Here is a 230,686-nt window from a genome sequence, read left to right as displayed (position 1 = left end):
TCTTTCCAGTCAAGGTATTCTCTTCTTTTAGCATATCTGAGCATACCCTTTTCATAGGCAAAACTGAAATTGGCACCATGGATTTTCTCGGTAACCACCCATTTCAGTTTATCCATTTTTGACAATTCACTTTCATTGAGCCCGAGTTTCTTCAATGAATCAGGCATTTTTTCGTATCCGGAAAATTCAGTTAAGGCTGTATTGTTCATATCAATTGCCAAATATATTATTTTAGTTGAGAGAAACCATATACTTTATGCTTTCTTACGGCTCTATTTGTCTCTGTTCTGAAGAATCTCTTCAATTTCCTCCATCGAAAAGCCTTTCGCTTTCAATAAAATTAAAAAATGATACAGCAGATCTGCAGCTTCATTTTTAAAGAGATCATCATTATTATCTTTTGCTTCAATCACCAGTTCTACAGCTTCCTCTCCTACTTTCTGAGCCATTTTATTGATTCCCCTCCGGTATAATGAATAGGTGTAAGAACCATCGGCTTTGGTATCTATTCTCTGAGCTATTTTTTCTTCCAGTTCATACAGAAATCCTTTGGCATTCTTTTCTCCGAAACAGCTGAAACTTCCGGTGTGACAAACTACATTCTTTGGAACAGCTTTAATCAAAAGGGTATCCTGATCACAATCTATATCCATACTTTTTACTGTTAAAAAATTACCGGATTCCTCACCTTTTGTCCAAAGTCTGTTTTTGGAACGGCTGAAAAAGGTAACAATTCCTTCTTTTTTTGTTTTCTCAAAAGCTTCTTCATTCATGTAGCCGAGCATCAGTACCTGTAATGTTCTGCTGTCCTGGATAATCACCGGCACAAGGCCGTTATCTTTGTTAAAATCTATTTTCATCGTACTTCAATTTTTTGCGTTTTTAACTGTTGTTTCAATTCCTGAATCCCTATTTCATTAAAATGGAATATACTGGCTGCCAATGCACCTGTAGCTTTTGTTTCATTAAACACTTTAACAAAATCATCTGTTGTACCTGCTCCTCCTGATGCAATAACAGGAATAGTGATACTAGCTGAAACCAGCTTTGTGATTCGAAGATCAAAGCCGTTTTTAGTCCCGTCGCCATCCATAGAAGTCAGCAAAATTTCTCCTGCTCCTAAACGTTCCGCTTCCTGCGCCCATTCTACAGTATTAAGTTCTGTTGCTTCTCTTCCTCCTCTGATATGGACCAGATCCTTATCTCCCACCAGTCTTGTATCAATAGCTACCACAACGCACTGGCTTCCGAATTCTTTGGCAAGATCAGAAATGAGCCCCGGATTTTTTACCGCTGAAGAATTGATACTTATTTTGTCTGCACCTGCTTCCAAAAGCTTTCTGACATCTTCCACAGACGAAATTCCGCCACCTACCGTAAAAGGAATACTCAGTTCTTTAGCAATTTCTTTTACCAGCTGTACAAATGTTTTTCTATCCTCAATGGTCGCTGTAATATCCAGAAAAACGAGTTCATCAGCACCTTCCTGTTCGTATTTTTTAGCAAGTTCTACAGGATCTCCTGCATTTTTAAGGTCCTCAAAATTGACTCCCTTCACGGTAGATCCGTCTTTTATATCCAGACATGGAATAATTCTTTTTTTAAGCATTTTCAATAAAATTTTGAAGTTGTGGCAAGCTTATTTTTCCCTCATAAATTGCTTTCCCGATGATTGTTCCGGTACACCCGATATCCTTCATTTTATAGACATCGGTGATACCTGAAATCCCACCGCTTGCTACCAGCTGAACTGATGTTTTATATAGAATCTCAATATATAAGGCTGTTGAAGGGCCTTCCAGCATACCATCCTTTGCAATATCAGTACAAATAGCGGTTTGTATTCCTTTCTCCTGATACTGGAGGATAAAATCAATGATGTCATTATCACTTTCTTCCAGCCAGCCGGAAGTTTTAATTTTTCTGTTTTCGCAGTCTGCACCCAGAATAATCTTCTCAGCACCATACTTTTCAATCATTCCGAAACAGAATTCAGGATTCTGAACTGCAATACTTCCTAAAGTAATCTGTTTTGCCCCTGAATTAAAAGCTGTTTCAATATCTTCCTGAGTTTTTAAACCGCCTCCAAAGTCGATATGCAACGAGGTAGACCTGGCAATATTTTCCAGAACCTTCTGGTTGACAACATGTTTCGATTTCGCCCCATCAAGATCCACTAAATGAAGATATTGAACCCCAAAGCTTTCAAACTCTTTGGCCACTTCTACAGGATCTTCATTGTATATTTTCTTTGTATTGTAATCTCCTTTTGATAAACGGACACATTTCCCGTCGATAATATCAATAGCCGGAATTATTTTCATCATTATAAATTTATAAAGTTTTTAACGATCTGATTTCCTACCGTCCCCGATTTTTCAGGGTGAAACTGTACTGCATAGAAATTGTCTTTCTGCAAAGAAGCGCTGAATGGCAGGATGTAATCACAGACAGAAGTGGTAAAGTCAGAAAGCTCACAATAATAGCTGTGAACGAAATAAACATCACTACTTTCTCCAATGCCTGAAAACAATGGCGAGGTTTGCCCGGAAACGGTATTCCAGCCCATATGCGGAACAATATCCTTTGATGGAAATTTTCTGACATTGATATCAAAAATTCCCATTCCCTCCGTATCTCCTTCTTCATTTTCCCCGCACATCAGCTGCATCCCCAGGCATACTCCCAAAACCGGCTGCTTAAGGCTTGGAATCAAAAGATCAAGCTCTTTTTCTTTAAGCAGTTTCATGGTTGATGAAGCTTCTCCTACGCCGGGAAAGATAACTTTATCAGCTTTCAGGATCTTTTCAGGATCATCTGTTATTATAGAGTCAACATTCAGTCTGTTGAGGGCATTCTGAACGGAATTTACATTTCCTCCGTTGTATTTTATTATGGCAATCATATTTATAAACTTCCTTTTGTAGAAGGCAGACTGTAATTAGCATCTGACTGATTCACTGCCATTTTAACAGCTTTTGCAAAGGCTTTAAAAATGGATTCAATCTTATGGTGTTCGTTATCCCCTTCTGCTTTGATATTCAAATTCGATTTTGAGGAATCTGTAAATGATTTGAAGAAGTGAAAAAACATTTCCGTAGGTACATCTCCTATTTTTTCTCTTTTAAATTCTGCATCCCAAACCAGCCATGATCTTCCTCCGAAATCAATAGCCGCCTGAGAAAGGCAGTCGTCCATCGGAAGCAGAAAACCATACCGCTCAATTCCTTTTTTCTTTCCTAATGCCTTTAAAATGGCTTCCCCGAGAACAATTCCGGTATCTTCTATCGTGTGGTGCTCATCTACAGCAAGGTCTCCTTTTACTTTGATGACAAGATCCATATTTCCGTGCCTGGCAATCTGATCCAGCATGTGATCAAAAAAGTGAAGTCCGGTTGAAATATCTGACTTTCCGTTTCCATCAAGATTGACCTCAATTTCTATATCGGTTTCATTGGTTTTTCTGGATACTTTAGCCTTCCTCATTCCTGATTTTAAGAACTGATAGATCTCTGACCATTTTGAAGTAGACAGCTCAGCTTCGCTATTTAAGTTTTGATTAAGATAAACAGCTTTAGTTCCTAGATTTTTAGCAAGTTGTACATCAGTACCTCGATCACCGATTACATAGGAATTTTCAAGGTCGTAATTGCCATAAATATATTTTCCCAGCATTCCTATACCTGGTTTTCTGGTAGGAAGATTTTCGGATTCAAAGCTTTTATCAATTAAAATATCACTAAAAACGATTCCTTCGTTTTCAAATGCCTGGAGCATTTTTTCCTGCGGTTTTATAAAATCTTCTTCAGGGAAACTTTCTGTTCCCAATCCATCCTGATTGGTAACCATCACTAATTCGTAATCCAGTTCACTGGCAATTTTGGCAAGGTTTTGAAAAACTCCCGGATAAAACTCAAGCTTTTCCAGAGAATCTACCTGAAAATCCGTAGGAGGTTCAATAATTAATGTTCCGTCGCGGTCTATAAAGAGTACTTTTTTCATATGTTTTTATAAATTATTTTTAACCATTAGGCTTTTTTAAGTGGTTAAGAAGTAATAACATAGCTGAAGCTATTAATTTAGCTTTACATTTTTATTCATCTGAATCTTAATTTTCTTAATGGTTTATATTTAAGCAAGCTGTATTATATTCCTTTTAAAAGATTAATTAATTTTTCATTTTCTTCACGGCTTCCCACATTGATCCTGATACATCCGGGAATTGAAGGATCTCTTCTGCTGGTTAAAATTTCTTCTTCAAGCATTCTTGTATATACTGAATCAACATTTTCCATTTTAATCAGAAAGAAATTGGCATCCGTTGGAAAGACCTTTGAAATGCATGCAATTCCTTCAAACTGCTGCTTCAGCCACGTTCTCTCTTCCAAAATACGGCTCACGTTTCCCTGAAGTCTGTTTTCTTCCTCCAGTGTTCTCAGAATATGTTCCTGACTCAGAACATTTACATTATAAGGTGCTTTTACGGTATTGATAAGCCCGATGATTTCTTCTGACGCGTAAGCCATTCCTACCCTTGCTCCGGCGCTTCCCCATGCTTTGGAAAACGTTTGCAGCACAATCAGGTTAGAATATTTCTCCAACAACTCCAGACTTGATTTTTTTCCTGAAAATTCGATGTAGGCTTCGTCCACCACAACAATTCCGTTGAAATTCTGAAGGTAAAATTCAATATCATCCACACTGTTTCCGGTAGGATTATTAGGAGAGCATAAAAAGAAAATTTTCAGTGAAGCATCTTCCGCTACCTTTAAGAAATTGTTTTTTAGGATTTCAAAGTTTTCATCCAGATCCAGCTTCAGTACTTTATTTTCATTGATTGCTGCATAAAAACCATACATGGCAAAAGACGGATTCATCATCAGAATGGCATCTTTTTTAGGCTCACAGAAAATTTTAATGATAAGGTCTATCAGTTCGTCGCTTCCGTTTCCTATGGCGATCTGTGAAGGCAAAAGGCTTTTAAACTCAGCAAGCCTGTTTTTAAGCTTTTTCTGAGTAGAATCCGGGTAACGGTTGCATTCTCCAAAAGGACTTTCATTTGCATCCAGCATTACCGGGGAACTGAATTCATTTTGGTCCCTGAAACTGACGTAGGGCTGTAATTGCAATATATTTTCTCTAACCAGAGCCTTGATACTGTTATTTTTCATTGTATTACTTTTCATTTTAAATTACTTCAAACCATTAAAAACCTTCATTTAATGGGTCAAACTCTTTCTTTTTGGATGGAAAGGTTTATTTTAGCCTTATGGATACTGCATTTTTGTGGGCAAACAGCCCCTCTGCTTCTGCCATAATTTCTATGGTTTCTCCTAAATTCCGGAGACCTTCTTTTGATAGATGCTGGAATGTTATTTTCTTCACAAAACTATCCAGGGATACTCCGCTGTAATTCTTTGCATATGCATTGGTTGGAAGCGTGTGGTTCGTTCCACTGGCATAGTCTCCGGCACTCTCGCAGGAGTAATTTCCAAGGAAAACCGACCCTGCATTCTCAATCAACGGAATATATTTTTCAAAATCAGCGATAGCCAGAATAAGGTGTTCGGGAGCGTAAAGATTGCTGAATTCCAAAGCTTCTTCAAGAGAATCCACTAAAATAAAAGAGCTGTTTTCCAAAGCCTGAGCTGCAAATTCATTTCTTGGCAAGTCTTTGATTTGCTGATCAACAGCTTCTACCGTTTCTTCCAGCACTTTAAGATCTGTCGTAATGAAAACCACCTGACTGTCGCTTCCGTGTTCTGCCTGTGAAAGAAGATCTGCAGCACAAAATCCGGGAACAGCCTGCTCATCTGCGATCACAAGAACTTCACTCGGGCCGGCAGGCATATCGATGGCAACTCCATACCGCTGGGCATATTCTTTGGCCGCTACGACAAACTGATTTCCGGGACCGAAAATTTTATTGACAGCCGGAATGCTTTCTGTTCCCACAGCCATTGCTGCTACAGCCTGTGCCCCACCTGTCTTAAAGATTTCTGAAACCCCGCAAAGATTTGCTGCATAAAGAATTGCCGGATTGATATTTCCGTTCTTATCCGGTGGTGTGCAAAGAACAATCTCTTTACAACCTGCAAGATTTGCAGGAACCGCGAGCATTAATACCGTAGAAAACAAAGGAGCGGTTCCTCCCGGAATATAAATTCCAACTCTTTCTACCGCACGGTTTTCACGCCAGCAAACAACCCCTTTCACTGTTTCCACTTTCTGAATTTCCTGTTTTTGAGAAGCGTGAAATTTTGAAATATTTTCTTTAGCCTGCTGAATAGCCTGTTTCAGTTCATTACTAATCTGTTTTTCTGCGTTTTCAATTTCTCCTTCAGTCACTGAAATGCTTTGAGTATCTGCTTTATCAAATTTTTTATTGAACTCTGCTAAAGCTTTATCCCCGTTTTTTTCAACTTCTGCAAAAATGTCTGTAATAAGTCCTGAAATTTCTTTCTGCTCAAGAACAGGGCGTTTTACCAGGTCTTTCCAGCTGTCTTTTGTAGGATATTGGTATATTTTCATTGTATTATTTTGAAAGGATTTTTGAGCCATTAAGATTTTTTAAGCTGTTAAGTTCATTAAGATCATAGCTGAAGCTATTTATTAAGCGGCTTATTCTTTCATCTTCGATGAAGCTCAACGATTCTTAATATCTTTATTGTCTTAATGGGTTATATTTTTAGATAACCATTTTATCAATCGGGATGATTAAAATATCCTGCGCTCCGTTGTCTTTCAGTTCGTCAATAACTTCCCAGAAACGTTCTTCATCAATTACAGAATGAATACTGCTCCAGCCTTCTTCTGCCAACGGGATGACTGTAGGGCTCTTTAATACAGGAAGCACTCCGGCAACCTTCTGAATTTTTTCATTGGGAACATTCATCAGAATGTATTTTGAATTTTTTGCTTTTAAAACAGCTTTGATTCTGAAGACAAATTTTTCAAGAATCGTTTCTTTTTCTGCTGATAATTGGGGCGTTTGAGCCAAAACAGCTTCCGATTTCAGTAAAGTAACCGTTTCCCTTAATCCGTTTTTGAATAAAGTACTTCCGGAGCTGACAATGTCACATATTCCATCTGCAAGACCTATATTGGGAGCTATTTCCACGGAACCCGAAATAACGTGAATATCTGAAGAGATTCCCTCTTTTTCTAAAAAGTTTTTGAGTGTATCGGGGTATGAAGTGGCAATTTTTTTACCCTGGAAATAAGAGAGTTCATCAGTTTCCACTTCTTTGGGAACAGCCAGCGAAACACGGCATTTTGAAAACCCAAGCTTCTGGATTGTTCTGATATTCTTACCTTTCTCAATCAGAAGATTTTCGCCCACAATAGCGACATCTACCACTCCATCTTCCAGGTATTGCGGGATGTCTGAATTCCGGAGGTACATGATTTCCATCGGAAAGTTATCTACTGAAACTTTAAGCTGGTCTTTACCATTATTGACAAAGATTCCGCAGTCTTTGAGAAGCTGTAAAGATTCTTCGTAAAGCCGGCCGCTTTTTTGGATTGCAATTTTTAATTTACTCATTTTGCCTTTTTTGGGTCCGAGCAAATAAAAACTGATCTGTTGAAATTTCTGAGGAGAATTCAGGAAACAAAAAAACCGTCTATTTACTCAGACGGTTTTAATTATTTTTGATTTTAGCACATACTTATATCAATCAATTCCGTCTAGCAGAGATGATGATGATAATGATGTAAAGCTAAAAATGTTGGTTTCATTGTATTGAATTATGATGCAAATGTAGGATTATTTTTTAATATGCAAAGTTTTTTCAGATAATTTTTTGATAAAAATTCATCAGTTCCTTTGCAATGGGTTTATCATTAAACTTCTGAACAAACTCGAAACCTTTTTCTTCACGGCGTTTTCTCTCGGATTCATTTTCCCAGAGAAATTTGAGTTTGGCCCGAATATCAAGATCATTATCCGGATTAATGTACACAGAGTCTTTTCCTCCCGCTTCCGGAAGGCAGCTGGTATTGCTGGTAACGACAACCGTTTTGGAGAAAAGCGCCTCAATGACAGGAATTCCGAAGCCTTCAAAGAAACTTGGATAAACAAAAATATCGGCAAGCTTATAGATTGCTGCCAGCTCATCCATGGAAACACCTTCCAGAAACAGCACCTGCTTTTCCATTTTGTTCTTTTTCAGGAAACTTTCTATTTTCTGATAGTATTTGGTCTTTCTTCCCACTACCACCAAAGGAATTTCAGCTCCGTTGATCGCTTTTACAACATTCAAGAGGTTTTTACGGTCTTCGATAGTTCCAACATTGAGTACAAATCTTTCGGGAAGCTTAAACTTTTCTTTTACAGCCTGCATCAGTTCCGGAGACTGCTGTTCTTTAAAAGCATGATGACAGCCCTGATAAATGACTTCAATCTTAGTTTCAGGAACTTTCAGAAACTGAATAATATCTCTTTTGGTCTGCTCTGAAATAGCAATGATTTTATCAGCTGTATCAGCTGCTTTTTTAAATTTCCAGAAATGAATTTTCCTGTCAAAAAAAGAATAATACTGCGGATATCTTACAAAAATCAGATCATGGATCGTAACCACCTTCTTAATAGGCTTTTGATCCCATTTTAAGGGAAGTTCGCCGGATAATCCATGGAATATATCAGCGCCCTGCTTCTGGGCATCTTTACCCATTTTCAGCTGGCGTGAAAAGTTTCCTTTTGAGGTTTCAATAAAGTGAACATTAGAGCGTTCCAGAATTTCCTTTCCTCTATCCGATTTGTTTTTGTTGAGCAACAGATATTCATTATCCGGTTCATACTCAGAAAGGATCCTTACAAGATCTCTCGAGTAGTTTCCCAGACCTGATGTATTGTGGAAAAACCGTTTGGCATCAAAAGCAATCTTCATCGTTGGATCTGTTTTTGAAATTCCTGAAATGTACCGAATGTATGCCCTTTCTGTTTCAGCCAGCCTACAAACGAATCAAATCTTTCCACCATATCTTTCCCAGAGTTTTTTACGGTAAATCCCGGAAGTTTAAAAGCTTCATCTTTGATTTCTGCAAATTCCCACGGATGGAAATAAATATTAAGATAATCGTCTTTTTTCAAGGTATCTGAAGACAGTTTTTTATAGAAAGACAGAGGAAAATTGTGAAAACTTAACCAAAACAGAGGAATTCTGAAATTAGGAGAAACCGAAGCGGGAATCTGCGTTACATTTCCTTCCTTAAAATAAGTTCTGGATACTTTCAAATTATTATATCTTCCCGGCAAAAACGTAGGATTAATGGATGAATTGTATATATATCCTGCTTTTTCCACTTCTTTTTCGTCTACGGGCATCATTCTCGGCATTCTTAATCCGGTTACCTTTGTAGAAAATAATTCTTCCAGCCTTTCTCTTGATTCTTTCAGATGTTTATCTTCAAATTCTGAATGAAACCATGTGTGGGAAGCCAGTTCATGACCTTCATTTAATAACCTTTCAATAAGGTGCCTGCTGTTCTCTGCAAAAACTACGGTAGAAAAGAAGGTAGCTTTGGCATTATGTTTTTTAAGGATATCGAGTATTCTCTCTAATCCTGTCTGTGAAATTGAAATCTGCTTTTCAAAGGGAATTTCACCCTTATATTCTAATGGCATATCAAATTCTTCGATGTCAAAACTCAATAAAACCATTCTAAAAATTTTTGTTTTTAATAATATAATTAGGTCTGTCTTTCACTTGCTTGAATATTTTACCTAAATAAATCCCCATAATTCCTAAGATAATGAGCTGAAGCCCTCCAAAGAAAACAATGGTCATAATCAATGACGCCCAACCGGAAATTTCCGTTTTGGCAATAAATGAATGAATTACGTAGGCTCCATATCCGATTACTGAAAGTGCTGAGAATAAAAACCCCAGATAAGCTGCCAGATAAAGAGGCTTCACACTGAAGGCAGTAATTCCCGTGAAGGCAAAAGTAAACATCTTTTTAAGGTTGTAACTGCTTTTTCCGGAGAGTCTTTCTGCAGCAGTAAAGTCGATTCCAGTTTGTTTGAAACCCATCCAGCTCGTTAATCCTCTCAGGAACAGGTCGTCTTCATTAAAGTTTCTCATGACTTCAACAGCACCTGCATCCAGCAGTCTGAAATCTGAGCCGCCACCTTTCGTTAAGTTAACATCTGAAAGGCTTGATAAAAGCTTGTAAAACAAGTCTGATGTTTTTCTTTTAAAGAAGGATATTTCTTTAGGATAAGTCCTGAAAGTAAAAACTACATCATAGCCTTCCTCCCATTTTTTAATCATTTCCGGAATAAGCTCCGGCGGGTGCTGAAGATCTCCGTCCATTGAAATGACCGCATTCCCGTGGGCATTGTCCATTCCTGCTTTTACAGCCGGCTGGTGGCCGAAGTTACGGGAAAATTCAATGAATTTTACTTCATCATACCGGTTGGAAAGTTCTTCTAATTTCTGTTGCGTATTGTCTCTGCTGCCATCATTCACAAATATGATTTCAAAGTCATAATTGTTTAAACCATCAAAAACTTCTTTGATTTTCTGGTGGATCATCGCTACATTTCCTTCTTCGTTATAGGCAGGAATTACAATTGAAATTTTCTTCATATGTATTAATTCAGGCTGTAATTTTTCTCAAAATCTTTAGTCAGAAGTTCATAAGTCACTCTCAACCAGATTACAATACAAGGTACGGCTTTTAATGAATATTTAATGATATAATTCTCTTTTACAAATTTCGGGAAAAGATCCGAGGTTGAAAAACATGTAAAAATAATGACAAAAACAAGCAATCCTATAATAAGCGGTGTTCTCTCTTTCTGAAGGAAAAACCAGATTAAAACTCCCACTACAGCAATAATGTATGTCGGAGATTCTGAACTGGAGCTGAACAGTACTAAAAACAGTAATGTTGAAGCTAGGATCATCAATTGGAAAGCATAGTGCTTATATTGCTTAATTCTGATATAAGGCAAAGCAAAAAGCGGTAATCCACCTGCTAAAAACACAAGATTGGAAATGGAGGCATCTCCTAAGATTCTTCTTACAAATCCCATTAAAGAAATATCCTGCATATTTCCCAACACCTGATTCTCATTATTTTTTTCTACAATAGACTGAAACCAGTCTGAGTAGCACTGGATCACAAACTGCGGACTTGAATATGCCATTGGAAGCACAAAAAACAATACTGCAATGGCTACTCCTGAAAGAATAAATTTGGTTTTGTTTTTAATAAAGAAAAACTGTGTCAATCCGACAATTCCATAGATTTTCACAAATATTCCGATTAAAATAGCGGTTACAGATTTTACTTCTTTTCTTTCATAAATGGATACTGCAGACAACAGCAAAAGACCTGTCAGCGCTACATTAAACTGCAGACTTAAAGCAGCAGTAATATATTCCTGAAGGCAAAGCAACCCGAAAATCGCTTTTTTACTGTCTGAAAACGGCAGTTTATAAATACCGTAGATAAAGATAAAAGTATTGGCAATATTCCAGAGTGAGATCCCCAGCCAATCCGGCATCATCGCGAACGGCGCAATCAGTGCGCTGAAAAATACGCCATAATGGTTCAGATCAAAATAAAGATCAGGATAATGGATAAACAAGTTTTTCTGATGAATGGTATTAAAGAATACATTTTTAAAAATCAGATAATTATTGATCGCATAATCTCCTCTCAGATATTTGGAAATTGCGGTAACAACCGATATAATAAGATAAACCCCAAATATATATTTAGGGTTTAATAGTATTTTAAGAAATTTTTCTTTCAAGATTGTGGTATTAGCTTAAAAATTAATCTTAAACAGCTACATTATTATCTCTCAATGCATCATTCAGAGATGTTTTCTTGTCTGTAGATTCTTTTCTCTGACCGATGATCAGAGCACATGGAACCTGATATTCTCCAGCCGGATACTGTTTTGTATAGCTTCCTGGAATTACTACCGAACGTGCAGGTACTCTTCCTTTGATTTCAACAGGCGTATCTCCTGTAACGTCGATAATTTTTGTAGAAGCGGTTAATACTACGTTTGCGCCCAATACTGCCTCTTTTTCTACGTGAACTCCTTCCACCACGATACATCTTGAACCGATAAAACAGTCATCTTCAATGATTACAGGTGCCGCCTGTAACGGCTCCAATACTCCACCGATTCCAACACCACCGCTAAGGTGAACGTTTTTACCGATCTGTGCACAGCTTCCTACAGTTGCCCATGTATCTACCATTGTTCCTGAATCTACATAAGCACCAATGTTTACATAAGAAGGCATCATAATCACTCCGGGAGCAATATAAGCTCCTTCTCTGGCAACTGCATGCGGTACAACTCTCACTCCTTTTTCAGCATAATTTCTCTTTAAAGGCATCTTGTCATGAAATTCAAACGGACCTACTTCAATAGTTTCCATCTTCTGGATCGGAAAATACATTACCACGGCTTTTTTCACCCATTCATTTACCTGCCATCCGTTTTCTGTAGGCTCTGCTGTACGAAGTTCACCTTTATCAACCAAAGAAATAACCTCTCTAATTGCCTTCTGGCTGTCTTCATTCTGCAATAAATCTCTGTTGTCCCAGATATTTTCAATAGTTTGTTGTAACGACATGTTTCTTATTTAAAATTATACCGGCCAAAGATACAAAAAAGTTCAGCAAAACTGTTTTAAACATGATGCTTTAATAAAAACCCAGCATACGCTTCACTCTCTTTTTATACAACAGATAAATGGGTCCGTGTTCCTTTAGCAGATACTCTTCTTCAAGACGTATCTGGATCTGCATCAGAATATGTCCTATCAGAAGAAAAGAAAAAGTAATGACAGTAGGAAAAACAAGAAAGAATCCAAACAGACTCATCGTCATTCCAAAAAAAATGGGATTTCTTGAAAACCTGAATAAACCCTGGGTAATCAGTTCTGTTTTCATTGTACTGTCGATTCCTATCCGCCATGAATCTTTCATTTGCATCTGGGCTGTAACCACCCAAATTAAAGCAGCAATCATAATAAAAAGTCCTAAATACCTGACTGTATGAGGTTCCGGAATATTGATTTTAAAAGCTGAGAAAATGTTTTCCGGAAAAATCAACAAGAGTATTGTATAGATAAACAGAGCCGATAAAATCAGCTTAAAGTAGAATCCCACAAGGCCATATGCAGAATCGTCTTTAGGAAGAACATTGGGATTTTTACTGATCCGTTTTGCCACTTTATAACTTATCCCTACAAAGGAAATAGTAAAGAAAAAAATGAAGTAAAAAGGAATAAAAAATCTGATAAAATCTGTCATAATGATAATAGTTTCGGACAAATTTCATGAGTTTTGGGATGCAATGCTATTGCAATGACAAGAAGTTTATTTTAAGCAACAGAATTCCTCTCCTCCGGAGGGGGGTACAAAAATTCAGAGAATTTTTGACGGGGTGGTTAAGAATATCGTTATAAGTTTTGGCTAAAGCCAGTTGATTGTTTGATTTTTTATTAAACGGGCTAAAGCCCGTTTCTATTGATATCAACCCTTCCCTGCATGACAAAAATATTAATTCCTGATAATGCATTTTAAAGATTTACAAAACTCTCTGGGCATGAAGATAGGCCTTATTCCAGTATTTTTCGTTAAGGGATGAAATGATAACCCCTTTTGAAGTGGAGGCATGGATGAATTTCACCTCTCCGTCAGGACCGATATCGTGAACAATCCCAACATGAGAAACCCTGCTGCCTCCTGCTGTGGCAAAAAACAACAGATCGCCGGGTTTTACATCTTTAATATCAATATTCTTTCCGGCTTCAGCCTGATCAGAAGATCTTCTCGGAAGATTGAAATTGTTTTCTTCAAATACTTTTACCGTAAACCCGGAACAGTCAAATCCGGACGATGAATTTCCTCCGAATTTATAAGGCGTTCCTATGTATTTTTCAGCATCTTTCAGAATATCATTGATTGATCGGGAAACACTGCCATTAAATTTTGAATCAAGTTTTCTGAGATTTTCAGATTTTACAACTGTTTTTGTATTTGATTTTTTGCTTGCAGAAATACTTTTAGAGGATCCGCAGGAAACTGCAAAAACAGACGCCATCAGTAAAACAGGCCACTGTTTCATTTTCATTTTTGTTTCAAATAATACCAATCCCATATCCTTCTGATTTATACTTGTTTAACAAATTTTATACAAATATACATTTTATATTCAAATTATGCTATAACTATACTACAACTATATTATAAATATATGTTAAAATTTTGTTTTCATTTATTTATTGGTATATTTGAATCTATTTTAAAGATATGGCAACATATGAAAGTCTGATCAAGATCACAGGAGCTGTTGGTGACCTGGTATTTTATAATCTGAACGGCAAAAATGTAGTTCGGAAGAAAAGCGGTTTTAATAAAAATGCTTTTAAAAAGAGCCCTACCTATGAAAAGGTGAGACAAAACAGTTCGGAATTCGGACATTGTTCCAAAATCGGAAAGATCATCCGGAGCAGTTTGGAAAAATATATCAAAGAAGCAGGTGATCCCCTCCTCTACCAGAAGTTTGCAAAAGTAATGACAGCGATTAAAGATTTTGACAAGGTTTCTGAAAGAGGAAAAAGAACAGTTACCAATGGGTTAAAAACTGAAGAAGGAAAAATACTTTTGAAAGAATTTCAATTTGGTATGATCCCCAGTGTTTCCGATTGTATCAGAATTCGGGGCCAGGTTATATACAAGAACGTAGATTGTACTGCAGATGAAGGAACCATAGTGACTTTAAAAATAGATTCTGAAAATTACAGTACGGAAAGTAATGAAGAAATGATCAGCTGGAACAGGCAGCAGGAAAAAACTTTTAAAAAGTATTTTACCGGGGAGGAGGGTCTACTCTATTTTGTCGTCCTGAAGAATAAAAATAATGAAATTACCCATATGGGATTTGTTTAAATAAAAAAGTCTGCAGAATCTACTGCAGACTTTCTTTTTTATTTCTTTTCTCCTTTCCAGGTTCCTGATTTTGGAGGTGTTGGAAGTGAGTTTGACCAGTTTCCGTTTCCTTTTTTATCGGTAGATAATGTTCCTTTGAATTCTCCTTTTGAAGGAAGTCCTACCGTGGCATTCAGATCTCCCGTTTCACTTAAATTCCCGGAAATATTATAGTTTTCATTATTAACATCGGAATGCATTGTCCCTACCACTTTACCACTCTCATCTACCACAAAGTTCCAGACTCCTTTATCGCTCCCTTCATAAGAACCAGACCATGTTCCTACATAATCAAAAATAGAATCATCATCAGAGCTGCAACCGATACATAAAAACGCCGTTAATAAAAGTAAAAAAAGTTTCTTCATAGTTTCAGTAGTTTTATAACCTAAATCCTGTTATTCTTATGACTTTCCTTCTAAAAATTCAGCCACAGAATCTTGCTTAATATTTATTATTTTTTGTTCCGTGCAAATCTACTAATTTTTTTCCTTCAAATTATCTGAATTTTAATTAGCATCCAATATGTTTATTAAAAAACAATATATTTCGGCTAAAATACAAATATTTTTCAAACAAATAGAGGATGTAAATATTTTGAGTTATTTTAAAATAGGACATCAGGGTTTGATCATAATACATTCAATATCTGTTTACAATTACTTTCGGCGAATTGTATTTCAGTTTTAAGGATATTTCTTACATTAGTGAAAAATTTAACCTTTTCAAAAAACATGAAAACAAAAACTTTCTTTTTGGTGGCTCTTGCCCTTTATGGCAGTTCATTAGCACAGGTTTGGATTAATACACCCATTCCAACTCAAACGTTGGACGTTAATGGCCTGGTAAGAGTAAGAGGACTTTCAAATGCAGAAAAAAAAATTGTTGCAGCGGATTCGGAAGGAGTTTTGTTTCTTATTTCTCCTGAAGAAATTTTTGCTCCGAAAGCCCTGTTAAACACCTCTATGTCTTCTGCTGAGCAAAGGCTGACCATTTATGAAGGAAAGTGCTTCCAGCCTATAGACAATGCTTCATCCTGCACGGTTTCAATAAACCATTATACATCCTGCTCAGGGTTTACCAGTCCTGTAGATACGCAAATTGTAGTAGGACAAACAATTAATACCGGTAATGGACAGTTCCTGGGAACCTGGGCTGCCCGATATATTGACAATAAGGGGTATAGCGGTACAACAGCTGTTGCCAACCAGACGGCGCCGGATTATCCAAGAATATCTTACCCGGCAGCCAATACTGTAAACTATTTAGGCAGCGGAAGTTTTGGCGGCCAATGCAACACCGATCTGGTAACAACCATTAACCAGGCCACCGGAGATATAAAAGTAGAGTCTGTAAAGCGGAGCATGTACGCACACCTTGTGTACCTTATCAATATTGCCCGCTCCAGATCTTTATAATAGCCGATATTTGATTTCAAAAAGACAGCCACAGTTTTGTACTGTGGCTGTTTTTTGATACGAACTCTTCTTCAAAAAAAATAACCATTACATAAAAAGCCTCCCAAAGAGGCTAAAAACTATTGGATGAATGAAAAACTTATATTCAAATCTAAGAAAAACATTCCCCGCTCTTTATGAATACAGTCATAAGATCTAATAAGTATACAATGCTTTCTGCTTAAGAAAATAGTTACATCAGCTAATTACCCTTATCTTCTGACGCGTAGGTCCAGCCGTATATCCAGTCAAGCTGCTGAATTTGCCTGCTGATAAAATATCCGATAAAAAGATCCCGGAACCAGGCAGCTATTGGATTTGTTTTTGTTTTAGTATGACCAACTTTTCTTGCATTTTTTATTATTCTTTCTACTCTGGACTGCCGTTCGGATTGAAAGGCCTGAAAGGCGGCCTCACACTCTTTATTTAATTTTAACTGTTCAGCGATAACAACAGTATCTTCCAGTGCTAAGGATGCTCCCTGACCTATATGTGGAGAAATACCATGCGCCGCATCTCCCATCAGACATACTTTTCCTTTATACCACTTCGAAAGCCTGGGGAGGTCATACACCGGGTAAGCAATAATTTCGTAGCTGTTCCTGATGATGCCGGAAAATAAAGGATCATCATTCTTATGAATATCTGCCAGGTGGTCTTTGATTTCAGCTTTCAGTATCTTTTCTATTTCCTGCGGCTTTGGCTCCTGATCCCGGAAGTAATTATTAAACCACCATACTTCACCTTTATCTGAAACCGAGTAAGCAAAAAAGCCTCTTTCTCCAAATGTCATCCTTATCGAATCAAGAGGTTCTGAGAGCTCAGCAATTCTGGCATATCCGCCGGTAGAAATGAGCTTTGTATATCTGATGACAGATTTTTCCGGAAACAGCTGATTTCTTACCTCAGAAAACATTCCATCGCAGCCCATTAACATATCACCGGTAACGGAGGTGCCATCTGCAAAGTAAGCTGTTACCTGATCATCTGATTGATGATACCGGACAAACTTCTTATTATACTCAATCTTTATACCGGCTTCAGCTGCTGCCGCCCGGGCATAGGTATTGAGATTTGCTCTTTTTATCTGCAGTGCCTCTGCTCCATACTGTTGTTTTTGATAAGCAGTATCCAGCCCGGCTATCTGTTTTCCCCTGGCATTGAAAAATTTTATTGAACCCGGCGTGTAATCCTCTTTAAGTTTTTCAAGGTCTATAAATTCTTTCAATACATTTAATCCGTTAGGGGTAATGCCTAAAAAGACTCCCTCATTGGTATTATTTGCGGATCTGGATTCAAATATTTCAGGCTGAAAACCTATTTTTTTCAATTGCAAAGCCAGTATCGGGCCGGAAACACCTGCCCCTATTATAATTACTTTTTTATTCATTATTTTCTATATTATATTCAAAGGACATGTATGTTTTTCTACTGCCAACTATTCTCTGTTGAATTTTTTCTATCTTTAATTCTGATAATCTTGTATGGTAAAATTATCACACCAGAAAAAAAAGAATATCGGCGGAACCAGCCAGTTCAGAGATGTTATATCCCTGAAATTGTTCAGCTATTTTCTGTACCTGGAAAATATAACGGCCCCTTTCTCCGTAAGGTATAAGCTGCCTGAAGGAGACATCAAAGAAATTACCATTAATGAAGGAATGAAGTTCAGAGATTTCCTGGCTTTATCAATGCCGGGAATTGCAAAGCCTTATGATTTCAAAATCATCAATCATAAACTGGCTTATCTGGATTTCAGGAGTATGTCCGGAAATATGGATGATTTTGATAAGTTCCTCAGTGAGGCATTTGTAACAATAAGAAAAGAGGATATTAAAAATCTAGCCGTTGATCTCCGAAATAACAGTGGCGGAAATTCTATTTTCGGAGACCTTTTGCTGAGCTATATTACAGATCAGAAATATTCCCTACAAGGCAGCAAACGCTGGAAAATAAGCCAGATTTATAAAGATAAACTCATTGCAGACCGTAATACCGAAAGTGAATATCTGAAAATGGAGAACGGAACCGTGTGGGAAACAGGCCACTGTAAGCCGGATTTTAATAAATTTAAAAATGATCCTGTTTTTAAAGGAAAAGTATATGTCCTAACCGGTCCTTTTACCTTTTCAAGTGCCAATCTTGTGGCAGACGGGATGAAGCAATATAAGCTGGCAGAGCTTGTAGGCGAGCCAACGGGTGAATATACCAATGATTTTGGTGAAGCCTTTATGTTTACGCTTCCCAATAGTAAGATTCAAATGCGCAGTACTTCATCCATGAGCTTTGGTACTGACTGCAATACAGGCAGCTATGCTCCTGTAATTCCTGATATCCTCATAATCCCAACATTACAGGATAAAATTAATGGTATTGATAAGCCATTGGAATATATATTAAAAACAGTGAAAACAAATAAGGAGACTAATTGATAATCTCCCCATTGCTGTTTTCTAATTTTTCGCGGAAACGTTGAAGATCTTCAGGCGCCGGCCTGGTCCATTCTGTGACTTCCCCGATAATTTTCAAAGGCATTTCGGAGCGGTAAGAACGAGTGGGATTCCCTGGGAATTTTTTATCGGTGACATTCGGATCGTTTTCAAAATTTCCTGTTGGCTCTACAATATAGACACGTTCTTTAGCTTCTCCTTTTGCTAATGCAGCAGCAAGTCCTGCCCCATTAACCAAAGCCGTAAAGTAGATATGATTCATTTTAAGATCAGACTGGTAATTGGAATTTCCTCCTGCTGTCAGTAAATCTCCAATTTTTAAATCTGCTTTTGTCCCGTGGTAGAAAGGACCCTTATCAGATGGATGGTTTTTTAACTGCAATGCCAGTTCAGCATTCTTTTCTGACATTTCCGTATCTCCTAATTTTCCGTAACATTGAGCAATTTTCTGATAAAGAGCAGGCAGCGCACTTTTAACAGTATCATCATTTATTTTTAAAGCAAACTCCAATGATGTTTCCAGCCATTTTAACTCATCTGAAGGTGTCTTCTGATGGCGGGCAACATAATAAGCGGCAAGAAATTTTTCGTGATCATCCGTTGATTCATTCCAGGCTTGCAAAAACAGCCTTCCTGCCTCTTCTGACATTCCGTTTTCTTCCATGGCCATGCCTTGCAGACATCGTTTAACCACATTATTAAAAGGAGAGAATTCCATGCTTTATTTTTTAATAGTTTTACAACTGTTTCGGTAGATCTGACAAATTTATACAAATGTGATGAAACGAAAAGCATCCTGAAAAGAACTTTAATCACACTTATTTTATAAAGATACTCTCGTTTGATGTAAAAACAAACTGTATCAGCCCTTTTCGTGAATGCCTGTTTTTTTTATTATATTTACTTAACATCAGGCAATAAATAAATTAATTTCTATAACTTTTTACTTTCAAGTGAACGAAATTAATCTAGTTTAATTTCCATCTAACTTTGCCTTATTACATTTGCTAAAGAATTAAGACAACACATAATTACAAAATAAGTTAATCATCAACATTAAAAATTTAAAGCTATGAGTACATTAACATTAAAAGACGGAACTGAAATTTTTTATAAAGACCAGGGAGAAGGGCCTGTACTGATGTTTCACCACGGGTGGCCATTATCATCCGATGACTGGGATGCACAGGTGATCTTTTTCCTACAGAGAGGTTACAGGGTTATTACCCATGACAGAAGAGGCCACGGCCGCTCAAGCCAGAACATTTATAATCATACTATTGAACAATATGCTTCTGATGCTGCAGAACTTGTTGAGTTTCTTGATCTGAAAGATGTTGTTCATATAGGGCATTCTACCGGAGGTGGTGAAGTGATCCGTTATGTACATAAATATGCTAATGGAAGAGCAAAAAAAGCAGTATTGATCAGTGCCGTTCCGCCAGTTATGGTAAAAAGTGAATCGAATCCTGATGGAGTTCCTATGGAAGTTTTTGATAATATCAGGGAGCAGACCATGAACAACAGAAACCAGTTTTATTATGATCTGACATTCCCTTTCTATGGATATAACAGAGAAGGTGCCAATGTAAAAGACGGAGTTCAGAGAAACTGGTGGAGACAAGGTGTGATGGGAGGAATCGTTGCCCATTATGACGGCATCAAAGCATTCTCTGAAACGGATTTCACAGAAGATCTGAAAGCAGTTGATATTCCTGTTCTGGTAATGCACGGAGACGATGACCAGATTGTCCCTATCGAAAATTCTGCGATAAAATCAGCCAAATTGCTGAAGAACGGCAAACTGATTGTCTATCCTGGCTTCCCTCACGGTATGCCGACTACAGAGCATGAAACGATCAATAAAGATCTTTTGGAGTTTATTCAGTCTTAAAATATAGTATAAAAAAGGTGGACAATTCTGTCCACCTTTTTTCATCTACATATTTGTAAACAATAAAAACCGCTTTAAAAGCGGTTTTTATTCTGATATTTTTATCTTTTTTCTAAAACAATCTGTTATGCAGAGATCTTAAAGCTTCTATTTTATAAACAGACGGAACCAGTAATGAAATATTATTTTCACTTCCTCCATAAGAAATCATACGGATCGGAATATGCTTTACCGCTTCAGAGACAATGGTTGCGTATCCGTGATTTTCTTTTCTGAAATCTCCAACAATACAGATGATAGACTGCTCATTGTCAATTTCAACAGCTGAGAAAAACTCAAGTTCTTTTACGATTTCAGACAGCTGCTCTGTCTGGTCTATGGTAAGAGAAACAGCTACTTCAGAAGTGGTAATCATATCAATCGGAGTTTTATAACGTTCAAAAACCTCAAAAACTTTTCTCAAAAAGCCATACGCCATCAGCATACGGGAAGACTGAATGCGGATGGCGGTGATCCCATCTTTGGCTGCAATTGCTACAATCTGATTCTGATTGGAAATTTCTCCTGAAATTAATGTTCCGGCCGCACTTGGATTCATCGTATCCAGCAATCTTACAGGAACATTATATTTTCTTGCAGGGAAAACGCTTTGAGGATGTAGAATTTTGGCTCCAAAGTAAGATAACTCGGCAGCTTCATCAAAGCTAAGTCTGGCAATAGACTTTGTATTCTGAACATATCTCGGATCATTATTATGGAAGCCGTCAATATCTGTCCAGATCTGAATTTCCTCTACCTGCAATGCTGCTCCCAGTAATGAAGCTGTATAATCTGATCCTCCCCTTTGCAGATTATCAATTTCTCCCTGAGCATTTCTGCAAATATATCCCTGGGTTATAAATAATGTTTCTTCCTGATATTTTGCTATTTCAAGGCCAGCATGTTTTCTGATGTAATCAATATCGGGTTCCTTATCTTCATCAATCAGCATAAAATCTAATGCCGATAACAGAACAGAAGCGATTTCTTTTTCCTTTAAATGTAAATGAAACAAAGTTGTTGAAATAATCTCACCCTGCGCCAGTATAACACGTTCTGCACTGGAAGTGAAGTTTTTATTTTTGAATTGATAAAACAGATCAAAAATTTTGTCAATAAAAGCGGAAGCTTCCTGAATACCTTCTTCTGTTTTAAATAATTTATTTACAAAGTTTTTATATTTTTCATATAGTACATCAATATGTTTGTAGGCTCCCTCAATATCCTTCTTCTCATACAGTTCTGACAGCTTTACCAGATCATTTGTTGTACCGGACACTGCTGATAAAACAACCAGATGTTTATCCGCTGCCTGAGATCTGATAATGGGTAATAACTGTTCAATCCTTTCCGGGCTTCCTACTGAAGTCCCTCCAAATTTTAGTACTTTCATAATATATTAATTGTTAAATATTTTCCAAAAAAAAGAGCCTGTCGTGATGACAAGCTCCTGATTTATTTTAGTTTCTAACCAAAGGAAAATGACTCACGACGTTCGACGTAAGTACTGTTTCTTTCCCTTTTTTAAGTTAGATAATATCATTATTTCTTTTTTTGCTGGGCAAATATACAAATTTTTACAAATAAAAGATTAATTCCTAATAATTTCTTTATGATGTCAGACATCCCATCCTATCAAATTGTTAATAAAGGACTTAAGCATTAGATTTACCTTTTATTTATTATTGCTGTGGTTTTAGATCTTCAAATGGTTTGTCTGCAGGAAGAATGTGCTGTACCTTTTCAACTAATAATTCTTTCGCTACATTAATTTCAACCTTCTGTCTGATATCCAGAGAGGAAGCTCCTACCAGAATTTTATAGGTTCCGGCTTCAGCAATCCAGGCTGATTTTCCGGTTTCAAACGAAGCTAAATCTTTCTTGTTTAAAGTCAAAATAACAGTCTGTGATTCACCGGGATTTAATTCTTTTGTTTTTGCATAAGCTTTTAATTCAGACTTTGGCTTGTCAATGGTCTTTCCAGGTGCGGAGAGATATAATTCAACGACTTCTTTTCCTGGTACCTTTCCTGTATTTTTAATATTGACACTTACCTCTACTGAATTATTAAATACCTTTGAGCTGGTTTTAATATCTGAATACTCAAAATCAGTATATGATTTTCCATATCCGAATTCAAACGAAGGCTTTATACCAAAAGTATTGAAATAGCGGTATCCCACATAAATACCTTCCTTATAAGTCACATCTGCAGGATTATCTGATGGCTCACCCGGAAAATTCTTTGCTGATGCATGATCCACATAATTTACAGGGAAAGTCATCGTCAGTTTTCCGGAAGGATTTACTTTCCCGGAAATCACATCCGCCACAGAATGCCCTCCTTCCTGGCCTGGCTGCCAGGCCAATAAAACGGCATCTACCTTGTCTTTCCATGAAGCAGTCTCAATAACCCCTCCGATGTTCAGTATAGCCACCACTTTTTTTCCTTTTGCGTGGAAAGCTTTGGAAATTTTATCAAGCATTTCTATTTCTTCCGGGGCCAGATTAAAGTCATTGTTCACTACTCTATCTCCTCCTTCACCGGAATTTCTTCCCAATGTTACAAAAGCAATTTCAGAAGTTTCCGCTTTTTTAGTAATGAGGGCATCATCCATTTTCATTTCGGGGAGCCTCTCCGGCAAAGCTAAAATCCCCCGGACTTTTCTCCTTTCCTTTTCTGCTGCAGCCTCTTTTTCAGCATGCGGTTTATACAATTCTACCAGCTCCCTGTCTAATTTATACCCTGCAGCATTCAGCCCTTCCAAAAGAGAAACCGTATGTTTGTTGTTGACACTCCCGCTTCCCGTACCTCCTGTAATCCACGCATACGAAGTCACTCCGAACAATGAGACTTCTTTCTGCCTGTCTGCAAAAGGCAAAGCATTGTTTTCATTTTTAAGCAAAACCATTCCTTCTGCTGCCGCGCTTCTGGTTACTGCAGCATGTGCGTTCAGATCCGGTCTGTCACTATATTTATAGTGCGCAAATGTTGGTGTACTGAAAATATATTTCAAAATTCTTTTCACGTTAAGATCCGCCACTTCTTCTGGTAATCGGCCTGAATCCAAAGCTTCCAGCAGGACTTTTTTCTGTGCCGGAATTCCGGGCATCAAAAGGTCATTCCCTGCATTCATCTGCTTGACAACATCAGAAATCCCTCCAGTTCTGATGGATTCAAATCCCGGAAAGCCTCCGAACCAATCGGTCATTACAATGCCCTTGAATCCCCATTCGTTTCTTAAAACCTGGGTCAGTAAATCTCTGGAATCTGAAGTATACACCCCGTTCACTTTGTTATAAGATGACATTACAGTCCAGGGCTGAGATTCTTTCACGGTGATTTCAAAATTTCTCAGATATAATTCTCTCAATGCTCTTTCAGATACATGTGCATTGATTGTTAAACGATTGGTTTCCTCATTATTGGCAGCAAAATGTTTAACAGAAGTTCCTACTCCCTGGGACTGGACTCCATTGACAATTGCTGCGGCAGTTTTCCCTGAAATTAAGGGATCTTCTGAATAATACTCAAAATTCCTTCCATTTAATGGATTTCTCTGAATATTCAAGGCAGGCGCCAGCAAAACATCAACGCCGTATTCTTTCACTTCATTCCCCATTGCTTTTCCTACTTCTTCCAATAACGTTTTGTTCCAGGTTGAAGCTAAAGCCGTTCCTACAGGAAATGCCGTTGCATAGTACGTTTTGGAATCATTTTCCCTGGTTGGTGCAATTCTTAAACCTGCAGGCCCATCCGCAACAACAGTAGCCGGAATTCCGAATCTGTCCAGATTAGCTGTTCCGCCTGCAGCTCCGGGAACAAGTCCTTGCTTTGAATCACCTACAGGTCCGGTTAAGACTTCAATTCCGGGCATTCCTGTTCCAATCAGCAGATCAACCTTCTCTTTATTGGTCATTTGGCTGATGATGGCATCAATTCTTTGATCAACCGAAAGTCTTGTATCTTCCCAGACGTCCAGTTTACCATTTTTATTGAGGTCTTTGAATGTTTTTCCGCCAACGGTAATTGTTGGATTATTTTGAGCCTTTGTAAGAGATGACATCCCCACTAAAGCCAGAAGCAATAACGGATATCTGGTACCGGAAAAAAGTCCGGCCAGTGTTGAGATATTCTTATTCATAATTCAGATTTGATTTTTATTACAGGTATTTAAATTTGATCAATACACTCTTTCAAAATCACAGCACTATTCTGTCCTGAAACTGAAAGTGCCATGAAAGAAACTATATAAAATATTGATTAGATCACTACAAAAAGTTATGGTATCTCAACCAGTCGAGATACACATCAGACCATTTGTCAACGGGAAGATTTTGTTTTCCCATACCAAAGCCATGACCTCCTTTTTCATAGATATGAAGCTCAGCGGGCTGCCCTGCTTCCAGCCATTTGTTATACAATAAAACTGATTTAGGTGCCAGTTTCAGCTGATCATCACTTGCGGCACAGATAAACATTGGAAGAGCAGCTTTAGGAACCCCGGTACTGAGAATTTCCTGACTTGGCCCGCCATAAATGGATGCGGCAAAATTTGGTAACGTTGAAGCATCTTTACTATGGAGAACACTTTCTAAAATTACGCTTGCCCCTGCTGAAAACCCTACTACACCCAATTTTTCAGGATTGATCTTCAGTTCTTCCGCATGTGTTCTGATATATGAAATTGCTGTTCTGATATCTTCTCCAGCCATTACTTTAACAGGAGCTGTTTTGGCATCAAAAGCATTTCTGTCTTTGATATTCTCCATCATTTCTTTGGCAGGATCATTGGATTTCGTTTCCAGCAATCTGTATTTTAAAACGACTGCTGTAATTCCGTTTTCTGCGAGTTTTTTTGCCAGATCAACTCCTTCGCGGTTGATCGATAAGCTTTGAAAACCACCACCGGGAGCTATAACAACAACTGTCCCGTTGATCTTGGTTTTATCTGCTTCGAAAACCAAGATCGAAGGTTGGGACACGTTGAAAACCACTTCCGTTTTGAACAGCTCGCTGAATTGCTGTGCTTCTTTCTGCTTCCAGTTTTCTGTTCCCGGTGCCTTTCCCTGATATAAAGGAATAGATTTTTGTGCATATGCATTGTATATTCCTGAGATAAACAGTGCGGTTATGAATATTCTTTTCATGTTCAATTTGTTTATTTAAATAACTGAGGAAGAAAATCATTCAGGTAGGTTCTCCAATTGCTCCACGTATGACCGCCTTCGGATTCTGCGTATTGGTATTTGAAGTTCATCCTGTTGAGTTTTTCACGGTATTCCGTCACGTTTTTGTAGAGAAAATCTGTTTTTCCTATGGCAATCCAATACAACTTGTATGAATTGGTTTGCTGGACTTTCAGTTTTTGATCTAAATTCTGATAAACAGGACTTTTCTTTTCATCAGGCGGTAGAATTGCCGGAGAAAACAGCCCTACATAATCAAACGTTTCCGGCAGATTGGCAGAAATATACAAGGAATGGAATCCCCCCATGGAAAGTCCGGCGATAGCTCTGTTTCCTGCGTCTGATTTTACCCGGTAATTATGTTCTGTAAATTCCATGATTTCCTTAAAATAGGTTTCCATATCACCACTGAAAATATCCGGTGTCCTCATATCGATTTTATAAAAACCTTTGGAAGATTCACCCGGCGCTGCGGAATTGCTTGTATGACCGTTTGGCATTACAACAATCATAGGTTTTGCTTTTCCCTGAGCAATCAGATTATCCAGGATCTGTGAGGCCCTTCCCAAGGTCATCCATGCTTCTTCGTCACCACCCATTCCGTGTAGCAGGTATAAAACAGGGAATTTTTCTTTTGAATTTTCATATCCCGGAGGGGTGTAAACCGTTAATCTTCTGTCTTCTTTTAATCCGTTTGATTGATACCATCTTTTGGAAACTGTTCCGTGCGGAACGTTCTGAACTTTGTAATTTTCAGATTGTTTTCCATCTATCAAAACCATACTCATTACCGATGAAACATCACGAACCTGATAAGAATTGTTCGGATCATTGGCCTTTACACCATCCACAATAAATGAATAGGTATAGATATCAGGAGCCAGATCATTTTCAGAGAAGGTCCAGATTCCATCTGCATCTTTTTTTAATTCTACGGTTCCCGGTTCCCAACCCTTTCCCGGCATCCAGTTTCCCTGTAGTTTTACTGTTTTCGCCTCCGGTGCACGCAGGCGGAATGTTACGCTTTTACCTTTGATCTCCGGTGAAATTATTTCTTTCTTTCCGCTGAAATCAAGGTTTTCCTGGGCAAACATTAATGAACCCAGCATTAATGAATAGATTGTGAATCTGATTTTCATATTAAATTGTTTTTTATCACAAAAGGCACAAAAGTTTTTAACACTTTAATTATTTTAAGTTCAATGCTATTTTTTTTAAAGATCACTTAAGTTTTGAAAATCTTTGATTTTCAATTTTGTAAGCTTTTAGAATTATTATTTCAGACTTGAAGATTTTGTGACTTTTGTGGTTAAAAAGTTAAACAGTTTTTAAAAATAAAATTCTGAGCCTGTGAAACACAGACCCGGAATCATCAATTACTTTTTATATTTCTCTGTTCTCGCATCTTTAATCACACCTGACCAGTTCATTCCGTATCCGAAATCATAGTTATGACCTTCGGAATCTTTATGGGTTTCCATATCGTAAGGAACATCTTCTTTCTGCCTTTCAACAGTCGCCATATTTGCAGGCATCTGAAGCGGAAGTAATCCTGATGGTTCGTATTTTCCGGTTACGATATCCACAACCGCCTGATTGGAAACATTAAAGTTCATCAGAATGGCATCAGCATGCTTTTCAAATTCGTTGAAAACCATCGGTTTTGAAGCTGTTACAGAAACTATTACGGGTTTTCCGTTCATTGCCTTGTACGTGTTTTCAATGGTCAGCAGATCTGTAAAGTTGGTAGCGGTTGAAGTTTTATTTCTGAATGTCCTGTCGTGTACATTCGGGGCTACAACCGGATCACCCGCTGCAATGCTTTTCTCACGGGCTTCAGTTGCTGTATAGGTTTTGTATTGAAGAGAAATCGGAAGATAGCCGTTTCCGCCTTCTGCAGCATCAATATCGCTGTAACCGCCTTCTTCACTGTGTGGACTTTTCACAAAAACCAATGCGAAATCAGCTTTAGCGGGATCTTCGGTTACGTTATAATGTTTTTTTATTTTTTCGATATCAACAGGGTAATCCAGAGAAGGAGCCGTGTAAATTCCCCACCAGTTAAATGTTGCCGGAGAATACCTCTTCGGGATGTAAACCGTTTTTCTTTCCTTGATGGGAAGAATATTGGATTTATTTTTCAACATCACGATAGATTTTACCTGGGCCTCATACCCTGCTTTCATAAACTCAGGATTACCAACTATTTTTTTGGTTTCATCAATGTTCACGTAGGGATTTTCAAACAATCCTGTTCTGAAGAAATTTCTAAGCAAACGAACGGCAGATTGTTCAAATTTTGCACGATATGCTTTTTCGCCGTGTTCTTTCACTCCCATCTGATACGCTTCCAAAACAGGTCCTTTATCATTATTTCCTCCGAATTGGTCAACCCCGGCTTCCAGCACTTTGTAATGACGTTCGGCAATAGATAATTTCTCAGCGCCCCAGGGTTTTCCGGCAAATCCTCCCGGCGTTTTGGGTTCATCAGCCGTAATCAGCCAGTCGGTACACACCACACCATCGTATTTGTATTTTCCACGAAGTAAGTCTGTGATCAGATATTTACTGTAGCCGTTCCCGACATTTTCCCTGTTTTTCGTATCCTGATTAAAGCTGATTGTGTAATAAGGCATCACTGCTGCAGCTTCTTTAGTTCCTCCGTTTAATTTGAAAGCACCTTCGGTAAAAGGCTTTACGTGGTTCTGAAAGTTATTCCCCGGATAAACCGCGAATTTTCCCATTGCCCAATGACCGTCACGGCCGCCTTCTTCAGGGCCGCCTCCCGGCCAGTGCTTTACCATGGCATTTACACTTTTATTACCCCAGCCGTTTTTACTTCCGATGGTTGTCTGGAAACCGTCAATATAACCTCTTCCTAAATCTGCTGTCAGTTCCGGACTTTCAGAAAAAACGTAAGCGATTCTGTACCAGCGAGGCTCTGTCCCCAGGTCGATCTGAGGCGATAAAGCTGTTGAAATACCCAATGCTCTGTATTCCTGAGCCGCAATATTTCCGAATTTTCTGACCAGCTCCGGGTCGAAAGTCGCGCCCATTGCCAAGCCATCCGGCCAAAGTGAAATCTGCCCGCCTGCTCCTTCATTAAACTCAGCCGTTACGGTTGCAGAATGTCTCGGGTCTGTACTGTTATTGGCTGGAATTCCCAATCCAAGGCCTTCGATATAAGCCTGGATGTTGTTGCTCCATTGTGCTGCAATTTCGGGAGACTCAACAGTTGTTACCAAAACGTGACGCAGGTTATCTTCTTTTAAGAATTTCTTTTGCTGGTCTGTCAAATCCGAGGCTTTTGCCCCGCTTTCTTTATACAGCATTCCATTATATTTACCTGCCCGGAAACCATCTGCAGGCGCAGGAACAGACTGATGGCCGCTGTAAAGCATTAGTCCTGCAATCTGTTCAACACTCATCTTTGAAGCTAAATCTTTCGCTCTCTCATCGACGGGAAGTCTCCAGTCTTCGTATGGATCAAGCTTTCCGTTTCTGTTTAAATCTTTGAATTTATTTCCGCCAACTGTCAGAATTTTCACCCCTGAATCTGCAGAATAGCCTAAAACAGGACCCTTAGGATTCGTGACCATCTGAATATTCTGTGAAAATGCTGTTATTCCAAAAAATAATGCAGCAATATTTAAAACCGTCCTTCTCATTGTTTATATTTTAAAAATTGAAGTTTACTGATAATTGACCTGTCAATGGCATAATGTACGTTCCTGTCAACAGTTTTCCGTAATATGGACTTGCATCTGTAATTAATTCAGCACCATTGATGGTTCCACTGGCTCCCCTTTGGTTCAGGAAGTTGATCACTGTTGCACCTATGTTGATGTTTTTGTTTACAGTATAGCTTACTCCCCCGAAAGTTTCCCATCTTGGCGCAAAGTATAAGGCGTTGGTAAGATTCGCGTATTGTTTTGAGAAATACCTGAAGCTCGCCCAGAACCTCCACTTGTCAATAGAATAACTTGGATCGATTTCCATTAAAACTTTAGCTACCCCTAATACATTGTTGTCATTATAATCATACTCTTTCCCGAATGCATTGAAATTAAATTTCTTATATACAGGATTCTGGAAAGTAACCAGGTAATGTAAATTGAATCCTTTGAATGGTTTTAAAACAAAATCCGTGGTCCAGCCCAGCGTCTGAATATCATAATAAACGGTTGTGGTTTGCGCCTGAGAACTGTTTGCAGGATTTACCAGATTATATCTGTTAAGGTTGTTATTTTTCTTCAGATAGGTAGCCTGAGAAATCAACTGAATCCAATTGGTATTCCAGAAAACTCCAAATGCTCCCAATGGGCTTTTAATTTTATTGGTATTGGGTTCAAAAGCCTGGGAATAACTTTCCAATCTTCTGTTTTCTTCTGTGTACAGGAAGTTGGCTAAAATACCGAAGTTCTTGGTAATGTTATAAGTTGCGTTCAAACTTCCTGCAATCTGAAAAAAACTTTGACTGATATGATTAAACTGGCCCGGATCTGTAAAGCTAAAGCCAATAGTCCTTGGAGCCAAAGAATACTCCCCGTCAATAATGTGATTTCTCAAATGTAAACCATAGCTCAGATTAAAGTTGTCGGTAACTTTCCATTCATCAATACCATACAATGAAAATTTGTTCTCTGTTCCACTATGGTATTCTCCGCCTGCATTATAATTGTAGAAGCCATCAGAATCCGTATTCGGACCAATCAAGCGTTGAGGTTGCGGCTCAACAGTCTGGAAGAAAAAAGTTCGGTTGGATGTGTATTGGTTGACGTGATAATATTGTTCCAACGCTCCAAATGTCAAATTATGATTTCCTATCTGCTTGTTCAAAGAAAAACGACCTGCAATACTGGTAATCGGGGTTTCCGGTGTATACATTCCCAGAATAGTTCCTACCTGCCCTGAATAAGCCTGGCCGCCGGAAGCCAAAGTATATCCTGCTGAAGAATCTGCATTGAAAATACTCAAAGGAATCATATTGGACATTTTCACTTTTGAAAAATGTGCTCTTGTTGAGAATTTAAAATTCCATCCATTGTTCAAAAGATAATTACCAAAAATATCAATGTTATGAGATTTCGATCTGTTATCATCTCCACTCATGGAAGCCCAATAATAATTTCCTGTAAGAATATCTTTGACTTTCATCTGTCCGTCTCTTACTACGTAGGAATCTCTGCCAATTTTGAAATTATCAAGCTCTGTTACTTTTCCGTTTTCCCCATATTGGAAAACAGCATAATTGGTTATGCTATACGAATCCGCATATTTGTAAAGTGCGGTTATCTGTCCTTTATTGTTGTTAAAATACTTAGTTACCCCTGCTCTGAAAATTTTTGTTTCATCAGCATTTCTTGCAAATCCTAATTTATAGGTGCTCGGATCATAGTTGGCAAAAGCTCCTGCCGTATACGTCCAGCCATTTTTGGAAATAGGCCCCGAAACATTGGCATCGGCCTGTAACCAGCCAAAATTACTCGTTGTAAATTTACCTTTGATCTTAAGGTCCTTAGTTCCTGTCTGCGAATATGAATTGACTGCAAAACCAAGATCTCCCGTTGTATTGGCCAACTGGTCCATTTTTAAAAGGCCCGTTTTTTCCAGTCCGACACTTTGCCTCCATGTTTTATTGGGCAGTTCGGGCCAGAAGAAATAAACAACAGGCAGGTCATTTTCGAGAATCGTGATTCCTCCAACTGTAGAAGGAAGACCGATATTAACGTCACGGGGGCTGGTATTATTGGCAGCATTGAGCATCACATTCCTGTTGTTGTCCTCTTTGGAGGAAGTTATCGCTTTTTTCTTCAAAGCTAAGCTGTCAGTTTGTTGTCCAAATACTGCTCCACAAGAAAACATGAGCAGCAAAGTGGAAATTCGGAGTCTTGAGTTTTTCATAATGATCAATTAATCTGTTTTTTGTTTGGATTGTGTAGTGAAATGATGAATTTCAGATGGGTAACTGATTTAAAATTAAACAAATAGCTAACTGGATTTTATCCATGTAATTTTTGACATCTCTTAATATTTTTTAGTTGCTTCATAATGAAGCGACTCAATATTACATTCTTTTTTTGATACTGCCAAATGAATGTTAATAAAATATTAACACAATAACAAATAATTGATTTTCAATAAATTATACCTAATAAATTTAAAATAAAATGATAAAAAGATCATTTATTTACCCGGAATTAAAGATTATATGTTACCAAAAAGTAATGTTAAAAAGCCTGAATGTTTGCACCTTCCTTAATATCACCTTAACTTTGTTCTGCACGAACAATTAAAATAATATGAACCCTCATAAACAGATCTTAGAAAAATCAGCAGAAGCCTATCAGTTATATGTTCCCCATATTTCTATCGATACTGTCATCTTCGGATTCAGTGAAAACGAGCTTAAGGTCTTGGCTATAAAGATGAAATTTAACAAACAATGGTTTCTACCGGGCGGCTACCTGAAAAAAGAAGAAAATATTGATGATGCTGCAGTAAGAATTCTAAGCGAGCGGGCTGGTGTAAAGGATCTATTTTTGGAAGAATTTTCCGTTTTTGGGAAGAATGGCCGAAGTGAGGAAGTTTTCAGTGATTATGATGCCAGCTTGTGGCATAAACAAAGATTTATTTCTATCGGCTATTATGCATTGGTAAACTATCATGACGTTTCTCCAAAAGCAGACGAACTGAGTGAAGAATTTGAATGGCTCGACGTTAATAACCTTGATCATTACCAGATCACTATGGACCATAAACAGATTATTTTAAAAGCTCTGCTGACACTCAGGGAACGAATAACCTACAAACCAATCGGCTACAATTTACTGCCGGAAAAGTTTACGATGACAGAATTGCAGCGATTGTATGAAACGATATTAGGGAGAAGTCTGAACAGGGGTAATTTCTACAGGAAAATAAAGAACCTGGGGATTCTAACCAAGCTGGATGAACAACGAAAAGGAGGTGCACATAAAGCACAGGATGTCTATTCCTTTAATCAGGAAAATTATGAAAAGGCACTTGAAAATGGAGTGAACAGCTGGTAACGGAGAAAATTATGCGAATATTATCACACAATATAAAACCATCACCAAAAGTTTTTCTGGCTTACAATCCTATTTTGTTTTTTTAAATTAGCTTATGCCTCGTCTTTGGTATTTTTGACAAGCCCTATCCCGGAAAAGAAGAATATAAGTCCGAGAACGCCTATAACGCCTAATGTTGTATAGGCAGAACTTTTATTGATGAGTTCATATCCGGTATAAATTAAACCTGCAATTCCCAAGATAGTCAGTATGGTTCCAAATGTTCGTTTAACGTTCATAGCCTTAATTTTTTATTGTTAAAAATCTAGTTTAAAATTTGTTTTTATATATAATTACATCAGAAAACTGATCTAATGTCTTTTTAAATTGACTCCTTTATAGTTTTTGTTTCTATGAATATATTAAACCAATACATTACATGTAAAAAATTGCAAAAACCAAGCCGTTTAGTGAAAAATATACTTTTTGCAATACAATAATAAGCTTTACAACATATAAGCCAGATCCTCTTACATTATTTTCTATCAGTGAAAATTTAAGCAGGTACCACACTGCGACAGATTTTGGCCAGATGTTTGAAATGTTATTAATAGTATTCAAAATTTCAGTACTATAAACAAACATTCTATGGTCATTATCAATAGTTTTGAAGAATATAAAGCATTTGAAGGAAAGCTAATCGGTGTATCGGACTGGCATACAATTGATCAGGAACAGATTAATAAATTTGCTGATGCTACTTTGGACCATCAATGGATTCATATTGACCCGGAAAAAGCGCAAAAAGAATGTCCTTTTAAATCGACAATTGCCCACGGCTATCTGACCCTTTCACTTATACCCTATTTATGGAAGCAGATAGCGGATGTCAGAAATGTAAAGATGGAAATTAATTATGGCATCGAAAATTTCAGATTCGGGCAACCTGTTCTTGTAAACAACCGTGTACAGCTGCAAGCCTATGCAAAATCTATCTGTAACCTGAGGGGAACTGTAAAAGTGATTGTTGAGGCAAAATTAATTATCGAAGGTGAGGCAAAACCTGCATACGCGGGTGATGTTTTATTTCTTTATCATTTCAATAATTCTGATTAATCAAAAGGCCATCCGGCGAGAAATAGAATCTTTATTATCATTTATCTCATATTTTATTCAATAAAAAAGTTATAAATATTTGCAGATTTCATTTAAATACTTACTTTTGTACCGCTTTAAATAATTCGGGGGATTGGCGCAGTTGGCTAGCGCGTTTGACTGGCAGTCAAAAGGTCACGGGTTCGAATCCCGTATTCTCCACTACAGCTAAGCCCTTCCCACAAGGGCTTTTTTTGAATTCATACTTTTTGGAAGCGTATTAATCAGTAACAAAAACAGTAACAAAATTAATACGTATGAAAAACCTTAATTTCGGATGCAAGAGATCCGATTTCCTAGTGACCAACTCAAAAGATGATTGGTTTATTCAATGTCGCTTTTACGAACCAGATCGGGAGAAACCATTTACGTATCGGCGAAGGCTAAACCGATTCAAGGATGAAAAAGAGCGGAAGCAAATCGTATTTTACAATTTTTATCAGCATGTCAGGCTGTCGTGTTCCGGAAATGATAGGATTAAAAGCGAAAGATGTAAACCTAGAAAAACACGAATATACTATATTACTAAAGAAAGGCGATTTGTATGTAAGAGAAAAAAGAGCTATCGTTCCTTCCACTGTTCCAAATTACTAACGGATATAATGCTTTTAAATAAAACTTACTGAGAAGTTATAAGAATATATAACCCTCGCAAAAACTGATCCCTTTTTTCATAGATTCTAAACCCTAATATACTTTTTGAGTACATCAAGAAGATCTGCCTGTTTTACAGGTTTGGGAAGGAAATCATTCATTCCGGCCTCAAGGCACTTTTCTTTTTCACCCAGAACATTTCCGGCCGTAATGCCTATAATAGGTATATGTTCATATCCCGGCAGCATTCTGATATGTTGTGTTGCTTCAATACCGCTCATTATTGGCATCTGTACATCCATCATGATAATGGAAAACTGTTTTTTCCTGCATTCTTCCACAGACTGCAGCCCATTGACCGCTTCCGTCAGATGTATACTCGGAGCAAGAGATTTCATTATTCTATTATTCAGAACCATATTCACTACATTATCATCAACCAAAAGCACTTCCAATTCCGAGGCAAATACATGCGAAACTTTCTCAGAATGATCCTTACTAATTTCTACGGTATAACTTTGGTCTACCTTTTTTAAAGTTTTGTATAGATCATGTGATTTGATGGGTTTCAAAAGTAAATGTGCATTTTCTATTTTTCTCACTGAACTAAGTATTCCCAGTTCTTCAGAAGAAGAAGAAAGTACTATAAATGGTGAAGTCTCTTGTCGCTGATTGAACAGCTCTGTTATTTTATTTATTGTTTCCAATCCGGACATAACAGGCATATGATAATCCATCAGGATCACATCGAACCTTTCACCTTTCAACAGGATCTCTAAGGCTTCCATCCCATTAGAAGCCAAAGTAGACTTGATATTTTTATAGGTAAGCATGTGCTCAAGAATAATCCTGTTGGTTTCATTATCATCGACCACTAAGGCCGTTTTAATAGTTATTTCCTCCTCTTCTCTCAGTTGAGGGATCTCATAAGGTATCTCAATATCAAAGGAAAATACAGACCCTTTTTCCTTTGCGCTGCTCAGCGACAAATGGCTTCCCATATATCCCAGGATATTGTTGGAGATAGTAAGCCCAAGCCCCGTGCCTCCATATCTTTTACTGATGGAACTGTTTTCCTGAGTAAAGGCATTAAAAATGTATTTCTGTTTCTCAACAGGGATGCCGATCCCCGTATCTCTTACCGAAAAGCGCAAAGCGATGGTACGATCATTCATGTGCAACTTCTCTACTTTTAGCTCGATCTCGCCCTTTTCTGTGAACTTCACAGCATTCCCCAGAAGATTGATCAAGATCTGCTTTAACCTTGCTTCATCCATAAAAAGTATTTTTGGAAGGCCCGGCTCAATATTGAGAAGAAGTTCGATATCTTTTTTCTGGGATTGATAAATGATCACATTGATTACCTGGCTTAGCATATCATAAACATCACATTTTTCAATCAAAAGCTCCATTTTTCCGGATTCTATTTTAGAAAAATCCAATATATCATTGATGATGCTAAGCAGGTTTTCCCCTGACTCATTGATGTAATTCAGATATTGCATCTGTGTTTCATTCAGCGGTGTCGTGAGGAGGAGGTCTGAAAAGCCAATAACTCCGTTTAAAGGAGTCCTGATCTCATGGCTCATATTGGCCAGAAATTCGGATTTTGCTTTGCTGGCTATATCTGCTGTTTCTTTGGCATTTTTCAATTCTTCATTGATCTTTACAGCATTTGTAATATTCTGTATGGAAATAATTACACCCCCTATTTCATCTTTTGTAAGATACCAAGGTCCAACTTTAAGGTCGTAATGCTGAATTTCTTCTTTTCCTTTCACTTTTAGCGTAAAATCACCGTTGATGTATGTTTTTCCCAACAGCGCATTCTCATAGATCTCTTTTCCTTCTTCGGGAATATCAGGTGATATTGTGAATAGGTTATTACCGATAAGATCTACATTATTCATACTAAATTCCTCTCTCCATCTGCTGCTTACAGCAATATAATTAAGGTCTTTATCAAACATGGCCAAAGGAACAGGAACATCAGTGACAAAAGACTGCATTATTGCCTCCTTCCGGGAAACCTCGAGAAACATTTTTTTGAATGCATCAATGTCCTGAATGATGCCGAAAACCCTTTTGCAGATATCATCTTCAAATTCAGGAATACCTTTTACCCTTACCCAGGTCGTAACTCCATCATTACGTAAAAGCTGAAGCTCCTCATCAAAAGGAATCCCTTGTTGTATTGCCCTGTTAAACAGGTATTTTATTCTTTCCCCACTTTCTCCTTTGTAAAATCCTAAGGCATTTTCAAAAGTAGGCTGGAGACCATCTTTTAATTTATGAATTTCTCTTGTACTTTGAGACCAAAAGATCTTTCCGGTCTTCATATTGACCTCCCAACCTCCCACCTGGGCTACTGAACCTGTTTCCTCAAGCATTTCCTTAGTATAAAACAGATCTTTTTCTAACTTACCACGACGAATAAGGTCAGATTTTAGTTGTATATAAACAAAAACGGTTACACCAATGGCTGCAATGGCAGAAAAGATGATAAACAAAACCGTCCAGTTGGAAGATTTATTCAGATCTTCATTTTTTATGGCAAGCTGAACTTCCTCATGTTTTACAAATTTCTGAACGAGCCTACGGCATCTGTCCATAGCTTCCTTGTTTTGTACAAGTTCTTCCGGACTCATTAATATGCCCTTTTTACGATTCTCAATAAGTAAGGCATATTCCTTCATCATCATTTCTGAAGCATGCAGCAGTTCATTTAAGACATTAATCTGATCTTTATTTCTAAGATTAAGTCTATCTTTATTCGAAACAAGCACCGGATATTCATTTTTACTATTATTAAAAGGTTCAAGAAAATTTTCCCGGCCGGTAAGCTGGTATCCCCTATTTCCTGTTTCAGCATTTAAAAGAGTATTTAAGATATCTTTTGCTAAGCTTATAGATTCCTTACTTTTTAAGAGGTTTTCCCTATTCTCCATCTGCTTATGTATGCTTATATAAGATGCTATAGAACTAGCAATCAAAAGTATCAAAGAAATCACTACACCAATTTGAAGGTTTCTTATAATTTTTTTCGGCATTGAATAGTATTTTTGTAATAAAATACTAAAAATAGGTCATTTTATAATATCAGCAAATTAATTTAGAAATTTGTCAGAAGATATTGAAAAATGAGTACAAGGTACAGTGTTGGGATACGCAAGACATTGCCTTTAAAAAGGCTTGAATAATCTCTCGTTTCCATAATTGATTATTTTTATAAAAGTAAGAGCTGATAGATATTTATTTCCGGATTTTGAATTTCTCTATATCGATACCAATACATACAAAATCAAAGGCCTCCCGTAGGAAGCCTTCGAAACACCAAATCACAAAATATTAATATGAAAAATTTATTTATAAAGCTGTTGCGGTATACGTTACTGTCTGCGTATAAGTTCCGGCCGGTTTACCCAAAATATCAGAAGATGATGATTTCGCTGCTGGAATAGTGTAGTCTAAATTCAGTGTTAATGCGCTTCCAAGCGGAGCATTAGCTACCAAAGTCTGATCTGTTGCAGACAACACTACTGCGGTTTTTGTTCCTCCCATACTTCCGGCAGCGGTAGAAGGTTTGATTGTCAAAACATTCACAGGAATCAGGTTGGTTCCGTTCATGAAATTAGCACCTCCTGCTTTTACCTTTACATTAAAGCTCTTTGTGGAAGTAACTTTTAAAGAGTTGGCTTTAGTAACCGTTTGATCAGAATTATAGTCTGCTGCAGTAACGTAGTTAAAGTCAACGGTATTGCCTATTGCTGTACTTCCTGCGTCAATAGAGATGACATCGTTCAGGGTAATGTTTACCGTTGTGGTTGCAGTGGTATTTTGAGCTTGAACATTATTGGTTCCTAATATGATCGCTCCAATAGTTAAGGCTGGGATTAAGATTAGTTTTTTCATGATGGTAATATTTTATTGTTATTTTTTACTTAATTGTTCTCTTTTGTATACTGCAAATCTACAGCGGCGATAAAAGTTTCTTTGTAATGGAAAAAGGAAGTTCATGTAGTAAATTAACTACACGGTCTATTCATTTGATTTAAAAAGAAAACCCTCAATACTTTAGAAGTACTGAGGGCTTATGTAAATTGCTGTTATTTCTAGTATAAAACTGTCATAATATAAATTACTGTTTGGGGTATAATTTTCTTTAGGTCTTGACAAAAAAATATTTACAGGTTGGTAAATGTGTTATCATTGTTATTTAAGAGTATTTAGTAAAATTAATATGTAAGCCCTTATAAAACTTTTTAGTTTTCAAAATGTATTTGACCTACAATTTGGGAGCTAAATCAACATAGCAAAGGCCACGCAGGCTTTTGCTCAGATAGATGTTGTCCATACCTCGATCACGGCAGATTTCAGTACTGTCATCCAGTTTAATACAATCCGGTACGAAAGATAACGTGCTAATAGTTTTAAAGTCTTTAGGAATATAGTTTTCTTCTTTAATCAACCTATCCAAAAAGAATAAATTAAATTGGTCTCCAACTTTAATTAGCCTGCATGAGGATGATGATTCTTTTTTCGAAATAACTTTAAAACTATTTTTCCGGTAAGTGAGATACACCAGATAATAGCTGTTTATAGAATCGATTTTATAAACAGTATACTTTCCTGAGTCATGCATTTCTTGTGAAATCTTTATTTTTGGACCACAGTTTAATAGCATTAATACAAAAACTATTATCAAAAAAGAACCAATAGGGCGTAAATGTACCATCAATGTATCTTGTAAAATTATTTTGCGATTTGAGTAAAAAATTGCTTTTCTATATTTAATCCAGTTGGGTTCTTAAAAATTAACCCTTCTCTATGCCGTATTTTTCGAAAATCTTGCTCGTTGAACAATTGATCAAAACAAATGGAAATAAAAGTATTGATACATGAATTATTATCCTATATAGCACGTTGAAAACAAAGAGTTTGTGGGTCATACAAAGGTAGATGTTATTCACTTAATTTTCTGATTTGTAATAATTTAATACTTCTCCTGTGTTTTTATTAATGTTAATATTAATCTTACAATTTCTACAATTATAGCTTTTTACAATAATATGCCATATCTTACCATCTTCAGTCAAATTAACTTTGTATGGTTTAGTCTTTTCAGGGTCAAGTAAATCTTTTGTTATCAGAATATCCACATATTTGATTACGGCTGATTCATCAGGTATAAGATCTATACCATATCGGCTTACAATTTTACAGGGAAGTTGATCTATTCCTCTGTTTTTGTCTTTACACTTTCCATCCTTGTTTTGTTGCGCTAACGCAAATACAGGGAGGAAACACAAAATTGTTAAAGTTTTCCTTACCATAATTAATATCTTTTAGGTTGTTCAGGATCAAATCCTTTAGGCAATATATTAGGCATATTTGTCGGCGCAATATTATTGAGCCTTAAAGACCTGGAGCTGGGATCTGATGGTAAACTACTATCTACCGGAATATCGTAATTTTTTATAGGTAGTCCAGCTGCATCCTTTTTCGTAGAATTTGAATTATTACTCACTCCAGGAATAAATTCCCTCAACCCTCCATCTGGGCCAGCAACATAACCAGTAACAGGTTTTTCTAGTCCGTTATCTTCCTTCTTACCATTACTGTCAATTAAAGTATTTTTATAACTATTGATATCTCTATCCGAAAATTTATTTGCCGAACTATAATCTCTCCCATCCATCTTTATAAGGTCTGTATCTCCGGCATGTGTATGACCGTCAGCAACTATCTCTCCTAATTTTGAGACTTCTGCAACCTGGTCTTGAGTTATTCCGCTTGTCATACCTTGAGAACCCATTTCGGGAATAGTGTAACTATAAAAAACTTCACCATTCTTATCTACCCCCTTATAAAAAAGGGTACTTACTTCAGCATTATAATTAATTGATAGTCCATTATATTGTTTACCAAAATCAATAGCCGCTGATCTTAGATTTTTAAATTTATCGCCCGGATCCATAATTTGCATTCCATCTGGATCAATAAATCGTATTGGATTGTTCATTCCATAACTGTAAGGTGACCATCTTCTATACTTTTCACTTAACGGATCAATTGTTCCCCATCTTCCAAGATCCGGCATATAGAACCTCGCTCCATAATCAAAAAAGCCTGTTTCCTGTAATTCCTTACCATTATACTTATAAGATTTATAACTTCCGAACTGGGAGGTACTTAATGGTCCTGAAATATGATTTAACCCAAATGCATAATAATTATTAGTATCTATAATTTCAAGATTGCCTGTGCTGTCTTTGCCAAAACTTACCCTTGTATTTCCAAGGTGGTCTTTGTATTGATAAATATAGCGGTTTTCTGTAAAACTATAAAAACCTTCTTCTGTATGCACAAAGTCAAGCCGCCATTCCGGAGTAATTGTACCGGGGTCAATAATACCTTTATATGCCTCCTGCTCATAAGCATTCCCCGTGCGGCAGGTGATACAGATTCCTCCTCCCTCAAAATAGTTGTACTGAAAACCATCCAGATAATCCGTGATCGTAACGCTGGTCAGGCCACGAGGTGGTGTGCTTGAATATGTTTTACGTACTTTAACCCCATCTGAACGATATAAATAATCCAATCCAACATTCATCGGAAGTCCAAATGGGTTATTCTGCGTAATGGAGTAAGAATCAGGTAAACTCAAATAATTATACGCAATACTCCAGATTCCTTTATCCTTCATCGTGGTCATACTGCCATTCAAATCATAGTCAATTATATTATTTCCGCCTTCATATCCTGAATCATTCATCGCTGTTTCTACCACTTTATCCAAACGGTTTCCGGTGTATTGATAGCTAAGGTCATCTACCTGTACAAACGTAGTTCCCTGGGAGACGGGAGCAGCATTCCTTTTTAATGTCATGATATTCCCATTTGCATCATAACTTAAATACTCATCAAAATAGCCGGTATTTCCTGTAGAAGGTTCTTTATAAAAAGAATTTTTTAACCTGTTTAATGCATCATATTCATAATTATAACGTTTCAGGAGATTTTCCGAGCCATTATTCCAGTCAATTTCAGCAATATTACCATTGTATTTTCCTACACTCTGAGGATTCACAGGGTTTTGATACTTTATTTCATACCCGAACAGCTTTCCATTCAGATTCGCAGGGTCATTGATCTTCGTCAGCCAGCCCCTTATGTTGTACTGATAATCCATCTGCTGAAGTGAAGATCCAGCCGCTATTCCTCCCACTTTCTTGGATGCCAGCTGGGAAATTTCATTATATGTATTTTGAGCCAGATATTCTACAGGATTACTGTCTACCTGATGTTTGTGTACCAGAAGTCTATTCTGATTGTCATACTCAAAGTTTTCTGTAATAATTCTTTCAGTATCTGTTCCTAATCTCTTATGTCTGGTAATAGTCTGTTTGGGAAGCCCTGCAAAATCCAGTTTAGATTCTGTTCTGGTGTATCCTCCCAGGTGATTGATAGAATGCTTTCCAATTACTCGCCCTTTGGCATCATAATACGTATAATTCTTAGTCCAGCCATCATCTTCAATATTCTTTATCAGACTTAACACAGGAAGTCCTTTCGTACTTCTTCCATCTGCACTAAGAGTTTCTGTAAGTACAGGTTCTCCCAGAATATTTGAAACAGTTGGATTAAACAAGTATTGAGATGGATAAGAATCATAATAATTAACCGAAAGAAGTGTATCCAAACCTAAGTATGTATTGGTATAATAATATGCTATACCGTTTGCTGTCAAACCTACTGTATTTCGGGATTCAACTACAACAACATCATTAATCTGGTTCTGCATTCCGGTCCGAGTGTTGTTTGATTTTAGAATTCCAGTATAGATAAGCCTACCTCGTACGTCATATTTGTAGATAAGCCAGCTAAAAGCAGCTCTTTGATTAGCATCCTGGGTCAGTATCAACCTGTCTGCCTTATCATATACCATGTATTCCACTTCTTTTCCCGGAAGCTTTTTTTCAACCAACCGATTCTTTCCGTCGTATTTATACTGATAACAAAGTGTATTCAGAACAGTATCCGGAATCTGTGTTCCAGGACTTAAGTTTTTAATAAGATCTACTGCCTTAGGAGATAAAACATAAGCCAATTGATTATAATCATTATAAACGTAGTACGTGTCGGTACTTTCGGTTGCACTGATCATTTTTCTTATCATCACAACCTGATCCTTACCATTTTTAAATTCTATGGTTTTATTTCCATCTTCATCCGTTACTGTACTTTTATATAACTGATTGGCTGCATAAGGAGCAGAAACCGTAATCAATGTTTCGAAAGTACTATAATTAAAAACCGCATTATATTTCTTTACTTCGCCATCAGCATTGGCATTGTATTCAAATTTCACGGGTTTTGTACTCCATGCCGTACCCACTTGCTTTTGTTCAAAAATCCTGTCCAGAGGGGAATTTTCTAAATTTTTGTGAACAAAAGGTGTATTATCACCATAATAAGTCTGGGCTACCATCAGTACTCCTGGTTGAATTCCACCGTTTAACGTATTCATAGGTGCTGGAAGCCACGTATCAACCTGCCTTCCAAATCCATCATAAGGAATTGTCGTTACGAGATCTTTTCCCGTAGGAGATGCTTTGATATTGACAACTTGCTTGGGTCTGCCCAATCCATCAAAATACTGAACGGTTTCAGATGTTTTAGTGGGTTGATTATTGGTATCATAATCAAGATATGTCTTACTGTAAGTATAGTTTTCTGTAGTGCTCAACTGGGCTTGTACAAAACCTGATATCATCAAAGCACCGATTGGAATTATGAGTTTCTTCAACGGTATTAGTTTTTATAGTTATATTTCATTTCTTTCAACACTTTGCCATCCATGTCAACAACTTTTTCAAGCCTGCCAGCAGCATCATAAATATAGCGTTCTCTGATTCCTGATGGCGGGGTAATACTCCTTACCCCTACTAAAGGATCATAGCTGTACGTAGTAATATTATAGTTTAACAGCCTGAAATAAGTACGGAAAACATCCAATTTATTAACAAGCTGGTTTTCTGCATCTTCTGGCTGCATGTTATAAAATGCAGGATTAGCGTCTTTTTCAGAAGCCAAAAGAATATCTGCAAGCTGGGCCGAAGCTGCTTCTCCAATCTGCTCATAGGTAAGCCCTTCAACTTTAGCAATAGGATACGTCTTATTATATCCCCAAACTAAAGAAACCGGAACCCCGATCTTTGTAGTATACTGCAGGAGATTTCCTTTGTCATCATACCTATCATATTTAACTTCAGTATCCCAGCTGCCAGCTTTGATATCATACGACTGGACAGAAGTCGGAAGGTAGTTGTCCTGACTATCATATTTGGTTTGTGTAAAGCTTAGGGTTTTATTATCCGAAGTAACCTTTGTAGATAACGGAATACCAGTCATGTTTTTATTAACCAAACGGGTGTTTCCCCAATCATTGGCATAATCATAATCTGTATAGATAATTTGGCTGTCAGAGGTTGTTAACTTACTTGTATCAAGATTTCCAGAAACATTATAAGTCAATTCTGTTTTTTTCACCAAAGCCGAGGTTCCTAAAAATGTAGTTTCAATGGTGGATTTAAGTCTTCTTTTACCAGTAATAAGAGGACTCACCAAAAACTTATATTTAGTGACGGGCAACGGATTTTGATAGTTGTGCCCAGTATAGGATAGCCCAATTACAGGACAACCTGAATTAAACTGATAGGGGTAAAAATTATTACTTGGGTCATAGAGACCGGTTGATGTTTTAACGATACCAAATGAAGGGTATACCCCATAGGTATTGGGTAAATTATCATAGTTATTTATTTTTGATGACAGTTTATTTTGATTCTGGTCATAAACTTCAATCAATGTATTCTCTCCATTGGAAGGAACATCTACTTTCGGCATACCCTTCAGGTAAGTTCCCTGTATATTGGTAAAATAATATTTCGTGTAACCTTTAGCTGTTCCGTCAATGACACTAATGTCTTTCTCTATAACCTCACTATAACCAAAAGATTTATTTCCTCCTATTCCGAAATCGCTGGAATTGATCGAAATATCGTTAAATATTGAAATAGATTCACTAGGGCATCCCCCGGTAGTTGATGAAGGCTGAGATTTAGATGTGGCACCACTGATAAGATTTATAGGATTAAAAGCATAAATTAATTTCCCACCATTATAAGTATATTCTTTATGTGACAATAATGTATTGTTTTCATAATTCTTTAATGACTTTATCCTTAAACCGCTTCCATAAGATATAGAAGTATCAATATTCGTATTATCAAAATATGAAATATCACTCGATACTACAGCTCTGTGACTTCCATCAGTACTTCGGTAATTAATACCATTCTCAACATACACATAATATTCGATAGTAGGATCAGCATCTACTGGCACTGTTATTTCTTCACTCCAGGTCATTTGATGTGTTTGTTCAAATACACTTCCAGGAACATCTACTTTCCATTCTTTAATTACAGTATCAACCGGCTGCCCATTGATGATCTTTCTTTTGCGAAACTGTATTTTACATTTAGCGATCTCCGTCCAGTCACCATAGTGAACCTCAGGGTATAGAGGCCCCATATAGCCGTCATATATGGTATTATTAAATTTTATAATATTATTTGGTAATTTAAATAAAGTACTTTGTTTTGTAATAGATCCTCCTGGCTCTGTACTTGCTCCTCTATGCGTTATACTTTGAGCTTTATTACCATTTTGTAACTGAGTAATAGTGGGTATAAACTGGTTGGTAAATGTATTGGATTCGTACTCAAATTCAGTACGGCCTCCAGTAGGGTAAGATATTTTCTTCAGTATATTTGTTGTAACACAACTGACATTTGTATATCTCATAGTCCCCAAATATGAGCTTGGTGTTAGACCATAATTTTTATAGGGAGCAGTTTTAAAGTAATCAAAATAGGTTAAATCAGGAAGAAGATTTTCACTCCCTTCACCATTACTATACCCATAAAAATCTGAACTTTTCATCTTATCAGGCATTATCTTGGATGTGTCATATTCAAATGTATAAGGGGGGATAGATGTCGGGACAGGATTACCCATTTGATCATAGTTAACCTCCTGAATAGAATTTAATCTTAACCTCTTATTTTTATAACCTTCTTCAGGTGTATTATTAATAGAATTAATTGGAAAATAATCCTGATTTAATACAAAACTTTTAATCTTCTTATTACTGTGTTTTGACAGAATATCAACTGAACTCAATTTTTTGATGGGTGTAGCAGTATAATGGGGGCGAATGTCTTCCCTATTATCCAAATTGAATTGTATCTTCGTATCTTCTGTTTCTATCCTAATTAATGTTTTTTTATCATTAATAACAGCATTAGAACTACTGCTTAAAGCAGGATTCATTGTAAAATTAGTGAGATGTACAACTTGTGTAGGATATTGCTGATAGGTACTTTCGTCCTGATATGCGAATGTAACAACTTTACCACTTACAAGTTCAATTCTGCTAATTTTAAAAGTATACGATAAGTCAGCGGTGCTGGCCTGATCAGTTGTTGATTTTTCAATAGCGTAAAAATAAAATTTATCACCTTTGTTGGTAGTTGCTATCCAGCCATCCGTATTTCTGGAGAATTTCACATCATCATTACTTTCTAAAAAAAGTATTTCACTGTTGTTCTCCGGATTGTAAAAAAATCTACCTGAGTATCCATAAAAATTATAAGAAAAAATATCGGGCTGTCCTTTTTTATTTTTTAAACTGCTTATGATATCATAAGAATCATCTGTAGCTGGCTGGGAGCCTCCAGGGAGAAGACCTGCATTATAATCATTGGCGCCATATTGAAGTCTATACATTGGACTTTCTGACTGAACAGTGGGAAAGTTATTTTTAAAAATACTATAACCCAATGTGCCGGCAAAACCATCTCCTCCTGTTACAAAGTCTTCGCTGCCTCTAATTTCCTGTGTAATGGTTCCTTCAGGCAAAAAATTCCACCCAAGACCTGCCCATGTCGCTTCGTCAGCAACTTTAATACCTGAGGTATGATAGCTAAAAGCTAAAGGAATTTCAATATTGTCTATTCTAAGAGTATAAAGAGGTATTGAAACTTCTGCTGTTCCGGTATAATGCCCTACGGGAATATCTCCAAACCGGCCCAATAATGCAACTTCAGGAGATGTAGGAACATTTTTCACACTTGGATCATATTGGTTGACTGTGGTTTGCCCTGAAGCATTATTTAATGTAGCTAATAATAAAATTATAGCTATTGTAGTTTTCTTCATGGAATTAGTTTTTATTTTTTTATCAGTTTGGCATTTGCTGTTTTATTATTATCCGTTTTTATGGTCACCAGATATGCTCCCTGAACCAAAGCCTGGGTATTAATTTTAGTCACTTTATTCTTCGTTTTAATACTCTGAAGCTGTCTTCCACTCATATCATACAACAGAATATCAGCCTCTTTAAAATCAAAGCCAATTTCTATGTAAGCATAATCTGACACCGGATTCGGGTAGATCTTAATATCATATTTTTCAATTAACTGATCAACCTGTTTGTCTCCCAGTTTTACAATCTTCCAGTTTTCTTTCCCCAGTTCTTCTGCACTGGTTCCGGCCAGAACAATAGAGCCGTCCCTGTTGAGTTTTAAATCAGATAGCCTCTCTGCTTTCTTCCTTGATTCTCCTTTAACATGTTTTCTCCACTGCTCATTGCCATTATGATCAAGGTATAACATCCAGAAAGTTTCATCATCGGTTTCTATTCTTCCTTCCGCCTGGGTATAACCTCCCAGCAGAATGCCTTTAGACTTCCCGCTTCCATCTTCCTGCTTCCCGCTTATTACACTCATTCCCATCAGGATATCACGGTTACCCAAATTGTAAGATTTCTGCCACTGTTCATCACCTCTTTCATTTAACGAAATCAGCCAAAGGTCTGTTCCTTCTTCAAGGCCTGCTGTTTTATTTCCTGACCTTTCTGATCTGGATTCCCCGCCAATGATAAAGCCGGTTGAAGTTAAAGCAAGGGTTCTCAAATGATCATCACCTTTTCCTCCGGAATTCTTTTCCCATTCTACTTTTCCGTTTTTGTCAAGCTTTACAATCCAGTAATCGCCTTCACCGAAATTGTCGCTTTGTTTTTGTACCGTTGTCAGATGTCGGGTGTCGGATGTATTTTGAGGACTTTGTACATTATACATTTTACTTTGTACAGCTGAACTTCTTGAATACATTCCGAGTAACGCTCCTCCGTCTTTGGTTGGAATCATTTTCTCGACTTCATCCAAACCTTTTCCTCCTAAAATTACCTGTGAGAGTTCTTTTCCGTCTTTGTCCAGTTTTGTGATCAGAACATCTTTGGAACCGTACCCTTTTGAAGAGCCCTGTACGTTTCCGGCAACAAAGAATCCTAAATCGGTAGTCTGGATAACTGCCCTGGCTTCTTCATCGGAAGAACTTCCCAATGTTTTCTGCCATAATTCATCTCCAAATTCATTGATTCTGACCAGCCAGATATCTGAGCCTCCTTTGGAATCCTCTTTTTTATCCAACCCTTTTCCTGAATAGCTGGTACCAGCCAGAAGAAATCCGCCATCCTGCGTGGTAACCGTTGCTGACAGATAATCATGGTTTTGTCCTGAGAAATATTTTTCCCAGACCTCTTCACCCTGCTGGTTCAGTTTGATAAGGTGAAAATCGTAACCGTTGTTCTGCTTACTTCCAGCCTCCGGCTTTCCGCTTCCTGACTGTATGGAACTTCCTGTGATCAGATATTGCTGATCAATGGTAGTGGTAACCTGGTTTAGAAAATCCTGTGTTGAGGATTGGATATCTTTCTGCCATACCACTTCCTGGGCGGATGTGCCCAAAAAAGCGCATAAGGTAAGCGCTCCGAGATAGATTTTTCTCATTCCCGTATTGTTATTTTTTGAGTTAGTGATTAGTTTTATTAAAACGTTTCGAATTTAACATTTTTTAAGAAACGACAAATATTTACCTTTATTATAATTAAATGACTACAATTATTTTCACACCATATAATTTATATTTATTTAACAAAAATATATTGCTTAAACGACAAAACATGTCGTTTGTAAAATATTAAACTTCCTTAGTATTTTGAAATTATTTTTATAACGGTAATAATAGTAATGATGACAGGAAAAAGCACAGAACGTTTTGTTCCTCTTCCAAGCGGCAAAGATTAGAAAATAGCGGAACTGGTAATGAAACTGATATCTACAGAATTATAACTATAGTGTCCACTGCTCTTTAAGAAGATTACAGAAATAGCTGAAAATTTAGCTGTACCGCGAATGGGGTAATACCACAATAACAATACTATTGAGTTCGATTTCACTTCTTGCATATGTAAAATACCCTCGCAAAAATGCGAAGGTATTGGACATTTTATCAAGATATAATTTTAATTCCTCTTGAAATTATAATTGTATATCAGTATCATTGAGAGTTAACCCCCATTTATTTTTCATATAATCATTCAATGGTGTATCCCAAAAGTAAGGTGGTGAGCAATACTCACTTATTTCCGGAAAGATCGTCTGAATCCTTTCTTCATAGATAGGACTTTCTTCAAATTTTTCTGATATCTCTGAATACTTCTCACTTATAAAACGCGTAAGCTCATTATCATTATGCATTCCCTTCTTCTTTAGTTGATCCAGCTGTTTAAAAAATTTAATTACAACCTTTTTATATTGCTCCTCATCAATAGTTGAAAGGGTTTCAAAATTCAAATAAATATCTATAATATGATTTACTTCTTTTATCTTACTGGTTTCCATAGTGGTGCTGTAGCTTGTATTTGGGTTCTAAACTGATGTAACATGATTCTTCCGACTGGTGTTATATTTGCATGGTTAATTTTATCTACATTAATACCTAATCCGGATTTGTATACGTCGGTTGCTTTTATTCTAAACAGAGTCGTCTTAGGCGTAGCAAAGTCTACTACCGGTACAACATTGCCATATCCTGGTGTCACGGACATTCCCATTCCTGAACTTCCATAAACATAATCTGTGTCGGCTTTTATTTCACCAAAAATATTATTAGACATATCTTTATTTCTTATTCCTAGAGTGTTAAGAGAGTTACCTAATTCGGGAAGACCTCCAACGCTTCTCATATTCCTATACAAATATAGATTATTTAAATCTTCAGGTTCATCTGCAGGAGTATCCACTGCTGCATCTCCATGCAGTGTCCAGATTGCTACAGCTGAAGCAAGTATCGTTAATAATGAAAGCCCAGCTCCTGTTCCGGCTATCGTACCAGTGCCTGTGCCAACTCCCGTGTTTCCCCAACCTACAGTAAGCGGAATTGTTGTTCCTAAAGATGAGCCCTGAGTAACATATTTTGCCTCTCCATTAAATCCTAAATAAGTATGCCCTGTATTCTGCTCAGAACTGTTGGTAATGACAACATTATCTACAACACTTCCGTCAGGACGGAAATCTGTGAAACCCCGTTTCATATATTCTTCATCGCCCTGCTGCATTCCCGGCAAAAATACCCATGCCCCATTTCTATAACCCCAGCCCGCTCCTTCTCTTCCATCCGGATCAATAAAATTTACCGGATTATCAAAGGCATAATTGTAAGGATTTAGTCTTGTCATTTTTTCAGCCAATGGATCCAAGACGCCCCATCTTCCAATTTCAGGCATATACATTCTTGCTCCATAGTCATACATTCCGGATTCTTCCTGAAGCTCCTTTCCGTTATATTTGTACTGATATGAAGAATTTCCAATACCATCATTGTAACCACGGTGCTTTAAACCAAAAGGATAGTAGTTGTTTTCTTCAATAACCTGTATTCCGCCTGTCCCATTACTTGTATAGCTAAGCCTTATGTTTCCTAAGTGATCCGAGTAACTGTAAACATATTTATTATTTTCAAAATTATAGTATCCTTCAGCGGTAGGAATGAATTTTAAAACCGGAGGAAACATTTGTGTTGTATTTCCCTGCACTTCATACTGAAAACCATCCAGGTAATCCGTCACTGTGGAGGCCTCCGTACTATTTTTACCGACTCCGTAAGTATACTTTTTGTTCAGCTTTACACCATCCGATCTGTAAAGGTACTGAGTTGTCACATTTTTTATAAGATCTCCTAAAAACAAATCCTTTACAATATAGGACTGATCGAAAGTAAATTTATCTGCCAGATCGAGATGGTTGTAATCGATATCCAGAATTCCTCTATCTTTCTGATCTGTCATATTTCCATTGAGATCATATCCAATAGTATTTCCGGAACTATCAGGATATCCGCTGTAATTACCTGAGTTATCTTTGACAGAAGTCAGCCTGTTACCTGTATAAGTGTACGTTAAATTATCTATCAGAAGCGGCTGATTATTGTATGATTTCTGGTATCTGCCTAAACTTCTGATATTACCTCCTATATCATAGTCTGCCCACTCATTATAAAAATTATTTTCTATGACCGTAGCACCTGGAGTGGTGAAACGGCCAAATGCAAATCTGTTTAAAGTATCATAAGAAAAGTCATACCTCCTTAAAATATTATCACTTTGTGTTTTCCAGTCGATTTCGGAAATATTCCCATTAAAAATTGCATATGTTTCAGTATTTGAGGGATTCTGATATTTAATGGAATAACCAAACAATTTTCCATTTACAAGATTATCGGGGTCATTTATTTTTGTCATCCAGCCCCGGATGTTATACTGATAATCTATTGTCTGAAGGGGATTAGAAATATCTACCCCTCCGACTTTTTTACTTGACAGTTGGGAAATCTCGTTATATGTATTTTGAGTCAGTACCTCTTCTGTATTATTATCAACCTTATGCTTATGTACAAGTAATCTATTTTGCGAATCGTATTCAAACGTTTCTTTGATAATCCTTTCTGTATCAGTATTCAGTCTTTTGTGCTTTACAATGGTCTGTTTTACTGCTCCCGAAAAATCAAGTACAGATTCTGTTGAAGTATAACCTCCTAAATGGTTGATAGAATAGGTCCCAATTTCCCTGCCTTTCATATCATAATAAGAATAATTCTTTGTCCAGTCATCATTCTCAATATTTTTTATCAGTGTTAATAAACCAAGTCCTTTGGTATTATTAACATCTGCAATATTATCGGCAACCGCATTCGGTGGAGGTGCCGGATTAAAACTATACGGTGGATAGAAATCATAATAATTTACGCTGAGTAACTTAAAATTAACATTTGGATAGCTGGTATTAGCCGGATAATAGACCTCCATTCCTGCATTATTAAACCCTATAGAAGCCTGCCTTAATGTATTGTTGTTTGTGAAGGTATTGAGTGTATTTTGTTCAAAAACCCTACCCTGGCTTCCATAGACCTGTGCACTTGTATAAATTCCTTTATAAACTATTCTGCTGAATTGGTCATATTTTGTAAACATCCATTGTTTAGCAACTCCAAGGTTTGCATCCTGAGCCAGTACTAATCTGTTTTGTTTATCATACACCATATACTGCCACCCTTTTCCGGGAAGCTTTTTTTCTACAAGCCTGTTTACTCCATCGTAACGGTATTGATAGCAAAGATCATTTAGGATGAAATCCGGAACTTCGACGTTACTTCCCGTTCCATATGCATTAAAAAAATCCATAACTGCTTTGGGTGGAATAATATAAGCCAGCTGATTAAATTCATTATAAACGTAGTAAGTATCTGCATTTTCATCATCCTGGGATATCTTACGAAGCAGTATTATGTCCCCGGATCCATTTGTAAATTGCACCGCTTTATTTCCGTCCTCATCAATTACTATGCTTTTATATAATTGATTTACCGCATACTCATTTTCCCAGACAACCTTCGAATAGGTCGTATTGTCTGTTACGGTTGTCGTTGTAACAAACCTGGCTACATGATCATCCAGAATATTGGCCTGATATTTAAAATTCACTGGATGGTTTTGCCAGGCCAGTCCAGGTTGTACATTTGATAAAGCCCTTTCTATCGGAGAAGCTTCAACATTTTTGTGAGTAAAGGGAAAATTATCTCCATAATAATTTGTAGCATTCGAATTAACGCCTGACTGAATGGCTCCATGTAGGGTATTCATTGGTGAGGGAAGCCATGAATCTACTTGTCTTCCAAATTCATCATAATTAATCGGTGTCACCAAATCTTTACCCTGCGGAGTTGCTTTTACATTAATCAGCTGTATGGGCCTTCCTAATTTATCAAAGTACTGAACTGTTTCAGCTACCTTAGGATCGCCAGAAGCAGGATAGTCAAGGTAATTCTTAGTATAAATATAATTTTCATTGCTGCTGGGTACAGTTTGTGTTTGCGCATATAATGTACCTGCTAAAAGCAGCAGACATAATAAAATCAGAGTTTTTTTCATGGTGAGTTAGTTTACTGGAAAGAATAGCTCATAATTATAGGAAGTATTGTTGGGTGTGGAAACTCCCAAATGTCTTCGTATGATAATCTCCCCATTGGTTTTAATTGTATAGTACACCTGCCCGTTGTAAGATGAATAATCTGATGTTGGCCTGCAGTTGCCTACAATGTCAGCCACTTTTACCCCTGTTGTCGTCCAGGGTAAATTGACTGAGTTTGATCCCGAGGAAAACCCAAAACTTACCTTATACATTGCGTTAGTAGTAACAGAAGCGCTTCCTCCCCCTGAAATTCCTATAGAGCTGTTGAATGAAAGACTGCAGTATGTTGTAGAGTTACATAAACCATTGGCATTGGCATAGTATTGACCATTAGCCGCAATATCATCAAGGGCTGTTTGATCTACCACTGCCTGACTTATCGTGGAGGAGTATTTTCCTGCAGGTACTGTATAAACGATAGGTGCTGGAGTGGCGCCTGGCTGGGTACAATTATTTTTCGAAAATGATTGACTTTTGGAAGTATTGTAATAGTAAACCGTAGGTACATACCCGTATTTATATTCTTTTATAGTTTTACCTGATCTGTCTTTTATTTTCTGGAGCCTCAATGCATTATCATAAATATAACTTTCTCTCGTGCCAGCCGGCATTGTAATACTTCTAAGCCCTACCAGAGGATCATGAGTATAGGTTGTTACCTGATATGCTGTAAAAGCAGGATTAGCCCTGAAATTATCTAAAGCACTTAATAATGTCGTCTCATCATTATTTGGCAAAGCCAGTGCATCATTATTGGAAGCACTCACAATGCCATTAATAAGAGAGGGGTCAATATCTGATAATTTGGCTCCATCTATTTTAGCGATGGGTTTTGTCTGATTATATCCCCAGATAACAGTGGTTGGTATACCTTCCCTGTTTGTAAATTGCTGTAAATTCCCTTTGCTGTCAAACTTATCATACGTCATCTGAACAACTGGCGAATTTATCAGGATATTGGTAGAAAGATCGGCATAAGGTAAAGGAAGACCTGCTGTTTTCAAATCGGCATCAGCCTGGCTTGATGGAAAATTCTTATATACTGTTGATATAATTTTTCCTTGGTCCGTATCATTCTTTTTCTTGATTGAACTTTGAAGTTGGGGACTGGCAACAATATTTAAATTAATTAGGTATTGCATTCCCTGTGTCAAAGGATAAGCAAAAGAGTTTTCTGTAATGCTTCCATCAAAATGAGTTATCTTCTCTTTTGTTGGAAGAAAAAAAGGTTCCTGATAATTGTACGATATTGGCACACCATTATTTAAAACCGGATTAGCTCCGAAATATTCCTTTGTGACCTGTTCCTCATTAAAGTTACTGATACTCAAATAATTATTTCTGCTGATTTTTTTATACAAAATAAGATTTTCTGGGGTATTATCAATAATCAGACTCCAGGCAGGTTTAAAAATATATGAGTTAGAAAAGTATACATTAAAATCAGTACTAACGTCTTTCCCGATTTTGTAAATATAGGTTTCTGTTTGCATCGGAAAAGTTGCCCCTTCTGCGTAAACTTCTTTGTTAATCAACTTCGCTCTTAAATGGCTGCGGTTTTTGAAATAATTTTCATTTGCCACAAGATTACTTCCGCTAACACCACCCGTATGATCTTCAGTGTGGGGATAAATATTAGGATAATTATTAAAACCTGTAAAAGAAAACACCTGCTTTCCTTTCCCGGTTTCTTCTTCGGTCACTTTTTCGTAAATGACAAAACTTCTATCATCGGTTTCAGGCATGTTCTGCTGTGATAAATATACCGCCGGATAAGAAGCAACGCCAGAATCGCTGACACTATTGTACCATCCTCCAATTCTATTAGTAACCATAGAAGGTATACTTCCTATTGTACCTGATGAAGTCCCGTTATCATTCAGATATTTATACTTAATTGTTCTGGCTGTATTACCATCAAGTATCTTTTGCTCTTTGACTCTGACTCCGCCACCCAGCTGTTCCTGCCCATTCAAAAGAAACCTATTTAGCTCATATGCAAACTGGAAATATCCACCTGTAGGAGTTGTGATCCGGTTCAGCATTCCTATAGAAGCTTGATTGTCCGGAGTCATGTCTATATCACCATATAAAAAAGTGGTTCCATTAAATGGAAGATTATCAAATTTGAACTTCTGATTTATAATTTGGTAATATGTTTTGGGAAAACTTCCGGCCGACTGCTGTTTAAAATTACCAAAAAGATCTCTGTAATTTTTGGTAGCTTCCGAAGTTCCTTTGGAAGGCATAGGAACAGGATTATATTCAAGCTTATAATTGTAGAGAAAGGTATCATCTTTATCATAAAATGCAACATCATCTAATCTCAATCTTAAATCCAGATCACTTGAAACCTGTGTATTTTTGAAATAACCATAGTTTAATTTTACCTTTTTAACAATCTGTCCGTTAACATCATAAACAATGATTTGAGAAAGTGCCCGTTTAGGAGTTACATTATTATTATCATCAAAAGCATCAGATCTGGTAAAATCATAGAAAAACTTTACCTTACCCTCACTCCAGTTAATTTCTTCCACATAATGATATATGGTATTTTGAGCATATTTATTGTTAGTATAATCTACTGGTGAAATACCACCTCCGGGATAATTGATAATACTGCTCCCATTTCCGTAATTAATAATATATGAACTTAAAATTACTTTACCTTTATCAAGATCATTAAGCTTAGTCTGGGATTGCTGGAACTCTTTATAGGTAAAAGTGACTTTTTTATTGGAAGTAACATCAAGTATAGAATCAAGATTCCACGTATTAATATCGATATTATAGTTATTTTTTAAGATAAGCTTGCATATTGACATGGCACTTTTGGGGCTTTCAGGTGATGAATCTGTAAAACCTGTGAAAGGAAACTCTGTTGTGGAACTTATGTTGACATCGTTTGTTTTAAATGAATATACATTTCCGTACGCATTGATGATCTGAAACTGATCATAATCTTTAGCATTATTTCTTAACAATGAATAATTATTCTGTGTCGCATAATTATCAAGATTGCCTAATTTCATACTACATTCCGTAGGAAAAACAGTATTCCATCCCATCCATCCTTTATTGGGAACATTACTAATGTCAAATTTATCATACTTATTGACATAAATTTTGTTACCAAATCCATCTAATTCATGGCCTCTGTAACCATACGTACTAAATCTTATATCCCAATTACCATCCTGATTTGTTTTTTTATTCAAGTAAAATTTAGAATTTAAACCGGGTGCAACCGCAAAAAAAGTGTCTGCCGCCATATCAACATATTGCTCATAATTTGAAGATGCAGCAGTAATTTTAGAGTCCGGCATAAATTCAACATCACTATCATTAACCAGTCGTCCTTTTTTACTTACATATTGCCCCCAATCTGAGGATGCATCATACACTGTTAGCCATGTTAGTGAAGATTCATCCCATTCTGCACGGGGATAATTACTTGAATTCTGGTTAACTCTATATTTATTATCATCAATATCATTAACAAACTTTGTCACATTACCGCCTGCTATTAAAACCCAATCTAATCCGACATTTGTGCTTTCCTGATTTACTTTTACTCCATTTGATGAGTATTTTAACATTACCGGAACACTAATATTTCCTTCTTTAACCTCAAAAATAGGAATCGAATATTCTGCTCTGCCGGTAGCATAATTAATCGGAATGAGTTCAGATTTAATTAATTGTGAAACTTCGGGAGTCGTAACAGTAAAAGCTTTCGCCAAATAATCATCTTTATTGGTAGAATTATTTACTGTAGTCGTTGTTTTTGCAAGAACCTTAATGGTATCTGATTCTTTCTTTGTCTTCTCTTTTTGCCCGTAAGTAAAACAGAAAGATAGAATTAAAAATATAAAAAAGTATTTTTTCATGGTTATTTCTTGATCAATTTTGCATTCGCCGTTTTGTTGTTATCCGTTTTTATCGTCACCAGATAGGCTCCCTGGACCAAAGGCTGAGTATTCATTTTAGTTACTCTGTTTTTGGTTTTTACGCTCTGAAGCTGTCTTCCGCTCATATCATACAACAGAATATCAGCCTCTTTAAAATCAAAGCCGATTTCTACATATGCGTAATCAGATACAGGATTTGGATAGATCTTAATGTCGTATTTTTCTAATAACTGATCAACCTGCTTATCTCCAAGCTTAACAATTTTCCAGTTTTCTTTTCCCAGCTCTTCTGCACTGGTTCCGGCAAGAATAATGGATCCGTCTCTGTTTAGTTTCAAATCGAAAAGTCTCTCTTCCTTCTTTCTGGATTCTCCTTTGACGTGTTTCCTCCACTGCTCATTGCCATTCTGATCTAAATACAGCATCCAGAAGGTTTCATCATCCGTTTCTATTCTTCCTTCCGCCTGGGTATAACCTCCCAGCAGAATGCCTTTAGAACTCCCGTTTCCGTCTTCCTGCTTCCCGTTTATTACATTCATACCCATCAGGATATCCCGGTTACCCAAATTGTAAGATTTCTGCCACTGTTCATCACCTCTTTCATTCAAGGAAATCAGCCAAAGGTCTGTTCCTTCTTCAATCCCTGCTGTTTTATTTCCTGACCTTTCCGATCTGGATTCCCCGCCAATGATGAAACCATTTGAAGTTAAAGCCAATGTTCTGATATGATCATCACCTTTTCCTCCGAAATTCTTTTCCCATTCTACTTTTCCGTTTTTGTCAAGCTTTACGATCCAGTAATCGCCTTCGCCGAAGTTGCTGCTGGCTTTGGAATAAGAGTCGATCTTCACGCCACTTCCAGCTTCCAGCCTCCCGCTTCCCGCCTTTACTTCAGAACTTCTCGAATAAATACCCAGTAATGCTCCTCCATCTTTTGTTGGAATCATTTTCTCTACTTCATCCAAGCCTTTTCCTCCTAAAATTACCTGTGAGAGTTCTTTTCCATTTTTATCGATTCTGGTAATCCAGACATCTTTGGAACCGTAACCTCTTGAAGAATTCTGTACATTTCCGGCAACAAAGAATCCTAAATCTGTAGTCTGAATAACTGCCCTGGCTTCTTCATCAGAAGTACTTCCTAGTGTTTTCTGCCATAATTCATCACCAAATTCATTGATTCTGATCAGCCAGATATCTGATCCCCCTTTGGAATCCTCTTTTTTATCAGATCCTTTGGAAGAATAGCTGGTACCAGCCAGAAGAAATCCTCCGTCCTGTGTGGTAACCGTTGAAGACAGATAATCATGGTTTGTTCCTGAGAAATACTTTTCCCAGACTTCTTCTCCCTGTTGATTGAGTTTGATCAGGTGAAAATCATAACCGTTGTTCTGTTTTTGTCTATCAGCAGTCTGCGACCGGCTTTTAAACTGAATCGAGCTTCCAGTGATCAGATACTGCTGATCAATGGTTGTGGTAATCTGACTCAGGAAATCCTGAGTAGAAGATTTGAGGTCTTTCTGCCATACCACTTCCTGGGCAGATATACAAAGACCTGTGTACAATACACATACATTCATGAAGAGTTTCCGCATTAGTTTTTTTATGACCGAAAGTATTACAATATCAAACCAAGTAAGGAAACAAAGTGTTATTTATTCTTTAAGTTAACATTAACATTCATATACTAAATTATTGTACTAAGTATCCTCCAGAAACATAATATTGGAGTATAAAATACCATATCAGAGTTCTTTATAATTGAGTTTTTTACTTTTGTTATTAACAAAATTATCGCGAATACTTTTCTATCAATTTTTAACTTATGAAACTATCCTGAATTTGTAGACCGATATGTAAAGAATTTCTTTATCATTACTTTTTTTAAGAGATTTGGGAAAAGAAGAATTGAATTACAAGAATCAAGTATTATTTCCTGCTTAATAACGGAAAACTGTGGCGCAAGCGTGGCAGTTGTTATTGAAAAGATGGAAATATGGATAGTATACTGGTTAAAAATATAGGTTCGAATCCCGTATTCTCCACTGAGTGTGAAAGATAAATCAAATAGCTGTAATTTAATCAATTACAGCTATTTTGCATTTTTTTTGCAATTATCGTAATTTTTTACAATTGCTCTAAATTAAGTTGGCAAAAATCATGGCACTTACTTGAGAGTAACCGTAGACGGTACAAAAAAAGAGATTTCAACGAAAAGTGGGATATATTACGTTGGAATCAAAACACAGAAAGAGCAATTGGAACAAAGAATGATACAAAATCGCTTAACTACTTTATGGATACCTTAAAAACTTCAATTCTTAATTACAGAACAGAATTACTAACAATGGGAGTTACTGTTACCCCGGAAAGAATAATTGAGTTTCAATTTTCATTCTAACAATCCTGAAAATTATTTCTTCACATAATTTCATCCGAAAACTGATCTACAATCTTTTTCAGATCAATTCCTTTGCCTAATACCGGTTTAAAAATATCTCCTTCGCTCTGCATTCTTTCTATAGCATTGAAAATATGAAAATCAGCAATCTTCAAGCCCTTTTTAACTTCGTCCCAGTAAAGCGGCATGGAAACTGTAGCACCGGGTTTCGGACGGACAGAATAAGCTGCTGCGATGGTAGCATGCGGCCTGTTCTGTAAAAAATCCAGATACATCTTCCCTTTTCTATCCTTTATGGTCCGTTCGATACTTGTAAATTCAGGTAATTCCTTATGTACAAGAGTAACAATTACCCTTGCAAATTCTTTTGACTGTTCGTAGGTGTATTTATTTCCGAGAGGAATATAAATATGCAGCCCGGTAGATCCGCTTGTTTTACAATAGCTTGGAACCCCCATATCATCCAGAATACCTTTTGTTACCTGCGCTGCTTCGATAACCTGCTCAAATGAATTTTTATCCGGATCAAGATCAATAATACAAAAAGTAGGATGCTCAGGTTTTTTAATGGTACTGTTCCATGGATTCATTTCAATACATCCCAGATTAGCCATATACAGCAATGTAGCCTCATCTTTTCCTACAAGATAATGCCGGTCTTTATGATCGGTATCGCTATGATATAAATAAGTTTCTGCCCAATCGGGAGCTGTTTTTGTAACATCCTTGAAATAAAATCCTTCATCCTCGATACCGTTGGGAAAACGGTTCATGCTTTGCGGACGGTCTTTAAGATAAGGCAGAATAAAAGGGGCTGCCTGGTAATAGTAATTAATAAGATCTCTTTTTGTGATCCCTTCTTTAGGCCAGAATAATTTATCAAGATTGGTAAATTTGAGTTCATGTCTGTTTATTTTCCGCACCTGGCTTTTATCTTTCGGATTAAGAAGAGTTTTACGGCTGGTCCCGGTTCTTGCTTTTATCATTTTACCAGGGTGATCTTCTACTAGCTTTTCTACAGGTGCTTCTGTTTCCAGAACAACTTTTTTCGCATTTTTATCCTCTCTCATTCCCTCAAAAGAAGGATGCCTCATAACACCATCACTCGTCATCTCTGCAAAGCTTACTTCACACACTAATTCAGGACGAAGCCATGTTACCGTTGCATGTGGAGGGTTGGGTCTGAACCGTGAGGGTTTATTTACATCAGGCTCTTCTGCAAAAGGTGCTTTTTTAATGATCAGCGGTTTAAAAAGTTCCATCATTTCGGTCTGCAGCTTTCTATTGAATCCTGTTCCTACTTTTCCTGTATATATGAATTTACCGCCTTTATATACCCCAACAAGAATACTGCTGAACAGCTTATTGGAATCATCGTTCAGGGTATATCCGCCGATCACAACTTCCTGCCTTTTATTAGCTTTGATTTTGAGCCAGTCACGGGACCGGTTATGTACATGATAAACACTGTCCTTACGTTTTGCCATTATACCTTCAAGACCAAGCTTTTTCGCTTCTTCTAAAAAATCAGTACCTGACGTTTCAAAATGTTCACTGACAATGATACTGTTACTTTCAGGAAGCACTTTCTTTAAGACCGCTTTTCTTTCCAAAAGGGAAAGATCCTTTAAGTCTTTGCCTTCATACCATAGAATATCAAACACATAATAAACCAGATCGCCATCTGCTTCGCTCCGCCAATTCTGAAGCTGTCCAAAATCAGCGGTTCCCTTTTGAGTCAGGACAACAATTTCTCCGTCTATCACTGCATTCAGATTCAATTTTTTAAGTTCATCATAGATCGGATAAAATTTTTCGCCAAAACTTTTATCGTTACGGGACTTTAATTCAACCTCACCATCATTCATAAAAGCTACCGCTCTGTATCCGTCCCATTTCACTTCATAGATCCATTCATCATTATCAAACGGCTTATCAACCAATGTTGCCAGCATCGGCTCAATTCGGGTATAAAATTTTTGTTCAGGCAATTTATTAAGAAGAGATTTGATATTACTCTTACTTTCAGGTTCTTTATCGGTTCCAGCTTTCCTTTTCGTATTTTTCTTATTCTTTACAGCCTCATCTTCATTAATCTCTTTTTTTCCATAGATATTATCCGGTGCTTTTTCCATCTGTTCAATCGTTTTACCGGAAATCACAGACTTATCTTTTTCTGTAATCTCTTTTTCACTGGCATACTGATCTTCAAGCTTCATCAGCAGCCAGCCGTTATCCCCCCTTCCATGCGCTTTTACGAGAGCAAACTCTCCTTTAAGCTTTTCACCATTGAGTATAAACTTAAGTTTCCCGGAATATAGTTGATGAAGAAGATTCTTCTCTTGTTTCCCATGATCCTCATCTTGCAAATCTGCCGGCATATAGGTCCCCTGGTCCCACACGATCACAGTTCCACCACCATATTGCCCCTTGGGGATAATACCTTCAAAATTCCGGTAGTCATAAGGATGATCTTCAACCATCATAGCCAGTCTTTTTATGTCAGGATTCATTGAAGGCCCTTTTGGCACTGCCCAGCTTTTTAATACCCCATCCATTTCAAGACGAAAATCATAATGAAGATGTGAGGCATCATGTTTCTGAATCACAAAATGCAGCTCTTTTCCATTTGGTTTTCCTCCAAAAGGCTCAGGGGTCTTTTCTTCAGAACGCTTTTTGCGGTATTCAGATAAGCCCATAAAAAATAGTTTTTAAGATTTATTGCAGTGAGTAAAGAATCTTTACTTTCTATGTTTTTCCTTGAGATATTTTTCAAGTACTTTACGATCATTCGATCCGGTTGCCCTTATCGCTCCTGTTACAGCCTGAGATGTCACTCCCATTTTTTCCTTAAAATATTGGATTTCGTAATTTTCCGATCCGCTGACTTTATTTCGGTCAGATGAACCTCTTTTGGATTTATTGTCTGCCATGATCTGATGTTTTGAGAATTAATATTTTGTAGGTTAAAAAAATTACAAAAACCAAGCCGTTTTGCGAAAATATATTTTATCACCACAGGATTTACTGTACCAACAACGATAAATGGGAGAAGAATGAATTACAAAGTAATTCTTAGGCTATCTCGGTCGACCGGCTATGAAGATGCCGTTGGGTCATCCTAGTTTGAGCCCTGTACATATCACTGAGGTAATTGGCACTCAGATTCAATTCATCTGCTGTTAAATAACACCCAGTAAGTTTTCCAGCTTTGTAAGTAAATTATTATTCATCCTTTCCTGTTAAAAACCGGCACTTATAGAAACGGTCACAATCAGAAAGGGTCTTTCATTATTTCAGGTTCCATTAGGTGTGCGACTTCTTGATTGATTATGTTATTTCATCCTTTTAATAATCCGTAGGAATTCGTCTTTCTTTCTCTGTGATACCTGTAAAGACGTTTTATCACTCGATGATCATATTCTTAACATTTAATGTTATTTTTCAACAAAAAATCTTAGTAAATTGGTGAAAATAGCTATCAAAATCCAAGCAATACCCTTAACAAACACTGCTTAAAAGTTAAAAATATAAATAAAAATTACTTACAATAATAAATTTAAAATAGAAAAAGGCATGTAACAATGAAAATATTTGTGTTTTAAAGCGATTTATAATATTATTTAATTCTTTTTTGAAGTTATAAAATTACATCCATTTAGCTGATGTTGCATTGATGATAAACATCTTCAGTAATTAAATTAAGCCAACTAAAATGAAATATTATCCAATACCAGAAGCTTTAATGAATTATGTGGAATCAATCTGGTCATTTGAAAGCCCGGAGCAGATGGAAGCTGATGAACAAGCAGCTATAATTCCGTCAGGTCGTTGGATCGTCATATGGAATTATAGTGGGGAATATGAACATGTTATTCAAAATCAATCTTTTCATCATTCGACATTTGATCTTCATTTGGTAGGACAACACCATACTAAAATTGTGCTCAAAGGCAATGTTCCCGTACATTCCATCGGTATCAGCTTCAAGCCATACGGTTATTATTCAATAGCAGGGAGCGATCTTTCCAATTATCTCAGCAAAGTGGTTTCCATCTCAAAAAGAAAGCTTGACGGCTCTGAAGTTTTGACAGATTTTTCAGGAAACCTTCAGGAATCAGTAACTCAGCTTACTGAACTTCTTACAGAAAGGATAAGGTTTGAACCAGATAGCCGTGTTGTTCATATTGCGGAACAAATAAACGCTCACAAGGGCAATATCTTAATTAAAGATCTTTTTGCAGGTATTAATACTTCGCAACGCCACCTTAACAAACTCTTTAAATTGCAGACCGGAATTACCCCAAAGGAATATGCCTCAATAGTACGTTTTCAGGAGATATTTAACCGTTACATAAGAAATAAAAAACCAGAGAATAAAAATGAACTGTACGATCTTTTTTATGATGAATCCCATTTTTTGCAGAGCTTCCGTAAAGTCCTAACATTACAACCGAATGTATTTCTGAAAAAAAACAATAAACTGGGAAACGAGTTTATTAAAAAATAAGCAGGTCTGTTTTTTCCTATTACCAACTACATCTGTACTGTTACTTTGCAGAAAAAACAGAACAATATGTTAAACAAAGTAACTGACACAGCAAAAGAGCTTATTACCTTTAAAGCTGCAACTACGACTATACCGTATGCAAAAGAAATTGCGAAGTATTTCAGTATTGACAATCCACTGAATTCAGATTTTGGGTTCTGGGCAAGTGTGCTCCATTTTGAAATGCGCTACCTTTCCCTCGACTTTTTCCTTGAAAAGAGTGTTTCCTCGGCAGTACTTGAATTGTCAGCAGGATATTCACTGCGTGGGTTGGAATACACCAGTAAAAATCCTGACAGGATCTATTTTGATACTGATCTCAGGACAGTAATGAATGAAAAAATGGAGATGTTAAAACGTCTGAATATTCCTGTTCCCGGCAACCTTAAGTTTCAGGAATCTGACGTTTTGAACCCCGGCAGTATCCTGACTAAAGATCAGGATCTTCTTATTATTAATGAAGGCCTGCTCATGTATTTTGATAGAGAAAAGCAGTCTCAAATCCTTAAAAATATACATTCGGTTTTGCAAGAAAACGGAGGAACCTGGGTAACAGCTGATATTTATCTCAAACATGAAACAGGTTCCGTTGGTAGCGATAAGGATAAAAAATGGGAACGCTTCTTTAAATCAAATAATGTCATGGAAAATTATTTTGTTTCCTTTGACCAGGCAGCGCAATTCTTTTATGACAATGGATTTATTATTGTAAATAAATATGAGCCGGAGTTTGAAAAATTCAGCAGCCTTCCCAGTTTATTGAATTCTGCGTCTCCCCAACAGCTGGAGGCTTTGAGAAGTAAAGGAAATGTTCAGCAGACATGGCAGCTCAAGATCAGGTAATACTATAATAATCCTTTATGTCTACTACTTTATACCTTACGCTTTAAATGAAACGGATTTTGAGTTTGTACCCATATGGTAGTTTGTTTGGATTTTGAAATATTATGAGATTTTTTCATCTTTAAAAAGAATTGAATTACAAGAATCAAGTATTATTTCCTGCTTAATACGTAACGAAAAACTGTGGCGGTCTTCTTAATTACGCTTTTTGAGATTAAACAATGAACAGCATATCATTAAACGATAAAAAAAATGTATTATAACAAAATTTCTCGCGACCTAAACCGTTTAACTAAATATCTGAAGATTATATATTTATTAGTATGAAAAATTATAAGTTAACCGCACTTTTAATTATTATCACAATACTATTTTCTTGCAAAACTGAAAAGAAACCGGACATTCATTCGGTTTCTAATAATTCAGGTTTTGATAACAGCAATATTGATTCTACTAAGAATCCATGTATTGATTTTGATGGCTTTGCCAATGGTCACTGGAAGAAAAAAAATCCGCTTCCTGCTACTGAAAGCAGATGGGGTGCCTTCGAAATTCTTGATCGGGACAACAAAGTGAAACTGAAAAATATTGTAGACAGCATAAGTAAATTACCTGATCTCAAACCAGGTTCGGAATCTCAGCAGATAGCTGATTTTTACAGATCTTACATGGATACTGCTGCCATAGAAAAATCAGGACTTTCACCGCTTGGCAGCTATTTTGAGCGAATTGATCATCTTAAAGATTATACCGATTGGGTAAACTTCTCCGGGGAACTTCAAAAGCTTGGTGTACCCACTTTTATCAGTTATAAGGTAGAAGCCGACGCTCATAACAATCAGATGAATATTCTTTCGTTAGGGCAAGGCGGACTAACTTTGGGTGATAAAAGCTATTATACTCTAAAAGAGTCTAAAAATGTCAACTTAAAAGACGGAATGATCCGGCACATCGACAATATGTATAAAATTGCAGGCCTTAAAGAGGCCTCCCCTGGTTCCAAAATTTACGAATTGGAGCAAAACGTGGCCGGTCTGCAGCTATCCAGTCTGATGTTGCGGGATCAGATAAAAACCTATAATAAAATGTCTGTCCCGGAACTCAGCCGCATTGCACCACAATTTAATTGGAACGGGTTTTTAAAAGCACAGGGAATTAATACACAGACTGTTATTATTGAAGACCGGGCTTATATGAGCAACTTAACAGCCCTTCTGTACAAAACACCATTAACTGTATTGAAGTTATATACCCGATGGCAGCTTTTATCTCGTTTTGCACCTTACCTTCCCCAGAAATACAGCAATCCTCACTTTGCTTTTTTCGGAACCGTAATGGCTGGAAAAAAAGAACAAAAAAGTCGAATAGATATGGCAATTAAAGAGTTAGAACAAGCATTGGGTATGCCTTTAGGTAAGCTTTTTGTTCAAAGATATTTCCTTGAGCAGGATAAACAAAAGATAGGTGAAATGATTGAAAATGTGCGCTGGGTTTATCATCAGCGTATAGACAGCTTACGCTGGATGAGTAACAGTACTAAAGCTTCGGCACACAAAAAACTTAGCGCTATGACTTTCAAGATCGGATACCCGGACAAATGGCCCGACTATTTCGGTATCTCCATACAACCATCACGTCTGATAGATAATGTTATTTCTGTAGCGGTTTTCCATCATAATGAAAACATCAGGAAAATTGATAAGCCAGTAGATAAAGGTGAATGGCATGCAACACCACAAACCGTTGATGCCTTTTACGATCAATATACTAACAGTGCATGTTTCCCAGCTGGTATCCTGCAGCCTCCTTTTTATAACCATAAAGCAGATGATGCTATAAATTATGGCGCCATAATCGCAGCGATAGGGCATGAAATAACCCATGCTTTTGATGACAGAGGTTCGAAATTCGATGCGTCGGGTAATTTAAATAACTGGTGGACGTCAATAGACAGACATAATTTTGAAAACCTTACAAAACAATACATTGATTATTTTAACCAAATGGAGGGCCAGCCGGGCTTACATATTAACGGACAGCTCACGATAAGTGAAAATATAGCAGATCTCGGTGGACTTACTCTGGCCTATCATGCACTTGAAAAAAGTTATGATAAAAAGAAGCAGCCTAAACCCATTAACGGCTTCACCTGGCAGCAACGTTTCTTTTTAGGATGGGCACAAATGTGGCATGGCAACATCAGTCCTGAAGCTTTACGTAATGAACTGCTGACCAATCCTCATGTCCCTTTCAGGTTTAGGATAAACGGGCCCCTGGCACAATTGAAGGAATTTAAACAAGCTTGGAATTGTGATAAAAAAGGACCGGCCAATTTGAAGAGCAAAGGGATAGAAATTTGGTAACCTGTTTATTCCGGCTGGATAATAACAAACCGAACGAATTTAAATTCATTTTTAATATCTGTCCGTATACGCTGTATGGCTTCGGTGATCTCTTCAGTATCAAGATGTTCTTCCAAATCGATGATCAGCATCAGTATTACCTCTTCCGGTGACTGGTAAGTGGACAGTATATTTTTTACTTTTACAACAGCGGCGTCCTTTTCTGCAAGTCTGGTAATTTTGTCTCTCGTTTCGGAAGCGATTCCTTCCCCCATAAGTAGGCTTCTGCTCTCCCGTGCCAAAATAAAGGAAACAAAAACCAGTAATAATCCTACAATTACAGACGCTAAGCCATCCAGTTCAGGAATTTGCAGTGAATGGCTGAACCACATCAGAATCATTACAATAATAAGCCCTGCCACTGCAGCCCCATCCTCAAAAACAACCAGAAAGCTGGATGGATCTTTACTTTTGACAATCGCATCCCACCATCTCACCCCGTTGCGGGTTTGGTTAAATGCTCTTACAGCGATAATAAAAGAAGTTCCCTCAAAAATAAGTGAAAGAACCAGCACGATATAATTCCAGAAAGGATCTTTCATTATCTCGGGTTCCATCATGTGCGCAATTCCCTGATAGATTGACAGTGCCCCACCCAGACCAAATATTAAAATAGAAACTATGAAAGACCAGAAATAAAGTTCTTTGCCATATCCGAACGGATGTGATTGATCCGGTGCTTTTTTACTCCTTTTTATCCCATAAAGTATAAGCAGCTGGTTAGCGGTATCAACCGTTGAATGAATTCCCTCAGAGATCATGGAGGAGCTGTTTGTAAAACTTCCGGCAATAAATTTTGTCAGCGCAATTAGAAGATTTGCGGCCAGAGCACTGTAAATAGACTTCTGATTATTGTTCATAAATTACTTGTATAAATATGAAAGAAGGTTATTTCTAAGACCGGTTCACTATTATAAGCAATTGATTTTTTTATGAATTGCTCTTAAAAATTCTTCCATTTGTTGTTTTAGTTTCACAACAAAAATCCAGCATTATCTAACTTAAACCTGATCTGTCTTCACTTTTTGATCATTATCACCATTGTTCTCATATTTGATCATGTTACAAAAACCAAGCCGCCGGAAATAACTACCAGACCCAACAGAAAGTGTCGGTATTTACGTTTGTTTAGGATTCTGAAAATATTTCGCAAGGTATTGATTTTAAACATAAAGAATGAATATTTTGAGCTTTAGCAAATCATTTGGATCATCCTTCACAACCTGCCAATAACTACAAACTTTCACTCAGGGCAAAAGTGAGCCGCATTCTGAAGGAACTATAGATCAAAACGCTCATTAATAGCTCCGGAAATTCCGGTTCTCGGATTCCAATTGATGCCTGATCAGGCCGATTTACTTCAGCTCTGCAGCAATAAAGAGACAGAAAAGCGGCGTATGGCATAATTTCATTGAATCACAATCAATTTTTATGATAGAATATTTAATGATTATACAGTCTGAGAATCTCTACTAATTCGGGTATGGATCGTATTTTAAGCTTTTCAAACAACCTGTTTTTGTAAGTGCTAATTGTTGATGAATGGAGATTCAGCAGATTAGAAATTTCTTTGAGCGGAAGACCTTCTGCAAGTTTATTGGCAATCTGCAATTCGCGGTCTGATAGTGCTTCAAGGGGAGAATTTTTTGCCGCACCAGTTAATGATTCTAAAAAAATCGCATCTTTTATATTATCACTGACATACCGGCCTTTACTGAGCATCGATGTTAAAGCAGTCTCAATTACTTCAGTGGAGCTTAGCTTGCTCAAATAACCACCAGCGCCCATTTTCAGATAACGCATCCCATATAACTCTTCATCCTGTGAAGAAAATATTAAAATTTTTAATTCAGGTTGGTGGATCTTTATGTAATCTATTGCTTCCTGAACAGTACCATTAGGCATATTAACATCCATAATGGCCAGATCCGGCTTTTCATTAAGAATTAATTTGTACAACGATTTGTAGTCCTCTACTTCTGAAATGATGGCATCGGGCATTAATCGTTTGATTGTTTGTATTAAACCCATCCGGACGATACCATGATCATCTGCTACTACTATACGAATGTTTGCTTTTAAACCCATTATTCTATAAATTTATGTAAAAAAAGGGAAACTGTAGTACCTTTATCTTCAGCGGAAATGATTTGGATGTTTCCATGCAGCAAGGATATAAAATTTTTTACAATTTTCAAACTTAACCCAACGCCTTTCTCACCAGCAGTTCCCAGAAATACAGGATTACCATAGGTGTAGATCATAGGTAAATACTTTTCATTTATTCCAGTTCCGGAATCAATTACAGAAAGCACAACCTGATCACCTTCTGTAACAGACTGTAAACAAACCTCCTGCCCCGGAAAGGAATATTTTAACGCATTGTTAAAAATTTTGTCTAAAACATATTCAAGCAACAGGCGGTCACTTGTAAGGAACGCATTGCGATCTCCTTTAAAATAAAATTGAATGTTTTTTTCTTTTAATTTAGCAGCGTATTTTTCTTCTAAATAATGAAAAAGATCCATTACCATAATTGTAACGGGTTTAATCTTAAATTCTCCGTATTGCGTTTTTAGCCATGCAATGCTGTCCTGAACGGTTTGCAGATTCTTCCGGGCATCTTTTTTTACCTGTGGCAATAACTTAAAAAAATCTTCCTGACTTATGGTATTCTGCTCCAGCTCTTCTATAAGCCACAGAAAGGTTCCAAACAGTTCTTTTGAGTCATGAGACAATATCGAAATCAGTCCGTTCTTGAAATTGATCTCATTTTCCAGTCTTTCAATTTTTAATTGTAGTTCGTTGATAAAATCATTCATAAAATCCGTTTCAAAGGTTTTAGAAGCTGTTTGAAATTATTTTTTCTGAAAAAAGGCAGAAAGGGTTATATTGTTTAAATGTAAATAAAAACATATTGTTCAGACCTTTCTTCCGGGAACTGCCAAGTTATAAAAAATATCATATTAGTAAAAAGAAAAATCAAATAGAATTTACCTGAAATAGCAAATACGCTACTTTTTTCAACTAAAAACAACTTTGTGCGACATAATATTCCGACAGGCTTTCACCCTGGAAAACGGTTACTTGCATTACGGAAATGAGTAAAAAGATGGTACACGAGACAATATCAACAGAGTATTGATCGCAAAAAGCCGAATGATAATGAAAAATACAAGCTAAAGCAATACCTGATAGATAGACAAACAACCCAAAACACCTCTACAGGTACTGCCAATATTGAGGTTGATAGAACAAAAATCATCCAAGGAAGAAACGTTTGTATATAGAAATACGTCAGGAATCCTTTGGAAAGTTCTTTAGCTTCAGCCAATTGCTATGACGGAGTCACAGCCATAAAAAGAAAGTAAAAGCTATCACAAAATATCGTTAAATTGCCGTAAAGCTATAATAAACATTGACAGAGTAAGTGGTGTTCTCCTTTCCTACCAAACTTTGGGCACCCGCAGGTGGTATGGTATACCTTATGTTCAGTCCCCGGTCCAAAACCGGTGTTCCGTTAAAGAGTATTTTTTGAGGAGTTTTGGATAAGGGTACATTTACAGAACCACCATCCACGCCAATTTGTAAAATGTTTGAATTGATGTCGGTCTGCAGGCCGCCTTTCTTGAAATAATTTTCGTCCGATTTTACATAGAGCTCAAAATTTTCATTGTTGGACAACATAATTTGGTTGGGAATCATTTGTGACTGTCCATCGGTGTATTGGGCTGCGGTATTAAAATTGAAGTTAACATTGCGCCCGGAACTTGGAATCGTAATCTCAGACAGAGGAAGCACCTTCAACTGAACAGCCGTATTCTGCAAACTGTTAATTGTGTTATCTGTACTTCCGGCATTGAAGTTCAATTCAAACGTATAAGTTCCGGCTTCAAAAAAAAAGTTTTTAAAATCTTCCGCAGACACATAAAGCTGCGGAATGAAGCTGTTTCTGTTTCCTGCTACAACACTGAAATTGGCAGCGGAAAAATTCTGGAAGTCGGAAGATAAGGCTTTGGTGGTGAGTGCCGATCCGTTGCTGCCCAATTTAATGTTTGCTATATTTCTTGTTCCCGGAACACCTTTAGAGGAGGTGAACTGAACAGTTGTACCAGCAGCTTTCGCCCAAAAATTAAAATCAACTGTATTTGCGATTTCCGTATTGCCCAAATCCCACACCTTCATGCTTGTATTGCGGTAGTCATTCAAAGAAGAAATTTCTATGTATTTTGTTAAAGAGTTTGCGACCCATCGTATAGCTGAAGGAATAACTAAAATTGTTTTAAAATTATGTGGTGTGAAATCATTATAATTCTGAGTGATATCCATAGAGTAATTCCCGGCCCGGAAGGCATTCGCAGTAAACTGTGAAGCAGGAATTTTAAATGTAAAATTGATATTTCCCCGGTTGAATCCTCCCCCGATACTGAGTGATGGCGGTTCAAACCATTTTATAGCGCTTGTACTGAACGACTGGAAACCTGGTAAATACCCAGAAAGTCCGGTATAAGGCAGCTGGCCGCCCATACTTTCCAACTGCCACAGGAGAGTGGAACTGGGTAAAGTAGATGAGGAAGATGAGTGCGTAAAAGTTGATCCGGAAACAGAGGTAAATGTAGGTGCTGTGGGGAGTAATCCCAAAAAGGCATAATCCCAGTTGGTTCTGTTGGCATTCGTCATTACCCTTGTGGGTACTGAGGTAAATTCGCTCCTGTTAAAAATATTATTTTCAGGAATAGACAGGTACACATCCTGAGCTTTCGTGAATGCAAATCCGCAGAACATGGTAAAAATTCCTATTAGAAAAACCCTCATCTTTTTCATACTTTTAAATTTAAAACTTTTTCACCTTAATGGTGGTGTCTTTCTTCTTATATTCAAAAACCACAGTTTTTGAATAACCATCTTTTGTCACCTGAATAGTTTGGCTGGGTTGTGTATAGCTGTATTTGTCATTTTCAATATAGAGGTTATACTTTCCATCTTTCAGGAAAAACTCAAACTCATTTTTCTGATTAACCACGGCAGTATAGATCGTGCCATCTTCACTTTTTGCATACACTACTATTCCTGTCACATCCGTTTCCAAAACATCGTAAGCCTGTTTGATCTCTGCTAATTTCCCGCTTACCCTTATGTTTTTTACCAAGCCTACTTTTCGGTTAATATTGTTGTGTACCATAATGACAGGATCCATCATCAACCGGGCGCCCGCACTTTCATTCACTTTCAGTGTGTATGTACCTTCAGGCACATTCTGAAAAACTACTTTTCCGTTCTTATCCGTCAACGCTACATAATTGTCCAGTTTTATAATTTCATTGGCAAGTATCGGTTCACCAGATTCCAGAAGTCCATTGGAATTTTTATCTTCAAAGAACTGGAACACCACTTTATGATTCCCGAAAGCTGTAGCGGGGGTAAAATATTTTTTAATCCCCACTCTGAACTGGTAATAACTGCCGCTGGTTGAATATTCAGCCGTAGATTTATAACCGGAAAGATTAAAATAACCTGTGGTGGACCAGGAAGGTGAAATCTTATATTCCAGATTACCAGTGATATTACTATTTAAATTTTTATAAAGCTCCGAATAGAAGGTTCCCGCTGAAAAAGCCCCGGTCAGATTATGATTGAACATCTGGAAATTATAAGAAGCGTATACATTGTAGTTGGCGAAATTACGGCTTACATCATAATAAGAATTTAAATCAAAGACACTGATTGCATTCCATTGGGCTGTCCCGTTGAGGGAGAATGACTTATATCTGTAAGATAAAGTGGTTTTCAGACTGTTGAACCACTCCGGATTATTGTTCTCTTTTGAATAAGAATATTCCGCCGTCAGGTTCAATCCGTGGGCACCTAATGTAGTGCTGATATTGGCTTCCAGCCGGTAAGAAAAAAGTTCCTGCGATGAGTAATAATTGGCTGTTTTCTGCTTTTCAACCTTTGGAGACAATAGAAAATTCCATTTCTTTAAAGAAAACTGATAGCCTAGTCCCAAAGTTTCTGTACTGTTGAAATAATAACGTAAATCAGCGGTATTCCCAGGTTGGATAGGTGCACCCTGGTAACTCAGGAACTCAGGGTCTACCTGCGAATTCTGGTATTGTATAAAAGCGCGCTGAGAAGCCGAAAATTGACGGCCGATCCGCTGATTTGAGAAAAACGATCCCCGTTTGATCCCTGCATAACTTTTGGTCGCAAAGGAATTGACAGATTGTATATCCCATTTCCCTATTTTTCCCTCGTAATGGGCCCCCATTGAAGCTCCTGCATTTTCATCATTATTCGAAAGACCCTTTTCGTGGCTCACTCCTAACTCTGTGCGGATCATGTTTTTATCATTAATTAACAATGATGTAACCGCGTTCGCTATCTGCGTATCTACATTAAAGCGCGGATCATGTTCAAATATATAGGACACTTTCCCATTGAAAGATTTAGCATTACCAAAACTATATTTTGTACCCACCATGGTAGATCCGTCTGTTTGCTGGAAATAAGTACCGTACAGATTATAATTATTTTCAAGCGCAAGAATTTCAATCTGATTATTATTCCCGAATTTGGTAGAAATTTTCCCACCTCTTCCGAAAACAGGGTAATCGTAATCGCTGCTATTAACATTTCCCACCCGTAATACCGTATTTTTTCTCTCCAGTTCCAGCCAGGTATCATATAGATTATAGCGGCCATCCTCATGGTAGTAATCTGCACCAATATTGAAGCGCGATTTCAGGTTATCAGTCACCCGGAACGCTGTATTTCCCCTCAGTTGAAGATAATTGAAACCTGAACTGTTTTCATTATAGCTGATTTCCGCAAAATTACTTCCGCTTACCGCTTCATTTCCACGGGTAATCTGTCTGTTATGTGATAAAACGACCAGGTAAAGCGTATTGCTACCCACGATTTTATTATCTAGCACGTCTGTGACGATGCCATTAATATTAAATTCCGGATAAAGTGTATTCTGTTTTCGGACCTCAATTTTAATTTCCAACGTTTGTTTTTCCAAACCTTCCAGAGATATGGTTTGCTGTTTTGGCATCACTTCCAAGCCATCAGGAATGGATTGCAAATCAATCTTAACGGTTCGTTTACTGTAACCTTGGTTTTCTACAGTAAGCAGAATGGAGGATTGGGGCAAAGCAGGATTAATGAAATTTTCGTATGTAGCCGTATAAATTGCGATGTTTTTGTTCTCTCCTTTAGCAACGAAGAACGAGGCGATTTCGGTTCTGGAGACCGTTGGGGTGGCGTATGAAACCTGGAACCTGATCTCATTGGATCTCAGCTTCATAAAATCTACGTTGGCGATCAGTTTTACAGGAAGCGTTTTAGACTGACCCGCACCTAAGCTAAATTCATTTTTGGGATAGAAAAGCAATCCCGGATAGTTTTCCTGAGGTATGATATTCTGAATAGTAATCTCTTCAGAACTTTTATTCTCAATGACCAGGAAATTAGTAAATGTAGAACCTTTTTCAACAGCTACGCTGTCATTTTCAAAATGGATGTTGATATTCTTATTTTCCTGCGCAAAGGCCAACGAAAAGTGCAGAAGAACAAATACAAAAAATAAGATTGTTCTTCTTAGCACTGATATTGATATTCCATTTTGTGGTTTCAAGGCTTAATTTTAAAATTTAAAGTTTTTTTCTCCTACACGTAAATCATTGGATTCTGCCATTTTAACAATAGCCACACCAAGAAAGTTTCCTGAAATATTCTCCGGTAAAGAAAATTGAACTACCTGATTGGTATCCGGAAGCATGGAGATTGAAATTGCGGGTAATTTTATTTCCTTACCACTGTCTGTGTTGGTGAGTTCAAACTCGACGGTGGCATCATTGATCGTGTTTCCATCATTATGGATGCTTACTGCAACTTTTCTGTTCGCTGCATTCTGATTGCTCACCTCTGCAATATTGGTAATATCCAGACTTTTCACATGGTTCCCCGGTGGAGTATAAAAGATGTGAAGCCCCACCTCAAATAAGGTAATAATACCAATTCCATTCTGAACACGTGCCTTATCTGCCTGCTGAGGAAGCTGGGTGAAAAACAACATGCTGTTCGTAACGGCAGATTGTGATGCGTTTGCAGGAATCTGCATGGTTACTGCAATCTCCTTTGTACTTTTCGCAGGAACAGTTACAGTATTTTCTAAGGTGGATACCCAGGAAGCATTGGAAGTTTTTGAACTGCCTGCTTCAAGATAAACCTTATTTCCGTCTTCTTCTCTGAACCAGTCTTTATAGTTGAGATTAAAAACATAATCCTTATCCGAACTGTTTTGAAGCGTGACTGTCTTTGTTACTTTTTCTCCCGGATTCCCTGTAAAAAACAAGCGTGTAGGCGACATTGAGATGCTTTGTGCCAGAAGTGAAGAAGATCCTGTGAGAATAAAGAAAATGAAAAGGTGAATAAACTTGTGCATGGTGTAAATAGTTTAATAATAAAGATTCCCAAAACTACTGAAAACATAGCAAAAAGGAACCTTTACAAACTGAAAATTTTATTATAAAGCAGTCGCGGTATACGTTACTGTCTGCGTATAAGTTCCGGCCGGTTTACCCAAAATATCAGAAGATGATGATTTTGCTGCTGGAATAGTGTAGTCTAAATTCAGTGTTAATGCACTTCCAAGCGGAGCATTAGCTACCAAAGTCTGATCTGTTGCAGACAACACTACTGCGGTTTTTGTTCCTCCCATACTTCCGGCAGCGGTAGAAGGTTTGATTGTTAAAACATTCACAGGAATCAGGTTGGTTCCGTTCATGAAATTAGCACCTCCTGCTTTTACCTTTACATTAAAGCTCTTTGTGGAAGTAACTTTTAAAGAGTTGGCTTTAGTAACTGTTTGATCAGAATTATAGTCTGTTGCAGTAGCATAGTTAAAGTCAACGGTATTACCAATTGCTGTACTTCCTGCATCAATAGAGATGACATCGTTCAGGGTAATGTTTACCGTTGTGGTTGCAGTGGTATTTTGAGCTTGAACATTATTCGTTCCTAATATGATCGCTCCAATAGTTAAGGCTGGGATTAAGATTAGTTTTTTCATGATGGTAATATTTTATTGTTTTTTTACTTAATTGTTCTCTTTTGTATACTGCAAATCTACAGCAGCGATAAAAGTTTCTTTGTAGTGGAAAACGGAAGTCCATGTAGTAAAATCACTACAGGATTACTCATTGGGCTTACATAAAAAAACCCTCAACACTTTTCAAGTATTGAGGGCATGTATATTAATGTGTTTTTTTATAGAGCAGTCGCGGTATACGTTACTGTCTGCGTATAAGTTCCGGCAGGTTTACCCAAAATATCAGAAGATGATGATTTCGCTGCTGGAATAGTGTAGTCTAAATTCAGTGTTAATGCGCTTCCAAGCGGAGCATTAGCTACCAAAGTCTGATCTGTTGCAGACAACACTACTGCGGTTTTTGTTCCTCCCATACTTCCGGCAGCGGTAGAAGGTTTGATTGTTAAAACATTCACAGGAATCAGGTTGGTTCCGTTCATAAAATTAGCACCTCCTGCTTTTACCTTTACATTAAAGCTCTTTGTGGAAGTAACTTTTAAAGAGTTGGCTTTAGTAACTGTTTGATCAGAATTATAGTCTGCTGCAGTAACGTAGTTAAAGTCAACGGTATTGCCTATTGCAGTACTTCCTGCATCAATAGAGATGACATCGTTCAGGGTAATGTTTACCGTTGTGGTTGCAGTGGTATTTTGAGCTTGAACATTATTGGTTCCTAATATGATCGCTCCAATAGTTAAGGCTGGGATTAAGATTAGTTTTTTCATGATGGGTAATATTTTATTGTTATTTTTTACTTAATTGTTCTCTTTTGTATACTGCAAATCTACAGCAGCGATAAAAGTTTCTTTGTAGTGGAAAACGGAAGTTCATGTAGTAAAATCACTACAGGATTACTCATTGGGCTTACATAAAAAAACCCTCAACACCTGGAAAGTACTGAGGGCATATATATTGATGTGTTTTTTATTATAAAGCAGTCGCGGTATACGTTACTGTCTGCGTATAAGTTCCGGCCGGTTTTCCCAAAATATCAGAAGATGATGATTTTGCTGCTGGAATAGTGTAATCCAGATTCAGTGTTAATGCGCTTCCAAGCGGAGCATTGGCTACTAAGTTTTTTTCTCCTGGAGATAAAACCACTTCGTTTTTTGTTCCGCCCATATTTCCAGGGGCTTCCGCAGCTTTGATTGTCAAAACATCTACAGGGATTGAGTTTGACCCATTGACGAAATTCGGACCCCCTGCTTTTACTTTCACATTAAAGTTCTTTGTGGAAGTAACTTTTAAAGCGTTGGCTTTAGTAACCGTTTGATCAGAATTATAGTCCGCTGCAGTAACATAGTTAAAGGCAACTGTACCACCATTTGCAGTACTTCCTGCGTCGATAGAGATGACATCGTTCAGGGTAATATTTACGTTTGTGGTTGCGGTTGTATTTTGAGCTTGAACATTATTGGTTCCTAATATGATTGCTCCAATAGCTAAGGTTGAGATTGCGATTTGTTTTGTCATGGCAGTAATATTTAATTGTTATTCTTGTTTATTTGTTCTCTTTTGAGCACTACAAATCCACAGGAGTAATAAAGTAGCGGAAAATAGCTACAGATTATTCATTAGGCTAGAAAAGCCCTCAATACTTTCTAAGGGCTTATCTGAATTACTTTTCGTTATTATAGAGCAGTCGCGGTATACGTTACTGTCTGCGTATAAGTTCCGGCAGGTTTACCCAAAATATCAGAAGATGATGATTTCGCTGCTGGAATAGTGTAGTCTAAATTCAGTGTTAATGCACTTCCAAGCGGAGCATTAGCTACCAAAGTCTGGTCTGTTGCAGACAACACTACAGCGGTTTTTGTTCCTCCCATACTTCCGGCAGCGGTAGAAGGTTTGATTGTCAAAACATTCACAGGAATCAGGTTCGTTCCGTTCATGAAATTAGCACCTCCTGCTTTTACCTTTACATTAAAGCTCTTTGTGGAAGTAACTTTTAAAGAGTTGGCTTTAGTAACCGTTTGATCAGAATTATAGTCTGCTGCAGTAACGTAGTTAAAGTCAACGGTATTACCAATTGCTGTACTTCCTGCGTCAATAGAGATGACATCGTTCAGGGTAATGTTTACCGTTGTGGTTGCAGTGGTATTTTGAGCTTGAACATTATTCGTTCCTAATATGATCGCTCCAATAGTTAAGGCTGGGATTAAGATTAGTTTTTTCATGATGGTAATATTTTATTGTTATTTTTTACTTAATTGTTCTCTTTTGTATACTGCAAATCTACAGCGGTGATAAAAGTTTCTTTGTAGTGGAAAAAGGAAGTTCATGTAGTAAATTAACTACACGGTCTATTCATTTGATTTAAAAAGAAAGCCCTCAATACTTTCGAAGTACTGAGGGCTTATATAAAATTGCTTTTCGTTTATTATAAAGCAGTCGCGGTATACGTTATTTTTTGAGTGTAAGTTCCCTGCGGTTTTCCAAGAAGCACCTTGGATGCTTTTTCCGCTGAAATAGAATAAGCAATATTTAAAGACTGTTTGGAACCTAAGCTTGCGTTACTCACCAGCACCTGATCAATTGTAGATAAAGTGACCTCATTCAGGATTCCCGCCAGACTTCCGCCCGGTATGGCTTTTATCTGTAATATATCTACAGGAATTACATTTGCACCGCTTATAAAGTGTGCACCTTCAGATTTTACTTTTACATCAAAATTTTTGGAGGAAATAATGACTAAACTGTTGGGAACGGTTACATTTTTAGATGAATTATAGTCTTTTGTGCTCCCATAGTTAAAATCTACAGCGCCTTCTGAAGCAACAGAGCCAATGTCCATTGCAATAACGTCCGATAAAATAATATTGACTGATGTACTCACCTGCTCTGAATTTTGCGCCTTAACCCATTTGGTTCCTAAGGCGATTGTTCCCAGAGACAGCGCAGCGATAAAGATTTGGTTTTTCATGATTAATAAATTTAAAGAGGTGTAATAAAATATTGTCATTCAGGAACTCAGTATAAAGCTAGTAACATTATCTGACATTACCAAGCCTTTTTTCATCATTGCGTGTATTATCATCATAAAGTTTACAGATTTCAATTACTTTAAATACGGTTTTCCAAGGTAAGGCTATGCTTCTGAAGCTTTAAAAGGTATTATTGATTTCCTTTTTATGATTTGCATACGCACAGAATTACAGCTTCTGCAGATCCAGGTAATACGGCTTCTATTCAATTAATGGAAAGAATTGATCTTAGAAAAGAAAGACATTTTGTGAAAAGTCTATTTTGGAAAAATAACTGGGCAGATGATGTTATTTATGCCATTTTACGTGCAAAGTGGCCTGCAAAATAAACAGCCAACTTCAATTTCAAGATCCATTTTGAAATAATGGGTATTAAAAAATAAAAAACCTCCTGAATGATCAGGAGGTGAAAAAGTGTAAAATGAATTATAAGTTATGTGAAGTGGTGTCCAATAAAACTTTTCTCAACACATCAACGAGCATGCCAAATTACTCACCTGATATTGAATAATATATTTTTGTGGTATTTTTTACAAGAAACTCTTCAGATAAAATCATTTACTGTAACAGGCAAAATACTATAGTACTGTATATTTTTCGTAAAATGGAGTGACCTTTGTCTTTACAATCATTAAAGTAACAAGATTATTGCATATCAGACATGATATAACCATTGTTCTGTACCACTCCTTAATGGTAACAGTAATCCAGCCATCCTTTTCTTTCCATGGGTACATCTCTCTTTTAAAATACATAATAACATAATCCCTATTCTTACCGTTTAACGAAAATAAGTCTTGCATAATCTCTGATAATTTGTTTTACAAGCTTTTATGGTGGCTTATTCCATGCGTTAGTTTGTTATTCCAAATATAGTGAAATAATTAAAATTATACTATACAGTTGTTTGATATTAACAACTTTAACAATAATTTTGGAAAAATTCCTGTAAATTGTAAAAGATTGAAATTCCAGGTTTATACTTTTGATGAAAAAATAACCTCTCTTTCCGATTCCTTTGGAGCATACAATTTTTGAGGTGATTCCATACTGAAACTTTCTGCAGTTCAGAGTTTTATTCATCATTCTCGCTTGTATTTCAATGGAATAGTATTACAAAAATATTTAAAAGCAATGTCAATCATATTAAATCTATATTAACTTTATTCCAAAAACCAGGCTATTTTTACTATTCTTCATACTGAATCATTATCAGGATATTCATCAGCAGTCTTTTAGTACTGAGTACCGGCTTTGGATTTAATAAGTTTCTGCCATTCCATATAACCCGAAATGGCCACCAGGAATAAAAATGATGTTAAAACAGCATAGAGATATAATTCTTTATGCAGTAACAGCGGTATGGAAATTATATTACTGATATTGAGGACTACCCAGTTCTCAATTTTTCTTCGTGCCATAAGCCACATGCCAGCCCATGCAAAAGCGCTTACCAGAGAATCCCAGACCGGAACATCCGAGTCGGTAAAATGCGTGAGAAAAGACCAGAACAAAATAAATGTCCCCAGAATAATTCCTCCCGCAATCCATTTTTCTGTTGTGGAAGTAACAGAGATTTCCATTTCAGATTTCTGCTTTCCGAATTTCCAGTAAAGCCATCCGTAGATGCTCATGATCAGATAGTAAAGATTTAATGTGAATTCAGCATAAAGCTTCGAAGTCAGCATTACATATAAAGTCAGCAGAATACCTGCTATGCCGAAAAGATAATTGTTTGCATTGTTTTTACGGGCCAGTAAGACCTGAATTACCGAAAATAAGACCCCGAACCATTCAGGCCAGGTAATTTGTTTTAAAATGTCCTGCATCATATTAATTTTAGAAATCAAATGATGAGATGATAAGTAGCAATCCCTACGCCGGCATTATCCGGATCAGGTGTGGATATATCCTGGGTATCATCTCAGCCAACCTTATTTGGTAGCACCCCATTGTTGAGGCAAAGTTGCTGCTTTTTTCCGGAAAAAGAAAATTACATCAGACTTTATTTTCGGATTATATGACCAGAATTATAAAGAATCCGTCAGGCAAATTATAATTTTATGCTTAGTTTAAAACAATATATTATGGATAATCAGCAAGAAATATCGGTATTGAATGACTTACTTCACATTACCAATGACAGAATGGAAGGCTTTGAAAAAGTTGAAGGAAAAGTATGGGAAATGTATCCCGATGTAAAGGATGAGTATGATCATATGATTTCACAGTCGAAAATTATGAAAAATGAACTGATCAACCTCATCACAGAAAAACAGGGTGTTCCTGATGACTCTACATCCATGGCCGGAGCCCTTCACAGAACATGGATTGATATTAAAAATTCATTTACCATGGGAAATCTGGTAGAGTCTACCCTGGAAAACGTGGTTTTTGGAGAAAAAGCAGCTATAGAAACTTATCAGAACGCCCTGAGCAGCGGTAAACTTAGTGATAAGAGTAACAAAATAGTATCCGAGCAGCTTCGCAGCCTGAAAAGTTCCTATAATCAGTTCAGGAAAATTGAAGAATACAAAAAGAAAGAGTAAACCCATAAAAAAACCCCTCTTAAAAAGAGGAGCTTATTAATCAAGAACAAAATAATATTTAATCCTTTCAAAAATATCAAATATATCCTGTCGTTTTTATGATGCAGGTCATAAGATCAGGGAGTTTCCTGATATTATTTCACTGCGTTTTTGGCTTTTTCAGATTCCTGCAAGTGATGTTCCAATGTAGGAAGAGTTTTAGCGGCAAACGCTTTCAGAGAAGATTCTTTTCCTTCTGAGGCTTCTTTTCGGAATGCTTCAATATCTTCTTTGTGATCACTCACCATAAGATCTGTATACTTTTTGTCAAAGTCTTTTCCCTTTTTGGCTTTCAGATCATCATACATTTTCTGCTTTTCGGCATCCAAGGCTGCAGGCAAGGTATAGCCGGCTCCTGAAGCCCATTTCTTAAGTTCGTCATTTGCTTTGCTATGATCTGTAACCATCATTGCTCCCAAAGATTTCACAACTGAATTCTCTGCATTGGTTGCTGCCAGCTTTCCCATCATTACTTCCATCAGCCCTCCTATGGCTGCTGCATCTGCAAACTTTTTGTCCTGGTCGCTGAGCGTGCCTGTCTGGTTATTCGTTTCAGACATTTTGGCTGAATCACTTACTGTCGTACCCGATTCTGCAGGAGCAGACATTGATGTACTTTCCTGAGATTGGGCAGTTGACGTCGGTTCATTTTTTTTGCAGGCCACTAAAGCAGCTGCTGCAAAAATTGTTACTACAAAATTTTTCATAATAATAAATTTTAAATGGTGATATAAATGAAGTCTGTAATGACTTGTTTATAAAAGCAACAATTTATCTGCCAAAAACAGATCAAACCTCATCATCAGATAGTATGAATGAATATTTTAAGACTGATGAACCAACCGGAAAGTCAGATTAATACGCTCTTTCATAGCAGTTACAGATTTAGCAATCCGATGTTCCCAATGTTCCTGCAAATCTCCCTTCATAATCAACAATGAACCATGTGGGAGCGGGAGGCTGTATTTACTCTGATGGTGGTCTTTTTTTCTGAAATCAAAATTTCTGGCCTGTCCTAAGCTCACCGATGCAATCACAGGACGTTTGCCATATCTGCTTTCTTTATCCCTGTGCCAGGCAACGGAATCATTATGATCCCTGTACAGATTGAGCAATACGGAATTGAACTGATACCCGAATGTTTCTTCTATTCTCTGCTTCAGGGATAACAGTTCGGGTGTCCAATGATGGGTTTTCAGTTCACCATTTCCTAAAGGGTAATCATTTTCCTGATCTCCATACCATGCGGTTAACCGTGGTGTTAAAACTGTCTTATCGTACATTTTCTGAGTCCTTTGTTTCCAGGAAACCGTTTCCAGCAGATGAGCCTTAAGCTGGTCCGCTTCTTCCCTGCCCAGGAAATGCTCCCTGTACTCCAGAAGATCTTTCGGAAATTCGTACAGATCTTCTGTATTAAATAAACTAAGCTGCTCCATTGTTGTTACTATTTTTCAGCCCAAACATATGGTCCTTTCAACATGCTGATACAAAATATATCTGCAAATATATTAAATATGATACATAAATGAACAATATTCTTTTCACAAGAATCTGAACAATTTGTTTTCAGCAATTGTTGCTATCCGGAAATTGTGATTCACATCATAAATATTTCTCTTTTTGATCATTAAGTTTGATATAACCAAATTGATTATTATGAAAAAAGCAGCATTATATATGTTATTATTGCTCATGCTGTCAGCATGTACAAAATCCGAGACCCAATATACCGATCAAAATAACAGAGAAGAAACGGTAAATAACAAGGCTTCAGATACAATCCAGACCCTTACTGAAGTTTCAGACACCTTGCATCAGGAAAACGACAGTATCAACGTAAAAACCGGTAATGAATAAGGATCATTATCCTAAAGGCAGGCTCATCATTATTGGTGGCAGCACTCCTGATACTTGTCTGGAAGGAGAACAGGAACCGGATATCAATAAAATTCCTTCTCAGCTGTTCAAATTATTACCAGAACAAAAAAACATCCGTATTGAAATGATCATTTCAGATTACAAGCCAGGGTATAAAGAAAAGTATTCTGCTGCATTAGAGAGGCATGGATATATAAACTCAGGGATTATTCATGCTCATCAGGAAAATAATTTTAATGATTATGATGCCAGAATCTCGCAGGCAGGAATAGTTTTTATCGCGAATGAGGATCCGGAAATTTGTGAAATGCTGAAAAAATCCGAAATATTAAAACTTTTACATAAAAAGTACATTCATGAAGAAGATTTTACAATTATCGGAATGAATGCCGCTTCAATGTATATTTCTAAAATTTTGGTGAACGAAAAGGGAATTCATCAGGGTTTTGGATTTATCAATAACTGTATCATTGATACAAAATTTGAGTACAAAACAAGATTTAAAAAGCTGATCAGGGCCATTATGCTTCATCCTGAATGTCTTGGTATCGGTCTTAATAGCGGAATGTTGATGGTTATTGAGAAAGGCTGTAAAGCGTCCTGCTACGGCAGCAGTACAGTAATGGCAGTCGACGCCAGGTATATTAACAAAAGCAAGGCAGGGAAAGGAACTACTGTTTTTATGAAAAATCTCAGGGGACATATTCTTACCGAAGGATCAGGTATTAATTTATGTACCGGAAATCTTATTAAAGATAATCAGTTTCATAACAGTTTAAATTTTACCCATAGAAATACAATTCAATGATTTTAACTTTAAATAAATTTACATATGATACCCAAAGGAAAATTACTTATTATCGGCGGTAAGGAAGACAGAGACGGCGATGAACCTGATATGGAAGAAAAAAACAATAATTTTTCGCCCAACGAGATTCTTAAACTGCTGGTAACCTCTAATGATGACCGTATTGAAGTAATTACAACGGCAACTTCCGAGCCTGAAGAAATGCAGGAAACTTATACCAGGACATTTGAAGAAATCGGATATACCAACTTTGGTTTTCTGGATATTTGTGATGATCAGGTACATACAGATTTTTACCTGAAAAGAATTGAAGAAGCAAAAACGATATTCTTTACAGGCGGTGACCAGGATAAAATCTGCAGATTTTTGCAGCCCTCCGTTCTTACGGAGGTTTTGAAGAAAAAATATAATGAAGAAGAAGGCTTTATGATTGCGGGTACCAGTGCAGGGGCAATGTGTATGCCTAAAATAGTTATCCTCGAAGCAGTAAACGGAGAAGCAATCCTCGAACATGACATTGATCTGGATTCCGGATTGGGATTCATTGAAAATTGTATTATAGATACCCATTTTGCACACCGTGCAAGGTTCGGCAGGCTTTCACATGCTGTGATTCTACATCAGGAATGCTGGGGAATCGGCCTTGGAGAAGATACTGCACTTCTTATTGAGGAAGGACATAAAGCAACCTGCAAAGGATCGGGTTCTGTATGGATCATCAATGCTAAGGAAATCAGACAGACAAATACTGAAACTGCTAAAAAAGGATTTCCCGTTTATGTAGAAAATCTAAAGGTTCATATTCTAACAGACAACTGTAAAATTGATCTTATGAATAATATATTTGAAGGAGCAGGCACAGGAGACCAATAAAACGAAAAAGGAGACCCGAATAAAAAACCAGGTCTCCTTTTTTATAAAGATTGTATGTTTACATTGCTTTGCTGTTAAGATGGGTATCAGCAACTTTTGTCAGCAGTTCATCACACTTTTTTTCTTCTTCCAATGTGCTTAAAAAGTTTTTAAGGCATTCTTCTTCCTTCAATACTTTTGCGAATGCTGCCAGTGTACCATACGTAGCAATTTCATAATGTTCAACTTTTTGTGCAGCTGCAATGATTCCTGCATCCCTTACTGCACCTGGTTCTGTCTCTTCCATAATGCTTTTCCCTTCATCCAGCAATCCCTGCATGGCATCACACTTCTTTGCCTGGGCTTTTTTACCCAGTGCTTTAAAACATTCCTCCAGTCTTTCCACATGACCTTCTGTTTCAGTAATATGCTTGTCAATGCCTTTTTTAAGTTTTTCATCGGTAGCATTCTTCATCATTACCGGTAGCGCTTTCAGCAGTGCTTTTTCAGCCCAGTAAATGTCTTTCAGTGCATCTTCAAAAAGGTCTTCCAGACTCTTGGCTGCATTTTTTTTAGCCGGCGTTTTGGCGGTTGTTTTTGCGGTTGTTGTTTTTTTGGCTGGTGCTTTTTTGGTTGCCGTTTTAGTTTCCATAATATAATATTTTAGTGTTTGATTGGTGATAAATCTGCAACTATAAGACCATTTTCACCTGAAATACAAAGATGTGGTATCTAAAATTGCCATCGGAATACATATTTTAAGATATAATATGAGAAGACTCATAAACCTGAAAGTGTTTTTACAGTTACTTTTATGTAACCAAATCAATAATCAGTATGGCTATACGAAATACTTTACATCTTACGCTGAAAATCTGGCGGCAGAAAAACAGAAAAGCAAAAGGAAAATTTGAAATATATAAAATATCAGGTATTTCTACAGATTCATCTTTTCTTGAAATGCTGGATATTCTCAATGAACAGCTGATTGACGAAAATAAAGAGCCTGTAGCTTTCGATCATGACTGCCGGGAAGGAATATGCGGAATGTGTTCCCTCTATATCAACGGAAGAGCACACGGCCCTGATACCGGAATAACAACCTGCCAGCTTCATATGAGAATGTTCAAAGACGGCGAAACAATAGTTATTGAACCCTGGAGAAGTATTGCTTTTCCTGTCATCAAAGATCTTATTACAGACCGGAGTGCTTTTGACAGAATAATGGCGGCAGGCGGATTTATTTCTGTAAACACTTCAGGCAATACATTAGACGCCAACGCTATTTTAGTTCCGAAGGAAGATGCTGATAAAGCCATGGATGCTGCTGCATGTATCAGCTGTGGAGCTTGCGTTGCATGCTGCCCCAATGGTGCGGCAATGCTTTTTGTGGGAGCAAAGGTTTCCCATTTGGCATTACTTCCACAGGGAAAAACAGAAGCAAAAAGAAGAGTTCTGAATATGGTTCAGGCCATGGATGATGAAGGCTTCGGAAACTGTTCGGTAATCGGAGCCTGCGAAGTAGAGTGCCCGAAAAACATCTCTCTCGATAATATTGCAAGAATGAACAGAGAATATATGTCGGCCTGGATCAGTAAACCATAATAATGTTAAACCGGATATCATGGTATTAGTAACCGGAGCTACCGGAATTCTTGGCAGAGTCATCCTACTGGAACTTCTTAAAAACGGTAGAAAGGTACGGGCATGCAAAAGAAAGTCAAGTGATCTCGAAGAGGTCAAAAGATCACTGAATTACTACACAGGTAATGCAGAAATTCTTTTTGATAAAGTTGAATGGGTTGATATCTGCCTTCATGACCAAAAAAGCTTACAACTGGCGCTTCAAGGTGTAGAAGAAGTTTATCACTGCGCCGCAAAAGTGAGCTATGATCCTCATGACCGGGAAATGGTAAACTGCGTGAATGTTGAAGGAACACAAAACCTCTTAGAATGCTGTAAAAATTCAGGAATCAGCAAGTTTCTGTATGTAAGCTCTGCGGTTATTTTTAAAAAGGAAAGAATAGATAAACCTGTTGATGAGCACTCTCCGCTTATTAATGGTACCAACAATACCATTTACGCAGTTTCCAAATATAAAGCTGATGCAGCTGTTTGTAAAGCCTTTTATGAAGGATTGAATACCATTATTATCAATCCGGGGATGATCATAGGAAGCGGAAACTGGAATAAAAGCAGTGGAAAGTTCCTGCAGACTTTTATAAGGAGTTTTTATACTTTTTCAGGGCAAACCGGATGTGTAGATGTACGAGACGTGGCTTCCATAGCTATAGCATTAATGGATAAAAATGTTTTCGGGGAAAGGTTTCTGATTGCTTCTGAAAATATAAATTACAAAGAGCTGTCTGATATCATTGCCGGGAAGCTGCATACAATAAAACCATTTGTATTGCCAAAAATTTTCTTAAACATGGGGAAATTCCTGAATATACTTTCGGGAGGGTTAGTGCCAAAGCTAAGAATGCTGACCACCCCAAACATTGAGTTTCTAACCTCATCCCAAAATATATCCAATAATAAAGTTGCTGCCCTGCTGAAATACCATTTTATTCCGGTTAGAGAAAGTCTTTTATTCCATATTGATAACTTTCTCAGCGAAAAAAAATAGTTCAGCAATAAAGTGGTCTCAGTCTGTCTTTTTCACCCATACACTTACCGAACCCGGATTTACAGTAAACACCGCTTTTCCGTTTTGATCCGTAGAAATTTCTTCATGGCGGTTCTTTAAGAAATCAATATAGAATGAGTCCGCATGTTCTTTCCCCAGTTCTATTTCTTTATGACTTTCTTCACTGTTAGATATGATCACAACGCAGCCCGGATGTGTTTCATCTCCTGTCCGTACAAAAGCCACACAGTTGGGATGATCAAAATAATCGATCTGTTTACCGTATGCAAAAAGCTTTCTTGCTTCAAGGAGGCCGGGAAGTTCTTCTACTTTCGGCATGATGATATGTACTTCCTGGTCTTCTTTTATATCAATATACTCCGCGCCAAAAAGGTCAGGATAAAATATACAGGGATAAGCCTCATCAGTAAGAAGAATAATGGCATATGCCAAAGGCTTGAACCAATCTTTAACCGCAGACTCAAGAGCCTGAAGCTGCTGCGTATCATGATTTTCCACAAATGAAACGGAGAAAACGGGCTTCTTTTCCAAAAAGCTTCCTTTTAAAATCCGGCTCATATCATAATCTTTACCATCCTGTGATGCTTTAAAGAAATTATAATGCAGCGGAGCATCAAAACAAGAGATAAGATCAGACATTTTATCGGAAAAAAACTCAATTTTTTCTGCTTCGTCTTTCCAGAATTCACCCAAAACAAAACATTCAGGATTCACTTCTGTTTTAATATAGGAGATCCAGTCTTTCAAAAAGTCGGAGGAGATATGTTTTAAGGCATCCAATCTGATACCGTCTGCTTTCGTTGTTTCCATATACCATCTGATCCAGTTTTTCATTTCCTGCACAACACAGGGATTACGGTATTCTATATCAGCTCCCATCAGATAATCATAATTACCAAACTGGTGGCTTACGGCATCTGTCCACTCCTCACCATATTCATTATGAATTTTAAAAACACCTTTCAGCTCCTCTCCTTCTTTAATCACATAATCAATACCGCTGAAACAGTGATAATCCCATATGAAATCCGAATACACTCCTTTCCTTCCCGGAAAAGTAAATTTCGTATAAGCTGAAACCTCCATATTTTCAGAGATTCTTTCATTGCGGTTTTCTTCATTCAGCTGATGCACCACAATCTTTTCTTCTTCATCTCCTCCCATCCTATGGTTTAAAACAATATCTGCATACACAGACATTCCCACTTCATGCGCTTTCTCTATGGCCATTAAATATTCAGCTTTCGTCCCGTACCGGGTTGGTATGCTTCCTTTCTGATCAAATTCTCCCAGATCATAAAGATCATATACATCATAGCCACGCCCTTCCATATTGAGACTGCATTTATTGGCTGGAGGAAACCAGACGGCAGTAAACCCCAGATCTCTTAAATATTCTGCTTTTTCAGCAAATTCATTCCAAAGGTTTCCCGGATGGTACCAATGGAAAAACTGAATAATAACACCGTTCATATTTAAAAGTATTAACCGTTAATAATTAAACCGCCATTCGGATGAAGAACCTGCCCGGTGAACTGTGCGGAAGCCTCTGTAGCAAGAAATAAAAAGCTTGCAGCCACTTCTTCAGTAGAGGCATTACGTTCTAACGGCGGTTTATCCTGATCCTCATCCTCTTCCCCGAATGTTTTTTCCGTAAGCGGTGTGGCTACAGGCCCGGGCGCTACGGCATTTACCCGTATTCCCTTGGGCTTAGCCTGAAGCGCCAGTGAGCGTGTGAAGGAAACAATGGCTCCTTTGGTTGCGGAGTAATCCAGTAGTTCTTCATGCCCCATATAAGCGGTGGCAGAGGTTGTATTAATAATAACACCACCCTTTTTTAAATGGGGAAATACAAATTTTGTCAGCAGGATCATTCCAATAATGTTTGAATCAAAAGTCTTGCGGATATCTTCTTCTTTAAGGTCCTGTATTGCTTTGCACGGAACCTGTGTTCCGGCATTATTAACCAGGATATCTATTCCACCGAATTTGGAAACGACCTCATCAACAACAGTTTTACAGAATGTACTGTCATTAATATCTCCTTCAAATGAGAGAACTTTGTGTCCCAGTTTTTCAATTTCCTGACTTGTTTTTTGAGCATCTTTGGCATCATGATAATGTATAAATGCAATATCAGCTCCTTCTTTGGCAAACAAAAGCGCTATGGCCTTACCAATTCCGCTGTCTGCTCCTGTAATAAGGACAGATTTATTTTTCAGTTGTAAATCTTTCATAGGTGTGATTATAGTTTATTATTGAAATAGGTTTATTCTTTGTTTTTCCGGTGCTTATCCAGTTCCAGCTTAAAGCATCCCAGAATGAATTCACTGTAATAAAGCTGAGCGTTAACAGACTTTGTTCTGGAATGCAGATCTAATTTTTCTGAAAGCACAACTTTTCCTTTATAAGCAATGGCGAAGTAGGCGAAAAGCTTTCCCTGTGATTCTTCCACCGGAGTAGCATATCCCGTTACTCCGATAGACCAGTCTGTTTTGTATATTTTACCTGCCTGTAACGCCATGGTTTCAGCAATATGGGGAGATACACTGTTATATTGCCTGGCTTCAGCAGCATCTACACCAAGAAGATTTACTTTTTCTTCTAAAGTATACGCAGTCATTCCCCCTTTAAAGAATTGGGAAGCATCTTTCATCTGAGAAAAGGAAAACTGCAGAAAGCCAGCAGTAACACTTTCGGCTGTTGAAACAGTTTCATTTCCCGAAAGCAGATATTCTCCGATACGCTTAAACAGTTTTTCCAGTTCTATGACGAAATGCACTAATGATTTCACTGATAGTGAATCAGCGTGAGCAATTTGTGAAGATTTTAAAATCATTGATTGTATTTTGTAATATCAGGACTTCCCCGATTGTTTTTCTTTTTCAGAATCCTTCGCCTCTTGTTGCTCTTTGGACAGCTGGCCAAGCTTCTCGTAATATTTATGGAGCTTGTCCAGTTCTTCTTCCGTCAGATCTTCAATATCAACCAGCCGGTTGCTGGCTTTTTCATAAGATGCAATCAGTTCATTAAGCTTTATCTGAATAGCCTTGGAATCTTTGTTCTGGGTTTTTTGAATCAGAAATACCATTAGAAAAGTTACAATGGTGGTACTTGTATTGATAACAAGCTGCCAGGTTTCAGAATAATTGAAAAGAGGCCCGCATACAGCCCAGACAATAACCAGTAAACTTGCCGTAATAAAAGCACCGGGGCTTCCGGTTATACAAACAACACGATCTGAAAACCTTTCAAAAAAATTTTTTTTCATAAATAATACGATTTGAATAAAATGATGATACAAGTTATCGAAACAACAGTATAAAGATTATGATCCAAGTCATCTATGACTTTTATTGCTTAGCTATTATTATAGTATATTCTTTAACAATATTTGGTTTTATTTAAAATGTGGAGAACCGCATAATTATTTTTATCCGTTAAAAGCAGGCCACTTTTCTCATCATTTTATTTTATAACCAATTGTAAACGAAAGAGGTAAAATAATTAACACATTCAAAAAAGTGAGCAACAAAGCAGGTTTCAAAAACTGAATAAAATCACTTCGTTAAGATTTAATACTTAATTAAAAAATAATTATCCATCTTTGCAGCCTTAAAATCAAACACGCTAGTTTATTTCATGAGCATTATTTTTAAAAAGCGTCTAATTATAGCGCTTGTATTACCTACGGCGGCCTTGTATTACGGGCAGAGTACGAAGGATTCATTAGAAAAATCCAAATCTATTGATGAGGTGATGTTGGTGGGTAGAAACCTTTCCCAAACAGCCAAAGAGAGAAAAACTCCTGTTGCAGTTTCCAACATCAAGGCAGCAGAAATTCAGGAGAAACTCGGAAACAGAGAGTTCCCTGAGATTATGAAGTCTACCCCATCCGTTTACGTAACTAAAGTAGGTGGAGGATTTGGAGACAGCAGAATCAACATGAGAGGTTTTGATGGTGCCAACATTGCGGTGATTATCAACGGGCAGCCGGTGAATGACATGCAGGGAGGTACTGTGTATTGGTCTAACTGGACAGGATTGGCAGATATTGCCAGCAATATTCAGATCCAGAGAGGTTTGGGAGCGTCTAAATTTGTAGTTCCTTCTGTGGGAGGAACGATCAATATTGTAACCAAAGCTACCGATGCCGAGCAAAAAGCAATGATCAAAGGAGAGGTTGGTAATGATAACTACTCCAGAATTTCAGCAATGTACTCTTCAGGATTAAAAAACAAATGGGGAACAACCGTATTGCTTTCCCGCTGGCAAGGTGACGGATACATCAACGGAACGAAAGGAGAAGGTTACTCATGGTTTTTCTCAACAGGGTTTAAGCCTAATGAAAAACATGCTTTCAATTTAATCGCAACCGGAGCACCACAGGTACACGACACAAGAAGATCTTCTGCCACCGGAGCAAACGTAGCAACACTGCAGCAGTTTGAAACCTATGGAAGAAGATACAACCCTCAGACAGGGATGTTAAACGGTTCTCAATTCAATTTGGCTCCTAACTTCTACCATAAGCCTATCGCCTCTTTGAACTGGGACTGGACAATGAATGACAACCTGAAATTATCTACTGTGGTTTACGGCTCATGGGGACGCGGCGGCGGAGGTACCGGACTTAACGGTTCTATCAAAAACGCTGCAGGACAAACCATGAATTTCATGAATTATGGCGCAGGAGGAGACGGTACGATCAACTGGGATATGATTTACCGTTACAACAGAGGTGGTATGGTAACTGATTATAATGGAAATACCTTTCAGAAATCTACCTTTACAGCACCTGCAGGTTCTCCCGGCGATTACAACGGACAATATGTTTCTACTCTGAACGGAACCAGCGGTATTGTAAGAAAGCAGAGTATCAATGCTCATGACTGGTATGGAGTGATTGCTGACCTTAATTACAAAAAAAATAACTGGACTTTCAACGGAGGTATTGATCTTAAGACCTACAAAGGCGCACTGTACGACATTGTAACAGATATGTTAGGATCAGATGCTTTATTTGTTCCTACTACAGCCAATGCTCCAAAAGGATACTACATTAATCAAACTGTAAAGCCGGAACCGCTCACCAAACTTAAAGATGCTCAGAAAGTATCTATCCACAATGAAGGTCTGGTAAAATGGGCAGGTATTTACGGAATGGTTGAGTACAGCTCTGAAAAGCTGAGTGCATCCGTTCAGGGATCTGTTTCTGAGCAATATTATAAGAGAAGAGATTATATGCTGTACACTCCTGGGAACCAGGAAACAAAATGGTATCACAAAACGGGTTATATCGTAAAAGGAGGTGCCAACTATAATATTGACGATCACCACAATGTATTTTTCAATACAGGGGTTATCTCAAGACAGCCGTTATTCAATGCTTTATTCCCATCAAACCAGAACATCTATAATGATGCGAAGAATGAAAGAATCTTCTCTGTAGAGTTAGGTTACGGTTTCAAATCCCGTTATGTGGATGTGAACATCAACGCTTACAGAACGCAGTGGGATGACAGATTTATTTCAAGAACATTCAATGCAACGGCTGCTGATGTTGCCAAATTCTCTCAACTAACCCTTGGAAATGCTTATTTCTATAATGCATTGAACGTTGGGCAATTACACCAGGGAATCGAATTGGAAGCAAAAGCAAGACCTTTCACTAATCTCAGACTGAGAGGAATGGTATCATTAGGAAACTGGAAGTACAAAGGAAACGCCAACTTTAATATTCTTGATGTTCAGAACAACCAGGAAATAGCAGGAGCAACAGGAACGATCAATATTAAAGACCTGAAGGTTGGAGACGCAGCTCAAACAACAGCCAGCATTGGAGCTGATTATAATATTACCAAAGCTTTCAGTATTGATGCCAACTGGGAATATTATGACAAGCTTTATGCACAGTTCAACCCGATCAATTTCCTTACGGAAGCCGCAAGAGAAAAAGGAATTGTAAAATTACCAAGCTATCACTTATTTGATGTAGGTGCTTCTTACAAATTCACACTTGATGCGAAAAAGTCTTTAACATTGAGAGCGAACGTATACAACTTATTCAACAAATATTATATTTCTGAATTAAGCTCCAATATCTTTGCAGGAGATAAAATTGCCAATGGCCCGGATGCCGGAAAAACGTATCAGGAAGCTGGCAGAGTGTATCAGGGTGTTGCAGACGGTAATACAGGATTCCTTGGTTTCGGAAGAACCTGGTCTGTTGCCGCCACTTTGAGATTCTAATACAATACCATTTCAATGAATTAATTAAGCAGGCTGTTCTTTTTGGAACAGCCTGCTTTTATATTAATCACAAACTTAAAAGTTATTAGGTTTCTTATTCTGAGCGGCCTGTCTGGCAATTTCATCAATACGGTTTCTCCTTGTTTCAGGCCTTTTGGCAAGCACAATCCATTGCAGCAGCATTTTTCTTGCAGATTTGCTCAGACCCAGAAAATATGCTTTGGAACCTTTATACATTTTAAAAGTTTCTTCCAGATCTTCCGGGATTACCAGGTCTTCCACACTGTCCAAAATATTCCAGGAGCCATTTTCTTTTGCAGTATTAATGGTATCAAATCCTGCTTTTGTCATCAGATTATTTTCTATCAGCTTCTGAACCTTCTCTTTATTGATCTTAGACCATGTACTGCCGGGCTTACGCCTGCTGAATAACTGCATAAAGGATCCTTCATCAATGGCTTTTCTTGTACTGTCAATCCAGCCAAAACAAAGCGCTTCATCTACCAGTTCACTCCAGGAAACAGTGGATAAATCTGATTTTCTGGTATTACAGATGAGCCATACAGACTTTTCTATATGATGGTTCTCTTCCAGCCATTGCCGCCAGTTATCCCTTGTATTGACATGAAACGTTTTTTTCTCATCCATTTTCCCCGTAGTTTTGTTTTACTATGATGTAAAGGTAAAATACTTTAGTGACAATAGTTTGTCAGTATTAAAATTTCTGTTTTTAACTATGACATCCCATAATGTAAGCCTATTGTAAAGAATAAATGATAAATTAGCCAAAGCAAACAGGTAAAAACATTTCAGCTTTTTAATCACATATGGATAAAGAAACTATAGATTATGTCATCAGGTATTTCAGGATATTAATGACAGAGAATGAAAAATTAGCTTTGGATCATCATATGTATACTTACAAAAGTTCTGATAGTATTCAATTGAGGAATATAATGATTGAACGAGGGTGGATTAATACTGATCCTGAAATCATTAAGCTACTGGAGAACGGATATGGAGCTTTTCAACAAAATGTTGTAACTCGGATAATGGCAGAAACTCCTGAAAGAATTTTTCTCAACACCTGCCCTAAATGCCATAAACTTGCCCGTACTCCAAATGCAAAGCAATGCAGATATTGTGACTATAGCTGGCATCATTTAACGGCTGCTCAATTTCAGCTCAACAATACTTTTCAAGTTACAGGAAGAAAATTTTTCCTTATAGGCCAAATTGCGGAAGGTGAACTAAGGGAAGGACAAAGAATAGATTTAAGAATATTGGGACTTAATAAAAAGCCTAAAATTCAATCCATTGAATTTGTACTTAAGCATCAAGACGGAAATATATGGGAAGATATTGCACTTGGTATAACTGAATTAACTGAAGATGATAAAGAATATTTAAAAAGTATAACACCTGTCAGAAATCCGCTTGATATTATAATAGAATAAAAATCTACTTATTTCTCATTCTTCACCTGCATCGCTCTCTGATAAAAAGACTGGCTGGCAATTTTCTCTTCTGCTTCATCAATGGCAGTCAGCAGATTATTTTTATTGTCTGCGATATCTCCCAAAACCAGGGACATCATTTCCCAGACCGGTTTCATTTTTTCAATAAGCTCATTCCCTTTTGAAGTGAGCTTAAACAGTCTTTTTCTTTCGTCCTGTTTATCTTTTTCCCATTGTATCAACTCCAGCTTTTCAAGTTCTTTGAGCAGGGTTATGGTTGATGGGTGTGTATATCCGATTTCATTGGCTATTTCTACCACACCTGCTATTTCCTTTTTGTAAATGGTAAAAATAACGGGAAACCATTTCAATTCAAAATCGATTCCGAATGCTTTATAGATCAATGCACCGTCCTTTCTTAATTGTTCACTCAGGCGGTGCAGTCTTGTGGAAATGGCAAGAATTCCTGCTTCGTTAATTACATTCATGTTCAGTCAATATGTAAATGGTAAAAAATATCATCAGCACTCATCAGGGGAAATTTAACAGGTAAATTTCCTTTTTCAATCTTCACAAAATGATTCCTTTCATAGAAACGCTGTGCTGCTTTCAGTACCGTTATGGTCCCCAAATACAGATCATCAATTCCGTTTCTACGGCAGAAAGCAATTAAAATTTCCAGTAATTCCTGGGCAATATTGAGCTCTTTACCTCTGAATTCTTTTTTCACAAACATTTTCCTGATCGCTCCTGCCCTTTCGTCAAACTTAACCAATGCAATGGAACCTACCAGTTCTCCGTTCACAAAAGCGCCCCAGAAGTTACCTCCGGCTTCCGTATAAAAACTTTCAATCTGTAGTAAATCGGGCTGATCCTGTATTGTTATCGGAATATTAAACTCTTTCTGCTGGATAGTCAGAATCAGGTCAATAGCCTGTTCTGAATAAGAGTTTCCTATGGGCTGTATTTCTAATTTCATAGTGTTTGTATTTTAAAGTATAAAACTACGTAGTTAAATACATATTTACAAATTATTTTTCTGGTTTAAAGAAATTTAACACAAAACAGCAACCCTTAATTTCTATCTGTTGATATTTATGTAATTTTCTGATCGAATTAATACCTACAAAAACATCACTTTAAAATGAAAATAGAAAATCTAAAGCCCTTTGACGGACAACACTGCGAAACTACTGCAACAGGAACCCTACTGCAGCAAATCGGAATTGAACTTTCTGAACCAATGCTTTTCGGGTTGGGTGAAGGTCTTGGTTTTATCTATTGGAATATGAAAACAATGGATTTCCCTTTCATCGGAGGACGAATAAAACCTGATCTGCTCACTCAGAATTTAGCAAAGAACCTAAACCTCGAATTAACGGTTAAAGAAACCTCTTCACAACCAAAGGCATGGGATCAGGTAAAAGCGCTTCTTGATAACGGACAGACAGTGGGATTGAAAATGGACTGTTACCATCTGGAATATTTTTCAAATCCTTTCCATTTTGCTGGGCATTACGCTGCGATTTACGGTTATGATCATGAAAATGCGTTCCTGATTGATACCAGACAACAGGGCGGCCAGGTGAAAACTTCATTAAAAAGTCTGGCAATGGCCCGTGCGGAGAAGGGACCTATGTCTTCCAAAAACCTGTATTACACAATTCAGAAAACAAGTAAAAAATTTGATCTGGCAAAAGCAATAGTAACGGCAATTAAAAATAATGCGGCAGAATATCTGAACCCACCCATTACGAATATATCATACAAAGGCATTTTGAAGACAAGTAATGAAATTGTTAAATGGTTCAATACAAGTCAGGATATTGAAGGAGAATTTAAACAGGCAGCCCTACTTATGGAAAAAGCAGGAACAGGTGGAGCTTTGTTCAGAAATTTGTACCGTGATTTTTTGAAAGAAAGTTGTGAACTGCTTCAACTGGATGGGATAAAAACAGGATATGAGGCATTCACAGAAATTGCTGAACTCTGGACAGCTGTATCTCAACTGTTTGAAAAGATAAGCCAGACAAAGGAAATGGAATATATTCAGGAGGCTTCGGATATTTTAAAAGAAATATCAGGAAAAGAAAAAAAGGCTATGGAAACATTAGCTACTTTATAGATGCTCCACAAACCTCTTCAGTCCATAATAAAAAAACGTATGCCATTAATGACATACGTTTTTATAATGTTATATTGAATACGGTTATTTCCAGCCGCCGCCCAAAGCCTGATAAAGCTCTACAGCTGCTTTCATTTTACTGTATCTTGCATTGGAAATGTTAAGCTCAGCATTCAATGAATTCACACTTGCATTCAACACTTCAAGATAGTTGGCCATACCATAATTAACCAATTCCTGGGAATAGTCAACAGATTTTTTGTAGGCATCCAGTTCTTTTTGCTTCAATTCAATAAATGAATCCTGTACAGAAAAAACCCTGATGGCATCAGAAACTTCTTTTCCAGCTGTCAGAACGGTTTTTCTGAAGTTCAGATAAGCTGTTTCCTGATTGGCAAGACTTACGTCATAGTTGGTCTGGATCTGTCTTTTATTTAAAATCGGCTGTGCCAGTCCCGCCACAACATTCGCAAACAATGAATTTACACTGAATAAATGGTCAATATCCACAGACTGCAACCCACCACTTCCTGTCAATTTTAAAGTAGGATAAAACTGGGCTTTGGCAGCATTCGTCAGTTGGAAAGCATTCATTAAGTTAAACTCTGCTCTCATCACATCCGGACGGTTGGCCAGAAGCTGAGTAGGATATCCCAGTTTCAGATCGATCGGAAGTTTCTGTCCTTCCAATGTAGATCTTTCAATAGAATGGGAAGGTTCTCCCATCAAAAGACTCATGGTATTTTCCAGCAGCTGGATCTGTGTATCAATATCAATCAGTAATGATTTGGCATTGAAAACTAGCGCTTCACTCTGCTGTACGGCAACTTCAGTAACTGTTCCGGAAGTTTTTAAAGCCTTTGTAGCTTCAAGATTTTTTTCTCTTACCGCAATGGTTTCCGTAATAATTCTTTTCTGGGCATCAAAAGTCAGCAACTGGTAATACGCAGAAGCAATGGAAGACACCAAACTGCTTTTAACGGCTTTATGAGCTGCAACAGTTCCTAAATAAGTGGCAAGCTGTGCTTTTTCCTGTGCCTTTAATTTGCCCCAGATATCGGCTTCCCAACCGATACTTGCCGTAATGTCAAACTGGTTTACATACCGTCTTTCTCCAATGATCTGTCCGAACTGGGTATTGATAGACTGGGTCTGAAATGTATAGTTGGGCCCGATAGAAAGTGTCGGTTGATATGCTGCTTTACTCTGTTTAAGATACGCTTCCGCAGAATTAATACTTTCCAAAGCAATTCTGATATCGAGATTGTTTTCCAATGCCTTAGAAATGTGTCCCTGTAAAATCGGATCAGTGAATATTTCTTTCCATGAAATATCTGCAATACTGGTACTGTCCGAAGGAAGCATGTCTGTACGAAAAAGCTTTTCATCCACAACGTTCTTCGGTCTTTCATATTCTTTTCTTGCCATACAGGATGAAATGGCTCCGAGTATGAAAACTGAAAAAGTGATCCCTTTTATGATGTTTAATAAACTCTTCATTGTTTTTAATTAGAAGTTAGAGTTTAGAAGTTAGAAGTTAGTTTTTAGACTTATATCTAATTTCTGACTTCTAATTTCTTAAACCTTAATTTTATTCTGCTAAACTGATATCTTCTTTTTTGATAGGTTTAATTTTTTCCTGCAGTGTTTCAAAAATCACATACAGAACCGGAATTACGAATAATCCCAAAACGGTTCCTATCAATAGTCCGATTGCCGCACCCGTGGCGATAGATCTGTTACCTACTGCTCCGATTCCACTTGCCAGAACCAACGGCAATAAACCGAAAATAAAGGCAAATGATGTCATTAGAATAGGTCTCACCCTGGCTTTCGCTGCATTGATGGCTGACATCACAATAGTCTCTCCATGATGCCTTCTCTGGACAGCGAATTCAACAATAAGGATTGCGTTCTTCGCCAGCAGTCCCACAAGCATGATCAGGGCAATCTGGAAGTAGATGTTATTTTCCAGTCCCATAATCTTCTGGCCGAAGTAAGCTCCCATTACCCCAAGAGGAAGGGAAATAATAACGATCAGCGGAAGGATATAACTTTCATACTGCGCAGAAAGGATAAAGTAAACGAAGATTAAGCTTAATCCGAAAATCAAAAGCGTTTGAGATCCTGAATTTAATTCTTCTCTCGTTAACCCGGTAAATTCTACCGCATAGTTTTGATTCAGGGTTTCATCCGCTACCTGCTGTACAGCGGCAATTGCATCCCCGGAACTGTATCCGTCAGAGTTCGCTCCCGTTACCTTCACTGAAGTAAACAAGTTATAACGGCTTACAGATTGTGGCCCGTATGCTTTTGTCAATGTCACAAATTGTGAAATCGGAGTCATGATCCCTGATCCTGTTCTTACATAGAGCTGATTCAGATTATCAATATTCTTTCTGTTTTCAGGAAGAGCCTGAACCATTACCCTGAACTGCTTTCCATACTTGGTAAAGTCGGCCGTATAAATCCCCCCGATATATCCCTGCATCGTAGCCAGAATATCATTGACAGAAACCCCAAGCTGCTTGCTCAGCGGAACATTAATTTCCATCTGATACTGAGGATATTTCGTATTGAATGAGGTCTGTGCAAACTGAATTTCCGGTCTCTGCATCAGCTTACCGATGAATTCATTGGTTTTAGCATCCAGATCAGCATATTCTCCCCCTGATTTATCAAGCAATACCATTTCAAATCCTGCACTGTTACCGAATCCAGGTACACTTGGCGGCTGGAAGAATACCACTTTGGCATCAGGAACAGATCCTATAATTCCGAATAATTTCTTGGTGATATCTTCAGAAGTCTGTCCGTCTTTTTTTCTTTCTTCGAATGGTTTCAGTTTCACAAAGGCAAGACCGTTGTTACTTCCGTTTCCGGACAAGAATCCTCTACCTGTTGAAATCGTTACGTTCTGTACGCCCGGAACTTTCAATGCCTTAGCCTGAAGCGTTTTCAATGCATTGTAGGTTCTTTCCATAGAAGCCCCCGGAGGAAGCTGAACATCTGTAAAGATAATCCCTCTGTCTTCCGTAGGTACAAACCCTTTCTTCATGCTACTGCTCGCCCAGAATAGAATTCCTCCGGTAACAGCAAAAATAATCAGGGTTACCCATTTATGTCTTAACAGGAATACAAATCCTCTTCCGTAACGTTCAGTAGTTGTTTTAAAAGCAATATTAAACTTATAGAAAAACTTCTGTAGCAGGTTTAGATTTTTATATTCTGCATGATGTGCTTCGTGAGGTTTCAGGAATAATGAACATAAAACCGGACTCAAAGTTAATGCGTTAATCGCAGAAATGATGATGGCTATAATCAGTGTAATACCAAACTGCTGGTAAAATACCCCTGTAGGTCCAGTAATGAATGTTACCGGAATAAATACGGCTGCCATTACCAAAGTAATCGAAATAATAGCCCCTGTAATTTCATCCATCGCCTCTACTGTAGCTTTCTTAGCATCAGAAATACCGTGCTCCATCTTCGCATGAACCGCCTCGACGACGACGATGGCATCATCCACCACAATACCAATGGCAAGTACCAAGGCAAACAAGGTTAAGAGGTTTAATGAATATCCGAATAAATTCAGGAAGAAAAATGCTCCCACAATAGATACCGGAACTGCAATGGCCGGGATCAATGTTGATCTGAAGTCCTGAAGGAAAATATATACTACAATAAATACCAGTATGAAGGCTTCAATAAGTGTGTGTACCACCTTGTCAATAGAAGCTTCCAGGAACTCATTGGTATCAAAGTTGAAAGTATATTTGATTCCCTCCGGGAAAGTTCCTTCGGCTGATTTTAGATAGGCTTTGATATTTTTAATAATTTCCTGCGCATTGGATCCCGGAGTCTGGAAGATCCCCATACTGATAGAAGGGTTGTTTCCGTTCTCCCCGATTCCTGTATAAGACTGTCCTGCCAGCTCTACTTTAGCAACGTCTTTCAGCATCAGATTTTGTCCGTTTGCAAGAGATTTGATGATGATATTATCGTACTGTTCCTTATCGTTGAATTTACCTACGTATTTGATGATATATTCAAAAGAGCTTCCACTGTTCTGTCCGATAGAACCTGCCGCTGCTTCTCTACTCTGCTCGTTGATGGCATTGGTAACATCAGTAGGTGTTACACTGTAAGCAGCCATTTTTGCAGGATCCAGCCAGATTCTCATCGAGTAGTTTTTACCCCCGAAAACGTTCGCATCCCCAACACCATTTACCCTTTTCAGGTTAGGAATAATATTGATATTCAAAAAGTTCTGAAGGTATACATCATCCAGATCTTTATTTTCAGAATAGAAAGACATATACATCAGGGCACTGGTCTGCTGTTTCTGGGTTACCACTCCAGAACGAGTTACTTCGGCAGGTAACAAAGGGGTTGCTCTGGTCACACGGTTCTGTACGTTTACCGCTGCAATATCCGGATCTATTCCCTGTTTGAAGAAAACCTGGATCTGCGCAGAACCGTCATTTCCGGCACTGGAAGTAATATAATCCATACCTTCCACCCCGTTGATCTGTTCTTCCAAAGGTACTACTACACTTTTCATTACCGTTTCAGCATTGGCTCCCGTATAGTTTGCGGAAACACTTACCGTGGGCGGTGCAATATCCGGGTACTGTGTAACCGGTAACGAGATCAGTCCCAACACACCGAGAATCACAATCAAAATTGAGATTACGGTAGATAAAACCGGTCTGTTAATAAAGTTTTTTATCATTAGAATTTCGGTTTTATTGATTGAACAAGACTATCCATTTTGATGGGTTGCGGCTTCACAGCTGTTCCCGGTTTCAAACCTCCGATACCGGCTGCAATAACTTTTTCACCTTTATTAACTCCTGATTTGATCAGAGCCATATTGTCGATTCTGTCAATAACATTGACAACAACGTTTCTGGCAGTATCTCCTTTATCTATTTTGTATACATATACAATACCCTGCTGTTCATAAGTAGCACTTTCAGGAACTACAAGAACATTATCATAATGCTGAGGGAATCTGATGGTTCCACTGTTACCATTACTTAATAATTTCTGGGCATTCGAGAAAGCAACTCTGAACTGAATAGTCCCGGTTGTAGGATCAATCTGACCGGTAATGGCTTCAATTCTCCCTTTTTCAGGATAAAGGCTTCCATTAGCCAGCTGAAGCTCAACCATTGGTAAGTTTTTGATTTTCTCAGGCATGGATGCTCCCGGAGACTTTTCAAGGAAATCAAAATATTCTTTTTCATTCATTGCAAAGTAAGCATAGATCTCAGACGTATCAGAAATCGTTGTAAGAGGAGTCTGATCAGACGGTCCTACCAAACTTCCCACTTTCAGCGGAAGCTTGCCGATTACCCCTGAAATAGGCGCACGGATGATAGAATATTCGATATTGGCTTCCACTCCTTTATAATTGGCTTCAGCCTGTCTTTTGGCTGCATTGGCCTGCTGAAGCTGGGCCTGCGCCTGAGCCAGTTGAGCCTGGGCAGTTTGTAACTGTACATTGCTGATAATATTTTTCTGAACCAGTGGTTTTAGTTTGTTTACTTCAACCTGAGCCGCATTTACGGCTGCCTGAGCGGCTGCCACACTGGATGCTGCCGCACCGATCCCTGCCTTGGAGGCCGCTGCATTTTCGTTCAGGATATTGGTTTCCAGGCGAAACAATGGCTGTCCTTTTGTTACATATTGCCCTTCATCTACCAATACCTGGGTGATATACCCCTGTATTTTTGCACGTACATCATTGTTTACCCTACCCTGGATGGTAGCCGGAAACGTCTGATAACCTACTATATTTTTTGACTCCACTGAGATAACAGGATACGGCTTGGCACCATCCTGCTTCGGAGCTTCTTTTTTGCAGGCTGTCAGTGAAAGCGCTGCAATGGAAAGTATAACTAGCTTATTATTCATTTTATAGTTTATTAAGAGATTCCTGAATATTTTCTATGTTTTTATTTAAGAGTGCTTTGTAAACTTCTATTCTTTCGTTGTATCCATCGTCTTTACTTTTTTTAAAATTGTTTAAATCATCTAATAGCCTTAATTCGTCCTGCATTTTCTGGACAATTTTCTCGAATCGTATTTTCTTGTATTCATCATTGATGAAAAAATACCGTTTCCGCTCATCCATTTTGTTGTGGTCTACGATAAGCTGAGCATTGAGCAGTAATGAAATACTGGTAGAAACAGAGCTTTTGCTTGCGGAGAGCACTTCAACAAATTCGTCAAAAGTAATTCCTACTTTCTCATAATCGAAAAGAAGGTAGGAATAGATTTTTGATGCTAAAGGGGGTAAGCTGAACACGGTGCCGTAGAATTTTACGGCATCCTGAAAAATTTTTTCATCAATTTCTATACTTTGGTGCATAATATAAAAATTTGAACAAAAGTAGAAATTAGTTCAGAACCAAACGAACAAACCTGATAGAGTTTATAAATACACGGCGTTTTAAAAATTCAATGAAAGTTGATTTAACTTTTTACCTAAATTATAATCTTCTCAAAAGCTTTCCTCATGCCGTCTCTTAACAGAACTTCTCCACAATAAGAATATCCTCTGCCTTCAAGGATTTTCAGCATGGCGATATTATCATGGTTCGTATCAACCTTAATACTCTGAATTCCATGGGATTTTGTAAATTCTTCGATATGGTCAAAAAGCTTTTTCACCATACCCTTACCTGCAAATTTTTCATCGACTGCCACCCTGTGAACAACTACAAATTCACCATCACTCAGCCATGCTCCTTCAATGGTACTGTATGCCGGTTCGTCATTCAGAATCAGAGCTGCATACACTGCAATCTCTCCATTTACTGTCAAAACATGTCCGAATCCTTTGGCAATATCACTTTCTACCGTTCCAAGATTAGGGTATCCGTTCTGCCATTGGGTGCTTCCGTCCTGTCTTCTTCTTTCAATAGATTGCTGGATGATTTCCCAAATAATGTTTCTGTCTTCAATTTCCGCCTGTCTTAGTTTAATTTCTGGATTCATGTTGTAAAAGTTGATTAAAAAAATTGAATGATTTAAGAATTTAAAATCAGAATTGCTGATTTTCGCTCAATCTTTGAAATTCATTTTTTAATGGTTTATAATTAATCAAAAAACCGAAAACTAATTAAAATTAATTTTCGGTTCGAAGTAGTAAAATTTAAAATTATGAAATTGTTTATTGATTTTCACTTTGTTGAAGGTAAGCATCAATAATTTCAAATGCTTTGGATTCATCTTCCAGATCTACCATTACTTTCAGCGAAGTAGCTGTAGGCGTTGTAGTAAATGTAAGATAGTTATTTTCAACCGTGTTTGTAATCTGTGCGTCATCCAATTTAGATTTAACCAACTGAATTTCTGAAGGGTTATCACTTTCATAAACTGATACTCTCGTACTTCTTTCCATATTTCTAAATGTTTGAGTATCTAAATGTACAACGTTTTTTTTAAAATTACAAATTCCAGGTTTTAAATTTTATTAATATTGCTCTCAATTTTATCTAAAGCAAGCTGTATTTCTTCTTTCGTAACATTCAGGTGAGGTCTGAAACGAAGAGACTGATCTCCACAAGGAAGAATGATCAACCCATCTTTGAAAAGCTCGTTCATCAGGTGGTTTCTCTGTTCTGCAGTTGGAAGATCGATCGCACACATCAGTCCTCTTCCTCTTGCATTTGAAATTTTCTCAGGATACTTTTCAGCAAGAGCTTTTAAACTTTCCAATAAAAAGTCTCCAACTATTCTTGCATTCTCCACAAGGTTTTCTTTTTCGATAACTTCCATAACAAGCTGGAAACGAAGCATATCAATAAAATTTCCTCCGAATGTAGAGTTGATTCTGGAACTTTCTCTGAAAACATTGTTCGGAACCTGGTCAAACTTTTCTTTGTTGGCCAGCACACCACAAACCTGAGCTTTTTTCCCGAAAGAAATAATATCCGGTTTTGCCGTAAAATGCTGGAATGCCCACATTTTTCCTGTAATAGCGATCCCCGTCTGAACTTCATCAAAAATAAGTAAGATTTCGTTATCATCACAGATTCTTCTTAACCCCAATAAGAATTCATCTCTGAAATGATTGTCACCTCCTTCTGCCTGAATAGGCTCTATGATGATACAAGCCACTTTATCAGGGTGCATCAGGATAGCCTCTTCAATCTGAAGCAAAGCAAGGTTTTCGTTTTTGATGGTTTCTTCAAGGTTCTCTTCTGTAATCGGGAACTTTAATTTCGGATTTAAAATTCTCGGCCAGTTGAACATCGGGAAATACTGATATTTTCTTGGGTCAGCAGTGTTTGTTAAGCTTAAAGTATAGCCGCTTCTTCCATGGAAAGCCTGTTTGAAGTGGATACAGATTCCTGCTTCAGTATCAAGTCCTTTTTCGAAGTTTTTGCGGGTTTTCCAGTCGAAGCATGCCTTCATAGCATTTTCAACGCCTAACGTTCCGCCTTCGATAAAGAAAGCATACTGTAATTCTTCAGGAATTACCACTCTCTCAAATACTTCAAGGAAATGGGCATATTCTTCTGAATAAACGTCAGCCAAAGTAGGTTTGTTCACCGCCATTCTTCCCAGCCATTCTGATCTTTCCACAAGATAAGGATGGTTATATCCGATAGATGCTGATGCAAACATAGAAAACATATCCAGGTATTCTCTGTCTGTAAGCTTATCGTAAAGCCATGAACCGTGTGATTTTTCAATATCCATCACAAAATCGAAACCGTCAGCCAGTACATGTCTTCCTACTGTTTCTTTTACTTTATTTACTTTTATATCTAATGTTTGTTCCATAATAAATTGTAGTGTGATTTAATAAGTGAATGATTAAATGATCCAGGGAATGAAGCATTTAATCATTCAGGTTATTAATTTTTTTGTTTTTAATTACTTTAAAGCAATGCTTTTATAAATCAAATTTAATTCCTTGTGCCAAAGGAAGTTGCGTAGTGTAATTTATAGTATTAGTTTGTCTTCTCATGTAGTATTTCCAGGCATCAGATCCAGATTCTCTTCCTCCACCTGTTTCTTTTTCTCCACCAAAAGCACCACCGATTTCAGCACCTGATGTTCCGATATTAACATTGGCAATACCACAGTCTGAACCTGCGTGGGAAAGGAATAATTCCGCCTCTCTCAGATTCTGGGTCATGATCGCAGAAGATAATCCCTGAGGAACATCATTTTGAATAGCGATCGCTTCTTCCAGTGTTTTATACTTGATAAGATACAGGATTGGTGCAAAAGTTTCGTGCTGAACAATCTCATAAGAATTTTTCACTTCCGCAACACACGGCTTCACATAGCAGCCGGATTCGTAATCTTTTCCAGACAATACTCCACCTTCTACAACGAATTTTCCACCTTCTTTTTTACATTTCTTGATGGCTGCTTCATATTGATTCACTGCATCAGTATCGATCAGCGGACCTACATGGTTGGTTTCATCCAAAGGATTTCCGATTTTCAACTGACCGTAAGCTTTCGCCAGTCTTGTTTTCACTTCATCATATACACTTTCGTGGATTATCAGCCTTCTTGTTGAAGTACATCTCTGTCCTGCAGTTCCTACCGCTCCGAAAACCGCTCCGATGATCGACATATCGATATCTGCTTCTTTTGTAATAATGATAGCATTGTTTCCACCCAATTCAAGGATAGACTTCCCGAATCTTTCTGCTACTTTAGAAGAAACCATTCTTCCAACTCTTGTAGATCCTGTGAAAGATACGAGTGCTACTCTTTTATCGTCTACTAATTTCTGTCCGATTTCGTGATCTGATACCAATACACTTGAAATTCCTTCAGGAAGGTTATTTTCCTTCAAAACTTCAGTCATAATATTCTGACATGCAATAGCACAAAGCGGTGTTTTTTCAGATGGCTTCCAGATGGTAACATTACCACAGATCCATGCCAGCGCTGTATTCCATGACCATACAGCTACCGGAAAGTTGAATGCTGTAATAATTCCTACTACTCCCAGCGGGTGGTATTGCTCATACATTCTGTGTCCTGGTCTTTCAGAGTGCATCGTATATCCCTGAAGCTGTCTTGAAAGTCCTACGGCAAAATCACAGATATCAATCATTTCCTGAACTTCACCAAGACCTTCCTGCAGTGATTTACCCATTTCATAAGAAACAAGTTTACCAAGGTCATCTTTATATTCTCTTAATTTTAAGCCCAGCTGCCTTACGATCTCACCTCTTTTGGGAGCCGGGATCAGCCTGAATTCCTGAAATGCCTTTTGAGCAGTTTCAATTACTTTGTCATAATCACTTTCTCCGGAAGTTTTTACTTTAGCAATCAGTTTTCCGTCTACAGGAGAAATGCTTTCTATCACCTTTCCTGAAGCGAAATACTTCCCGCCCACTGAAGTCCCTTTGTTCTCTTCTTTAATTCCAAGATTTCTAAGTGTTTTTTCAATTCCGAAATCCTTTACTTTTTTTGACATAAAATCTTACTTTTCGTTCTCTCTAAAGATAAAAATATTATGTGAACCTCAAAACTTTAATTTTTAACAGGCTTTTTATTTGGACTAATTATAATCATGCTTATCTTTGCAGGGTAATCATTTTGATAATCACCAATGGAAAATTCACAAGAAAATAACTCAAAGCTTAAAAAGTGGTTCAAGCGTGTGGGATGGGCTGGATTAGCTTTCTTTACCATTAAAGGCTTGATTTGGCTGGTCATATTCTACGTAGGAGCAGATAGTCTCCAGAGTTGTATACAATAAAAAAGCAGAGAAAATTTCTCTGCTTTCTTTTTTGGTATAAGGCTAATTGAATTGTTATTTCTTTATTGAAAAGCTAAAAAAAGAGGTCTTTTTTATGTTTTCTGTAATTTAAAAAAAAGAAGATGTCATAGATTTTATCAAAATATTCCCCAAAAAGATTATTCTTCCTCTTCAATTCTTTTCTTTTTCATTTACTCTTTCTTCTTCCTTCCTGCATTGACCAGGCTCTGATGCAGCAGGTATTCTATCTGTCCGTTTACACTTCTGAATTCATCATTGGCCCACTTTTCAAGGAGTTTATAAGTAGACTCATCTATCCTTATTACAAAGGATTTTTTGCCTTTGCTTTCCGAAGAGTTCTGAGCTTTTTCTGATTTCATTTTTTCTATTTCTCTAGCATTATTTCTGACTATTTCAGTGGAGAAAACTTCTGCACTAAAATTTAACTGTTAAATTTCACTTCTTAATTATAAAGTGTTCCAGCATTTAATATAGGAGTTGCTGCTTTTTCACCACAAAGAACAACCATTAAATTGCTTACCATTGCCGCTTTTCTTTCATCATCAAGATCAACGATATTTTCTTCGGAAAGTTTTTTCAATGCAAGGTCTACCATTCCTACTGCACCTTCTACAATTTTGGTTCTTGCCGCAACTATCGCCGTAGCCTGCTGTCTCTGAAGCATTGCTCCGGCAATCTCTGAAGCATAGGCCAGATGTGAAATCCTCGCTTCCTGAATCACAATACCAGCCTTTGAAAGACGGTCCGTAAGTTCCTGCTCCAAAATAGAATTGATTTTATCCCCTCCTTCCCTTAAGGTAATCGGAGCATGATCATCTTCTAAATTGTCATAAGGAAAGCTCATCGCCAAATGTCTTACTGCTGCTTCACTCTGCATTCTTACGAAATCAGAATAGCGTTCTACATCAAAAGCAGCTTTGTAAGTATCCCCAACTTTCCATACGATAACCACAGCAATTTCAATAGGGTTCCCCATTTTATCATTTACTTTCAATGTCTGCCCCTGTAAATTTTCGGAACGTAAAGAAATTTTCTGCGATGAATACAATGGATTGATAAAGAATAATCCGTTCTCTTTTACACTTCCGACATATTTTCCAAAGAAGTTCAATACTCTCGAATGGTTAGGCTGAATAATCATTAAGCCTTTTAAGAAAAAGCATGACAGAAGAAAGCAAAGCATCGAGATAACAACATAGGCTATACTTTGATCTACTCCGGTAACAAAGAAATAGACTGCTGCAACAAACAAGGCCAGGCAGATAACCAATGTAAGATAGCCCGACATGGGTTTTAATGTTTTTTCCATGATATAATTTTATTTTGATATTATTTTGATATCATAAAGATAGTAATCAAATTTGAATTATGAATGAAAAATTTTGTTTTTTTAATGAGGGTGTGGGTGCGGGTTTGGGGTTTTAGGTTTTGGGTATTTTAGCTAACGCAAAGTTTGCGAAGTTAATTTGTTTTTATAATGTGTTTTATTTTTAGTTGGCAAAGGCACTTCATTTAGCTAAGGATCTTACCTTATTTTGCTGAATGAACAGGAAAAAAAAATCCCGGAACATGAATTCCGGGATTTTAATTTTATATTCAGATTTTTATTTCTTCGTTAAAGTTTTAAACTTCCAATAAGAAACAGCTGATAAAATGATCATTGTTGAGATTCCGATATATACCCATGCCGGCACCGGTACCGGATCCCCTGCTGCGTATGAGTGAAGTCCGCTCAGGTAATAATTTACTCCGAAATATGTCATTACCATTGAGCAGAATGCAAACATCGTTGCTACGTGGAATGCCCATCTGCTTCTTAATCCCGGTACCAATCTCATGTGCAGTACAAATGCGTATACCATGATGGAAATAAAAGCCCAGGTTTCTTTCGGGTCCCAGCTCCAGTATCTTCCCCATGATTCGTTTGCCCAGATTCCTCCCAAAAAGTTACCTACCGTTAATGCAAACAATCCGATGGTTAATGACATTTCAGAAACAATGACCAATTCTTTCAGTGTTGTATCATGGTGGATCTTATACGTTTCTTTATTAGAGATAATATAAAATACCAAAGAGATGACAGCAATAATCATCGACAGTGCAAAGAATCCGTAACTGGAGGTAATAATCGCTACGTGCACAATCAGCCAGTAAGATTTTAAAACAGGAACCAGTGGTGTAATCTGCGGATCAAGCGCTGAACCTCCGTGTGCAAATCCCATCATGATAACCGCTACCATGAACCCGGCTGCCGGGATCAAAGCATTGGCATTTCTGTACAGGATCAGACCTGCCGTAATCCCAACCCATGAGATAAAGATAATTGCTTCATACCCGTTACTCCATGGAGCATGTCCTGAGATATACCATCTTGCAACAAGTCCTAAGAAATGGCACAGATACCCGATTAAACCAATTGCAATGATTACTTTAATGACCTTGTTTAATACTTTATTTGGTTTGAATAATTCAACAAAACCTAAGATCAGAAGAAGTCCTCCGATAAGCGTGTAGAAAATCAACAATTTAAAGTTAATATCTACTTTATTCATGAATACTTCAAGATCGACCTTGGATTTTGCAGGAACTACTGCTTTACCCCATTTCTGCTGATATTCTGAAAGCTTTGCCAATTCAGCATCTGCTTTGCTCCAGTCTCCGGTTTTTTGAGCAGTAAGGGCTTCTGCGAAGTAAGGCCCCATTAGCTGCTGAGATTCCATATCCGGTTCGAATTTCTGATCCAGCCATGAGTGCCATGTATGATTCGCATCATTTTTCACAGGAACAATTCTCATAAACTGACCACTGAAGAACTCATTGAAAATCTGTACCCTTTCGTTTACAGCAATAACTTCTTTATCATAATTCGTTTGTTCAGCCGGTTTCTTACGGAATGCCGTATTGTAGTCGTGCTCCAGAATATAGGTAAGGTTACCGTTGGCATCCGCTGGGAAAAGGTTCATCAGTGATGTATATCCGTCTTCATCAGCTTTTGTTTTATTCTTCAGCTCATCTCCTCCTTTAGTTCCTACTTTAATAATCGGAACCATTGTCCAGCTTGGGGTGTCTGTATTGATAGAAAGGAACCACTGATTGGCAGTAAGATACTTACCATCTGTTCCTTTGAATTCATCTTTTTTGTATAATTTTCTTAAAATATCCAGTGCTTCAGTATTGATCGGAACAATTCTTCCTTCATAATTCTGTACCAAAAGATATCCGAATTTATCAGCATGTTCTTTACTGATTTTATTCCTTGCAATGATCTCATCCGGAGAAATCATTCTCATTTTCCCCATTGGAGTTGCCAGTGAATTCTGTTTTGGAGCAGCACCATCAAGCGGCTGGGCAGACGGAGCCGGAGCATGAGTGTGGTTATCACCTTCTACATGGATGTGCTCTCTGCTTCCATCAGTTGTTCCGTGAGTTTCAATTTTCTGTGCATGTAAGCCTAAACTTAAGAACAATAAAAGCATACCGGCTGCTTTCTTTTTATTAACATCAGCAAGCATTTTATTTAATTTCCAGAAGTGGGTTCCTTTCCAGAAGAAGATGACAAACATCCCTAAGAATAAAAGTCCGTATCCGATATAAGAAATCAAAGTTCCCCAGTAATCGTGGTTTACAGAAAGAACTGTCCCCATTCTGTCCGGGTCAAAGCTTGACTGGAAGAAACGGTATCCTTTATGGTTAAGAACGTGGTTCATATAGATTTTATAAGGAGTTTCTTTACCTTCATCAATGATTTTCACATGACTTTCGTAAGCACTTGGAGACGAACTTCCCGGGTAAGTTTCCATTACGAAGTCATCCAGTTTCAAGGCGAAAGGGGTGTTGTATATTTTAGGTCCGAAACCTACCATAATGTTTAATCCATCCATCGTAACCTGCTTGTAAGCATTCGGGTTTCCTTTTTCAACAGAAAGATCTACCAGCTGCTTTGTTTTTGGTCCCTGAAGCTCAACCTGAAGCATATCCGGTACGTTTGCATCTTTTTTTCTGTCACCTTCAATGGCCATCAGCCTTCCTTTTTTAAGACCTTCAGGAACTACTAGCTTCAGTTCGTTGATGGTATATAAACTTCTTAATGCCAGCGGCTGGAATTCATCTTTTACAGTAGTTCCCGTTGCCTGGGTAGCCATAGTCATATAGCTCGCATCTACAGGAGTTTTGATGAATAATTTTCCGCCTTCATTTTTGAATTCAACAGCGCCGTCAATCGCTCTGTTGAAAGTCACCAAAGTTCCGTTGATCGATTTTGTTTCACCGGGTTTGATGTAAATATTCTGTCTTCCTGTATTTCCGGTAGAAACAAGATGAAGATACTCTGTACCGTTTGGTTCCGCAACAAGGCTGTCTTTTTTTCTCTGAATGTATTCCTTTGCAAATACTTTCACTTCTTTTCCGTGGAAGTCATAAGTTGCCTGGAAATCTTTGTGTAACGGCGACATCAGATAAGGAACGTCCTGATAGTTAAGAACATCTCCTTTTTCCTCAATCTGGATTTTAAAGAAATTTTTATCCGTTACAATTTCGTTGGACGTTTCACCTTCTCTGATGTGCATAGTCCCTTCAAAACTGATGTATCTTGTGATAGCACCTCCGATAAAAATGAAAACAAAGGCAAGGTGGAAAACAAGAACCGGCCATTTATCCTTTTTCCAAAGTCTGTATCTTCCGATATTTCCTATGAAGTTAAGAATAAGCAGGACCATGATCAGTTCGAACCATTTGGCCTCATAAATTAATGCTTTTGCTGTAGGAGTTCCGTAGTCGTTTTCTAAGAACGTTGCATAAGCCATCGCAAATGCGTACACCAGCAACAATACAGCCATTGTCCTGGTTGAGATAAGAATATCTTGGAGCTTCTTCATGATTTATTGTACTTGACATGCAAAAATAAGCATGATAAACCACAAAGAGCTTAAAAAAAGCTGTTTTTTGTCACTTTGATCCCTGTTTTGCTTATTTTGAAACATTCTTAATAAGCCTGAAAACATTAAGGAAAATTCAATTTTTAAAAACCTCATAATTCAGATTCATATTACCTATCCGGGTAATCGAAGCATTCTATTTAAAATTTATCTCTTATTTTTAAAACCTCTGAAAAAAAATGCGTTAACAATTCTTTATTGATTTGTGCATTCATGGTATATAACGGATGTTTTCAGTGATATTCCCAAGTGAATATCCCGATATTCAATACAGGATTGGGAGCAAAGTATAAAAAGCGAGGAAAGGTGTTATTTCAAAAATAAAAAATATTCATATTCAATTCATTGGCTTGAAATTTTCTTTCTTATTTTGCTTAAAAATTCATGGGTAATTCCCAGATAGGAAGCAACCTGCTGCTGGGTAATTCTCTGTTCCAGTCCCGGATACTTTTCAAGAAATTCGAGATATCTTTTATCAGCCGTTTTACCTGTTAAGGAAAGAATTCTCCTCTGCAGCGCTACCGAAGATTTCTGATTCATAATCCTGAAAAGCTTTTCTATCTCTGGCATTGTTTCGTACAGATTTTCTTTCTCTTTTTTAGAAATCATAAGCACTTCACTGTCTTCAAGAGTTTCAATATTCAGAATACTGGGAACATTATTGATAAGACTGTCTATATCTGTAATCCACCAGCCTTCAACAGCAAAATATAAGGTTTGCTCAAAACCTTTTTCGTTAAGATAATAGATTTTAAAGCAGCCACTCAGTACAAAACCTTCAAAAAGACAGTAATCACCTTCTTGGAGAACAACTTCTTTCTTTTTAAACGTTTTAAGTTCAAAAGGTTTTACAAACTGCTGGAAATCCTCTTCTGAAAGATTGATGTATTGACTGATATTTCTAAAAAGTAAATCGGACATAGAATTATTAAACAAAATAAAGGTATCAAAATTATTGACACCTTTATAAATCTACGTTAAGTTAAGTTATTTTCCTTTTAAGAAATCATTGGTATTGATTATATGGGCATAGAGATTTCCAAGAGCTGAAATTCCGGCTAAAAAAGATTTTTGAACCTCTGCTGCGTTTATCACTTCACCATTCAGTTCACGGTTTCGGGTTGCTGTAGCATCACCGATAACCGTATTGCCAAATCCTAAATCAAAGGCAGCTCTGGTGGTGGCATCCACACATACGTCCGTCATCATTCCTGTAATTACAAGATTTTTAATTTTCTTTGACTGAAGGTAGTTCATAAGTTCAGTTTCCCTGAAACTGTTGGGAAAATGTTTGGTAATTATTTTTTCATTCTCCTGCGGTAAAACCCAATTATTGATTTTAGCCCCATCTGTATCCGGGAGAAAAAAAGCAGCCCCTTCGTTAGTGGAAATATGCCGGATGTGAATAACAGGAAGGTTATTTTCCCTGAAATAGTCTAATATTTTCCGGATATTTTCTGCAGCCTGTTCAGACTTATCCAGGGCCATTTTTCCACCCGGAAAATAATCATTCTGTACATCGATAATTAATAGTGCCGTGTTTTCCATTTTTTGTTTTTGTGCGTTCATTGTAATCATTGAAATCAATATCAGACCTGAGGTCAGAATCGTTTTGAATCTGTTTTTCATGTATACATCTTATGAGACAAAATTACTCAGGCTTCAGCTGCCGGCCTTTGAACTAGTTCAAAAAACACGGTTGGCATATTATAATATCAACCAGATTTTCAATATTGCTATTTTTTTTCAGCTATATGTATTCAAATCGAAAATTTTATTATCTTTTTTAAAGAAAAACAAATTATAATCAATTAATAGTATTTAACGGTACCAGATTTGGATAAGCAAAAAAAATAACCTTATTTTATCGTATCATAACATAAAATAATTTTTGAGTAAAAATTTTAGATCCCCTTTATAAAAGCTGGATTATCCAAATGTTTTTTGGATAAAAAAGATTCATTTAATGTTGAATAAAACATTAAATTTGCGACATTGATATTATGGATAAAAAGACACAAAAAAAACCGACTGAAATGCCTGAAAAAGGCAGAATTTTATCTAAGCCACGTATTTTTTTCGGGCTTACCTTTATACTTTTATCGGCTGTTCTTGCATTCTCATTCATCTCTTACCTGATGAACTGGAAAGCAGACCAAAGCCAGGCAGGCACAATGCTGGACAAGAGTATAAAATCTTCCAATATCTTTGGTAAGGTGGGTGACTGGCTTGGGAATATTTTCATTTTTGAAAGTATTGGCATTGCCTCATTTATCATCGCATTTTTGCTGCTTGTAGTAGGTACACTGATTCTTAAGAAGAAAATATTCAAACCATGGAAAACCATTGGGCATTCGTTGTTTTTTATCTGCTGGCTTCCTATTTTCATGGGAGCACTTACTAAAGGACAGGGTGTTTTAGGAGGGGTCTATGGATATCAGATTATGGATTATCTTAATTCCATCATCGGAGCCGTAGGTCTTTGGACCGTACTGGCAGCAAGTATCCTGTTATATTTTATCCTTGAATTTAATCTTCGCCCAAGTTCAATCAAAGCAAAACTGGATAAAATCAATGAAAATACGATTGGAAAAGTAAAATCTATGATGCCGGACTCTAATGAAGACTTCGAAGCGGATGAGGAACTGAAAGAAGAAGCAGAGGAAACAGAAGAAGAAAAAGAAGAAGCTCCCCGTGTTACGGTAAGTGATGTTACCAATAACACTTCCAATAATTCAATGAATGTAAGAAAAGAGCCGGAGCCGGTAAGTGTTCCGAAAGGATTTCCTGAAGTTGCCGTTTCTTCAGATATAGAAACCATTACCACTCCAAACCACACTTCTTTTGATACTTTTGATACGAATCCGGGCAATACTTCTGAACCGGTAAGTTTAAACCTGTCTGCAAAACCAGCTGTTCCGGTATCAACTCCGGAGGAAGCATTTGATATCAGACCTTCTGCTCCGTCTTCTGTTATTACAGGTTCCCAGGTGCAGGAAGATATTAAGTTTAATGTAGAAGTAGCTCCCGTTATTGATATTCTGGATGATTCTGAAAAAAAATCCCAGGATCTGGTAGAAAAGCATGGTTTATATGACCACAAGCTGGATCTGGCTAACTTCCAGATGCCGCCTGTAGATTTGCTGAAAGATTACGGTAATGAAGAAATCTCCATCAATAAAGAAGAATTAGAAGAAAATAAAAATAAAATCGTAGGGCTTCTGAAAAATTTCAACGTTGGAATTGCAGAGATCAAAGCAACAATCGGTCCTACTGTTACCTTATACGAAATTGTTCCGGAAGCAGGGATCAGGGTAGCAGCCATTAAAAAGCTGCAGGATGATATCGCGTTGAACCTTTCTGCATTGGGAATCAGAATTATTGCTCCAATGCCGGGAAAAGGGACAATCGGTATTGAGGTACCAAGAAAAAATCCTACGATGGTTTCTATGCGTTCTGTAATTGCTTCCCAGAAGTTCCAGAATACAGATATGGATCTTCCGGTGGTTTTCGGGAAGACCATTTCCAATGAAATTTTCATGGCTGACCTTTCAAAAATGCCACACTTGCTGATGGCAGGAGCAACGGGTCAGGGTAAATCTGTAGGGATTAATGCCATCCTCACTTCCCTTCTTTATAAAAAGCACCCAAGTGAACTGAAGTTCGTAATGGTGGATCCTAAAAAAGTGGAACTTTCATTATATTCAAAAATTGAAAGACATTACCTTGCCAAACTTCCTGATGCAGAAGAAGCAATCATCACAGATACCAATAAAGTAATCAATACACTGAACTCTCTGTGTATTGAAATGGATACCCGATATGACCTTCTTAAAAATGCTTTCTGTAAAAACCTTAAAGAATACAATAAGAAATTTGCAGAAAGAAAATTAAATCCTGAAAACGGACACCGTTACTTACCTTATATTGTACTGGTAGTGGATGAGTTTGCCGATCTGATCATGACCGCAGGAAAAGAAGTTGAATTACCGATTGCCAGACTTGCACAGCTTGCCAGAGCCGTAGGTATTCACCTTATCGTGGCAACACAAAGACCTTCTGTGAACGTTATTACAGGTATGATCAAAGCCAACTTCCCGGCAAGAGCTGCCTTCAGGGTAATCTCCAGCGTAGACTCCAGAACGATTCTTGACTCTCCGGGAGCGGATCAGCTGATTGGTAAAGGAGATATGCTTTATTTCAACGGAAACGAGATCTTAAGGCTTCAGTGTGCTTTCGTAGATACTCCGGAAGTGGAAAGACTGGCAGAATTTATCGGAGAACAGAAAGGATATGCTTCAGCTTTATTGCTCCCTGAATATGTTTCTGAAGACTCAACAAGTTCAGTAGGAGCTTTTGATCCGAATGAAAAAGACGCCCTGTTTGAGGAAGCCGCAAGAATTATTGTCTCTACGCAGCAGGGGTCTACATCAATGCTTCAGAGACAGTTGAAACTGGGTTACAACAGAGCCGGAAGAATTATGGACCAGCTTGAAGCAAGCGGTATTGTGGGAGGCTTTAACGGAGCTAAAGCTAGAGAGGTACTGATCAGTGATCTGCATTCTTTGGAACAGTTTTTGGAAGATCTGCGTAGCTAAAGGAAAATCGGTGATTTAACCTTTTAAAATTAAGAATGTCTAAAGATTATTAAATTAAGAAAATGAAAAATATTATTTCAAAAGTTATATTAGGAAGTTTTGTTGTAGGTGCAGTAGGAATGGCCAATGCTCAGAAGATTGATGCTAAAGCTAAAAAGATATTGGATGATATTACAGCCAACTACAATTCTAAAAAGAATTCTTACTTCAAATTTTCTTTTGGAAGCGGTCTTAACGGACAGGTGACAAAAACAGAACCTGGTATTTATTATGTGGCCGGAGAAAAATACAAACTGAAGATCATGGATACAGAACAGATCTTCGACGGAAGCAAAATTTACAATATCAACGCTGATGATATGGAAGTAACCATTGCCAAACCTAACGGAAGCAGTACCATGTTCTCCCCTATCAATTATCTTACAACCTACAGAAACGATTATAATGTAACCTACAACGGTAAGAAAATGGTAAACGGCGTTAACGCTGACTTTATCAAACTGACCCCGGTAAAATCAAACGGTATAAAGTATGTTTACCTTTTTGTAGATTCAGCGAAAAAGCAAATGGTAAAACTTGAACAGCACGGAACCAACAAAGATGTTGCAGTAATCGCTATTAAGGAATACAAAGAAAACCAGGAGCTGGATCCCAATATGTTTGTTTTTGACAAGAATAAATTCAAAAACTACATTATTACAGAACTTTAGAATGGTAAAAAGCAAAGCTGCTCATCTGCAAATTTGCATTTTTACAATTTAGTTTAAAAAAAATAACAAAATATAAAAAGCCACAAGTAAACTTTGTGGCTTTTTGATTAATTTTGGCGCATGTTAAAAATACTAGACCGATATATCATAAAAACCTTCTTTGGACCGTTTTTCTTTATATTCAGCGTATTGTTTTTCATTTTTATTGTAAACATTATCTGGGTTCAGTTGGGGCAGTTTATGGGAAAAGGATTAAGCTACTGGCAGATCCTCAAACTTCTTTTTTATCTTGGGGTGAACGTTATCAGTATGGTTCTTCCGCTTACCATCCTCCTGGCAAGCATTATGTCTTTCGGTGAATTTGGAGAACGTTATGAGCTTGCGGCAATGAAAGCAGCAGGAATTCCTTTGACCAGAGTAATGACTCCCCTCCTGGGAATTTCAACAGCACTTGCTATTATGCTGTTTTTTTTCTCCAATAATATCATCCCGGATTTTCAGAAGAAAGCTAAAAACATGCTTTTCAATATTGCCCAGACAAAACCGGCTATCAACTTTACTCCGGGACAGTTTATCGATCAGATTCCCGGCTATATGGTGAAGTTTGACAAAATCTACGGGGAAAACGGAGAAAATATTGAAGGCGTTTTTGTTCATAAAAAAGCCAATGCTTACGAAAACCAGCAATCTGTTGTAGCAGAAAAAGGAAAATTTGTTCCTGCCGCTAACAAGAATTATCTAAAGCTTGTACTGTATAACGGATACGTATTTGAAGACGCTTTTGCCGGAAAAGGAGATAATGTAAGACAGAAACAACCCGACCAGGCCATTAAGTTTGACACACTGGTTTCCCACTTTGACATCAGTGAAATCATCAATAAGGCGATCGAAAAGGAACAGATTACGGACGACTATCGTTTCCAGACGTATAACCAGCTCGACGGAACGATTACCAAAACCAAGAAAGACAATAAGCAGTTCTTTGATAATATAGGTTCTGAAGTCCTTAATCAGACCAATTCTGTTATTACTTACATGGATAAAGGTAATAAACATAAGGTAGCTCCTAAAACCCAGATCAAGCTGGATACAGTAAAAGGTGAAAAAAAACTTGAAATCATTTATAATTCCTACAACAGGCTGGATAACCTTAAGTCTACACTGGAATCTAAAAAGAATGAATACAGTTCCAATGTAAAATACTTCAGTAAAGTTGTGATTTATCAGCAAAGAATCGTTGCGTACTCGGTAACCTGTATTATCTTCTTCCTGATCGGGTCGAGCTTAGGATCCATCATCAGAAAAGGAGGAATGGGACTTCCGGTAATCATCGCTATTGTTATTTTCATTATCTTTTATGTAATGAATGTTGGGGTGGAAAACATGTCATGGAGCGGAAAAATGAATCCTTATCTTGCCGCCTGGCTCCCTAACCTTATCCTTCTTCCCTTCGGAGTGTGGATGACGTATAAGGCGCTTACAGACTCACAACTGTTTGATGCAGAAAAGTACAAAGCATTATTCAAACCGATCACCAAAAGGTTTACAAAAAGTAAAGAACATCAGAGGTATCAATAATCCTGATATCAATATCAATAAAAAGCTTCGGAGAATTTCCGGAGCTTTTTTGCTGATTGCTTTTAAAATACTTCATTTCCTGCTGTTTTGAATATAAAAAATTATATTTGTGGAAACTTAAAACAGAACCATGAAGAAATTACTACTTATTGGCTTATTCAGCCTTGTCTCTCTGAATGCTTATGCCCAGGATGAAGAGAACGGCACCTACAACGGTGAAAAATACGGATACATCATTAATAAAGCCGGAAAAAAAATTGAAGGGGTTGTGCATCTGCATGGCGGCTATTCCAGCCCGTGGCAAAACCAGTTAAAAGTAAAATTTGCTTCCGTTGCTGATATCGACAAAGTAAAAAACAGGATTAAGTTTAAAACGTATGATACTGACGATATCAAGGAATATATGCTGTATGAAGGTGATACTCCCAGGGTTTTTAAATCTGTAAAATATTCCAACATGAGAGAGGCTTTAAACAGTTCCGAAAGCTCAACAGGGCTTGCTGCAGGCTTCAAGGCGATCAATAATCTTTCGAGAACGGAACAGTTTGCAGAAGTGGTAACGGAAGGGAAAATCACAGTGTATAAACTTTACGGCTACCCTACAGCTCTTTCTGCAAACAGTACACAGGCTATCTCACAGGCAGAAACAGACCGGTTAAGAGAAAATCCTAACTATATATTTTCAAAAAAGGGGGGAAAAGTAGAAGAACTGACTCCGGCAAAGGCCAAAATTATACTGGCAGACTGTCCTTATGTAAAAGCAAAAATAGCAAAAGGAGAATATGGTTCCCTGAAAAATGAAGAAAAGAAAAGATCCGGTTTTGGGAAATTTATCCGGGATGAAATCAGCAATGCCACAGTAGATAAACTTTCAATAATCAATGAAGTTGTTTATGATTATAACGAAAACTGTAAATAAAACAATATAAGGCTTTCTGTTGAAAGCCTTTTTTATGCCATTAAAATTTTTGTATTTTTAATCACCGCCAAACCACTCATTCTATGAAAATTCTAGTTCTGACAGCAAGCCTGCTTCTTTTTGTTTCCTGTAAAAATGAAAAAGATAAAATCGTCCCGAGAGAATCCATTTCCAGAGATAGTTCTGTTGTAAAAAAGGATTCAGTAAAAACAAATACAGCACAAAACCCTATTGATCAGATCAAAAAAGAATATGCTGTGCTCCAGGCTCAACTGGAAGCTAAAAAGCTGAATTCTTCAAAATTCAGTTATGACTGCCATGATGAAACTTCGGGGGAAGTTATTTTTTATTCTGACAAGGATGAAATTAAAGTAATAGAACATTTTTATGCAGAACACAGTCATTTTTCGGCATCTGAAAAGTATTTTATCAAAGACGGAAAACTATTCTTTGTTTTCAGGCAGGAAACCGTATGGAATTTTGACGGTGGTACTCCTGAAAAACCGGTTACCAAAGATGATATTACAGAAACCCGTATTTATCTTCAGAATAACCAGCCGTTGAAATGTCTTGAAAAAAAATACAGCATCAAATCGGATCAGAAGGAAAAAACAGCTCCGGATACAATTCCAGGAAAAGAAGTCCAGTGTAATGTGGAAGAAATCCTTAAGAGCTACCAATCTTTATTAAAACATAAAGACCAGAAAAGCTCCATACAATGTTTATAAAAACAAAAGAGACCGGCCTTTGAGCCAATCTCTTTTATATATTTTAAAACTGATACACAAAAGCATTAATATTCATCCCGGCTCCTACGGAAGCAAAGAGTACTATATCATTTTTGTTAATTTTATGATGTTCCAGTTCGTCCTGTAAGATCATCGTCAGCAAAGAAGGAATTGTAGCCACACTGCTGTTTCCAAGTTTATGGATAACCATAGGCATGATGTTTTCCGGAACCGGTTTTCCATATAACTGATAAAACCTGTTAACAATGGCTTCATCCATTTTTTCATTCGCCTGATGAATAATGATCTTATCGAGCTGGTCAATGGAATATCCACTGTTATCCAGACATTTTTTCATGGCATCCGGAACATTTACCAGGGCAAATTCGTAGATTTTTCTGCCATCCATTTTGATGTACCGGGTATCAGGACATCTTTCGTTGTTGTAAGATTTTCCAAAATACAGATAATCTTTTTCTTCAAATGTATAGGAAGCGGATAAGTGAGCTTTAATACCGGAGTCATCATCATTATTGACTTCCAGAACGGCTGCTCCTGCCCCGTCGGCATAGATCATACTGTCTCTGTCGTGGATATCCACCACCCGGGAAAGGGTTTCTGCCCCAATCACCAGACATCGCTTTGCCATACCGGATTTAATAAACGCGTGCGCCTGTATTACGCCTTCAATCCATCCCGGACATCCGAAAAGAACGTCATAAGCCACGCAGAAATTATTTCTGATTCCCAACAGATGTTTTACCCTTGCAGCAAGGCTCGGCACCATATCAGACTGAACCGTTCCGAAACGGACATCCCCAAAGTTGTGGGCAAATATAATATAGTCTAAAGTTTCCGGATCAATTTCTGAATTTTCTATAGCCTTCTTTGCAGCAATATATCCAAGATCAGAAGTAACCTGTGTATTGTCGGCATACCTTCTTTCTTCAATACCCGTAATCTTTTTCAGCTTATCCGTAATGGAAGCATTATTCTCTTTTAATACGACTCCTTCTTCATTAAGAAAAACATGTTTATCAAAAAATAAATTGGTTATGGTTTCCGATGGGATATAGTTTCCTACCCCGATAATTTTTGTCATCATTATAATAAGTTTGTTACCTGTTCAGAGCTCAGGATTATTTATTAAATATAATGAATGAACGTAAATATTCATCAATATCGTATGAAACAAGAATGTATTGCATTATAAAAACTAAAAAAAGAACAGCAGGTAACAAATACAGCAAGAAAAAAGAGGCTTCCCTCCGGAAACCTCTCTTATTATTTTATTTTCAAAACTGAAAATTACACTTTCATAATTTCAGCTTCTTTTGTCTTAAGATGCTCATCGCAAAGCTTTACATATTTATCTGTATACGTCTGGATTTCTTCTTCCACACCTTTAATAACATCTTCAGAAACTCCATCCAGTTTTTTAAGTTCTTTCAAACCGTCCTGTCTTGCGTTTCTTACTGTAACTTTGGTTTGTTCAGCTTCAGCTTTTGCCTGCTTTGCAAGCTCTTTTCTTCTTTCCTCTGTCAAAGGCGGAACGTTAAGGATGATATTTTCTCCGTTGTTGGAAGGTGCAAAACCCAAGTTGGAATTGATGATCGCTTTTTCAATCGCATTGATTGCAGTTCTGTCCCAAGGCTGAATAGAGATGGTCATGGCATCCGGAATAGAAACATTCGCAACCTGGTTGATAGGAGTCATAGCCCCGTAATATTCTACCATTACATCCTGAACCATTGTTGTAGAAGCACGTCCCGCTCTGATTCTTTGAAATGCGTGATCCAGGTGCTTTACAGCTGCATCCATGTCTTGTTTTACAGATTCTAATATAAGATCTAATTCTTCCATTATTATAGTATAGTTTGATAAATTACACATCTATTAATCAGTCTGAATACTCATTAAAGCCCAAAAACGCCGTAAACATCAGTGTTTCTTATTACTTTACATGAATTTTTACTATTCAGTGCTGCAAAAATAATGATTGTTTTCGATATTTTGGTAAGACTGTATTCTGTATTTTGTAAAACGTTGATATTTTTAAATAGGACACTGTGCAAAATTATTTTATTACAGCAATTACTTTATAACAAAAAGCCCTCTCAAAGAGAAGGCTTGAACTTTAATCAATAATTATGACGTAATTCAAATGTGAGTAAATCGTCATTTCACCACTTTTGAAATTACATTGCGGAAATGATTTCATCCGTAAATCTTTGCAGATGTTAGGCATGTTACCATTATACTTCTCACCTAACAAATTCATTGATTCCGAAAATTCATTGAGCGCTCTCATTAAATGATGAATTATCATTGAATCACAAACAGTTATAAAGATTTTTTTACAATTTCTTTTGCATGAACTGGCATCTTTCCTTGATCTCCACATAGATTTTGTACGCTTGTCTTTTCTTTAAAAAAAGGAGTTTGCTTTCATTCTTTTTAAATATAAAATTCCAGGTACAAATACCTATAGGATATTTCGGTTATTTCTACTCTGTGTGCTATCGTTTTTTATAGCTTCCTTTACTATGTCTTTTTAAAGATGATTCCGGAGAGAGTCTTGGATAAGACAATATTTAATGATTATAAACTAATTTAAACCTATCACATCATGACAAATCCATCTTTAGACGCATACCAACAGGTTTTTGCAATGTCAGGTCTTGCCAACCGTGCCGGAGGCTACAATGGTACCGGCACCGAGTTACAGCAACAGCTTCAGTATGACTTATCTTTTTATTTCAACAATGTTCCTCCTGTTAAAATAATGAATCAGACCAGCCCCTCAACAGCTGATCCTTCAGTTACTCCGGTATTGGGAAGCTGGAATCTTGTCTGGGGTCCTGCTCTGATTGAAGAAACCGACGAAAATGGTAAACCTACCGGGGTTGCAGATAATGCTTTGTATGTAGCTCAATGTGACACAGTAGCATTTCCGGGAGGCCCTTCAGTTCCTGCCTACGTTGTGGCAATTGCAGCGACCAATCCATCATCACTCTACGACTGGGAAACAGAAGATTTTTCAGTATCCGAAGTGGTGAACTGGACGACGTATGATCCTTCCAGTTTTACACCATCACCATACAATGGAACTGATCCCTATATTTCAAAAGGAACCGCTACCGGTGTAGGTATACTTCTCGGACTTATAAGCCCGGATACAGCCGCATCACCGAATACCACACTCCAGCAGTTCCTTGCCGGTTTAAATCCGGATCCGGATACAGCCATTATCTTTTGCGGACACAGTCTTGCAGGAGCACTATCACCTACCCTTGCCCTGTATCTGAAAGAGAATAAAGATCTTGATGCTTTCGGGATAACACTGGTATATCCTACTGCCGGACCTACTCCGGGTGAAGCGGCGTTTGCCAGCCTGTTCAATGCTTCATTTCCACCGTTACCTGCCGGATGGCAGGCTCAGGCAGGAGATTATCAGAGCTGGAACACCATGCACTGGAACGATCTGGATGTGGTGCCTCACGCCTGGCCGGTAGCAGATCTGGAAGAGATTGCAACGATATATGGCCAATCTCCTGACAGGCTTACTGCCTTTACATTAGATACCTTGCAGAATATTGCTCTTGCTGATGCTTCCCTGTCAGGTGTGACGTATACAAGGATACAGAACCAGTCACTTCCGGGTAAACTTCAGAACTCGGATGGACCTGGTGTCAGCATCAACACACCCCCCCAGTCTTTGTATGATTATATGTACCAGTTATTTTTACAGCACGTAGATATGTACTCGGGTATCCCTTCCTTTGGTCCGGATTATCCTCAGGTAAACGGCCTTATCCTTCAGCAGCCATTACCTCAGCCTCAACAGGTGAATCTTGTACCGGGAGTAACTGCTGTTACAAAATTTGAGATGATTATGAAAATAATCAATCAGATTATTGGCTGGATTTCTGTTCGTTATGCGGCCGCTCAGCAGGAAATCACCCAGCAGAATGTTGAAGTGAATGAATAATTAAAATTATAGTATAAACCAAAACACCTGTCAAAGCTAAGTCGCCATGACAGGTGTTTTGATATTATTGTATTGATACAGCCTGATTATAAATCAACAAGAGTACCAACATTTTCACCATCTACAATTTTTTCTAAATTTCCATCTTTGTTCATATCGAATACAATGATTGGCAATTTGTTTTCGTGACTCAAAGTAAATGCTGTCATATCCATTACTTTAAGGTTTTTCTCAAATACTTCATCAAAAGATAATGAATTGTATTTTACAGCATCTGCATTCTTTTCAGGATCACTGTCATAGATTCCGTCTACTCTTGTTCCTTTCAGGATCACATCAGCACCGATTTCGATAGCTCTTAATGTAGCTGCCGTATCAGTCGTAAAATAAGGATTTCCTGTTCCTGCGCCGAAGATCACTACTCTTCCTTTTTCAAGGTGTCTTACTGCTCTTCTTTTGATGAAAGGTTCCGCTACTTTATCCATTTCGATCGCAGACTGAAGTCTTGTTTTGATTCCTGCATCTTCCAGTGCTCCCTGTAAAGCCATTCCGTTGATTACAGTGGCCAGCATTCCCATATAATCTCCCTGCACCCTGTCCATTCCTTTTGCTGCTCCTGCAACACCGCGGAAAATATTTCCTCCTCCGATTACGATCGCCACTTCACACCCTTTGTCAACTACTTTTTTGATCTCAGCAGCATATTCCTGCAGTCTTTCATTGTCAATACCGTATTGTCTGTTTCCCATTAAGGCCTCACCGCTCAGTTTCAGAAGGATTCTTTTATATTTCATCTTTTATTTTTAATAACTTTTTATTAGTACTGGTTTCCCAGGAATTTGATTTTGCAAATATAATCATTAAAAATGTTGTTAAAAGAAAAATATTTAAATAGAAATAATGTAAGAAATATTTTGAAAAGTACGAAAAAGGATTATTTTTGCATTAATTATAAATTGAATTGAAGAAAATTATCATTTTTTCATTATTTCTATCAGGAATTGTTTCTTATGCGCAAACAGGAACAAATGTTTATCCGTTCTTAAATGTACCTGTATCTGCAAGACAAGCTGCTTTGGGCGGTGATGCAATTTCGGTAAGAGATTATGATGTTTCCTTTGCTATTGCAAACCCTGCCCTGTTAAATAAAGATTCTGATAAACAGCTTTCTGTAAATGCAACGGCATACCTTGCCGATTCGAAATACGGAACGATTGCTTATGCCAAAGACTTTGAAAACGGCCATATGGCGACCATCAATGCAAGGTATATGAGCTATGGAAGTATTCCGAGAACGGATGAAAGCGGATTCGAAAACGGAGAATTCAAAGCTTCAGATGTAGCCATTGGCGCAGGCTATGCCTACCAGTTTGAAGAAGACTGGACTATTGGTGGAGGGCTTAATTTTATTACCTCAAAAATTGACAATTATACTTCTTCCGCCATTTCAGGAACAGCGGGGATTACCTATCATAATAAAAAGAACAAAGAAGTTGTTTCATTGGTGATGAGAAACTTTGGCTTTCAGCTGAAATCTTTCAATGGCACAAGAGAAAACCTTCCTTTCAGAGTGGATCTGGGCTATACCAAAACCATCAAGAACTTCCCTCTTGCCATCACTATTACCGCACATGACCTTCAGAAGTTTGATATTTCTTCAGAAGAGAATCTGGACGGGCAGAAAGTGGGTACCGGCAGAAAGATTGCCGATCACTTTTCATTGGGAGCAGAATTGTTTCCGGAAAAGAACTTCAATATCAGACTGGGATACAATGTAAAAAGAGGAAATGAGCTGGCGGTGGCAGATCAGAGAAACTTCTCAGGACTTTCTGCTGGGTTTGGAGTTAAAGTTTCCAGATTCCGTATAGATTATGCGCATGTAAGATACCACAACTCTTCGAATGTCAATCAGATAGGAATTTCCATGGACCTTTCCAGCCACAGAGGAGAATAACTCTTCAGGCATGAAATTTCTTAATTATTCCGAAAATTTCCTACTTCTTCTTGATTTTTAAGAAAAAATCTTGAAATTTGCAGTATGAAAAAACCTGTAATTGCTATCGATGGGTACTCGTCTACCGGAAAAAGTTCTATCTCTAAAATCATTGCTGATCAACTGGGACTTATTCATATGGATACAGGAGCGCTTTACAGAGGAGTTACCTGGTATGCTTTGCAGCATTGTGTGAACGAAAACGGTGAAATTGATCTGAATACACTGTTCTCTTCTTTTGACCGGATTAAACTTGAATTTAAAAACAACGGCGGCACACTGGTTCTTTTTCTTAATGATTCCGATATTTCCAAAGAAATCCGTACCAATATCGTATCCGATAATGTAAGCCTTGTTGCCAAACAAAAGGAAGTGAGAGATTTCTTACTGCAGTCACAGCGCACTTTGGCAGAAAAAGGAGGAGTCATTATGGACGGACGTGACATAGGGACAGTAGTTCTGCCAAATGCAGACTATAAATTCTTTCTTACTGCCAGCATTGATGAAAGAACCAACAGAAGATTTCTGGAACTGAAAGGCCTCGGTATAGAAGCTGATAAAGAACAGGTAAAACAAAACCTTATAGAACGTGACAAGATCGACAGTGAGCGTGAAATAGCCCCATTGAAGCAGGCTGAAGATGCTATTGTTATAGATAATTCTGAACTGACCAAGGATGAAACCATAGCCCTTATTTTATCTCACATCCGAAAGATTTAACAATTTTTAATAGGGTTTAAGCCTCCTTTGGTATACAAATTGTAAGTTTTATTACTGTAAAAACTAATCTATTATTAATTATTAAAAAACTTAAAATGTCTAGAAAAGGAAATAATACAGCAGGTATATTGGCAGGACTTCTTGCAGGTGCTGCGGCAGGTGTAATCTTAGGAATGTTATACGCACCGGAAGAAGGTAAAGAAACCAGAAAAAAAATCAAAACTAAGGCCAATGATCTTAAAGATCAGGCAAAAAATAAATACGGAGAGGTTTCTGAAAAAGTAAAGGACCAGTACAGCAATATTTCTTCTACTTTCAAAGAAACTGCTAGCAGCGTAGCACATACTGTGAAAGACGGATATGATAAATACAAGGATCAGATTGTTTCTAAAACTGCGGATCTCGCAAAAGATGTGGAAGCAGAACTGAATGACCTAAAAAAATAAGTAATTTATATTTTTAAGTAAATTACGGGAAGGAACTTTTGTGCGAAAGTTCCTTTTTTTGTAACTTTAAAAAAAAACAATGATAGAAACTATTAAAGAATACGCCTCCAAGAGAATAGATCTTCTGAAAATTGAAGCGACTGAGAAGTCGTCTCTTTCTGCCGGGCTCATTACATACTTTGTAGTACTGCTTGTTGCTTTTGCTTTTTTTATTATCCTTTTCAATTTTGGAATTGCTTTCCTTATCGGGAAAGCACTGGATAATTACTCTTACGGATTCTTAATTGTTGCAGGGTTTTATGCTGTGGTAATGGCATTTGTTGTTGCATTCAAAGGTAAAATCGTCAACACTGTTGCAGATCAGGTTATTAAATTTTTAAATCATTAAACTATGGGCAGAAAATACGAGAGCATAGAAGAATTAAGGAGAAAGAAAAAACTGCTTCAAAGTGAAATAAGTGATCTGGAAAATCTTCTTACCTTCAAAAATACAAAGGAAAGCCTGAGTGCATTTACCAATGGCTTAACAGACCAGTATCTTCAGGAAAAGATTGATGAAGACGGTGATGAAAAAGTAGTTCTCAGGAAGGATGTCATTGCCAAACAGCTTACTTCGGAAGTAAAAGACCTTTTAATCAGCAAAAATACAGCTGTAGGAATTGCCAGCTCTGCCTTCAAAGGAGGAAATCTCACAGACGGCCTTGTTAAGCTGGGTGTTACTGCTATCGTAGGAAACTATGCCAAAAAAAATATGAAAAGCTCCAACTGGAAGAAAAAACTGATTGGTGCTGCTCTGATTTACCTTGCTCCAATAGCTCTGAAATACGTCAGAAAAAAGATTGAGGTCTATCAGAAAAACAAAAGTGTTTCAAGTATGGAGCAGCTAATATAGAAGCTAGAAGTCAGAAACTGGAAGTTAGAGAATATTCAGAAAGTGATTTACACTAATTTCTAACCTCTAGTTTCCAGTTTCTATTTTGAAAACAGCTGTCCTAAAATAATCCCTGCAGCCATAGATACATTCAGGCTTTCTGTAGACTGGGATTTTCCGAATCTCGGAATACTGATACTTTTCTGTAAAAGCTTCTCCGTTTCCGGTCTCATTCCGTTTCCTTCATTTCCTAAGATCAGGTTGATTTTCTCCGGTTTCTCAAAAGTATAGATATTCTCCCCTTCCATATCTGTTCCGATGTTCACATTTTCTGTTTTGGAAAGATATTCCACAAGTCCGGTATATACAACATTCACCCTGGTAAAAGATCCCATGGTGGCCTGAATGACTTTCGGGTTGTATACATCTACAGTATCTTCACTACAGATGATCTGCTCAATCCCGAACCAGTCTGCCAGACGTATAATAGTTCCCAGGTTTCCCGGATCCTGTACTCCGTCCAAAACCAGCTGTATATTCTTATCCTCCAGTTTTTCTTCCTCAGCAAGATAGCATACTGCAACCGAATCTTTTGGGGTTTTAAGAAAACTGATTTTTTTTAATTCATTTTCAGAGATATGAGTAACAGGGATATCAGTACGGTCCAATTTTTGTGGATCGGTTGATAATATTTCTTTAACTTTAAAGTTAGAATTAAAAAGTTCACAAATGATTTTATTACCTTCAACCAAAAACAAATTGTATTTTTGTCTGAACTTCTTTTTATCTAAAGATTGTAAAACTTTTATTGTATGAGCTGTAAGCATTATAAGAATTCTCCTCAAAAATATTATAAAATTATCTCATTTGCAACATTTGTTGGTCTCCTTTATGCTTGTAGTACTACGAAAAAAGTTCCTGATGGCGAATACCTGCTTACCAAGAACACTTTAGAGTTCGAAGATAAGAAAGTGTTTTTCGATGAGGAACTCAAGGACTACATTCAGCAGAAGCCCAATAAAAAGCAATTCCTTTTTATGCCATTAAGTCTCCTTCTGTACAATATGGCGGATCCGAAATATGACACTATACTTAATGAATATATGACCTATCCCGGTGAGATGAGAAATCAGAAACTGAGAGATTCTTTATTCCTTAAATATAATATGAAAAGCAGCGTCGGAAAAAGCCTTCTTTTCGACCGTTTACTGCACAATTGGGGAACACCGCCGGTAATTCTTGATCAGGCCAGGAGTGAAAAAAGTGCCGAATCTATCAAGAAAAGACTTACCTACAGAGGATATTGGGATGCAAATGTAAAATTCAAGCATAATTTGGATTCCGCATCTAAAAAAGCATCTGTTAATTATTTTGTCAGACATAATGATCCGACCCGCATTAAAGATTATTACTACAATATTCCGGATCAGGGCATCAAGGGATACTACAGTTCTTTTCTGAACAAAAGCCTTGTAAGATCCGGACAGATTCTTGACCAGACCGTGCTTGAAAGAGAAGTAACAAGAATTACTGATATGATGAGGGAGTTTGGTTATTACAGATTCAACGCTTCCAATGATGAAGTCTATTTTGTGGCGGATTCTCTTAAAAGCAGAAAGCAGGTTCCTTTAACCCTGGAAATTCATAAAGACTCTCTGGATACCCCCTATAAGATTGCTACTTTTGGGAATATTGACGTTGCCATCGTGGATGAACCCGGTGATTACCCTAAGAATACAAAAAAAGACAGCTTAAGGAGAATAAGATTCCATACAATGAATGATAAATATAAAATTTCATCCGTATGGAGAGCTATTATTCCGGACAGTAAAAAAGTCTTTGACCAGTCGAAGCTGGATGTTACTAAAAGAAACCTTTTAGCGATGAATAACTTTAGTATCGTTAAAGCGAGAGACTCTCTGAGACAAGGCGGAATGGCCTCACCTAACGACAGTATTGTTGATATTTTATATGTACTGAAACCGCTTCCAAAATATGAACTGAAAGTGGGAACAGACATCAATTATTCTCAGGTCCTGAACCTGGGGATCTCTCCTTCTGTTGACCTTACCACCCGAAACGTTTTCAGAGGTGCGGAAAACCTTTCTACCAGCCTTTCAGGAACATTCGGATCCATAAGAAGTACGAAGGATATCAGCAAAAGAGTGGCTGCTTATGAAATATCAACGCAGGCCTCCTTGAATTTCCCGAGACTGCTGCTGCCTTTTAATTATTACAAACTGATTCCGAAACGATATACCCCTACATCTTCTATTTTGCTTGGGGCATCAATTCAGAACAATATCGGTTTGGGAAGATTAATTTTCAATACAGGGCTTAATTATCAGGCAAGTGTAAATGACCAGGTATATCATAAGCTTACGTTATTTAATACCCAGGTCAGCCTTACAAAGAATAAAGATGCCTACTACGATTATTTTGTGAATGACGGAAGGGTAAAAGATGAGGTTTTCGGGAATTATTTTATGTTCAACTCGGAAACAGCACAAACCGGGCAGGACTATAGAGATGGAAAACTCAGCGTAGATGAAGTTTCCAAACAGATTATCGATAACGAAGCTTACCGTGCAAGTCTTAACCAGCAGGGAACCGACCTGCTGACAGCCTTCAGAGGAACATTGGTCAATAAAGACAGGCAGACACAGGATGTCCTTATTTCTTCCATGATCTATAACTTTGTTTATAGTGAAATCGGAAAAAAAGAATATCCAAACGCATTTTATTTCAACGGGAAAGTTGAGCTTGCGGGTAATATCCTAAGTATATTCAATAAAAAAGACAACAGCGGAGGTGTTGTTACCGGTCCGCAAAGAACTATTTTCGGACTGCCTTATGCGCAGTTTGTAAAATTTGATATTGATACAAGAAAATACTTCAGATTTAACGGAAACCAGACATTGGTACTTCGCCAGTTCATCGGAGTAGGAATACCTTATGGGAATTCCCAGGATATGCCTATTATCAAATCTTATTTCAACGGAGGTTCCAACGATATCAGAGCCTGGGTAGCATTTGGAGGATTAGGTCCTGCAGATTCTCAGGTGGATGAAAGAGTTCGTACCTATATGACAGACAACGTAAAACTTACCACCAATATTGAATACAGAATTCCTTTCAATAAGACTTATGAAGGAGCTTTATTTACGGATATCGGAAATACATGGAGTCTTCGTAACTATAACGACGGGTATGGTGATGAGTTTAAATTCAGCAAGTTCTGGAAACAGGTAGGTATCGGAAGCGGGTTCGGATTAAGGTTAAATATTGCTTACGTTACTGCAAGAATTGACCTTGCCTACAAGATCTATGATCCGAATAAACCTGAAGGTGACCGATGGAGAATCAAATACATCCAGCCTTTCAAGCCAACAGTTAATATCGCGTTCGGGTATCCTTTCTAATCCGGAGAAACGCCTAAAATAAAATACACTACAGCAATCACACGGGCGAGGATTTCCCTCGCCTGATTTCTGTAAAAGCTTTCAGGTTTTGTGACATCCTGCGCATCAAATCCCAAAGCATTCATATCATTATTTCTTGCAAAAAACAATGCTCTGAGGTTATGATATCCCTGAGATACAATGATGACATTTTTCTTTTTATAAACATCCTTACAGCGCAGAATACTTTTATAGGTATTGAATCCCTTCGGATCTTCTACAATAATATCTTCAGGAACACCTTCCTGATTCACCAGATAGTTTCTCATAGCTCCCGGCTCATTGTATCCTTTGCTCTTCTCCCCGCTCACTATAATCTTTTTGATTTTCCCGTGATGGTAAAGAAGTGCTGCAGCGTCCATTCTTTTGGTAAAATAAGGATTGGATTTTCCTGATCTCATTTTAGGAGATGTTCCCAGCACCAAAGCGATTTCCCTAGGTGGTATTTTTGAGATTTTGGTATAGGTTCTCCCGTTGGTGAGCCCGAAAACCCACGCATTACACAGGCATATCATCAAAATTCCTAATTCCAGTGATATAAACCCAAGGTTAAATATGTTCTTAATAACTCTCAACTAAGATCAAAGTTAAGCTTTATTTTTTTACTTTTCACAATAGACATACAAGCTAAAATACGTCCCTGCGCTTCCTCTTTTTCGGTAAGATACTCATTCTCCAGCAGTTCCACTTCTCCTTCTTCCAAAGAACATTCACAGCTGCCGCATATTCCTGATTTGCAGGAATAAGGTACCGGAAATTTCTGAATAAGAAGCTGTTGAAGGATTTTATCCTTATTATCAGGAAGCAGGGTTGTATATTGTTTTCCCAGCATGGTAAATTCAACTTCTATGTTTTCAATAAGAGGAAATTCTTTTTCTACAGGATAAATATCATCATTGAACTCTTCAAAAAGCTCAAAATGAATGTTCTTTTTCGGAATCCCATGGTGATAGCAGGCATTCGCCAGGGTTTTGATCATTTCTCCTTTTCCGCAGATCAATACCTCGTCTACCGCATCCCAGATGGTAGATTCTTCATCGGTATCATCCAAATGGAGGATCTGATTAATAATAAGATTCAGTTTCTTCTCATCCAGCCGGCCATAAAAAAACTGATCGGCAATTTTCTCCTGTGAAAAAAAGTAAAAAATCTGAAGCCTGTCTCCACATGTTCTGGCAAGATTATCCAATTGATCACGGTATACAAGATCATCCGAGCTTTTATTTCCAAAGAATAAAAACAAACGGGTTCTGGGCTCGTTGTGAAGGATATTTTTAAAATGGCTTACAATAGGAGTAATCCCGATTCCGGCTGCAAAAGCAACAATTGTTCTGAATTCGCTTGGTTTGGAGACCAGTGTAAATCTTCCCGCCGGTTCGCTTACCCATAGAACGTCACCTGTATTATAGTTTTGAAACAGCTGGGATGTAGCTCCTTCAGAAGAGTTGATCTTTATTCCCAGGCTTATTTTTCCTTCATAAGGTGCTGAAGTCATTGAGTAATCATGAATAACCTCTTTCCCATGTGACTGAAATCTTACACTGACATACTGCCCTGCTTCAAACCTGAAATTTTCCTTTACATTCCCGGGAATATCAAACTCCAGAGAAAAAGTATTTTTGGTCAGCTGTTCCTTTTTCGCTATTTTTAACGGATGAAACTGTATCAGTTTCCCTTTATAGATTTGTTGTTCCATAACTTCAATTCAAAAATAGATAAAAAATAATTTATGAAGAAGATAATTTTATCCACGTTACTTCTTACTGCATTGTACAGCTGTAAAAAAGAAGGTCAGAAAACTGAAAACACAGCTTCTGCAGATTCCCTTTCTGTATCTCAAACCACAGAAGCTGAAGGAAGTACAGTTCTTCCCAAAGAACTCTCCCCGGAAAATGTAAGCCAGCATCTGGCAAAAAATAATGACACTTTATATGTTACCAATTTCTTTGCAACCTGGTGTGGCCCGTGTATGAGAGAAATTCCAAGTTTTAAAAGTAAAATGGAGGAATTAAAAGGAAAGCCTGTAAAATTCACCTTTGTAAACCTTGATGACAAAGCTGAATGGGCCGGTGCTGTTAAGAATTTTGCTGCAGAAAACAAACTGGGAAACAGCATCGTCTTACTGGACGGACAAAAATTAGATCAAAACTTCTTCCATAACAACTTCAAACAGTGGGACGGAGGTTCTATTCCTTTTACTTTCATGAGAAAAGGTGATAAAACTGATGAATATCTGGGAATGATGACGGAAGATGTCCTGAATTCAAAAATCGATTCTTTCTTAAAATAAAATAGACTGAACTCTTTCTGAATCATGTCAAAAAGATTTAAAATCCTGTGTTTATTATTTGTGACCGCTATTATTATCAGTGCTGTCATTAATATGAACACAGGATTTTTAAGTTTAAGTTTCGGGGATTTCTTTCAGGATTCAGCTCATAACCAAATTGCCGAAATCCGCATCAACCGTGTTCTGGTAATGATGCTGGCCGGAATTTCAATTCCTACTTCAGGTTTTCTGATGCAGGAATATTTCCAGAATCCGCTGGCAGGACCTGATATATTGGGAATAACATCGGTCGCCAGTTTATCGGTTGCCTTTTATATTTTCTTCTCCCATAATATTCTACTGCCTGAGTTTTTACAAAATAGTTTCCTGAGTTTATCAGCCATTGGCGGGAGTTTACTGCTGATGCTGATATTGCTGTCCATGTCCAACAGATTTCAGGATAAATCATACCTTATTATTTTCGGGTTTCTCATATCTGCTTTTGCCGGTGCTATTGTGTCATTACTTCAGTTTTATGCGGAAAATCAAAGCCTTAAAAACTATATTTTATGGTCTTTCGGAGCGAATAATATGGTGACCAGAAACCAGATTTATGTATTGTCTGTCCTTGTTTTTATCGGTATGTTCATCTGTTTTAAGGCTATAAAACCACTTATCGGTAATTCTCTCGGCAATTCATATGCACAAAGTTTAGGAGTAAACCTGAAACAGCTGAAGCTTTTAATCATCATTGCATCCTCCCTTCTATCCGCTTCTATTACTGCATTTCTGGGACCTATTTTATTTATCGGAATCATTGTTCCTCACTTCTGCAGATTGGTTTATAACCCATCCAGACTATGGCAGCAGTGGATTCTTAATATGTTTCTGGGAATGCTGATCATGCTGCTTTTCTCTGTCATTTCAGAAAAAACACAGATTCCTTTGAATGTGATAAGCTCGGTTTTTGGAATACCTGTGATTCTGATGATGCTATTGAAACAGAATAAAGTGTGATGATGGTGTATATAAACCGAGCAACCAATTTCAAAATAATACAGACCAGGAAAATAACTCATAGAATTTGAGAATAATTTTATAACTTACTTCAATGGGTAAAAAAGGAAATCAATCATACTGTGTCATTCCGAAGGAATCTAAATTACTTTGTCTAGATGCTTTCAGCATGAAAAAACAAAACAGAATCAAAGAAATAACAAATCCATAAAACCCACAGCAATCAATCAAGAAGAATCAAGTATGCACCTACAGATCAAACAGGCTAATATCGGTTACAGTACAACACTAATCTCCAATGCCAATGCGGATTTAAAGCTTGGGGATGTATGCCTGCTGATTGGTAATAATGGGGTTGGAAAAACAACGCTTATCAAGTCTGTTCTAAATCAGCTTCCTTTACTGGATGGCGAAATCTTTATTAATGGCAAAAATGTAAAGAATCTTTCGGTAAAGGAAATTGCAGAAAACATTGCCATCGTTTTTTCAAAGTCGGTAATACCGCAGCATTATACAGTTGAGGACCTCATTTCCCTGGGAAAGTACATTTATTACCCTTTTTATTTTGAGTTAACCCAACAAGACCGCGAAGAAGTTACCCATATTATTGAAGAACTGGACTTAAATCAATACCGATATACTCTTCTTAAAAACCTCTCAGACGGAAATCTGCAGAAAGCATTTATCGGCCGTGCCATTACCCAAAACTCTCCTATCATTATCCTGGATGAGCCTACAACCCATCTGGATGAGAAAAACAAAATCATCATTCTCAAAACCCTGAGAAAACTGGCCAGGGACCAGAATAAGCTTATCCTGTTTTCTTCCCATGACTGGCGATTGGCCAAAGAGTTTGCAGACAAGATCTGGTATGTAAAAGAAAGCCATCTGTATTCCGGGATTGTTGAGGACATTTTACTTCAGCATAGTGAGCTTACCAATGCTTCCTTATTTCAAATCAACGAGACTTTTATTCCGCCTTTTATTTCCGCTCCCCAGTTTCACAAGGAAATGCTGTATTCCCTGCTTCAAAAAAACTTCCCAAAAGACCTGTCTGACCTGAATTTTGAATTTCAGGCCCCATTTTGGGTAATTACTAAAGATTCCGCGCATTACCAATGTGAATCTTTTGAAGAAATTGTTAATTTAATCTCAAACATTCATTAATACTAGGTTTTCTTTGATTAATTCATATACTATGCATGCATAGTATTATGCTAATCATACAATTTAATCTATTTACTATCAGGTTATTAACAAAATTTAACGTTAATAAATATTATGCATGCATAATATTTATTAAATTTGGGTAAAACCATTGGCGCAAAAATGATGGATAATAATAAGGAAAAAATAGAAAACGTAGATTTAATTTTAAAGCAGACCTGGCTGGCTGTTTCAAAAATGTACACAGAATTAGCTCAGGAACATGATTCAACGGCTGTACAGGCCCTCACTCTTCTTAAAATAGATCCTAAAGAAGGGACCCGAAGTACCAATCTCGGTCCAAAGATGGCTATTGAGCCGACTTCTTTAACGAGAATCATCAAACTTCTGGAAGATAACGGATATATCTATAAGGAAAAAACAACCACTGATAAGAGAGAGGTTATCATTAAACTTACAGATAAAGGGTTAAACTCCAGAAATATGTCTAAAGAGGTCGTTGTCAACTTTAACAAGAAGGTCATGGAAAAGATCTCTCCTGAAAAGATGGAAACGTTCAAAGATGTAATGAGCGAAATCATGAAAATAGCAAACGAATTATTAAATAACAGAAAATAAATTATGATGAACCTTTCGGTTCCATCTAATCTTCTCAAAATAAAAATTTACATATGAAAAGAAGAATCAAACATGTAACGGTTCTTGGTTCAGGAATTATGGGAAGCGGTATCGCAGCTCACTTCGCCAATATTGGTGTTGAAGTATCACTCTTGGATATTGTTCCTTTTGAACTTACTGAAGCTGAACAGAAAAAAGGTTTGACCAAAGATGATAAGGTAGTAAGAAACAGAATTGCTTCCGAAAACTTTGAAAAACTTAAAAAAGCAAGTCCTGCACTTCTTTATTCACCAAAGTTTGCAGACAGAATCAAAATCGGAAATTTCGATGACGATTTGCCGAAAATCAAAAATACGGACTGGATCATTGAAGTGGTGGTAGAAAGGCTTGATATCAAAAAGTCGGTTTACGAAAAGATTGAACAGTTCAGAAAACCGGGAACATTAATTTCCTCCAATACATCCGGGATTCCTATTCACCTGCTGACAGAAGGCAGAAGCGAGGATTTCAAAAAATACTTTGCCGGAACGCACTTCTTCAACCCGGTAAGATATCTTCCTCTTTTAGAGATTATTCCTACTAACGATACAGATCCTGAGATCATCGATTTCTATATGAACTATGGAGCGAAATTCTTAGGTAAAACCACGGTTCTGGCAAAAGATACTCCGGCATTCATTGCCAACAGAATCGGAGTTTTCTCTATGATGGATCTTCTTCACAATGTACAGAAATTAGGACTTACCGTTTCTGATGTTGATAAATTAACAGGTCCGGTTATAGGACGTCCGAAATCTGCAACATTCAGAACAGCTGATGTGGTAGGTCTTGATACATTGGTAATGGTAGCCAACGGAGTTCGCCAGAGTGGTGCTGAAGCCAATGATTTCAACGACGTTTTTGCACTTCCTGACTATATCCAGAAGATGATGGATAACAAGTGGCTGGGTTCAAAAACAGAGCAGGGATTCTATAAAAAAGTGAAAAATGCAGAAGGAAAATCTGAAATTCACGGATTAAACCTTGATACTTTAGAATATGAGCTTCAGGGAAAATCATCATTCCCTACCCTGGAATTAACAAAATCTATTGATAAACCGATAGACAGATTCAAAGTGCTGATCGGCGGTAAAGATAAAGCCGGTGAATTGTACAGAAAATCTCTGGGCGCATTGTTCGCTTATGTGTCACACAAAGTTCCTGAAATTTCTGACGAAGTTTACAAAATAGACGATGCTATGAGAGCCGGTTTCGGATGGGAAAACGGTCCGTTTGAAATCTGGGACGCTGTAGGCGTTGCAAAAGGTATTGAACTGGCAAAAGATGCAGGATATGAAGTTTCGGATTGGGTAAAAAATGTAGAAACATTCTATAAAGTTAATGATGAGGGACAAAGTATTTATGTGGATAAAAATTCAGGAGAATACAATAAAATTCCAGGTCAGGATGCATTTATCATTTTAGATAATATCAGAAAAAATAAAACACTTTGGAGCAATTCAGGGGCTGCTATTGAAGATTTGGGAGATGGAATTATCAACTTTGAGATCCGCTCAAAAATGAACTCTCTCGGAGGTGAAGTTCTTGATGGATTGAACAGAGCGATTGATTTGGCAGAAAAAGAATACGACGGACTGGTAATCGGGAACCAGGGAGCAAACTTCTCTGTAGGAGCTAACCTTGCTATGATCCTCATGATGGCTATTGAGCAGGATTGGGATGATCTGAATATGGCTATCGCTTACTTCCAGAAATCCATGATGAGAGTACGCTACTCTTCTATTCCTGTAGTAGTTGCTCCTCACGGAATGACTTTAGGCGGAGGCTGCGAAATGACAATGCATGCAGACCGGGTGGTTGCAGCCGCTGAAACGTATATCGGACTTGTAGAAACCGGAGTTGGGGTAATCCCCGGCGGTGGTGGTACTAAAGAACTGACTCTAAGAACTTCCAGGGAATTCCACAACGATGATGTTAAAAATAACAGGCTTCGTGATGCTTTCATGAACATCGCTATGGGTAAAGTTGCCACTTCAGCCTATGAAGCTTATGATATGGGAATCCTTGAAAAAGGAAAAGATATTGTCTCTGTAAGCAAAAACAGACAGATTGCAGAGGCTAAAAAAGTAGCCAAACTACTGGCAGAACAAGGATATACCCAACCTATTGAGCAGAAAGTAAAAGTTCTTGGTAAAGATGCCTTAGGAATGTTCTATGTAGGAACAGACCAGATGTTAACAGGAAACTATATTTCTGAGCATGATAAGAAAATTGCAGATAAGCTGGCCAACGTAATGGTAGGTGGAAACCTGTCTGAACCTACAGTTGTTACAGAACAATATCTGCTGAACCTTGAAAGAGAAACTTTCTTACAGCTTTGCGGAGAGAGAAAAACTCTGGAGAGAATTCAGTATATGTTACAAAATGGAAAACCGTTGAGAAACTAGATTTTTTTGTAAAATGTAAAAAGTATTAATGTATTCACGATGCATAATTTTAGAGATTTAGAAGTTTGGTCAAAATCAATGAAGCTTTGTAAAATATTTTATCTGGCTTCAAACAGTTTTCCAAAAGATGAAATGTTCGGATTGACTTCCCAGTCAAGAAGAAGTTTATATTCAATTCCTTCTAATATCGCTGAGGGAGCAGGCAGGGATACAGATGCTCAGTTTTCACATTTTTTAAATATAGCATTAGGATCTTCATTTGAATTTGAAACCCAGATATTAGTTGCAAATGATTTAGGTTTCTTTCAAAATGATGATTTTAATATTATTTATTCAGAAATCAAGCATATACAAAATATGTTAGCAAAGTTGAAGCAGAAATTTTAATACTTAAACATTTTAATCATAAATACATTTTACATAAATACTTTAATACAAAAAAAAATGAAAACAGCATACATAGTAAAAGGATTCAGAACAGCAGTAGGAAAAGCGCCAAAAGGCTCTCTGCGTTTTACACGTCCTGATGTGATGGCGGCTACCGTTATTGAAAAATTAATGGCTGAGCTTCCGCAATTAGATAAAAACAGAATTGATGACCTTATCGTAGGAAATGCAATGCCTGAAGCTGAACAAGGGCTGAACGTTGCACGTCTGATCTCTTTGATGGGATTAAATACGGATAAAGTTCCGGGAGTTACAGTAAACAGATACTGTGCTTCAGGAAGTGAGGCGATTGCAATTGCTTCTGCAAAAATCCAGGCTGGCATGGCGGATTGTATCATCGCTGGTGGTACCGAATCGATGTCATATATTCCAATGGGAGGTTATAAACCTGTCCCTGAAACGGATATCGCAAAAACCAACCCTGACTATTACTGGGGAATGGGTTACACGGCTGAAGAAGTGGCAAAACAATATAAAATTACAAGAGAAGAACAGGATCAGTTTGCTTTTGAATCTCACATGAAGGCTTTAAAAGCGAATCAGGAAGGCAGATTTGCCAGCCAGATCGTTCCGATTCCTGTAGAATATAACTTCCTGGACGAAAATCAGAAACTGCAGACCAAAAAGTTTGATTTTTCAGTAGATGAAGGTCCAAGAGCTGATACTTCTTTAGCTGGCCTTGCAAAATTAAGACCTGTATTTGCCAACGGAGGAAGCGTAACTGCCGGAAACTCTTCTCAGATGAGTGACGGCGCAGCTTTCGTAATGGTAATGAGTGAGGAAATGGTAAAAGAATTAGGATTAGAGCCTGAAGCAAGATTAGTAGCTTACGCTGCCGCCGGACTGGAGCCAAGAATCATGGGAATGGGGCCTATCTATGCTATCCCGAAAGCGTTGAAACAAGCCGGTCTTGAATTAAAAGATATTGAGTTAATTGAGCTCAACGAAGCTTTTGCCTCTCAATCAGTTGCGATCAAGAAAGAATTAGGTTTAAATCCTGACATCTTAAACGTAAATGGAGGAGCCATCGCCCTTGGCCACCCGCTTGGATGTACAGGAACCAAACTTACGGTTCAGCTTCTTGATGAAATGAGAAAACGCGGCAACAAATACGGAATGGTTTCTATGTGCGTAGGAACCGGACAGGGAGCGGCTTCTATTTTTGAACTTTTATAATTGTATAATGTCCGTTGTACAATGTATAAAGTATTAAATCTTACATAATAATAATTTCATAAAAAAGTACAATGTACATTTTACATTATACTTTTTACAAAAAATAAAAAAAACAGATATGGCTACATTAAAAGGCGGTGAATTCCTGATTAAGCAAATTCCTGCAAACGAAATTTTCAGCATTGAAGAACTGAATGAAGAGCAAAAAATGCTTCGTGATTCTGCAAAAGAATTCATAGACAGAGAGGTGGTGCCTCAAAAAGAGCGTTTCGAAAAGAAAGATTATGCATTTACTGAAGAAACAATGCGTAAACTGGGCGAAATGGGAATGTTGGGTATTGCAGTTCCTGAAGAATACGGAGGTCTTGGAATGGGATTTGTGACCACAATGCTTGCCTGTGATTATCTTTCCGGAACAACAGGTTCTTTGGCAACAGCTTACGGAGCACATACCGGAATCGGAACCCTACCTATCGTCCTTTACGGAACTGAAGAGCAAAAGAAAAAATACCTTCCGGATTTAGCAACAGGAACAAAATTCGGAGCTTACTGTCTGACAGAGCCGGATGCAGGTTCTGATGCCAACTCAGGAAAAACAAGAGCAAAACTTTCCGAAGACGGAAAACACTATATCATCAATGGACAGAAAATGTGGATCTCTAATGCAGGATTTGCAGATACATTTACATTATTCGCTAAAATTGATGATGATAAAAACATTACCGGATTTGTAATCAACAGATCTGAGCTTGAAAACCCTGAAAGCCTAACTTTCGGTGAAGAAGAGCATAAATTGGGTATCCGTGCTTCTTCTACACGCCAGGTGTTCTTTAATGACATGAAGATTCCTGTGGAAAATCTTTTAGGAGAAAGAAACAATGGTTTCAAAATCGCTTTAAATGCATTGAACGTAGGCCGTATCAAATTAGCGGCAGCGTGTCTTGATGCACAGAGAAGAATCTTAAACCACTCTATCCAATACTCTAACGAAAGAAAGCAGTTTGGTGTATCAATTTCCACTTTCGGGGCTATCAGAAAGAAAATTGCTGAGATGGCAACCGGAGTGTTTGTAAGTGAGGCTGGCTCTTACAGAGCTGCTAAAAACATTCAGGATAAAATTGATGAATTGGTAGCTGCCGGACTAAGCCACCAGGAAGCAGAATTAAAAGGAGTTGAAGAATTCGCTGTAGAATGTTCAATCCTTAAAGTATTTGTATCTGATCTTGCCCAGCACACTGCAGATGAAGGAATTCAGGTATACGGAGGTATGGGATTCTCTGAAGATACTCCTATGGAAGCTGCATGGAGAGATTCAAGAATTTCAAGAATCTATGAAGGTACGAACGAAATCAACAGATTGTTAGCAGTAGGAATGCTTATCAAGAGAGCCATGAAAGGCGAATTAGACCTGTTGTCTCCTGCCATGGCCATCAGTAAAGAATTGATGGGTATCCCTTCATTTGAAGTTCCTGATTATTCAGAATTTATGAGTGAGGAAAAAGCAATTATTGCTAATCTTAAGAAAGTATTCTTAATGGTTTCCGGAGCTGCTCTTCAGAAATATATGATGGATATTGAGAAACAGCAGCATTTATTATTGAATGCTTCTGAAATCCTGAACCAGATCTATATGGCAGAATCTGCAGTATTAAGAGCAGAGAAACACTTCTCTCCTGATTCTGTAGAAGCAGCTATGGCTCAATTGAATCTTTATAAAGCGGTTGAGAAAATTATCACTGCTGCTAAAGAAGGAATCGTATCTTTTGCTGAGGGAGACGAGCAGAGAATGATGCTTTCAGGATTAAGAAGATTCACCAAGTATACCAACCATCCGAATGTAGTAGCTTTAACTGAAAAAATTGCTGCCCATTATATTGAAAAAGGATCTTATTAGTCTTTAATAACATACATTTGATTTAAAACGCCTCATTTTTTTGAGGCGTTTTTATTTTTTACCACTATCTGTTATTATTGACATTGAATTTATCGTTATCTCATAAATATAATTCAGAAAAAATCAGTATTTTTATTTTAAATTAACAAACTGATGAAAACATTATTACTTCCCACTTTCTTTATTTCCGCTACACTTACAGCACAAAAAAAGGATAATTCAGTACCAGTTCCCCAATTAGATACCACAAAAATGATCATAAGGATAAGCTGCCAGGATATTTTGCTCTACAATCAGATCAACCACGGAAAGAACTGTATAAAATACTGACCTTTACCCCTAAGGGCACTCCCCTTTTGTTCAAATATAAAATTCTGAATGCCATTACACGGGAAAAGCTAGAAATAAACCCTAAAAAACAGCATAATCCAAATAAATACAACACAAACTAAAAACTATTACCATGGGAAAATTTATTATCTCTAAACGATCAAACGGTGATTTTCAATTCAACCTTAAAGCAGGAAACGGACAGGTTATTCTAACCAGTCAGGGTTACAGCACAAAACCATCCTGCGAAAACGGGATCGGATCTGTAAAGACCTATTCACAGGAAGATTCAAAATTTGAAAGAAACACAGCCAATGATGGCAGATGTTATTTTAATCTGAAAGCAGGAAACGGACAGATCATAGGAACCAGCCAGATGTACGAATCCGATAATGGCATGGAAAACGGAATAGAATCTGTAAAAAACAACGCTCCGCATGCTCATATAGAGGATGAAACAATGATGTAAAAATCATCTGAAATATTATGGATAAAAATGCTTTAGTTTTTAAGGCATTTTTTATTTTTGTACTCTATTTTTCATTAGAAATGACAAAAGAAGAATTACTGAATAAAGCAATCAAAATCGCCGATAAGGCTCATAAAGGACAAACCGATAAATACCATGCTCCATACATTGCTCATGTAATGCGTGTAATGAACTATGGTAAGACACTGGATGAAAAAATCGTTGGGGTACTGCATGATGTGGTAGAAGACCACCCACAGGAGTTTAGCCTGGATTATTTGAGATCGGAAGGGTTTCCAGAATATATTATCTTCGCCATCAGCTGCCTGACAAAGCTTGATCCGGAAGAAGATTATGATGAATTTATCAAAAGAACAGAAAGATCCCTTCTTTCCGTTGCCGTAAAACTGAATGACCTTCGTGACAATATGGACCTTAGAAGAGTAAACCGGGAGCTTACTCCTAAGGATATTAAAAGATTCAATAAATACCTGAAAGCCTATCGTTATCTGATAGAGAAATATTAATAAAAAACACATGACTAATAACCTACCCAAAATTTCATCGGCTTATCAATCTAAGCTGGTATCTGCTATTGTATCCATTTCAGTTTTTTTCCTGATATACCTGATGCTTATACTCGCTTCTTTGCTCATGATATTCTTATTAGGATATGGAGCCATAAAAATGCTGAGCATTGCTGTTAATTATTTTACCGTTTTAGGGGCAGCAGGACTCTTAAGTGTAGGTATTTTTGTGTTTATATTTCTTGTTAAGTTCATTTTCAGAAAAAACCATTACAGCAACCGTCATTTGCTGGAAGTGAACAGATCTCATCAGCCTCAGCTGTTTGCGATCATTGATGAAATTGTGGCTGAAACAGGAGTGAAAGCTCCTCAAAAAGTTTTCCTTTCTCCGGATGTAAACGCCAGTGTAAGCTATAATTCTATTTTCTGGAGTATGTTTCTGCCTGTTAAGAAAAATCTAACGATTGGCGTTGGGCTTATCAACTCTACAAGCATAGGAGAACTCAGAACAATTCTGGCTCATGAATTTGGGCATTTCTCCCAAAAAAGCATGAAAGTGGGTGGTTATGTGAATCAAGCTGAAAAAATAATTTTTGAGACCGTTTACAACAATAAAGACTACGAAAACTTTATCATGGAGTTTTCAGGAGGAAATGCTGTTTTTAAAATTTTTGGTCTGATTTCCGTCAGTTTCATTAATGCTTTTCAATCTGTTCTTAAAAGCATGTCCAGTTTCCTTTTTAAAAACCATGCTTCCCTTCAAAGAGAAATGGAATATCATGCAGATGCTATTTCAACATACATAACCAATCCTGATGAACAAACCTCATCTTTATTAAGACTGGAATTAAGCGATGTTGCTTTTAATTACTCTTTTAATTTTTACATTGGAAACAATCAGAAATATCTTCCGAAAGACCTGTATAAGAATCAGTTTTCTTTGATGAAAATTTTATCTGAAAGAAACAATCACCCTTACGTAAACGGACTTCCTAAAATAGATGCTGAAGATCTTACCCGCTACAATAAATCCAGAATAGAAATTGAAGATCAATGGACGTCACATCCCGATATTTTAAAAAGAGTCGAAAGGATTAAAACAAACAAAACCAGAAATAAAGCAGCAGACCATAGGTACGCAAAAGAAATAATCAGCGGATTTGATAAGATCTGCGAAATTATGACCTCAAAATATCTGACTTTACATGCTGTAAAAAACGCAGGTGAAATAATAGAGGATGAAACTTTCATCAGACTTTACCTGGATAATAATGTTTATCAGACGTTCAGCTCAAATTTCAATGGATATTATGAAAGACACAACCCTGTTATAGAAAATATTGAATCTGTAATTTCTGACGCATACTCTCATCATGATATTGATCTTTTCAGTGACAAAAAAGTATCTTTAGTCTACGAAAAATCAGGAATAGAGAATGATATTCAGACACTGCAATATCTGGTTTCCTATCCGAAAGAAATAAAAACCTTCAGATTTGACGGTACTTTATACAAATCAAAAGATGCTGCTGGTCTTATTCCTAAACTGGAGAATGAACTAAAGAGAGTAAAAGATGAACTTCTGGAAAATGACAAAGCAATTTTTCAGTATTTTTACCATGTTTCCAATGAAGATATTAAGAAACAACTTCTTAGCAAGTACAGGAATTTTGCAGTATTAGACAGAGAGTTTGATGTATTTCAGAAAAGTCTTAATGATTTTACGGTATACCTGCAGTTTATGGCCGTTACTTTACCGTTTGAAGAAATCCGTCAGCACAGAGCCAAGCTTTTGAAAGCGGAAGAACCTTTTAAACAAAAGACTAAAGAGCTGATAGAAAACTCGGCTTACAAAGAAGCTTTAAAAGCTGAAGATAAAAACCTGCTACAGGAATTTGTAAATTCTGAGTACATCTATTTCAACAAAGACAAATATCTTGAACATGAAGTAAACGCCATATCATTAGTGGTTGAAAAGTATCAGACCCTACTGAATGATCATTACCTTAATTCTAAATTGGAACTGCTGAATTTTCAGGCAGAATTAAATAAAAATTAATCTGCTCCCGGGAAATCGTAAGTTTTTGTGTGGTGGTCTGTTCCGTCGATATTGATGTTTAATGCGAGGTAAATAAAATGTAAATTTTTATTTCCTTTTGCTTCGAATTCACGCTGCCACAGATAGCCGCTCACGATACCAAAATAATCATCGATCTGATAGCCGAAACCGCCATAGACTCTGTTTCTGGCAAAAGCAGGCTTCATCGGAGAGACAAAGAAAACCTCGTCATATGCATTGGCAAAAACAGTTCCTTTCTTGATGGTTTTGGCATTTAAAGGAACACTTACATTCAGACGGTACCTGTAACGCATTCTCTGAGAAGTCTGATCTGTTTTAGGCTCATAGAACCAGCTCTTTTCAGCACGGAAACGGTTTTCAAACTTTACGATGCCTTTTTTAAGATCAATAACATCCTGAAGCCATACCCTGAATTCTTCCCTGCTTAAACTATGATCCTTATAATTGACGTATCTTCCCAGTCCTATGAAAGGTTTATGGTTTTTGGTGAGATTATATCCCAACCCTCCTTTTATTTCATAATAATCAGGGTACGTATAATCTTCATTACCACGCAGCTGTCCTTCTGCATACAGGAAAAATTTAGGATGAAACTTATAGGTCAGAGTTACTGCATTGAAGCTGGAAATGTGTTCCTGTGCTTTAAAAAAAGAAATTCCAAGTAGTAAACCTAAGCCTATAAGACGTTTCATAAAAAATTTTTGCAAATGTATATTTTTTAACAATTTGTTAATATTAACTTTCATTAATATTAAATTAACAGCTACTTAATATTAATCGTATAAGAAAACCCAATGTGGAACCACCTTTGAGGCATTGCCACACCAAAGGCTTCCGTATAATTTGTATTGGTAAGATTGTTAATCAGCACATAAACAGAGTAATCTTTCCCAGCAAAGCTCAGTTTCTCATCTACCAGATTATAAGTTCCCAGATTTACTCTCTCATTATAACGGTAAACAAGCTCATTGACAAAGTTTTTCAGGAATCTGACCTCCAGCTTCGAGACAAACTGATGTTTCAGATTATCCAGAATATACCTTGAAACCAGACCTTCTTTCTCTTCATATTTACTGTCGATATAAGTATATCCCACCGTATATTTCAGCCAGTCGACCGGTCTGTGGCTCCACTCTGCTTCTATTCCTTTCGTTTTGATATCTCCTACGTTCTGGGCAAACCATACTTTATCACTGACATCATTTTTCACCCAATCGATAGAATTACTGGAATTTCTTAGAAACCCACTGATTTTAGCTAAAATCCTGTTGTCTTGATATTGATATCCTACCTCAGATGAAACCGCATTTTCAGGCTGTAAATCAGGATTTCCCTGTTCTGTTCTGCTGACATAATACAGTTCGGTAAAGGTTGGTATACGATGTACTTTTGCAATATTTCCGTAGATTTTATTATTGGCATTAAAGTTATATCCTACATCCAGCCCGGGATAAAAGAAATTACCTTCCTTAGAATAATTGGCCCACGAAATCCCCGGACTGATATTCAGTTTTTTGTCCAGTAATGAAAAATGATGTTCAAAGAAAACCTGGGAAACAAAACGGTTCCTGTCTCCTAAGTTACTGCTCGCCAGAAATTCTTTTCTAAGCTCTACTCCAATTCCGGTTGTTCCCAATCCCCACTGGTAGCTGGAATTCACTTCTCCCCCTGCATTATTTCCGATATGCATATTTCTGTAAAAGTCAGGATTCCATCTGTCATAAAGATACATATCCTGACCTCTTCTCCAATACACATTTGAGTTAAGTTTAAGCTTTCCGAAAGTCTGCTGATGAGCTACACTTACAATAGAAGCCTGCGTCTCCTCATACTGTTTTGTGGCAGTACTGGAAGCATAAAAACCATTGGCCCCGAATTTCTTTTCTGAAAAACCAGCCTGTACTCTTACATCTCCGTTTTTGATATTTAGTTTTCCCTGGTAAAATACATTCCTGATTTCATAATCCGTATTGAACATATAACCTTCTGAAGAAGCAGAATTAGCCTGAAGAGAATTGGTAAACTTCTCATTTCCCATCTGTGCATTAAATCCAAGGCCATACGAGCCGTAATCTCCACCTTCTGCACTGATCTTCACTTTTTTACCGGGAACAGTTTTCGTAATGATGTTAATAACGCCGGCATATGCATTCTGCCCGAAACGTCTCGCAGCCGGGCCTTTTATCACTTCTATTTTTTCTACATCATCCAGATCTACCGGGATATTCATATTGTTATGTCCGGTCTGGGAATCATTCATCCTGATTCCATTCAACAACAGGAGAACCTGTTCAAAAGAGCTTCCACGGAAACCGATATCACTCTGTACCCCATTGGCTCCTCTCCTTCTGATATCCATTCCCGGCACCTGCTGAAGAATTTCGTCTATACTTTTGGCAGGAGAATTTACAATATCTTCTCTGGTAATAACACTGATGTTCTGGTTGGCGCTTTTATAAGGTGTAGAGATAAATTTTCCCTGAAATTCAATGCTTTCAATATCTGTTGTCTTTTCCTGTGCATTTACCCAAAGTAAAGATCCCAGAAAAAAAGCACTTCCTATCTTTTTGATCATAATCGTTTCCGTAGTTTTTTTAACAGGCTCCAAAAGTAAGGGAGTTCACCAAGACAGGCAAATGATAGTTGTCATAAAAAAAGATGCAACATCATGCTGCATCTGTGTGAGGGAGTAATTTCTATCTTTTTCTCATTAAATGTGTAACTAGATCTCTGAATAATTTTCTCATTTCTATATTACATATTTACGGGTACAATTTTAAATAATTTTACAATATAAAACAATAGTTAAATAAAAAAATACAACGTATTTTAAAAAATTAGGTAAAATACCCTAAAATAAACAGTAAAATAAAAGTAAGTCCATAAAACAAGTTCTTTTTATTGTTAATTGAGAAGAATATTCCCAATTGTACCGCTCGAATTTAACATTCACTATAACAATTTTTAACAATAAGATATACATAAGATTTTCACTAAAATTTCGTAATTTTGTGGGTCTTAATTTTACGATGAAAACATTCTTTTTCAACTGTATATTGAAACAGCATTCTAAAAAATATTGCTGCGCACCGACAGACGAATTCAGGAATATATTCAATGTTTCAATTGATGACAGCCCTGGTATTATGCTGAGGCAAACACCATTATTCTGACAGCCTTATTGCTGTACAGGTACTTTATGAATAAACAAAATATGGCTAACACAACAGAAATAGACATAAAAAAACAGATTTTCGTTAAGAATGCACATCTTAACAATCTGAAACATATAGACGTCCTGATCCCGAAGAACAAACTGATCGTTATTACCGGGGTTTCAGGAAGCGGTAAATCGTCTTTGGCTTTTGATACTATTTATGCAGAAGGACAAAGAAGATATGTTGAAAGTTTAAGCTCCTACGCCCGTCAGTTTTTGGGAAAACTAGAAAAACCAAAAGTAGATGACATCAAAGGGCTTGCGCCGTCTATTGCAATTCAGCAGAAAGTAATTTCATCCAATCCCCGATCCACAGTGGGAACATCCACGGAGATTTATGATTATATGAAGCTTTTGTTTGCAAGGATCGGAAAAACTTTTTCTCCCGTTTCCGGAGAAGAAGTAAAAAAAGATTCCGTTTCGGATGTGGTTGATTTCATTAAAACATCCAAAAAAGACAGTTCTTTTCTATTGACAGCGCCACTGGAATATGATACTGACAATTTTAAAGAGACTTTAAATGTTTTAAAACTGGCAGGTTTCACAAGACTTGAAATTAATGGAAATGTAGCAGGTATTGAAGACCTGGAAAGTTTTGGTTTTACCCCTGAAAAAGGCATGACCATCAATCTTGTGATTGACCGTTTTTCATATGAAGAGGATGAAAGCTTTTTACAAAGGCTTGCGGATTCTATTCAGATGGCATTTTATGAAGGACGCGGATATTGTTCATTGAAGAACACAGATACTGGCAAGATAAAAGAATTCTCCAATAAATTCGAGCTGGACGGAATGGAATTCCTTGAACCGAATGTCCACTTTTTCAGCTTTAACAACCCTTACGGTGCATGTCCGGCATGTGAAGGATACGGAAAGGTCATCGGAATTGATGAAGACCTTGTCGTGCCTAACAAAACACTGTCGGTCTACGAAGATGCGGTGGTATGCTGGAGAGGAGAAACCATGAGTGAATGGAAAAAAGATTTCATCAAAAAAGCCGGTGACTTCCCTATTCACAAACCTTATCACCAGCTAACAAAAGAACAGAAAAACTTCCTTTGGAAAGGTGATGGAAGGAGTAATTTCCCATGCATCAATAATTTCTTCAAAATGCTTGAAGAAAACCTGTATAAAATCCAGTACAGGGTAATGCTTTCCCGCTACAGAGGAAAAACCCTTTGTCCCACATGCGAAGGATTGAGACTTCGTGAAGAAACAAGCTGGGTAAAAGTAGACGGACATAATATCCAGTCGATGATTGAGCTTCCTCTGGATGAACTCACTCCCCTGATCAATGGGCTAAAGCTTTCAGAACACGATAAAGAGGTCGCAAAACGGTTATTGTATGAAATCACAACCCGTCTGGAATTTTTATTAAAGGTAGGGTTAGGGTATTTAACCTTAAACAGGACTTCCAATACGCTTTCGGGAGGAGAAAGCCAGAGAATCAACCTTGCAACAAGCCTGGGAAGCTCATTGGTAGGTTCTATTTATATTCTGGATGAACCTTCTATCGGGCTGCATTCCAAAGATACTGAAAACCTCATCGAAGTATTGAAAAACCTTCGTGACCTTGGAAATACTGTTATTGTAGTAGAACACGACGAGGATGTGATGAGGGCTGCAGACTACATTATTGATATCGGTCCGGAGGCTGGTTATCTTGGTGGAGAGCTGGTATTTTCCGGAGATTATAAAGACCTGAAAAAAGCCAACACCCTTACTTCAGAATACCTTACAGGAAGACTGGAAATTGAAGTCCCGCAAAAACGCAGAAAAGCAAAAGAATGGATTCACATTAAAGGGGCCCGCCAGAATAACCTTAAAAATATTGATGTAGACGTTCCTTTGGAAAATCTTGTTGTAATCTCTGGGGTTTCAGGAAGCGGAAAATCTACTTTGATGAAAGAGATTCTTACCAATGATATTCAGATTCAGCTGGGAATGGGTGGTAAAAAAGGAGACTATGATTCTGTAGAATTCCCGAAAAAGCTGATTAAAAACATCGAGCTGATAGACCAGAACCCGATTGGAAAATCATCCCGTTCAAACCCGGTAACTTATCTGAAAGCTTACGATGATATCAGAGATCTTTTTGCTAAACAGAAAGTAGCCAAAATGATGGGTTACAAGCCTAAGCATTTCTCTTTCAACGTAGACGGCGGAAGATGTGATGAGTGTAAGGGAGAAGGCGTGATCAACGTTTCCATGCAGTTTATGGCAGACATCGAACTTGAATGTGAGGTTTGTAAAGGAACACGATTCAAAAATGAGATCCTTGAAGTGAAGTTTGATGAGAAAAATATTTCAGATATCCTTCACATGACCGTAGATGAGGCGCTGGAATTCTTCAAAGATAACAATGAAGAAAAAATCGTAACGAAACTGAAACCTCTTCAGGAAGTAGGTTTGGGTTACCTTCAATTGGGGCAAAGCTCTTCTACCCTTTCCGGAGGTGAGGCTCAGCGTGTGAAACTGGCATCATTCCTTGTAAAGGGAGTAACAACGGATAAAACGTTATTCATCTTTGATGAGCCTTCTACAGGACTTCACTTCCATGATATTCAAAAGTTATTGAAATCATTACAGGCACTGATTGATCTCGGACACTCGGTGATTGTTATTGAACACCAGCCAGATATCATCAAATGCGCCGACTACATTATTGACATCGGTCCGGAGGCAGGAAAGCATGGTGGAGAAGTTGTTTTTGCAGGAACCCCTGAAGATCTGACTAAAAACAAGAAATCTTACACTGCAAAATATATCAAAGAAAAACTTGAACAATAAATACAACCGGCTGTTTTAAAAACAGCCGGTTTTTTATTCAGATTCTCTATCTTTATTAAACCATTACAAAATTATGTTATGCCCTGGAATCCCGAACTATACGATCAGTACAAAGATGTGCGTTATAAACCTTTTTATGATTTAGCTGCATTAATCAGGCCTGAAAACAATTTAAAAGCCATTGACCTAGGCTGTGGCACCGGAGAACAAACCTCCATCCTGACAGAAAAACTGGCAGGTTCTACATTTTTAGGAATTGATTCATCAGCAGAAATGCTTGAAAAATCAAAGAGATATGAAAGAGAGAATCTGCATTTTAAGCTTCAGACCATTGAGGAAACAGCGCAGATTGGCCAGAAGTGGGATCTCGTCTTTAGTAATGCCGCTTTGCAGTGGGTGGATGATCATGAAACTTTATTTCCTAAAATCATCGGGCTGCTATCACCTGGAGGTCAGCTAGCTATCCAGATGCCTGTTCAGAATGAAAATATACTGAACCAGATCCTGGCGCAAATGACAGATGAAGAACCTTATGTCACTTATTTACATCATTTTAAACGGGATTCCCCGGTACTTTCCATGGATGATTATGCACAGATATTATTTGACAACGGAATTCAGGATATAGAAATCTTCCAGAAGGTTTATCCTATCATTGCAGATGATCACGAAGCTTTATATGCCTTTATCTCAGGAACCGCATTACTGCCTTATCTTGAACGCCTTGAAGGAGAACAGAAAGAAAGTTTCATCACCGAATTTAAATCCCGTATTGCAAAAAGATTTACAAAATATCCGGCCATTTATGCATTTAAGCGCATCCTGATGTACGGACGTAAGAAATAAAAGATCTTTATCTATTAAATAAGCTGTCACGATTTTATGACAGCTTATTTTTTAGCATTCTTTAATTTTTCAGATTGAGGTTGTTTAAACTTTTATATTCATTATTTTAACCATAAAAGGCGCAAAAGTTTTAAACACTTCAATTTTTTAAGAATCAAACCTTAAGTGTACTTTTCTGCGGTATCATTTTAAACTTACTTAAATGAACTTAAGTGTTTTAAAATGAAGCCTTTTGTGACTTTTGTGGTTTTGTACAGTTTAAACAACTTTATTATATAAAAACGGACTCTTCTGTGTATAATCTGAATTTTCAATCTGAGAAACCAAAAACCCGGCAAGATCTGAAGCACTGATATTCTCTCCCTTACAATCTGTCAGATTTGCTTCAGTTGTGAAGTTTTCATCTGTAAGGTTAATTAATGGTAACCTTACCAAGGTCCAGTCCAGGTTACTTCCCAGAAGGAGTTCATACTCTTTTTGCTTATCTGCAGTAGTTTCAGGATAGTTTTGATACATCCATTCTGTAGCCATTTTTACTCTTTCATTTTTTTGATCGGATAAGGTATTTACGCTCAGTCCGGTAGTGACAATATACCGGGTGATTCCATGTGAGTTCATTGCTTTAATTATATTTTTCGCAGCATCACTGAAGATAGACTTCTCCCCTTTTGGCTGACCTAAAGTACTCATGACAAGATCAGTTCCCGTAATCAGTTTATGGACCGCTGCTTCATCCCTCGCATCTCCTTTTACCGGTTCAATTAAAGGATTCTGAAGAGTAAAGTTTTCAGGATGTCTCAGTAATAGCTTAAGAGAATGCCCTTTCTCAAGAAGGTGTTTTACCAGATATTGTCCGGATTTTCCCGTTCCGCCGATAACGGCAATTGTATATGTTTTCATAATGATTTTTTTAATGGTAAACATCAACAGCCAAAAGCAGATTAACCGCGAATGACCATTGATAAAGCAATTGACATATTGTTTTTCGCTTTGATAATGATATATAATAAATGTATCGGGTTCAGAAGTTTGAACCTAAGATTTCATGGATCAGAATATCCCTGAACAAGAGTAATATGTATTACGAGATTTTAATGAATTAAAGTTACTTTTTTTTCAGCATTAAAAAATCAAAAAATTTATGATTTTGACAACACTTTATAAAACATAAAGTATTTAACTTTGATAACAATCTTACTATCAATACATTCCAACTACACCAAATAAAAATATAATTATATGGAACCATTTACTGTTAACATTCCCGAATCGGTGATAACCGACCTGAAAACCCGCTTACAAAATACCCGATGGCCTGACGAGCCTGAAGGTGCCGGCTGGCATTACGGAACCAACGAAACCTATCTGAAAGAACTTACTCAATACTGGATCAATGATTACGACTGGCGGATGAATGAGCTGCAATTGAATCAACATCCTCAGTATACAACACATATAGACGGAATTCTGATTCATTTTCAATACATCAGGGGTAAAGGTCCCAATCCCAAGGCTTTAATCCTTACGCATGGCTGGCCGGATAGTTACTACCGTTTCCATAAGATCATTCCATTGCTTACAGAAGGTGAACAGAGTTTTGATCTGGTTATTCCTTCCATCCCGGGATTCGGATTTTCTGATAAAACAGCAGTCAGCAGTGAAAAGGTAGCAGATTTGTGGAAAAAACTGATGACTGAAGTACTTGGATATAAAAAATTCTGTGCTGCCGGAGGAGATATAGGCATGGGAGTTGTAAAATCGCTGACTTCAAAGTATCCTGAAGTAATGGAAGCCGTTCACCTTACAGACGTAGGATATCCAACCGGTCAGGAGGATCCGTCAACAATGAGTGAAGAAGAAAAGAAATTTGCACAGTTTGTCCAGCAATGGTGGTATAGTGAAGGTGCTTATGCGATGGTACAGTCTACCAAACCACAGTCGCTAGCGTACGGCCTGAATGACTCTCCCGTTGGGCTTGCAGGCTGGATCATAAGTTTTGCGAATGCAGGCGCTCCTCCGGAGCTTATTGAGACTGCATTTGGCGGAAAAGATGAAATGCTCACCAATATTATGATCTACTGGGTAACACAAACCATAGGTTCCTCTGCCAGAATGTATAAGGAAGACGCAGCAGCTTTATGGAGCGGAACCCAGGTTCATCAAAAAAGTAATGTCCCTGCAGGTGTGCTTGTATTTCCCCGTGAAGCTCAGTTTCCAAAAGAATGGGCAGAACGATTCGTACATGTGACCAGCTTTAAAAAAATGGATGAAGGAGGACATTTTGCAGCACTGGAATTACCCCATATATTTGCAGACGAATTAAGGTCATTCTTTTATTCTGTCACATAAAATCAAACCATGAAATATCCTATATCCATTACTCTTACAATTCCTTTGTTGGTCATGAGCTGTTCTGTTCAAAAAAAGAAGACTGAACACAATGATTACAAAGTACAACTGGATACCTTAACCCTGTTTGACCAAAGCAGGCACCGTAAGATTCCTGTTGTCATTTACCAGCCTGAAACCAATAAAAAGATTCCCGGCCAACAGGTGATTATTTTCAATCATGGATATGGCTTCAATAAAGGCGGAGATTATTTTGTTTACTCTTATTTAACGGAAAAGCTGGCTTCAAAAGGATATTTCACGGTAAGTATTCAGCATGAACTTGCAACAGACAATTTAATACCTACGGAAGGAATTCCGCAGATCGTAAGAAGGCCCTTCTGGCAAAGTGGTTCAGACAATATTCTGTTTGTGATTAATGAACTTAAAAAAACAAATCCTGACCTCGATTTCCGGCATCTTACCTTAATAGGACATTCCAATGGCGGTGATATGGCTGCATTGTTCAGCAACCAGCATCCTAATATGGTGTATAAGCTGATTACAATGGATAACCGGAGAATGTTTCTGCCGAGGACTTCCGTTCCTAAAATTTATACTTTACGTTCCAATGATTACCCTGCGGATCTGGGCGTGTTGCCTGATGAAGGGGAACAGAAAAAATATCATATCACAGTGCAGCCTACTTTGATCAATCATGGTCATATGGATAATAAGGGAAGTGATGAAGAAAAGCGGACCATAAATGATTTTATCTTACAATACCTTTCTGAACAGTAGTTTTCAAGATGATCACAAGTTATCCACAATTTTTTGTGGATAACTTGTGAATTTTAACATTTAATTCATGTTTCGTATTAAAATTATTACTACATTTACTATGTAATAAACATCGAAGTGGAAACTTTATTTGCTTTTCTTACTACTATTGAAATTGCAATTAAATTTGAAATAAAAATTTAAGCACAGCATTGTCGGCTGTGCTTTTTATTGTTGTCTAATTAAAAAAATGAGATGTATTATCTACTGGATCTGCCCCTAAAGGGCAGATTCTTTTATCTATATACTCTCCTTCCAGCACGGATTGTAGCCTCACCAGGAATCGAACCTGGATCTAAAGTTTAGGAAACTTCTATTCTATCCATTGAACTATGAGGCCTGGTTTGAATAATAAAATTACAAATTATTCTCCAAAAGAATAATATACCACAGAATCTGATATTTAAAAATCTTTACAAAAAAACCTCCCAATTTATCAGGAGGTAAAAAAAATGTCTCTTTTCAAACAATTTTAATTATCGTTTTCAAATATAATACCTCCGTATTTTTACGGTTATGATTGTAGTCATAACTCTACCGGATACCGTAAGGCGTGAGTATTAATTGTTTGTATATTGGCAATTTTAAAACCAATAAATCATGCCTAAAAAATGAAAATGGAGATTAGACATAACAATCTCCACTATTAGGTGAGGATTGTTTTTAGTAACAACTACTACAATATTTTTTCTCTACATACTCTTTATTACCTGAAGAATTTACATAATAACATCCTCCTTTTTCGCCTACATGCAAAATATGCCCATTGTAGGAGCATCCTACAGAATCAGTTCCGCCACCGCTACAAGATATCGATACAACAACGATTCCTATTAGTAAAATTATTTTTTTCATAGTACATTATTTAATTGCTGTAAAAATATAGTAAGGCCTCAGATATTAAATACGGATTTCCGTAAAACTATTAGAAGAATATTCAGCCTCCACTCTTTCTTAAATCAGCTCATTAAAAGCTTTTCATTAGATGGTGATATATTTATAGTAAATTGACACCTGCTTTTGTTGATAAGAAAAACCACAATATAGAGTCTCCAATATTCCACGTATAGAAACAACCACGTCAACCTGATTTTAAGCCAGGCTACTTAAAAGAATGAACAAACTATACCACAGAATCTTCAACAAAAAACCTCCCGAATCACTGGGAGGTCATACTGTAATTTGTCAGAAATATGAAATTTTCAATGGGCCAAATATAATAAGCACTTATATCATGGCAATATGATCTCAATCATATGCTCAATCTATTGCTGATACCTTCACCCTGCTGTTTTTAAGGTTAAATAATCATAAAGATTATCTTTAAGCTTTCGCTGTAATTTTAATTTCCACTTTCTGGCCCGGGAGAGCCAGTTCAGTCACTCCAACAATAGTGCTGGCAACAATACAGGGTTCACCATAGAATTCTTTTCCAAAAACCTGGCGGCCTGCAAACCCTTCCTGCATATCCGTTACATAGATAACTTCTTCTGTGATATGGCTCGCATTTAATCCAAATTCACTTAGTAATTTGCCTATATTCTGATACGTCTGCCTGAACTGATTTTCCATTCCTTCTGCAAGATTTCCTTCCCTATCATGTCCCAGTTGTCCTGAGATCCACACCGTATCACCGCTTTTCACCGATTGTACATATCCGTATACCTTTTCCCAAGGCATATCAAAGGTTTTGAATTCTTTAGTATTCATAATTTATTTTTTATTATTACCATACTTTATATTCAACAAATACGCACAAAACTTCAAATAATTAATTATCAACAATTTACACAACACCTCGTTTGTAAAATAAATACGAAATACCGTAGTTTTATATTTACATTATATACATATCCGGCGTTAAGCGTTCATATCAGATAATGGGTTTGCCTGATAACATTTTTATGGATCATATTATGCCAGTGCTTTCTTATACTCAGTTAAGGCCCTTTCACGGGCAAACGTATGTTCTACTATGGGTGAAGGATATTCAGGGGTATTCCATTCGGGGATCCATTTTTTAATATACTGCAGGTCTTTATCAAACTTTTCAGCCTGGGCTGTCGGATTAAAAACCCTGAAATAAGGCGCTGCATCACAGCCGCTTCCTGCTGCCCACTGCCAGTTTCCGTTATTGGCTGCGAGATCATAGTCATTCAGTTTTGAAGCAAAATAGGCTTCGCCCCACCTCCAGTCTATCAGCAGATGTTTACATAAAAAGCTTGCCACAATCATCCTCACGCGGTTATGCATATATCCTGTCTGGTTAAGCGCTCTCATCCCGGCATCTACTATGGGATATCCTGTTGTTCCTTCGCACCAGTGTCTGAACTCTTCTTCGTTATTCCGCCACTGAATATCATCATACTTTTCTTTAAAAGACTGATGGACAACTTGCGGAAAATGATATAAAATCTGCATAAAGAATTCACGCCAGATCAGTTCCGAAAGCCATACAGCATTATGCTTCAATGCAAAAGCCACACATTTTCTGATGCTGATAGTTCCAAAGCGCAAAGCAATTCCGAGCTGTGTTGTATGCTGTAGTGCCGGATAATCACGATATTGGTCGTAATCATCAATAATGGAAGCATCCAGAACAGGCTTAGAAAATTTAAAATCTGTTTTTTTGAAACCAATTTCCTTTACCGTTAGGATATCAGAATACTCCTGCGAAAAGAGGTTTTTAAAATTTAATGTAACCGATTGATAATGTTCAGGCGTTAATAATTCCCGCCACTTCTTTGCATATGGCGTGTACACCGTGTATGGGGTGCCGTCTTTTTTAACAATCTGGTTTTTATCAAAAATCACCTGATCTTTACAGGCTTTAAAAGGAATCTTCTTTTCAGTAAAAAAATAATAGATTTCCTTGTCTCTTTCAATCGCCTGAGGCTCATAATCCCGGTTACAGAATACACCTTCGATATCATATTCTTCTGACAGTTTCCTGAATATTTCAATAGGTCTGCCATAGTACGTATTGAGCTTTGAATGGTACTTTTTTAATGAAATATTGATATCCGTCAAAACCTGGTGAATATAATCAACCCGCCGGTCCTCTTTATCTTCCAGCTTTCCGAGAATATCGGTATCAAATATAAAAACAGGCATTACCGGAGCACCTGACTGAAGCGCATGGTGAAGTCCGATATTGTCTTCCAGCCTCAGATCACGTCTCAGCCAGAACAGGGTGATTTTGCTTTTCATGATTTTTCAAATTCAAACTACTTCTATCATTCCTTTGCCTGGAATGTTCTCACAAAAGATAAAGATACTGATTATCGCATAAAATCTTAAGATAAGTCTTAATTAAGCTTTATCATACGAATTTATTTGACCATATCCATTAAAATTTCCGATCTTTACAGGAATTTAAATGAAAGAACCTCTCAGCAATGGAAGAATTTGAAGTACCGGTAACTTATAAAGGGCAAGACCTGCTTTTCAACGGAAAGCTTGCTACTTTCTCTTATGGTTATAAACTGTATGTGGATGTTGATGGAACTGAAGTTGTTATTGAACGTGACGACCACGGCGACTTAAGAGCTCTTCTGCCGGATGCCGCTTCAGAAAAAAATATAGATAAAGGACTTATAGAAGCGATTGTTGAAGTATTCAGAGAACTTCATGTTTTATAATCTTTCCGAATAAAAAACTGTCCCAAAAGTCAAACAATTTAACTTTTGAGACAATCTCTTTTTTATCCGTATATTCTATTTTAGTTTTCTTTTACTCGAAAACAACATAATTTACTTTATCAACACCTGTATTTCCTGTTTTCTCGTGATAAGCGTATAGCACAAGCTCATAATTACCGGGAGAACTGATGATATGGCTTCCTTCAAAAAGGTTGGTTGAAACCAAAGACATATCTATGTTTTTCACGAATTTTCCGTCTTTCTTCAGGATCCCTTTTACTTCAATTTCATCAGAATTCCATACCCCCCCTTTGTCAATGACACATCCGCACATCATAACAATATTGGCCTGGAACAGAAATGGTTTGTCTTTAATGCTGTTTAATGCAATATACTGATGGGTTCTGGGCTTCAGAATATCAATAATATACCCCGGAATTTCAAGGATAATTCCTTCCCCAAGAATATGTTTTCCGGGAATCAGCCACAGTTCTGTACTGACAACTGCCTGTGCCTGTTTACTGTTTAAAGGAGAAATCACTTCTATATTCACAAATGTAGGTTCATCAATATCTACCGCAGCCATAAAACCTCCCGTCTGCTCATCTGCAATGGAATTTCCTCTGATTTTTGGCGCTTTCATTATCAGATCTGTGTTTCCGGTGCTTCCTGAAGTTTTTCCTTCTGCCAGAATTCTTTGATTCAGTTTATTTCTGATAATAATGTGAGCTCCTCCCAATGAGGTTCCGATAAATTTGGCATCCCTTGCTTTAGCCCTTATCATGATTTTTGTTTCCGTTGCAGAAACCATCATATGGGAAAAAATGAATGCTGTGATAAGAAGTAATGTTTTCATGATGGGTTTGATTTTAAATATTCTTTTTTGAAACGATGATGGAAAGATTCATTTTTCAGCTCCTGATCGATATGGTCCAGATACGTGAAAACCGAAAGGTCATCCGACAATACCTTCAATATGGCTTTTTCACAGCTGTCCCATACCTTCTCCAGTTCAGGCAGCATTTCTATTGCTTTATGAGATAATGAAATCATCTGTTTCCGTTTATCCACACTGTCTTTTTTGATAGTCAGATAACCCTTTTCAGTCATTTTTTTAACGATGACCACTACCGAAGGATGAGAATATCCCAACGGTTCAGCAATATCGGTAATTGAAATTTCTCCTTTCTTCTGCAGCAGCATAAAGACGAGATACCAGTTCGGTTCTACATCAATTCCAAATTCTTTATAAAATTTTCTGACATCATGAGACATCCGGTCACTGATTCTCTTCAGTCTGCTGTCTAAAGCTTTATATCCTAATTCTTTAATAAAGTCAAAATCCATTTGAAATATATTTACAGCAAATATATAAATATAAAGTTAACTATATAGTTAACTTTATATTTTTTTTGATTACCATTTTAAAACAATTAAGTATTATTTTCCGAAAAGCCGCATGAATACCAAAAAAATATAATACTTTTAAACATGAATCATACAGAAAAAATCATTTGGGAAATTGTAGAATTCCATAAGAATATTGAGAAATGGTTCCAGGGTAAAACAGAAAACCAGGAAAATCTTTACAGAAAACTGTTGTCGGGATTCCCGCCGGAATTCAAAATGCTTAATGGAAATGGCGATACAGTCACTTTATCTATGCTCACCGATTGGCTTCCAACCGTATTCGGTAAATTTCCGGAACGTACTATCCAGGTAGAAAACATAGAAGTAAACCATACTGATTATCATGGACTTGCCACCTATACTGAAACACAGATTACGGGAGAAACTGTTACCAGAAGAGCATCATCAGCCGTTTTTCTGCTCAATGAAGAAAAAGCGCTTTGGTTTCATCTCATAGAAAAATGGCTATAAATTTCATATGATAATCTCCTGACAGATATCGAAATGTCGTAAAATCAATTCTTATTCCTGAATACTTTCATCTGTCCGGCCATTATAGCCAACAGAATTCCAAAGCAGGCAAAAAGACCATATGAATACCTGAGATCAAAACTTTCGGCAATATAGCCGATGAGAGGCGGCCCCATCAGAAATCCTAAAAATGAAATGCTGGATACAAATGAGAGTGCAATACTCGGCGCTACCGTACTCACCTTTCCCACCGTACTGTAAACAGATGGAACACTCAGGGAACTTCCAAGCCCTATGATCATGAAAGCAATGATACAGATCCAGAGTTCCGGAAAGAAAACACTAAGAAAAAGTCCTCCGCTCATCAGTAACCCGCAACATTGCAGGACAACCTTTTTCCCGTATTTTTCAATAACTCTGTTTCCGATAAAACGACCTAAAGTCATCATTAAAATAAAACTCGTATAGCCCAGTATGACAAGATTTTCAGGTGCTTTAACTATAGTCTGAAAATAAACTCCGCTCCAGTCAAACATAGCGCCTTCAATTGCCATACTCAGAAAACCTATAATTCCCAGTCCAATCAGTGTCGGATTTACAGATTTAAAAATTGAACGGGTCTGAGGTTCTGCTTTATGGATAATATTGGTCAGATTCTGCCGGCTGTACAACCAGAGTATTCCTACAAGAATAAAAATAATCACGAAGTGATAAAAAGTTCCCACATGAAGACTGATCATCAATAAACCGAGAACTGCTCCCGTAAGCCCGGCAAAACACCATGCTCCATGATATGATGAAAGAAGAGTTCTTTTGGTCATGGATTCTATTTCAATAGCCTGGGTATTGATCGCTATATTGCACATGTTCCCGGATACTCCAAAGAAGAACAGGACCACTGCGAGAGTCCAGTAGGAAGGTGATAAACCGATCAGTAAAAGAAAGAAAGGATATAGCAAAAAACATCTTTTAATGATCCAGCTGCTTCCGTATATACTGATCAGCTTCCCGGCCAGAACCATTGTGGAAAGCTGTCCGATCGGCATCAGAAGTAAAAGTGTTCCCAATTCTGCCTCGTTGATGGAAAGGGCATTTTTAATGATAGGAATACGGCTGGCCCAGGAAGAAAAAACAAGTCCGTGGGCAAAGAAAAGTAAGAAGCAGGCTGTCGGCATTTTTGCATTAAAAGATTCTCTCTCATTCATTATACAGGGTGATAAAATTCCATTGCAAAGTTAAATACACCCATCTGTTAAAATATAATCCGTTTTTGTCATTTTTACGTTCCATTTTAACCAATAAAGAATAAACCGCCTGCCGTTTTAGTAAAATATCACTTTACTTTTGATCCTCAGGTCTTCAATTTTCATTAATTTCGTTCATAAAATGAACCATGAAAGAGAAATGGATTCCCTATCCGACAATTTTAGGCGGAAAAACAGTTGAACTGGTACCTCTTGAAAAAGAACATTTTGAAGAATTATATGCTGCGGCTGCAGATAAAGAACTTTGGGAACTGATTCCTACGGACTGCCCAGACAGAACTGTATTTTATAAAACCTATGAGTTTGCCCTTAGTGAAAGAGAAACCGGAAATCAATACCCGTTTGTAATACGTCATAAAGAAACTCAGAAACTGATTGGCTCCACTCGTTTTTTTGAAATTTATCCTGCAGATAAAAAACTGGAAATCGGATGGACATGGATTGCAAAAGAATTCTGGGGAACAACGATCAATCCTGAATGTAAACTAATGCTTTTAACCTTCTGTTTTGAAATCCTGAAAACCAACAGAGTACAGTTAAAAACAAAAGACAATAATTTCAGGTCAAGAAAGGCAATTGAAAAGATTGGTGGTGTATTCGAAGGTATTTTACGAAAAGACAAAGTATCAGGTGACGGAACCACAAGAAATGCTGCCTATTACAGTATTATCGATGATGAATGGAATGCTGCAAAGCTTAAAATCGAAAGACTGATCAAGGAAAAACAATAAAGTCAATATATCACAAAAGACAGTATGAATCTACTCCAATGGAAGACATCATACTGCCGCTTTATAAAGGCTTTAAAACTGAATCCCTGCTATTTTTTAATCATCTTTTTTGAAACGGAACCGCCGCTCTTCAATTCCCCATGCAGAATATATACTCCTTTCGGAAGGCTGGAAATATTGATCACTTTAGAATTCACTGCTGTTAAAACCGTTTTACCATCTAATGATGTCACCGTTATTTTGTTGATGTTTTCTTTAGAGCTTAATGTAATGAAATCGGCCCCCGGATTCGGATAAACGGATACATCTTTATGTCGGGTTTCCGGATCAGCGGTAGACAAAGTAACCGTTTCAGGATAAGAAACACTTTTCACAACGCTTGTATTCCCGTTGATGGTAAAAGTATTAATCGCAAAATTAAATACAATACCTGCACTCTGGCTTACCCACATATAAGACTCATTGGTATAATTGAAAGGCCCCGGTGTCTGCGTAGCTGTCCTCATTCTTTTTATTCTCAGAACGTTCGGGTAAGTTCCCGTAGGAGTCGTAATGGTTCCATAGGCATCCACAGTATATTCTACCTGCCCTGTTTCTGTCCCGTTAGGTACTCCTCCTGAAGTGATATTGATCTGATAAGTATCTGTAAACTGCTGCAGATAGGTAACCGGAAAATTAAAATTAACTAAAGGATCCGAATAAGCCATCAGCATATCTCCCGTATTGGCATAAGTTCCAAGCATTACATCCTGTGTATCAGATATGGAAGTAAAATCGTAGACATCAGAAAGGGTCGGTTTGGTTATCCTGTTAGCCGTCGGAAATCTGAAACAGTCAGCTTCACCCGGGCAGGCTTTTGTAGTGTTTGTATTGGCATTGGGAGCAGCATAGGCAGAAAAATCCCATGTGACATTCGCTCCGGAAGGACCTGCAGTCACCGTAGGTGCAACATCTCCTGCTCTGAACGTATAGGGTATATTGACCCTGTCAACAGCAGATCTCGTCACGGAAGGCTGAGCATACGCTATAATTCCTGCAACAAGAAATAAAACAGAATTTAGCTTTTTCATATTGTTTTGTTTAAAATTTGGCTATAACAAATGTATTTTTAGTTTCAAAAGCTATCAATCCTGAAAAAAAAGTATTTTTATCTACCTGAAATCAGGTATTTTTTATATCAGCATAAATCATTATTTTCTGTGAACAAAAAAACACCCGGTGTCCGGCCGGGTGATATCTTTTTAATTGAATGATTGTCTGTAACTCAGAGGTGTTTTATCTGTCTTCTTTTTAAACAGCTTATTGAATGACTGCGGATGCTCAAATCCCAGTGCATAGGCTACCTCTGATACGGAGAAAGCTGTAGTGGTAAGATATTCTTTCGCCTTTTCAATCAGTTTTTCATGGATGTGTTGTTGGGCATTCAGTCCGGTAAGATTACGAAGCATATCACTCAGATAATGAGGTGATAAATTCAGCGTGGAAGCAAGAAATTCAACTGTAGGAAGTCCCTTGTTCAGCGTTTCCTGCTTATTAAAATAATCTTCCAGCACAATATCCATCTTCGTCAGCAAATCATGATTGACAGCCTTTCTTGTGATAAACTGTCTTTTATAAAAGCGATTGCTGTAATTGAGAAGAACTTCAATATAAGAAATGATAACATCCTGGCTTACTTCATCAATCGCTGTATTCAGCTCGTATCTGATGTTATCCAGAAGTCCTGTTATTGTTGTTTTTTCCTGATCGGAAAGATGAAGAGCCTCATTGGTATCATAAGAAAAGAAACCGAAGTTCTTAATGTTCCTGGCAAGAGGATAACTTCTGATAAAATCCGGATGTACAAGTAAAGTATAGCCGGAATATTCAGCATTCTCATCGGTCGAAAGAACCTGTCCCGGAGCTGTAAACATCATTCCTCCTTCATTGAAATCATAATAACCCTGTCCATAACCCATTTTTCCGTTGGTAGAATATTTATACGAAATTTTATAAAAATCCAGAATAAAACTTCTCTTAAGCATCTCTTTATTGACCTTCATTTCTGTATTGTCCACAAGGCTTACCATCGGATGAAGAGGTTTGGGGAGCTGCAGTATATCATGCAGTTCCGATATGGATGAAATTTTCAGAGGGGTATTGTCTTTCTTTTCCATGATATAAAATTATAAATTATTAGAGGAAAAGACAGTATAAATGTGATTTACTTTATACTGTCTTTTAAGTTTCAGATTACATAAACTGCTTACGGAATTCTTCCCTGAAAGCTTCATCGCCAAGTTCAATACGCTGTGCATATAATGCTTTTGCATCTTCACCGGCAACGTATCTTAACTGTTTTTTACCATCTGTAGCAGCTTCATAAACCACTTCTGCAATCTGCTCCGGTGTAGAAGCAGCTTCCATCATCTCTCCCATCTTAGAAAACAGGGAGTTCGTCATTTCATCATATGCCGGAGTGGATGCTGAGTCCAGGGAACGGCTTACAAAATCTGTTTTGATACCTCCCGGAGACACGGTTTTAATATCTATACCAAATGGATTAAGCTCAAAAGCAAGGCTTTCACTCCAGCCTTCCAGTGCCCATTTTGTTGCATGATAAGTAGAACCCAACGGAAAAGCAACCAGTCCCCCAATCGAAGTGGTAGAAATAAACATTCCGTTCTTTTTCTCTCTGAAATAAGGAACAAATGCCTGTGTTACACGGATAACGCCCAATAAATTAGTGTCCAGCTGTTTTACGATCTGATCATCAGAAAGCGCTTCCAAAGGTCCTATAAGCCCATATCCTGCGTTGTTGTAAACCACATCAATGTCTCCCAGCTCAAGAGCCTGCTTAACGGTTGATTTGATCTGTTCCGGTTTGGTAACGTCCAGCGGAAGTACAGTTACATTTTCCAAAGCAGCAAGATCAGCTGCCGCTTCAGGGTTTCTCATGGTAGCGATTACCTTCCATCCTTTGTTTTGAAATAATCGGGCAGTTGCTTTTCCTAATCCTGTAGAAGCACCTGTTATAAAAATTGTTTTCATTTTTTTCTTGTTTTAAAATTACATGACAAAGTTCTGCAATGGAAGAAATCCGGAAGTTGCCAAAATGGGGTAAGCTGTAGCCAAAACGGATACGAAATATAGATTTGTTTTTTGTAAGTTTGCTCTATCAATTTTATGGCAGAATATATTCTTGACAACGTCAATATCAGTACACTTACCGTATACGACCTGCTGAAACATACCTCAGACAGTACATTTATCGGGATCAGGGATTTTCGGGAAATTTACCCCGTTGCCATTGAAAAAAACACTGCAATATTTACAAAGCAGTCTTCTTTATATGACTTCCCGATGGTAAGCATTACCAGAATCGGCAGTTCATTGCTCTGCTCCTGCACCTGTGACAATGAAAAGGAGCAGCTTTGCACTCATCAGGCAGAAATTATCCACTGTATCATAGAAGATAAGAATTACCGGCTGTTTTTCGATGATATGCTCCGTAAAAAGATTTTTCTTCCCAAAGCAAGAGGATATGGTCTTGAAAACGAAGCGGATCTGGATCAGTATTTTGAACTGCAATATACTGACGGCAGAATTGAGGCAGTTCCTAAAATCAAGGAAATGCTTCCTGTAGATGATGTTATCTTAAAAAGGGACCTGGTGCCTCAGTTTTCTTCGAAGCTGGATGAACTGGCTATTCAGAAAACAGCTAAAAAACAAATCCTTATAATTGGTAAACACAGGTATTATAACCACCTGACCTTTTCGTTAATGGAAGCAGAAACAACACAGTCAGGAAAAATAAAAAATCCGGTTTCCCCTGTTGATGCCATGCAGCTGATATGGAAAGCAGAAAAACCTGCAGACATTAAGTTTTATACAGCCATTACTTCCTTTCAGAACAACTACAATGAAGATTACAATCCGGCAGAACTGGAAGCTTTAAAGCTCATTGTACAGAATCCCCTGGAACTGGAGGTCTATTATCATGACCGGGAAATCGCAGAAACGGTTTCTGCAAAATCACTTTTTAAAGTTGAATTAAATACTTTAGATGCCGAGGTGCAATTATCTGTATTTAAGAAAGATCCGTTTTATGAAATAACAGGAGAACTGCAATTCAATGATGTTTCTGTCCCTTTCAAAAATGTTATCCTCAGAAATGAATATTTTGTATATAACCGTAACATTTTCAGCTTTGTAGATAATCCATACATGCTCAAAATCATAAGATTTTTTAAGGCTAATAATGAGATTTTGCTGGTTCATTCTTCAAAATACGAGGCATTCATGCAGAATATCCTCTCAACAATTGAAGAACATATTCACATCAATTACAGCTATATACAACATGCAACAGAAGTACAGCTTGAAGATAAAAATTATCAGGTTGAAAAAGTTATTTATCTCCGTCAGCAGGAAAATTATATAGGAATTACACCGGTCATGAAATATGGTGACATAGAAGTTCCGGTGTATTCAAGAAAGCAGATTTTTGATACCGATCAGAATGGCAATCCATTTAAAATAGAAAGGAATGAATCAGCAGAAGCCCGTTTTACCTCCCTGGTTATGCAGCAGCATCCTGATTTTGAGGCACAGATGGACGGATATCAGTATTTTTACCTTCACAGAGATAAGTTCCTGGATAACAACTGGTTTCTTGATGCTTTTGAGACGTGGCGAAATGAAGGAATAACCATACTTGGCTTTAACGAATTAAAAAACAATAAATTAAACGCCCACCGGGCTAAAATCAATATTCAGATCACCAGCGGCCTGGATTGGTTTAATGCTAAATTAAAAGTAGGATTTGGTCCTAAAGAAGCTTCTTTAAAACAACTTCACCGTGCGATCCGGAATAAAAGTAAATTCGTCCAGTTAGATGACGGCAGTATGGGAATCCTTCCTGAAGAATGGATGGAAAAGATATCCGCTTATTTCCGGGCAGGAGAAATAGATGAAGAAATCCTGAAAATTCCGAAAATCAATTTTACGGAAGTGACATCGCTGTTCGAAAAAGAAATCCTGAGCAAGGAAATTCAGGAAGAACTTACTTCCTATGCCGCAAAGTTTTCAAAAGTAAAGGATATTCCGGAAGCTGCTATTCCTGCTGAACTGAAGGCAGAACTCAGGGATTACCAGCATGAAGGGCTTAACTGGCTCAACTTTCTCGATGACTTCAACTTCGGCGGGTGTCTTGCAGATGACATGGGTCTTGGGAAAACGATCCAGATCATTGCTTTCATTCTTTCACAGAGAGAAAAAAGGGGGTATACAACCAACCTGATTGTGGTTCCCACTTCCCTGCTGTTCAACTGGCAGGAAGAGATCAGCAGATTTGCGCCATCTGTAAAAGTTCTGCTTCATTATGGTGCCGACAGGCCGAAAACTACAGCTCATATGCCCGGCTATGAAGTAGTTCTCACCACCTACGGAATGCTGCTTTCAGACATTAAGTTTCTGAAAAGTTTTAATTTCAATTATGTAATTCTGGACGAATCCCAGGTAATTAAAAATCCAAATTCAGAAAGATATAAAGCCGCCCGTCTGCTTCAATCGCGAAACAGGATTGTACTGACAGGTACCCCTGTTGAAAACAGTACTTTTGACCTTTACAGCCAGCTTTCTTTTGCCTGTCCCGGATTGTTGGGTAGCAAGCAGTATTTTAAAGATATTTATGCCATTCCCATTGATAAGTTTGAATACAGCAAACGCGCTATCGAACTTCAGCAAAAAGTAAAGCCATTCATCCTCAGAAGAACAAAGAAACAGGTTGCCAAAGAACTTCCGGAGAAGACGGAAACAGTCATTTACTGTGAAATGAATACGGAACAGCGCAAGATCTACGACGCCTATGAAAAAGAGCTCCGTGAATTTGTTGCAGCCAATGATGACGATGACCTGAATAAAAACAGCATGCACGTTCTTACAGGGCTTACAAGGCTCAGACAGATCTGTAATTCACCTGTTTTGATGAAAGAGGGATATTCCGGTGAAAATGCCGTTAAAATTGAAATTCTGACGGAACAGATCCTTGGAAAGTCAAAAGATCATAAAATCCTTGTTTTCTCACAGTTTGTCGGAATGCTGGATCTGATAAAGGCAGAATTGGAACAGCACAACATCGGGTATGAATATTTAACAGGGCAGACGAAAGACAGAGGAGAAAAGGTAGCACATTTTCAGAACAATGAAAATATCCGTGTATTTCTGATCAGCTTAAAGGCTGGCGGTGTTGGTCTCAATCTTACCCAGGCTGATTATATTTACCTTGTAGACCCATGGTGGAACCCTGCAGCGGAAAACCAGGCCATCGACCGCTGCTACCGTATAGGCCAGACCAAAAATGTAATTGCTGTACGGATGATCTGTTCCAATACCGTTGAAGAAAAAATTCTTACGCTTCAGAAAAAGAAAAAGCAACTGACTCAGAATCTGCTCACTACCGATGGTAAGAAGCTTCAGGGACTGTCTAAGCAGGATCTTATGGATTTACTTGGGCCCGGTTCATAATGTGCATTCTTTATTCATAGGCTTACAACAGAAGTCTTTACAGTTCTTTAAAAATAAAACCGACAGGTAAAAACCTGTCGATAAAAAACAAAAATTGATATGGATATGATTTAGATATGATGTGTCTGCTGTACTATTTTTTTCTGAATTCCTTGCTGCGTTACTGAAGAAGGTTTTAAAAGGACTATTTAATTTTCCTGAGGCAAATTTATATTTATTTAGAATGAATAAAAATAATAAAGTAATGATATTTATCATTTCAGATAAAAAATACCCATGTCTGTTAGAAGTAACCAAGGAATCATTCAATTTAACAGCAGATCATCAATATACTATAAATAAGCAGACCCATCCTGAATTTATTCAAGAAAGGTCTGTTCTATATAATAATAATCTAAGTATTAAGCTGTTTAACTTACATTCTCAATAAGAATTGCCGAAGCACCCCCTCCTCCATTACAGATGGCAGCTATACCATATCTTCCTTTTTCCTGACGAAGTACATTGACGAGAGTGGTAACAATTCTTGCTCCTGAAGCGCCAATAGGATGTCCCAAAGCAACTGCTCCACCATATACATTCACCTTGTTCAGATCATACCCTAGGATCTGCTGGTTGGACAAGATGACTGAGGAATAAGCCTCATTAATTTCAAAGTAATCAATATCGGATAAACTGAGGCCGGTTTGTTTCAGGATCTTCTGAATCGCTACAGACGGAGAAGTAGTAAACCATTCCGGCGCCTGGGCTGCATCTGCATAAGCGATGATCCTGGCCAACGGATTCAGATGATGACGTTCAAGGGCTTCTTTAGACACTAACAGCAATGCTGCTGCTCCGTCATTCAGATTACTGGAGTTGGCAGCCGTCAGTGTTCCGTCTGCTTCAAATGCAGGTTTCAGGAGAGAAATTTTCTCCGGTATCAATTTATCAATATCTTCATCTTTATCAACAGCTGTTGTTCCTTTTTTACCTTCCACCGATATTGTGATCAGTTCATTATTAAATTTCCCGGTTTTTGCGGCGTCCTGAGCTCTCTGGTATGAGAACAATGCATATTCATCAAGCTGTTGTCTTGTTAATCCATATTTTTTTACTCCCAGTTCAGCAGCACTTCCCATGTGAAAATCATTATAGACATCCCATAACCCGTCTTTTATCAGTCCATCCGTGAGGCTGGTATCTCCTAACTTGGTTCCCTGTCGTAGTTTGACGTAATGCGGAACATTGCTCATACTCTCCATTCCTCCTGTCATAACGATATTTTCCAATCCAAGCTGGATCTGCTGGGCACCCATCATGGCTGATTTCATTCCGGACGCACAGACCTTATTGATCGTTGTAGCATCTTTATCAACAGGAATTCCTGCAAAAATTGCAGCCTGTCTTGCCGGTGATTGTCCAAGTCCTGCACTCAGTACATTTCCCATATACACACTGTCTATATGCTCCGGAGCAATCCCGAGGCTTTCAAAGCTGTTCTTTATGGCAATAGCTCCAAGCTGAGGAGCTGTAAAGCCGGAAAGGCTTCCCATAAAACCACCAACGGGGGTTCGTTTTGCTGCTACTATAAATACTTCTTTCATTGATTTCACTTTTATAATATACCGATCAGTATATTTCAAATTAAAAAAAACCCTTTTTCTTTGCAAGGGAACTCAACAAAGATAATAAAAAATACCGATCGGTATATTGATAAATTAAAAAAATCTTACGTTTTACGGTAAGATTTCGGTTTTTATGCTCTGCTAAGCTGATCCAGTTTTTTCAGAAGCGTGGGTATTCTGTAATTTCCATACATTTTCTCTACCATGCACTTAGCTTCATCTATATCAATCCCTCTGGCGGTAACAAAAAGCGGGGTTTTGCTATCTCCACGGAATACACTTCTACGCCGGGAGTCTGGAGTTGTGAATTCATTTTTTGCCACTCCAACAATAGGATATTTCATTTCCAATGCTTCGTAAAGATGTCCTCCCAGTCCTATTTTTCCATCATTATCCAAAGTGACATATCCGTCAACAATAATAATATCTTCGGGGCTTAATGCTATTTTTTTCAGCAGACTCAGAATACAGGGCAATTCTCTTTTGTAAAAGGCCCCGCTTTCATATTCCGAACTCACGGGTGTTTGTTCTATAAAAGTTTCCACTTCTTTTTCAGATGTCCAGTCTTCAAATGCAATACATACGGTATTGGCATAGTCCTCATAATAGTAAGTATCAAATGCGTAAATCATATTTCCATTCTTAAAAAAACTCACCGAAATGCCACAAAATCCCCGACGGATCATGTACAAAACATTCTTTCCCCCAATCCATTGTTCTTACGGGAGTAAGCTTCACATTTTCATATTTATCGGTAAGGCTCAGAGACAAAAGCTCATTCCAGAAGTCATCCGTGCTGGCAACTTCCATAAAAACCATGGTATTATCAACCCAGTCTTTTGCGTAATAATCCTGAAGATAAAAACCTATCTCATCTCTTATAAACAGAGACAGTTTTGGTTCCAGAACAATTTCTTCAAACCCAAGATCCCTGTAAAAGCTTCTGCTGATCTCAAAGTCCTGTGCCCCGATAAAAGGTCTGATGGATTTCAATATTGGTTTCATATGCCTGATTTTTTGAGCCTTATTTTTAATCCTTACCAAGGTTATTAATCTTAAACAAGAATTTAATTTCCTGATTATTTTCTGTCAACCACCAGCCTCTCCTCCCTGTTGGCAATATCCCATGCTGTGGTGAAAATAAGCTGGGTTCTTTTTTCCAGTAACTGATAATCAATCTTTTCAGGATCATCTGTTGGCTTATGATAGTCTTCATGAATACCGTCAAAGAAGAATGCTACAGGAATATTATGTTTGGCAAAATTATAGTGGTCTGAACGGTAATACAACTGTTCAGGATCATTCAAATCATCGTATTTGTAATTCAGTTCCAGGTTGTTGGTTCTTTTATTTGCTGCTTCATTAATTACTTTAAGCTGAGAACTCAGCATTTCAGAACCAATTACATACACATACTGTTTTCCCCTGTTGGCAGGATCATCACGTCCTATCATATCTATATTAAGATCAACAACGGTGTTGGCTAATGGAAAAACAGGATTTTCAGAATAATATTCTGAACCAAACAAGCCATGCTCTTCTCCTGTAACATGCAGGAACAAAACAGATCTTTTAGGTCCCTTTCCTGCTTTTTTAGCCTGTTGGAATGCTTTGGCAATTTCCATTACAGCTACAGTTCCGCTTCCATCATCGTCTGCCCCGTTGTATACTACTCCGTTTTTGGTCCCTACGTGATCATAGTGTGCAGAGACAACCACAATTTCCTCAGGTTTTTCGCTGCCCTCGATAAAGGCAAGGATATTTTCGGAATCAGGAAGGTTTCCTCCCCCTCTTTTTTTCATAAATTCAGACGGAACTTTCTGATAGTAAGAAGGTAATGCTTTAGGTGCTGAAATGCCCAGCTTTTTATAGTAATTAACAATATACTCACCCGCTTTTTTCTGGCCTTTGCTTCCGGTATCACGCCCCTCCATATCATCTGCTGCAATTACATACAGGTTTTTCTTCAGGTCATCAGCATTAATCACTTCATATGCTTTGTTAAATGCTCTGTTATGCTTTGTTGAAACAGGATGGGAGGCATTGCCGTCAGATATTTTTGCCGTTCCGCAGCTGGTCGCCATCGCCATTGCAAATAACGGAATAAGTATTTTTTTCATAAAGAATAAATTTCTTAAAAATAACAATTTTTATGGAATAGCACTATAATTAATCATATTGTAAAATAATAAAACACCCATTATGAATTTAACAACACATTAGCTTAAAAAACAATCTGATATCAAAATTTTATTATATTTGATTAAAAAGACAAAATAGGTGGATAAAATTTACGGATTTACGCATTACTCCTTTTTTACGGAAATGTCTGAGCTGGCAGCCAGACACGGAAGCTTTGACCTATCTCTTGGGCTTCCCGATTTTGATATTGATGAACGTCTAAGGGTATTTTTAAAAGAAGCTGCAGACGAACAGACTCATCATTACGAACCTCTTGCAGGAAATCCGCTGCTGATTGAGAGTATTATCCGTTTCAACGCAAAAAGAATCCATAAAATTTCTGTTACAACCAGTGAAGTTACCGTTGTTCCATGTGCAACCTTTGCTTTATATACATCCCTCAAATCTGTTCTTAATCAGAATGATGAAGTTATCATTATTCAGCCGTCTTATTACACCTACGGGCCTGCTGTTGTCATGAATGGTGGAACTCCCGTGTATTATGATCTTGAAGAAAACTTTACAATCAACTGGGATTTGTTTAAAAACTGTATTACTGAAAAAACAAAAGCAGTCATTGTCAATTCTCCCCAGAATCCAACCGGAAAAATATGGACAAAGGAAGACTGGCATCAGCTATATGAACTGATTAAAGACCGGGATATCTATTTGATTTCTGAAGAAATATATGACACTTACTGCTATGATGAAACTGAGCATTACAGTTCGTTCATTCATCCAGGGCTCAGGGAAAAGACCTTCTGTATTTTTTCTTTCGGCAAAATGTTTCATACTTCAGGGTGGAAAGTAAGCTATATGCTCACTTCTGAAACTTTAACAAAGAGATTTCGATGCCATCAACAGTATATTTCCTACGGCGCCAATGCTCCGGCTCAATATGCCATCTCAAAATATCTTGACGTATTTGATCCGGATATCAATAAAAAGCTTATGCAGAAGAAAAGAGATGTTTTTAATGAAATGATTAAAGAAACCCCTTTTCAGGTTGAACAACTGGCGGAAGGAAGTGTCTTCCAGGTTGTAAATTTCAGGAACATTTCTAAAAGCATGACGGATATAGAATTTTCCAAGTGGCTGACTATTGAAAAAAAGGTATCCTGCCTTCCACTTTCGGCTTTTTATAATTCAAGACAGAATTCTGATTATGTCAGGTTCAGTTTTGCTAAAAAGGATGAACTGATTATTCAGGCACTGGAATATTTGAGAAAGAACCTTTAATCATTTCACATATTTGTTTTTCCCGCAAATCACACAGATTTGTACAGATGATGATGGATATTTTATTTTTTGCTGTTGTCTTTCTTGACCTAAATGACAAACAAATATAATAAAAAAGCACCGCTACAGCGATGCTTTCCTATTATTTTAATATTGATTTTAAAGAGCCAGAACCCTTACATCAATTCTTCTGTTTTTTGCTTTACACTCATCTGTATCATTAGCTTCGCATACAGGATGCTGAGATCCGTACCCTTCCGCTTCTATTCTGTCTCCTGAAACCCCTAACTCAAGTAATTTAAGCTTTGCTGTTTGGGCTCTTAGATTAGACAGACTAAGGTTACTTTCTTCATTCCCGCTGTTATCTGTATAGCCTCCTAATTTTATTTTCAGATCCGGATAAGCATTTAAAATTTCAGCCAGCGTATTCAGCTGAAGTGCAGATTCTGCTTTTAGATCACTGGAGCCGGTTTCAAAATACAGGTTTTCAATGGTGTACCATTTATTAGGATCTAAAGCCGATTTATCTTTTTGTTTCACCACATTATAAAATTGGTAAAGCTGGCTTCCATCACCTATAGCGATTGTTTTTCCTCCGCTCAGTTTTATTTTCTGAATATTTCCTGTTTCATACACAAAGTCTCCGTTTTCATTAAGATGTCCTTTAATTTCTCCCGGAACAGCAGTAATTATTGCGGTATCACCGCTTACAGCTGTTGTACTACCGGAAACTCCTGTAAGACTTTCGATTTTTGCTTTCCTGTTCGCTTCAATTTTATCTTTATGCAATACAGCCAAAGTAGGCGCAATAACTAAAGAAACAATTGACATTAATTTGATCAGGATATTCATAGACGGCCCTGATGTATCTTTAAACGGATCTCCTACCGTATCTCCAGTTACGGAAGCTTTATGAGGCTCTGAACCTTTGTAATAGGTTTGTCCGTTGATGTCCACTCCCTTTTCAAATGACTTTTTAGCATTATCCCAGGCACCTCCGGCATTATTCTGGAACATTCCCATCAACACTCCACATACAGTGGCACCGGCCAGGAATCCTCCCAATACTTCAGGTCCGAAAATAAACCCAATAAGTAAAGGCGAAATGATGGCTATCGCACCGGGAAGCATCATTTTTCTGATGGATGCATCTGTAGAAATAGCAACACATTTTTCGTATTCGGGTTGTGCTTTTCCTTCCAGAATTCCAGGAATTTCTCGGAACTGTCTCCTTACTTCCTCTACCATCGCCATAGCCGCCTGCCCAACTGCAGTGATCGCCAATGACGAGAAAATAAACGGAATCATTCCGCCAACAAATAGTCCTGCCAGAACGTCTGCTCTGTAAATGTCAATACCGTCAATTCCTGCAATTCCTACAAAAGCTGCAAATAGGGCTAAAGCAGTCAAAGCTGCTGAAGCAATGGCAAATCCTTTTCCGGTAGCTGCAGTGGTGTTCCCAACAGCATCCAGGATATCTGTTTTTTCACGTACTTCTTTAGGAAGCTCACTCATTTCAGCGATCCCTCCTGCATTATCTGCAATAGGACCAAACGCATCGATAGCAAGCTGCATGGCTGTAGTAGCCATCATTCCGGCTGCTGCAATAGCTACTCCGTAAAGTCCCGCACAGAGATAAGAACCATAGATCCCTCCAGCGAGTACAATAATCGGAAGCAAGGTAGATTCCATACCAACGGATAGCCCTCCGATGATATTGGTTGCATGACCGGTAGAAGACTGTCTCACAATGCTGGAAACCGGTCTTTTACCCATTGCCGTATAATATTCTGTAATAATACTCATTAAGGTTCCTACAACCAGCCCAACCATTATCGCTCCGAACACTCCCATTTTAGTAAATTCATGGCCCCTGAGAACCATTTTTTCCGGAAGGATATAAGTTACCAGAAAGTAAGACGCAATGGCAGTAATCACAATACTTCCCCAGTTTCCAAGGTTGAGCGCATTCTGTACACTGGAAGTGGATGAACCTTCATTGTCATTAACTTTTACAAATAAAGTTCCGATCATTGAAAATATAATTCCTGTTCCTGCAATGAGCATCGGCAAAAGAATCGGGGCAAAACCTCCGAAAGCATCATCAGAAACTGTTTCTCTTCCTAATACCATGGTGGCTAAAACCGTTGCCACATAAGATCCGAAAAGGTCAGCTCCCATCCCTGCTACGTCTCCTACATTGTCTCCTACGTTATCTGCAATGGTTGCAGGATTTCTGGGGTCATCTTCCGGGATTCCGGCTTCAACTTTTCCTACAAGGTCAGCACCTACGTCTGCCGCTTTTGTATAAATACCACCACCTACTCTTGCAAAAAGCGCGATGGATTCTGCACCAAGAGAAAATCCGGTGAGAATTTCAATCGTTCTTTCCATTTCGTGAGAATCTACGGTGGCATCCGGAGCAAAAATCTGTTTAATAATCAGAAATAAAGCTCCCAGACCTAAAACAGCAAGTCCCGCAACCCCCATTCCCATTACTGAGCCTCCTGTAAAGGATACTTTAAGAGCTTTTGACAATGAAGTTCTTGCCGCTTCTGCTGTCCTGACATTGGCTTTGGTAGCAATTTTCATTCCGATAAAGCCTGCACATGCTGAGAATATAGCCCCTACTACAAAGGCAATTCCGATACTCCAGTGTGAATTGGCATTACTAGACCCCATGACTGCCAGTAAAATAGCAACTACTACAACAAAGTACGTTAAGATTTTGTATTCAGCCTTTAGAAAAGCCATTGCACCGTCTGCAATGTGCCCACTGATTGTTTTCATTTTTTCATTTCCTGCATTCTGTTTATTGACCCAGTTGCTCTGAAGAAATGTATAAAGCAAAGCTATGACACCAAAAATTGGCACTAACACAAATAGATCCATAGTTTATTATTTTATATTAAAAAATTGAGATTAGTCTTATAAATATAATGAAATTATAAACACGCCATAAAATTCATTAATAATAATCTATTATTTTGTAAATTCGTTTCTCACTATGATTTGAATTAATTATTTATGAAAAAGATATTATATACACTTATGTTATCTGCAGGCATAAGCAGCTGTCATCAGATGCCACAGGAAAAAGCTGAAATACTCTATTTCGGAGGGCCTATTATAACAATGGAGGATTCTTCTCCCCAGGTTGAAGCAGTAGCAGTTAAAGACGGAAAAATACTTTTTGCCGGAACAAAATCAGATGCAGAACGTTTTTCAGGGCCAGCCACTAAGTTGATTAATTTAAGTGGAAAAACTCTTCTTCCTGGTTTTATAGATGTTCACGGACATCTTACATCAAGGGCCGGGATTATGGATGCTGTAGATCTGTCTCCCGAGCCTTATGGCACTGTAAATTCTATTAAAGATCTACAGACTACGATTAAAAACTACATCAAAGACAATAAAATCACAGATCAACAGCCGGTTATCGGAAATGGTTATGATGATGCAATAATGATGGAACACCGTCATCCTACGAGAGCAGAACTGGATGTCATCAGCAAAAACCATCCTATTATTGTCATTCATGCCTCAGGTCATGCCAGCGTAGCAAACAGTGCAATGTTACAACTCTTGGGAATAACAGAATCATCAGAAGATCCTGAAGGAGGGCACATTGGCAGAGATAAAACAACAGGAAAACTGAATGGAAAGTTAGAAGAGAATGCCAGTTTCACAGCGTTACTGACCTTAACGGAAAAAATGAGTAAAGGTAAAGATACTCAGGCCCATGCAATGGAAAACCTGATGAAAGCCCATGATGAATGGCTCAGCTATGGTCAGACGACTATTTGTGATGGGAGAACTATGGGAGAAAGTGTTGCTCTGCTAGAAAAGGCAGCATCTCAAAACCTTTTTAAAGCTGATATTGTTTACTTTCCTGATTATGAATATTTCAAAAAAGATCTCAGCAATTTCAAGCCGAAGTATATGAAGTATGAAAATCGTTTGAAACTGGCTGGATTCAAATTTTCTGATGATGGCTCTCCACAGGGAAAAACAGCCTGGCTGACGCAGCCTTATTTGGTTCCGCCTGAAGGTCAGTCTAAAGATTACAAAGGATTTCCCATTTTTACGGATGAAACTTTATATAACGATCTGAAAACACTTTTCCAAAATCATATCACTGCACAACTTCATGTAAATGGAGATGCCGCCATTGACCAGGCTATACGCGTTATCAAAAGGTTAAAAGATGAAAATATTTACCTACCGGAATTGCGTGCAACATTAATTCATGTACAAAACAGCCGCCCTGATCATATTCAAAGAATAAAAGAATTAGGAGTAATTCCTTCTTACTTTTCTACTCATGCCTATTTATGGGGAGATTGGCATTACTCAAGTGTTTTTGGTCCCGAAAGAGCAGCTTTTATAAGTCCGGCCAACTCAGCATTAAAAGCAGGCATTACGTTTACCATTCATCATGATGCTCCGGTTACTCCACCAGATCTGATAACGGCAGTATATGCAGCAGTGAATAGAAAAACGCGTTCAGGAATGATTTTAGGACCCAATGAAAGAATCTCTCCCATTGAAGCCCTGAAAGCGATTACCATTAACGGAGCTTATCAATTGCAGGAAGAAAATAAAAAAGGGTCTATTAAAGCAGGCAAATTAGCTGACTTTGTTATTCTGGATCAGAATCCATTAATGATAAATCCTGAAAATCTCAGAAAGATCAAGGTTCTTGAAACTATAAAAGAAGGAAATCCTGTGTACAAAAGAGACTAAATTTATGGGTACCGGATCAAAGAATATTCATAAAGAAAAAGCAGATGAAAATTCATCTGCTTTTTGTATGCTTATGGAAGAATTCTATCCCCCGAATTTATCTGCATAATCTATTTGAGAAGCTTTAATCACTTTTCTTGCGTGTTCAGCTCCGTAAACTTCCTGAATTCTGCATTTTGCCGGTTCATCCGGTAAGTTTTTGTACGTAAGGAAATAGTGCATCAGTCTTTTCACTTCTGCTTCAGGTAATTCAGCAATATCTCTGAAATGTCCGAAAGCATGGTCATTGATCATTACTGCAACAATTTTATCATCAGCTTCGCCTCCGTCAATCATTTTGAAACCTCCGATTGGAATAGCTTCCATCAACAGACCTCCGGCATGGATATTGTGAGAACTTAAAACACAAATATCAAGCGGGTCATGATCTCCCATTGTAACATCATCAGCTCCGGCTTCCACAGCAAGTTTCATCACTTCTTTATCACAGTATGTTCTTGGAACAAACCCGTACAAAGCAGGGATAATGTTAGAAAATTTCTGCGGCCTGTCTACCTTTAAATATCCTGTTTCTTTATCTACTTCATATTTAATAGTATCTGAAGGAACAATTTCCACAAATACGTTTACAACATTTGGCGCATCTTCTCCTGCAGAAATTCCGTGCCATGGATGTGCTTTAAAATTTGGAATCATTATTTATCTGTTAATTTTTAAGTTATTATTAAAATTTCTTTTCTTAAATCTTCTATTGTTTCAGCAATATAATCGTTGCCTTCCATATAATTCATGATGAAAACCGTTTTGAATTCATCCAGCTGAACCTCTCCTTTCAATCCATCGTAAGTTTTATGAAGCAGTTCAATGATTGCATTTTTTGAATCTACGATATTCTTCCATGAATTTTTTGTAATGTATAACTGCTGGGATGAGTTATATTCAAACTCTTCATTGATGGCCTTTTCTGTAAGGAAAATAAACTCATGAACGGCCAGCTCTCTGTCAAATCTCTGAATAAGGTTTGAAGGCTTAATCCTGTCCAGAAACAATGTCATTCTTTCATAGGAATGTGCTTTGTTCTCTGAATTTGATTTCACGGTAAGCAGTTTGATTTCCTGGTTCTTAAACGTAATATATGAGTGTACAAATTGTCTGAGCAAAACCAGAAAAGGAATTGCAATAATCAATGCAAATGCATATGGTAGATATCCTGAAAGACTCGTCATAATTTTAGACTGCAAAATTACTAATTATTTTCCGTCTTCTAAAGAGTTTTTAAAGATATCCACTTTAGAAATTTGTATATAGATCAAAGAGAGAATAATGATAAGATAAAAGCCGACCATCATCCTGTTTACCAGAGCCGGAAAAATCAGAAATCTTAGCATAACAGTTCCATAAATAACAACAAAAAACAAAACCTGAGCCTGATTTTTTTTATTGCGGAATGAAAAATGATTGGCCAGAATGACCACAATAAAAATCAGTAATATTGGAAAATAAGAAGAATTGAATTCCAGCATTATATTCCTTTTAATAAAGTGAAAATAATCTGTAAAGGAAAACGGATCAGGCTGTGAAACGGGATAAATCTGAACTTTCGTAAACTGATTCATAAAAAGCGTAGACCACGATACCTGATTAAAAGCTTGTATCAAAAAGAAGGAAAGAAACAAATATCCGTATGATATCAATAGTGGCGCCGTTTTAATCTGAAACCTATCCCTGTACAAATAAATAAAGCCATACAGGAATGAATAAAAAATAAAATATTCCGGTCTTGTAAGCACACATAGCATACCTAATATACCTGCCCAGAAAATATTCTTTCTCATTAAAAAAACATAGAAGCTGAGAAGAAGAAGCAGGCATGATAAAGAGTCTGCAGAAACATGCCGGGCAGATTCCGGCAAGGGTTTGAACATCGAAATTAAAATAGTGAGGATAAAGGCAAGAGGGTAATTTTTCAGAATCCTGATTAAAAAGATGAAAATCAGAATAAGTATCAATGCATAAGAAATAACCGAAATTAAAGAGATGGAGACAGAAGCACTGAAACCAAGCTTAAATAACGACCAGCCGATAAAATTATAAAAAGGTTTTACCACAAAAAGCTGCAGCTCTTCTTCATAGGCTTTGGGATTTTGCGAAATGATTTTATAGTATGTGCTCTCCCCTTTTGCTATTTCTTCAACCATTGGATCAACAGGGCCAAGTCCGGCAAAATCAGGATTCTTTTCCTTCAGTTCATCGTATACCTTCTTATGAATATCTTCAATTTTCATATCAGGATATTCCGTTTTATAAATCAGCCCCATATAGGCTTCCATATCAGTATTGTAATAGTGGTGGGTATACAGATAGTATGACATGAAGCATACGTAGATTGAAAAGATAAAAATAAGAATACCATTCTTTTTTTCCATATACTGATATTATATGAATACAAATGTAAAAAAAACTGTCTTTTACTCTGTATTCTCATGAAAGCTTACAAAAGGATCACTTATACTAGAGTTCAAACAAAGCTGGCCTTTGTGTTACTTCGTGATAGCAGACACTGTTTTCATCAAAGAAATGGTACACAAGGCTTTTTCTGGTTTTGTTTTTATCTGTGTGAGGTTCTCCGCCATGAAGAATATTGGCATGCCAGATTAATAAATCTCCTTTTTTTGCTTTAAATATTTCTTTTTTTAATCCTAATTCTTTTACCTTTTCCTCAAGGAAAGTTTCATAAGCTCTGTAACTTTTCTTACCGATTTTCAAAGCAGTGCCTTCATTATCATAATCAGAATTCAGGAAATAAGGAAGTTTGTGACTTTTGGGGATATAATGCAAAGCTCCGTTGCTTTCATCAACATCTTCCAGAGCAATCCAGACTCCAAGCAGCCCTCCCAACGGATAAGTAGTCATGTGGATGCTGTCTGAATGAGTTTTCTGCTGGCTTCCGTTGATAAAATTGATACTTTGAAAAAGTTTGGATTTTCCGTCCAGCAAAACAGATAAAAAATCTAACAGTTCCGGATCACTTCCTATATTTTTAATGATTTCTGAATGGTGAATGGCAAACATCAGCTTTCCTCCGTAAATAAACTTCAAAGTCCCGTCTTTCATCAATTTATCAATTTCAAAATTGATCTGATCTGCCGTTTCCGGAGTAAGGAAATTCCTCAGGATCATATACCCGTTATCGTCGTATTGAAGAGCACTTTCTTTATTTTCTTCAGAAAGCTTGTTAAAAAAAGGAGTTTCCTTAAGCTTTATATAATCTACTGTTCTTTTACTGGCCGGAAGGTGGGCAAAATCTTTACTGGAAATGCTTGAGAAATAGCTCTTATTGATTCCGTATTTTTTATACAATGGAATATTATGCTTTAATTTACTCTTTTTAAACAGGTTATAAAGCATATATGATAATTTGTACTGACGAATCTGTTGTAACATAACTGTTTTACTAAGGATTTTATAAAGTTACGGATTATTACTTAATTAGAACCAATCTAAACAATGCTTTTCATCATAAAAAAGACTTCCCTCTCAGGATAAGATAGGCCAGCTTTTTAAAAAGATTTATTTTTGAATTTTCAATAATGCCATAAGGTCTCAATTGGGGGCGGAATCCCCTGAAAAATTCTTCGATATTGGGAATCTCTCCTCCTTCAAAATCAAAAATATGTGTTTCAATGTTTTCTTTAATGAGATGATCAATCAATACTGATGCTCCTGATAACTTCACATAGTTTTTATCATTGAAATTGCCTAAAAGCGCTACCATATTACAGTCTGAATAAGTAGCAATTACATTGACAATCTTATGCTGATAGTAAAAAGCGGTAAACTTAAGATATCCTGACTTATAAAAGCTTGCAAAAATTCTCATGAATTCAAGCAGATCATGGTCTTTGTTCAATCCTATTGTATTGGATTCAATAAAAGTTTTTGCTTTCTCATAAGGAATTGTTTTGATTTCAGAATCTTTTAAAACTGCTTCATCTAACCGAAGTTTTCTTTTTCTTTTGGGTGAATATTTTGCGTACACTTTCTCATAAGCATCAGGATACAATAAAAAATTCTTTTTGAGTCTGATCTTCGTACGAAGCTGATTGACATCATTGAATGGATAAGCCCGTATCATGTAATTCTTTTCAAGATATTCTAAAAAAGCTTCATTAAGGTCAACATTATCTTTACCGGAAAAAACACCAAGCTGCTGGCAAAGCTTGGGATTATGTACGATTTTCATCCCATATTTTCTTACAAAAGGAACAGGCATTACTGCTTCGTAATCTTTATAAACAAGAATTTCCCAGGGCATTGTAGAAGTAGTATCTAAAAAATGCTTTGTAGCAGAATATTTTCTTTGTTCGGAATTTTCTAAACATAGAGCATATTTTACAAAGTCAATTTCATGGTATTTTAATCTTCTAATCATAATAATCCTGAGTCCGAGAAACTAAAATAGGAATTCTGCGTAACAATAATATGGTCCAAAAGCTGAATACTTAAGGTATTTCCGGCTTCTTTTATTTTCTGTGTGATACTGATATCTTCTCTGCTTGGTTTTAAGCTTCCGGAGGGATGATTGTGTGCAATGATAATTCCTGTTGAAAAATGATCCAGAGCTCCTTTATAAAGAGTCCTTACATCTACAATAGACTGGCTGATTCCACCCTGCGTAAGTTGGGAGATGTGAATCACTTTATTACTGTTGTTCAGGAAGATTGCCCAGAACTCTTCTGTCCGCAGATCGGAAAGCTGGTTTCTAAGAACTGCATAAGCATCATGACTGTTACCTATTACCGTTTTTTCAGGAATTTCCTGTACAGCTCTTCTCCTGCCGATTTCCAGGGCTGAAATGATTGAAATAGCTTTTGTCTCTCCAATTCCTTTAAATTTCACCAGGTCCTGAACGGAAAGCAAGCTTAGCTGATGCCAGCTGTTATCGACAGAGTTTAAAATCTTTCGTGCCAGTTCTATGGCATTTTCTTCCCTATTTCCACTTCCCATGATGATCGCTAACAGCTCAGAATCAGAAAGTGAGCTTTTGCCTTTCTGCAAAAACTTTTCTCTGGGTCTGTCATCTTCTGCAAGAAATTTTATAGCCATGGAAAAATTATGAAATAAGATATTATGAATTAATAGAATGCATATAAGATCATCGGCTTCTTAGACTGATCAATGTATTTAGCGGTTTCTTTAAAAGCATTTACCGAAAGCATAGGACACCCTAAGCTCAGACATGCCGGAGCCTGGGATTCCATATCGGGAACACATCCGTAAGAATGAAGAACAATAGCCCTCTGCATGGCATTACTGTTGGTAGCGTCCAGCCCTGCAAGCCGATAGGCTTTGCCAAACTTTCCTACATAGCTTTCTCCAATGGCATATTTACCCAGCGACGACTGATAAGATCCTTCAGTATTACTGAATTTTAAAGCGTCTGATTTTGGAATAACAGAACCTGAGCCATGGGATACAACAGCCTGCTGTACAATCCTGTTATTTTTCAGGTTATAAATGAAATAGCGGTATTTCCCGGAAGGTATTTTAAAATTGATAAAAACAGCCAGTTCCTGATTATACTCTTTCCCTTTAATATAATTCTTAATTTCCGAAATTCTTGCCTGAGGCACGCCTGGCGAATTCAACTGCTGTGACTCAGCCTTTGAACAGGAAATTACAATTAAAAAAAGAAAAATAAAGTGTTTCATCATCCGGTTTTGTATACTTTTATTCTATGATCATTCCATCTTTCATGACGAGCTTGCGGTCCGTAATTTCTGCAAGATTCGGGTTGTGGGTAACGATCACAAATGTTTGATTGTATTTGTCTCTGAGATCAAAAAATAATCTGTGAAGGTCATCCGCATTCTTGGAATCCAGGTTACCTGTTGGCTCATCTGCAAAAATAATTTTTGGTGAATTGATTAAAGCTCTCGCTACTGCTACCCTTTGTGCTTCTCCCCCGGAAAGCTGATTAGGTTTATGATTCAGTCTCTGTTCTATCTTTAAATCTTCAAACAAAGCATAAGCCTTTTCAATAGCTTCTCTCTCATTAGCCCCGGCAATTTTTGTCGGAAGCAATACGTTTTCCAGAGCGGTAAACTCCGGAAGAAGCTGATGAAACTGAAATACAAAGCCGATATTCTGATTTCTGAATTTTGATAACTGTTTATCATTCATATTGATAAATGATTCTCCTGCTATTTCAATTTCAGTATCATACTTACCGGACTGGGTCGGATGATCCAGCGTTCCTAAAATCTGCAGGAGTGTAGATTTACCTGCTCCTGATTCTCCTACAATAGAAACTACCTCTCCTGTTTTGATGTGAATATCAACTCCTTTCAGTACTTCTAAATTTCCATAAGATTTATGGATATTTCTTGCTTTAATCATGATTCAAAAATAGTGAATTGCCTTCAAATAAAAAACCGCTTTTTGAACCGGTTTATATTTTATTTTGCTTTTAAAGATATCAGATTTCTTTAATCCATTTATATCAGTCTTTTCTATTAATTTTTTTAATTATTTCCTTCAGATTTTTAGTAATAAACTTATAGGTTTTATTTTTTATTGGGTATCTGAATTCAGTTCACAAAAAAACCTCCCGGTTTGGGAGGTTTATTATTTTCAAGTTCAGAAATTACAGTAACAATGTTAATGGGCTTTCTAAATAGGTTCTTAATGTCTGTAAGAACTGAGCACCTGTAGCACCGTCTACTACTCTGTGGTCACAAGCCAATGAAAGCTTCATGGTGTTTCCAACTACAATCTGACCGTCTTTAACGATTGGTTTCTCAATGATTGCTCCTACTGAAAGGATAGCAGAGTTTGGCTGGTTGATGATACTTGTAAATGTTTCGATACCGAACATTCCCAGGTTGGAAATAGAGAATGTAGATCCTTCCATTTCGTTAGCTTTAAGGCCTTTGTTTTTAGCTCTTGAAGCCATATCTTTTACAGCTGCAGAGATCTGTGTATAAGTCATCTGGTCTGTATTTTTCAATACCGGAACTACCAATCCGTCCGGAATAGCTACCGCTACCCCAATGTTGATATTTCCTCTGTGGATGATCTTATCCCCTGCCCAGCTTGAATTTACCTGAGGGTGTTTTCTTAAGGCAATTGCAGTTGCTTTAATGATCATATCATTGAAAGAGATCTTAGTATCCGGCAAAGAATTGATTTCTTTTCTGGCCTCAATGGCTTTATCCATATTGATCTCAACCATCAGATAGTAATGAGGTGCAGAGAATTTACTTTCAGAAAGACGTTTCGCGATAACATTTCTTACCTGAGAGTTAGGCGTCTCTGTATCTTCACCTTGTACAAAACTTACTGCAGCCGGAGCAGCGCTTGCTGCAGGAGTCGAAGCAGCGGGTTTCGCAGCGGGTTGATAGTTTTCAATATCCTTTTTAACGATTCTTCCGTTTTCACCAGATCCCTGAATACTGTTGATATCAACTCCTTTATCCTGAGCCATTTTTTTAGCCAGTGGAGAAATTGCAACTCTGTCCGAAGATGAAGTGTTTGCAGCAGGCGCAGCTTTTTCTTCTGTTTTAGCTTCTGCTTTTTGCTCAGCTGGTTTTGCCGCTGACTGACCAGCAGCCTTCGGAGCACCTACAGCGGAAACATCTGTTCCAGCAGGACCAATGATTGCCAACACGGAATCAACCGGAGCAGCACCTCCTTCTTCTACACCCTGCTTCAATAATACTCCATTGAATTCAGATTCGAAATCCTGTACTGCCTTATCTGTCTCGATTTCAGCAAGAAGATCTCCTTCTTTTACTGTATCACCTACATTTTTGTGCCATTTGGCTACCTTACCCTCTGTCATTGTATCAGAAAGTCTAGGCATTGTAATAATTTCTACTCCAGCCGGAACTTCTGCTGCAGCAGATTCGGTTGCAGGAGCATCAGCTTTAGGCTGTTCTTCTGATTTTTTTTCTTCAGAACCAGCACCTGGAGCAGCAGCTCCTCCTGTTAATCCTGAAATATCTTCTCCTTCATTTCCGATAATTGCCAAAACAGAGTCTACAGCAGCAGCACCTCCTTCTTCTACACCAACGTATAAAAGGGTACCTTCTACTTCAGATTCGAAATCCTGAACTGCTTTATCAGTTTCAATTTCAGCTAAAATATCTCCTTCTTTTACTTTATCCCCTACTTTTTTATGCCATTTTGCCACCTTACCTTCCGTCATCGTATCGGACAGGCGGGGCATCGTAATTACTTCTGCCATAATCTATATTGATTTGAGATCCGAGATTTGAGATTTGAGATTTCAGAAATTTCAAACTTCAAATTTCAAATTAATTTTATTTTTTAGTTTTCTAATTTGTCTAGGAACGGATAATCTTCCTGAGCATATACATACTCATAGATTTTTTCCGGGTCCGGATATGGAGAGTTTTCCATGAACTCAATACACTCTTCAACAAAATCTCTCGATTTGTTATCGATAGTTTCCAATTCCGCTTCAGTAGCCCATCCGTTTTCTAAAATTCTGTGTTTTATCAATTCGATTGGGTCATCATTTTTATGAAGAGCTACTTCTTCTTTAGATCTGTATGGCTCAGCATCAGACATAGAGTGTCCTCTGTAACGGTAAGTTCTTGCTTCAATGAAAGTAGGCCCGTCTCCTCTTCTTGCTCTTTCAATAGCTTCATAAGCAGCTTCTGCCACTTTTTCAGGATCCATTGCATCTACAGCAAGGCAAGGCATTTCATATCCTAATCCTAATTTATAGATATCTTCGTGGTTGGCAGTCCTTTTTACTGAAGTTCCCATTGCATACTGGTTGTTTTCTACAACAAATACTACAGGAAGTTTCCAGTTCATCGCCATATTGAAAGTTTCGTGTAAAGAACCTTGTCTTGCAGCACCGTCCCCGAAGAAACAGATGTTTACGGCCTTTCTGTCGAAATATTTATCAGCAAAAGCAATACCTGCACCTAAAGGAATTTGTCCTCCAACGATACCGTGTCCTCCGTAAAAACGGTGTTCTTTACTGAAAATGTGCATAGATCCACCCATACCTCCGGATGTACCTGTAGCTTTACCACAAAGTTCCGCCATGATTCTTTTAGGATCCACTCCCATCGCCATTGGATGAATGTGACATCTGTAAGCAGTAATCATACTGTCCTTTGTCAGATCCATTGCATGTGTAAACCCGGCAGGGATAGCTTCCTGACCGTTATACAAATGTAAAAATCCTCTGATCTTTTGTTTTAGGTAAAGAGAACGGCATTTGTCTTCAAACCTTCTCCACATTGTCATATCTTCATACCACTTCAGGTATACCTCTTTAGAAAATTCTTTCATGTGTTAGCTCTTGCTTTTTTATGATGAAATAGTTGAGCAAAATTATGAAAAAAACTTTGTTTTTATTCTATACATAGATAACTTTTCGATTTTTCTGTAAAATCTATTTGCGGGCTGAATGGATTATTCTTAATTTTCGAGCCCTGCAGGTCCCGGCAAAACGGCATTATCCATTATTCTTCATTACCATAACATCAATAAAACATGCCTGTTTATCCGGCTTTTATAAAACAGCAAATAAAGATAAAGCATAAGAAATGATTCATATTCATCCATCAATTTGTTTTACTTTTAATTATTGTTAACATAGCTTTTGGTTATTTCACCAGCTTCATTTTTTAATAAATAAAGGTTTAAGTTTTAAAATTCTTTCCTTACTTTTATCAGTGAATGCAACAGAGGGTTTGAAAAACTGAGAAATATTTTACTTCCAAAAAGCTATTGACAATCAAATAAATTCTGCACTATCCGGCTGTTCCCTATCATTGTTCTTACTTGCTTATTGAGGTTATAGTGGTATATTTGATCATTAAACCTGATTATGGAAGGAAAGAAATCTTTATTACTACACAAAACTTCAAAAATCATTTCTGATTTTTTTAATCCTCTGGTATCTCTGATCCTGTTTTTTGTATATATGAGCATCAGGGAATACTCCCTTAAAGATTCCATGCTGTATTTTATCCCTATATTATTAATGATCATTGTGCCGGTAATCATATGGCTGGTTTGGAATGTGAAAACGGGAAGATATACCAACATGGATGTTTCCAACCGTGTTCAGAGAAAAACGCTGTATATATTTATTGCAGTTTGTGTAATTGCCTATCTTATTTTTAATTATATCAGAAACGGATATATTGATCTGGTTATGCTTTTTATTTTGATCCTTCTGTTTGCGCTTCAGATCAGCAATCTGTTTATCAAAAGTTCGATGCATACAGCATTTAATATATTTGTAGCAGCACTGTTTTTCTCTCTTGACTGGAAAATGGGTCTGGTGTGGCTGGGAATCGCAATTTTGGTCGGAATTACCCGCGTTATATTAAAAAGACACACCGTAAAAGAAGTATTTATGGGAGCTGGAATAGCTTTTATGGTATCTTTTATTTATCTTTATTGCAATATTCAATTTCAACATTAGAATACTCTATGAAAATACATCATCTTACTGCCGCAGAAGAAAACTTTATGAAGCTGTTTTGGAAAATGGGATCTTTCTATCTGAAGGACGTTATGGAACAGCATCCGGAACCGAAGCCACATCAGAATACGGTTTCCACTTATTTGAAAATATTAGTTGAAAAAGGTTATCTGTCAACCGTAAAAGAAGGAAGAATCTTCAAATATACTGCGATTGTTCCATTGGAAGAGTATAAAAAATTCCTGCTGAAAGAGCTTTCTCATAACTTTTTCAGTGATTCAGGAAAGGAAATCCTGGAACTTTTATTAAGTGAAAAATTAATTTCCCAGGAAGATATGAAAGGTTATTTTGATCTTAAAATCGAAATAAAGCCTGCTAAAACCGAAGAACCAAAGTTTGAGTTTGCTGAGGAAATCTTAAGTCCGAAAAAGGAGAAGAAGGCCAAAGGAAAAGAGAAAGACAAGGACAAAAAGAAGAAAAAGAAAAAAGATTAATCTTACCCTTAAAAACACCAAATCATGAAAACAAAATTCCAGGAAACAGTAAGCCGGGCCTATGAAGTCATTTTCCGGTATCCTATGATTCTGGTAATGGCTTTACTGGCTTCTATTGGCGCCATATGCATTATTGAAACGGAACACACTGAAATAACCTCTTACATAAAGTTTACCATTTGTGCGTGTCTTGGGATTTCTCTGATGTTTGCGTTAAAAATGCTGTCCCAGAGAATCGGGAAAGAATTACTCTTGCAGGTACTCGGTATTATTTTCCTTGTTGGTTTTTACTTCATCCTGCCTGATAAAAAGTATAATTTTACCGAAGTCTACGCTTATATCATTGCTGTTACGGCACTTCTCTCCCACTTATTGGTTTCTTTCGTTCCGTTTCTGAGGAAAGACAGAGAGCTCAGATTCTGGCAGTATAATAAAAATCTTTTTGTTAGTATCTTTCTTACCGCTGTATTTACAGGAGTTCTGACCGGAGGAGTTGAGCTGGCCATCTTAGCGGCTGATAAGCTTTTTGACTTTAATTTTCATGATAGAATTTATAGAGATACATTTTTTGTCCTGGCTATTTTGGGAAGCAGCTTTATTTTTCTTTTATTTAATGATAAAGGTTTAAATAACCTTGAAAAAGACGGAACTTATCCGGTTGTTTTAAAGTTTTTCACTCAGTTTATTTTAATTCCATTACTGCTTACTTATGCAGTCATTCTTTATTTCTATTCGGCTAAAATACTCATCAACTGGCAGCTTCCAAGAGGCTGGGTTTCTTACCTTGTCTTAGCATATAGTATTGTTGGTATTCTTGCATTGCTCCTGGTACATCCCCTGAAAGAAGAAAACGCAAAATCATGGGTCAGAATATTCTCAAAAGCATTTTACTATACGATTGTTCCTTTAATTATACTGCTTTTTACAGCGATCTTTACCCGAATTCTGGAATACGGTTATACAGAACCAAGATACTTTGTTCTCCTGCTTGCCATATGGCTGTTAAGCGTTGTTATTTACTTTATTTTCAACAAAAGAGCAACCATAAAATTTATTCCGGTGAGCTTATTTCTTTTTGGTGCTTTTGCGCTGGTTTTTCCTTACTTTAATGCATTCAGCGTTGCGAAAAGAAGCCAGAAAACGGAACTTATCAATATTTTAAACCAAAACCAGCTGATCAGTGCTGGTAAAATTAATTTCCAGAAGAAAATTACCGATACAATCCGTAATGAAATTGCCGATAAATTTGAATTTCTGGCTGAAAGAAAGCAGGGCGGATTTTTATCAACTTTACTGAATAAGGAAGATCAGGCTGAATTAGCGGCTCATATTGATTTCGGTACATTTTACAGTATACGATATGATATCCAGAACAGATTTTCAAATGTGAATGTCACAGTAGAAAACAAAACATATGAAATAAACAGACTGTCTCTTGTTCCTGAAAAAAAAGTTGTGGAAATCGGAAACTATCAGTATCTGCTTTCTTTTTACCGCTACAGTAAAGATCCACAAAAACTGAATGATGACCAGTTTGAGCTTACAGACAATCTCATCAAAAAATCCTCATTAAAATTAAGCCTAAATTCCAAAGAGGAAATAGATTTCGGTCCACAAATTATTAAGCTGTTTGATCAAAACAAAAACAGGCAAGGCATCATAAAAGTCCCTGAAATAGCAATGGAATCTGATTTAGGCAAATACCATGTCAAACTTATTTTCAGTGAAATTACACGGGAACTGTATTCTGATAATAACCTGTCAGCCATTTATTATGAAAACGCTTATTTACTTATAAGATTAAAATAAAAAATAGGATATCATGGATATCCTATTTTTTTACTAATGTTACTTTATGATCTCCAAAGTGGAATACCGCCATATAAAAAATATAATCTTAACTCTTTACGGAACCTGACCGGAGATTAAATTTCACAAAAAAAGCGGCTTTTAAGCCGCTTCATTATTTTTACCAACGATTTCCGCCTCCGCCACGGTTGTTACCATAGCCTCCGCCTCTGTTGTTGTTATTACCGTAACCTCCGCTTCTGTTATTATCGAAGCTTCTTCTTGGTTTTTCTTCTCTTGGTTTAGCTTCAGATACGTTTAAAGTTTTTCCGTTGAATTCTTTTTGGTTAAGAGATTCAATAGCTTGCTTTCCTTCATCATCACCCATCTCTACGAAACCGAAACCTCTGGAACGACCAGTTTCTCTGTCTGTAACGATTTTAGCTGATGATACATCTCCAAATTCTGCGAATAGATCGTGCAACTCATACTCTTTAGTTGCGTAATTGATGTTTGAAACAAAAATGTTCATTTTAAATAAATTAAAAAATTAATAAAAATTTGGTATATAAAAGAAAAACAACATAAATTAATGAACAAATATTGATTCCAAATATAAACGTATGCAAGATACAATTAAAAATTTCAAATCAAAGCTTTTTTTACATATTTCTCACATTATGTTGAATCCGGATTCGTAAAACCAACAGACACACAACATAAACAATTGATATTAAACAACTTAAATCCCATCAGCCGATTTGGTTAAATTATTTAACATTTAAGCATTTATCACAACTTTTTTTAACATTTAACGCGCAGAATATATGAAACAGCATACAACCAATTATACCAATACCCTTATTGAAGTCGCTGAAGACTGCCCTGTTTCCCAGGCGCAGATTCCTGCTGAAAAGAAAGAAAAAACACTCGCCAATCTCCAATATGAAAAGCTCATAAAGAATCCCTATCAATATTCTTCAGATGATATTACTTTTGAATGCTATGCCATGAAAAATGACATTCCGGAAAGTGAAAAACAGCATGAAAGAGAAAAGTTCTTCTCCAAAGGACAGCCTTGTCTCCGCTGTTCTCCTTTAGCAAAGCGATATGGATTTGGATTCCATCATAATGCAGAAGGTAAGGTTGCCCTGATTCCTATGGAAAGTAAAGAATATCAAACACTCGTGAATGATATATCCATAGCAAAAACCAAGGCGATGCGTTCCAAAAGGAAATGATTGAGAAAATGAATGATTCTTTTCAGATCAATAAATGCCTTTGTTTTGAAAAGATCAGCTTTTAACAGTAAATTTGTACTGCAAATTATTAAAAGATGAACTACCATACAAGAAAATGGGTAAAACCCGAAGATTTAAATCCTAACCATTCACTTTTCGGGGGAAGACTCCTTCAATGGATTGATGAAGAAGCAGCACTCTATGCGATTATCCAGTTGGAAAACACAAAAGTGGTGACCAAATTTATCTCTGAAATCAACTTTGTCAGCTCTGCCAAACAGGGAGACATTATAGAAATAGGAATTGAGGCTACCCATTTCGGATCTACCTCTATTACATTAAAATGTGATGTCCGCAATAAAATGACTCACCAGACCATTATTACCGTAGATAAAATTGTAATGGTAAACCTTGATGCAGACGGTAATCCTGCCCCTCATGGCAAAACCAGAATCGAATTTGTAAAAGACAGGTTAAACAGCAGCCTATGAAAATTTTCATAAAAAATATGGTCTGCAACAGGTGCATTGCGGCAGTGGAAAACATTTTCCGTAACGCAGATGTAAAGATCACGGATATCCTGCTGGGAGAGGTAGAAACCGAAACTGACATTTCCCCGGAAAAAATGAAGTTTATAGAGAAAGAACTGCTGGATACAGGTTTCGAAAGAATCATGGATTCTGCTCATCAGCTTGTTGAAAAAATCAAAAACCTGGTTATTGTAAAGATCAGCGAGCTGGATATCGCAGAAAATTTCCTGCTTTCTGAATTTTTAAGTTCAAAGCTTCATAAAGATTACAGCTCCCTTTCAAAAACGTTTTCACAGAATGAAAATATCACATTGGAACAGTTTTTCATTCTCCAGAAAATTGAAAAGGTAAAAGAACTCTTATTATATAATGAATTCAACCTTACTGAAATTGCTGGAAAACTAGGCTACAAAAGTGTTCAGCACCTTTCTACCCAATTCCGTAATATAACCGGATTTACCCCCACAGAATTCAAAAAACTTAAAGAGCATCACCGCAAAGCGCTCGATACCTTATAAGCAGGAGTGTTTGAGAATTTATAAATGAAATAGGGATATTTAACTCCCTCACCTAAAAAGTCCTCAAACACTCTCACCTTACCACTCTCAAACTCCCCGACTTAATTTTATAACTATTATCCTTAAATTTATAACAACCTTACTCTTCCATTTTGGAAATTTGTAGTATAAATTTAAAAATCATGGAACAACAGTATAAAATACTCGGAATGACCTGTTCAGGCTGCCAGAAAAAGATTTCAAATCAGCTGAACAGCCTTGACGGAGTGAAAGCCGATGTAAACCTGGAAACCAATACCGCAACCATCACTTCTGACCATGGAGTGAAGCTTTCAGTTTTAAATGATGCCCTGGCAGAAATAGGAAAATACAGACTTGAGGATCCTGATAATTCCGAAAAAACCTTTGTAAAGCCCCAGGATCGTGTATCTCCGTCTTCAGTATACTATTGTCCGATGGAATGCGAGGGAGATAAAGTATATTTCAAACAGGGTGAAAGATGCCCTGTATGCAACATGTATCTTGTGCCAATTGAGGAAAAGCTGGCCAAAGACCCTCATCACAAACCGGTTTATTCTGCAGCCAATCTTCCTGAAAACTTTAAAGACAGCATTGGGAAATATTATTGTCCCATGTTTTGTGAAGGAGATAAAGTGTACGATGAAAAGGGAGACTGTCCGGTTTGTCATATGCATTTGGAACCTGTCACGGAAGAACTTGTTCAGAAAGCAGACCCCCATCAGCATCATTCCCATTCCCACTCTCACAACCATCATGATCACCATCACAGCCACAATCATGAAGCGCCTAAAGTAACAGATGAAATGGCAGGCAGATATTACTGTCCGATGTATTGCGAAGGAGATAAGACTTACGATTCCAATGTCGGATGTCCGGTATGTGGAATGGACCTTGTAAAATACCCTGAAAAGAAAACCGCAAAATACACCTGTCCGATGCACCCGGAAATTATCCGGGATGAACCGGGAGACTGTCCGATCTGTGGGATGGATCTCGTCAGAATGCCTGACAGCGGTGATGATGAAGAGGATGAAACCTATAATATATTAAAAAGGAAATTCATTATTTCATTAGCATTCACCATTCCGGTTTTTATTCTTTCGATGGGAGGAATGTTCATCAATTTCCCTTTTTCCCATCAGGTTCAGGGATTTATTGAGCTTGCTCTGACTCTTCCGGTGATGTTCTATTCCGGATGGTTCTTATTAAAAAGGGGCTGGGTTTCCTTCAAAACATGGAACCTTAATATGTTCAGCCTTATTGCCCTGGGTGTAGCCGCAGCATTTATTTTCAGTATTGCTGCTTTAATTTTCCCGGATATCATTCCGCATGAAATCCGTGGACATAATCATGAAATCCCGCTGTACTTTGAAGCAGTCTGTGTTATTTTAACGCTTGTTATTTTAGGTCAGCTGATGGAAGCTGCTGCCCATAAAAAAACGGGTAATGCCATCAAAGAATTGATGAACCTTTCGCCGGATGAGGCCAATCTTATGGTAAACGGTGAAGAAAAGAGAGTATTGCTTTCACAGGTAAAAATAGGAGATTTATTAAAAGTAAAACCCGGTGAAAAAATTCCGGTAGACGGAAAAATCACTGAAGGCAGTTCTGTTGTAGATGAAAGCATGATCACGGGCGAGCCTGTTCCGGTTGAAAAAAATGCTGGTGACAAAGTATCTTCAGGAACGATTAACGGAAATCAGGTATTCATCATGAAAGCGGAAAAAGTAGGTGACGAAACCCTGCTTTCACAGATCATTAAAATGGTCAATGAAGCCAGCCGAAGCAAGGCCCCCATTCAGAAACTTACGGATAAGGTCTCAAAAGTATTTGTTCCTGTCGTGATCCTTATTGCTGTGCTTACCTTCGTTTTATGGCAGTTTTTCGGTCCGGAAGGAAAAAGAAGTTTATTTGCCTTCGTCAATGCAGTTGCTGTTCTGATTGTAGCTTGTCCCTGCGCATTAGGACTGGCGACCCCAATGTCACTAATGGTAGGAATCGGGAAAGGTGCTAAAAACGGAATCCTGATCAAAAATGCTGAAGCACTTGAGCAAATGAACAAAGTGAATGTTCTGATCACTGACAAAACAGGAACTTTAACAGAAGGGAAACCTTCGGTAGAACATATAGAAACAGTTGGCGGTAATCAGAATCAGATTTTAAAGCTGGCTTTTTCCCTGAATCAAAATTCCGAGCACCCATTGTCCAACGCCGTTATAAAAAGAGCAAAGGAAGAAAATATAACTGCTGAAAAAATAGATCGTTTTGAAAACATTTCCGGAAAAGGGGTGAAAGGAAATATTAATGGAAAAACAGCATATTTAGGAAATGAAAGCCTGCTGACCTCGCATCAGATCCTGATTCCTGAGGCTTTAAAACAAAAAGCAGTAGAAGTACAGTCCAAAGCGCATACGATCTCTTATGTCGCACAAGACCAGCAGGTACTTGGCTTCATTAGTTTTACGGATAAAATCAAGGAAAGCTCCAAGAAAGCTGTTAAACAATTAATGAGCGAAGGCATCGATGTGATCATGATGACCGGAGACAACGAACACACTGCCAAAGCTGTAGCTGATGAATTAGGAATCAAACATTTTAAAGCAAATTGTCTTCCTGAAGATAAGCTGAATGAAGTGAAAAAACTGCAGCAGCAAGGAAAAATAGTAGCCATGACCGGTGACGGAATCAATGACTCCCCTGCCCTGGCCCAGTCTGATGTGGGAATTGCCATGGGAACAGGAACGGATGTTGCCATTGAAAGTGCTGAGATCACTTTATTAAAAGGCGATATCTTAGGGGTAGCAAAAGCAAAGCTTCTCAGCGAAAAGCTTCTCAAAAACATTAAAGAAAACTTATTCTTTGCTTTTATTTATAACGTACTCGGAGTTCCCGTTGCGGCAGGATTATTGTATCCATTCTTTGGAATTCTGTTATCACCGATGATTGCAGCTGCAGCAATGAGCTTCAGTTCCCTTTCCGTGATTCTGAATTCATTGAGATTAAACTCCGTGAATCTGAATATAAAATAGCATTATGAAAAAAGAAAATCTTTACATAGGGTGTTCGGGATTTTATAATAACGACTGGAAAGGGTCTTTATATCCTGAAAATGCCCAAAGTAAAGATTTTCTTTCTTTATATTCAAAAACATTCAACACTGTAGAAATCAATTCCACTTTTTACAGAAAACCGACCTCAAAAACGCTGTCAAAGTGGTATGATGAAACGCCTTATGAATTCAGGTTTTTTATTAAAATTCCAAAATCCGTTACCCATCAGAACCGGCTTGAAAATTCAAAAGAAGAAATTGCCCTCTTTTGCAGTCATATTCAGAGTAATCTGAAGGACAAGCTTTCCGGATTTCTATATCAGCTTCCTCCTTCCTTTAAAAATACTGCAGAAAACACAGAACGTGTTCTCAATGCTGTTGATCCTGCTTTTCTGAATGTCATTGAATTCCGGCATCACTCATGGTGGCAAAAAGAAGTATTTGATCTTTTAAAAAACCATAATATTATTTTTTCCGGAGTAAGCTTTCCCGGTGATCTTCCTGAAGATGTAATCATCAATCATCCCGACATTCTTTATTACAGGCTTCATGGGAACCCTATTCTTTATAAATCTGAGTACAGCAGGGATTTTATGGATAAACTTGCGGAAAAAATTAAAAGCAGTGGGAAAACAGCCTATATATTCTTCAATAACACCTGGGGAACAGCTGCGATTAACAATTCATTGTATTTGAAAAACATTTTAGAGTAAATCCCTTATTTGTTAAAATAAAATAATTCCCCGTTAAATGAAGAATATTGAAACCTTAACAAATATAGAGAAAAGCTATTGGTTTTGTATTTATAAATGTTAAAAAATAAAGAAAAGAAAACCATAAATCAGCAACACTCCATAGAATTGAAATATCCTTTAAAATAAAGTTCTTAAAATAAGCTTAAAAAGAAAAACAGCTGCACAGCATGGCATATAATTTGTTAACTTTCAATTGTTATTTTTAACGATTTTTAACAATTTAAAATTCCATTGTTTTTATGAGAAAAATTTTTGCGGGAAAGTCAAAAAATAAGACTTTTCTCGGGATGTTTGCATTGGTGAGTGCAACTTCGGTTTTATTGAACAGCTGTAATTTCAAGAGTGAAGTGAATACTGACCCCGCCGTCAGTTCACAGGAACATCCTGCCGCAGAAATAGTCCCCAAGATGGACGATGAAAGCGTAGACCCGGATAAAAGAGTGATCTACCTTACCTTTGATGACGGTCCCAACCAGGGCACCGAAAATCTTTTAAAAATCCTGGATAAAAGAAATGTCTGTGCAACTGCCTTTCTTGTAGGGAAACATGCATATGGAAGCAAAAAACAGAAAGATGATCTGCTGCTGCTTAAGCAAAATCCGCTGATAGAACTGGCCAACCACAGCTTTACCCATGCCCACAACAAATACACTGACTTTTATAAAAATGCCAACGCTGTTGTCCATGATTTTGACATCGCCAAAGACAGCCTGAAGCTTACTGATAAAATAGCAAGAACTCCCGGAAGAAATATCTGGAGGCTGAACAATATTAATGTAACTGATATCAAAAGCTCTACTGCAGCAGCAGACGGTCTTAAAAAAGCCGGCTATAAAGTAATCGGCTGGGATCTGGAATGGAGACCTTCTCAAAAAATGACGTTAAAAGGAAGTCATGAAGCCATGATCAAGAAAGTAGACAGTATTTTCTTAAACGATCTTGAGAAGACTTCAAGACACCTTGTTTTTCTTACCCACGATCAGTATCTGAGAGACGCGGATTCCATCAACGAACTGGATCTGTTTATTGAAAAATTACAGAAGAGCAATAAGTTTGTCTTCAGAAAAATCTCTCAGTATCCTAAAATCAACGAGGTTTTAAATTAATAAACATTTTAGGCCTGATATCACTGAACTTTGAACATTCAGAGAATTTTCGGACATTTGTATTTATGAGTATTAAAGAGAACTATAACGCAATAAAGAACCAGCTGCCATCCACTGTGCAGCTGGTTGCTGTTTCTAAAACACATCCTGCATCCGCCGTTCAGGAAGTTTATGATCTTGGACAGAAAGTTTTCGGAGAAAATAAGGTTCAGGAACTGATGGAAAAAGCCCCCCTTCTTCCTCAGGATATCCAATGGCATCTGATTGGCCATTTACAGACCAACAAAGTAAAATATATTGCTCCTTTTATAGATACCATACAAAGTGTGGATTCTGAAAAAGTATTGGCAGAAATCAACAAAGAAGCAGGGAAAAATAACAGAATTATTAAAGTTCTTTTGCAGGTGAAAATTGCGGCGGAAGAAAGCAAATTCGGGCTTGACATTTCAGAAACCAGAGACCTGTTCGGGAAATATATGGATGGACAGTTTCCTAATGTTGAAATTACCGGCTTAATGGGGATGGCCACATTCACGGATGATGAACAGCAGGTAAGAAATGAGTTTTTAATCCTGAAAGCGCTTTTTGACGAATTAAATCAATTAAAAGCATTAAATACTTTATCTATGGGAATGAGTGATGATTTCCCGATAGCAATTGAATGCGGGGCTAACTCTGTGAGGGTTGGATCTGCCATTTTTGGAAGAAGAGACTATTCAAAATAGAATATTTAGGTATAGTTTTTGCTAATAATTGAAACAAAAAATTTAAATTTGCAACTATGCAAAAAATCCTTATAGTAGAAGACGAAAAAGCAATCTCGGGAGTACTTCACAGTATTCTTTCGGATGAACTAACCGATTATGAATTTGTTATTGCCGAAGACGGCCTTGAAGGTTACAAACAGGTAGAAAAAGAAGATTTCGCACTGGTGATTTCTGACATCAAGATGCCTAAGCTTTCAGGAACTGAGCTTTTGAAACAAAGTCTTGCATTAAAACCAGAAACTACTTTTATCATGATCTCAGGCCATGCAGACATTGATTCTGCCGTTTCCTGTTTGAAAGAAGGAGCATATGATTTTATTTCCAAACCAATTGATATCAACAGACTTATTACAAGTGTGAAAAATGCATTGGTAAAGGAAACGCTGAAAAAAGAAAACAAGAATCTTCAGACTGAAAATAAAACCTTAAAGAAAAAAGTAAGCAAAAAATACCAGATGATCGGTACTTCTCCTGCTCTTCAGAAGATCCAGGATATGATCGAAAAGGTAGCTGCTTCTGACGCCAGAGTGCTGATCACAGGACCCAACGGTGCCGGAAAAGAATTGGTCGCCCATGCTATCCATAATCAAAGTGAACGTGCAAGAGGTCCAATGGTAGAAGTAAACTGTGCTGCCATCCCATCTGAACTTATTGAATCAGAGCTTTTCGGACACGTAAAGGGTTCTTTTACGGGTGCTATTAAGGATAAACAGGGAAAATTTGAACAGGCTAACGGCGGTACCATTTTCCTTGATGAAATTGGAGATATGAGCCTTATCGCTCAGGCTAAGGTATTGAGAGCGCTGCAGGAAAGCAAAGTTTCTCCTGTGGGAAGTGATAAAGAAATTAAAGTTGACGTAAGAGTCATTGCGGCAACGAATAAAAATATGCAGAAAGAAATAGAGGAAGGGAAATTCAGAGAAGACCTTTACCACAGACTTTCTGTGATTGAAATTTATGTTCCGCCATTGGATGAAAGAAAGGAAGACATCAAGTTATTGGTTGAGCACTTTGCAGGAATGATTGCTGATGAGCATGGTACTGCTGCAAAGAAGTTTGACGATAAAGCTATTGATGCTTTAAAAGCCCTTTCATGGACCGGGAATATCAGGGAATTAAGAAATGTTGTTGAAAGATTGATTATTCTTGGTGGAAATACTGTTTCAGAAAGTGACGTTGCAAGTTTTGTAAGGAAATAATAAGCTATTATTTACCATATTATAAAAATTTGCAGTGTTATCACTGCAAATTTTTTTTACCCTTATTTGAATCATAAACTATATGAATCTTAAAATATTATGAGCTTTTTAAACAAAAACTATACGAAAGAATGCCTGACTTTGGCTCTGCCTGTGATGCTTACCCAGGTGGGGCAGGTTTCAGTAAACTTATTCGATAATATTATTGTCGGAAAATTGTTGGGTGCCGATGCGCTGGCATCCGTTTCATTGGGAAATGCAGTATTTTTCTCCATATTTGTATTGGCCCTTGGATTTTCATTTGCCATCCCGCCGCTGGTTTCGGAAGCACACTCCAGAGAAGATCATGCTACGATCAACTCTGTGTTCAGCCACGGTTTTATCATCAATATGTCTGTCGGGATTATTCTGATGGCCATCTTATTGCTGGGAATGCCACTTCTCTATCATTCAGGGCAGCCTGCCAAGATTATCCCAGATACGGTAAGCTTCTTAAGTATCATGGTGATCAGTATGATTCCGTTTATGGCATTTCAGACGCTTCGTGAAGTATCTGAAGGACTATCTTATACAATTGGGGTTACAAAAGCAACCATTATTGCCAATATCATCAACATTGCCTTGAATTATGTTTTCATTAAAGGCCTTTGGGGAATTCCGCCGATGGGCGTAAAAGGATCCGCTCTGGCAACCCTGATTTCCAGAATTTTTATGGTTGTTTTTCTTTATTTTGTATTGCTTAAAGAAAAAAGAACAAGGCGTTATATTAAGGATTTTTCTTTAAAAATTCAGGGTTTTTCAAAACAGATGTTTGATAGAATGGTGAAGCTTGGGCTGCCTACAGCTTTACAGATGTTCTTTGAAGTAACGGCTTTCGCCGGAGCAGCATTTATCTGCGGGTTGATTTCTGCCCATGATATTGCTTCTCACCAGATTGCTTTAAGCATGGCTTCTTTCACTTTTAACCTGTGCGTTGGGTTCAGTGTGGCCTCTACGGTAATGATTGGAAGAAAACTGGGAGAACAGAACTTTGTTGAACTGAGAAAAGTAGGAATCAACAACCTGAAGATCGCTTTTATTTTTATGTGCATCTGCGGGTTGGTCTTTATTTTAGGCAGAAATATACTCCCGACTTTCTTCACGAAAAAAGAAGAAGTTGAAGTTATTGCCCTGGCTGCAAAGCTGATGATTATTGCAGCGTTATTCCAGCTTTCTGACGGAATCCAGGTAACAGCTCTGGGAATGCTGAGAGGATTGCAGGATGTGAAAATACCGTCTATTTATACCTTTATTGCGTACTGGGTGATTACGATTCCTTTGGGATATTTCTTCTGTGTTACTTTAGAAATGGGAGCATTCGGAATGTGGATCGCACTGGGATTAGGACTGACAGTATCTGCAGTTTTCCTCGTAAAGCGATTTTTAAATATGTCGGCAAAAAGAATTAAGCAGAATTTACAGACAAAAACACAATAAAACTTAGCGCAGATGTAAAAAACCTGCGCTTTTTTATTATTTTTGGTGTTGATAACCATCAATAGAAATGAAAAAAACACTGATCTTCCTTGCCTTATATGCAGGCTCTTTATTTCAATCTCAAACCAACAGGTTTACTTACGAACTTCAGTACCGCAAAAATATATCACAGCCATATATAACAACCTTTATGAATCTGGATATCAGCCCGGCCTCGATTAAATTTTACGATAAAGGCTTTGCTGATTATGATGAAAAAAATAAAAATGCAAACCAGCAGATTTCACGATACAGCTCAAAAACAGACCAGGTTGTGGAAAGAAAACCGGATTCTTTTAAAAACAACTGGTACAGAGATTTTTTTGATTATTTTGTGGTAAAAACAAATGATGAAATGAAATGGCAGATCATTCAGGAAACCAAAGAATACAATGGTTACAAGCTCCAGAAAGCGACAACAGATTTCGGAGGCAGAACCTGGAATGCCTGGTTTTCCAGCGAAGTGAATATACAGGAAGGTCCATACAAATTCAGAGGTCTTCCCGGTCTCATTTTTATCTTAGAAGATACGGATCAAAACTTTGTCTATAAGCTGATTAAGAATGAAAAACTTACTACAGACTACGATACCCGAGATTTTGTGGAAACGCATTATGGCAAGCCGGCTATCCCGATAACCAATCAGAAATTTAATAAATATATTGAAGATATCTACCAAAATCCTACAAGAATGTTTTCCGAGAGAATAAAGAGCGGAGAAAAGACCAACTTTAAAGATGAAACGATAGAATCTGTAGAAGAACTCAATAAAAAAAAGGAAATACTCCAAAACGGAATCAAAGGCCGTTATATCTATATTGAAAAGGATAAACAGCCTGAATTCAACTGATAATAAGATACAAATAAAGCGGCTTAGGCCGCTTTTATAGTTTTAATTAATTCTTCTTCCCAATATGACCAGGCTTCTTTCTATTCCATCCAAAACAGCAACATTCGGAAGATTTCCCCAATCTTCAAATCCGAAATGCCTGAAGAGTTTTAAACTAGGTTCATTATGAAGGAAAATAAGGGCAACCAGATTAAGTACTCCAAATTTCTCCGCGTTATCAATACAATAGCGGAGAATTGTTTTACCAAATCCTTTTCCTCTACAGGACTCATCAAGATAAATGCTTACCTCTACCGTGCCATTATATGCAGCTCTTTCATGAAATGAACTGAAACTTACCCATCCAATGACATGATCCTGTTCATCTTCAACCACCCAGAGTGGTCTGGTCTGAGGATTGTGCTCTTCAAACCATTTTAATTTGTTGTCTACAGAAACCTCTTCCATGTCTGCGGTCACCATCCTTGAGGCAATTGTTGAATTATAAATGGCTACGATTTTGTTTAAATCTGTCAATTCAGCATTCCTGAACTTTAATTTTTCCATGGACGAATATTCGGCTTAATTTTACACAAAAATACTAAATTTTAAAAACACCCTGGTAAAATCATAATAAATAATTCAATTTAGCCGTTTACAGAAACCTACCCCTAAAAAAATCATGCTTAAAAAATAATTTTCGTAAAAAAAAAAAAAAAAACAATCAAACTTAAGAATTGAAACTTATAATTATTATTTGCTTAAAAATTTCATTTTTTACATTAAAAACTATTTTAAGTCTTTTAAGATTCTGTTCAGGCTTCTTACTGTAATTCCAAGGTAAGCGGCCATATCTTCTTTTGAAATCCGGATTCCTTCTTTGGCCTGCATTTTCAGTAATTGTGTTAAAGTATGTTCTGTTGTATAAAGCTGTTGATAAGACGCCCTGCTGGAAGTATTGATAATTCGTTCCGCAAAAATATCCAGCAATAAATGATTCAAAGCAATATCATTTTTAAGCAAAAACCTGAAATACGGAATGGCAATCTCATATACGGAAACTTCGGTTAGTGTTTCGATACTGCATAGGCACGGTGTATTTTTGATCATCTCTATTTCCCCGATAATTTCACCGCTTCCGGAAAACTCTACGATATATTCTTTTCCGTTTTCTTCCGTAAAATAGCATTTGGTAACTCCTTCCTTAATAATCATAGGTTTGAGAAGAAACTGCCCTTGTACCAGAATCTGCTCTCCTTTGGGATAAGATTTCAACAAAATGTCTTTCCCGCTCTCCTGTTTATGATAAAGCGCTTCAAAGTAGCTTAAAAATGTCTGATTGGTGCGTAACATATTGATCCGGGACAAATGTCCTTTGCTTGTTGGGTTTTTATACTGAATTTTGAGATCAGAAAATTACAAAACAAAAATGAATAATCATATCACAACCATTGCATTTGACGCTGATGATACCCTTTGGATCAATGAGCCGTATTTTCAGGAAGCAGAAAAGGAGTTTTGCATGCTGCTCGAAAATTACCTTCCACAGCATTCTGTATCACAGGAACTGTTTAAAACAGAAATGCAGAACCTCCATTTATACGGTTACGGGGTAAAGGGTTTTATGCTGTGCATGATTGAAACCATCAGCAGAGTGTCCAATAACACGGCACCATTGGAATTGGTAAATAAAGCCATACAATTAGGACAGGAACAGCTTCAGAAACCCATTGAACTTCTGGATGGGGTTACAGAAACCCTTGAAAGTTTAAAAGGAAAATACAGACTTGTTGTTGCCACAAAAGGAGATCTCCTGGATCAGGAAAGAAAGCTGAAAAAATCAGGATTACAGGAGTATTTCCACCACATAGAAATTATGAGTGATAAAAAGGAGCACGATTATAAAAAGCTCTTGAAGCACCTCGACTGCAAACCTGAAAATTTTATAATGCTTGGAAATTCTATTAAATCAGATGTTTTGCCGGTGTTGGAAATCGGAGGTTTTGCAGCCCATATTCCTTATCATGTCACATGGAGCCATGAACAGCATGATGTTAACCTGGAACATCCGAATTTTATGGAGCTTAAGAGTGTTGATGAAATTCTGAAATATCTTTACTCTTAAACCATTAAGATTTATTTAATCAAAAAGAGACTGTTTATGATAAACAGTCTCTTTTATAATTTATTTTTTCAGACACTTTTCAAGGAACTGATCCTGTTCCCATAAAAGGTGTAAGATATTTTCTTTTGCCTGATATCCGTGGGCTTCTTTTGGAAGAAGGACCATTTTTACAGGAGCTCCCAGATTTTTCAACGCCTGGAAGTATCTTTCAGTCTGTAAAGTGAAAGTTCCCGGATTGTTATCTGCATCACCGTGGATCAGAAGTAGCGGTGTCTTCATTTTATCTGCGTGCATGAACGGGGACATCGTGTTGTAAATCTCCGGAACATCCCAGTAATTTCTCTGCTCACTCTGGAATCCGAAAGGTGTCAGCGTTCTGTTATAAGCACCACTTCTTGCAATTCCGCACGCAAAAAGATCAGAATGTGTCAGAAGGTTTGCCGTCATGAAAGCTCCATATGAATGTCCTCCTACAGCTACTTTTTTTCTGTCAATATACCCCAGATGATCCACTGCATCAATGGCTGCCGCTGCATTTGCTACCAGTTGCGGGATAAACGTATCATTCGGTTCCGTTTTTCCTTCACCAATAATAGGGAAAGCAGCATCATCAAGAACAGCATATCCTTTTGTGGTCCAGTATACAAAAGATCCGTAAGACGGGAATGTAAATTCATTAGGGTTCTGGGTGTTCTGTCCTGCTGTATTTTTATCTTTATATTCTGTCGGATAGGCCCAGATCAGTAACGGAAGCTTTTCTTTTTTCGCTTTTCTGTCATAATTAGCAGGAAGATAAAGGGTTCCTGTTAAGGTAACGCCGTCATTTCTTTTATAAGTGATCACTTCTTTGTAAACGTCTTTGATGCTTTCAAAAGGATTTGCAAAGTTGGTTACAGCTTCCGCCTTATTAGATTTAATATTCTTTTTAAAATAATTCGGATACTGGCTTGGAGACTGCTGAGTCGTTAAAATCTCTCCCTTTGAAGGATTAAGGATGTCTACGATGGCCTCTTTGGCATTTTTAAGGTTGGAGGTATAAAGCCTTTTCTTCTTCAATGATTTAACATCCATTTCATCTATGAACGGGTGCTGACCGTCTTTGGTAAACCCATCTCCTATCAGGTAGGCTTTTCCGCCTTTCATATCCACTACATATCTCCCGTATTGATTTTTCGTTGTGTTAAAATTCCCGGGATCGCTGTAAACATCCTGATAATTTCTGTCATCAAAAACTTTAGATTCTCCGTTATTAAGATCTATAAGGTATGATTTTGTATTTCTTGTATCGTACCAGCCTTCAGAAACAATGGCATAATGATCATTGGTCCAGACTACATCCTCATATCTCTGCTTTGTTTTAAAGAAAGATTTCGGAGCCGCAGTAAACGGTGCTTCCCATGTAAATATCTCATCTCTGTAATCTGCTGATTTAGACTGATCGCCCCCGTCCAACGCTTCAGCATAGGTAAGAGTAGCCGGTGCATCATTTCTCCATGTCATGTCTCTTTTTCCTGTTCTTACTGACGAAAATCCTTTTGGCATGATTTCATTTAAAGGAACTTCATTCACTGTTTTTACAGCATTTCCCTTCATATCATATACAATCGTTGCTGATGGAAATCTGCTAAGCGGAACAATATAGGAAAACGGCTTTTTAATTACTGTAGCCATCAGGTAATTTCCGTCAGGAGAAAAGCTTAAGCCTGCAAACATATCCTGATCTTTGAATTTCTTAAGGTTTCCTGTAAGATCTGCATTATAGAGTTCAGAAGCAGTAAGCGTTTCAAAGTTTTTTTCGTCCTGAGGATTTTTCAGAAGATCCTGGTAAGTTCTGTTCTGGGAAACTTTACCGTCAGCTGTTGAAACAATCGGGCCTGTAGGAAGATCTTTGGCCGCATCTATAAGGACTGGTCTGTTTTGCGGCAGTGTTCTGATCAGAAAGCTTTGAGAGTCATTATACCATAGATAAGGCATTCCTAAATTGGCATTCAGATTGTCAGCTGTAATTTTTTTTGCAGAAGCTGTTTCCATATCTACAACCCATAGTTCTACTCCTTTACTTGTTGTATTGGTAAAAGCCAGTTTCTTTTCATCCGGAGAAAATGAAACGTAGGCAATTTTCGGATTGGAAGGCAGATTTTTTACCTGAATCTCATTCTTATCATTGATCTTTCTGATCTTCAGATTATTTGAGTAGGTCATGCTGCTTGAGATGTTGGTAACCGGGTTGATTCTGAGTCCGCCAAGTTTCATTTCATTCTGGCTCAGATCTTCCAGTGTTTTATATGTTGGACGATATGTAAAAACCACCCAGTCTTTTTTGCTGTTCATCAGAACAGATGGAGGTCTTTCATAATCTGCAAGTTTTAAAATTTCAGCAGAAGGTTTCTGGTATGTAATATTTTCCTGTGCATCGTAAAAATTGAGAAATGCCAGAAGGCAAATAGTCAGTTTTATCTTCATATAATTCATTTTCTACGAATGTAGTGAATTTTAACAGATTTCTAACATTAAAAAATAAGACTCTTTTTAGTGTCATATTTTTTTTTTTACTACATTTACCTTACAAATTAAAATAATATGAAAAATTTAAGAAAACTAACAAAGAGAAATCTTAAGACTATTATCGGAGGAAATGCTCCATTGTGTGATACAGGATATGTTGCTTGTATAGTGGACAGAACACCAACAGGTTCTCCTATATGGGATTGTTTGCCTTCTTGCAGACCTTAAAACAAAAAGGCACTTCAAATGAAGTGCCTTTCTTTATTTTTGTATTGTTTTATCTTGTAAATTACCAATCTGAAGCTCTTTTCCTTTTTTCTATCATATGATCTACAGAAACTTTTCCGGCTCCGATTACCAGGAGTAGAAGATAAACAGAAAGATAAACCAATGCCAGTTCTCTTTTTTCAAAAGGATCTCCCCCATGCACTATAAAGCCTGCAATGACCATGGTAAAAATCAGAAACCCCAAAGCAACTCTTGTAAAAAGTCCTAATATAATTAGTATTGAACAGACAAACTCAGCAAAAACCGTAAGAATTAGTGATATCTGTGGTCCCAGCCCCATAAAATCGAAAAACTCGATTTTACCGCCCTCCAATAGCATCTGAAGCTTTGGAAAACCATGAGAAAGCATTGCAAAACCAACAAATACTCTCACCACCAATAAAACAATATCTTTAGGTATTGAGCCTGAATTTGAATTATTATAGTTCATTTACTAAAAAATTTATACTAAGGTAATAAAAATCTTTTAATACAACGGGATTCCGGGCATTTTAGTTTATCTGTAACCGAAATTTTTGAGATCTCTGTCATTCTTTCTCCAGTCTTTTTTCACTTTTACAAATAAGTTCAGATGAATTTTTTTGGTGAAGAATTTTTCAAGGTCCAATCTTGCTTCAGTTCCTACTTTTTTGATGGCTTCTCCTTTATGGCCGATAATAATTCCTTTCTGGGTATCTCTTTCTACATAAATAATGGAATCAATAAAAATAATTCCTTCTTTCTCTTTGAACTGTTCTGTAACCACTTCTACAGAGTATGGAATTTCTTTATCATAATTCAGAAGAATTTTCTCACGGATGGTTTCGTTGACAAAAAATCTCTCAGGCTTGTCTGTGAACTGATCTTTATCGTAGTAAGGAGGATTCTCAGGAAGTAGCGATTTTATTTTAGGTAAAATAACTTCTGTATTGAAGGCATTCAGAGCAGAAATAGGCAGAATTTCCGCCTTTGGGATTCTGTTATGCCACTCTTCCACCAATTTTTCAAGACCTGCCTGATCCGTCTGATCTACTTTGTTTAGCAGAAGAAGTACAGGTACAGGAATTTTATTCAGTTTCTCAATTAAAAATTCTGACGGTTCTGCTTTATCGGTAACATCTACAATAAACAGGAAAACATCAGCATCCTGCAGGGAGTCTTTTACAAAGTCCATCATTTTTTCCTGCAGCCCGTATTTTGGGTCTAATACTCCGGGAGTATCAGAAAATACGATCTGAAGATCATCTTCATTATAAATACCAAAAATTCTGTGACGGGTTGTCTGCGCTTTCTGCGTTACAATCGCCAGCTTTTCTCCCATTAATTGGTTGAGCAAGGTCGATTTTCCCGCATTGGGCTTTCCAACTATATTTACAAATCCAGCTTTGTGCATAAAAATTATATTACGAACTGCAAAGTTAGTAAAACAAAATCGGTCTTTACAGTTAATCTCAATATTTAAAAGAAAAAAGAGAATTATATAACCTTAAGTGGCTGTAATAAAAGAAATTTTTAAACAGATACAAAACGGATATTTTGCAGGATAAAAAAAATACCCGAATATTTTGTATTGCATTACCCAAAACTGATATTTTTGAAAATTAGAATTCATCTTTATGAATATAGACCAGATTCTTGATCAGATTTACCTTCTTCCTGAGGCATCAAAAAACAGTTTAAAAAAGTATATCACTGAAGTTTCGCATCCTAAAGGTTTCTGCCTTATGGAAGCGGATAAAGTGGTTCCCTATCTGTATTTTATCCGGAAAGGAATTGCGCGTGCCTATTCTTCAACATCTGATAATGATATTACATTCTGGTTTGGAAGCGAAGGCCAGTGCATATTATCTATGAAAAGCTATGTAGAGGATAAGCCCGGCTATGAAAGTATTGAGCTCCTGGAAGACTGCGATTTGTACAGAATGGAAACGGAGAATCTCAAAAAGCTTTTTAATGAGGATATTCATATCGCTAACTGGGGACGAAAACTGGCAGAAGCTGAGATGATAAAATCTGAGGAGCTGATTATTTCCAGACAGTTTAAAACTTCTTTGGAACGTTATAAAGATATTATGACCTATCAGCCTGAATTGCTTAAGAGAGTTCAGCTGGGTTATATTGCTTCTTATCTTGGAATTACCCAGGTAAGTTTGAGCAGAATAAGGGCGGAGATAAAATAATTTTGATTTTGAGGATGGAAGAAGGAAGTTATGATAGTCCATTAAGGAATCCTGCTCATTTTTATAAATTAATGCTTCTAAGAACTTTATCTAAAAAATGTTTGCTAATTATCTTATGCAATAACTTCCAGCTTCATTCTTCCAACTTCCATTTGCTTTCATTTTTTAACAATTGTAAAATTTTTTCTGCATCCAAATTCTGAACTTTGCAGTAGAAAAATTTAAAAAATGAATTGGATTATTTTAATTGTAGCCGGGTTATTTGAAGTGGCATTTGCATCGTGTCTGGGAAAAGCAAAAGAAACTTCCGGAACAGAATCCTATTACTGGTTTGCCGGTTTTCTGGTAACAATGACTATCAGTATGCTTTTACTGATTAAGGCAACCCAGACTTTGCCTATCGGGACAGCTTATGCGGTCTGGACGGGTATCGGAGCGGTGGGAACTGCTTTAATGGGAATTATCTTCTTTAAAGATCCTGTAAGTTTTTGGAGAATATTTTTTATTGTAACCCTTATTGGCTCTGTAGTAGGTTTGAAAGCAGTGTCTTCATCACACTAAAAAAACACAGGATTTCTATCAATATTTAAAAAATAAAACCCGTCTTCATAATAGAGACGGGTTTTTTGTTTATTTCAAATCTTCATTTTAAATTATACTGACAAAACAGATAAAGAAGAAATTCTTTTATATCTTTACCGGAAACTTTTAACCTATGAAGAAATTATTATTCCTTTTAGCGGGCAGCTTATTGACTGCCCAGCAAACTTCTGAGCTGCTTTCCAACAACTGGTATATTTCCAAGATGGTATCTAACACCGGCCAGACAACCAATACGCCTTTAATAGATAACGGAGTTCCTGCTACCACATTCAATTCAGCGGGAGGTACAAGCTATGTTATTAATTCAAGGTATTATAATACATCCATGATGAGTTTTGGAGTTATGCCTGGAAGCAACAATCTTATCAAAACAGCCAGCTCATGTACCCTTTTGTTTTATAATGGTGGAAATGCACCCGCTGTTCGTGCCTACGATCAGAAAAACTGTGACACTTACGTTTCAGGAGCCTATGCATCTATATACAGCTATCAGATTATCACAAACGGCAACCTCAAAACACTTATAATTACGGACCCTTCAGGAAATAAGGTCCATTATAATAATACGTCCCAACTAAGTACTAAAGAAATTGATGCCGCTTCAAAAACGTTTAAAGCATATCCAAATCCGGTAAAAGAGATGTTACATATTGAAAATATTGAAAGAAATCTTCGGCTTAAGATTTATGATCTTTCCGGAAAACTGGTATTTGAAACTATAACGGGTGGTGTTAATATGTCCATTGACACAAGCAGTTTTCAAAAAGGGCAGTACATTTTAGCTCTTGAAAATTATAAATCTTATCCTTTTACAAAAGAGTAACAGAAAATAAAACCCGTCTTCAACAATTGAAAACGGGTTTTATTTATTTTTTATAAACTACAGGCAAGATCTCATTGTGTCTCAGCCCGTATTTTTTTATTTCTTCTTCAGAGAATTTCTGTGAGTAAAAATTAGGCTCTGTTTCAAAGCCAGCTTTTCTTAAGCGGTCAAAATAATCCATCCCATACCAGCGGACATGGTCGTATTGTCCGAAGTGTTTCTGGCGTTCCTTAGGATCTTTAATGGTAAAATCTTCATAGGTTTTCTCCAGTGAATTTTTCATCGGAACCTGAAGAATTCCCCATCCGCCGGGCTTTAATACCCTGTACAGCTCACTCATTGCTTTTGCATCATCTTCTATATGTTCCAGCACATGATTACAGAAAACAATATCAAAACTTTCATTTTCAAAAGGCAGGTCCAGGATGTCAGCCTTGACATCTACAATGGGAGAATATAAATCTGCCGAGATATAGTTAAGATTGCTCATCCTTTTGAACTTCCTTAAAAATTCCTGCTCAGGAGCAATATGCAGAACTTTATAATTTTTAATGAAAAAATCTGTTTCATTCTGAAGATACAGCCACATCTGACGGTGTCTCTCCAAACTTAAGGTTCCTGGGGACAGGGCATTTTCACGCTGCTTACCATACCCGTAAGGAAGGAATTTTCTATAAGATCTTCCATCAATAGGGTCGTAGAACTGATCTCCTTTGAAAAACTGATAAATAAGCGGCCTTGCCCAGATGCTCATTTTAATAAGCATCGGACGTGGAATTTTATTCAGTAAAAGCTTCGTTAATTTTTTCATTAAAAATCCAGTTGGAACTGCTTTTCTTCATCACTTACAATCCCTAAAGCTTCATATACATATTCAAATGTTGAAAGCAGTACCGGCTTACCGTTGATTACCGCTACGTCATGTTCAAAGTGGGCGGATGGCATGTTATCTAACGTAGTAACCGTCCAGCCGTCATTATGGAATTTCACTTTTTCAGTTCCCATATTAACCATCGGTTCTATAGCAATTGCAAGACCGTCTTTAATTACTTTTCCGCTTCCCTGTCTTCCATAGTTCGGAACCTGCGGATCTTCATGCATTTTTCTTCCTAAGCCGTGTCCTACAAGTTCTCTTACCACTCCATACCCTTCTTTTTCACAGTGTGCCTGGATCGCGTGGGAGATATCTCCTATTCTTTTTCCTCTGATACACTGCTCAATCCCCTTATATAGAGATTCCTTGGTCACCTGTAGTAATTTTTTAACTTCCGGCTTTACTTCCCCGATTTCAAAAGTATAGGCATGATCTCCCACAAAACCGTTAAGAATAACTCCACAGTCTACGGAAAGAACATCTCCTTCTTTTACTACATCGTTGTTCGGAAAGCCATGAACCACCTGCTCATTCGGAGAGATACAAAGAGAATTCGGGAATCCTCCGTACCCTAAAAATGCAGGCTCAGCGCCATGATCTTTAATAAAATCATGTGCCAGTTTATCTAAATATAAGGTAGTAATCCCCGGTTTAATTTCTTTTGCCAGCATTCCCAATGTTTTAGAAACCAATCTGGCACTCTCCTTCATCAGACGCAGTTCGTCTATCGTTTTTAATTGAATCATCGTATATAGATATTAGATATTAGATGTTAGAAGTTAGACAACAGCGTTATGCTTATTTTTACTTCCTATCACCTATTGAACTTTCTACTATAAATTATAAAAGATCAAAAGCACTTGATATTAAAAAGCTAACTTCTAATATCTAGCTTCCAGTTTTCTATATTCTACCAAAAAAGTCCTTTTTTCTTTTCTTTTTTAAGTTTTGAATAGGCAAGAACTTCTTTTCCTTCTACACGGAATTCTATTCTTTCCTGAATAATGTTATAGATCTCACCCCAGCCTGGGAATCCTCCTAAATTTCTGTCATCAATAAACCAGTCAGCATCTAATTTTCTGGACTGTGTTTCGGGATCAAAAACCTCTCCTTCAAAGCTTGAGTTCACAGAATAGAACTCTATTCCGTTTTTCCTGCAGAATTCTACAGCTTCATCCAACGTTTTTCCGTGTCTGTACGTCCAAAGTATAAGTCTGTATCCTTCAGCCTGAAGTCTTTTTAAAGTTTCGAATGCAAAAGTTTTCGGTTTTCCGATTGCCGGGTAGGCATCATCAACAATAGTCCCGTCAAAGTCAACAGCAATCTTTTTATTATTTAACATTTTGTTATTTTTTAGCTTTGCAAAGATAAGAAATAAAAAGAGTGCCAAAAAGAAAGGCACTCAATACTTTTTATATTTAAATAATAATAAAGTTCTTATCAGCTCTTTACCCAGCTAAACTGGAACTGAAGATCCGGAGTAGAAACCCTGTCTGTGATCTTCTGAAGTCTTGCAGGAAGCTTCATCAGGTATTCCTGAGCTTTTTCTGCTTTTTCTGTAAGGCCTTTTACGTGCTCAATTTTCCATTCATCCAAAAGGTCTTTCATGATATTGATATAATCCTGGCCTGTGTATACCATACATCTTTGTGCGGCATCTGAGAAATGTCCCCAAAGCTCTCCAGCTTTTTGTCCGGATTGTCTCATTAAGTGAGCAGGCATTACAATTTTCTTACGCATCATATCTTCAAACGCAAGAATCATTTCTGAAGGATCTATTTCAAGAATTTTTGCCACGAAATGCTTGTAGGCTTTAGCGTGTCTTGCTTCGTCCGCAGCAATGACACCGCACATTTTTGCCAGCTTTCCGTTTCCGGATTGTTTTGCCAGCGTTCCTACTCTTCTGTGGGAGATATTGGTTGCTGTTTCCTGAAAGCTTGTATAAATGAAGTTTCTGTACGGGTCCATGCTTGTTCCCAAATCAAACCCGTCATTGATAAGATATTGGGTAGTGATCTCAACCTCTCTCATGTTTACTCTTCCACACAGGTAAAGATATTTGTTTAATAAATCCCCGTGTCTGTTTTCCTCAGCGGTCCATGCTCTTACCCAGTTGGCCCAGCCTACTTTTTCTTCCTGATTGATTCCGTCAACACCCATCAGCCAGGACTCATAGGAAGGAAGTGCTTCTTCTGTGATACAGTCACCGATTAATGTTACGAAAAGATCGTAAGGCATTTCACGGGCAAATGTCTGAATTTCTTCTAAATCGTGTTTAAATTCTTCGCTTGACGGATCTGGCAAATAATCGGAGGGCTGCCAAATTTTTTCAATTGGCGTTAAAAATTTATCAAGAAAAGAAGACACTTCCTTTTCCAATATCCCCATTACTTCTTTCCTTACAAGCTTTTGATACATTTTACTATTCAGTTTTAATTTACTTTAATTTACAAAGATATGATTTATTTATTATTTGGCGCATAATAAAGTATGCAACTCATACCTTATCTGACATAAATCATAAAAAAAATGCCACTATAAAGATATAACGGCATTTTTATTCGGATATTATTGAATTTTAATTAACCAAAACTTCTCCTGTCATCGCATGTGGTATTTCCACTCCCATTACTTTAAGGATGGTAGGAGCTACATCACCCAGTTTTCCGGGTTTTAAATTCCAGTTATGATCTTTGTCCATAACGATAAAAGGAACCAGGTTCGTAGAATGCTGGGTATTCGGGGTTCCGTCAGGATTGATCATGACATCTGAATTTCCATGATCGGCAAGGATGAAAACAGCATATCCGTTTTCATAAGCAGCTGTTGCTACTTTTTCAATGCACTGATCTACAACCTCAGCGGCTTTTACTGCTGCTTCAAAGACGCCTGTATGGCCTACCATATCTGTATTGGCGAAATTTAAACAGACAAAATCAGCGGTTCCCTGCTCCAGTTCAGGTACAATTGCATTGGTAATATCGTATGCTGACATTTCCGGTTTTAAATCATAAGTAGGAACGTCTTTCGGGCTTGGGCATAAGAGTCTTCTTTCTCCCACAAATTCCTCTTCTCTTCCTCCTGAGAAGAAAAAAGTAACGTGAGGATATTTCTCTGTTTCTGCGATTCTGATCTGGGTTTTCCCATTTTTCTCAAGGATTTCTCCCATGGTTTCCGTCAGTACATTTTCATCAAAAACGACCTGTACATTCTGGAAGGTTTTATCATAGTTCGTTAATGTAATATAATACAGGTTCAGTTTCTTCATTCCAAACTCAGGGAAATCCTTTTGGGAAAGAACTTCTGTAATTTCTCTTCCTCTGTCTGTACGGAAATTAAAACAGATCACCACATCATCTTCAATGATTCTTGCTACCGGCACCACATTTCCCGTAGCGGTAGTGTTCATTAAAATAATAGGTTTCAGGAACTCATCGGTAACATTATTATCATAATACATTTTAATGGTTGCCAAAACATCCGTTGTCTGTTCTCCTATTCCTTCTACAAGGGCACCGTACGCTAATTTCACACGTTCCCATCTTTTATCTCTGTCCATCGCATAGTATCTGCCTACCACTGTTGCCAGCTTTCCGGTAGTAGCTTCCATATGCTTCTGAAGTTCGTCGATAAATCCTAATCCGGAATGCGGATCACAGTCTCTGCCATCAGTAAATGCATGAACAAATACATTTTCATTTAAACCGAATTCTTTTGCAGCTGTCAGTAATCCCTTCAGGTGATTGATATGTGAGTGTACGCCTCCGTTGGAAACCAATCCTATAAAGTGTACTTTTTTATTTTCTTTCCTGGCATAATCAAAAGCATCCTGGATTACTTTTTCCTGTCCCAGTGTTCCGTTTTCAACCGCCATATTTAGTTTTACCAGGTTTTGGTATACTACTCTTCCGGCACCCAGGTTCATGTGTCCTACTTCAGAGTTTCCCATCTGTCCGGCCGGTAAGCCTACAGCCAATCCGCTCGCTTCAAGCGTCGTATGCGGAAATTTTTGGTAACAGCTGTCTATGAATGGTGTATTTGCTTTATCTATTGCAGAAACGTTTGGGTTTGTTCCCAATCCCCATCCGTCAAGAATGGCCAGTATTGCTTTTTTCGACATTTTGTAAAAACTTTTGTTATACAAATTTACCTAATTTCCTATGAATAGAAGAATTTGAAGTCCTGAATTTTACTGATTGCTTATCATCAGGGGATATCACAGATAATCAAACCCTGTCAAGATTTAAACCCTTGACAGGGTTGAAAAACTGAAATTTCGTGATTATTTCAATTCATTATCGGTAAATCTTTTTAATTTTGCGGTATGGATTTACGAGATCAATTGAAGAAGCTTTTTCCTGATCATGAAGAGCAGGATTTTGAGATGCCTGAAGAAGAATTCAAGCAGAAAGAGCCTTTGGTATGCAAATTTGAGAAGAAAGGAAGAAACGGTAAGCCTGTAACCATTGTTGAAGGCTGGGAAGGCAGTGAGGAAGACCTTAAAAAAATCTCAAAGAAAATAAAAACCACCTTAGGCATAGGCGGCTCTGAGAAGGATGGAACGATTATCATTCAGGGAGACAACCGTGATAAAATAATGAATATCCTTAAAGAAATGGGATATAAAACCAAACGTGTTGGCGGATAGTTCTAGAAATAGATCTGGGTTTCCGGCAGTAAGGTTTTTAAATTTTCAATAGTAGATTTTTCTATAGGATTTCCTGTAAGAATCAATGTTTTCAGATTTTTAAGCTGTTTGATTTCTACAGGAATGTCTTTCAGATTATTGTTGGCCAGATTCATGCTGACGATATTTTTAAGCCCTTTTACTTTGGGTGAAATTTCTGTGATATTGTTTCCGCTTACATTCAAAAATTCAAGGTTTTTTGCTTTGAAAAGATTCTCCGGGAGTTTGATGATAGCGTTCTGCTGCAGTTCAAGATATTTCAGATTTTCAGGAAAAGATAAATTACCAAGATCATTGATCTGGTTCTCTGAAAGGTTCAGGAATTTAAGATTTTTGATCTGATCAAGCCTGTCTGCAATAAAGCTGATCTGGTTTCCCTGGAGGTTTATTTCTTCCAGTGCGGGAATTTCCATAAGAGCTTCAGGAAAGGTATTCAGGTTGTTGGCATCAAAATGAACCACTTTCAGGTTCTGAAGTTTTGCAAGATTAGGATTAATGTTTGTCAGGCTGTTCAGATTCATTGAAAAAGTGTTCAGCTTCTTAAGGTTACTTACCTCATCAGGAATATATTTAATGCTGTTTTCATTCACATTTAAAATTTCCAGTTCTTTTAAGGCAAAGATTTCCTGATCCATTTTCTCAAGCTTATTCGCCATAATGTTTAAAAAGAATAATGAATCCAGTTTCACAATCTGTGGAGGAAGATTGAACAATCCCTTTTGTCTGAAGCTTATACTGTAAACCGTTTTTTTACTGCTTAAAGCATCTTCAATATTGGTAAAAGTGGGATATTTCACCGGATCAATCTGTGCCTTGACCTGGAAAAGTGACAGTATGGAAATAAGTAAGAAAAGCTTTTTCATAAAAAATAAAAGGTCTGCCGGCAACCGGAGCTGCCGACAGACAAGAATTATAAATAATTTATTTCTTTACAATTTTAACTGTTTTCTGGAATCCTCCTTCAGCTTCAATATTTAAAACTAAAACTCGTGATCCTTCCAGCTGCTGTGTGAAATCAAGGTCCAATACTTGGTTTGTTCCGTTGAATTTCTTCGTATAAACGATTTTCCCGTCCATGCTGTAAGCTGTCACAGCAATATCTTTCAATCCTTTTACAGAATTTATTTTTACAATTCCTGAAGTTGGGTTTGGCGCTACCGTTACTGTATTCTCTTCAATTCTGGTATCAATAGTTCCTAAAGTTCCTTCGGTTCCAAGATTATTTTTAAGAGCGATAACAATAGTTGCTGATTTTCCTTTATAATCAATCGTATTTCCTGTTGCGTCTACGTCTGTAGAGATCGTTGAATCCGGATGCTGAATAGAGAAGAAACCGAATTTATGATCAGGCGTAAATGTCAGTCCTGTAGGTTCTGCACCTGCCGGCATTGATGCGAATAGTCTTACTTTAGGATTGGCTTGTGTATGATCCGGAGCAATAACCCAGATGTAGTTTTTACCTCCATCCTGAAGCACCCAAAGGTTTCCGAGTTCATCAAAGGTAAGGTTGTCATTCCCATCAGCCCATACTTCAGACTTCACACCCTGAGCCGTATTGAAAGAATACACTGTAGACCCTCCACCAACGAAAGTCTCTACCTGAGAAGCGGTAGTTCCGTTATCCTGTAAACGGTATACTCTGTCTAAACCTTTTGATGTAAAATAAATTTTCCCATCCAGCGGGCTGATATCCACATCTTCAATACCGTTAAATTTTGTTCCTCCTAAAGAAAGAGCTAACGGACCTGTATTATTCTGGTCTGCTTTGGTTTTATTCGGAACCTGGATCCACGTTGCTGTAGTTCCTGCCGGATCTCCTGCTGCAGTTAATCCCTGGTCCAATTTCAGTACATAAAGATTTCCTGAAGAAAGGTCATTTGGGGTATCCATTACATATTTGTATACCATGTGAGTTCCGCCGTCTTCTCCATAATACGCTATAGTTCCGGCATTGTTGATCACCACATTCTCATGGTTCATGATTCCCATCTGCCATAATTTTCCTTTGGAACCGTCAGTATTTTTAGAAATTACCTGTGCCGTTGCAGGATCAATTTCCACTAACCAGCCGTAATCTTTGTATCCATCATTGTTCACGTCGTTGGAAGTAACAGATTCTTCTGCGGTCACCACAGTTCCCCATGGTGTAATTCCTCCGGAACAGTTTCTGATGGTTTGTACCAGACTCGGAGCTGAAAAACTTACCGCTCTGGATTTTGTCAGCTGCCAAAGCTTTGAAACCGCATTATAACTGATTTCTGCCATGGTAACTCCTCCTGGATTCGTTTCATGGTTTACAGACAGATATCCGTTTGTGCTGCTTCCTGCTTTTGCAACATAAGCGGTAAAGTCATTCTGACCTCCTACCAATCCTCCGCCTTCGGTATAGTTGTCTCCTTCTTTTAAAATTAACTGGTATTTGTGTTCAGCAGGGATAATTAACTTATTGGTTTGTGCTGTAGGAACAATAGAAGTAAAGCAGCTGATATGGGTTCCGTTACAAGTTACAGGTGTAGTGGTATTGGCTGTCGTTTTCAGATAAGCATCAATCCTTAAATCTGAACTGGTTGTGCTTCTGTTATGCAGTTCAATAGAAAATCTGTTGACACCGTTTACAAATTTTGATTTTGGAATGGAAAAAATATTATAAACACTTTCTGCCGCCCCGTCAATAGTAGTACTGGAGAAAGTATTGAATGTAACAGCACCTGCAGGCATATTATCTCTTACTACTTCCTCTCCGTTAAGGTATACAATGATACCGTCGTCTCTCATTACTCCCAGTTCCATCGTATCGGAAAGGGTTGAAAGATCTACTGTAAAATCTTTAGCAAAATAAGCCGTTGTAAGTCCTGAATTGATGGTAGTAGTTACGGGATCCCCATATCCTAGCGGACCGTTTCCTACTGGCCATGTTGAAATATCATAGTTCTGGGCGTTCCATCCTGCCGGCTGGGCCTGGTTGTTATCTTTGTAGCTCCATGACGCATTCTTATTGAATATCAAGGTCTGCGCCTGAAGGCCGGAACCGGCCATTATAGCCAAAGCTCCCACTGTTAGTAGTTTTTTCTTCATTTTTTATTTGATTTATTAGACCTTGCAAAACTATTTTTTTAGAGTTTTTTCTCTGTTAATAGGATTTTAAATATGGATCGGTAAATATTAACTTATCAAAAACCTAATGTTAAGGGGATTAATTTTGTGTTAAATGGTGAAGGATGAGAGATTCGGGGTTCGGGATATGAGGTGCCAGATGGACGTGTATATTTATCCTATTTGTTGATTAGCTCAAAACAGCTATGTTCAACAATCTAAACAGTAAAAGAAGAGAATTTTTTATTCGAAAATGTGAATATTTTAGAAGATAATTTATTTTAAAAACGAGGTCTATTCTTATCTCTTAAAACTTTATATTTGTTATTATGATTGACACAGCTATGCAAAATAAAAAAATACATCAGGGCAGAAATATTAAACGTTTCCGTGAAATGCTGGGTATCAAGCAGGAAGCCTTAGCTTTCGAATTAGGTGACGATTGGAATCAGAAGAAAATTTCTCTTTTGGAACAAAAAGAAACTGTGGAGTCTGATATTTTAGCACAGGTTGCCCGGATTCTTAAAGTTCCGGCAGAAGCGATTGAGAATTTTGATGAGGAACAGGCAGTAAATATTATCTCAAATACTTTCACAAGTAATGATGCCTCAACGTTAAATGCAGTAAATATTCAACCTACTTTCAACCCTCTTGACAAAATAGTTGAACTTTATGAGCGTATGCTAAAACAACAGCAGGAAATCATTGATAAGCTGGAAAAACTGATTCAAAACAAATAAAATAAACTTTTTTTATTATCTCTCAAGATTTTATATTTGTTATTATGATTGACACAGCTATGCAAAATAAAAAAATACATCAGGGCAGGAATATTAAACGTTTCCGTGAAATGCTGGGTATCAAGCAGGAAGCCTTAGCTTTCGAATTAGGTGATGACTGGAATCAGAAGAAGATTTCTCTTTTGGAACAAAAAGAAACTGTGGAGTCTGATATTTTAGCACGGGTAGCCCGGATTCTTAAAGTTCCGGCAGAAGCGATTGAGAATTTTGATGAGGAACACGCGATCAACATTATTTCTAATACAGCTTCTTTTGATAATTGTCAACAACCAGCATTTTTTAACAACCAACCTACTTTCAATCCTCTTGACAAAATGGTTGAACTTTATGAGCGTATGCTAAAACAACAGCAGGAAATCATTGATAAACTGGAAAAGCTGATTCAAAACAAATAAACAGACAGACGGATCCGTTCTGAAAAACTTTAGGCTAAATTCTGAAACCAGCACATACCGATTTACACAGTTTCAGAATTTAGCTTATTTTTTTATTAAAACTATACCGTTTTCTACCGAACCCTCATCCGCAAACAAAAACCCGCATCACCTCACAACCCGAAACTCGCACCCCGCACCCGCCTACTTCGCTTTACTCACATCCGTAAGAGCATTCAGAAAAGCAATGATTTGTTTTTTTTCAGTTTCAGTAAGGTTTAATTTGTCCGGTGCCAGCGTCTGATTTTTCATTTTTAATCCTAATCCTTCGCCTCCTCCTTCGTTGTAAAAATCGAGAACTTCTTCCAGGGTATTGAAAGCTCCGTTATGGAAATATGGTTTCGTAAGCGCAATATTTCTCACCGTTACCGTTTTGAATGAATAGTCATAAATCCAGGATTTTTCTTTTTTTACCGGGCTGTTTCCTCTTCCCAAATCCTGATCAAGCTGTATGGGAAGCTGTTTGATGGGTTTTGTAGTAATTCCCAATACTTCAGATTCATTTTCATTAAAAAACGGTGGAACCAATCCTGAAAAATGAGGGGCAAAATGGCAGGTTGCGCAATTGGCCTTTCCCATAAACAGGTTGAATCCTTTTTTCACATCCTCAGAAACAGTCTTTTCATTCCTCATAAAACGGTCAAAATCACTGTCAAATGAATACAACGAAGCGACATAAGAACTTAATGCTTTTGAAAAATTTTCTTTGTTTATTTTTCCGTCTTTAAAAGCCATACGGAATGCTTTTTTATACTCAGGTTTTGTTTTCAGCTTGTGAATAATGCTCTCATAGCTGGTATTGAATTCCTGTTCATTATAAATAACGTGTTCTGCCTGCTGTTCAAGATAAAAAGCACGAAGGTCATAGAAAAATCTTTTGGCGAAAACAGCGTTGTATAAGGATGGAGAATTCCTCAAAACTGTTTTTCCTTCCACATTGCTTTGTGATTTGGGTTTCAGGTCTGTAAAAGCATTTTCCTGAAGATGGCATGTGGCACAGCTCATTTTTCCGTTACCGCTTAAGTTCTGATCATAGAAAATGGATTTTCCGAGGTTGCGGAGATCGGGATTATCTTCAGAAGATTTTAATAAGGTATAAAAATACGGATCTAAGAAATCACTGCTGAAAAAATTCCTGTTGCCCACATTCCAGCCGGAAAATTCATTCAGATCGTCCGGTCTTCCGTCCCATCTTCCAAATTCTTCATACAAAGGCTGTACGTATTTTTTGTAAAACTCAATCCTGTCAAAGTTTTCAAAATCAGTATTTTTTGAAAGGTAACTTATTCCGTCTGTTAAAATCCCGTCAGCCTTTTCAATATTATAATTTTTAAAGTAGGGATCATCACTGATGTATTTCTGCATTCCGGAAAAAGCGTGGCTTGTTTCTTCGGAAATATTCAGAGAACCTGGCGTATCGAAGCCGGACACTCCCAGTGAATAGATCCTGATCAGTTCTATACGTAAAGGCAATGTTTTGTTGTTTCCTTTGCTCAATCCGTTTTTTAAAGCACTTAAATAAAACCCGGAATAGCTGTTATACAAAAAGGTAGTTATGGTTTTGATCTTTTCTTTCTCATTTCCTGCTTCATCTGAAAAGACCAGTTCATCCAGCACCTGCAATCCTTCGGGAGGAAGTGTATAGGCGGATGTTCCTGCAGCTTCAATATGAAACAAAGGGGCTGCATTAAGGTGGGTTTTGGTAAATTCAGGATAATGGTAAGCAATATAGAATTCTATTTCCTTGAATGAATTTCTTGTACTGCTGAGTGTTTTCTGTAATTCTTCAAGGGAAATCCGGTCTTCAGAGAACTTATCAACATCTGACTTCAACTGTTCAAGCTTCATTTTAAAGTCGGTCAAACCTTTATTGACAAATGTCCTTTCGTTTTCTTTTCCTTTATAAACAGGATTAAAAGACATTACTGCAAACCCTATCAGAAGGGCAACTACAAGCAGTGGATAAGATCTCATGAATTTTTATCGGCAAAACTATTAATCCGATATTATCTCAGTTTTAATAGCAGATTAAATAATGTTTATATTTCTGATACAATATTTTTCACTAATTTTAAACCCCGAAATCAAATTCATTATTCTAAGGAAAACGGTTTTTCAGCATACCGGTAAATAATGGCGGAAGATTATTGGGAGAGGATTTTTTTAAATTAAATTCAACACATCAAAAAAACTAAAATAAAAGTATGAAAACAAAACTATGGTTTGCTGTTGCAGCAAGTTTCCTTTCTCTGACTGCATTTTCCCAAAAGAAAAAACAGCAGGAAAAACAACCTGAAAAGAAACAGGAAATGGCTGTGTATGCTGAGAAAAAAGGAAATGACTATTATCTGATACGTCTTGAAAATAATAAAGAAATTCCTAATGTATATGTCTATTCCAATGGAGTTACAAAACCATACAAAACTTATACTGATCTTTCAGATATCCTCAGGGAATTTCCGGGAATGATGACCTCCAATAATTCAACCAAAGAAGAACTTATTTCTGTTCTTAAAAAAGATGATCACTTCTATGAAATCACGTCACAGAGGAAAGATCCTAAAAATATTGAAAAAACCGTTGTTACCGTATATGAAATAATGAACGGCCAGAAAAGAATTGTAGAAGAATACAATGACATCTACGAGGTTATGGCATCTCCTTATAAAGAAGCCATTATGACTAATTAAAAAACAAAAAATATACATATTATGCTAAACAAACTTGCTGCCTCGGAACTTGTTCTGAATGAAGACGGAAGTGTATACCACCTGAATCTTTTACCTGAAGATATTGCTGACAAAATCATCCTTGTGGGTGATCCTGACAGAGTGGCAAAAGTTTCAAAATATTTTGATACGGTAGAAATCAAAAAAAATAAAAGAGAATTTTATACGCATACAGGGACGCTTCGCGGGGAAAGAATTACTGTGATGTCTACAGGTATCGGAACTGAAAACATCGATATCGTAATGAATGAGCTGGATGCTTTGGTGAACATTGACCTGAAAAACAAAGAGTTCAAAACTGAGCACAAAGCCCTTGAATTATTCCGTATGGGAACCTGTGGAAGTGTAAACCCGGACGTACAGGTGGACAATATGCTGGTTACTCAGAACGTAGTTGGTTTGGACGGATTAATGCATTTCTACCAGGATTACAACTTTGAAAATGAGTTTTCCAAAAGCTTCCTGGAAAAATTCCCTTATGAAAGAATCAAGCCTATGCTTTACTTCTCAGATTGGGCAGAAGAAATGGGAGAATATTATAAAGATGCCAAATACCACGGAAATACGGCAACATTCCCGGGATTCTATGCTCCACAGGGAAGACAGCTTCGTTTAAAAGCAGTAGATGATCAATTCCTTGAAACATTGAATGATCTTGGAATTACCAATTTCGAAATGGAAACCTCTGCAATCTATGCGCTTTCAAAATTATTAGGACATAAAGCCATCACTGTAAATAACGTTATTGCCAACAGAAGACGCGGTGAGTTCTCTGCAGACCACCATGCATCTGAGAAAAACCTTATTGAATGGGTATTGGAAAGAATTATTAAATAATTATTTTATTTATACAGATAAAAGCTCCGGAAATGATTTCCGGAGTTTTTGTTAATTTGAATTAAACAAATGGAATTTGTTATTATATAATCTATTCTCTATTTTTTAATAAAATCCAGCCTGATAGTTCAACATTTTTTTTACTTATTCTATCCTGCCAGAGTATTTTGTACCAATAAGTATCGGTTGGAAGAGGGTTTCCAATATTTTTTCCGTCCCATATTGGAGTTTTGGAGGTCAATTTAAATACGGTTTTACCATATTTGTCAAATATGCTTCCTTCAAAGTTTCCATACTTACTTATCTCACTAAAATCTATTACATCATTAATGCCATCACTATTTGGAGTAATAACATTAGACATAAAGAACGTATAATATTCTGCACTTGTATCACAGGAAGTTCCTTTGTTTCTAGCCCGAATAGAATATAGAGTATTTTTAAGAATACTGGTAAAAACATTTGAAGCTTGCCACGTTATCCCTCCGTCATTAGAATATTCCAGAGGAGTATTTCCATTATTTTTCACATTAATAATTAATGTATGATTATTGTAAACTATACCCGTAATTTCTGGAGTAAGGATATACGAAACTGCTGCAGTAAATGTTTTAGAACAAGCACCGTTATTGATGGTTACTGTATAAGTACCAGATGTTGTTACATTGATTTTCTGAGTTGTCGCTCCGGTATTCCAGTTATAGGTATAGTTCTGACCTGATCCTGCGTCTAATAACCCCGTATCTCCTTTGCAGATTTCTATATTATGCAGAGAGGATGTTATTTCAGGAATGACATTGATGATAATTGTTGCTGCTGTTTGTGAAGTACAACCATTTATACCAACTCCCGCTACAGTATAGGTTGTTGTGGAAGTCGGTGAGATTGTTTGAGTACTTCCATTACCCGGTAATCCTGTCCAGATATAGGTTACAGCCCCTGATGCAGTCAGAGTAATAGACTGTCCTTTACAAATTGTAAGAGCAGATGCGGTGACAGAAATAATAGGAGGATCCGTATTTTTTATTACAGTTACTGCAGCTTGTTCCACACAGCCTAATGGGTTTGACCTGATTGTGAGCGTATAAGTTCCACTATTATTAACTATCGGAGTTAAAGTATTTGCTCCTGAAACAATATTTCCACCATTTGTTGCTGTCCATAAGAATGTTGCTCCAGACTGATAAACGGATGTTGTAGCATCCAATGTAATTTGAGGAATAGCACACGTAATTTGTGAAGGCGGGGCAATATTTACAATAATATTAGGATCTGTAGTTACTGTTACAGATTTTTGATATTGACAACCTGAAGGAGTGGTAACAGTCACTGTATAAACACCTCCTACCATAACCGTATTCGTAGGTCCGTTTACCCCGTTTGACCAAGAAAAAATATTTCCGGTACCTGATGCAATAGCAGTTAAAATTGTAGAAGAGCCTTGACAGAAGGTTAAAACACCCGTAATTTGTACATTAGGATCCATAGCTGCTGTTATAGTAATTGATGCAGGTGCGCTCATGCAGGTGCCACTTGTATTGGTTAATGTATAGGTTCCTGGAGTTGTTACGGTAATAGATTGAGTCGTTGCTCCCGTAGACCAAGTATTGCCTGCTGCCTGATTGGAGATCAGGGTAACGCTTCCGCCAAAGCAGATTGTGGGTGATGAGCTTGTAATTGTAGGTGATCCCGCTTGAGTAATGGTGAGCTGCAATTCCGCAACTTTTGAACAGGTAGCTGATTTTACAAGTACAAAAACTGTTGCATTTCCTGAAAGATAAGCTGTTGGAGTGGCAATTGTATTTGTGTTTCCGGCAATGGCATCGGCTTGATTTACATAGTAATCAAATGTTACCCCTGAAGTCGTACTGATGTTTGCCTGAGCTGATGTTAAATTAAAAGTAGAAGTTGCTGAGCTTGAACACTGACTTAAGCTTGCATTCTGAACCACAGGAACAACACCTTGAGTGACTGCCACCGATTTTTGATAATGACAGCCTGAAGGAGTGGTAACAGTTACGCTGTAAGTTCCCGGTGTTGAAACAGATATGGAATTTCCTGCCGCTCCGTTTGACCAGGCAAATGTATTTCCCGTTCCATTGGCTGAAGCTGTTAACTGAGCCGCAGATTCACATACAACTAAACTTCCCGTAATTTGTACATTAGGATCCACATCTGCTGCTATAGTAATTGATGCAGGTGCGCTCGTGCAGGTGCCACTCGTATTGGTTAATGTATAGGTTCCTGGAGTTGTTACGGTAATAGATTGAGTCGTTGCTCCCGTAGACCAGGTATTGCCTGCTGCCTGATTGGAGGTCAGGGTAACGCTTCCGCCAAAGCAGATTGTGGGTGATGAGCTTGTAATTGTAGGTGATCCCGCTTGAGTAATGGTGAGCTGCAATTCCGCAACTTTTGAACAGGTAGCTGATTTTACAAGTACAAA

Annotated in this window: 199 protein-coding genes and 2 tRNA genes (1 of these 201 cut by a window edge); 78 read left to right on the top strand and 123 right to left on the bottom strand. The window is 37.4% G+C overall.

What is annotated here, in order from left to right; translation table 11 throughout:
• The 16 genes from ACR1PO_RS17535 to ACR1PO_RS17460 all read right to left on the bottom strand — a co-directional run.
• Nucleotides 1-221, bottom strand: the 5' portion of a protein-coding gene (locus ACR1PO_RS17535; RefSeq protein WP_433987604.1) for an RNA ligase family protein. 832 nt of this gene lie to the left of the window's left edge; only the first 221 of its 1,053 coding nucleotides appear in the window; it begins with the start codon at nt 219-221; its stop codon lies beyond the left edge, outside the window.
• Nucleotides 222-272: 51 nt separating this feature from the next.
• Nucleotides 273-860 (bottom strand): bifunctional phosphoribosyl-AMP cyclohydrolase/phosphoribosyl-ATP diphosphatase HisIE, encoded by a 588-nt coding sequence (gene hisIE, locus ACR1PO_RS17530; RefSeq protein ID WP_433987603.1) that lies wholly within the window; start codon nt 858-860, stop codon nt 273-275.
• The gene (gene hisF, locus ACR1PO_RS17525) at nt 857-1,609 is read right to left on the bottom strand and encodes an imidazole glycerol phosphate synthase subunit HisF (protein WP_332386899.1); all 753 of its coding nucleotides are present in this window, start codon (nt 1,607-1,609) and stop codon (nt 857-859) included. Before hisF ends, hisIE begins: the two co-directional genes overlap by 4 nt.
• Nucleotides 1,602-2,324 carry a 1-(5-phosphoribosyl)-5-[(5-phosphoribosylamino)methylideneamino]imidazole-4-carboxamide isomerase gene (gene hisA, locus ACR1PO_RS17520; RefSeq protein ID WP_332387458.1) on the bottom strand — a complete coding sequence of 241 codons (723 nt, stop codon included), beginning with the start codon at nt 2,322-2,324 and terminating at the stop codon, nt 1,602-1,604. Before hisA ends, hisF begins: the two co-directional genes overlap by 8 nt.
• A gap of 2 nt (nt 2,325-2,326) precedes the next feature.
• Nucleotides 2,327-2,905, bottom strand: coding sequence for an imidazole glycerol phosphate synthase subunit HisH (gene hisH / locus ACR1PO_RS17515; protein WP_433987602.1), 579 nt, complete (start codon nt 2,903-2,905; stop codon nt 2,327-2,329).
• 2 nt (nt 2,906-2,907) lie between these two features.
• On the bottom strand, nt 2,908-4,002 hold the full coding sequence (gene hisB / locus ACR1PO_RS17510; protein WP_433987601.1) for a bifunctional histidinol-phosphatase/imidazoleglycerol-phosphate dehydratase HisB: 1,095 nt from the start codon (nt 4,000-4,002) through the stop codon (nt 2,908-2,910).
• 143 nt (nt 4,003-4,145) lie between these two features.
• Nucleotides 4,146-5,171: a histidinol-phosphate transaminase gene (gene hisC, locus ACR1PO_RS17505; RefSeq protein ID WP_433987600.1), complete on the bottom strand. Its 1,026-nt coding sequence runs from the start codon at nt 5,169-5,171 to the stop codon at nt 4,146-4,148.
• An 85-nt stretch (nt 5,172-5,256) separates the two neighbouring features.
• The gene (gene hisD / locus ACR1PO_RS17500) at nt 5,257-6,531 is read right to left on the bottom strand and encodes a histidinol dehydrogenase (RefSeq protein ID WP_433987599.1); all 1,275 of its coding nucleotides are present in this window, start codon (nt 6,529-6,531) and stop codon (nt 5,257-5,259) included.
• A 157-nt stretch (nt 6,532-6,688) separates the two neighbouring features.
• The gene (gene hisG, locus ACR1PO_RS17495; RefSeq protein ID WP_332386904.1) at nt 6,689-7,546 is read right to left on the bottom strand and encodes an ATP phosphoribosyltransferase; all 858 of its coding nucleotides are present in this window, start codon (nt 7,544-7,546) and stop codon (nt 6,689-6,691) included.
• 247 nt (nt 7,547-7,793) lie between these two features.
• Nucleotides 7,794-8,891: a glycosyltransferase family 4 protein gene (locus ACR1PO_RS17490; protein WP_433987598.1), complete on the bottom strand. Its 1,098-nt coding sequence runs from the start codon at nt 8,889-8,891 to the stop codon at nt 7,794-7,796.
• Nucleotides 8,888-9,664: a polysaccharide deacetylase family protein gene (locus ACR1PO_RS17485; protein ID WP_433987597.1), complete on the bottom strand. Its 777-nt coding sequence runs from the start codon at nt 9,662-9,664 to the stop codon at nt 8,888-8,890. Before ACR1PO_RS17485 ends, ACR1PO_RS17490 begins: the two co-directional genes overlap by 4 nt.
• Nucleotide 9,665: 1 nt before the next feature.
• Nucleotides 9,666-10,595, bottom strand: coding sequence for a glycosyltransferase family 2 protein (locus tag ACR1PO_RS17480; protein ID WP_332386907.1), 930 nt, complete (start codon nt 10,593-10,595; stop codon nt 9,666-9,668).
• Between the two features lie 5 nt (nt 10,596-10,600).
• Nucleotides 10,601-11,770 carry a glycosyltransferase family 87 protein gene (locus tag ACR1PO_RS17475; protein WP_332386908.1) on the bottom strand — a complete coding sequence of 390 codons (1,170 nt, stop codon included), beginning with the start codon at nt 11,768-11,770 and terminating at the stop codon, nt 10,601-10,603.
• A 28-nt stretch (nt 11,771-11,798) separates the two neighbouring features.
• The gene (locus tag ACR1PO_RS17470; RefSeq protein WP_002979694.1) at nt 11,799-12,611 is read right to left on the bottom strand and encodes a 2,3,4,5-tetrahydropyridine-2,6-dicarboxylate N-succinyltransferase; all 813 of its coding nucleotides are present in this window, start codon (nt 12,609-12,611) and stop codon (nt 11,799-11,801) included.
• A 70-nt stretch (nt 12,612-12,681) separates the two neighbouring features.
• Complete coding sequence (locus ACR1PO_RS17465; RefSeq protein WP_332386909.1) at nt 12,682-13,293, bottom strand: methyltransferase family protein; 612 nt, start codon at nt 13,291-13,293, stop codon at nt 12,682-12,684.
• Nucleotides 13,294-13,570: 277 nt separating this feature from the next.
• Complete coding sequence (locus tag ACR1PO_RS17460; protein WP_433987596.1) at nt 13,571-14,143, bottom strand: C40 family peptidase; 573 nt, start codon at nt 14,141-14,143, stop codon at nt 13,571-13,573.
• 152 nt (nt 14,144-14,295) lie between these two features.
• Between ACR1PO_RS17460 and ACR1PO_RS17455 the strand changes: the two genes are divergently transcribed.
• Complete coding sequence (locus ACR1PO_RS17455; protein ID WP_433987595.1) at nt 14,296-14,934, top strand: hypothetical protein; 639 nt, start codon at nt 14,296-14,298, stop codon at nt 14,932-14,934.
• 38 nt (nt 14,935-14,972) lie between these two features.
• On the opposite strand, the gene ACR1PO_RS17450 is transcribed toward ACR1PO_RS17455, so the two are convergent.
• Entirely contained in the window at nt 14,973-15,341 is a 369-nt protein-coding gene (locus tag ACR1PO_RS17450) for a hypothetical protein (protein WP_332386913.1), read from the bottom strand.
• A 366-nt stretch (nt 15,342-15,707) separates the two neighbouring features.
• Between ACR1PO_RS17450 and ACR1PO_RS17445 the strand changes: the two genes are divergently transcribed.
• Entirely contained in the window at nt 15,708-16,391 is a 684-nt protein-coding gene (locus ACR1PO_RS17445) for a hypothetical protein (protein ID WP_433987594.1), read from the top strand.
• Between the two features lie 241 nt (nt 16,392-16,632).
• Here ACR1PO_RS17445 and ACR1PO_RS17440 read toward each other — a convergent pair whose 3' ends face one another.
• Nucleotides 16,633-17,820, bottom strand: coding sequence for an FAD-dependent oxidoreductase (locus ACR1PO_RS17440; protein ID WP_433987593.1), 1,188 nt, complete (start codon nt 17,818-17,820; stop codon nt 16,633-16,635).
• 94 nt (nt 17,821-17,914) lie between these two features.
• On the opposite strand from ACR1PO_RS17440, the gene ACR1PO_RS17435 reads away from it, so the two are divergent.
• Complete coding sequence (locus tag ACR1PO_RS17435) at nt 17,915-18,862, top strand: S41 family peptidase (protein ID WP_433987592.1); 948 nt, start codon at nt 17,915-17,917, stop codon at nt 18,860-18,862.
• Here the strand turns inward: ACR1PO_RS17435 and arr are convergent.
• Nucleotides 18,855-19,289 (bottom strand): NAD(+)--rifampin ADP-ribosyltransferase, encoded by a 435-nt coding sequence (arr, locus tag ACR1PO_RS17430; RefSeq protein WP_433987737.1) that lies wholly within the window; start codon nt 19,287-19,289, stop codon nt 18,855-18,857. The two genes, ACR1PO_RS17435 and arr, sit on opposite strands and share 8 nt — an antisense overlap.
• 663 nt (nt 19,290-19,952) lie before the next feature.
• Here arr and ACR1PO_RS17425 point away from each other — a divergent pair.
• Nucleotides 19,953-20,774 carry an alpha/beta fold hydrolase gene (locus ACR1PO_RS17425; RefSeq protein WP_433987591.1) on the top strand — a complete coding sequence of 274 codons (822 nt, stop codon included), beginning with the start codon at nt 19,953-19,955 and terminating at the stop codon, nt 20,772-20,774.
• A gap of 112 nt (nt 20,775-20,886) precedes the next feature.
• Here the strand turns inward: ACR1PO_RS17425 and ACR1PO_RS17420 are convergent, their stop codons facing one another.
• From ACR1PO_RS17420 to ACR1PO_RS17395, 6 genes are all read right to left on the bottom strand, one after another.
• Complete coding sequence (locus ACR1PO_RS17420) at nt 20,887-22,206, bottom strand: aspartate kinase (protein WP_332386924.1); 1,320 nt, start codon at nt 22,204-22,206, stop codon at nt 20,887-20,889.
• 289 nt (nt 22,207-22,495) lie between these two features.
• Nucleotides 22,496-24,958, bottom strand: a complete 2,463-nt coding sequence (locus tag ACR1PO_RS17415; protein ID WP_433987590.1) for a glycoside hydrolase family 3 N-terminal domain-containing protein — start codon at nt 24,956-24,958, stop codon at nt 22,496-22,498.
• Between the two features lie 127 nt (nt 24,959-25,085).
• A complete protein-coding gene (locus tag ACR1PO_RS17410) occupies nt 25,086-25,964 on the bottom strand; it encodes an alpha/beta hydrolase (protein ID WP_433987589.1) in 879 nt (292 codons plus the stop codon).
• Nucleotides 25,965-25,975: 11 nt separating this feature from the next.
• Nucleotides 25,976-27,142, bottom strand: coding sequence for an esterase (locus ACR1PO_RS17405; RefSeq protein ID WP_433987588.1), 1,167 nt, complete (start codon nt 27,140-27,142; stop codon nt 25,976-25,978).
• A gap of 237 nt (nt 27,143-27,379) precedes the next feature.
• Nucleotides 27,380-29,671: a glycoside hydrolase family 3 protein gene (locus ACR1PO_RS17400; RefSeq protein WP_332386932.1), complete on the bottom strand. Its 2,292-nt coding sequence runs from the start codon at nt 29,669-29,671 to the stop codon at nt 27,380-27,382.
• Between the two features lie 10 nt (nt 29,672-29,681).
• A complete protein-coding gene (locus ACR1PO_RS17395) occupies nt 29,682-31,907 on the bottom strand; it encodes a TonB-dependent receptor (protein ID WP_433987587.1) in 2,226 nt (741 codons plus the stop codon).
• A gap of 398 nt (nt 31,908-32,305) precedes the next feature.
• Between ACR1PO_RS17395 and ACR1PO_RS17390 the strand changes: the two genes are divergently transcribed.
• Nucleotides 32,306-33,055: an NUDIX hydrolase gene (locus ACR1PO_RS17390; RefSeq protein WP_433987586.1), complete on the top strand. Its 750-nt coding sequence runs from the start codon at nt 32,306-32,308 to the stop codon at nt 33,053-33,055.
• Nucleotides 33,056-33,147: 92 nt separating this feature from the next.
• Here the strand turns inward: ACR1PO_RS17390 and ACR1PO_RS17385 are convergent, their stop codons facing one another.
• Entirely contained in the window at nt 33,148-33,333 is a 186-nt protein-coding gene (locus tag ACR1PO_RS17385) for a hypothetical protein (protein ID WP_213279291.1), read from the bottom strand.
• A 349-nt stretch (nt 33,334-33,682) separates the two neighbouring features.
• Between ACR1PO_RS17385 and ACR1PO_RS17380 the strand changes: the two genes are divergently transcribed.
• The 3 genes from ACR1PO_RS17380 to ACR1PO_RS17370 all read left to right on the top strand — a co-directional run bounded on the left by ACR1PO_RS17380 (nt 33,683) and on the right by ACR1PO_RS17370 (nt 34,783).
• The gene (locus tag ACR1PO_RS17380) at nt 33,683-34,150 is read left to right on the top strand and encodes a MaoC family dehydratase (protein WP_433987585.1); all 468 of its coding nucleotides are present in this window, start codon (nt 33,683-33,685) and stop codon (nt 34,148-34,150) included.
• Nucleotides 34,151-34,277: 127 nt separating this feature from the next.
• A tRNA-Ala gene (locus ACR1PO_RS17375) sits at nt 34,278-34,351 on the top strand.
• Between the two features lie 237 nt (nt 34,352-34,588).
• The gene (locus tag ACR1PO_RS17370) at nt 34,589-34,783 is read left to right on the top strand and encodes a hypothetical protein (protein ID WP_433987584.1); all 195 of its coding nucleotides are present in this window, start codon (nt 34,589-34,591) and stop codon (nt 34,781-34,783) included.
• An 86-nt stretch (nt 34,784-34,869) separates the two neighbouring features.
• Here ACR1PO_RS17370 and ACR1PO_RS17365 read toward each other — a convergent pair whose 3' ends face one another.
• The 13 genes from ACR1PO_RS17365 to ACR1PO_RS17305 all read right to left on the bottom strand — a co-directional run bounded on the left by ACR1PO_RS17365 (nt 34,870) and on the right by ACR1PO_RS17305 (nt 62,465).
• Nucleotides 34,870-37,833 (bottom strand): response regulator, encoded by a 2,964-nt coding sequence (locus tag ACR1PO_RS17365; protein WP_433987583.1) that lies wholly within the window; start codon nt 37,831-37,833, stop codon nt 34,870-34,872.
• 316 nt (nt 37,834-38,149) lie between these two features.
• Nucleotides 38,150-38,695, bottom strand: a complete 546-nt coding sequence (locus ACR1PO_RS17360) for a peptidoglycan-binding protein LysM (protein ID WP_332386942.1) — start codon at nt 38,693-38,695, stop codon at nt 38,150-38,152.
• Between the two features lie 373 nt (nt 38,696-39,068).
• A complete protein-coding gene (locus tag ACR1PO_RS17355) occupies nt 39,069-39,518 on the bottom strand; it encodes a hypothetical protein (RefSeq protein ID WP_433987582.1) in 450 nt (149 codons plus the stop codon).
• Between the two features lie 235 nt (nt 39,519-39,753).
• Complete coding sequence (locus ACR1PO_RS17350; RefSeq protein WP_433987581.1) at nt 39,754-40,116, bottom strand: hypothetical protein; 363 nt, start codon at nt 40,114-40,116, stop codon at nt 39,754-39,756.
• Nucleotides 40,117-40,118: 2 nt separating this feature from the next.
• Nucleotides 40,119-43,592 carry a DUF6443 domain-containing protein gene (locus ACR1PO_RS17345; protein ID WP_433987580.1) on the bottom strand — a complete coding sequence of 1,158 codons (3,474 nt, stop codon included), beginning with the start codon at nt 43,590-43,592 and terminating at the stop codon, nt 40,119-40,121.
• Between the two features lie 5 nt (nt 43,593-43,597).
• Nucleotides 43,598-47,071, bottom strand: a complete 3,474-nt coding sequence (locus ACR1PO_RS17340) for an RHS repeat domain-containing protein (RefSeq protein WP_433987579.1) — start codon at nt 47,069-47,071, stop codon at nt 43,598-43,600.
• A gap of 11 nt (nt 47,072-47,082) precedes the next feature.
• The gene (locus ACR1PO_RS17335; protein ID WP_433987578.1) at nt 47,083-48,702 is read right to left on the bottom strand and encodes a T9SS type A sorting domain-containing protein; all 1,620 of its coding nucleotides are present in this window, start codon (nt 48,700-48,702) and stop codon (nt 47,083-47,085) included.
• Between the two features lie 531 nt (nt 48,703-49,233).
• Nucleotides 49,234-49,596: a hypothetical protein gene (locus tag ACR1PO_RS17330; protein WP_433987577.1), complete on the bottom strand. Its 363-nt coding sequence runs from the start codon at nt 49,594-49,596 to the stop codon at nt 49,234-49,236.
• Nucleotides 49,578-53,180 (bottom strand): DUF6443 domain-containing protein, encoded by a 3,603-nt coding sequence (locus ACR1PO_RS17325; protein WP_433987576.1) that lies wholly within the window; start codon nt 53,178-53,180, stop codon nt 49,578-49,580. Before ACR1PO_RS17325 ends, ACR1PO_RS17330 begins: the two co-directional genes overlap by 19 nt.
• 6 nt (nt 53,181-53,186) lie before the next feature.
• On the bottom strand, nt 53,187-57,113 hold the full coding sequence (locus tag ACR1PO_RS17320; protein ID WP_433987575.1) for a DUF5977 domain-containing protein: 3,927 nt from the start codon (nt 57,111-57,113) through the stop codon (nt 53,187-53,189).
• A gap of 2 nt (nt 57,114-57,115) precedes the next feature.
• Nucleotides 57,116-58,726, bottom strand: a complete 1,611-nt coding sequence (locus ACR1PO_RS17315; protein ID WP_433987574.1) for a T9SS type A sorting domain-containing protein — start codon at nt 58,724-58,726, stop codon at nt 57,116-57,118.
• A gap of 826 nt (nt 58,727-59,552) precedes the next feature.
• On the bottom strand, nt 59,553-62,231 hold the full coding sequence (ligD, locus tag ACR1PO_RS17310; RefSeq protein ID WP_433987573.1) for a DNA ligase D: 2,679 nt from the start codon (nt 62,229-62,231) through the stop codon (nt 59,553-59,555).
• A gap of 42 nt (nt 62,232-62,273) precedes the next feature.
• Nucleotides 62,274-62,465 carry a DUF3606 domain-containing protein gene (locus tag ACR1PO_RS17305; protein WP_433987572.1) on the bottom strand — a complete coding sequence of 64 codons (192 nt, stop codon included), beginning with the start codon at nt 62,463-62,465 and terminating at the stop codon, nt 62,274-62,276.
• Nucleotides 62,466-63,247: 782 nt separating this feature from the next.
• Between ACR1PO_RS17305 and ACR1PO_RS17300 the strand changes: the two genes are divergently transcribed.
• The 3 genes from ACR1PO_RS17300 (at nt 63,248) to ACR1PO_RS17290 (ending at nt 67,287) form a co-directional block, all read left to right on the top strand.
• Nucleotides 63,248-64,042 (top strand): helix-turn-helix domain-containing protein, encoded by a 795-nt coding sequence (locus tag ACR1PO_RS17300; RefSeq protein WP_433987571.1) that lies wholly within the window; start codon nt 63,248-63,250, stop codon nt 64,040-64,042.
• 66 nt (nt 64,043-64,108) lie between these two features.
• A complete protein-coding gene (locus tag ACR1PO_RS17295; protein WP_433987570.1) occupies nt 64,109-64,924 on the top strand; it encodes a hypothetical protein in 816 nt (271 codons plus the stop codon).
• A gap of 323 nt (nt 64,925-65,247) precedes the next feature.
• Nucleotides 65,248-67,287 (top strand): M13 family metallopeptidase, encoded by a 2,040-nt coding sequence (locus ACR1PO_RS17290; protein WP_433987569.1) that lies wholly within the window; start codon nt 65,248-65,250, stop codon nt 67,285-67,287.
• A 5-nt stretch (nt 67,288-67,292) separates the two neighbouring features.
• Here the strand turns inward: ACR1PO_RS17290 and ACR1PO_RS17285 are convergent, their stop codons facing one another.
• The 12 genes from ACR1PO_RS17285 to pnuC all read right to left on the bottom strand — a co-directional run bounded on the left by ACR1PO_RS17285 (nt 67,293) and on the right by pnuC (nt 81,236).
• Nucleotides 67,293-68,186: a cation diffusion facilitator family transporter gene (locus ACR1PO_RS17285; RefSeq protein WP_332386971.1), complete on the bottom strand. Its 894-nt coding sequence runs from the start codon at nt 68,184-68,186 to the stop codon at nt 67,293-67,295.
• Nucleotides 68,187-68,769: 583 nt separating this feature from the next.
• Nucleotides 68,770-69,414, bottom strand: coding sequence for a response regulator transcription factor (locus ACR1PO_RS17280; protein WP_332386972.1), 645 nt, complete (start codon nt 69,412-69,414; stop codon nt 68,770-68,772).
• On the bottom strand, nt 69,414-70,148 hold the full coding sequence (locus tag ACR1PO_RS17275) for a sensor histidine kinase (RefSeq protein WP_433987568.1): 735 nt from the start codon (nt 70,146-70,148) through the stop codon (nt 69,414-69,416). The genes ACR1PO_RS17280 and ACR1PO_RS17275 overlap by 1 nt, the downstream gene beginning before the upstream one ends.
• A 568-nt stretch (nt 70,149-70,716) precedes the next feature.
• Nucleotides 70,717-72,150 carry a hypothetical protein gene (locus ACR1PO_RS17270; RefSeq protein ID WP_433987567.1) on the bottom strand — a complete coding sequence of 478 codons (1,434 nt, stop codon included), beginning with the start codon at nt 72,148-72,150 and terminating at the stop codon, nt 70,717-70,719.
• 10 nt (nt 72,151-72,160) lie between these two features.
• On the bottom strand, nt 72,161-74,965 hold the full coding sequence (locus ACR1PO_RS17265) for a hypothetical protein (protein ID WP_433987566.1): 2,805 nt from the start codon (nt 74,963-74,965) through the stop codon (nt 72,161-72,163).
• A gap of 9 nt (nt 74,966-74,974) precedes the next feature.
• Nucleotides 74,975-75,775: a fimbrial biogenesis chaperone gene (locus ACR1PO_RS17260; protein WP_332386977.1), complete on the bottom strand. Its 801-nt coding sequence runs from the start codon at nt 75,773-75,775 to the stop codon at nt 74,975-74,977.
• Between the two features lie 81 nt (nt 75,776-75,856).
• Nucleotides 75,857-76,402: a peptidoglycan-binding protein LysM gene (locus tag ACR1PO_RS17255; protein ID WP_433987565.1), complete on the bottom strand. Its 546-nt coding sequence runs from the start codon at nt 76,400-76,402 to the stop codon at nt 75,857-75,859.
• 197 nt (nt 76,403-76,599) lie between these two features.
• Entirely contained in the window at nt 76,600-77,145 is a 546-nt protein-coding gene (locus ACR1PO_RS17250) for a peptidoglycan-binding protein LysM (protein ID WP_332386942.1), read from the bottom strand.
• Nucleotides 77,146-77,347: 202 nt separating this feature from the next.
• Complete coding sequence (locus tag ACR1PO_RS17245; protein ID WP_332386979.1) at nt 77,348-77,893, bottom strand: peptidoglycan-binding protein LysM; 546 nt, start codon at nt 77,891-77,893, stop codon at nt 77,348-77,350.
• Nucleotides 77,894-78,051: 158 nt separating this feature from the next.
• Nucleotides 78,052-78,597, bottom strand: coding sequence for a peptidoglycan-binding protein LysM (locus tag ACR1PO_RS17240; protein ID WP_332386942.1), 546 nt, complete (start codon nt 78,595-78,597; stop codon nt 78,052-78,054).
• A gap of 203 nt (nt 78,598-78,800) precedes the next feature.
• The gene (locus ACR1PO_RS17235; protein WP_332386980.1) at nt 78,801-79,343 is read right to left on the bottom strand and encodes a peptidoglycan-binding protein LysM; all 543 of its coding nucleotides are present in this window, start codon (nt 79,341-79,343) and stop codon (nt 78,801-78,803) included.
• 1,296 nt (nt 79,344-80,639) lie between these two features.
• Nucleotides 80,640-81,236 carry a nicotinamide riboside transporter PnuC gene (pnuC, locus tag ACR1PO_RS17230; RefSeq protein WP_332386982.1) on the bottom strand — a complete coding sequence of 199 codons (597 nt, stop codon included), beginning with the start codon at nt 81,234-81,236 and terminating at the stop codon, nt 80,640-80,642.
• A gap of 255 nt (nt 81,237-81,491) precedes the next feature.
• On the opposite strand from pnuC, the gene ACR1PO_RS17225 reads away from it, so the two are divergent.
• Nucleotides 81,492-81,953 (top strand): PA2169 family four-helix-bundle protein, encoded by a 462-nt coding sequence (locus ACR1PO_RS17225; protein WP_332386983.1) that lies wholly within the window; start codon nt 81,492-81,494, stop codon nt 81,951-81,953.
• A gap of 134 nt (nt 81,954-82,087) precedes the next feature.
• Here ACR1PO_RS17225 and ACR1PO_RS17220 read toward each other — a convergent pair whose 3' ends face one another.
• Both ACR1PO_RS17220 and ACR1PO_RS17215 read right to left on the bottom strand, forming a co-directional pair.
• Nucleotides 82,088-82,699 (bottom strand): DUF4142 domain-containing protein, encoded by a 612-nt coding sequence (locus tag ACR1PO_RS17220; protein WP_433987564.1) that lies wholly within the window; start codon nt 82,697-82,699, stop codon nt 82,088-82,090.
• Nucleotides 82,700-82,816: 117 nt separating this feature from the next.
• A complete protein-coding gene (locus ACR1PO_RS17215) occupies nt 82,817-83,428 on the bottom strand; it encodes an alpha-ketoglutarate-dependent dioxygenase AlkB family protein (protein ID WP_433987563.1) in 612 nt (203 codons plus the stop codon).
• 220 nt (nt 83,429-83,648) lie between these two features.
• On the opposite strand from ACR1PO_RS17215, the gene ACR1PO_RS17210 reads away from it, so the two are divergent.
• From ACR1PO_RS17210 to ACR1PO_RS17200, 3 genes are read left to right on the top strand one after another with little or no spacing between them, the layout of a single operon-like run.
• Entirely contained in the window at nt 83,649-83,849 is a 201-nt protein-coding gene (locus tag ACR1PO_RS17210; protein WP_433987562.1) for a hypothetical protein, read from the top strand.
• Nucleotides 83,842-84,678 (top strand): hypothetical protein, encoded by an 837-nt coding sequence (locus tag ACR1PO_RS17205; RefSeq protein ID WP_433987561.1) that lies wholly within the window; start codon nt 83,842-83,844, stop codon nt 84,676-84,678. The genes ACR1PO_RS17210 and ACR1PO_RS17205 overlap by 8 nt, the downstream gene beginning before the upstream one ends.
• A 24-nt stretch (nt 84,679-84,702) precedes the next feature.
• Nucleotides 84,703-85,551 (top strand): cyanophycinase, encoded by an 849-nt coding sequence (locus ACR1PO_RS17200; protein ID WP_433987560.1) that lies wholly within the window; start codon nt 84,703-84,705, stop codon nt 85,549-85,551.
• Nucleotides 85,552-85,609: 58 nt separating this feature from the next.
• On the opposite strand, the gene ACR1PO_RS17195 is transcribed toward ACR1PO_RS17200, so the two are convergent.
• Entirely contained in the window at nt 85,610-86,182 is a 573-nt protein-coding gene (locus ACR1PO_RS17195; protein ID WP_433987559.1) for a YciE/YciF ferroxidase family protein, read from the bottom strand.
• Nucleotides 86,183-86,367: 185 nt separating this feature from the next.
• Here ACR1PO_RS17195 and ACR1PO_RS17190 point away from each other — a divergent pair, with 185 nt between their 5' ends.
• Entirely contained in the window at nt 86,368-87,135 is a 768-nt protein-coding gene (locus ACR1PO_RS17190; protein ID WP_433987558.1) for a succinate dehydrogenase/fumarate reductase iron-sulfur subunit, read from the top strand.
• Between the two features lie 19 nt (nt 87,136-87,154).
• Entirely contained in the window at nt 87,155-88,159 is a 1,005-nt protein-coding gene (locus ACR1PO_RS17185; RefSeq protein ID WP_433987557.1) for an NAD-dependent epimerase/dehydratase family protein, read from the top strand.
• 18 nt (nt 88,160-88,177) lie between these two features.
• On the opposite strand, the gene ACR1PO_RS17180 is transcribed toward ACR1PO_RS17185, so the two are convergent.
• From ACR1PO_RS17180 to ACR1PO_RS17165, 4 genes are read right to left on the bottom strand one after another with little or no spacing between them, the layout of a single operon-like run.
• Nucleotides 88,178-89,653 carry an alpha-amylase gene (locus tag ACR1PO_RS17180; RefSeq protein ID WP_433987556.1) on the bottom strand — a complete coding sequence of 492 codons (1,476 nt, stop codon included), beginning with the start codon at nt 89,651-89,653 and terminating at the stop codon, nt 88,178-88,180.
• Between the two features lie 11 nt (nt 89,654-89,664).
• Nucleotides 89,665-90,417, bottom strand: a complete 753-nt coding sequence (locus tag ACR1PO_RS17175) for an SDR family oxidoreductase (protein ID WP_332386992.1) — start codon at nt 90,415-90,417, stop codon at nt 89,665-89,667.
• A 32-nt stretch (nt 90,418-90,449) separates the two neighbouring features.
• Nucleotides 90,450-91,019: a CinA family protein gene (locus ACR1PO_RS17170; protein ID WP_332386993.1), complete on the bottom strand. Its 570-nt coding sequence runs from the start codon at nt 91,017-91,019 to the stop codon at nt 90,450-90,452.
• A gap of 18 nt (nt 91,020-91,037) precedes the next feature.
• A complete protein-coding gene (locus ACR1PO_RS17165; RefSeq protein ID WP_433987555.1) occupies nt 91,038-91,451 on the bottom strand; it encodes a low affinity iron permease family protein in 414 nt (137 codons plus the stop codon).
• Nucleotides 91,452-91,822: 371 nt separating this feature from the next.
• Between ACR1PO_RS17165 and ACR1PO_RS17160 the strand changes: the two genes are divergently transcribed.
• Entirely contained in the window at nt 91,823-94,432 is a 2,610-nt protein-coding gene (locus tag ACR1PO_RS17160) for a TonB-dependent receptor (RefSeq protein ID WP_433987554.1), read from the top strand.
• Between the two features lie 75 nt (nt 94,433-94,507).
• Here the strand turns inward: ACR1PO_RS17160 and ACR1PO_RS17155 are convergent, their stop codons facing one another.
• On the bottom strand, nt 94,508-95,080 hold the full coding sequence (locus tag ACR1PO_RS17155; protein WP_433987553.1) for a YdeI/OmpD-associated family protein: 573 nt from the start codon (nt 95,078-95,080) through the stop codon (nt 94,508-94,510).
• A gap of 179 nt (nt 95,081-95,259) precedes the next feature.
• Between ACR1PO_RS17155 and ACR1PO_RS17150 the strand changes: the two genes are divergently transcribed.
• Complete coding sequence (locus ACR1PO_RS17150) at nt 95,260-95,889, top strand: hypothetical protein (protein WP_332386997.1); 630 nt, start codon at nt 95,260-95,262, stop codon at nt 95,887-95,889.
• 8 nt (nt 95,890-95,897) lie between these two features.
• Here ACR1PO_RS17150 and ACR1PO_RS17145 read toward each other — a convergent pair whose 3' ends face one another.
• Both ACR1PO_RS17145 and ACR1PO_RS17140 read right to left on the bottom strand, forming a co-directional pair.
• On the bottom strand, nt 95,898-96,377 hold the full coding sequence (locus ACR1PO_RS17145) for a MarR family winged helix-turn-helix transcriptional regulator (RefSeq protein ID WP_332386998.1): 480 nt from the start codon (nt 96,375-96,377) through the stop codon (nt 95,898-95,900).
• A 2-nt stretch (nt 96,378-96,379) separates the two neighbouring features.
• Nucleotides 96,380-96,868, bottom strand: a complete 489-nt coding sequence (locus ACR1PO_RS17140) for a GNAT family N-acetyltransferase (RefSeq protein ID WP_332386999.1) — start codon at nt 96,866-96,868, stop codon at nt 96,380-96,382.
• Nucleotides 96,869-97,033: 165 nt separating this feature from the next.
• Here ACR1PO_RS17140 and ACR1PO_RS17135 point away from each other — a divergent pair, with 165 nt between their 5' ends.
• On the top strand, nt 97,034-98,014 hold the full coding sequence (locus tag ACR1PO_RS17135) for a BtrH N-terminal domain-containing protein (protein ID WP_433987552.1): 981 nt from the start codon (nt 97,034-97,036) through the stop codon (nt 98,012-98,014).
• An 84-nt stretch (nt 98,015-98,098) separates the two neighbouring features.
• Here the strand turns inward: ACR1PO_RS17135 and ACR1PO_RS17130 are convergent, their stop codons facing one another.
• The 8 genes from ACR1PO_RS17130 to amaB form a co-directional block, all read right to left on the bottom strand.
• Nucleotides 98,099-99,514 (bottom strand): TolC family protein, encoded by a 1,416-nt coding sequence (locus ACR1PO_RS17130; protein ID WP_142722505.1) that lies wholly within the window; start codon nt 99,512-99,514, stop codon nt 98,099-98,101.
• Nucleotides 99,515-99,605: 91 nt separating this feature from the next.
• Nucleotides 99,606-102,752: an efflux RND transporter permease subunit gene (locus ACR1PO_RS17125; RefSeq protein ID WP_433987551.1), complete on the bottom strand. Its 3,147-nt coding sequence runs from the start codon at nt 102,750-102,752 to the stop codon at nt 99,606-99,608.
• Nucleotides 102,752-103,939, bottom strand: a complete 1,188-nt coding sequence (locus ACR1PO_RS17120) for an efflux RND transporter periplasmic adaptor subunit (RefSeq protein WP_332387001.1) — start codon at nt 103,937-103,939, stop codon at nt 102,752-102,754. The genes ACR1PO_RS17125 and ACR1PO_RS17120 overlap by 1 nt, the downstream gene beginning before the upstream one ends.
• Nucleotide 103,940: 1 nt before the next feature.
• Nucleotides 103,941-104,396, bottom strand: a complete 456-nt coding sequence (locus tag ACR1PO_RS17115) for a hypothetical protein (protein ID WP_034694378.1) — start codon at nt 104,394-104,396, stop codon at nt 103,941-103,943.
• 116 nt (nt 104,397-104,512) lie between these two features.
• A complete protein-coding gene (locus tag ACR1PO_RS17110) occupies nt 104,513-105,025 on the bottom strand; it encodes a GNAT family N-acetyltransferase (RefSeq protein ID WP_332387002.1) in 513 nt (170 codons plus the stop codon).
• 175 nt (nt 105,026-105,200) lie between these two features.
• Nucleotides 105,201-105,431, bottom strand: a complete 231-nt coding sequence (locus ACR1PO_RS17105; RefSeq protein WP_002979801.1) for a DUF2007 domain-containing protein — start codon at nt 105,429-105,431, stop codon at nt 105,201-105,203.
• Between the two features lie 62 nt (nt 105,432-105,493).
• Entirely contained in the window at nt 105,494-106,819 is a 1,326-nt protein-coding gene (gene lat / locus ACR1PO_RS17100; protein ID WP_332387003.1) for an L-lysine 6-transaminase, read from the bottom strand.
• A gap of 112 nt (nt 106,820-106,931) precedes the next feature.
• The gene (gene amaB / locus ACR1PO_RS17095; RefSeq protein WP_433987550.1) at nt 106,932-108,482 is read right to left on the bottom strand and encodes an L-piperidine-6-carboxylate dehydrogenase; all 1,551 of its coding nucleotides are present in this window, start codon (nt 108,480-108,482) and stop codon (nt 106,932-106,934) included.
• Between the two features lie 135 nt (nt 108,483-108,617).
• Between amaB and ACR1PO_RS22450 the strand changes: the two genes are divergently transcribed.
• Complete coding sequence (locus tag ACR1PO_RS22450) at nt 108,618-108,767, top strand: FAM210 family protein (protein WP_002979804.1); 150 nt, start codon at nt 108,618-108,620, stop codon at nt 108,765-108,767.
• Between the two features lie 191 nt (nt 108,768-108,958).
• On the opposite strand, the gene ACR1PO_RS17090 is transcribed toward ACR1PO_RS22450, so the two are convergent.
• The 5 genes from ACR1PO_RS17090 to ACR1PO_RS17070 form a co-directional block, all read right to left on the bottom strand.
• On the bottom strand, nt 108,959-109,147 hold the full coding sequence (locus ACR1PO_RS17090; protein ID WP_034694367.1) for a type II toxin-antitoxin system antitoxin: 189 nt from the start codon (nt 109,145-109,147) through the stop codon (nt 108,959-108,961).
• Nucleotides 109,148-109,230: 83 nt separating this feature from the next.
• Nucleotides 109,231-110,097, bottom strand: coding sequence for an SPFH domain-containing protein (locus ACR1PO_RS17085; RefSeq protein ID WP_332387004.1), 867 nt, complete (start codon nt 110,095-110,097; stop codon nt 109,231-109,233).
• A 295-nt stretch (nt 110,098-110,392) separates the two neighbouring features.
• Nucleotides 110,393-113,662: a cytochrome c biogenesis protein gene (locus tag ACR1PO_RS17080; protein ID WP_433987549.1), complete on the bottom strand. Its 3,270-nt coding sequence runs from the start codon at nt 113,660-113,662 to the stop codon at nt 110,393-110,395.
• Between the two features lie 402 nt (nt 113,663-114,064).
• Nucleotides 114,065-114,643, bottom strand: coding sequence for a Crp/Fnr family transcriptional regulator (locus ACR1PO_RS17075; protein ID WP_433987548.1), 579 nt, complete (start codon nt 114,641-114,643; stop codon nt 114,065-114,067).
• A 66-nt stretch (nt 114,644-114,709) separates the two neighbouring features.
• Nucleotides 114,710-115,351, bottom strand: a complete 642-nt coding sequence (locus tag ACR1PO_RS17070) for a cysteine hydrolase family protein (RefSeq protein WP_433987547.1) — start codon at nt 115,349-115,351, stop codon at nt 114,710-114,712.
• 374 nt (nt 115,352-115,725) lie between these two features.
• Between ACR1PO_RS17070 and ACR1PO_RS17065 the strand changes: the two genes are divergently transcribed.
• The 5 genes from ACR1PO_RS17065 (at nt 115,726) to ACR1PO_RS17045 (ending at nt 122,255) form a co-directional block, all read left to right on the top strand.
• On the top strand, nt 115,726-118,320 hold the full coding sequence (locus ACR1PO_RS17065; protein ID WP_433987546.1) for an FtsK/SpoIIIE family DNA translocase: 2,595 nt from the start codon (nt 115,726-115,728) through the stop codon (nt 118,318-118,320).
• Nucleotides 118,321-118,382: 62 nt separating this feature from the next.
• Nucleotides 118,383-119,030: an outer membrane lipoprotein periplasmic chaperone LolA1 gene (lolA1, locus tag ACR1PO_RS17060; RefSeq protein ID WP_332387007.1), complete on the top strand. Its 648-nt coding sequence runs from the start codon at nt 118,383-118,385 to the stop codon at nt 119,028-119,030.
• A 120-nt stretch (nt 119,031-119,150) separates the two neighbouring features.
• A complete protein-coding gene (locus ACR1PO_RS17055; RefSeq protein WP_002979814.1) occupies nt 119,151-120,608 on the top strand; it encodes an LptF/LptG family permease in 1,458 nt (485 codons plus the stop codon).
• Between the two features lie 130 nt (nt 120,609-120,738).
• Entirely contained in the window at nt 120,739-121,527 is a 789-nt protein-coding gene (locus tag ACR1PO_RS17050; RefSeq protein WP_433987545.1) for a hypothetical protein, read from the top strand.
• Nucleotides 121,528-121,610: 83 nt separating this feature from the next.
• On the top strand, nt 121,611-122,255 hold the full coding sequence (locus tag ACR1PO_RS17045) for a hypothetical protein (RefSeq protein WP_433987544.1): 645 nt from the start codon (nt 121,611-121,613) through the stop codon (nt 122,253-122,255).
• A 43-nt stretch (nt 122,256-122,298) separates the two neighbouring features.
• Here ACR1PO_RS17045 and ACR1PO_RS17040 read toward each other — a convergent pair whose 3' ends face one another.
• Nucleotides 122,299-123,360, bottom strand: a complete 1,062-nt coding sequence (locus ACR1PO_RS17040; protein WP_433987543.1) for a 3-oxoacyl-ACP synthase III family protein — start codon at nt 123,358-123,360, stop codon at nt 122,299-122,301.
• A gap of 203 nt (nt 123,361-123,563) precedes the next feature.
• Nucleotides 123,564-124,118 carry a ribosome recycling factor gene (frr, locus tag ACR1PO_RS17035; RefSeq protein ID WP_002979817.1) on the bottom strand — a complete coding sequence of 185 codons (555 nt, stop codon included), beginning with the start codon at nt 124,116-124,118 and terminating at the stop codon, nt 123,564-123,566.
• 766 nt (nt 124,119-124,884) lie between these two features.
• Here frr and ACR1PO_RS17030 point away from each other — a divergent pair.
• On the top strand, nt 124,885-126,246 hold the full coding sequence (locus ACR1PO_RS17030; RefSeq protein ID WP_433987542.1) for a lipase family protein: 1,362 nt from the start codon (nt 124,885-124,887) through the stop codon (nt 126,244-126,246).
• Nucleotides 126,247-126,332: 86 nt separating this feature from the next.
• Here ACR1PO_RS17030 and pyrH read toward each other — a convergent pair whose 3' ends face one another.
• Nucleotides 126,333-127,040 (bottom strand): UMP kinase, encoded by a 708-nt coding sequence (gene pyrH / locus ACR1PO_RS17025; RefSeq protein WP_002979821.1) that lies wholly within the window; start codon nt 127,038-127,040, stop codon nt 126,333-126,335.
• Nucleotides 127,041-127,207: 167 nt separating this feature from the next.
• On the opposite strand from pyrH, the gene porQ reads away from it, so the two are divergent.
• The 5 genes from porQ to ACR1PO_RS17000 all read left to right on the top strand — a co-directional run bounded on the left by porQ (nt 127,208) and on the right by ACR1PO_RS17000 (nt 130,297).
• Entirely contained in the window at nt 127,208-128,200 is a 993-nt protein-coding gene (gene porQ, locus ACR1PO_RS17020) for a type IX secretion system protein PorQ (RefSeq protein ID WP_332387016.1), read from the top strand.
• A gap of 84 nt (nt 128,201-128,284) precedes the next feature.
• Nucleotides 128,285-128,959 (top strand): (d)CMP kinase, encoded by a 675-nt coding sequence (gene cmk / locus ACR1PO_RS17015; protein WP_433987541.1) that lies wholly within the window; start codon nt 128,285-128,287, stop codon nt 128,957-128,959.
• A 95-nt stretch (nt 128,960-129,054) separates the two neighbouring features.
• Complete coding sequence (locus tag ACR1PO_RS17010; RefSeq protein WP_002979824.1) at nt 129,055-129,405, top strand: YtxH domain-containing protein; 351 nt, start codon at nt 129,055-129,057, stop codon at nt 129,403-129,405.
• Between the two features lie 79 nt (nt 129,406-129,484).
• Nucleotides 129,485-129,793 carry a phage holin family protein gene (locus ACR1PO_RS17005; protein ID WP_374462561.1) on the top strand — a complete coding sequence of 103 codons (309 nt, stop codon included), beginning with the start codon at nt 129,485-129,487 and terminating at the stop codon, nt 129,791-129,793.
• 3 nt (nt 129,794-129,796) lie between these two features.
• Entirely contained in the window at nt 129,797-130,297 is a 501-nt protein-coding gene (locus ACR1PO_RS17000) for a phosphoribosyl-ATP pyrophosphatase (protein ID WP_433987540.1), read from the top strand.
• An 80-nt stretch (nt 130,298-130,377) separates the two neighbouring features.
• Here ACR1PO_RS17000 and ACR1PO_RS16995 read toward each other — a convergent pair whose 3' ends face one another.
• Nucleotides 130,378-131,103: a TrmH family RNA methyltransferase gene (locus tag ACR1PO_RS16995; RefSeq protein ID WP_433987539.1), complete on the bottom strand. Its 726-nt coding sequence runs from the start codon at nt 131,101-131,103 to the stop codon at nt 130,378-130,380.
• On the opposite strand from ACR1PO_RS16995, the gene tamL reads away from it, so the two are divergent.
• Complete coding sequence (gene tamL, locus ACR1PO_RS16990; RefSeq protein ID WP_433987538.1) at nt 131,089-133,698, top strand: translocation and assembly module lipoprotein TamL; 2,610 nt, start codon at nt 131,089-131,091, stop codon at nt 133,696-133,698. The two genes, ACR1PO_RS16995 and tamL, sit on opposite strands and share 15 nt — an antisense overlap.
• Here tamL and ACR1PO_RS16985 read toward each other — a convergent pair.
• Nucleotides 133,695-134,312, bottom strand: a complete 618-nt coding sequence (locus ACR1PO_RS16985) for a SanA/YdcF family protein (RefSeq protein WP_002979829.1) — start codon at nt 134,310-134,312, stop codon at nt 133,695-133,697. The genes tamL and ACR1PO_RS16985 overlap by 4 nt on opposite strands.
• The gene (locus tag ACR1PO_RS16980; RefSeq protein ID WP_332387022.1) at nt 134,309-135,433 is read right to left on the bottom strand and encodes a flavin reductase family protein; all 1,125 of its coding nucleotides are present in this window, start codon (nt 135,431-135,433) and stop codon (nt 134,309-134,311) included. Before ACR1PO_RS16980 ends, ACR1PO_RS16985 begins: the two co-directional genes overlap by 4 nt.
• A 33-nt stretch (nt 135,434-135,466) precedes the next feature.
• Between ACR1PO_RS16980 and ACR1PO_RS16975 the strand changes: the two genes are divergently transcribed.
• The 12 genes from ACR1PO_RS16975 (at nt 135,467) to ACR1PO_RS16920 (ending at nt 148,157) form a co-directional block, all read left to right on the top strand.
• Nucleotides 135,467-136,027: a TlpA family protein disulfide reductase gene (locus tag ACR1PO_RS16975; protein ID WP_332387023.1), complete on the top strand. Its 561-nt coding sequence runs from the start codon at nt 135,467-135,469 to the stop codon at nt 136,025-136,027.
• A gap of 24 nt (nt 136,028-136,051) precedes the next feature.
• Nucleotides 136,052-137,023 (top strand): iron ABC transporter permease, encoded by a 972-nt coding sequence (locus tag ACR1PO_RS16970; RefSeq protein ID WP_332387024.1) that lies wholly within the window; start codon nt 136,052-136,054, stop codon nt 137,021-137,023.
• Between the two features lie 243 nt (nt 137,024-137,266).
• Nucleotides 137,267-138,190 carry an ABC transporter ATP-binding protein gene (locus tag ACR1PO_RS16965; protein ID WP_332387025.1) on the top strand — a complete coding sequence of 308 codons (924 nt, stop codon included), beginning with the start codon at nt 137,267-137,269 and terminating at the stop codon, nt 138,188-138,190.
• Nucleotides 138,191-138,355: 165 nt separating this feature from the next.
• Nucleotides 138,356-138,808, top strand: a complete 453-nt coding sequence (locus ACR1PO_RS16960) for a MarR family winged helix-turn-helix transcriptional regulator (protein WP_041461799.1) — start codon at nt 138,356-138,358, stop codon at nt 138,806-138,808.
• 53 nt (nt 138,809-138,861) lie between these two features.
• Nucleotides 138,862-141,255, top strand: coding sequence for a 3-hydroxyacyl-CoA dehydrogenase/enoyl-CoA hydratase family protein (locus ACR1PO_RS16955; protein ID WP_433987537.1), 2,394 nt, complete (start codon nt 138,862-138,864; stop codon nt 141,253-141,255).
• A gap of 39 nt (nt 141,256-141,294) precedes the next feature.
• Nucleotides 141,295-141,642, top strand: a complete 348-nt coding sequence (locus tag ACR1PO_RS16950; RefSeq protein WP_433987536.1) for a four helix bundle protein — start codon at nt 141,295-141,297, stop codon at nt 141,640-141,642.
• Nucleotides 141,643-141,699: 57 nt separating this feature from the next.
• On the top strand, nt 141,700-142,878 hold the full coding sequence (locus ACR1PO_RS16945; RefSeq protein WP_332387027.1) for an acetyl-CoA C-acyltransferase: 1,179 nt from the start codon (nt 141,700-141,702) through the stop codon (nt 142,876-142,878).
• A gap of 118 nt (nt 142,879-142,996) precedes the next feature.
• Complete coding sequence (locus tag ACR1PO_RS16940; RefSeq protein ID WP_433987535.1) at nt 142,997-144,772, top strand: acyl-CoA dehydrogenase FadE; 1,776 nt, start codon at nt 142,997-142,999, stop codon at nt 144,770-144,772.
• Nucleotides 144,773-144,925: 153 nt separating this feature from the next.
• Entirely contained in the window at nt 144,926-145,102 is a 177-nt protein-coding gene (locus ACR1PO_RS16935) for a hypothetical protein (RefSeq protein ID WP_433987534.1), read from the top strand.
• Nucleotides 145,103-145,235: 133 nt separating this feature from the next.
• Nucleotides 145,236-145,571 carry a YegP family protein gene (locus ACR1PO_RS16930; protein WP_332387028.1) on the top strand — a complete coding sequence of 112 codons (336 nt, stop codon included), beginning with the start codon at nt 145,236-145,238 and terminating at the stop codon, nt 145,569-145,571.
• Between the two features lie 80 nt (nt 145,572-145,651).
• The gene (locus tag ACR1PO_RS16925; RefSeq protein WP_041461800.1) at nt 145,652-146,098 is read left to right on the top strand and encodes a phosphohydrolase; all 447 of its coding nucleotides are present in this window, start codon (nt 145,652-145,654) and stop codon (nt 146,096-146,098) included.
• A 10-nt stretch (nt 146,099-146,108) separates the two neighbouring features.
• On the top strand, nt 146,109-148,157 hold the full coding sequence (locus tag ACR1PO_RS16920; RefSeq protein WP_433987533.1) for a M48 family metallopeptidase: 2,049 nt from the start codon (nt 146,109-146,111) through the stop codon (nt 148,155-148,157).
• Here ACR1PO_RS16920 and ACR1PO_RS16915 read toward each other — a convergent pair.
• Together ACR1PO_RS16915 and ACR1PO_RS16910 are read right to left on the bottom strand one after the other, a co-directional pair.
• Complete coding sequence (locus ACR1PO_RS16915; RefSeq protein ID WP_433987532.1) at nt 148,154-148,870, bottom strand: DUF2490 domain-containing protein; 717 nt, start codon at nt 148,868-148,870, stop codon at nt 148,154-148,156. The two genes, ACR1PO_RS16920 and ACR1PO_RS16915, sit on opposite strands and share 4 nt — an antisense overlap.
• Before the next feature lie 71 nt (nt 148,871-148,941).
• Nucleotides 148,942-150,753, bottom strand: a complete 1,812-nt coding sequence (locus tag ACR1PO_RS16910; protein WP_433987531.1) for a TonB-dependent receptor plug domain-containing protein — start codon at nt 150,751-150,753, stop codon at nt 148,942-148,944.
• Between the two features lie 639 nt (nt 150,754-151,392).
• Here ACR1PO_RS16910 and uvrA point away from each other — a divergent pair.
• Together uvrA and ACR1PO_RS16900 are read left to right on the top strand one after the other, a co-directional pair.
• Complete coding sequence (gene uvrA, locus ACR1PO_RS16905) at nt 151,393-154,185, top strand: excinuclease ABC subunit UvrA (RefSeq protein WP_433987530.1); 2,793 nt, start codon at nt 151,393-151,395, stop codon at nt 154,183-154,185.
• Between the two features lie 78 nt (nt 154,186-154,263).
• Nucleotides 154,264-155,031: a methyltransferase domain-containing protein gene (locus ACR1PO_RS16900; RefSeq protein WP_433987529.1), complete on the top strand. Its 768-nt coding sequence runs from the start codon at nt 154,264-154,266 to the stop codon at nt 155,029-155,031.
• Nucleotides 155,032-155,289: 258 nt separating this feature from the next.
• Here the strand turns inward: ACR1PO_RS16900 and ACR1PO_RS16895 are convergent, their stop codons facing one another.
• Entirely contained in the window at nt 155,290-155,931 is a 642-nt protein-coding gene (locus tag ACR1PO_RS16895; RefSeq protein WP_433987528.1) for an NAD(P)-dependent oxidoreductase, read from the bottom strand.
• 339 nt (nt 155,932-156,270) lie between these two features.
• On the opposite strand from ACR1PO_RS16895, the gene ACR1PO_RS16890 reads away from it, so the two are divergent.
• A complete protein-coding gene (locus tag ACR1PO_RS16890; RefSeq protein WP_433987527.1) occupies nt 156,271-157,380 on the top strand; it encodes an epoxide hydrolase family protein in 1,110 nt (369 codons plus the stop codon).
• 9 nt (nt 157,381-157,389) lie between these two features.
• Nucleotides 157,390-158,160 carry an alpha/beta hydrolase gene (locus ACR1PO_RS16885; RefSeq protein WP_433987526.1) on the top strand — a complete coding sequence of 257 codons (771 nt, stop codon included), beginning with the start codon at nt 157,390-157,392 and terminating at the stop codon, nt 158,158-158,160.
• A 307-nt stretch (nt 158,161-158,467) separates the two neighbouring features.
• Here the strand turns inward: ACR1PO_RS16885 and ACR1PO_RS16880 are convergent.
• The 4 genes from ACR1PO_RS16880 to ACR1PO_RS16865 form a co-directional block, all read right to left on the bottom strand.
• Nucleotides 158,468-158,539: transfer RNA gene (locus tag ACR1PO_RS16880), tRNA-Arg, on the bottom strand.
• Nucleotides 158,540-158,862: 323 nt separating this feature from the next.
• Nucleotides 158,863-159,054 carry a hypothetical protein gene (locus ACR1PO_RS16875; protein WP_433987525.1) on the bottom strand — a complete coding sequence of 64 codons (192 nt, stop codon included), beginning with the start codon at nt 159,052-159,054 and terminating at the stop codon, nt 158,863-158,865.
• 468 nt (nt 159,055-159,522) lie between these two features.
• Nucleotides 159,523-159,909 (bottom strand): Rid family hydrolase, encoded by a 387-nt coding sequence (locus ACR1PO_RS16870; protein WP_433987524.1) that lies wholly within the window; start codon nt 159,907-159,909, stop codon nt 159,523-159,525.
• A 204-nt stretch (nt 159,910-160,113) separates the two neighbouring features.
• Complete coding sequence (locus tag ACR1PO_RS16865; RefSeq protein WP_433987523.1) at nt 160,114-161,409, bottom strand: cryptochrome/photolyase family protein; 1,296 nt, start codon at nt 161,407-161,409, stop codon at nt 160,114-160,116.
• A 188-nt stretch (nt 161,410-161,597) separates the two neighbouring features.
• Here ACR1PO_RS16865 and ACR1PO_RS16860 point away from each other — a divergent pair, with 188 nt between their 5' ends.
• Nucleotides 161,598-161,840 carry a hypothetical protein gene (locus ACR1PO_RS16860; protein WP_433987522.1) on the top strand — a complete coding sequence of 81 codons (243 nt, stop codon included), beginning with the start codon at nt 161,598-161,600 and terminating at the stop codon, nt 161,838-161,840.
• 91 nt (nt 161,841-161,931) lie between these two features.
• Here ACR1PO_RS16860 and ACR1PO_RS16855 read toward each other — a convergent pair whose 3' ends face one another.
• Nucleotides 161,932-162,696, bottom strand: coding sequence for a hypothetical protein (locus tag ACR1PO_RS16855; protein WP_433987521.1), 765 nt, complete (start codon nt 162,694-162,696; stop codon nt 161,932-161,934).
• Nucleotides 162,693-163,187: a MarR family winged helix-turn-helix transcriptional regulator gene (locus ACR1PO_RS16850; RefSeq protein ID WP_433987520.1), complete on the bottom strand. Its 495-nt coding sequence runs from the start codon at nt 163,185-163,187 to the stop codon at nt 162,693-162,695. The genes ACR1PO_RS16855 and ACR1PO_RS16850 overlap by 4 nt, the downstream gene beginning before the upstream one ends.
• Nucleotides 163,188-163,331: 144 nt before the next feature.
• On the opposite strand from ACR1PO_RS16850, the gene ACR1PO_RS16845 reads away from it, so the two are divergent.
• Nucleotides 163,332-163,721 carry a hypothetical protein gene (locus ACR1PO_RS16845; RefSeq protein WP_433987519.1) on the top strand — a complete coding sequence of 130 codons (390 nt, stop codon included), beginning with the start codon at nt 163,332-163,334 and terminating at the stop codon, nt 163,719-163,721.
• Nucleotides 163,722-163,765: 44 nt separating this feature from the next.
• Here ACR1PO_RS16845 and ACR1PO_RS16840 read toward each other — a convergent pair whose 3' ends face one another.
• Nucleotides 163,766-164,926: an MFS transporter gene (locus tag ACR1PO_RS16840; protein WP_433987518.1), complete on the bottom strand. Its 1,161-nt coding sequence runs from the start codon at nt 164,924-164,926 to the stop codon at nt 163,766-163,768.
• A 188-nt stretch (nt 164,927-165,114) separates the two neighbouring features.
• Here ACR1PO_RS16840 and ACR1PO_RS16835 point away from each other — a divergent pair, with 188 nt between their 5' ends.
• Nucleotides 165,115-165,717: a GNAT family N-acetyltransferase gene (locus ACR1PO_RS16835; protein WP_433987517.1), complete on the top strand. Its 603-nt coding sequence runs from the start codon at nt 165,115-165,117 to the stop codon at nt 165,715-165,717.
• 89 nt (nt 165,718-165,806) lie between these two features.
• On the opposite strand, the gene ACR1PO_RS16830 is transcribed toward ACR1PO_RS16835, so the two are convergent.
• The 3 genes from ACR1PO_RS16830 to ACR1PO_RS16820 all read right to left on the bottom strand — a co-directional run bounded on the left by ACR1PO_RS16830 (nt 165,807) and on the right by ACR1PO_RS16820 (nt 168,747).
• Nucleotides 165,807-166,787, bottom strand: a complete 981-nt coding sequence (locus tag ACR1PO_RS16830) for a T9SS type A sorting domain-containing protein (protein WP_433987516.1) — start codon at nt 166,785-166,787, stop codon at nt 165,807-165,809.
• A 171-nt stretch (nt 166,788-166,958) separates the two neighbouring features.
• Nucleotides 166,959-167,873, bottom strand: coding sequence for a helix-turn-helix domain-containing protein (locus tag ACR1PO_RS16825; protein ID WP_433987515.1), 915 nt, complete (start codon nt 167,871-167,873; stop codon nt 166,959-166,961).
• A 76-nt stretch (nt 167,874-167,949) separates the two neighbouring features.
• Nucleotides 167,950-168,747: an SDR family oxidoreductase gene (locus ACR1PO_RS16820; RefSeq protein WP_433987514.1), complete on the bottom strand. Its 798-nt coding sequence runs from the start codon at nt 168,745-168,747 to the stop codon at nt 167,950-167,952.
• A 135-nt stretch (nt 168,748-168,882) separates the two neighbouring features.
• Between ACR1PO_RS16820 and ACR1PO_RS16815 the strand changes: the two genes are divergently transcribed.
• Nucleotides 168,883-172,224, top strand: coding sequence for a DEAD/DEAH box helicase (locus ACR1PO_RS16815; RefSeq protein ID WP_433987513.1), 3,342 nt, complete (start codon nt 168,883-168,885; stop codon nt 172,222-172,224).
• 410 nt (nt 172,225-172,634) lie between these two features.
• Here the strand turns inward: ACR1PO_RS16815 and ACR1PO_RS16810 are convergent, their stop codons facing one another.
• The 4 genes from ACR1PO_RS16810 to ACR1PO_RS16795 form a co-directional block, all read right to left on the bottom strand.
• Nucleotides 172,635-173,810: an acetyl-CoA C-acyltransferase gene (locus ACR1PO_RS16810; protein ID WP_433987512.1), complete on the bottom strand. Its 1,176-nt coding sequence runs from the start codon at nt 173,808-173,810 to the stop codon at nt 172,635-172,637.
• Between the two features lie 152 nt (nt 173,811-173,962).
• Nucleotides 173,963-174,463, bottom strand: coding sequence for an endonuclease V (locus ACR1PO_RS16805; RefSeq protein WP_433987511.1), 501 nt, complete (start codon nt 174,461-174,463; stop codon nt 173,963-173,965).
• A 10-nt stretch (nt 174,464-174,473) separates the two neighbouring features.
• Nucleotides 174,474-174,836, bottom strand: coding sequence for a VOC family protein (locus tag ACR1PO_RS16800; RefSeq protein WP_332387052.1), 363 nt, complete (start codon nt 174,834-174,836; stop codon nt 174,474-174,476).
• Nucleotides 174,837-174,910: 74 nt separating this feature from the next.
• The gene (locus ACR1PO_RS16795) at nt 174,911-175,951 is read right to left on the bottom strand and encodes a M28 family metallopeptidase (protein ID WP_433987510.1); all 1,041 of its coding nucleotides are present in this window, start codon (nt 175,949-175,951) and stop codon (nt 174,911-174,913) included.
• 160 nt (nt 175,952-176,111) lie between these two features.
• Here ACR1PO_RS16795 and ACR1PO_RS16790 point away from each other — a divergent pair, with 160 nt between their 5' ends.
• Nucleotides 176,112-177,251: an aminotransferase class I/II-fold pyridoxal phosphate-dependent enzyme gene (locus tag ACR1PO_RS16790; protein ID WP_433987509.1), complete on the top strand. Its 1,140-nt coding sequence runs from the start codon at nt 176,112-176,114 to the stop codon at nt 177,249-177,251.
• Nucleotides 177,252-177,410: 159 nt separating this feature from the next.
• Here the strand turns inward: ACR1PO_RS16790 and ACR1PO_RS16785 are convergent, their stop codons facing one another.
• Nucleotides 177,411-180,143 (bottom strand): sodium-translocating pyrophosphatase, encoded by a 2,733-nt coding sequence (locus ACR1PO_RS16785; protein ID WP_433987508.1) that lies wholly within the window; start codon nt 180,141-180,143, stop codon nt 177,411-177,413.
• Between the two features lie 135 nt (nt 180,144-180,278).
• On the opposite strand from ACR1PO_RS16785, the gene ACR1PO_RS16780 reads away from it, so the two are divergent.
• Nucleotides 180,279-181,997, top strand: coding sequence for an amidohydrolase (locus ACR1PO_RS16780; protein WP_433987507.1), 1,719 nt, complete (start codon nt 180,279-180,281; stop codon nt 181,995-181,997).
• Nucleotides 181,998-182,081: 84 nt separating this feature from the next.
• Here the strand turns inward: ACR1PO_RS16780 and ACR1PO_RS16775 are convergent, their stop codons facing one another.
• The 10 genes from ACR1PO_RS16775 to pdhA form a co-directional block, all read right to left on the bottom strand.
• Nucleotides 182,082-182,693 (bottom strand): inorganic pyrophosphatase, encoded by a 612-nt coding sequence (locus ACR1PO_RS16775; RefSeq protein WP_332387056.1) that lies wholly within the window; start codon nt 182,691-182,693, stop codon nt 182,082-182,084.
• Nucleotides 182,694-182,710: 17 nt separating this feature from the next.
• A complete protein-coding gene (locus tag ACR1PO_RS16770) occupies nt 182,711-183,223 on the bottom strand; it encodes a DUF7935 family protein (RefSeq protein ID WP_332387469.1) in 513 nt (170 codons plus the stop codon).
• 24 nt (nt 183,224-183,247) lie between these two features.
• On the bottom strand, nt 183,248-184,423 hold the full coding sequence (locus tag ACR1PO_RS16765; protein WP_433987506.1) for a hypothetical protein: 1,176 nt from the start codon (nt 184,421-184,423) through the stop codon (nt 183,248-183,250).
• Nucleotides 184,424-184,508: 85 nt separating this feature from the next.
• Nucleotides 184,509-185,441: a phytanoyl-CoA dioxygenase family protein gene (locus tag ACR1PO_RS16760; protein WP_433987505.1), complete on the bottom strand. Its 933-nt coding sequence runs from the start codon at nt 185,439-185,441 to the stop codon at nt 184,509-184,511.
• 73 nt (nt 185,442-185,514) lie between these two features.
• Complete coding sequence (locus ACR1PO_RS16755; protein ID WP_433987504.1) at nt 185,515-186,429, bottom strand: hypothetical protein; 915 nt, start codon at nt 186,427-186,429, stop codon at nt 185,515-185,517.
• Entirely contained in the window at nt 186,426-187,103 is a 678-nt protein-coding gene (gene radC / locus ACR1PO_RS16750) for a RadC family protein (protein WP_332387062.1), read from the bottom strand. Before radC ends, ACR1PO_RS16755 begins: the two co-directional genes overlap by 4 nt.
• A 29-nt stretch (nt 187,104-187,132) precedes the next feature.
• Nucleotides 187,133-187,711 (bottom strand): murein L,D-transpeptidase catalytic domain-containing protein, encoded by a 579-nt coding sequence (locus tag ACR1PO_RS16745; RefSeq protein ID WP_433987503.1) that lies wholly within the window; start codon nt 187,709-187,711, stop codon nt 187,133-187,135.
• A gap of 16 nt (nt 187,712-187,727) precedes the next feature.
• A complete protein-coding gene (locus ACR1PO_RS16740) occupies nt 187,728-188,396 on the bottom strand; it encodes an ABC transporter ATP-binding protein (RefSeq protein ID WP_002979895.1) in 669 nt (222 codons plus the stop codon).
• 247 nt (nt 188,397-188,643) lie between these two features.
• Nucleotides 188,644-190,245 carry a dihydrolipoyl dehydrogenase family protein gene (locus tag ACR1PO_RS16735; protein ID WP_433987502.1) on the bottom strand — a complete coding sequence of 534 codons (1,602 nt, stop codon included), beginning with the start codon at nt 190,243-190,245 and terminating at the stop codon, nt 188,644-188,646.
• Nucleotides 190,246-190,328: 83 nt separating this feature from the next.
• Nucleotides 190,329-191,330 carry a pyruvate dehydrogenase (acetyl-transferring) E1 component subunit alpha gene (gene pdhA, locus ACR1PO_RS16730; RefSeq protein ID WP_002979899.1) on the bottom strand — a complete coding sequence of 334 codons (1,002 nt, stop codon included), beginning with the start codon at nt 191,328-191,330 and terminating at the stop codon, nt 190,329-190,331.
• A 541-nt stretch (nt 191,331-191,871) separates the two neighbouring features.
• Here pdhA and ACR1PO_RS16725 point away from each other — a divergent pair.
• From ACR1PO_RS16725 to ACR1PO_RS16715, 3 genes are read left to right on the top strand one after another with little or no spacing between them, the layout of a single operon-like run.
• Nucleotides 191,872-192,474, top strand: a complete 603-nt coding sequence (locus ACR1PO_RS16725; protein ID WP_433987501.1) for a phosphatase PAP2 family protein — start codon at nt 191,872-191,874, stop codon at nt 192,472-192,474.
• 8 nt (nt 192,475-192,482) lie between these two features.
• The gene (locus ACR1PO_RS16720; RefSeq protein WP_433987500.1) at nt 192,483-192,968 is read left to right on the top strand and encodes a BlaI/MecI/CopY family transcriptional regulator; all 486 of its coding nucleotides are present in this window, start codon (nt 192,483-192,485) and stop codon (nt 192,966-192,968) included.
• Nucleotides 192,969-192,992: 24 nt separating this feature from the next.
• Nucleotides 192,993-194,777 (top strand): DUF4153 domain-containing protein, encoded by a 1,785-nt coding sequence (locus tag ACR1PO_RS16715; protein WP_433987499.1) that lies wholly within the window; start codon nt 192,993-192,995, stop codon nt 194,775-194,777.
• A 160-nt stretch (nt 194,778-194,937) separates the two neighbouring features.
• On the opposite strand, the gene rbp is transcribed toward ACR1PO_RS16715, so the two are convergent.
• Nucleotides 194,938-195,288: an RNA-binding regulator gene (gene rbp, locus ACR1PO_RS16710; RefSeq protein WP_002979907.1), complete on the bottom strand. Its 351-nt coding sequence runs from the start codon at nt 195,286-195,288 to the stop codon at nt 194,938-194,940.
• 295 nt (nt 195,289-195,583) lie between these two features.
• Here rbp and ACR1PO_RS16705 point away from each other — a divergent pair, with 295 nt between their 5' ends.
• The 10 genes from ACR1PO_RS16705 (at nt 195,584) to ACR1PO_RS16660 (ending at nt 206,307) form a co-directional block, all read left to right on the top strand.
• Complete coding sequence (locus ACR1PO_RS16705) at nt 195,584-195,997, top strand: DUF6157 family protein (protein WP_433987498.1); 414 nt, start codon at nt 195,584-195,586, stop codon at nt 195,995-195,997.
• Nucleotides 195,998-196,092: 95 nt separating this feature from the next.
• On the top strand, nt 196,093-196,488 hold the full coding sequence (locus tag ACR1PO_RS16700; RefSeq protein ID WP_332387069.1) for an acyl-CoA thioesterase: 396 nt from the start codon (nt 196,093-196,095) through the stop codon (nt 196,486-196,488).
• On the top strand, nt 196,485-197,045 hold the full coding sequence (locus tag ACR1PO_RS16695; protein ID WP_332387070.1) for a helix-turn-helix domain-containing protein: 561 nt from the start codon (nt 196,485-196,487) through the stop codon (nt 197,043-197,045). The genes ACR1PO_RS16700 and ACR1PO_RS16695 overlap by 4 nt, the downstream gene beginning before the upstream one ends.
• A gap of 182 nt (nt 197,046-197,227) precedes the next feature.
• Nucleotides 197,228-200,095, top strand: coding sequence for a heavy metal translocating P-type ATPase (locus tag ACR1PO_RS16690; protein WP_433987497.1), 2,868 nt, complete (start codon nt 197,228-197,230; stop codon nt 200,093-200,095).
• 4 nt (nt 200,096-200,099) lie between these two features.
• Nucleotides 200,100-200,828, top strand: a complete 729-nt coding sequence (locus ACR1PO_RS16685; RefSeq protein WP_433987496.1) for a DUF72 domain-containing protein — start codon at nt 200,100-200,102, stop codon at nt 200,826-200,828.
• A 281-nt stretch (nt 200,829-201,109) separates the two neighbouring features.
• The gene (locus tag ACR1PO_RS16680) at nt 201,110-201,976 is read left to right on the top strand and encodes a polysaccharide deacetylase family protein (RefSeq protein WP_374462613.1); all 867 of its coding nucleotides are present in this window, start codon (nt 201,110-201,112) and stop codon (nt 201,974-201,976) included.
• Nucleotides 201,977-202,041: 65 nt separating this feature from the next.
• The gene (locus tag ACR1PO_RS16675) at nt 202,042-202,701 is read left to right on the top strand and encodes a YggS family pyridoxal phosphate-dependent enzyme (protein ID WP_374462614.1); all 660 of its coding nucleotides are present in this window, start codon (nt 202,042-202,044) and stop codon (nt 202,699-202,701) included.
• A gap of 56 nt (nt 202,702-202,757) precedes the next feature.
• Entirely contained in the window at nt 202,758-203,942 is a 1,185-nt protein-coding gene (locus ACR1PO_RS16670; RefSeq protein WP_002979922.1) for a sigma-54-dependent transcriptional regulator, read from the top strand.
• 99 nt (nt 203,943-204,041) lie between these two features.
• Nucleotides 204,042-205,418, top strand: coding sequence for an MATE family efflux transporter (locus tag ACR1PO_RS16665; RefSeq protein WP_332387075.1), 1,377 nt, complete (start codon nt 204,042-204,044; stop codon nt 205,416-205,418).
• Nucleotides 205,419-205,485: 67 nt separating this feature from the next.
• Nucleotides 205,486-206,307 carry a GLPGLI family protein gene (locus ACR1PO_RS16660; protein WP_433987495.1) on the top strand — a complete coding sequence of 274 codons (822 nt, stop codon included), beginning with the start codon at nt 205,486-205,488 and terminating at the stop codon, nt 206,305-206,307.
• A gap of 42 nt (nt 206,308-206,349) precedes the next feature.
• On the opposite strand, the gene ACR1PO_RS16655 is transcribed toward ACR1PO_RS16660, so the two are convergent.
• Entirely contained in the window at nt 206,350-206,853 is a 504-nt protein-coding gene (locus ACR1PO_RS16655) for a GNAT family N-acetyltransferase (protein WP_433987494.1), read from the bottom strand.
• Between the two features lie 222 nt (nt 206,854-207,075).
• Entirely contained in the window at nt 207,076-207,639 is a 564-nt protein-coding gene (locus ACR1PO_RS16650; RefSeq protein WP_332387078.1) for a Crp/Fnr family transcriptional regulator, read from the bottom strand.
• 76 nt (nt 207,640-207,715) lie between these two features.
• Here ACR1PO_RS16650 and ACR1PO_RS16645 point away from each other — a divergent pair, with 76 nt between their 5' ends.
• Nucleotides 207,716-208,411: an HAD family hydrolase gene (locus ACR1PO_RS16645; protein WP_332387079.1), complete on the top strand. Its 696-nt coding sequence runs from the start codon at nt 207,716-207,718 to the stop codon at nt 208,409-208,411.
• A gap of 60 nt (nt 208,412-208,471) precedes the next feature.
• Here the strand turns inward: ACR1PO_RS16645 and ACR1PO_RS16640 are convergent, their stop codons facing one another.
• On the bottom strand, nt 208,472-210,874 hold the full coding sequence (locus ACR1PO_RS16640) for an alpha/beta hydrolase family protein (RefSeq protein WP_433987493.1): 2,403 nt from the start codon (nt 210,872-210,874) through the stop codon (nt 208,472-208,474).
• A 117-nt stretch (nt 210,875-210,991) separates the two neighbouring features.
• Here ACR1PO_RS16640 and ACR1PO_RS16635 point away from each other — a divergent pair, with 117 nt between their 5' ends.
• Nucleotides 210,992-211,144, top strand: a complete 153-nt coding sequence (locus ACR1PO_RS16635) for a bacteriocin-like protein (RefSeq protein ID WP_374462620.1) — start codon at nt 210,992-210,994, stop codon at nt 211,142-211,144.
• Nucleotides 211,145-211,205: 61 nt separating this feature from the next.
• Here the strand turns inward: ACR1PO_RS16635 and ACR1PO_RS16630 are convergent, their stop codons facing one another.
• Together ACR1PO_RS16630 and era are read right to left on the bottom strand one after the other, a co-directional pair.
• A complete protein-coding gene (locus tag ACR1PO_RS16630; protein WP_332387080.1) occupies nt 211,206-211,634 on the bottom strand; it encodes a DoxX family protein in 429 nt (142 codons plus the stop codon).
• A gap of 66 nt (nt 211,635-211,700) precedes the next feature.
• Complete coding sequence (gene era, locus ACR1PO_RS16625; protein WP_002979938.1) at nt 211,701-212,576, bottom strand: GTPase Era; 876 nt, start codon at nt 212,574-212,576, stop codon at nt 211,701-211,703.
• A 223-nt stretch (nt 212,577-212,799) separates the two neighbouring features.
• Between era and ACR1PO_RS16620 the strand changes: the two genes are divergently transcribed.
• The 3 genes from ACR1PO_RS16620 to ACR1PO_RS16610 all read left to right on the top strand — a co-directional run bounded on the left by ACR1PO_RS16620 (nt 212,800) and on the right by ACR1PO_RS16610 (nt 214,789).
• Nucleotides 212,800-213,363 (top strand): Crp/Fnr family transcriptional regulator, encoded by a 564-nt coding sequence (locus tag ACR1PO_RS16620; RefSeq protein ID WP_312285983.1) that lies wholly within the window; start codon nt 212,800-212,802, stop codon nt 213,361-213,363.
• A 228-nt stretch (nt 213,364-213,591) separates the two neighbouring features.
• A complete protein-coding gene (locus ACR1PO_RS16615; protein ID WP_002979942.1) occupies nt 213,592-213,924 on the top strand; it encodes a DMT family transporter in 333 nt (110 codons plus the stop codon).
• Between the two features lie 154 nt (nt 213,925-214,078).
• On the top strand, nt 214,079-214,789 hold the full coding sequence (locus ACR1PO_RS16610) for a T9SS type A sorting domain-containing protein (RefSeq protein ID WP_332387082.1): 711 nt from the start codon (nt 214,079-214,081) through the stop codon (nt 214,787-214,789).
• Nucleotides 214,790-214,832: 43 nt separating this feature from the next.
• Here ACR1PO_RS16610 and ACR1PO_RS16605 read toward each other — a convergent pair whose 3' ends face one another.
• From ACR1PO_RS16605 to gpmI, 5 genes are all read right to left on the bottom strand, one after another.
• Nucleotides 214,833-215,600: a class I SAM-dependent methyltransferase gene (locus ACR1PO_RS16605; RefSeq protein WP_332387083.1), complete on the bottom strand. Its 768-nt coding sequence runs from the start codon at nt 215,598-215,600 to the stop codon at nt 214,833-214,835.
• Nucleotides 215,600-216,409, bottom strand: a complete 810-nt coding sequence (gene map / locus ACR1PO_RS16600; RefSeq protein WP_002979947.1) for a type I methionyl aminopeptidase — start codon at nt 216,407-216,409, stop codon at nt 215,600-215,602. The genes ACR1PO_RS16605 and map overlap by 1 nt, the downstream gene beginning before the upstream one ends.
• A 164-nt stretch (nt 216,410-216,573) precedes the next feature.
• Nucleotides 216,574-217,005, bottom strand: a complete 432-nt coding sequence (locus tag ACR1PO_RS16595) for a BT0820 family HAD-type phosphatase (protein ID WP_041461503.1) — start codon at nt 217,003-217,005, stop codon at nt 216,574-216,576.
• A gap of 98 nt (nt 217,006-217,103) precedes the next feature.
• Nucleotides 217,104-218,081, bottom strand: coding sequence for an acyl-ACP desaturase (locus ACR1PO_RS16590; RefSeq protein WP_142722379.1), 978 nt, complete (start codon nt 218,079-218,081; stop codon nt 217,104-217,106).
• 160 nt (nt 218,082-218,241) lie between these two features.
• Nucleotides 218,242-219,783: a 2,3-bisphosphoglycerate-independent phosphoglycerate mutase gene (gene gpmI, locus ACR1PO_RS16585; RefSeq protein ID WP_433987492.1), complete on the bottom strand. Its 1,542-nt coding sequence runs from the start codon at nt 219,781-219,783 to the stop codon at nt 218,242-218,244.
• A 204-nt stretch (nt 219,784-219,987) separates the two neighbouring features.
• Here gpmI and ACR1PO_RS16580 point away from each other — a divergent pair, with 204 nt between their 5' ends.
• A complete protein-coding gene (locus ACR1PO_RS16580; RefSeq protein ID WP_433987491.1) occupies nt 219,988-220,311 on the top strand; it encodes a translation initiation factor in 324 nt (107 codons plus the stop codon).
• A 2-nt stretch (nt 220,312-220,313) separates the two neighbouring features.
• Here the strand turns inward: ACR1PO_RS16580 and ACR1PO_RS16575 are convergent, their stop codons facing one another.
• A complete protein-coding gene (locus ACR1PO_RS16575; RefSeq protein WP_332387085.1) occupies nt 220,314-221,213 on the bottom strand; it encodes a leucine-rich repeat domain-containing protein in 900 nt (299 codons plus the stop codon).
• Nucleotides 221,214-221,271: 58 nt separating this feature from the next.
• Nucleotides 221,272-223,425 (bottom strand): alkaline phosphatase PhoX, encoded by a 2,154-nt coding sequence (locus ACR1PO_RS16570; protein WP_433987490.1) that lies wholly within the window; start codon nt 223,423-223,425, stop codon nt 221,272-221,274.
• 347 nt (nt 223,426-223,772) lie between these two features.
• On the opposite strand from ACR1PO_RS16570, the gene ACR1PO_RS16565 reads away from it, so the two are divergent.
• Both ACR1PO_RS16565 and ACR1PO_RS16560 read left to right on the top strand, forming a co-directional pair.
• On the top strand, nt 223,773-224,183 hold the full coding sequence (locus tag ACR1PO_RS16565; protein ID WP_433987489.1) for a helix-turn-helix transcriptional regulator: 411 nt from the start codon (nt 223,773-223,775) through the stop codon (nt 224,181-224,183).
• A 44-nt stretch (nt 224,184-224,227) separates the two neighbouring features.
• Nucleotides 224,228-224,638: a helix-turn-helix transcriptional regulator gene (locus tag ACR1PO_RS16560; protein WP_433987488.1), complete on the top strand. Its 411-nt coding sequence runs from the start codon at nt 224,228-224,230 to the stop codon at nt 224,636-224,638.
• Nucleotides 224,639-224,821: 183 nt separating this feature from the next.
• Here the strand turns inward: ACR1PO_RS16560 and ACR1PO_RS16555 are convergent, their stop codons facing one another.
• Nucleotides 224,822-226,651 (bottom strand): cytochrome-c peroxidase, encoded by a 1,830-nt coding sequence (locus tag ACR1PO_RS16555; RefSeq protein WP_433987487.1) that lies wholly within the window; start codon nt 226,649-226,651, stop codon nt 224,822-224,824.
• Nucleotides 226,652-226,881: 230 nt separating this feature from the next.
• Here ACR1PO_RS16555 and ACR1PO_RS16550 point away from each other — a divergent pair, with 230 nt between their 5' ends.
• Together ACR1PO_RS16550 and ACR1PO_RS16545 are read left to right on the top strand one after the other, a co-directional pair.
• Nucleotides 226,882-227,367 carry a hypothetical protein gene (locus ACR1PO_RS16550; protein ID WP_433987486.1) on the top strand — a complete coding sequence of 162 codons (486 nt, stop codon included), beginning with the start codon at nt 226,882-226,884 and terminating at the stop codon, nt 227,365-227,367.
• Nucleotides 227,368-227,388: 21 nt separating this feature from the next.
• Nucleotides 227,389-228,243, top strand: coding sequence for a nucleoside phosphorylase (locus tag ACR1PO_RS16545; RefSeq protein ID WP_002979969.1), 855 nt, complete (start codon nt 227,389-227,391; stop codon nt 228,241-228,243).
• A gap of 91 nt (nt 228,244-228,334) precedes the next feature.
• Here the strand turns inward: ACR1PO_RS16545 and ACR1PO_RS16540 are convergent.
• The coding region (locus ACR1PO_RS16540) for a T9SS type B sorting domain-containing protein (RefSeq protein ID WP_433987485.1) at nt 228,335-230,686 on the bottom strand (2,352 nt) is incomplete at its 5' end.

This window comes from Chryseobacterium amylolyticum, from assembly GCF_051011775.1.
Classification (GTDB): domain Bacteria; phylum Bacteroidota; class Bacteroidia; order Flavobacteriales; family Weeksellaceae; genus Chryseobacterium.
Note: the sequence above shows the minus strand (reverse complement) of the source record. Positions and strands in the feature narration are given on the sequence as shown.

Bases quoted from the DNA above. Each gene is read 5' to 3' on its own strand.
- ACR1PO_RS17370 (WP_433987584.1), top strand. From the start codon at position 34,589: ATGAAAAAGAGCGGAAGCAAATCGTATTTTACAATTTTTATCAGCATG.
- ACR1PO_RS16890 (WP_433987527.1), top strand. From the start codon at position 156,271: ATGGAACCATTTACTGTTAACATTCCCGAATCGGTGATAACCGACCTG.
- arr (WP_433987737.1), bottom strand. From the start codon at position 19,289: ATGTCAGAAAAGAATGCTGAACTGGCATTGCAGTTAAAAAACCATCCA.
- ACR1PO_RS16940 (WP_433987535.1), top strand. From the start codon at position 142,997: ATGGCTACATTAAAAGGCGGTGAATTCCTGATTAAGCAAATTCCTGCA.
- ACR1PO_RS16800 (WP_332387052.1), bottom strand. From the start codon at position 174,836: ATGAAACCAATATTGAAATCCATCAGACCTTTTATCGGGGCACAGGAC.
- ACR1PO_RS17160 (WP_433987554.1), top strand. From the start codon at position 91,823: ATGAGCATTATTTTTAAAAAGCGTCTAATTATAGCGCTTGTATTACCT.
- ACR1PO_RS16560 (WP_433987488.1), top strand. From the start codon at position 224,228: ATGATTGACACAGCTATGCAAAATAAAAAAATACATCAGGGCAGGAAT.
- ACR1PO_RS16670 (WP_002979922.1), top strand. From the start codon at position 202,758: ATGCAAAAAATCCTTATAGTAGAAGACGAAAAAGCAATCTCGGGAGTA.
- ACR1PO_RS17130 (WP_142722505.1), bottom strand. From the start codon at position 99,514: ATGAAGAGTTTATTAAACATCATAAAAGGGATCACTTTTTCAGTTTTC.
- hisH (WP_433987602.1), bottom strand. From the start codon at position 2,905: ATGATTGCCATAATAAAATACAACGGAGGAAATGTAAATTCCGTTCAG.
- ACR1PO_RS16900 (WP_433987529.1), top strand. From the start codon at position 154,264: ATGCCCTGGAATCCCGAACTATACGATCAGTACAAAGATGTGCGTTAT.
- map (WP_002979947.1), bottom strand. From the start codon at position 216,409: ATGATTCAATTAAAAACGATAGACGAACTGCGTCTGATGAAGGAGAGT.
- ACR1PO_RS17455 (WP_433987595.1), top strand. From the start codon at position 14,296: ATGGCAACATATGAAAGTCTGATCAAGATCACAGGAGCTGTTGGTGAC.
- ACR1PO_RS16675 (WP_374462614.1), top strand. From the start codon at position 202,042: ATGAGTATTAAAGAGAACTATAACGCAATAAAGAACCAGCTGCCATCC.
- ACR1PO_RS17080 (WP_433987549.1), bottom strand. From the start codon at position 113,662: ATGAAGAAGCTCCAAGATATTCTTATCTCAACCAGGACAATGGCTGTA.
- pyrH (WP_002979821.1), bottom strand. From the start codon at position 127,040: ATGAAATATAAAAGAATCCTTCTGAAACTGAGCGGTGAGGCCTTAATG.
- ACR1PO_RS17155 (WP_433987553.1), bottom strand. From the start codon at position 95,080: ATGGATGAGAAAAAAACGTTTCATGTCAATACAAGGGATAACTGGCGG.
- ACR1PO_RS17215 (WP_433987563.1), bottom strand. From the start codon at position 83,428: ATGGAGCAGCTTAGTTTATTTAATACAGAAGATCTGTACGAATTTCCG.
- radC (WP_332387062.1), bottom strand. From the start codon at position 187,103: ATGGCTATAAAATTTCTTGCAGAAGATGACAGACCCAGAGAAAAGTTT.
- rbp (WP_002979907.1), bottom strand. From the start codon at position 195,288: ATGAACATTTTTGTTTCAAACATCAATTACGCAACTAAAGAGTATGAG.
- ACR1PO_RS16570 (WP_433987490.1), bottom strand. From the start codon at position 223,425: ATGAAGAAAAAACTACTAACAGTGGGAGCTTTGGCTATAATGGCCGGT.
- ACR1PO_RS17460 (WP_433987596.1), bottom strand. From the start codon at position 14,143: ATGGGATTGGTATTATTTGAAACAAAAATGAAAATGAAACAGTGGCCT.
- ACR1PO_RS16810 (WP_433987512.1), bottom strand. From the start codon at position 173,810: ATGAAAGAAGTATTTATAGTAGCAGCAAAACGAACCCCCGTTGGTGGT.
- ACR1PO_RS16550 (WP_433987486.1), top strand. From the start codon at position 226,882: ATGAAAACAAAACTATGGTTTGCTGTTGCAGCAAGTTTCCTTTCTCTG.
- ACR1PO_RS17330 (WP_433987577.1), bottom strand. From the start codon at position 49,596: ATGGAAACCAGTAAGATAAAAGAAGTAAATCATATTATAGATATTTAT.
- ACR1PO_RS17485 (WP_433987597.1), bottom strand. From the start codon at position 9,664: ATGGTTTTATTGAGTTTTGACATCGAAGAATTTGATATGCCATTAGAA.
- ACR1PO_RS17285 (WP_332386971.1), bottom strand. From the start codon at position 68,186: ATGAACAATAATCAGAAGTCTATTTACAGTGCTCTGGCCGCAAATCTT.
- ACR1PO_RS16835 (WP_433987517.1), top strand. From the start codon at position 165,115: ATGAAAGAGAAATGGATTCCCTATCCGACAATTTTAGGCGGAAAAACA.
- ACR1PO_RS17010 (WP_002979824.1), top strand. From the start codon at position 129,055: ATGTCTAGAAAAGGAAATAATACAGCAGGTATATTGGCAGGACTTCTT.
- ACR1PO_RS17135 (WP_433987552.1), top strand. From the start codon at position 97,034: ATGAAAATAGAAAATCTAAAGCCCTTTGACGGACAACACTGCGAAACT.
- ACR1PO_RS16970 (WP_332387024.1), top strand. From the start codon at position 136,052: ATGTCAAAAAGATTTAAAATCCTGTGTTTATTATTTGTGACCGCTATT.
- ACR1PO_RS17440 (WP_433987593.1), bottom strand. From the start codon at position 17,820: ATGAATAAAAAAGTAATTATAATAGGGGCAGGTGTTTCCGGCCCGATA.
- ACR1PO_RS16975 (WP_332387023.1), top strand. From the start codon at position 135,467: ATGAAGAAGATAATTTTATCCACGTTACTTCTTACTGCATTGTACAGC.
- ACR1PO_RS16740 (WP_002979895.1), bottom strand. From the start codon at position 188,396: ATGATTAAAGCAAGAAATATCCATAAATCTTATGGAAATTTAGAAGTA.
- ACR1PO_RS17340 (WP_433987579.1), bottom strand. From the start codon at position 47,071: ATGAAGAAAACTACAATAGCTATAATTTTATTATTAGCTACATTAAAT.
- ACR1PO_RS17335 (WP_433987578.1), bottom strand. From the start codon at position 48,702: ATGAGAAAAATCTATCTCGGAGCGCTTACCTTATGCGCTTTTTTGGGC.
- ACR1PO_RS17110 (WP_332387002.1), bottom strand. From the start codon at position 105,025: ATGAATCCAGAAATTAAACTAAGACAGGCGGAAATTGAAGACAGAAAC.
- ACR1PO_RS16930 (WP_332387028.1), top strand. From the start codon at position 145,236: ATGGGAAAATTTATTATCTCTAAACGATCAAACGGTGATTTTCAATTC.
- ACR1PO_RS16825 (WP_433987515.1), bottom strand. From the start codon at position 167,873: ATGGAAAAGAAAGACAATACCCCTCTGAAAATTTCATCCATATCGGAA.
- ACR1PO_RS17120 (WP_332387001.1), bottom strand. From the start codon at position 103,939: ATGAATAATAAGCTAGTTATACTTTCCATTGCAGCGCTTTCACTGACA.
- ACR1PO_RS16945 (WP_332387027.1), top strand. From the start codon at position 141,700: ATGAAAACAGCATACATAGTAAAAGGATTCAGAACAGCAGTAGGAAAA.
- ACR1PO_RS16690 (WP_433987497.1), top strand. From the start codon at position 197,228: ATGGAACAACAGTATAAAATACTCGGAATGACCTGTTCAGGCTGCCAG.
- ACR1PO_RS17045 (WP_433987544.1), top strand. From the start codon at position 121,611: ATGAAAATTCTAGTTCTGACAGCAAGCCTGCTTCTTTTTGTTTCCTGT.
- hisF (WP_332386899.1), bottom strand. From the start codon at position 1,609: ATGCTTAAAAAAAGAATTATTCCATGTCTGGATATAAAAGACGGATCT.
- ACR1PO_RS16645 (WP_332387079.1), top strand. From the start codon at position 207,716: ATGAATAATCATATCACAACCATTGCATTTGACGCTGATGATACCCTT.
- ACR1PO_RS16610 (WP_332387082.1), top strand. From the start codon at position 214,079: ATGAAGAAATTATTATTCCTTTTAGCGGGCAGCTTATTGACTGCCCAG.
- ACR1PO_RS17205 (WP_433987561.1), top strand. From the start codon at position 83,842: ATGAATAAGGATCATTATCCTAAAGGCAGGCTCATCATTATTGGTGGC.
- ACR1PO_RS16640 (WP_433987493.1), bottom strand. From the start codon at position 210,874: ATGAAGATAAAACTGACTATTTGCCTTCTGGCATTTCTCAATTTTTAC.
- pdhA (WP_002979899.1), bottom strand. From the start codon at position 191,330: ATGAAAGAATTTTCTAAAGAGGTATACCTGAAGTGGTATGAAGATATG.
- ACR1PO_RS17385 (WP_213279291.1), bottom strand. From the start codon at position 33,333: ATGAACGTTAAACGAACATTTGGAACCATACTGACTATCTTGGGAATT.
- ACR1PO_RS16760 (WP_433987505.1), bottom strand. From the start codon at position 185,441: ATGTTACAACAGATTCGTCAGTACAAATTATCATATATGCTTTATAAC.
- ACR1PO_RS17030 (WP_433987542.1), top strand. From the start codon at position 124,885: ATGACAAATCCATCTTTAGACGCATACCAACAGGTTTTTGCAATGTCA.
- ACR1PO_RS16715 (WP_433987499.1), top strand. From the start codon at position 192,993: ATGAAAACAAAATTCCAGGAAACAGTAAGCCGGGCCTATGAAGTCATT.
- ACR1PO_RS16950 (WP_433987536.1), top strand. From the start codon at position 141,295: ATGCATAATTTTAGAGATTTAGAAGTTTGGTCAAAATCAATGAAGCTT.
- ACR1PO_RS17470 (WP_002979694.1), bottom strand. From the start codon at position 12,611: ATGTCGTTACAACAAACTATTGAAAATATCTGGGACAACAGAGATTTA.
- ACR1PO_RS16630 (WP_332387080.1), bottom strand. From the start codon at position 211,634: ATGAACTATAATAATTCAAATTCAGGCTCAATACCTAAAGATATTGTT.
- ACR1PO_RS16875 (WP_433987525.1), bottom strand. From the start codon at position 159,054: ATGAAAAAAATAATTTTACTAATAGGAATCGTTGTTGTATCGATATCT.
- ACR1PO_RS17425 (WP_433987591.1), top strand. From the start codon at position 19,953: ATGAGTACATTAACATTAAAAGACGGAACTGAAATTTTTTATAAAGAC.
- hisIE (WP_433987603.1), bottom strand. From the start codon at position 860: ATGAAAATAGATTTTAACAAAGATAACGGCCTTGTGCCGGTGATTATC.
- ACR1PO_RS16980 (WP_332387022.1), bottom strand. From the start codon at position 135,433: ATGGAACAACAAATCTATAAAGGGAAACTGATACAGTTTCATCCGTTA.
- ACR1PO_RS17245 (WP_332386979.1), bottom strand. From the start codon at position 77,893: ATGACAAAACAAATCGCAATCTCAACCTTAGCTATTGGAGCAATCATA.
- ACR1PO_RS16620 (WP_312285983.1), top strand. From the start codon at position 212,800: ATGAATATAGACCAGATTCTTGATCAGATTTACCTTCTTCCTGAGGCA.
- ACR1PO_RS17400 (WP_332386932.1), bottom strand. From the start codon at position 29,671: ATGAGAAGGACGGTTTTAAATATTGCTGCATTATTTTTTGGAATAACA.
- ACR1PO_RS16935 (WP_433987534.1), top strand. From the start codon at position 144,926: ATGAAAACATTATTACTTCCCACTTTCTTTATTTCCGCTACACTTACA.
- ACR1PO_RS17070 (WP_433987547.1), bottom strand. From the start codon at position 115,351: ATGAAAAACAGATTCAAAACGATTCTGACCTCAGGTCTGATATTGATT.
- ACR1PO_RS17200 (WP_433987560.1), top strand. From the start codon at position 84,703: ATGATACCCAAAGGAAAATTACTTATTATCGGCGGTAAGGAAGACAGA.
- ACR1PO_RS17125 (WP_433987551.1), bottom strand. From the start codon at position 102,752: ATGATAAAAAACTTTATTAACAGACCGGTTTTATCTACCGTAATCTCA.
- ACR1PO_RS17450 (WP_332386913.1), bottom strand. From the start codon at position 15,341: ATGAAGAAACTTTTTTTACTTTTATTAACGGCGTTTTTATGTATCGGT.
- ACR1PO_RS17190 (WP_433987558.1), top strand. From the start codon at position 86,368: ATGGCTATACGAAATACTTTACATCTTACGCTGAAAATCTGGCGGCAG.
- ACR1PO_RS17320 (WP_433987575.1), bottom strand. From the start codon at position 57,113: ATGAAAAAATACTTTTTTATATTTTTAATTCTATCTTTCTGTTTTACT.
- ACR1PO_RS16865 (WP_433987523.1), bottom strand. From the start codon at position 161,409: ATGAAAAGCAAAATCACCCTGTTCTGGCTGAGACGTGATCTGAGGCTG.
- lolA1 (WP_332387007.1), top strand. From the start codon at position 118,383: ATGAAAAATATTATTTCAAAAGTTATATTAGGAAGTTTTGTTGTAGGT.
- ACR1PO_RS17415 (WP_433987590.1), bottom strand. From the start codon at position 24,958: ATGAATAAGAATATCTCAACACTGGCCGGACTTTTTTCCGGTACCAGA.
- ACR1PO_RS17145 (WP_332386998.1), bottom strand. From the start codon at position 96,377: ATGAATGTAATTAACGAAGCAGGAATTCTTGCCATTTCCACAAGACTG.
- ACR1PO_RS16845 (WP_433987519.1), top strand. From the start codon at position 163,332: ATGAATCATACAGAAAAAATCATTTGGGAAATTGTAGAATTCCATAAG.
- ACR1PO_RS17275 (WP_433987568.1), bottom strand. From the start codon at position 70,148: ATGAATGATTTTATCAACGAACTACAATTAAAAATTGAAAGACTGGAA.
- ACR1PO_RS17065 (WP_433987546.1), top strand. From the start codon at position 115,726: ATGGATAAAAAGACACAAAAAAAACCGACTGAAATGCCTGAAAAAGGC.
- ACR1PO_RS17305 (WP_433987572.1), bottom strand. From the start codon at position 62,465: ATGGCAGACAATAAATCCAAAAGAGGTTCATCTGACCGAAATAAAGTC.
- ACR1PO_RS17050 (WP_433987545.1), top strand. From the start codon at position 120,739: ATGAAGAAATTACTACTTATTGGCTTATTCAGCCTTGTCTCTCTGAAT.
- ACR1PO_RS17085 (WP_332387004.1), bottom strand. From the start codon at position 110,097: ATGGAAAAAACATTAAAACCCATGTCGGGCTATCTTACATTGGTTATC.
- ACR1PO_RS16965 (WP_332387025.1), top strand. From the start codon at position 137,267: ATGCACCTACAGATCAAACAGGCTAATATCGGTTACAGTACAACACTA.
- ACR1PO_RS17240 (WP_332386942.1), bottom strand. From the start codon at position 78,597: ATGAAAAAACTAATCTTAATCCCAGCCTTAACTATTGGAGCGATCATA.
- ACR1PO_RS17355 (WP_433987582.1), bottom strand. From the start codon at position 39,518: ATGGTACATTTACGCCCTATTGGTTCTTTTTTGATAATAGTTTTTGTA.
- ACR1PO_RS17195 (WP_433987559.1), bottom strand. From the start codon at position 86,182: ATGGAAACTAAAACGGCAACCAAAAAAGCACCAGCCAAAAAAACAACA.
- ACR1PO_RS16700 (WP_332387069.1), top strand. From the start codon at position 196,093: ATGAACTACCATACAAGAAAATGGGTAAAACCCGAAGATTTAAATCCT.
- hisC (WP_433987600.1), bottom strand. From the start codon at position 5,171: ATGAAAAATAACAGTATCAAGGCTCTGGTTAGAGAAAATATATTGCAA.
- ACR1PO_RS16685 (WP_433987496.1), top strand. From the start codon at position 200,100: ATGAAAAAAGAAAATCTTTACATAGGGTGTTCGGGATTTTATAATAAC.
- ACR1PO_RS16840 (WP_433987518.1), bottom strand. From the start codon at position 164,926: ATGAATGAGAGAGAATCTTTTAATGCAAAAATGCCGACAGCCTGCTTC.
- ligD (WP_433987573.1), bottom strand. From the start codon at position 62,231: ATGGGCTTATCTGAATACCGCAAAAAGCGTTCTGAAGAAAAGACCCCT.
- ACR1PO_RS17220 (WP_433987564.1), bottom strand. From the start codon at position 82,699: ATGAAAAATTTTGTAGTAACAATTTTTGCAGCAGCTGCTTTAGTGGCC.
- ACR1PO_RS17280 (WP_332386972.1), bottom strand. From the start codon at position 69,414: ATGGGTTTAAAAGCAAACATTCGTATAGTAGTAGCAGATGATCATGGT.
- pnuC (WP_332386982.1), bottom strand. From the start codon at position 81,236: ATGATGCAGGACATTTTAAAACAAATTACCTGGCCTGAATGGTTCGGG.
- ACR1PO_RS17255 (WP_433987565.1), bottom strand. From the start codon at position 76,402: ATGAAAAAACTAATCTTAATCCCAGCCTTAACTATTGGAGCGATCATA.
- ACR1PO_RS17290 (WP_433987569.1), top strand. From the start codon at position 65,248: ATGAAAAATTATAAGTTAACCGCACTTTTAATTATTATCACAATACTA.
- ACR1PO_RS17390 (WP_433987586.1), top strand. From the start codon at position 32,306: ATGAACCCTCATAAACAGATCTTAGAAAAATCAGCAGAAGCCTATCAG.
- ACR1PO_RS17235 (WP_332386980.1), bottom strand. From the start codon at position 79,343: ATGAAAAACCAAATCTTTATCGCTGCGCTGTCTCTGGGAACAATCGCC.
- ACR1PO_RS17180 (WP_433987556.1), bottom strand. From the start codon at position 89,653: ATGAACGGTGTTATTATTCAGTTTTTCCATTGGTACCATCCGGGAAAC.
- ACR1PO_RS17075 (WP_433987548.1), bottom strand. From the start codon at position 114,643: ATGTCCGATTTACTTTTTAGAAATATCAGTCAATACATCAATCTTTCA.
- ACR1PO_RS17365 (WP_433987583.1), bottom strand. From the start codon at position 37,833: ATGCCGAAAAAAATTATAAGAAACCTTCAAATTGGTGTAGTGATTTCT.
- ACR1PO_RS17420 (WP_332386924.1), bottom strand. From the start codon at position 22,206: ATGAAAGTACTAAAATTTGGAGGGACTTCAGTAGGAAGCCCGGAAAGG.
- ACR1PO_RS17105 (WP_002979801.1), bottom strand. From the start codon at position 105,431: ATGGAAAGAAGTACGAGAGTATCAGTTTATGAAAGTGATAACCCTTCA.
- ACR1PO_RS16665 (WP_332387075.1), top strand. From the start codon at position 204,042: ATGAGCTTTTTAAACAAAAACTATACGAAAGAATGCCTGACTTTGGCT.
- ACR1PO_RS16775 (WP_332387056.1), bottom strand. From the start codon at position 182,693: ATGATTCCAAATTTTAAAGCACATCCATGGCACGGAATTTCTGCAGGA.
- ACR1PO_RS17055 (WP_002979814.1), top strand. From the start codon at position 119,151: ATGTTAAAAATACTAGACCGATATATCATAAAAACCTTCTTTGGACCG.
- ACR1PO_RS16660 (WP_433987495.1), top strand. From the start codon at position 205,486: ATGAAAAAAACACTGATCTTCCTTGCCTTATATGCAGGCTCTTTATTT.
- ACR1PO_RS16595 (WP_041461503.1), bottom strand. From the start codon at position 217,005: ATGTTAAATAATAAAAAGATTGCTGTTGACTTTGACGGGACTATTGTT.
- era (WP_002979938.1), bottom strand. From the start codon at position 212,576: ATGCACAAAGCTGGATTTGTAAATATAGTTGGAAAGCCCAATGCGGGA.
- ACR1PO_RS16735 (WP_433987502.1), bottom strand. From the start codon at position 190,245: ATGGCAGAAGTAATTACGATGCCCCGCCTGTCCGATACGATGACGGAA.
- ACR1PO_RS16655 (WP_433987494.1), bottom strand. From the start codon at position 206,853: ATGGAAAAATTAAAGTTCAGGAATGCTGAATTGACAGATTTAAACAAA.
- ACR1PO_RS16955 (WP_433987537.1), top strand. From the start codon at position 138,862: ATGAAAAGAAGAATCAAACATGTAACGGTTCTTGGTTCAGGAATTATG.
- ACR1PO_RS16745 (WP_433987503.1), bottom strand. From the start codon at position 187,711: ATGATGAAACACTTTATTTTTCTTTTTTTAATTGTAATTTCCTGTTCA.
- ACR1PO_RS16590 (WP_142722379.1), bottom strand. From the start codon at position 218,081: ATGTATCAAAAGCTTGTAAGGAAAGAAGTAATGGGGATATTGGAAAAG.
- ACR1PO_RS16995 (WP_433987539.1), bottom strand. From the start codon at position 131,103: ATGCTTACAGCTCATACAATAAAAGTTTTACAATCTTTAGATAAAAAG.
- ACR1PO_RS17350 (WP_433987581.1), bottom strand. From the start codon at position 40,116: ATGGTAAGGAAAACTTTAACAATTTTGTGTTTCCTCCCTGTATTTGCG.
- ACR1PO_RS16960 (WP_041461799.1), top strand. From the start codon at position 138,356: ATGGATAATAATAAGGAAAAAATAGAAAACGTAGATTTAATTTTAAAG.
- cmk (WP_433987541.1), top strand. From the start codon at position 128,285: ATGAAAAAACCTGTAATTGCTATCGATGGGTACTCGTCTACCGGAAAA.
- ACR1PO_RS16925 (WP_041461800.1), top strand. From the start codon at position 145,652: ATGACAAAAGAAGAATTACTGAATAAAGCAATCAAAATCGCCGATAAG.
- ACR1PO_RS16605 (WP_332387083.1), bottom strand. From the start codon at position 215,600: ATGAAAAAATTAACGAAGCTTTTACTGAATAAAATTCCACGTCCGATG.
- ACR1PO_RS16565 (WP_433987489.1), top strand. From the start codon at position 223,773: ATGATTGACACAGCTATGCAAAATAAAAAAATACATCAGGGCAGAAAT.
- ACR1PO_RS17225 (WP_332386983.1), top strand. From the start codon at position 81,492: ATGGATAATCAGCAAGAAATATCGGTATTGAATGACTTACTTCACATT.
- ACR1PO_RS16795 (WP_433987510.1), bottom strand. From the start codon at position 175,951: ATGAAAAAAATACTTATTCCGTTATTTGCAATGGCGATGGCGACCAGC.
- frr (WP_002979817.1), bottom strand. From the start codon at position 124,118: ATGGAAGAATTAGATCTTATATTAGAATCTGTAAAACAAGACATGGAT.
- ACR1PO_RS17175 (WP_332386992.1), bottom strand. From the start codon at position 90,417: ATGAAAGATTTACAACTGAAAAATAAATCTGTCCTTATTACAGGAGCA.
- ACR1PO_RS17170 (WP_332386993.1), bottom strand. From the start codon at position 91,019: ATGATTTTAAAATCTTCACAAATTGCTCACGCTGATTCACTATCAGTG.
- ACR1PO_RS17295 (WP_433987570.1), top strand. From the start codon at position 64,109: ATGTTAAACAAAGTAACTGACACAGCAAAAGAGCTTATTACCTTTAAA.
- ACR1PO_RS17380 (WP_433987585.1), top strand. From the start codon at position 33,683: ATGGTCATTATCAATAGTTTTGAAGAATATAAAGCATTTGAAGGAAAG.
- ACR1PO_RS17395 (WP_433987587.1), bottom strand. From the start codon at position 31,907: ATGAAAAACTCAAGACTCCGAATTTCCACTTTGCTGCTCATGTTTTCT.
- ACR1PO_RS17040 (WP_433987543.1), bottom strand. From the start codon at position 123,360: ATGATGACAAAAATTATCGGGGTAGGAAACTATATCCCATCGGAAACC.
- tamL (WP_433987538.1), top strand. From the start codon at position 131,089: ATGAGCTGTAAGCATTATAAGAATTCTCCTCAAAAATATTATAAAATT.
- ACR1PO_RS17000 (WP_433987540.1), top strand. From the start codon at position 129,797: ATGGGCAGAAAATACGAGAGCATAGAAGAATTAAGGAGAAAGAAAAAA.
- hisD (WP_433987599.1), bottom strand. From the start codon at position 6,531: ATGAAAATATACCAATATCCTACAAAAGACAGCTGGAAAGACCTGGTA.
- ACR1PO_RS16695 (WP_332387070.1), top strand. From the start codon at position 196,485: ATGAAAATTTTCATAAAAAATATGGTCTGCAACAGGTGCATTGCGGCA.
- ACR1PO_RS16770 (WP_332387469.1), bottom strand. From the start codon at position 183,223: ATGACGAGTCTTTCAGGATATCTACCATATGCATTTGCATTGATTATT.
- ACR1PO_RS17300 (WP_433987571.1), top strand. From the start codon at position 63,248: ATGAAATATTATCCAATACCAGAAGCTTTAATGAATTATGTGGAATCA.
- ACR1PO_RS17115 (WP_034694378.1), bottom strand. From the start codon at position 104,396: ATGCACCAAAGTATAGAAATTGATGAAAAAATTTTTCAGGATGCCGTA.
- ACR1PO_RS17480 (WP_332386907.1), bottom strand. From the start codon at position 10,595: ATGAAGAAAATTTCAATTGTAATTCCTGCCTATAACGAAGAAGGAAAT.
- ACR1PO_RS17090 (WP_034694367.1), bottom strand. From the start codon at position 109,147: ATGAAATCAGAAAAAGCTCAGAACTCTTCGGAAAGCAAAGGCAAAAAA.
- ACR1PO_RS16895 (WP_433987528.1), bottom strand. From the start codon at position 155,931: ATGAAAACATATACAATTGCCGTTATCGGCGGAACGGGAAAATCCGGA.
- ACR1PO_RS17410 (WP_433987589.1), bottom strand. From the start codon at position 25,964: ATGAAAAGAATATTCATAACCGCACTGTTTATCTCAGGAATATACAAT.
- ACR1PO_RS17270 (WP_433987567.1), bottom strand. From the start codon at position 72,150: ATGAAAAAGATGAGGGTTTTTCTAATAGGAATTTTTACCATGTTCTGC.
- ACR1PO_RS16910 (WP_433987531.1), bottom strand. From the start codon at position 150,753: ATGATCAAAAAGATAGGAAGTGCTTTTTTTCTGGGATCTTTACTTTGG.
- ACR1PO_RS16915 (WP_433987532.1), bottom strand. From the start codon at position 148,870: ATGAAACGTCTTATAGGCTTAGGTTTACTACTTGGAATTTCTTTTTTT.
- ACR1PO_RS17165 (WP_433987555.1), bottom strand. From the start codon at position 91,451: ATGAAAAAAAATTTTTTTGAAAGGTTTTCAGATCGTGTTGTTTGTATA.
- ACR1PO_RS16920 (WP_433987533.1), top strand. From the start codon at position 146,109: ATGACTAATAACCTACCCAAAATTTCATCGGCTTATCAATCTAAGCTG.
- ACR1PO_RS17405 (WP_433987588.1), bottom strand. From the start codon at position 27,142: ATGAAAATCAGATTCACAATCTATTCATTAATGCTGGGTTCATTAATG.
- ACR1PO_RS17005 (WP_374462561.1), top strand. From the start codon at position 129,485: ATGATAGAAACTATTAAAGAATACGCCTCCAAGAGAATAGATCTTCTG.
- ACR1PO_RS17185 (WP_433987557.1), top strand. From the start codon at position 87,155: ATGGTATTAGTAACCGGAGCTACCGGAATTCTTGGCAGAGTCATCCTA.
- hisB (WP_433987601.1), bottom strand. From the start codon at position 4,002: ATGAAAAAAGTACTCTTTATAGACCGCGACGGAACATTAATTATTGAA.
- ACR1PO_RS17445 (WP_433987594.1), top strand. From the start codon at position 15,708: ATGAAAACAAAAACTTTCTTTTTGGTGGCTCTTGCCCTTTATGGCAGT.
- ACR1PO_RS17260 (WP_332386977.1), bottom strand. From the start codon at position 75,775: ATGCACAAGTTTATTCACCTTTTCATTTTCTTTATTCTCACAGGATCT.
- uvrA (WP_433987530.1), top strand. From the start codon at position 151,393: ATGGCTAACACAACAGAAATAGACATAAAAAAACAGATTTTCGTTAAG.
- ACR1PO_RS17325 (WP_433987576.1), bottom strand. From the start codon at position 53,180: ATGAAAAAAACTCTGATTTTATTATGTCTGCTGCTTTTAGCAGGTACA.
- lat (WP_332387003.1), bottom strand. From the start codon at position 106,819: ATGGAACAAACATTAGATATAAAAGTAAATAAAGTAAAAGAAACAGTA.
- ACR1PO_RS16705 (WP_433987498.1), top strand. From the start codon at position 195,584: ATGAAACAGCATACAACCAATTATACCAATACCCTTATTGAAGTCGCT.
- ACR1PO_RS16755 (WP_433987504.1), bottom strand. From the start codon at position 186,429: ATGATTAGAAGATTAAAATACCATGAAATTGACTTTGTAAAATATGCT.
- ACR1PO_RS16885 (WP_433987526.1), top strand. From the start codon at position 157,390: ATGAAATATCCTATATCCATTACTCTTACAATTCCTTTGTTGGTCATG.
- ACR1PO_RS16725 (WP_433987501.1), top strand. From the start codon at position 191,872: ATGGAAGGAAAGAAATCTTTATTACTACACAAAACTTCAAAAATCATT.
- ACR1PO_RS16780 (WP_433987507.1), top strand. From the start codon at position 180,279: ATGAAAAAGATATTATATACACTTATGTTATCTGCAGGCATAAGCAGC.
- ACR1PO_RS16805 (WP_433987511.1), bottom strand. From the start codon at position 174,463: ATGATTTACGCATTTGATACTTACTATTATGAGGACTATGCCAATACC.
- ACR1PO_RS16580 (WP_433987491.1), top strand. From the start codon at position 219,988: ATGGATTTACGAGATCAATTGAAGAAGCTTTTTCCTGATCATGAAGAG.
- hisG (WP_332386904.1), bottom strand. From the start codon at position 7,546: ATGAGTAAATTAAAAATTGCAATCCAAAAAAGCGGCCGGCTTTACGAA.
- ACR1PO_RS16765 (WP_433987506.1), bottom strand. From the start codon at position 184,423: ATGGAAAAAAAGAATGGTATTCTTATTTTTATCTTTTCAATCTACGTA.
- ACR1PO_RS17360 (WP_332386942.1), bottom strand. From the start codon at position 38,695: ATGAAAAAACTAATCTTAATCCCAGCCTTAACTATTGGAGCGATCATA.
- ACR1PO_RS17250 (WP_332386942.1), bottom strand. From the start codon at position 77,145: ATGAAAAAACTAATCTTAATCCCAGCCTTAACTATTGGAGCGATCATA.
- ACR1PO_RS16720 (WP_433987500.1), top strand. From the start codon at position 192,483: ATGAAAATACATCATCTTACTGCCGCAGAAGAAAACTTTATGAAGCTG.
- ACR1PO_RS22450 (WP_002979804.1), top strand. From the start codon at position 108,618: ATGGAAAATTCACAAGAAAATAACTCAAAGCTTAAAAAGTGGTTCAAG.
- ACR1PO_RS16555 (WP_433987487.1), bottom strand. From the start codon at position 226,651: ATGAGATCTTATCCACTGCTTGTAGTTGCCCTTCTGATAGGGTTTGCA.
- ACR1PO_RS16615 (WP_002979942.1), top strand. From the start codon at position 213,592: ATGAATTGGATTATTTTAATTGTAGCCGGGTTATTTGAAGTGGCATTT.
- ACR1PO_RS17490 (WP_433987598.1), bottom strand. From the start codon at position 8,891: ATGAAGATTGCTTTTGATGCCAAACGGTTTTTCCACAATACATCAGGT.
- hisA (WP_332387458.1), bottom strand. From the start codon at position 2,324: ATGAAAATAATTCCGGCTATTGATATTATCGACGGGAAATGTGTCCGT.
- ACR1PO_RS16870 (WP_433987524.1), bottom strand. From the start codon at position 159,909: ATGAATACTAAAGAATTCAAAACCTTTGATATGCCTTGGGAAAAGGTA.
- ACR1PO_RS17140 (WP_332386999.1), bottom strand. From the start codon at position 96,868: ATGAAATTAGAAATACAGCCCATAGGAAACTCTTATTCAGAACAGGCT.
- ACR1PO_RS16815 (WP_433987513.1), top strand. From the start codon at position 168,883: ATGGCAGAATATATTCTTGACAACGTCAATATCAGTACACTTACCGTA.
- ACR1PO_RS17465 (WP_332386909.1), bottom strand. From the start codon at position 13,293: ATGACAGATTTTATCAGATTTTTTATTCCTTTTTACTTCATTTTTTTC.
- ACR1PO_RS17315 (WP_433987574.1), bottom strand. From the start codon at position 58,726: ATGCGGAAACTCTTCATGAATGTATGTGTATTGTACACAGGTCTTTGT.
- ACR1PO_RS16855 (WP_433987521.1), bottom strand. From the start codon at position 162,696: ATGAAAACATTACTTCTTATCACAGCATTCATTTTTTCCCATATGATG.
- ACR1PO_RS16785 (WP_433987508.1), bottom strand. From the start codon at position 180,143: ATGGATCTATTTGTGTTAGTGCCAATTTTTGGTGTCATAGCTTTGCTT.
- ACR1PO_RS16850 (WP_433987520.1), bottom strand. From the start codon at position 163,187: ATGGATTTTGACTTTATTAAAGAATTAGGATATAAAGCTTTAGACAGC.
- ACR1PO_RS16575 (WP_332387085.1), bottom strand. From the start codon at position 221,213: ATGAAAAAGCTTTTCTTACTTATTTCCATACTGTCACTTTTCCAGGTC.
- ACR1PO_RS16650 (WP_332387078.1), bottom strand. From the start codon at position 207,639: ATGTTACGCACCAATCAGACATTTTTAAGCTACTTTGAAGCGCTTTAT.
- ACR1PO_RS17435 (WP_433987592.1), top strand. From the start codon at position 17,915: ATGGTAAAATTATCACACCAGAAAAAAAAGAATATCGGCGGAACCAGC.
- gpmI (WP_433987492.1), bottom strand. From the start codon at position 219,783: ATGTCGAAAAAAGCAATACTGGCCATTCTTGACGGATGGGGATTGGGA.
- ACR1PO_RS16860 (WP_433987522.1), top strand. From the start codon at position 161,598: ATGGAAGAATTTGAAGTACCGGTAACTTATAAAGGGCAAGACCTGCTT.
- ACR1PO_RS17210 (WP_433987562.1), top strand. From the start codon at position 83,649: ATGAAAAAAGCAGCATTATATATGTTATTATTGCTCATGCTGTCAGCA.
- ACR1PO_RS16635 (WP_374462620.1), top strand. From the start codon at position 210,992: ATGAAAAATTTAAGAAAACTAACAAAGAGAAATCTTAAGACTATTATC.
- ACR1PO_RS16830 (WP_433987516.1), bottom strand. From the start codon at position 166,787: ATGAAAAAGCTAAATTCTGTTTTATTTCTTGTTGCAGGAATTATAGCG.
- ACR1PO_RS16680 (WP_374462613.1), top strand. From the start codon at position 201,110: ATGAGAAAAATTTTTGCGGGAAAGTCAAAAAATAAGACTTTTCTCGGG.
- ACR1PO_RS16820 (WP_433987514.1), bottom strand. From the start codon at position 168,747: ATGAAAACAATTTTTATAACAGGTGCTTCTACAGGATTAGGAAAAGCA.
- amaB (WP_433987550.1), bottom strand. From the start codon at position 108,482: ATGTCAAAAAAAGTAAAGGATTTCGGAATTGAAAAAACACTTAGAAAT.
- ACR1PO_RS17150 (WP_332386997.1), top strand. From the start codon at position 95,260: ATGGATAAAGAAACTATAGATTATGTCATCAGGTATTTCAGGATATTA.
- ACR1PO_RS16545 (WP_002979969.1), top strand. From the start codon at position 227,389: ATGCTAAACAAACTTGCTGCCTCGGAACTTGTTCTGAATGAAGACGGA.